Raw genomic sequence first — 224,519 nt, 5'->3', positions numbered from 1 at the left:
CCATGCGCAATCTACCCTTCCGCATCGTGGCCGTGCTGGGCCTTGATGACGGCGCCTTTCCCCGCGACAGCCAGCCCGATGGTTTTGACCTGATCGCTCAGCATCCCCGCCGGGGCGATCGAGCCCGGGCACTGGACGAGCGCTGGCTGTTCCTGGAAACCCTGCTGGCCGCCCGCGACGGCCTGCAGCTTTACTACACCGGCCGCGATGCACGCAGCGATGTGGCCCTGCCGCCCTCCACCGTCATTGCCGACCTGCTCGATGCCATCAGGGTAGGCTGGGGCGAGGAGGGCACAGACCCGGCCCAGGCCTATCTGCACCGGCACCCCTTACAGCCGTTCTCGCCCCAGCGTTTCGGCCCGCAAGCGGCCCTGCCCACCTTCGACGGACGCTGGGCTAGCATCGCCCGGCAAGCCGGCCGGGGTCAGGCACAACCACCCTCGCTGGCTGACGCCTGCCTGCCGGCCGAGCCATTGCGGCTGCTGGAACTGGATGAGCTGATCCAGTTTGCCCGTGACAGCAGCGGCTGGTTTCTGCGCAGGGTGGGCGTCAGGCTGGACCGGGGCGAAGCCACCCTGGCCCACCGCGAGCCCTTCGAGCTGGACAGGCCGGGCGAGCGTGCCCTGCTCCTGCTGGGCGCCGCCCAGGCAGATTCGGCCGATACACTGACCGCGCTGGGGCAGGGCGCTGCGCTGCTGCCAGCCGGCCAGGCAGGCGACATATGGGCCGAACAATCGGCCCGCCATTTTGCCCCCGCCGTGGCGCTGTGGCGGCAGGCCGGAAGCGGCGAAGTGGCCATCAATCTGGAGCTGGAAAAACTGCGCCTGCAAGGCCTGCTGCGCGGCCTGGGGCCAGATGGCCTGGCCCTGCGGCAGCCCGGCAAGCTGCGCGAAGGCGACAGGCTGGCAGCCTGGCTGCAGCACCTGCTGCTCTGTGCCAGCCAACCTGCCGGCATTGCCTGCACCACCCGGCTGGTCGGGCTGGAAGAAGTCGCCCACTACCAAGCGGTGGCCGACAGCCGCAGCTTGCTGGCGGACTGGCTGGCAGCCTATCGCCTGGCCATGACGCGACCCATCCCTTTACTGCCTCGCAGCAGCCTGGCCTATGCCGAGGGCCTGAGCAGTGGCCGCGACCCGAGCCCGGCCAAGGCGCTGGATGCAGCCCGCAAGGCCTGGCTGGGCACCGACCGCTTTGCCGGCGAGGGCAGCTTTGCTGGCATGCGGGCGCTATGGCGAGGCCAGATGCCGCTGGACGATACGTTTGTTGCCCTGGCCGAGCAGTTGCTACTGCCCCTGTTACAGCATGAACAACGGACGGCGCTGACATGAGCTTCGACGCCCTGGCCACGCCACTGGATGGCCTCAACCTGATTGAGGCGAGTGCCGGCACCGGCAAGACCTGGACCATTGCCGCCCTGTATGCCCGGCTGGTGCTGGAACGGCAACTGCTGCCCGAACAGATTTTGGTGGTGACCTATACCAAGGCGGCCACCGCTGAACTGCGTGGCCGCATTCGTGCCCGCCTGGCAGAGCTGGCACTGGCGTTCGAGACGGGTGACAGCCCCGATCCTTTCTGTGCCGCCCTATTGGCCCAGACCGAGCCTGCCGAGCGCTACCCGGCCAGCTTGCGGCTACGGGCCGCCGTCTCCGGCTTTGATGTAGCCGCCGTCTTTACCATACACGGCTTTTGCCAGCGCGCCCTGGGCGAGCACGCGCTATTGGCGGGCCTGGAGCTGGAACGCGAGTTTGTGGCCGACGAGACGACGTTGTTGCAGGAAGCCGCCGATGCTGCCTGGAAGAACGAGACTGCCGGGGCCAGCAGCAGCTGGCTGAACTGGCTGATCGCCAACGGCCAGTCGCCCGATGTATGGCTGGCCGGACTGCGCGGCTATCTGGGCCATACCGACCTGCGGGTGGCGGTGCCCGAGCTGGCCGGCCTGGCCGAGCTGGAACAGCGCTTCGTCGCCGCGCATACCGCCTTGAGCCAGCGCTGGGCACAGGAGGGCGCCGCTGCCGAGGCCTGGTTGCTGGCACGCTCCGAAGCGGGCCAGTTCAAGGGCACGCACCGGCGGGACTGGTTGCTAGGCTCGCTGGCGCTGTGGCGGCAATGGCTGGACAACCCCGCCCTGCCTGCCATTGCCGAGGATGAGAAATCACCGGGGCAGGCCGAGAGCCGGGTACGCCGGCTATTTGCGCGCGAGCTGCAAGCCGCCCTCAAGGCACCTGCCGAGCTGCCCGCTGTATTCGAGCTGTTCGAGCCCTGGGCCACGGCGGCGCTGCCACTGGCCCAAGCCTATGATGCCCGCCTGCGCCGCACCCTGGGCAGGCTGGTGGCCGAACTGGTGGAACGTGTCCACGCCCGCAAGACCGCCCTGGGCATCATGAGTTTCCACGATCTACTGGTCGAACTGGATGCCGCGCTGGCCCAGGATCATGAAGCGCTGCTGAGCCGTGCCCTTCGGCAGCGCTACCACGCCGCCCTGATAGACGAATTCCAGGATACCGACCCACTGCAGTTCCGCATTTTCGACCGCCTGTTCGGTGGCGGCGATGCGCCGGCCTTCCTGGTGGGTGACCCCAAGCAGGCCATCTATGCCTTCCGGGGTGCCGAGTTGCACGCCTACCTAGCCGCCCGCCAGCGGGTAGCGCCGGACAGGCGCTACAGCCTGGGCACCAACCGCCGCAGCACACCCGCCTTGGTCGCTGCGCTGTCGCAGCTGTTTGGCCGCAGCGAAGCGCCTTTCCTGCTGCCCGAACTGGGCTACCCCGAAGTGGATGCGCTGGACGACAAGCCCACCCTGCTGCTGGACGGCCAGGTGCATGCGGCCCTGGCCTGGGACTGGCTGGGCGACGACAGCCTGGGCAAGGCGGATGCCCGCAACCAGGCCGTAGCCCTGACAGCCGACCGCATCGCCGCCCTGCTGACCCCAGGCCGCGCCAGCCTGGGCGGACAGGCACTGGGCGGCGGCGATATTGCCGTACTGGCCAGCAAGCACGATGAGCTGCAAGCCATGCAAGCCGCACTGGAGGCACGCGGCATTGCAAGTGTGCGTATCAGCCGGCAGCGGGTATTCGAGACCGAAGAAGCCCAGGACCTGCTGCAGGTGCTGAATGCCCTGGTCAACCCCAGTGATCGCCAGGTCAGGTCTGCCATGGTGACGCTGAGTACCGGGCTGGACGCCGAAGGCCTGTATGCACGCCTGCACAACGAGGCACGCTGGGAAGCCACCCTGGCCGATTTCCGCCGTTGGCAGCAACTGCTGCACAGCCGTGGCGCCATGGCCGCCCTGACTGCCTGGCTGATAGAAAGTGGCGCCGCCGAGCGCATCGCCGGCTGGCATGACGGCGAGCGGCGGTTGACCAATCTGCTGCACCTGTTTGAACTGGTGGAACTGGCCCGGCGGGAGCGGCCCGGCCTGGCCCCCTTGCTGGCCTGGTACCGCAGCAATCTGGCCGAAGCCAGCGGCGAGGACGACGAACAACTGATGCGGCTGGAAAGCGACGCCAGCCGCGTACGCCTGGTCACCATCCACGCGGCCAAAGGCCTGGAATACCCCGTCGTGTTCTGCCCCTTTCTGTGGGATGGCCAGCTGTTCAAGCAGCACGAGCGCTGGGCCTTGTGCTACGAGGACGACAGCAATGTCCTGGACCTGGGCTCGCCCTTGTTCGACCAGCGCCGTCAGCGCGCGCGGGAAGAGCGGCTGGCCGAGAAGCTGCGCCTGCTCTACGTGGCGCTGACCCGTCCCCGCAGCGCCTGCATCATCGCCTGGGGCCAGGTGAAGGAGCAGGCCAGCAGTGCCCTGGCCTGGCTGCTGGCCGGTGGGCAGGAGCAGACCCGCGACGCCGCTGCCCTGCACGCCGAGATCGACGCCCTGATCGCCAGCGCCCGCCCCGGCGCCATGGCCTGGCTGCCCCTGGCACAGACTGCCAACAGGCACGCCGACACCTCGCTGCCGGCGACACCGCCGCAGATAGCGAGGCTGCAGCGCTCGCTGCAGTGGCAATGGCGCATGAGCAGTTTCTCGGGCCTGACTGCCGGCCTGCACGACGAAGCTCCCGACCATGATGCCGCCGTGGCGCCGCCGGAACCGGCCATGGCCGATGAGCTCGGTCCCTACGACAGTTTTCCGGCGGGGCCGCGTGCGGGTGTCTGCCTGCATGCGCTGTTCGAGCTATGGGACTACGGCCGGCACGATAGGCCGGCGCTGGAAGCATTGGCCCAGCGCCAGTTGCAGGCCCATGGCTTTGACCCCCAGTGGGCCGGGATGGCGGCCGATCTGGTCGAGGCCACCCTGCATGCGCCGCTGACGCCGGCCGCGACCTGCCTGGCCCAGGTACCAGCCAGCCAGCGGCTGGTGGAGATGGAGTTCACCTATACCCTGCAACCGTTTGCCTGGCCCCAGCTGATCGCCATCCTGGCCGACCCCGCGCACGGTCTGCCCCCGTGCTTTGCCGAGGCCGCCCAGCGCCTGCATGCCGAGGTCGGGCAGGGCTACCTGAAAGGCTTTATCGACCTGGTCTGCCAGCTTGATGGCCGCCACTATGTGCTGGATTGGAAATCCAACCGCCTGATGGGCTACGACAGCGCCAGGCTGCAGGCCGCGATGGCCGATGAGCACTACTACCTGCAGGCCCTGATCTACTGCCTGGCGCTGCATCGCTACCTGGGCTGGCGCCAGCCCGGCTACGACTATGAGCGCGACTTTGGCGGCACCCTTTACCTGTTCCTGCGCGGCATCACCCCGGCTGGCCGGGGGGTCTGGCACTATCGCCCGCCGCTGGCCCTGATCACCGCGCTGGAAGCCCTGTTCTGTGGAGTGCCGGCATGAATATCGCCACCCTGCCGCCGTTCGCCGCCGAACTGAAGGCCTGGCTGGAGCAGCGCTTTCCTGCCGCCGCACAAGCGGCCTTGCAGGCCGCGGCCCTGGTCGCCAGCCGCGCGGAGGAAGGGCATGTCTGCCTCAATCTGAGCGACATGGCAGGCCAGCATTGGCAGGGCACCATCCTGCCCGAACTGCAAACCTGGCGTGTGGCGCTGCTACAGAGCGGTTTTGTCGCCCTGACGGAAGGCTACGCCCCATTCATACTGGATGGCGACCGCCTCTACCTGGGCCGTCTGTGGGCGGACGAACTGACGGTGGCCGCCGAACTGGCACAGCGCGCCAGCGCCACCGAGCTGACACCCAAGCAGGCGCGTACCGTACTGGACCCCTTGTTTGCCGGCACGGCCGGTGACGATGGCCAAAGACTGGCGGCAGCCACCGCCCTGCTCAATCGCATCGCGGTGATCTCGGGTGGGCCGGGCACCGGCAAGACCACCACCGTAGCCAAGGTGCTGGCCGCGCTGGTGCAACTGGAGCCCGCCGCACGCATCGTGCTGGCCGCCCCCACCGGCCGGGCGGCCGCCCGCATGGTGGAAGCCCTCAAGCAGGCGCGCGACCGCCTGCCCATAGACATGATTACCCGCGCCGCCCTGCCGGAAGAGGCCCAGACCCTGCACCGGCTGCTGGGTTTCCGACCCGATGGTGCGCAACCGCGCTACGGCCCCGGCCAACCGCTGGGACTGGATATCCTGGTGGTGGACGAAGCCTCGATGATCGATCTGGCGCTGTTCGCCCGCCTGCTGGCAGCACTACCCCGGCATGCGCGGCTGATACTGCTGGGCGACCGCGATCAACTGGCATCGGTGGAAGCTGGCAGTGCCTTTGCCGAACTGGTGCGGCAGGCAGGGCGCACACCGGATGGCAGCCGCCGCCTGGCGGCTGCCACGGGAGCCCGCCTACCGCCCGGCAGGCCCGGCTCGGCCCTGGCCGATGGCATTGCCCTGCTCCATGTCAGCCATCGCTTTGGCAGCGATAGTGGCATCGGTGCCCTGGCACGCTGCGCCAATGCCGGTGACAGCCAGGGTGCATTGCAGTTGCTGCGCGATCCCCCGCCCGACCTGGCCTGGCAGCCAGGCCTGTGCCGCGACTGGCAGGGTCTGCTGCTGACGCAGCTGCAAACCCGGCTGGCGGACTACCGCGAGGCGGTAGCGGCGCGCGACATTGATGCCGCCTACCACCATTTCCACCGCCTGCGGCTACTCTGTGCCCTGCGCGAAGGCCCGGTGGGGCTGGAAGCCATCAACCGCCTGCTGGAAACCCGGTTGCTGCAGCAGGATCCCCGCCGCCAACCCTGGTATGCCGGCCGTCCCGTCATCGTACGGGTCAACGACAGTGTGCTGGGCCTGGCCAATGGCGACGTGGGCCTGGTACTGGAGAACGAACAGGGCTTGCGGGTGTACTTCCCGCAGGAGGCCGGCTGGCGCGGCTATGCCCCCACCCGCCTGCCCCGCCACGAAACCGCCTTTGCCCTGACCGTACACCAGTCGCAAGGCTCGGAGTTCGATGAAGTTTGGCTGCTGCTGCCCGATGAGGACGCTGCCGTGCTGAGTCGCAGCCTGATCTACACGGCCTTGACCCGTGCCCGTCGCAAGGTGGCGGTATGGGGCTCGGCCTCGACCTTGGCGGGCGCGCTGCAGCGCAGCGTCCAACGGGATAGTGGCTTGGCGGACAGATTGAGGGTGCCGGCTGACACTATCCCGAGCGAATACTAGGGCTGGTTCGGCCTGGCGGCCAGCCACAAGGCCAGGTCAACCGGTGCCAGCGGGCGGGCAAAATGGTAGCCCTGCGCCACGTCGCAACCTTCCGACTGCAGGAAGGCCAGTTGCTCGGCAGTTTCCACGCCCTCAGCCACCACTGTCATCCGCAGACTCTGACCTATGCGTACCACCGCGCTGGCCAGGGCACGGTCTTCTGCATCCTCGCTCAGATCGCGCACAAAGCTCTGGTCCAGCTTGAGCTCGCCCACCGGGTAGCGCTTGAGGTAGCCCAGGCTGGAGTAACCTGTCCCGAAGTCATCCACCGCCAGCGCCACACCCATGGCATCAAGCTTGTTCAGTGCAGCCAGGGTATGTTCATCCCGCACCATCATCAGGCTTTCGGTGATCTCCAGCGTCAGCTGCGCCGGCGCCAAGCCGTGGCGGGCAAGGGTCTGCGCCACAAGGTTCGGGATATCATCGTGGCGGAACTGCCGGGCGGACAGGTTGACCGAGATGCGGGGCGGCGCGATACCTATGCGTACCCACTCGGCCATCTGCCGGCAGGCCTCGTCCAACACCCAGCTACCCACCGCATCGATCAGCCCGCTCTCCTCGGCGATGGGAATGAACCGGGCTGGCGACACCATGCCCCATTGAGGGTGGCGCCATCGCACCAGCGCTTCCAGACCATAGACGCTGCCATCTGCGATATGCACCTGGGGCTGGTAGTGCAGCAGCAGCTCCTGCCGGCTTAGCGCCAGCCGCAGGGCCGCCTCCACCTCCAGCCGCTCGGCGGCATCCTTGTCCATGGCAGGCTGGTAGAAACAGAAAGCATTGCGGCCCAGCTCCTTGGCCCGATACATGGCGGCATCGGCGTGCTTGAGCAGATTGTCGTAGTCGGTGCCGTCATCGGGGAACAGGGCGATGCCCACACTGGCCGAGCCATTCAGGGTCAGTCCGTCGAACTCCACCTTCTCGGCTGCGGCCGCAATCAGCTTCTCCGCCACGCTGGCGGCACCCAGGGCGTCGCAGTCGTTGAGCAGCAGGACGAATTCATCGCCACCCTGGCGGCAGACGGTATCCGACTCCCGCACCACCTGCTCCAACCTGGTCGCCATGGTCTTGAGCAGGCGATCGCCCGCCGCATGGCCCAATGAGTCATTGATGGTCTTAAAGCGGTCCAGATCGACGAACAACACGGCCAGCGGGCTGTTGTCACGTATCGCATGGGCCAGCGCCAGCTCCACCCGATCGGCAAACAGCGACCGGTTGGGCAGGCCGGTCAGCGGGTCATAGAAAGCCAGGCTATGTACCCTGGCCTCGGCCTCGCGGTGCTCAATGGCAATGCCGATCAAATGGGTACAGGCATCGACCACCCGGCGATGAAACTCGCTGGGGAGGCGCCGCTCGCCGTAGTAGATGGCAAAGGTGCCCAGCACCCTGCCATCGCTGCCATGTATGGGGGTAGACCAGCAGGCAGCCACGCCATGTTCGCTTGCCAGTTGCGCATAGCCCTGCCATAGCGGATCGTGGGCCACATCCTCTACTTCCACCACCCGGTTGAAATACGCCGCCGAGCCGCAGGAACCCACTTTGGGACCAATGCTGATGCCTTCTATGGCCGCCATGAAAGCCGGTGCGAGGCTGGGTGAGGCGCCATGGCGCAACTGATTGCCATCCAGTATCAGGATGGAGCATCGGGCATCCGGCAGCAGGTTCTCCACCCCCCGCGCAGTAGCCTCCATGACATGGCTTAGTGCATGGCCTGCAGCCAGGCTCTCCAGCACCTCGTGCTGCAGGCTGAGCAGTCCCTCGGCCCGCACCTGATCCTGGATATTGCGGGCATAAGCGATGATGAACTCGTCGCCATCGAGAGCCATATGGGTGGCATGCACCTCGATGGGTGTCGATTTGCCGTCGGCGCCTGCAATGTCCAGGCGGAAACTGAGCGCCCCCGCCGCCTTGATCTGGTTCCAGCGCTCCTGCCACTGTGCTTCCTGCAACTGCGGCGCATACCGCCACACCGGCTGCCCCGCCACCTGCGCCAGCGTGCTTTGCAGCATGCGGCAGGCGTAGGCATTGGCATCGCGTATGCAACCATCGGTCGCCACCCACACCGCTGCAATATGCGCATGCTCAAAGGTGTGGCGGGTCAAGCGCATGCGCCGCTCGGCCTCAGTTTGCCGGCCTATGTCATGAATGATGGAATACAGCAGCTCGCGCCCCCCCACCGAGATGGGGTTGGAATGGACTTCCACATCGCGTACTTCACCGCTCTTGAGGCGGTGTCGGAACAGAAAGTAGCTGCGCTGCTCGCTGCGGGCCAGCTTGATTTCGGCGGCGATGGCTTCGGGGGGCAGGGTGTTGATCTGGCTGATATTGAGCCGGGCAAACTCATCTGCCGTATAACCATAGTATTCGCGGGCAGCGGCATTGGCCGCCACGATGGCGCCACTGTCCGGTTCCAGCATCAGCTTGACCGCATGGCTGCGCTCGAACACTTCGCGGTAGGCTCGCTCGCTCTCGCTCAGCGCCTGCTCGGCGGCCTTGCGCCAGCTGATATCGCTGACAAAGGCAAAGCAGCCGGCATAGCTGCCATCGGCGTTGAGTAGCGGGGCGGTGGACAGATCGGCCCAGAAACGGCTGCCATCCAGCCGGCGGAACAGAAATTCATGTTTCTCGCTGATGCCCTGCCGCCGCCGCGCCACATTGCCCTGCGCCAGTTCGCGCTGACCCTCGTCCATGAAATCCCATAGCGGCCTGCCCAGCAGGCTATCCACCTGCCCGCCCAGCATGCCGGCCATGCGGGCATTCAGATAGACGGTCAGGCTATCGGCGTCGATAACCCACACGCCTTCCTCGGCCTCCTCGACCAGACGGCGGAACAAATCAGCACCATAGCGGGTTTCGATGGGTGTACTCATCGGACCAATTTATGCAAAGGGGATTTATATATAGTAGGGCCTACCCCGCGTTGCAGCATTTCCTGCAGGCCCACGCATGGCTGTTGCAGGGCCCACTCAGACTGTTGCAGCGGCCACAACAGGTGCCGGCACGCCGCTTACGCCAGCCGGCCCACGCCGCAGCCAGCGCGTGCTCAGGTACTCAGGCGCTCGACGAACAGTCCTATGGCAATGACCAGCAGCAAGGCAAGGCTGAAGCGCGCCAGCCAGCCGCGCGCGCGGCGCCAGAAGGGGTCGCCAGTGCGGCGCTCCCGCCAGAGGCAATAACCCCACAGCAGGACGATAGCGACAAAGATAAAACGCAAGATGGCGAACATGATGGCGTTCAGTCTACCCGGCCCGGCGCCCGCCGGGGCGGGCATCGTCAGATACGGGCGGGGGTATAGCGGTGGAAGGCGGTGGGTGCCGCTTCCGGGCTGTCGAAACTGACATACTCCCAGGCCTCGGGGTCGGCCAGCAAAGCCCGCAGCAGCTTGTTATTCATGGCATGGCCCGATTTGAAACCCTCGAAGGCAGCAATCAGGGGGTAGCCCAGGATATACAGGTCGCCAATCGCATCGAGCACCTTGTGGCGGACAAACTCATCTTCGAAGCGCAGTCCCTCCTGGTTGAGCACCTTGTACTCATCCAGCACAATGGCGTTCTCCATGCTGCCACCCTTGCCCAGGTCGTTGGTGCGCATGTATTCCACTTCGTGCATGAAACCAAAGGTCCGGGCCCTGGCCACTTCCTTGATGTAAGAGGTCTCAGCGAAATCCAGTTCCACCGTCTGCGCCGCTTTCTGGAAAGCCGGATGGCGGAACTCTATGGTCAGCTTGACCTTGTATCCCTCATGCGGCAGCAGCCGCACCCATTTGTCACCCTCTATGGCCTCAACCGCTTTCTTGACCCTGACATAGCGCTTGCGCGCCGGCTTTTGCTCACGCACGCCAGCTTGCTGCAGCAGGTAGAGAAAAGGTGCCGCGCTGCCATCCATGATGGGCATTTCCGATGCGGTCACGTCCACCTGCACATTGTCTATGCCCAGGCCGGCGAAGGCCGACATCAGGTGTTCTATGGTCGCCACCCGTACACCATCCTTCACCAGAGTGGAAGACAGCCGGGTATCGTTGACCAGGTCTGGCCCGACCCTGAAGCCGGGCTGGCCGGGCAAGTCTGCCCGGCGGAACACGATGCCGCTGTCAGGAGGTGCCGGCGACAGGGTCAGTTCCACCTTCTCGCCCGAGTGCAGGCCCACGCCCACGGCGCGTATGGATTCTTTGAGGGTACGCTGGTAAATCATACGGTTGCTTTCAGTTGGATGCATGGCAGACGCGCATGCGCCCGCAGTGCCCGGGGAGAGAGCCGTTCACTGCCTGGCATGCGCCACCCACCATCAAATCTGCAGCGCGCAGACACCCTCCGATTTTGCCATATCGCAAAACCGGTCCTGATTGAACCTTGCTATCGAGCGGATTGTGCAAGCAGGCATCCTGCCTGTCAGCCGCGTACCCGGCAGGGCACGCTTATCGCCGCCTGGCCGCGCACTGATACCTTGCACAAGGACGGGAAGCAGCCTGCCGACTCAGCAGGCTGCACCCATCACCATCAGTCCGCCTGCTTGCGCAGGAAGGCAGGGATGTCCATGTCGCCACCCGCGAACACGGTACCGCGTGGCGATTCCACCGCGGCGCCAACACTGCCGGCACGACGGCTGTTACGGAATACCGCGGGTTGGTCGTATTGCTCGTAGTCCATCGCCGGCATGCCATCATCGGTGCCCGTGCGCTGCACGATGTGCAGGTTGGGGCTCTTCTTCGACTCGCGGCCGCCCAGACCCGTTGCCACCAGGGTGACGCGGATCTTGTCGCCCATGGCCTCATCAAAGGCAGTACCGAAGATGATACGGGCGTCCTCGGCGGTGTAGGCCTTGACGGTCTCCATCACCTCGTGGACTTCGCGCATCTTCAGGCTGTAGTCGGCGGTGATGTTCACCAGCACGCCACGGGCGCCGTTCAGGCTGATGTCTTCCAGCAGCGGGCTGGCGACGGCATGCTCGGCCGCCACACGGGCACGGTCCATGCCCTCGGCGTGGGCCGAACCCATCATGGCCATACCCATCTCGGTCATCACGGCCTTCACGTCAGCGAAGTCCACATTGACCAGACCCGGGACATTGATGATCTCGGCGATACCCGCCACGGCACCCTTGAGCACGTCGTCGGCGGCCTTGAAGGCATCCTTGAACGAGACATCATCGCCCAGTACCTGCATCAGGCGCTCGTTCGGGATGATGATCAGCGAATCCACATACTTCTGCAGCTCGTCGATACCAGCCTGCGCGGCCTTCTGGCGCTTGCCCTCGAAGGCAAACGGACGGGTCACCACACCCACGGTCAGGATGCCCTTGTCACGGGCGATCTCGGCCACGATAGGCGCCGCGCCGGTACCGGTACCGCCACCCATACCGGCGGTGATGAACACCATGTCGGCACCTTCCAGCATCTCGGCAATACGCTCGCGGTCTTCTTCGGCCGCGGCGCGCCCTACATCGGGGTTGGCGCCGGCGCCCAGACCCTTGGTCAGGTTGCCACCCAACTGCACCACGTTGTCGGCGCGGTTGCGCTTGAGCGCCTGTGCGTCGGTGTTGGCGCAGATGAACTCCACACCCGTCACACCGGCATCAATCATGTGGTCCACAGCGTTGCCGCCACAACCACCGACACCGATCACCTTGATCCTGGCGACCGGGACTATGTCCTGCGCTGCTTCCAGAAACGAAATAGGCATTGCTCTCTCCTCTGTGCCCGAACTAACTCAACTCAATCGAAAAACGAAACTTGCTGCCAGCCGGACCTCCGGTCTGGCAGATCTCAGAAATTGCCCTGGAACCACGTCTTCATGCGTTCGATCAGGCCACCGAAGCTGGCGCCCTGCATCGTCTTCAAACCATTGCGCTGGGCCTGCTGCTTGCCCAACAACAAAAGACCCACGGCGGTGGAGAAGCGGGGGTTCTTCACCACCTCGGCCAAACCACCCACATACTTGGGCACACCCAGCCTTACCGGCAGGTGGAACACCTCTTCACCCAGCTCCACCATGCCCTGCATCTGGGCAGAACCGCCGGTGATCACGATGCCGCTGGACAGCCGCTCCTCAAACCCGGAGCGGCGCAACTCTGCCTGCACCAGCGAGTACAGCTCCTCCACCCGGGGCTCGATGACTTCGGCCAGGGTCTGGCGGTTGAGCTGGCGCGGACCACGCTCGCCCACGCCGGGCACCTCTATGGTCTGCTGCGGGTCCGCCAGCTGGCGCAAGGCGATGCCATGGGCACGCTTGATGTCCTCGGCCTCCTTGGTCGGGGTCCGCAGCGCCATGGCGATATCGTTGGTGATCTGATCGCCGGCAATGGGTATCACGGCGGTGTGGCGGATGGCGCCATCGCAGAACACGGCAATGTCGGTCGTGCCACCGCCGATGTCGATCAAGCAGACACCCAGTTCCTTCTCGTCCTCGCTCAGCACGCTCATGGCACTGGCCAGCGGCTGCAGGATCAGATCGTTCATCTCCAGGCCGCAGCGGCGCACGCACTTGGTGATGTTCTGGGCTGCGCTGATGGCGCCGGTGACGATATGCACCTTCACCTCCAGCCTCACCCCGCTCATGCCCAGCGGCTCCTTCACATCCTCCTGCCCGTCGATGATGAATTCCTGGGTCAGGATGTGCAGAATCTGATGCTCGGTGGGGATATTGACCGCACGGGCAGTCTCTATCACCCGGTCCACATCGGCCTGGGTGACTTCCTTGTCCTTGATGGCGACCATGCCGTGGGAGTTGAAGCTACGGATATGGCTGCCGGCGATGCCGGTCAGCACTTCGCGTATCTTGCAATCCGCCATCAGCTCGGCTTCTTCCAAAGCCCGCTGTATGGCGCTCACGGTGGATTCGATGTTCACCACCACGCCCTTTTTCAGGCCCTTAGATGGTGCCTGCCCCAGGCCGATGATCTCCATGCGGCCATCAGGCTGCACTTCAGCCACCAGCGCCACGATCTTCGAGGTACCGATATCGAGGCCGACCAGCAGGTTCTTTGTTGTACTCGGTTTATTCACCGTATTTCTCCAGACTGCTTTGCCTTGTTCGCCGCGCCTGTCATCGCGGCGTCGTTCCTAATCATCTTCATGCGGCCACCTCGGGCGGCTTGGCGGGCGGTACCATGCCCGGCGGCACCCGCACCGAAAAGCCGTTGGGGTAGCGCAGGTCCACATAGCTGACCGGTCGCTTGATGACCGCCAGCGTGGTGGGGTAGGCCTTGATGAACTTGCCCAGGCGGGCGTCCACATCATCACGGCCTATCTCCACCGTCAGGCTGTGATCCAGCTGTACGCGCCAGGCCCGGCGTGCCGACAGCCACACATGGGTAGGCTTGCGCTGCACTGCCGCCAGCCTGTCCCGAAAACTCACATAACCCTTAGCCATGTCCGCCTCGCTGCCCTCCGGCCCTTCCAGCACGGGCAAGGGCTCGTTGGTGGCAGCGTCAAAACGTTCGCCCAAGGTGTTCACCAGGCCCACCGAACCCCAGCGCGCCAGCGCCACATGTTCCTCTATGGTCACGTCCAGCCTATCGGGCCAGCGCCGCCGCAGATTGACCTGGCGTACCCAGGGCAGTTTCTCGAAGGCCTGCCGGGTCTTGTTCAGATCCAAGGTAAAGAACGTGCCTTTCAGCTCGTTCTTGACGATGTATTGCAATTGCTCACGCGTCACATGGGCCAGGCTGCCATCCACCTTGATCTGCCTAACCGGAAACAGCGGCGAATGCACCACGACCAGCAGGGCGGCATACAGGAACAGCAGCACGGCTAGGCCGAACAGCAGATTGGCCAGCCAGTTGAGGGCCTGGGGCTTATCCCACATCGCGATGTCCCCTCGGGGTTAACCGCCGTGCGCGACAAGCAAAGCTTGCCGGGATGGACCGTTGCAGCAGCGTCGCGATGTGCCCTTGATCCAATCCCTCTCCCCCCGCCCTCGCCCGCTGGCGAGGGAGCCTCGCTACGCTCGTGGCCGCGCAAACATCCCCCTGAGTTAACTGCCGTGCGCGACAAGCAAAGCTTGCCGGGATGGACCGTCGTGGCAGCGTCGCGATGTGCCCTTGATCCAATCCCACTCCCCCCGCCCGCTGGCTCGGGAGCCTCGCTGCGCTCGTGGCCGCGCGAACATCCCCCTCGGTTAACCACTGCTTTGCCAGTTGCGGCCTGCAAGGCGCGTGCGCGGGTGCGCCGTACCGGCTGGTACGGGTGGCACACACATCAAGCCTTGTCTTTACCGCAATGCTCACATTCCGCCTTTCAAACGCTTACAGCGTCGTATCCAAGATCATCAGCACCACATCCTCATAGCTCATGCCTGCGGCACGGGCGCCCATGGGGAAGAGGCTATGGCTGGTCATGCCGGGGGCGGTGTTGACCTCCAGCAGATAGGGTTTACCGGCTTCATCCATCAGGAAATCCACCCGCGCCCAGCTGCGGCCGCCTATGGCCCAGAAGGCCTTTTCCACCAGGGCGGCAATGGCGGCTTCCTGCTCTGCAGGCAGGCCGCAAGGGCAGCGGTAGACCGTGTCGTCGCGGAAATACTTAGCCTGATAGTCATAGAACTCAGTAGCCGGCTCGATCTTGATGGCCGGTAACACGGTGTAGCCGCGTACGGCATCGCCCAGGATGGGTGCACTGTATTCACCGCCGCCGATAAAGCGCTCTGCCAGCACCACCCTGTCGTACTTGCGGGCCTCCTCAAAGGCGGCCTTCAGTTCGCCCGCAACCTTGACCTTGGTCACGCCTATGCTGGAACCCTCGATATTCGGCTTCACGAACAGGGGCAGGCCCAGCTTCTGCTCGATGGCAGCAAAGTCGCTATGCTCGTCCACCAGCTCAAAATCCGGCACCGGCAGGCCCAAAGCACGCCAGATCAGCTTGCTACGCAGCTTGTCCATGCCTATGGCCGAGGCCATCACGCCGCAGCCGGTATAAGGCATACCCATGGTTTCCAGCGCGCCCTGCAGGGTGCCGTCCTCGCCAAAGGGGCCGTGCAGTATCAGAAAGACCCGGTCAAAGCCTTCCGTCTTGAGCGCCGACAGGGGCTGGTCGCGCGGGTCAAATGCATGCGCATTCACCCCGCGGGATTGCAGGGCACCCAATACGCCAGCGCCACTCATCAGCGAGACCTCGCGTTCAGCGCTGGTTCCGCCCATCACGACGGCGACTTTTCCGTACTTGTTCATGCCTTACCTACCAGTTTTGCGGGTACGCCGCCGATGGTGCCTGCGCCCATGGTCACGATCACGTCCCCATCTCTTGCGTGTTCCAGAATGGCTGCCGGGAGTGCATTGATATCCTCCACGAACAACGGTTCCACCTTGCCCTGCACGCGGACCGCACGGGTTAGCGCCCGGCCGTCTGCCGCCACGATGGGTGCCTCGCCGGCGGCATACACCTCGGTCAGCACCAAGGCATCCACCGTGGACAGCACACGGGCGAAATCTTCAAAGCAATCACGGGTGCGGCTGTAGCGATGCGGCTGGAAGGCCAGCAGCAAGCGGCTGCTGGGGAAGGCCCCCCGCACAGCGGCCAGCGTGGCGGCCATCTCCACCGGGTGATGACCATAGTCGTCGATCACCGTGGCACTGCCGCCTGCAGGCAGGCTGGCCTGGCCGTAGCGCTGGAACCGCCGCCCCACCCCGCCAAACTCGCTCAAGGCCTTCTGGATAGCGGCTTCGGATGCCCCCACTTCCAGGCAGACGGCGATGGCTGCCAGGCTGTTCAGCACGTTGTGGTGGCCTGCGGCATTCAGTTCGATGGGTATCCGGCTTTCCACACCATTGCGCCAAACCGCGGTAAAGCGCATACGGCCGCCAGGCAGGGCCTCGATATGCTCGGCCCGCAGCATGGCGTCTTCGCTCACCCCATAGGTCGTCAGCGGCTTACCTACCTGGGGCAGGATGGCACGCACATTGGGGTCATCCAGGCAGACTGCCGCCCGGCCATAAAACGGCAGGTGGCCGAGAAAATCCAGAAATGCCTGCTTGAGCCGCTCGAAGTCATGACCATAGGTATCCATATGGTCGGCATCGATATTGGTGATGACGGCCAACACCGGCTGCAGCATCAGGAAGGAGGCATCCGATTCGTCGGCCTCCACCACGATGAAATCGCCCTTGCCCAGCTTGGCATTGCTGCCGGCGGCGGTCAGCCGGCCACCGATCACATAGGTCGGGTCCAGCCCCGCCTCGGCCAGGATGGAGGCGATCAGGCTGGTGGTGGTAGTCTTGCCATGGGTGCCCGCCACGGCGATGCCCTGGCGGAAGCGAAGCAGCTCGGCCAGCATCATGGCACGCGGTATGACCGGCACCTGCCGGGCACGGGCAGCCACCACCTCGGGGTTGTCTGCCTTCACGGCGGTGGAAGTCACCACCACATCGGCATGTTGCTGGTGGGCTGCGTCGTGCCCCAGGAACACGGTGGCACCCGCCGACCGCAGCCTTGCCGTGGTAGCAGATTCGCCCAGGTCGGAACCCGATACGGTAAAGCCCAGGTTGAGCAGCACCTCGGCAATGCCGCTCATGCCGGAACCGCCTATGCCGACGAAATGTATGCGTTTGACCTTGTGTTTCATCTCTCTACTCGTGCCACGCAAGGGGTGCCGCGCCACTGCGCCACCGTGGTGAAAGAGGGCTTGAGCTCACTTTTCACGTTCCACCCCTTGTCTGGCGCCTTAGGCGCCCAGTTCTTCAATCACATCTGCCACGACGCGGGTTGCGTCGGGCAAGGCTCGGGTCCGTGCTGCCTCGGCCATGGCCAGCAGGCGGGTACGGTTCATCTCTTTCAATTGCTGCGCCAGCCAGGCCGGGCTCAGCTCCGACTGCTGGCGCAGCACGGCCGCGCCAAAATCTGCCAGGTAGGCCGCATTGCCGGTCTGGTGGTCATCCACCGCGCTGGGGTAGGGCACCAGGATGGCAGGCACGCCCACGGCGGACAGCTCGGATACCGTCAGCGCACCAGCCCGGCAGATCACCAGGTCGGCCTCGGCATAGGCGCTGGCCATATCATCGATAAAGGGCACGCAAACGCCGGCCACACCAGCCTCGCTGTAATGCGCCCGCAGTTGTTCCAGTTGCTTGCTGCCAGACTGATGCGTCACCAGCGGCCGTTCGGCCGGGTCCATCAGTGCCAGCGCCTTGGGCACCACTTCATTCAGTGCCGCCGCGCCCAGACTGCCGCCCACCACCAGCAGCCGCAACGGGCCGCTACGGCCCCGGAAGCGCTCGGCCGGCGCGGGCAGTGCCGCGATGTCCTCGCGTACCGGATTGCCCACCACCCGCCCCTTGCCGGCAAAGGCCGAAGGGAAAGCAGTCAGCACGCGATCAGCCAGCAGGGCCAGGACCTTGTTGGTAAGGCCGGGCACCGAATTCTGCTCATGCACGATCAAGGGCTTCCACAGCATGGTGGCCGCCAGGCCGCCTGCAAAGCCGGTAAACCCGCCAAAGCCGATGACCGCATCAGGGCGGTGGCGGAAGATGGCGGCCACGGCCAGCCATAGCGCCACAGCCTGCTCCACCGGCTGCACCAGCTTGCGTACCAGTCCCTGGCCGCGCACGCCACCTATGGGCAACAGTTCGATGGCGATATGGTGCTTGGGCACCAGTTCCGCCTCCATCTTGCCGCGCGCACCCAGCCAAACCACCTGCCAGCCGCGGGCCTGCATGGCCTTGGCCACCGCCAGGGCGGGGAAGATATGCCCGCCCGTGCCGCCAGCCATCACCATCAGGGTGCGCCGGGCCTGCGGCGTGGATTTCACCTGGCTCATACCGTGTACCCCCGCATCATCTGCCGGTTTTCCCAATCCACGCGCAGCAGGACGGCCAGGGCAATCAGGTTGAACAGGATGCCGGACCCGCCAAAAGACAGCAGCGGCAGGGTAAGGCCCTTGGTGGGCAGCAGGCCGACGTTCACGCCGACATTGATGAATGTCTGTATGCCCAGCCACATACCTACACCCTGGGCCACCAGGGCCGAGTAGTAGCGCTCCAGCTTGGCCGCCTGTATGCCGATGGCGAAGGCGCGGAACACTACCCAGGCAAACAGCACCACCACTACCGCAACGCCGACAAAGCCGAATTCCTCGGCAATGATGGCCATCAGGAAATCGGTATGGGCCTCGGGCAGGTAGCTGAGCTTCTCCACCGAGCCACCCAGGCCCACACCGGTCCATTCGCCCCGGCCAAAAGCAATCAGGCTGTGGCTGAGCTGGTAGCCTTTGCCATAGGGGTCCTGCCAGGGGTCCATGAAGCCGATCACCCGCGCCATGCGATAGGGCGAGGTGAGAATGAAACCGACAAAGCTGATCAGCAGCATGACCACTAGGCCGGCAAACAAGCGCCAGTCAAAGCCACCAAGGAACAAGGTGCCCATGGCAATGGCGGTGATCACGGCCAACGCGCCGAAGTCGGGCTCGGCCAGCAACAGCACACCCGTCACCAGCATCACCACGAACATGGGCACAAAGCCCTTGACCAGGCTGTGCATGTAGGCGGCCTTGCGTACCGTGTAGTCGGCGGCATACAGCACCACAAAGAACTTCATGGCCTCGGAAGGCTGGAAGTTGACCACGAACAGGCTGAGCCAGCGCTTGGAGCCATTCACTTCCCGGCCTATGCCCGGTATCAGCACCATGATCAGCAGGGCGATACCCAACAGGAACAGATAGGGCGCGTACTGCTGCCAGATGCGTATGGGGATCTGGAAGGCCACGAAGGCGGCCATAAAACCCACCCCCAGGAAAATGCCGTGGCGCCAGAGGAAATAGCTGGAGCGAAAACCCGTATCCTTATCCACTTCAGCCGCCGCGATGGAAGCCGAATAGACCATCACCAGGCCGATGGCGAGCAGCGCCAGCACGGCCCAGACCAGGGACTGGTCATAGCCATGCATGGCGGGGCGGCGCTTGAGGGCCTGATAGAACAGCTTCACGTCTTATTGCTCCAACGCCTTCACCGCCGCGATGAACACCTCGGCGCGATGAGCGTAATTCTTGAACATATCCAGGCTGGCGCAGGCCGGCGACATCAGCACGGCATCACCGACCTGGGCTTCGGCTGCCGCCAGGGCAACCGCTTCTTCCATACTGCCAGCCGTGATCAGCTTGACCCCGGTACGGGCGAGGGCGGCGGCCACCTGCGGGCCATCCCTACCTATCAGCACGGCGGCCCTGACCTTGCCCTGGCAGGCAGCAGCCAGCGGGCTGAAGTCCTGCCCCTTGCCGTCGCCGCCGGCGATCAGCACCACGGCTTGGCTCATACCCTTGAGGGCAGCCTCGGTAGCGCCGACATTGGTTCCCTTGGAGTCGTCGTAGTAATTGACGCCGCCGATCTCGGCCACCCATTCCACCCGGTGTGGCAAGCCATGGAAACGTCGCAAGGCCTGCAGCAAGGGCAAGGTGGGCAGGCCGATGGCCCGCGTCAGGGCCAGGGCAGCCAGCGCGTTGGCGGCATTGTGCAGACCCGCCAGCGGCAGCTCGGAGGCCAGCATCAGCGTAAAGTCGCCGCACACCAGCTCATGGCCCGAGCCAAAAGGCTTGAGGCCATATTCGGTGGGCGAGCGCGGCGCATCCAGCCCGAACCAGAACACCTGCCGACCTGGCCGGGCCATACCGCGGCAGTAGCCATCCTCTCGGTTCAGCACCATGGCGCCCAGGCCTTCAAAGATGCGCGCCTTGGCCATGGCGTAGTGCAGCATGGTGTCGTAGCGGTCCAGATGGTCTTCGCTCACGTTCAGCACCGTCGCCGCATCGGGCGCCAGGCTGCTGGTGGTTTCCAGCTGGAAGCTGGACAGCTCCAGCACCCACACATCGGGCAGTGGCCGTACCTCGGTTTCTATCTCCAGCAGGGCATCCAGCACCGGCAGGCCGATATTGCCGGCCACTACGGTGCTCAGTCCGGCGGCCTCGCACATGGCACCCACCATGCTGGTGACGGTGGACTTACCGTTGGAACCGGTAATGGCGATGATCTTGGCGCGGGACTGGGTCGTCGCATGGGCGCGGGCGAACAGCTCCACATCGCCGATGGCTTCGATACCACGGTCCACTGCAGCCGCAATGGCAGGCTCGGCCAGCGGCACGCCCGGACTCACCACCAGGTATTCCGCACCGGCAAAAGTCGTGCTGGTAAACGGCCCCAGCTTGACCGGCACCTGTGGCAAGGCCGCCTGCAGCTCGCTCAGGCCAGGCGGATTGCTCCGGCTGTCGGCCACGGTCACGACCGCCCCATGGCGGGCCAGCCAGCGCGCGGCTGACAGGCCGGTGGCCCCCAGGCCTACCACGGTAATGTGCTTTGCTTCCCAGTTCATTGCCTCTCTCCAACCGCAACGCTATTGGGCAGGACACCACAGCCAAGCCGCAGGGCAACTCGCTTGCGCCAGCCCGCTTCCTGTTTGCCCAGGCTGCTTTGCAGCCGATGACGTCCCACGTTCTGCATGTTTTTTCTCAGCGCAGTTTCAGCGTGGCCAGACCGGCCAGCACCAGCAGCATGGTGATGATCCAGAACCGCACCACCACCTGGGTTTCCTTCCAGCCCTTGAGCTCGTAGTGATGGTGCAATGGGGCCATTCGGAACACCCGCTTGCCGGTCAGCTTGAAACTGGCCACCTGTATCATCACGCTGAGTGCTTCCATCACGAACACACCACCCATGATGAACAGCACGATCTCCTGCCGGACGATCACGGCCACCGTGCCCAGAGCCGCGCCCAGCGCCAGTGCGCCGACATCGCCCATGAATACTTCGGCCGGGTAGGCGTTGAACCAAAGGAAACCCAGCCCAGCCCCGGCCATGGCGGCACAGAACACGGCCAGCTCGCCGGCACCGGGAATATGGGGCAGCAGCAGATAGCTGGCGAACTTGGCGTTGCCGGCCACATAGGCAAAGATCGCCAGTGCGCTGGCCACCATCACCGTTGGCATGATGGCCAGGCCATCCAGGCCGTCTGTCAGGTTCACCGCATTGCTGGTCCCGACAATGACGAAATAGGTCAGCACCATGAAGCCTATGCTGCCGAAGGGGTAGGCCACGTGCTTGAAGAAGGGCACGATGAACTCGGTATTGGCCGGCAGGGTGGCGGTATTGGCCAGGAAGTAGCCGGTAGCAATGGCGATGATGGATTGCCAGAACAGCTTCTGCTTGCTGGACAGGCCCTTGGGATTCTTCAGCGCCACCTTCTTGTAATCATCCACAAAGCCAATGATGCCGGTGCCCAGAGTGACGCCCAGCACCACCCAAACAAAGCGATTGCTCAGGTCCGCCCACAGCAGGGTGGTCAGGCCTATGGCCAGCAGGATCAGGGTGCCACCCATGGTAGGAGTGCCGGCCTTGACCAGATGGGTTTGTGGGCCGTCGTCGCGCACGGCCTGGCCGACCTTCAATTCGGTCAGCTTGCGTATGACCCACGGCCCCAGCAGGAAGCTGATGAACAACGCGGTCATGGTGGCCAGCACCGCCCGCAGGGTCAGGTAATTGAAGACATTGAAGGCCCGGACATTCTCTCCGAGCAGGTTGGCGAGCCACAGCAGCATCTCAGGCTCCTTTGCTTTCTGCCGAGGTCAATGCCTCGACGATCTGTTCCATGCGCATAAAGCGCGATCCCTTGACCAGCACCACCGTATCGGCGGTCACCTGCGGCTTGAGCGCGGCCAGCAGCTCGGCATGGCTCTCGAACCAGGCGCCACCGTCGCCAAATGCCGCCACGGCATGGCGCATGCCCTGGCCAGTGGCATACAGCGTTTCCAGCCCCTTGGCCTTGGCATAGCTGCCGAGCTCGGCATGCCGCTTGACCACGTCGTCTATCTCGCCGGTATCGCCCAGCACTAGGTAGCGCGGTGCCGGCAGGGCAGCCAGTACGTCTATGGCAGCCTGGATGGAACTGGGGTTAGCGTTGTAGCTGTCGTCTATCAGCAAGGCACCGTTGGCGGCGCGCTTTTGCTGCAGCCTGCCCTTGGCACCGGCAAATGCCGCCAGGCCGGCAGCAATCTCGCTGCTGCTCAGGCCCAGCGCATGGGCGGCCGCAGCCACCGCCAGGGCGTTGCGCACGTTGTGCAGGCCGGGCGTTGGCAGGTGCACCGGTGCTTCGCCGGTGGGCGTATGCAGGGTGAAGCGGCTGCTCAGTGGCTGCATCTCCACCTCGCGGGCCTGTATCTCGCCCTGCAGCAGCCCAAAACCCAGGCGCACCCGGCTTTTGTTCAGGCTTTGCCAGTAGCCGGCGAACTCGTCGTCCAGGTTGATCACGGCCGTACCGCTATCGGCCAGGCTCTCGAATATCTCGCCCTTGGCCTGGGCTATGCCGGCGGGCGACCCCAGGAACTCAATGTGGGCAGTACCGGCATTGTTCACCAATGCCACCGTGGGCGCGGCCAGGCCGGAGAGATAGGCAATCTCGCCGAAATGGTTCATGCCCATCTCGATCACTGCATAGCGATGCTGCGCACGCAGGCGCAGCAGCATCAGCGGCACGCCGATGTGGTTGTTCAGGTTGCCGGTGGTGGCCAGTACCGCGTCGTGACCCGCCTTGAGCCGCAACACGGTAGCCAGCATCTCCTTCACCGTGGTCTTGCCGCTGGAGCCTGTCACCGCCACCACGGGCAGTTCGAACTGCCGGCGCCAATGGGCCGCCAGGCGGCCCAGCCCAGCCAGAGTATCGTCCACCAGCAGCAGGGGGGCCGTCTCGGGCAAGGCTGCCAGGCAGGCATGGCCAGTCTGCACCATGGCCATCGCCGCACCACGGGACAGCACATCTGCCACGAAATCGTGACCGTCGAAACGCTCGCCCTTGAGCGCCACGAACAGGTCGCCCGGCTGGATATCACGGCTATCGGTCGTCACTCGCAGAAAAGCGACGGCGCCGTCGCCACGCGAGGTGGCGTTCAGCGCAGCGGCCGCAGCGGCGAGAGTCAGCATGACGTTGTTCACTTCAATGGCTTCCAGGCTGCCAATGCAGCCCTTGCTTGTTGTTCATCGCTGAACGGCGCCTTCACACCGTTCGCGTCCTGGTATTCCTCGTGGCCCTTACCGGCGATCAATACCACGTCGCCGGGCTCGGCCAGCTCGATGGCGGCGGCAATGGCTGCGGCGCGATCGCGTTGCACGCTGTAATCGCCGAAATGCGGGTTCTTGGCCGAAGCACCGTCCACGCCTTCCAGAATGTCGTGGATGATCTGCTTGGGGTCCTCGGTGCGCGGGTTGTCGTTGGTAATGATCACCGTATTGGCCAGTGTGCAGGCGATACGGGCCATCTCGGGGCGCTTGCCCCGGTCCCGGTCGCCGCCACAACCAAACACGCAGTACAGCCGGCGCTTGCCGGGCATGATCTCGCGCAAGGTGGACAAGGCCTTCTCCAGGGCATCCGGCGTGTGGGCATAATCGACCACCACCAGCGGCCGGTCACCACCACCCAGGCGTTGCATGCGTCCCTTGGCCGATTCGATGCGGCCCAGCACTGCAGCGGCATCCGCCAGCGCCACCCCGCTGCTGAGCAGCACGCCCAGGCAGGCCAGCAGGTTGTAGGCGTTGAAGCGCCCCACCAGGGGGCTGTTGATCTCGGTCCGGCCCCATGGTGTAGCCACCTCCAGCCTGAGCCCCGCCAGGCTGGTTTCCACCGTGTCAGCGCGGATATCGCCGGCATTCAGGCCATAGGACAAGCCCAGCCCCGCTGGCAGCTGAGCCAGCAGTTGGGCGCCAAAACTGTCGTCGGCATTGATCACGGCAGCCCGCAAGCCCTCCCACTCGAACAGCCTTTGCTTGCTGGCGCCATAGGCTGCCATGCTGCCGTGGTAGTCCAGGTGGTCGCGGGTCAGGTTGGTGAACACGGCGGTATGGAAGGCCACCCCATGGGCACGCGCCTGCTCCAGCCCATGCGAGCTGACTTCCATAGCCAGGTGGCTGGCGCCTTCGCTGCGATAGCGGGCAATCAGGTTCTGCAAGCGGACGGCATCAGGCGTGGTGTGGCTGGCTTCTTCCAGCTGCGGCAGGAAGCCATAGCCCACCGTACCGATCAAGGCCGCCTTTTCGCCCAGCAGGGTATAGGCCTGGGCCAGCCAATGGGCACAGCTGGTCTTGCCATTGGTGCCCGTCACGCCCACGCAATGCAGTGCCTGGCTGGGATTGCCCAGCAGGTGGGCCGCCACGATGCCGGCCAATTCACGTAGCCGGGGTATGGCCAGGTTGGGCACTGCGGCCCATTCAGTGCGCCAGGCGTAGTCCTCGGCTTCCCATAGTATGCAGGCCGCACCGGCACTGATCGCGTTGGCGATATGGTCGCGGCCGTCGCTGTATTCGCCCTTGTAGGCCAGGAATACATCGCCGGGCTGTATCTGCCGGCTATCTGCCAGCACCCGCCGGCCCGCAGCGATCGCGTCTATGGCAGCCCAATCGGGCGAAGGGAGAAGCCAAGTGCCTGGTTTCACATTTCCTCCTTCACAAGGTCGCCCAACATATCCAGTTGCGGCACGTTCTGCGGCGCATCGGGAGGTATGCCCATCACCCGCAGGCTGCCGGCCACCACTGCACTGAATACCGGCGCAGCTACATAGCCACCGTAGTAACGCCCAGGTATCGGTTCGGGTTCGTCTATCATCACCGCCACGATCAGCCTGGGGGCCGACATGGGCGCGATACCCACGAACGAACCCACGTATTTGTCAGTCGCGTACGCGCCGCCCGCCAGCTTGTGCGCCGTCCCGGTCTTGCCGCCCACGCGATAGCCCGCCACTTGGGCGCGCAGCGCAGTACCTCCAGGTTGGGTCACCATCTCCAGCATCTTGCGTATCGCCTGTGCCGTTTCCGGCTTGATTACCGACCGCCCCGGCAAGGGAGCGACCAACTTCTGAAAACTGATGGGCCTGATCTCGCCATCCGTGGCAAAGATCTGGTAGGCCCGCGCTATCTGCAGCAAACTCACCGAGATACCGTGGCCATAAGACATGGTGGCCTGATCTATCGGTACCCAGTTCTTCCAGGGCCGCAAGCGGCCCGCTACCTCCCCGGGGAAGCCGCTACGTGGCAGCTGGCCAAAGCCCAGGCTGTCGTAGAAGGTCCACAGGTACTCCCTGCCCATGTCGAGCTGCAGCTTGCTGGTGCCTACATTGCTGGAGCGCTGTATCACCTGCTCCACCGTGATGGCACCATGCGGCCTGGTGTCATGCACGGTTGCGGGGCCGATGCTGTAGCGGCCATTGCCGGTCTGCACCACCGTCTGCGGCGTGACATTGCCCGTTTCCAGGGCAGCCGCCACAGTAAACGGCTTCAGTGTGGAGCCCGGTTCGTACACATCGGTCAGCGCCCGGTTGCGGCGGGAGGCCGGATCCAGCTTCTCGCGGTTGTTAGGGTTGAAGCTGGGCATGTTCGCCAGCGCCAGCACCTCGCCGGTATGCGAATCCAGCACCACGATGCCGCCGCCCTTGGCATTGGTGCTTTCCACCGCCTTCTTCAGCTCGCGGAAAGCCAGGTACTGGATCTTGCTGTCTATGCTCAGCGTCAGCGTCTGGCCGTCACGTGGCTTCTCTATGCTGGTCACGTCCTCAACGATGTAGCCGCGCCTGTCCTTGATCACCTGGCGACTGCCGGGCTTGCCCGCGAGCATGGATTCTCGGGTCAGCTCAAAGCCTTCCTGGCCCTTGTTGTCTATGCCGGTGAAGCCGATCACATGCGCCAGCACCTCGCCTGCCGGGTAGAAGCGGCGGTACTCGGTCTGCTTGGCAACACCGGGAATGCCCAGGCCCAGCACACGCTCGGCGGCATCCGGCGGCATCTGCCGGCGCAGGTAGACAAAGTCGCGCTTCTTGTCGGCCAGCTTGCGTTTCACCTCGGCCGGCTTGAGGCCCAGGGCACGCGCCAGATTAGCCAGCTGCGTGTTGGTCAGCTTGGGCACGTCCGGTGGGCTGGCCCAGACCGACTGCACCGGGGTCGATATCGCCAGCGGCTCACCGTTGCGGTCGGTAATCATGCCGCGATTAGCTTCCAGCACCAGCCGGCGGCTGTACCGGGCTTCGCCCTGCTCGCGCAGGAACTCTTCCTTGTAGCTCATCAGATAGGCAGCACGCCCCACCAGCACCAGAAACAAGGCCAGCAAGCCGCCCAGCACCAGCCAGGCACGCCACATCTGCAGCTTGAGTGCGAGGTTCTTATTGGTGCGATAGGCCATTACTGTGCGCCTCCGGCCACCGGAGCCAGCTGGGTATGGGCGCCATCAGGCACCCGCATGTTCAGCCGGGTCGAGGCTTCCCGTTCTATCCGCGAATGCATGGCCCAGGTGCTTTGCTCCAGCTGCAACTGGCCCCACTCCACATCCAGACGGCGTGCCTCAGCCTGCGCCTTCTGCAACTCGATATAGGCTCGCCGGGCTTTATGCTGTGAGGTAACGACCCCCAGCGCACAGGCGATAAGGACAAAGAGCAACAACAAGTTCAACCGCGTCACTTAAGCGCTCATCCCTTTGGGAATGGGCGCACCGGTACGCTCTGCAATACGCAGAATGGCGCTGCGGGCGCGCGGGTTTTCATCCACTTCGGCTTGCGATGCACGCACCGGCTTGCCGATCAACTTCAGCGGCGCCTCGCCGATATCAGCAGCCCGCACCGGCAGGCGCGAGGGCAGGCGATCGGCCTTGGCGGCGTCCTGCATGAAGCGCTTGACGATACGGTCTTCCAACGAATGGAAGGCAATGACGGAAAAGCGACCGCCCGCTGCCAATCGGCCCAGGGCCTGGGGCAAGGTCAGCGACAGCTCCTCAAGCTCACGATTGATGTAAATCCGTATAGCCTGGAAGGTGCGCGTCGCCGGATCCTGGCCCGGCTCCCGGGTGCGGACGGCCTTTGCCACGATCTGGGAAAGTTGTCCTGTTGTGACGACAGGGTTTTCGACCCGAGCCGCAACAAGCGCGCCTGCAATCTGTTTAGCAAACCGTTCTTCGCCATAGTCCCGTATCACCTCTGTGATGTCTGCCTGCTCGGCCGTTGCCAGCCATTCCGCGGCCGTCTGGCCCCGGGTCGTATCCATGCGCATGTCCAGCGGGGCATCAAAGCGGAAGCTGAAGCCACGGCTGGCGTCATCTATCTGGGGGGAAGAAACACCCAGGTCCATCAGCACACCGTCGACCAGGCCCACGCCCAGCTCATCCAGGCCACGGTGGAAGGCGGCATAGGGCTCATGCACGATGCTGAAGCGGGGGTCGGCAATGCTGCGGGCATTGGCGACGGCCTGCGGGTCCTTGTCGAACGCGATCAGGCGCCCAGCTGGCCCCAGGCGGGAAAGAATCAAGCGGGAATGGCCGCCACGGCCATAGGTGCAGTCCACGTAGCAGCCATCGGGTTTGATGGCCAACCCGTCCACCGCTTCGGTCAGCAGCACCGTGCGGTGGAGAAACTCGGCGGCGCTCACAGCACGAAACCGTCAAGTTGGGCTGCAATGTCGGCTGGCGACATGGCCAGCGCTGCAGCGGTTTGCGCATGCCAGCGCGCTTCATCCCATAACTCGAACTTGCTGCCCAGGCCAACCAGGGCCACGGCCTTGTCGAGTTGGGCAAAGCTGCGCAGGGTGGTAGACAGCAGGATGCGGCCGGCGGAATCGATCTCCACCTCCTCCGCATGGCCCAGGATCAGGCGCTGCAATGCACGGGCCTGGGGATTGAAAGCAGGTAGATTATTCAGTTTGTCACGCACAGGTTCCCAGGCAGGCTGGGGATAGATCAGCAGGCACTGGCTGGGATCGACCGTGACCGTCAGCCGCCCGCCGCAACCCTCAAGCAGGGCGTCGCGATGCTTGGCCGGTATGGCCAATCGCCCTTTGCTGTCGAGGTTGAGGAGTGCTACGCCGCCAAACATGATTAACGCCAAGTTCCCGCATTGGGGGAGAAAGCCCGACTTAAAGCCTTCCAGGAAAAATCCATTCGTGGGCGGATGAAACACTTTTCACCACTTTTTCCCACTACACCCCACTATATGGCAAGGAATCAAACCGGGTCAAGCTAACGCTTTGGGATTTTTTGTTTTTGCTACAATCACTTACGGCTAATTTGCCAAGCAGTACCCTAATGCAATAATCCTTTGCAAATAAGGGTTTATGTTAAAACCTGAAAGTAACGTCTCAACTTCGTTCGGAAAACGCCTTCATGTCCAACCGCATTCTTGCCCTACTAATACCGATGTCATTGCTGTTATCCGCCTGTGCGCAGCTCCAGCAGACCGGTCAGGCAGTGGCAGAAAACAACGGCGTGCTGCAGGACAGCGACACCCGCTACCTCGGTCAAAAGAAGTACCAACTGCGTGTCACCGGCTCCTCCCTGCTGTTTGACGGCCAGGCCGAGCAGTTTTTCCGCCGCCGTGCCGATACCTTCACCCAGAAACTCGGTTGCAAGAGCTGGCAGCTGCTGAGCTACAAGTCCGGTACCGAGAACACCCTGCTGGGCGCACGCCAGTACGCCGAGGGCGTGGTGCAATGCCTGTAGGCGACTCGGCAGGAGGCGGCTGAGATGCTGGTCAAACTGATACGGCTGGGCCTGTTCCTGGCCGTGCTGTTGCTGCTCTGGAATGCCGTCCTCAAGCCCGAGACACGCCAGCGTTTCCGTGGCCATATCGTCACCCTGGCCTATGCCATGCTGCTTGCCTCCTGCATCATGGGAGGGTGGCACTGGTGGCGCTATGGCAGCAGCGCCTAGGGCAAGGCTAGCAGGCTAGTTATCCACAGCCCGGTGCCCCGTCAGAAATGCCGAACCGGTACGACCAAGGTGGGTCCAAACCCCGTACCCAGCAGGAGTCGCCATGTCCACCTATCGTCCGCCCCATATCGCCCCCAGCGAGATCACGCCGGAAGACCTCTACCTGAGCCGCCGCGCCTGGATGCAGGGTGCAGCGGCATTGGGTGCGGCCGCGTTGCTGCCCGAGGCCGTCTCCGCCCCGCTGGAGAAGCTGCCCACCTTCTACAAGAGCCGCTACAGCAGCAGCGAGCCGCAGAACAGCCTGGGCCAGATCACCAGCTACAATAATTTCTACGAGTTCGGCACCGATAAGGGCGATCCTGCCGACCATGCTCACACGCTCAAGACCGATCCCTGGGTGGTAGAGGTTGGCGGCGAAGTGGCTAGACCACGCCGCTTCGATATCGACAGCCTGCTCAAGCTGGCCCCGCTGGAAGAGCGCATCTACCGCCTGCGCTGCGTCGAGGGCTGGTCCATGGTCATCCCCTGGGTAGGCCTGCCCTTGAGCGCCTTGCTCAAGCAGGTAGAACCCACCAGCCGGGGCAAATATCTGGAGTTCACCACCCTGTTGGCACCCGAACAAATGCCAGGCCAGAAGACCTCGGTGCTGGACTGGCCCTATGTGGAAGGCTTGCGCCTGGATGAGGCCATGCACCCGCTCGCCATCCTGGCGGTAGGCCTCTACGGCAAGCCGCTGCCGCGCCAGAACGGCGCGCCGGTCCGGCTGGTGGTGCCTTGGAAGTATGGCTTCAAGAGCATCAAGTCCATCGTCAGGATACGGTTGGTAGAGAAACAGCCCATCAGCAGCTGGACCCGCGCCGCACCCAAGGAGTACGGCTTCTACTCCAACGTGAACCCCGAAGTGGATCACCCGCGCTGGAGCCAGGCCAGTGAACGCCGTATCGGCGAATTCCTCAAGCGCAAGACCCTGATGTTCAATGGCTATGCCGACGAGGTAGCCGGCTTGTACAAGGGGTTGGATCTACGCCGGCACTTCTAGTGCCTGCAAGCCAGCAAGCAAAAGACGCAGCACAGGGCTGCGTCTCTTGGGGGTATCAAAGGCGAAGTCGGCCTGTAAGCCGGGTCCTGTGACGCAGCGGTTACCCGCTGCCGACAGTCATTCCTCTAGGACGTACATTGCTGCACGCCTCAAGCAACCTACCCGCAAGCTCAGGGGGCCCCGTCAACGCTTGCCTATTTGGTCTTGCTTCGGATGGGGTTTAGCCTGCCTCGAGCTGTTACCAGTCGAGCGGTGCGCTCTTACCGCACCTTTTCACCCTTACCTGTGCTGCCCTTGCCCGGCTTGCGCCTGGTTCGGGTACAACCGCACAACCCTTGCGGGCCATGCAGTCCAGCCATCGGCGGTTCAGCTCTCTGTTCCACTTTCCGTCGCCTCACGACGCCCGGCCGTTAGCCGGCATCCTGCCCTATGAAGCCCGGACTTTCCTCCCCCCGCTTGCGCGGGCGGCGACTGTCCGGCCAACTTCGCCCTGCTAGTCTACCACCCCGGTCAAGCCCCCTGCAGGCAAGTTTGGCTTTGCTGCCTGTTTGCCAGGCATCGCTGCCCAGCTATCTGCGCTCAAGCCTGCAGACGCCAGCCTACGGTTTCACCGGCACGCAGGGGCACCAGGGTGTCGCTACCGACATAGGGCAGCTCCAGAGGCACCGGCGTGGGCTCCTTGACCAGGGTGATATGGTCAGGATTGGCCGGCAGGCCATAGAACATCGGGCCAAAGCGGCTGGCGAAACCTTCCAGCTTGTCCAGCGCCCCCACGGCATCAAAGGCCTCGGCATACAGCTCGATGCCATTATTGGCGGTGTACATGCCGGCACAGCCGCAGGCGGCCTCCTTGGTGGACTTACCATGCGGCGCACTGTCGGTGCCAAGGAAGAACTTGGGGCTGCCGCTGACCGCCACATCCATCAGCGCCTGGCGATGAATCTCGCGCTTGAGTACGGGCAGGCAATAATGGTGCGGCCGTATGCCGCCCTGGAACAGGGCATTGCGGTTCATCAGCAGGTGGTGGGCCGTAATGGTGGCCGCGACATTGTCGCCGGCACTCCAGACGAAATTGGCCGCTTGCTTGGTGGTGATGTGCTCGAACACCACTTTGAGCCGGGGCAGCTTCTCCAGCAAGGGCTTCATGACCTGGTCGATGAACACGGCTTCGCGGTCGAATACATCGACCGCCGTATCGGTGACTTCACCGTGCACCAGCAGGGGCACGCCAAGCTCGGCCATGGCCGCCAGGGTGGGCAGCACCTTGTTCACATCGGTCACGCCGGCATCCGAGTTGGTGGTGGCGCCAGCGGGGTAGAGCTTGAGCGCCTTGACGAAGCCACTGGCCTTGACCCGCTCTATTTCTTCGGGTGGTGTCACATCAGTCAGGTACAGGGTCATCAGCGGCTCAAACGCCATGCCGGCCGGCACAGCCGCCAGGATGCGCTCACGGTAGGCCGCTGCCTCTGCCACCGTACGCACAGGCGGCTTCAGATTGGGCATCACGATGGCGCGGCCAAAGCGGCGAGCGGTGTCAGGCAGCACCGCCTTCAAGGCATCACCGTCGCGCAGGTGCAGGTGCCAGTCATCGGGGCGGATAAGCGTAATTTGGGTCATGGCTCAGGGAAGCAGAGTGGCGGTAAGCCGCAATTATCCCGTGAATCCAAGGCCTTGTGGAGAATGTCGCACAGCCGGCCTTCGCCTTGGCACTATCGGCTTTGCCTACACTACACTGGCGTATTACCGGCAAGTGCCTGCTACGGCCATGAATCGCCGAGGAAGCGGGGCGAGGCGACCAGGGGCGGGAATCGGCGCAATCCGGTAAGCGCCAGGCGTATCAGAGCAGCTTAGGCGCCTGCCCTAGCTGTTACGGTCCATCAATGACTTGTGTTCAAGCCGGCCCCAGGGAGCCCCCCATGAGCAGCACCACCAAGACTCGCCCCAGCGGCGAGACCATCGCGGAATTCCTGGCGGGCATAGGCGATCCGCAGCGGCAGGCCGATTGCCGCACCCTCACCACCCTGATGCAGGAGATCAGTGGCTATCCACCGGTCATCTGGGCCAGCAGCATGGTGGGCTTCGGCCAATATCACTATCGCTACGCCAGCGGCCATGAAGGCGATATGTTTATGCTGGGCTTCTCACCCCGCAAGCAAGATCTCACGCTCTACCTGCTAGCTGGCTTCGACGAGCATGCCCCCTTGCTGGCCCGCCTGGGCAAGCACAGGCTGGGCAAGAGCTGCCTGTATCTGAAGTCGCTGGCACAGGTGGACATGGCTGCGCTGCGGGAACTGGTCACCGTGTCGCTGCAGCGCATGCATGCCCTGCAGGCCAGTACGCATTAACGCCGGCGTATCCAGAACAGGAACTTCCCGTCGGCCGGCTCCTGGTGTGCCAGCTCATGGCCCGTCTGGCGGCAGAATGCCTCAAAGTCGCTGGGTGTGCCGGGGTCGGTGCAGACAAGGTGCAGCACCGTGCCGCTGGGCAGATCGGCCAGGGCCTTCTTGGCCCGCAGTATGGGCAGGGGGCAATTCAGGCCGGAAAGATCGACGGTCAACTGGGCTTCAGGCGCGGTCATGGTGCAGGATTCCAATGGTGATACAGCGAAAATCGGGGCAAGCCCGGATGGTTCAAGGGCTGGGAATGCATGCGCGCGGCGCCGCCACCACCCTGATATAGCGGCAGGCTGCGGTGGCGGTCAGGGTCTGCGCAGGGTTCTGCAGCAGCAGGAGCTGGCCGGGCAGCAATGATCCGTCCGCGTCGTCCAGTTGCCCCTGCAGCAGGTAGACCAGCACCCTGGAACCATCCAGCGTCACCGACTGACCGGCAGCCAACTGCTCCACCGCTAGGCTGGCCTCGCCCCAGTCGCGCGCCACCATCAGGTTGAAGTCCCGCAGGCTGCCACCCAGCAGGCGGCAGCTTACGGCCGCCTCACCGGCAAACCGCAAGGGCTGCAGCGGTTCGGACAGCAGCACCTCCTCGCCAGCCTCAAACTGCAGCGCCATGCCATCCCCCTCCAGCAGCAGCAGGGTGCGGTCTATCAGGGGAAAGCTGGAAAACGGCCCGCCCTGGGCCACGGTGGCAATCGACAGCCGCAAGGCAAAATCATCGGGGCGCTGCGGATGGGGCAGGCGATACAGCTCGCAGGTACTGCCCCCGCCGTTCCGCCAGGGCATGGTCCGGAAATCATCGCCCGTCAGTACGCGTCTTGTCATCTGGTCTTGCCTTTCATTGCGGCATAATGCCGCCAGCCCTTATCTGCGACAAGACATCCCCCATGGAACCCAGCCTTTTCCAGGCCGGCAAGCTCGCCCTGGTAGACCTCACTGGCCTCTCCCGCGACAGCCTCCACCTGCACATCGGCCTCTTGGTATGGCTGCTGGCCATGCTGCTGGGCCGCCGTCCCCCCCGTTCCTTACTCCCCCTTGCCATGGCCGCACTGGCCGCCACGGCCGGCGAGCTGCTGGACAGGCACAACGCACTCAGCCTGCTGGGCCATTGGCACTGGCAAGCCAGCCTACACGACTGGGTCAACACCCTGCTCTGGCCCTCCCTGCTATGCCTGCTGGCACGCAGTGGCCGGCTCGATACGGCGCTGCGTACATGACGCCCCCCAGCCTGGCGGTCGCCAGCCGCTTCTGGCTCAAGCTGGGCTTCATTTCATTTGGCGGCCCTGCCGGCCAGATTGCCCTGCTGCGTGAAGAGCTGGTGGAGCGGCGGGGCTGGATAGACAGCGAGCATTTCAACCATGCCCTGGCCTATTGCATGCTGCTGCCAGGGCCGGAAGCACAGCAGCTGGCCACCTATCTGGGCTGGCTGCTGCATGGCCGGCGGGGCGGTATCATTGCCGGCCTGCTGTTCATCCTGCCCTCCCTGCTGCTGATGCTGCTGCTGGGTTGGCTGTATGTGCGCTTTGGCCAGAGCCCGGCAGCCAGCGCCATCAAGCTGGGGGTGCAACCCGTGGTCATCGCCCTGGTGGCCATGGCGTTGTGGCGCTTCGGCAGCAAGAGCCTGCATGGCCCGCAGGCCTGGTCGCTGGCACTGGCGGCCTTCGCCATCGCCTGGTGGGCCTTGCTGCCCATACCCCTGTTGCTGCTGATTGCAGCCGGCCTGGGCTGGTGGCAGCGACCCGCCGCCGCAACCAACACCCCAAGGCCAGCGCTGGCACTAAGGCGCCGGCTACTGTTCATACTGGTCTTCGTCGCCGCCTTCCTCGGGCTGGCCGTCGCCCTGGCCCCCACCGGCCGGCTGGGCGAGATCGCCAGCGTCTGCGGCAAGGCCGCCCTGGTCAGCTTTGGCGGTGCCTACGCCGTGCTGCCCTATTACTTTGATGCCGCTGTGCGCCAGTACCAGTGGATAAGCGCCCCGCAGATGCTGGACGCCCTGGCCCTGGGCGAAACCACGCCCGGCCCCTTGATCATGGTCCTGGCCTTCGTCGGCTATCTAGCCGCACCCGCCGGGCAGGGCTGGGCCGGTGCCCTGGTGGCCACGCTGTTTACCTTTCTGCCCTCTTTTGTCTTTATCCTGGCTGGCGCACCGCTGGTCGAGGCCACCCGCCATCTGCCCAGCGTGCGTGCGCCACTGGCCACCATGGCCGCCGCCATCGTCGGCCTCATAGCCCAGCTGGCGCTGCTGCTGAGCCTGCATGTGTTGCTGCCGCAAGGCCGGCCCGACTGGCCTGCCCTGCTACTGGCCCTGGCGGGCTTTGTGCTGCTGTGGCGTGGCTGGTCGGTGCTCAAGGTCCTGGCCCTGGGCTTGCTGGCGGGCCTGCTCCGCACTGCACTGGCCATCTAGCCAGCGGCAATACCCCCAAGCGGGCATCATTCGTCATAAACTGAAGGCATGTGCCTGATTGCCTTTCGTTGGGTCCCCGCCCATACCACCCCGCTCGTGTTAGCCGCTAACCGCGACGAGTTCTACGCCCGCCCCACGGCCGCTGCCGACTGGTGGGCGGACGAGCGCATACTCGGCGGGCGCGACCTGATGGCCGGTGGTAGCTGGATGGGCGTGCGGCGTGATGGCCGTTTCGCCGCCCTGACCAACTTCCGCGATCCCAGCCGCCACCTTGTCGATGCGCCCTCGCGGGGTGCCCTGGTGGCAGACTTCCTGCAGGGTGACCACTCTGCGGGCGAGTTCCTCGCTACGCTACGCCGCGACATTGCCCGCTACAATGATTTCAACCTGCTGCTGTACGACGGCGAACGCCTGCTCGGCTATGAAAGCCGCCACGACACCGTGCTGCGCTTTGGCCGAGGTGTGCATGCAGTCTCCAACGCCCGCTTCGACACCCCCTGGCCCAAGGCCGAGCGGCTCAAGGCCGGCCTGGCCCGGCATGGCGAGGACGATGAGGCGCTGTTTGCCCTGCTGGCCGACCCAGACCTGGCACCGGACGAGCAACTGCCGCGCACCGGTGTACCGCTGGAGTGGGAGCGTGCGCTGTCTGCCGCCTTCATCCGCACACCGCAGTACGGCACCCGTGCCAGCAGCGTATTACGGCTGGGGCGGCAGACCATCAGCCTGACCGAACGCCGCTTCGAGCGGGGCGAATTTGTCGCCACCGCCCATTTCGACTTCTCCCCGAGCTGAGCCATGGGCCACGACCATCATCATCACGATCTGCACAACGCCAGCCGCAAACGCCTGCTGCTGGCCCTGTTGCTGACAGCTGGCTACGCCGTCATCGAGGCCCTGGGCGGATTGTGGACAGGCTCGCTGGCACTACTGTCGGACGCGGGCCATATGCTGACCGACGCCGCCGCGCTGGGCCTGGCACTGTTCGCCCAGATGGTGTCGCGCCGTCCTGCCTCGGCCCGCAACTCCTACGGCTATGCCAGGGCCGAAGTATTGGGCGCCCTGGTCAACAGCCTGTTCATGCTGGCCATCGTGGGCTGGATTGCCATCGAGGCACTGGGCCGGCTGGTCAGCGCCAAGCCGGTGGATGGCCTGGGGGTCATGGCCATCGCCAGCGTAGGCCTGGTGGTCAACATCATTGCGGCCTGGCTGCTGTCGGGCGACAGCCACAATATGAACTCCCGCGCCGCAATGATGCATGTACTGGGCGACCTGTTGGGCTCGGTCGCCGCCATCGTTGCCGGCCTGGTGATCTGGGCCACCGGCTGGGCGCCGATAGACCCCATCCTGTCCCTGCTGGTCGTGGTGCTGATACTGCGTTCCACCTGGGCACTGGTGCTGCAATCGAGCCATGTACTGATGGAGGGCGTGCCGGCCCATCTCGACCTGCTCGCCATCGGCACCTCGCTGGCGGCCCTGCGCGGCGTGCAGTCGGTGCACGACCTGCATGTCTGGCACCTGGGGCCGGAACGCGTGGCCCTGTCGGCCCACCTGGTGATAGATCAGCCGGAGAGCTGGCCGCGCCTGTTGGCCGCTGGCCAGACCATGCTGGCCAAGGACTACGGCATAGACCACGTCACCCTGCAGCCCGCCTGGCCCGGCCAGCTCCCGGCCGGCAAGATCATCCCCCTGACCGCGGTGACCGAAGCCGGCCAGCCGCAGCACGACCACGAGCACAGCCACGGCCACCACCATCACGATCACCACCACGGCCACTCGCACTAGCGGGCAGCGCCGGGCGGCATGCCCGCCAACCCAGCCACTTGATATCCCCGGATGCAGGCCTCAACTATCAGCCTCCAAGCACCAATAGGCTTCTAAAATCCGGAGGGAAATGCATGTTCAAGTCAGGCTATTACATCACCGCCGAGCTGCGGCTAAAGCACCCAGGCAAACTGGACGAGGCCAAGGCCGCCTTGGCGCTGCTATGCCAGCAGTCGATCACCGAACCGGGCTGCAGCCTGTTCACCGCCCACCACGATGCCGGCCAGCCCAACCGCTTTGTGCTGTGGGAGCGATTTGACGATGAGGCCGCCTTCAAGACCCACTTCGATGCCCCTCACACCCAACACTACATCGCCCAGGACCTGACCGAGGTGGTGCAGTACTTCCAGACCGATACCCTGCCCAGCCATTAACAAACTCTTCACGCCGCCGTCACGCGAGCGACATGGCCGCGCAGCTAGTCTGTGCGGCATGGATAACCGCCCCCTGCATCTTGCCCTGATCACCGAAACCTTTCCGCCCGAGGTCAACGGCGTCGCCATGACCGTGGGCCGCATGGCGCACGGGTTGGCGGCACGAGGGCATAGGGTAGCGCTGGTACGCCCTCGCCAGCACCACCACGAAGCCAGTGGCCGCGACGAGCTGCTGGTCAGCGGCCTCAGGGTGCCGCGCTATCCCGATCTCAAGTTCGGCCTGCCTGCCACCGGCCAGCTACTGCGACGCTGGCGCACCGACAGGCCCGATCTGGTCGTCGCCGTCACCGAAGGGCCACTGGGCTGGAGCGCCTTGCGGGCTGCCCGCAAGCTGGGCATACCGGCCATCTCCGAGTTCCACACCAACTTCCACAGCTACAGCGCCCACTACGGCATGGCATGGCTGGAGCGACCGGTACGCGGCTACCTGCGGCGCTTCCACAATCGCAATCTGGCCACTCTGGTACCCAGCGAGGACGTACGCAAGCGGCTGGCCGAACAGGGCTTCTGCAATCTGGAAGTGGTGGCTCGCGGGGTCGATACCCAGTTATTCGACCCCTCCCGCCGCTCGGCAGACTTGCGCAGCCAGTGGGGCGCGGGCGAACAGACCCAGGTGGTGGCCTATGTAGGACGCATGGCGGCCGAAAAAAACCTGCCGCTGGTCCTGGCCGCCTTCCGCCAGATGCAGGCCATACGGCCGGACAGCAAGCTGCTGTGGGTGGGCGATGGCCCCGAACGGGCCGCCCTGCAGGCCAACCACCCGGAGCAGTGCTTTGCTGGCATGCAGCGGGGCGTCGCGCTGGCGGATCACTACGCCTCGGCCGATGTCTTCCTGTTCGGCAGCACCACCGAAACCTACGGCAACGTCACCCTGGAGGCCATGGCCAGTGGCCTGGGCGTGATCAGCTATGACTACGCGGCCGCCCGCACCCATGTGCGCCACCATGAAAACGGCCTGTTGGCGCGTTTTGACGACGATGCCGACTTTGTCGACCAGGCCCGCTATGCGGCCAGCTACCCCAGCGTGATGCGGGCCTTGGGCCAGGCAGCCCGCCAGACCACCCTGCCGCTGGGCTGGGAGGCCATCGTCCACCGCTTCGAAGATGTCGCCCGCGCAGCCCTGGCGCGTGTAGGCGCACCCAACTAGACAGCAGGTGGGCGCGGCCAGCTCGCGCAACAACACCAGAAGGTATTGTCAGCGGCGCCAAGTCAGGTCATCCCGGTCCCCGGCTGGCTCTGCCGATGGCATCATCAGTCCATGTTCCAGAACCCCCCCGACACCGTACTGCTGGCCTTGCTGCAGGCCCGCCCCCGCATCGCCGTGGTCGGCCTGTCGCCCCGGCCTGATCGACCCAGCTATCGCGTTTCGCGCCAGATGCAGGCCTGGGGTTTTGACATCGTGCCAGTCCGGCCCATGTTGGCCGAGGTGCTGGGCCAGCCCGCCTACGCCAGCCTGGAAGCCGTGCCCGGCCGCATAGGCCTCGTCAATGTGTTCCGCAATGCCAACGAAGTGGATGCCGTGGTCGACAGCGCCATTGCCATCGGCGCCCCGGCCATCTGGATACAGCAAGGCATCATCAACCACCCAGCGGCCTTGCGCGCCCAGGCGGCCGGCCTGACCGTAGTGATGGATCGTTGCATCATGGTCGAGTACGCCCGCTTGGCCACTGCCTGAGAGCCTGTTATGAACCAAAGTCATTGATTGCTGATATCGGGCTGTGCAGGCGCCAGGGAAACCCTGGCACTAAGCGTCAAAGCAGCCTGATACAGTCGGCTCTTATAGCGTCGCGCAAAATTTGGCATCGTTTAGCGCGGCAAATGTCACACCCGAGACTTCGCTCAACACAGCCTTCCGTAGCTACATCCCACAAGAGAAAGCGAGTTCGCCACCTGGATGCGGGGCAGCGAACTCGCTAGCTGTAACTACCTATTTTTTTGATGCAGATGTGCCCAGACGATGATCGCCCCAATCGAACCACTGGGCCGTCCAACGCTGCAGTATAGAAACGTGCGCCCACTCCTCTGAAGGATGTCCCATTGCTCGCATCTGATCGTTGTGGCAAATGACATCGAGGACCCGTTTGACCGGAGGTTCCTCTGCCTCAATGGTTAGCCGTGCGTCATACACCTCACGGAAAAGCTCCTCGGAAGGCGGAAGCTTGCGCAACTTCTTCTCAAGCTCTATGTACTGCCTCGCAAAGTCAGAATGCGCACGAGCACGCTGCGAAAAGCCAACCACCAATCCGAAGGCTGAGGACACCGTCACGGCTCCACCAAAAAATACCGCCACACACTTAATATTCTGCTCCAGAACCCCGTAGACGGCGACAGAACCACCTACGACAGAGACCACATTGTTGAGCATGTCACACCGGTCAAAAAACGCTCGACGCCTATTGTGGTAACGGATCGATCTGCACACATCGAACAACAGTCCATACAGCTTTTCGTCAAGTTGTTCGTTACTTATTGTTTCCGTTTCCATTTCCGCCATCCTGTTTGGGCATTGGCTTCGGTGCGGGCAAGGTATTCACGACATCATGGCCACCCTTAATCAGGTCGCCCTTGCTTGTGTTCACCTGGTCAAGAACACTTTCTCTGAGCGGGCGCACAGGGTCGGGGGCGGTGGTAGGTGCTTGATCCTTCTTATCAGTCATTTACAAGTGCTCCTTAGAAAAGTGATGGTGTATTTGCTATGCAGCCCCTTCAGCTACAGCAGGAGCCACATTGATCATACTGCAAACCCTTCCATGGCTGTCCATAGGAATCCAGCGTGCCTTACCTTGATGTAGGCGCGGGCTTTCGCCCATCTTTCTCCGAAATCGCCAAAGGCCAGCAGATGCTGGCCTTTGGAGCGGAGTGCTACAGCAGCACCTAATGTGACTGACTAATCCTTGTAAGCTAAAAAATCTCCCTTTTCCTTGGCCCACAAGGAGCTACGCCTACTTAGCGCGAGGTAAAGCACCATTTTTGCAAGGTACCAGACCGATGAAGGATCGGCCATGGAAAATGCTGTTTGATTTATGCCAGGAGGAGACTTTTGACCAAGTTGGCCTAAGTTATTGAACGCGAATGCAGTGACCTCTACCCCAGCCGTAGGGTCAGCAGGGGTTTCAGCCCTGCAAGACACGATTCCAATTGCATTTCCTATCTCGCCAATGCCATAGGAAAGACGTAAGGTGAGTTCGTGGCCCAACCAGGCCATTGTGAACTGTGTAGGCTCACTACTTTCATAGCTGAACTTCGCACGCGGGTTAACGTCATGCTCACAGAGTCTCTTACACTCGTCCCTGAAGTTAGCGAAGAACCCGTCAAGAGCCTTGCAAACCTCTGGGTTGTATCGCTGAAATTGCTCGATCATATCACTGGTGGACAGCACGATATCCCTCCTGGTTGGATGCAAATGAGCCTCAAAACAGCCCACAACTACAATTGGTGCTCCATTTGGAAATAGCAAGCGCCCCGATGTCTCCGTTTACACAGCAACCTCCATCCTGCACTATGCTTGCCGACGACCCTTCGGCCCGGTTTGATTCCCTTCGAAGTCCTTCGGCCCGAAGCGCCGTACTGCCCACACGTACAGACGCCGATAGCGCCAGCCGGACTGCTCCAGCATCTCGTCGAACAGTGCGACGGTCGCGTCCTTGGAAATCGGGATCAGGCGCCGCCATTGGCAGAGTGCGTCATGCACCAGACTAGCCTCGTAGGTGGGGTTCCTGCCCAGGTGCCATGCGCCGTCTGGCGTACCCAAGTGAACAAGACCGAATAGCGGGCGCTTTAGCTTGGGGCTGCAGCCATCCCAGGCGTAGCCAGCCTGGATGGTGATAACGCCATCGCGTATGCGCACCCAGGGGTTGTCTGGATCAAGGTAGGTGACACCCGCCAGATGCATGGAAGCAAACGTGTAATCTGCAGCTAGCGTGTAACGCCAAGGGCTGCCACGCTCCCCTGTGCGCGCCGGTTCGCTTATGGTCATTACCCGAGCAACGAGGTAGCCGGTCATGATCAAGCACTCCTATGCACGTTGACGACGAAGCCCTTGAAAACCATCCGCAGCCCAGGCGGCAGGCTTGCATTGATGGTTGCCTCATCCACTAGCCAGGCACCATCGTCGCCCGCCACGGTGAATGGCGCTGACACGGTGACAATACCTTGCTGCATCTCGGCCAGAAGCAGGCCTTCACGCCCGCCACGCTGCCGTATAGGCATACGGAAGGCATCATCCAGGGGCAGCACCTCACCCGCGCTGTTACGCAGCTCTGCTGTGAACACCAGCGTGGTACCTACCGGGCAAGTCGCCTCGGATAGATCGGCAGCGACCAGGGTGGCAGTCGGCTTGTCACTGATCACGCCGGTAATGTGCAAGGTGGGGCGAGCACCTGCACCTGGCTCAGTGGGTTCGACCGAGCCTTCCACCAGCCTGGCATCAGGGTAATGAGCCAGGACAAAAGCCGCATCAGCCACGATGCGATTCAAGACAGCCCCGTTCTGGCCTAGCACTTCATATATCGGCATAGGTGCCCCTTAGTAGTCGATGAGGACAGCGCCAGCGGTCGCCAGGCGGGTAGTCGCATTGGCGCCCTTGCCGTACTGCCCGAAGCCCGTACCGCCGACGCCTGTGGTTGAACCGCCGTTACCCACAGCAATGCCAGTACCACCACCATCTGCGATCAATACCGTAAGGCCACCCGCGACCACCGTGGTGGTGCCGCCCGTGTTTGCCGTGATGGAACCGGCACTGCCGGTCGCACTGGTGCCGGCAGCGCCGATGGTGATGGTCAGTACCTGCCCTGGCGTAACAGACAGGTCGCGGGTTGCCACGTAACCGGGGCCACCAGGAGCTAGGCCATACACAGCCAGATTAGCCTCACCGGAACCTGCTCCCCCGCCCACAGCAGTCAGGCGAACAGCCCAGACGCCCATAGGCACCACCCAAGTGCCCGAGGTCGTGACCTCTACGCGATTGGGGAAGAAACCCGCCAAAGCGTTACCCGCGATTGCTCCGTTGTACTGTGGCATCAGGCAGGCTCCCCAAACCCTGCGACTCGGGCAATCACACCTAGCGTGTCTGCCTCGTAGAACAGGCGCTCACCAGGTGACAAGATAATGGCCGTCTCTTCCAAGGGTACGCTGGGTATCACCGTGGTTTGTGGGGTAAACAAGTCATCAGCCGGCACCGGGTTGGCCGCGTTAGTGATGTATACCTTCACCTTGACGTTGGTGCCGGTAGGGTTGGTGATGCGCAAATTCAACGTCATCACGGTACCGGCCGGCACCGAGCCACCGATGATGGTGGGCGTATTGACGGCCGTAATCTTGGCTTTGCCGAAAAAGCCTGATGGCATGACTATTTCCTCATCATTGATAAGAACAGGCGCTGTGCTGGACGATTGAGTTGGCCGACGCGACTACGGATGGCCTCTTCGAGCTGGTTGGTCTTGGCGGGGTCGAGCGTGATGCCCGCCCCTTCAATGACGGTTGCGATTTCTTCTTGCACCTGGTTGAGCCAGGACGCACTCACCAGGGTGCCGACCACGCCCTGCGAGGGGTCGCCATCGTGGAACTGCTGGTCAGGGGAATTGATTCGCCTCATGGTCGGTACTCAAAGTAAACGTAGGTATCGGCTGGGCGCAGATCACGCAGTGCGCGCTCCAGAGCAGGGATGGGGCCAGCGGCCAGAATGCGGACGCACCAGACCCAGATAATCTCGGGCACATAGACCGGCTCGCCGGCCCGGCTGACACCGGCCCTGAATGGCTCCAGCTCGACGATCTCGATGTCCACCCCATAGGCAGCGGCCAAGCGGGCAAAGTAGTCGCGGCTCAGTCCACCGGTCTCCCTAAGCTTGGCGATGATGGCGATCAGCCGATCTGCATCGGTAGCATTCGGTGCTGGCACCAGCGCGAGTAGGCGCTCCCAGTCAGGCAAGAACTCAACGGGCATGCCTGGCCCAGGCACGATGCCCAAGCGCAACCGCTCGGCACCGGCCAGCACTTCATCCAGTCGCGCACCTTCGGCTGCCAATTCAGCCGCTAATCGCTGGGCATTGGGGTCGTAACTAACCGGTGGCAACAGGCTGGCAAGGAGCGAGGCATGCATCACAGCAGTTCCACCTGTACGGTACCTAACCGGCACCACTGGATCGTGCTGGCATCCGAGATCGGCTGGACGTTCACCATGGGGTTGAACAGCCGCCTGTCCTTCACGCCTGGCAGATTGCTGATGGCGGCTTCCACCTGGCTGCGTACCAGTACGTCACCGGGTGCCAACGGCGCAAAAATAGCCGCCAGTGCCTTGTTCACCATGACCGTCGCATCGGCCAGCGTCACGCCGTCCAGGGTCAGCCTGACCAGCACATTGACAGGCAGAAGCGTGGGGGCAATGACCCGGAACAGGTTGGAGCGCACAGGGCGCAATGCATTGATATGGTCGTAAACCTGCTGCAACAGCAAGGCACTAGGCAGGCCATCGCCACTGGTGATGACGATATCCAGCGTTCCCAGCCCATGCCGTTGCGGATAGACGAATGCAGCCGTCACACCCGGCACTTCCAATGCCCAGCGCCGATAGTCGTATTGATTGCCGCCTGCTGGTGGGCGGCGGATCAGATCAAGCAATCGCTCCAGCAAGGCGGCATCGGTCTCGATGTCCGTTCCCCCTGCAATCAGCCCAAGCGTGACCAGGCTATCGATACCCAACGGCGGCGCCTGCAAGGTGGCTTGCCAGCTGCCAGGCACAACACCGGCACTGCCTGCCTCTACGGCCTCGACGGTCAGCGTGACGGCACCATTTGCGGCTATCACCCCAGCCGTCAGGGTTTGGTAGCGACGCCCATCCAGCAAGGACATGACCATACCCGCCGTGACAGGCGTGCCTTGAACGCCCGTAAAGGTGGCGCTACCGCTAGCGCGGGTAGCCGCCTTGCGATAGATGCCGCGCACGCCAGCATGGCGCTCCAGCTCGGGTGTATCCGCGGTGTCGGCGAATATCTGCCGGTAGAGGTAGCTCTGGTGCTGATACAGCCCCTCGACCGCCGAGGCCAAAGCGGTGGCCCGCACGTAATGGTCGCTGTCGGCATCGACATCCGCATCAGGCTGCACGTTGCGAAGGTCACGCAAGTAAGTAGCGCGGGTATGGGACAGGTCGGGAATGGGGTAGCTCATGCCACCGCCACGGGATGCTGGAAGGTATGCAGACGGCCAGTAGCGTCTTCTACCTCGATATACAGATCACACCAGCCAGGCTGGGTGCGGGTGGCGCTGACATCAATGCGGCGGGCACGGGCGCTATCGAGCAAGCTGCGCAACGCATCCTCGCTGTACTGCTTGGCGAACATGCAGATACGGGCCAAGTCTTTCTCGCGCTGGAGTTCATGCAGGCGGGAGCCGAGGGTGGGGTCAGCCCACCAACTGCCCAGGGGCGTCATCAGCCGCAGGTAGACGGCATTCGCCAGGGTATCAATGCGCTGGCCGGCATAGTCACCGGTAGTGGGGTCGATGAGGGAGTCCATGCCGGGGATTGTCCCCGGCGCAGGATCATGGGGCGGGCTGGCCTAGGCCAGTAGGTGGACTGCGGACTAGGAGCATGGTGTAGGCGGGGGTAAAAATGCCTATGACATAGTTCTATCGAGCTGCTAACTTCGCCACGGCATCAAAAGGCGTGGTGCCTATGGGCACCACAAGTAAATTGACAATGATCAGGCAGGCTTGACATGGCTTATGAAGGCATAAATCTATACGAGTGCGCCACCACACTGTACCCATGGGGACAGACCTACGTGGTGGTGGTGAGCGGCTCTAGCTGGAATCCTTGCGGTCACACCATTTTGAACGTAGGCGGTGCGAATGGTCACTACTTCCATATCGCGGGTGATGGGTACGCTCGGCCGTATTACATGGATGCAAAAGGTTATCAGCGGTACTTGAGCGAAAACCAGAAGAAGGAACTGAATCGGCAGTATGTGAAGGTGCCCAAGCCGCTGAAAGCCCAGCAGCGACTGGATGAACTTGCTTCCAAGCCTTGGCTGTGGATGGTACTGCCGAACAACTGCGCCTCGTTCGTCGAAAAAATACTGCAGGCGGGCGGTGCGGACGGCGGGTTGTACAGCAACTGCCCAGCCATGGAGGGCTGGAATTGAAGACATTTGCCGTTGGTGTGTTGGGATTCTTCCTGGGCGTAATCGCGTCCTGGGCGCTATGCGTGTTTGTCCTGCACCTGCACTGGGAAACATCGCTACTGGTTATTGAGATCAGCGCCGTGCTGGGGGCTATCATCGCTTGCTTGACGTTTCGTCGATGGCGCCGAAGCAGGAAGGGCCAAGCGTAGCACTAGCCAGTCCAACATAAGCAGATCGACCGCTTTACAGTCTCGTCACCCCGCCCGAGGTCCTTGGTCGGGGTGGCGCCAGGCACGCACAGTAAGCCGCTAGCTAGGGTCTGGCCTGAGTCTCTTCTGCAAATCCAGTATGCGTACTGCTAACTCATCGTAGCGAGAGCGATCAGCTTCTCGGAGGGCGCCATCGAAGCGAGGGCTACGCCTTATCATTGCTTTTTGCTCCGCATCCAGCGTGCGAATTTCGCCCAAGATCGTACAGTTATGCTGGTACTGCATCGCATAGTTGTAGTTGTTGGTTGCAACGGTACTTATCTGAGTGCGCTCTTGTTGGCATGCAGCGAGTTTCTCGCCCTGTGTACTTGCGACACCTTCTATCGCGGACTTTGCGCCGGCAATGGTTGTCAATGCTGTGTAGTATGCATTTCTCTCAGCGGTACGGGCACTTGCCACGCTTTCTGATTTCGCTAAATCAACTTTGGCCATCTGTAGCTGGGCATCGAGAGCGGGTATACGTAACTTTTCGTAGGCACCAACGACGGCGCCCGCAGACGCGATTGCGCACATCGTATACCGCCAGATGGGGTGAGATTTCGCTTTCGCTTCCACGTCAGTATCAATACTCATAGTCTCCTCCTTTGGATTTTGAGAAGACTTTAGAGTAATTACATCGGCTGCCCGGTGCTACCCCCATGTGCGTCCAGGTGAGCATGATGCACCAAACTCTTACCGCTGGCCGTCACATCCTCACTGACATGCACGCTGCCCTGGATGACCGCAGACGCGCCACCGCCTGGCGCAGTACCGAAGCCAGCCATACCCGCCCGATACGTTAGCAAGCCCTCGGATATCAGCTGCTGGCTGGCCGTCAGGGTTGGGGTGTTGTAAGCGGCCGACCCGCTGGCATTTACGGTGCTGGTTGTGCTGTTGACCGTGTCGGTCTGGCAGTTGGTGGTGGCGCCATTGCAATTCAGCTCATAGGTCTGGCAGTTGATGCGGTAGGTGTCGCACTCGACCTCGATCAGCCTGCCGCGCTTCATGACGATCTTGCTGCCTTCGTCGGTATAGAGCGCAACCTCGCCAGGCTTGAGTTGCTTCAAGCGGTAATTGCCATGCTCGGTAGCAATGATGACACCGTGACTGGTCTTGCCGCCCAGGGGCAGGACGATAGCCATGCTGCCGTCCAGCGGTACGCTGGTGAAGCCATAGTGCTGGAACAGCTCGGTATCCAGCAGCTTCTCGCCCGCCATACCCTCGGCCTGCACCAGTTGCGCGGCCGGCTTGCTGTTCACGCGCCGGATGACGCCACGGAAGGCACGGCGGATGCTCCCCAAGGCGCGACTGATACGCTTGTCGATATCGTTGGTCATGACAAATCCACCACTTCTCCAGCCGTCTTGGTTTTGCTGCGGCGCTTGTGCGGGTGGGCATCCAGCACCCACACGCCATCGTCCTTCAGGGTCAGGAGGGTTTCTGTCGGCACCTCGCTGCCACCTGTGAAGCTACGCGCCATCAGAAAGTAAATGCCGTCTATCCCATGCGGTTCGGAATAGACATGCACGCGCTGACCTGGTGTCCACAGCACGCCATCGGCAGTTCGATGGCCCTTGACCACGGCCGTCAGCGTCAGACCATCCAGTTGGCCGTCTGCGATCAACTTGCGGCTACGCGCCTTCACCGCCTCGGTAGTCTCGGCATCATGGTCAATAAGGATGCGCGGCCGGTACACCTGCACGCCGGCATCCTGGGCGGTGTGCTTCAGGGCATGCCGGCCCTCGTAGGTGTCGGTGCCATGCTGCTGGCCCAGCACGGTGATGTGCGAGTACCGCTTGGCAATGCTGCGATGACGCACCAGGCGTTTGATATTGTTGCCGCGCCCGTCCTTGCGCATCACCAACCTGCCTACCGGGGGCCGGGCATAGTTGGGGCCACCGACGACGAGAGTGCCGTCAGGCTCAAACCACGGCCACAGGCCATTTGCTTCGGCTGACTTGACCAGCGCATCCCAAGCGGTATCGCCAGGCTCCACATTCACCTTCTCGGCCAGGCCTCGGGTATTGCCATCGATTCGCACCTTGGTTACCCCCAGGGGCTGCACGATGCTGCTAACCACTTCCTGCAGGCCGACCAGGCGGCTGACGAACACGGGTGCCGAGCAGTCAACCAGCGCGGCCGCACCATCACGCCCGCTCAGGGACAAGCTGCGCGACTCCTCTGCCACTTCGTCTTCCACTTCATCAATCAGCCCCTGCAGCACAGGCTCGCCCCCAACCTTGACCACCACCTGGCGTCCTGGCTCGACCTGATCTGGCAAGGTGCGAGGCGGCGACAATGTCACCGACCAGGCATCCGCTGGCGTCAGCAGATCACTGTCTATCCGGTAGTGCATCCAATGCCGATGCTCACGGCCACCAAGCTGAATACTGACCACATCATTGGGCGTAGGCATTCAGCACCTCCCCGGCCTGGACGAAGTTGGGCTGGGTCAGCCTGGGGTTGAGTCGTGCCAGCTCGGCGGCGCGGGTGTAGTCGCCATACCAATGGAAAGCCAGTAGATGCAGATTGGTCTGCGCTGGGACGGTACGGCGGATCAACGGTGGACGGGCATGGATCACCGCCCGCGCTGCTTCTTGGCATTCATAGGCGATAGTGCGCAGGGCTTCGATCACCGGGCGGGCATCGTCAGCAGGTTGATAGGCACGATGCAGCATGATGGCCGTCTCTGCAGCCTGACGAGTATCGTTGGCAATACGCTCAACCTCGGCGGTCGATAGCGAGGGTGACTCAACCTCTCCGGCCAGGATGCTTGCCGCCACCTCTGCCAATTGGGCCGTTACCAGCGACTGCATCAGCGCCGTAGTGCGCCCGATGTCATCCGCCACCGTACCCATTGCCACATCCGTCGCAGTACGGGTATCGCCATTGGCAGGCGCCGTGCCGGTACCGCCCTCCACAACAGGTGCTGCTGCACCAGGTTGTAGTGGCTTCCCGCCTGCGACCGCTGGCACCTCACCAGTAGGGGTGCCACTGAGTCTATCCAGTGGGCTGGGCAGATCGGTGCTTTCTGCTGGGGTGCGGACAAGATCGCCAAAGGTACGCGATAGCGCCTTCCAATCGCTGGTCAGATGGGCTTTGTCGAAGCTACGGATATCCACCAGACCGGCAAGGCCAGCCACCAGCGCCATGGCAAAGCTACGTGGCAGGTCAGCCAGCATATCCAGGTCGCCGACTACATTGCGCACCATGTTGCGCAGCTTGCCCAAGGTAGCGGCCAGCGCCCCGCGCAAAGCATTTGCACGCGCAATGGCACCCTTCAGCCCTGTCAGCTTGTGGGTGGCCTTGGCAAAGGTGTTGATGGCGACAGACCGCACATTGTTTGCCGCATCCGACAACATGGCAGTGCGGTTGCTGGGCACGGCGCTGGCAAAGATAGCCTCAGCCGGGGTAGCACGAATGAACTGCAGCTCGATAATGGCGTAGTCAACATCATCAGCGTCATGCTTGATGCTCCAATCGAGCAGCTGCGCCGGATTGACCACGCCAAACACGGGATGCACCAGCTCACCTGCATCCGGCATTTCCAGCACATTGATAAACTGCTGCAGCCTGGCAAGATAGTCATCGCCGAAGAATACGGCCTTGATGTTGATCTCTTGGCTGTCTCGGCCCAAGTCCTCTACGTCTTCGCCAGCCACATAGGGATAAGGGTGCCGCGCTACGCGCCGCCGATAGCGATCCTCGACACTGACGCAGTCGAACACCTGACCACGGAATCGCGCGTCTTGCAGTTGATCCTTCCAGGCCATCAGTGCCTCTTCATTTCTTGCGCGTTGATCCGGTTGACGCTATTGGCTATCTCGCGGCCATCCAGCTTGAGGGTGCTATTTAGTACGATAGGGGGCATCGCCTGGCTAAGTTGTTCAGCCCGCCCGGCCTGCCGGTTCAGGCTGGCAAAAGGATCAGGCGCAACCAGGGGTGACTTGCCTTGGCGTACTGACATGCTGGGGGCCGGGAAGGCGCCCCGCTCTCGTGCCGGTAACGCCCTAGGGATAGGAGTGCCTGGAATGGCGCGAACGACCGCAGCCTTGGGCGATGCAGCAGGCGGTACCACCACGACACCTGCAGGCGCTACACCCAAGCGGCCCAGCTCGCGCTTGGCATCCTGCTGGACAGCTTGGCGGGCTGCAGGCGAGCCACCGGTCGGCATGGCTGCAAGCGGTTGCTGCCCCTGCTCGGCACGGTACTTGTTGATGTCAGCCAGAGTAATGGGGGCTGCTCCCTGCTCCACGCTGGTGCGATTGATCCAGTCATGCATCTTGCCGCCCCAGGTGGCATCCTCCTCACCGGTAGCCCAGGCCAAGGCTTTATTGTGCAGCCAATTGATGGCTGTCCCGGCCGCGTATCCCGCCAATGCAGCGACACTCAGGGCACCCGTCAGCCTGACGAGTTGGGACAGAAGCGAGCCGGAGCCAGCCGTCATGGCACGGCCGGCCATATCCGCCGCACCGCCACCCTTCATCAATTGCACCAGGCTTGCTGCACCTGCACTGGCCGCCAGGACATTCAGCATGGTGGTTGCACCTACCAGGGATGCGCCGAGGCCGGGATACTTCTCGGCATAGTCGGCCAACTTGCCAGCGGTATCACCGAGGACGCGGTTAAAGCCGCTCATCGCGTCCTGCTCTGCAAAGGCCTTCTCGTTGGCGCTACGCTCCATCTGATGAGAGGACGTGTTTTCGATCATCTGGAAGTTCTGATCGCCCGTCCCACCCGCCGTGGGGAGCTTGGCCTCGATGTTTCTGACGTACTGACGGTTTCCCATGTAACCGACCAGCGCCATCAGCGCCTGGCGATCCTGGATCAGCTTGCCTATCGCAGACCCTTCCAGCAGATTGCCTATGTCGTTCAGTGCGGCCTTCTTCTCATCGCCGGTAGCGGTTTCCGCCTTCGCCTTGGCGGCCACATAACGCTTGTCCTGGCTGACGACCTTGTCCACCAGATTGGCAAAGGCATCCAAAGGGTTGACGCCCTTCTCACGCGCTGCTGCGAGGGAGCCAGCCAGGTCAACGCTCTTGCCATCGATCTTGATCTTCTTTGCATCAGCCGCCGTATCCTGGCTATTGATTTTGGCGAGCAGGTTAACTAGGTTGTTACCGGCTTCATCCTTGCTACCAGCGGTAATCACCGAGGCCTGATTGGCAGCCAGCAGCTTGGCGAAGCCAGGCAGACCGCTCATGCCAGCCTGTTTGGCGGCAGCCATCTGCTGCGGCAGCCACTTCGCCATATCCCTCAGCTCGAAGCCACCCTCTTGGCCCGCCTTGATTGCCATGTCCAGGGCCAGTGGCAAGTCCTTATCGGCAATGTCCATGGTCTGCTTGGCCCGCACCGCGATCTGGCCGAGCAACTGAGGGTCGGTATTCGTGGCAGTACCATAGCGTTGCAGCGTGGGCAGCATGCCTATCGCGCTCTTTCTGCCTGCCTCCCCTTCGCCCAGGGCACCGGACGAAATCAGGCTGTCCAGCGTATCTGCGGCCTCATCACGCTTGCCGCCGCCGTACCGCACTGCACGCTTGATGGCCTCATCCAGTTCGGCCATGCCGACCTTGCGGCCCGCCAAATTCTGATCGGCATAGGCGGTATTGCTCATCATCGCCAGGCGGCGGTCATACTCCATCGTCCGCTTGATCGGCGCCTCGGCCACCATCGTGGCAGCCATAGCACCGCCCGCGACGGCTGAGTAGGCATTCAGCCCAGTACGACCCATCGAAAAGCCCTGGCGTAGCAAGTTGGGCTGTTGCGGCAGGCGGCTCAGCTCTCGCCGCAGCTCGGCAATCTGACGGCGGCTTGCTTCAAAGGCGCGGGCCTGCTCCCTGGCCGACACCGAACCGGCGCGAGCAAGCCGGTTGTAAGCAGCCTCGGTGGCGTGGATTTCGCGCTGGATGGATTGCTCGGAACGGATGCCGAGGCGTTCGCGTGCGCTTGCCATGCGCTGGCTCGCGCTGGAAGCGCGATTGATTGCGCCGGTTGCCTCGGTCGCCGACTGGCTGACTGACCGCATGGACTGCGCCACCGGCCGAGACATTTGGTCGCGGGCGACCAGGGTTAGAGCGACGAGTAGATCACGCACGCGGGACTTTCTTTCTTTGGCTGACTACCCGGCTGGTCGCACCAGGTGCAGTCGCATTTGGGTCAGGCACGGCTGGCGAGTTGATCAAACGCAAGGCGGCGGAGAGATAGCTCTCCGCCACCACATCGGTCATGCCGAGGACTTGCTGCTCGGTGAATCCGACTCGGCCAAGGGCGACGACAAGGAGGCGGGTGCCGGCAAGGTGCCGTTCGCGGCCCTCCGCTTTTTTTTAAGGCGGTCGGCCAGGTCAGTCAGGACATCAAAGTCCTCATCCACCAGCGTCAGCAGCAGCTCAGTGTTGATCTGCTCTACCGGCACGCCCCCTAGCTTGACCATGGAGCGCGCCCACATGGCAACCTGCAGGCGGATATTGGATGTCGGGCCAACTTCCTCCAGGGCGGCAATGTTGTCGGCAATGGTGGGCAGCCGCAGCTCGACATCCTTGTGCAGCACCCCCTCGTATTCCAGGCCATACAGCAACTGGTCTTGTATGGTCAGGCTCATTCCTTCACCTCACGGATAGCATTCATCTTGATATCCCGGCGCTGTTCGTTCTCCACGCTGTACTTGTCGCCGACCTCGGTCGTAAAGCAATCCAGGTAGCTGGTACGCTGGCCGCCTTCCGTGTTGGGAAAACTGGTCAGCTTGGCACCTTCGATACCGCCCCAGTCCAGATCACCGGCCACCGGCACGACGACAGTAATGCTCAGCTCGTACTCGCCCACGCCTCGCGCAAACCCCTTGGCACGGCCGGTACGGTTCATGGTTTTAACCAGCTTGCGCCCGGTCTTGTTGGTGACACCGTAGTCCACCACTTCTACTTCCTTGCCATCGACCTCCAGGACGATAGCCCCCGCATACTCGATGAGTGCCATGCTTGATCTCCGTTAGTTGGGCGGCCGGCATCGGCGTAACAGTCGCGCCGCCCAGGGTTGTCTGGTTAAAGCAGGAGGTCGATGCGACCGGCAAAGACATGCAGGCCATTGACCACATCAGCCGGAATCTTGGCGTTCAACTGATTAGGGCTTTGCAGGTCGCGCTCAACGATCAGCCCCGCCTTGTTGGCATCCACCTCCTCGACGAACTCCAGCTCCTCCAGCTTGAACAGCACATCCAGCAACTCGCTACGCACCTTGGGGGGCGTGCGCTGGCTCAGCTTGTCTCGGGGAAAGCGCAGGGCGATACGTTCGCGGCAAGCCTTGCGGACGTAATCCAGAGTGCGAATCGTGGTCAGGTCGAGCAGGCTGATATCGCTCACGCCTTGTGGGTCTACCGTATAGGTGGTGACAGCGCGGACGATCTGCGGCCGGTCGCCAGGCCCGATTTCAATCGGGGTCAGGCCGTTGTAGAGTGCATTCTCTTGCTCGGTGCGCAGCGGACGCTGCTCGCTGGCGGTGACGTCGAGACTGTTGATCGCCAGGGTATTCAATGGCCGTGCCGGGTCTTCCTCGCTGGCAATGACGGCGGCAAACCCGGCTGCAATCTGGTAAGGCTGCTTTTGCGAACCGCGATGCCATGCAATGCCAATTCTGCCGCTATTGATACTGGCCGCTAGGGTGGTGCCGGTGGCGAGTGAACCCGGCCAACCAGCAGCGGCAACACCCGGCCGCTGCTCCAGTGCGCCAGAGACAAAGTCCAGGTGCGTGCGGACTGCAGTAAGCGCTGTTTGCGTGGGAAAGGGGCAGACAAGCACTTCGTACTGATTGCCCGCCACCATCGCCAAGGCCGGGGCAAGGTCGGGATCGTTCAAGCCCCCAGCCATCGCACTGACCACAGCGGTTACGCCACCCGCCTGTACCAGGGTAGCCAGCTTGATGTCATTGCCGGCCTGGCCTTTGTGGCGTGCCTTGATAGTGACGACGGCCGCCGCTGCTGTGGCCGTCACTGGCAGGTCGGGTATCCCATTGACGGCAGCGGCGAGGGCAGTCGCCAGCTCGGTTGCCGTAGCCTGGCTGGCAATAGCGATATCTACCCTGACGCCCGCAATGTATAGGGCGAGCGCGCCGGCCGCCGTTGCCGGGCCGGTGAGCGTAACGGTAGCAGTAGCAGCAACCCCTGCCGCCGCATCGTCTACGCCCAGCAGGGTGAGCTGGATGTACGGGTTGGCCTGGATGGCAGCTCGGGCCATGAGATGCAGCATGGAGCCATGGCCGAACAGCCTGGCCGCTTCCTCGTCACTGAACACCGCAACGGCTTGCAGCGGCGGCTGATTGGCACCCGGCAAACGCTGGCCCACGGCCAGCACTCGCTGTGGATTGCCCGGCAGCGTGCGCACTGCCAGGCGGGTATTGAATTCGAAATACTTACCAGGCTTGCGGATGCTGGCCGGGATTGTATCGAAGGCGATATTGGCGCTTGCCATGACTTAACTCGCTTTCCTGTTGTGGGGCTTGGCTACAGCGGCCACTTCAACCGCTGCCGCTTCAGGTTCCTGGGGAAGACTTGCGTCTTTGACTTCGACCAGATCACCCGTGGCAAGCTGCCGCAGGTAGTAGGCGCTGGCCTCCACCTGGACGGCTTGCTTGTCGGTGATATAGCTGCGCGGTGCGCCTTCCTTGGGTACCTGTAAACCAGGTGCAGCAATGACTTTCATGGGTGTGGCTCCTGCGTTCTTACGATGTCTTGCGCGTCATGCTTGCCATCGACATCTGGTTGAAGGTGGTAGTGAAGCTGCACCGAGGTCAGCACCCCGGCACGTTCGGTCTGGCCCTGGTAGGCGCTGAACAAGCTATCTGCACCAGGTGCGTCCATCTCGGGCCAATGTCCGTTTTCCAGGGCGCCCTCCATCCACACGGTATGGAACTCGCAGGCAAACACGGAAAACGCCTGCCGTTCCAAGGCGGTATTGAACAAAGTGCGAACACGGCCAGGCTCGAAATGATCGATGGGCAGCCCAAGGTCTTGCCGGATCAGCAGGCGGCGCACCGCAGTCACCAGTTGGTAACTACCAATCTCGCCCTTGCCGGCACCACCGCGACGGCTGGCGGCCTCGTTACGGACATTGCGGGCGCCCACCATGACCACAAAGCTGCCGGCCGAGCGCCAGCGATCCTTGCTATTGCTATGCGGCTTGGTGTCCTTGACGCCACCGAACGTGACCCAGGCGGCAGGGAAGCGGCGAACTGCCTCGTCCACTGTTTCTATCTCCAGTTCGCCGCCATAGCTTTCGACAGACATGACCATCCGCCCCAAGCCAGCCTTGAGCCTGGCAATGATTGCCAGCTCCACGCGGGAGATGATGTCCAGCTCATGGATGACTACGGCCATTACCAGCTCCCCCCATCCCGACCGAAGACCCGACCACCGCCCAACATCTGGACGGTGTTATCGACCACCACTTCGCCACCCGATGGCAGGACACCAAGCTGCACCTTGCCGTTGGCCGCCAGCTTCAGAAAATCCACGGCATTGCGGAAACGCTCGCTGATGTCATCGGTGGTATTGGCTTCGGCACCGCATAGCCGGTACCGCGCTATATCGCAGACCACCCCCACCAGGAAGCGAGGCGCGCTTGCAAGCGGTACCTGATAACGCCCCGCCAGATAGGCATCAGCCTCGCCACTGGCATCTTCCAGGGCTTGATTCAGCACATGTGCGTCTATCTCGCCCTGGTTGTCGCGGTCTGTAAGCGCCAGCACTTCGCGCACGCCGAAGCGCACCTCCATGTCTGCCTGGGTGGCATACATCGTCAATCCCCCAGGTAGCCGAAGGAGACCGAGAGCATGGGTTCGCCCTGGAGCAGCTCAAGCTCTGCTTCCTCCAGGTCATCCAGCCGGATATCAACCGGGATGCGGCTGAATACGCGGCCAGCACGCCGGAAGAATTCGGGCTTGGACGCCACCCGCACTACCCGCTGCATGGGCTGCTCCGCATCGTCCTGCTCGAACTGATCCGATGCGCCCTCACCGACGAGGGGCGTGGTGGCCTGCACCTTTCCGGCATCCAGCGATGCTAGGCCATCGGGCACGGCTGCTGGCACAAAGTCCGGCAGCTTGGCGGCAGCGAGCGCCTCTTGCTCCTTGGCGCTGCCCGTAGTGCCTCCAGGCTTTGCCTGGCTTTCTGTCTTTCGAGCCATGTCCAGTCCCCTTATGCGGCAGTACCGTCAGAGCCGAAGGCTTGCTGCCAGAAGCCATAGCCCCCTGCAGCGCGTGCTTCCGCGCCAAATTTGAACTTCTTGCGGTTAAACACATCGTCAGCCTGTGGGTCGGTCTGCTCGACAAAGACCGGCTTCTTGCGCTCCTGGTAGATGAAAGGCTTGATGGGCTTGGTGGTATCCAGCAGGAACCAGGCGGTATTCGAGGTCAACCAGGGCGCAACGACGACCTTGGCCGTACCCTTGTAAGGGTTCGGGCTGTCGTCGGGGAACTTGTCCATGGTCATGAGCAGGTTGGCGACGTCCTGCAGGGCCACCGGCACCAGCAGCACATTGGGTGTGATGTTGAGGGGGCGGCCCTCGTCGTCGGTGAATTGCCCCATGGCGATGCGTGCGGCACCATAGCTGGCCTCAGCGGCCGCCAGCGAAGCGGTGGACAGACGCTTGGTACCCCTATTGGAAACCGACTGCCCTGCGACAGGGTGGTCAGTATCAAAGAAGTATTGGCCGTCATAGCAGAGCGAGGTAAAGCCCTTGTTGATCACCTCAAAGACGATTTCATCAGGCAGCTGCTTGGCTGAATGACCCGCCATCTCAGCCTGGGGCTTATAGATGCCCAGGTTATCGTCGTCGATGTCGTTGCGATCCACCTCGACGGTGGCCTCCCAGTCATCATTCGTGATGCTGTACTTGGAAGCCGCCAGCGACTTGACCGCCTTCTCACCTATCCACTTCTTCATGCGAGGAAAGTTGCTCAACCAGGCGTAATCAACCTGCTTGCCAGTAGACGGCACCAGCATGGCCACGGATTGCCAAGTGCTGGGTGCTTCGGCAAAGGCGTTGTTAAAAATCGTCAACAGATTGACGAAGATGGCGGAGATTGTTCCCTTGTTCACCAACATGGAGATGTCCTTTACCGGGTGGTGGTTAGATGATCCAGACGCCATCGGCATCAATACCCAGCACGATGCCGGCAACTGACCGGGTGTTCGCGCCATGGGTACGGGCTACCGTCTGGTTGTCCACGATGTAGGCAGGCTTGCCGAGGCTGGTCTGATTGACCGGGTCGCCGGCGTCATTGGCGAACTTGGCGGCCTTGCCCCGCCGCACCAGGACGACCTGGGCACCATCGCCGCCACCGCTGTTATCCACAGCGTTGTCAGCGACGCCGAGATAGGTCAGCGTGCTTGCCGTCGCGCCATTGACGGCGAAGCCTGCAGCGTTGGCGCACACGATCACGCCGCCAGGTATCTTGGTGCCGGCCGCGACAGCGACAGGTATGAGCTGCCCATCCTTCAATGGGGTATTGCGATCTTGGGTGGTGGTCGCCATGGTCTAGGCTCCCAGGTTCTTTTTGACGTCTGCTGGGTCGCTACCCATCATGCGGCACACCGCAAGCGTGTCCGCGTCCAAGCCCGTACTTGCATCAACATTCGGACGATTCGCCGACTGCTGACCGGACAGCGCTGCAATGCACGGCGCGTCGGCCAAGTAGGTCTTGAGCGCAGCGAGGTTCTGCTTACCCAGATCACGCGCCCAGCCTTCCAGGGCAGGCGTCAGGGCGCCTTTGTCCAGTGCGGCCTTGACCAGCTTGTCCACCTCACCGCCCACCACCTGCGATGTCAGGGCGGCGAGCTGCCCTTGCATTTCCCTTACCGCATCAATGGGGACAAACTTCTCCGGGTCGGGTGTCGTAGCGGTGGGTTGGCCGACCTTGGCGGTCAGTGATGCAACCTGGGCGGTCAGTTGTTGTGCGTTGGCAGCGTCCGTACTCAGCTTGGTAAGGGCTGCCTGGATTTCCGCTTCCGTTGCCGTTTCCGGCAGCTTCAGCAGTTTGCATAGGGCGACTTTGTCCACGGTGTTCTCCGAGGTGGGTGGATTGGTGGGTGGGAAAAGGGAAAGCGCGGCCGTCAGCGCAACCTCGCTAAGGAGATCAAGGCCGGGGTTATTGGTAATGGCGGCATGGGCAATGCCGGTGACGTCGCCTGTTACCGGGTCATAGGAAAAGACGGGAGATTGGAATCGATACTCGCGGGCATCGATCAAGGCAGCAGCTCGCTCCATCCAATCGACATCAATGGCGTACAAGCCACCAGGCTCGGTATCACTTGGCTCACACCATTCCAACTGAGAAAACCAACCCGCTGCAGGCGCGGGCTGGCCGTTTCGCTCTGTGTGCAGCGTCTGATGCTCGTAGTCGATGACGAAAGGAACGCGCCGCTGTTTAGCGTCAGCGACGATGCGGGCTGCTAGCTGTGCATTCAGACGCCAGGCCTTGCATTCGACAGGTCGGCTATCGCGGGAACGGAATTCGCCGGCCGGTAGCAAATGCAGCCGGGGGCCACGCGGGCCGATTTCCAGGGTGAGCGATGCGACAGCAGGGGATGTGGTTTTGCGAGACATGCCGCCATGATGGCGACGGCAAGGAATCAGGCCGGGATGGCGGACGCCAGTAGGTATGTGGGCTGATTGGGGCGGACTACACGCGAGGGCGGGGGCAACAAGGCGGTTAAAGCCCGGTTAAAACCGGCCACCCTGTAGGCGCGGGTAGAACGGTGGCCTTGCAGTGGCAGCAAGCGCGCCTAGGCGCCCTTATGCCGCAGGGCTAAACGAGCGTAGCCAGGTACTCGGAAACCGTTGCTTCCATCTCCGAGGCATCCACCTCGGTGAGTACCAGGAATGGCCTGGCTGGCATCTTCACTTGCCACCCTTCACTGGTATAGCGAGTGACCTTGACGCGCTTATGGCTGTCTTTTGCGAACACCAGGAGGCGGCCATTCTTGCCCTGGCGCAACAGATTGCCCTTGGCATCTGTTCGGTGCCGAACCCAACCAGAGCGAGCGGCATGGTTGATGGTGCCGCCAAATTGATGAATGGCCGCATATTTGACATTGGTACCCACCATGGCGGTATCCCGGTCGCTCTGCGCCGTGATGGAGTTGCGCAGGCGGGCCGAGTCAGTCAGCACCTTCCCGCCGACCCGGTCAGGCCGGCGCTTGAGGGTCTTGGCCGACAGCCCCTGCCATGCAGGTCTGCCGCCCTGGGCAAAGTTCTGCTCTACGGCATCCTGCATAACCTCGCGCAGTGCCCGCATGACCGGTGCCAGATTTCTACCAGCAGCCGCGATACGGCCCAGCTTTTCATTGACGAGTGCGAGGTCGATCTTCACTTCATGCATGCTTAGCTCCGGTGCTAGACTGCGCTGTAGGCAGTAGTTTCCTAGGGAAAGGTTGCATCCGCGCCCGCGTATGCATGATCCGGTTCGAGTCCGGCGCTGCCTATAGCTCACCCCATAGCAGCTTGTAAGCAGTGGCATCCTTCAGAGCCTGGCCGCTGCTCATTATCTTCCCCGTTCTCACCAGGTTGGTTTTGATTCGCCCTGTCTTCCCCGCCTGCAGGCTGCGGCCGCGCACTTCGTAGTCCATCACTATCACCAGCTTGCCTTCCCCTTCCGGCATCCGGTAGGCATAGAGCAGCGATGGCTTGTCATGGGTCATGTCCAGCAGCACGGCATCGGGGGCGGCGATCTTGTTGGGCAGCGTTTCCCAGAATTCATCCGGCAGCGCCTGCGCCTTGGTATGGCGACGGGCATGCAACAGGTCTTCATCGCGTATCGAGATCACACCGGACTCGGGCAGCATGTCGTGCAGTTCCAACCTATCCATGGCCTGTGGCTTGATCGCGCCCACATGACGTATTTCGCCACGAGGTAGCTTGTCCTGCCTGGCCCAGGCGCCGAAGTCCTGCACAAGCGCAGAAAGGGTGCGTGGCTGCGCCAGCGCCTGGTCAACCGCCATGGCGGCAAGACGGGGCGCAGCAGTGACAGACCGATCCAGCAGGTGTTTACCCAGCTCGGCCAGTTGCACCTGGCCGCCATTGAAGCCGAATCCCGGATCAGCCGTAAAAGTCTCTCCGCTGGGGAGCTTGAAGCCCTTGGTCGGCACCAGTCGCGCCTGGTCACCCATGCCTATGGTCTGCTCTACATCGACCAGGGCGGGGCCACTCTCGGATAGCGGGATGCTCTCTCGCTCAATGTCACGGCTACCGCGTGCCCGCACGCTGCACCGGCAGTTCCAGCCATTGGGCGGAAAGAAGGTCTGCCAAAATGGATCGTCATAGCGGAACACCCGACCGTTCATGCTTTTGTGGCGTGGGCGAGTCCGGTTGTCCAATACCGCCACATATTGCCAATAGGGTCGCTGCCCAGCGTTGTCCAGGAACTGGCGATACTTGCCCGCCATGTACGCAGACTGGGTATTGGTGCGAAAGATCGTTTCCAGTCGGCGTGGGGATAGGCGCTTGCCCGCGACGTCCCCTGTTGCTTCATCGACGATCAGCCCCTTGCCAAGCCAGCCCTTACGCTCCAGCACTGGCTGCAGCTTCTTCTTGAAATCGGTAAAGGTCTCACCGCCCTTGATGGCATCCGTCACCGCCCCACGGATATCCTCCAGGACATCCTGCTTAAGCACGCCTGCCACCGTGAAGGCTTTGGCATGTGACTCCGCCCAGACATCCTGCCAACGGAAGCCCATGGCGTACCCCTTGGCCTCGAAGTGGGCGATGGCGGCTTCTGGCGGCAGGCCAAAGGCAAACGATAGATCAGGTGCGCCCACTGATCCGCCCCCAGACATCGGCCACAAAAATCGCCCTGGCCAGCAGGTCGGTCAGTTCATCATCAGGCATGTCGGGATAGCTGGCGACCATGGCAGCAATGGCGGCTTCCGGGTCTGCTGTCTCGCGTAGCGCGGTGATGGCTGGGGCCAGCGCCCTGGTCATTGCGCTGTTGAGCTGCTCACCTGGTAGACCATCCAGCAAAGCATCTATCGCCGCCTGGTCGGCCGGCACCAGCTCGCCAGCACGATTGCGTAGTACCGCGAGATAGCGAGCAGCGGCATCCTTTGCGGGCTTGGGTGGCTTGTCTTCGCCTGACTGTTTGCCCAGCACGGCCTCGCCGTCCATGGGCTTGGGGATGCGCAGCTTTTCATGCGCCCAATTGACCGGCACCTGCATGCCCGACTCGACCAGTTTGGGCAATGCCTCTGCGTACTGCGCCAGGTCTTCCGCCTCTACCACATCAAACATCAAGCGCGGGCAGCGCCGAGGGTCTGCCCCCGGTCGATTGACCGCCATAATCGGCCATAGCAGCTGCCTGGTTAGCGTGCGGGCCAGTTGCCGGGCATCGGAACGCAGAATGTCGTGGCGTACCTCGTTATGGATATTGCCCAGCGCATTGGTACTGGTCTTGCCGTCAGCCTGGGCGGTCAGGGTTTGCCCCAGGATCACCTTGCTTTCGGTTTTCTCGCACCAGTTCATCATGGCCTCAAACGGCTCATGGCTACCGGCGGCCGCATTTTGAAAATCGATATCCATGCCTTCGGGGATGATGCCAGCAGCCGCATGACCAATCATGGTAACGGCCCGCAGCAAGGTAGCCTTCTCCTGATCGGACGCGCCAGGCATGTATTTACCCACCCGCATGGGCAAGCCATAGATTTCCAGGAACTCAGCCAGATCTCGCACCGAGTAGTTCTTGAAGAGGTAGGGCCAGCACAGTGTGCGGTGCAGGCCACCACGGGCGAGGTAGCCGCTTTTGGCCTTATGTATATGTACCAGCCAGCCGAAGTCCCATAGCTTCTCACCAAAGCCTGCATTGTTGAGCAGTAAGGTTTTGTGGTCTTCCTGGGAAATGGTGAACCAGTTTTGCGGGCGGCTATTCAAGGCTACCGGAAGGGTCTCTTTACCCTGGCGCTGCCATTCCAGTTCCTGACCGCTGAAGCCATGGCCTATGGCGTCCATCGCGTTGAGTATGATTTCCTCCAGCTCCAGGCTCTCGACCACCTCATGCAGCCATTCGGCGTCCGCCTTCTCGCTTTTGCTGGCGTTATTGGGCGGGACAATATCCCAGTCGCAGCCGGTCAGCGCCTGACGGCGCTTACCCATCTCGGTCAGTATGTGTCCGTCCTTCTCTTCCATGTCACGGAACAGATCATGCTGACCCTGCAGGTCACCACGTTCTGCCTGTTCCAGGATGGCATGCAGGCGCTGCGGGGTCAGCCCCTTTGAGGGGTGTTCCTCCCAGCGTCGATATAGGGTGGACATACGTGCGGTTTGCGGCTCACCAATTGCCTGGCTGCTGATGGGGTTGCCCTGGAGGTCTACGATTTGCGCCATATATGTCACCAAGCGCCGGCTTTGCCGGCTCCGTTTGTGCCACCCCAGCTGCCTTTGCTGGTCGCGGCCTGAAAATCAAATGTGGTGGAGCCGCGTGTGGACGCGAGCATCCAGAGAATGTGCAAGGCCGACAGCCCGTCATAGTGGTGGCCGCTTTGTGCTTCGGGCCAAGTATCCAGCTCGGCGAGAAGCAAGGTCAGAGACGGGCTGATCAGGATGCGTGGCGCAAACTTGTCCGCGACATACGGCTCCAAGGAGTCGATGCGAACCTCCGGCCCGACGATGGCTGTCACACCGATTAGCGGCAGTGGTACACCAGCATCCATGCCGGCCTGGATGAAGGTCTGGCGGGAGTGCTCGTAAGCGTTGTTGTTCTCGAAGCCGATACCCAGGGTACGAAACTCACGCTGCGCTGCTATCAGGTCAGCCTCCAGCTTGGAGGGAACGCGGCGCTTGATCTCAGCCTCAACCACATGAAGCAGCTTGCGCTGCCTATCCCAGCCGCCGATGACGATGGCCGAAGGGTCGGACTTCTCGTTCCTTCCCATGGATGGGTCGCAACCGCCGTACATCACCCAGTCCAACTCGCGCCGCACCCAGAAGGTGATATGGCCGAACACCTTGTCTTCATCACTGCGCGGCTCGCCCTGCATCTCGGTACTGAAGGCCTTGGAGGCCTTGGCACGCTGACGCATCAACCAGTACAGCGTGCGCACTCCCGGCCAGGAAATCACCGCCCCTGCATCCATTGCAGCCTGGTTGTCCAGGTAGAAGCGATACGACGGCAGCTCGCTATCGGGTAATGCCTTACCCTGCTCGCTGGCGACTTCCTGGGCGGCCCGGTCGGCGTTGAGCATCAGCTCCTGACATTCGGCCCACAAGTCCATATTGGTGGGCAAGGTGGCGATGGCGCGGAAGTGGTGAACGACATGGCCTATCGTCTTCTTGGCCCGACTGATCGGGTCGTCCTTGTCCAGCACGGTGCCCACACCCACATACTTGACCGTGCCATCCGGTGGCCCCAGATAGTCGATGGCCTTGGTCAGCCACTCCCAGCGATTCGTCCGCTCGGTCGGCGACTTGGCCTCGCTATCGGTAATCAAGTCATCCCCCAGCAGCAGCTTGGGGCGGCTGGCACCGTGGAACGTACCCCGGATTGCCTGTTCCGCACCGAAGGGTTCGACCTTCATGCCAGTACGGGTGATGAATTCACCGACCTTCCACATAGGGCCACGACCACAGGCATCAGGGAAGTCCAGTGCCAGGGCGGCATTGACCGTCAGCTCGGTCTTGACCACTTCCAGCAACTTGGTGGGCAGCCGTGTTTCCGCGCCCAGCAGGATGATGTAGTCGATAAAGGGGGGAGGTAGACCACGCCAGCCCATCTCGGCGCGCACTTCCGGCCGCTGCATCAAGCCCTGGATTGCACACCAGGTAGGGCCGATCTTGGTCAGTAGAGAGGACTTGGCCTCACCCCGAGGTGCTACCCACCATTCGGTGGCGCCCCCAGTCTGATCGAGCAGCTGCGGGAAGCGGTTGCAGAAATGTGCCTGGAACAGCGACGGCTTACCACGCACATGGTGCGGAAAGTAGGTGTACGCAAAGAACTCAAAGTCCCGGTCATGTAGCACGCGCTTGCGCCTGGCAGCGATAGCTTCAGGAGTAGGATCAAGGCCCGACTGGTGGGCCTCGATGTCTTTCTTCAAGTCAGCGACCAACTGCGCCAGTTCGTCCAGGAACTCCTTGCTGGACAGGCTTGGATTTACGCTATCCATACGCCTTGCTCACTTCTTCGCCAAAGGGGTGCAGTACCTCGGCCAGCGAACCAGCATGCTGGGGGTACTTGTCACGGATGAATTTGACCAGGCGCTGCAGCACGTCCATGGCCGTCGCCAGCTGAGTGGTTTCCGGCATGAGTTTGGTGGCAACCTTGGACAACTTGAGATAGCTGTCGGACAGGCTGGCGAGCATCTGCACCTTGACCGCAGGCGGCATGTCGGCGGTCTCATTGATCGTCTGCAAGGTGGCCTGCACCTGGAGTACCACCAGTGCGAGGGTCTGGCGTGATACTTCCTCTATGCCGCCACCCGCCAGCATCTGCGCACCACGGGCCTTGTCCCAGTCGTCGCCCATTTCCTTGGCGGCATACTTCCAGCGACGAGCAGTGGCCTCCGGCACGTTGTGCTTGGCGGCGGCGGCGGGCATGTCCAGGCAATCGAATACGAAGCTGGCGCGCACGGCCTGCCTGACGTTGTCACCATGAGCCATGGTTAATCAGCCTCTGCAGCATATTCAGCACTGACCAAACCGAATGCCACCAAGCCATGATCGCCAAACTGCTCGCACACGCGCCGTAGCTCGGCGGCAGCCAGCAGCACCTTAGCCTGGTCATCTGGTGGCATGCTCGCGATGTGGCCGCGAAACAGCAGCAGCGTTTGCATTTCATTTGTCATGATCAGCTGCCCCCATTCAGTACACTGGCTAGTGCTGTTCCTGCGCTAGCCAGCGCCGACTTGAGCGCATCAATCTGACCCGGTGCGGAACGCTGTACGCCAGGTGCATCCACCCTGCCCATGACTACGTCCAGGCCACGGTCGGTCAGCATGTAGACATCGCCGCTACCTGCCTTGGTGTACCCCTGCTCGGTCAGCCAAGCGCAATCAGTACGCAAGCGATCCACCCCGGCCGCATAGCCAACGTCATCCAGCATGGACTGCAAGGTGCGCAGATTGGATTGATAGGCGCGCATCAGGGACAGAGACACCAGGATGCAATGGCGGCGAGCAGCATCAATGGAATGGCTCACGACTTACCCCCCAGCAGCTTGCTATGGATCAGCTTGAGCGTATCGGCAGCACCCTGAAAGGCACCGCTAAGTTCTGATATTTCACCCGCGACATCGTCAATGCGCTTGTGCAACCGCACTAGGTCTTCCTTGGATGGCGCGGCAGCGACTGCCTTCTCCAGCTCTATCAGGCGCTTGCCAACCTTCTCGCTCAGTTCGGAGTCAGCCTGGCGCAACTCTTCGGCCTGTACCCGCTGCGAGTCTTCATACTTGGCTAAGCGGTTGGATAGCTTGCTCAGCTCGGCGTCATGCTGCTTTGCCCGGCTAGAGTCTGCTTCATCCCTTGCCTTGAAGCGCTCGGTCAGCATGCGGTCGTACTGGTTCACGAGCATGCGGCCCAGCCCCCAAAATGCGCCGGCCAGCAGTGCCGTCAATGACAGCAGCAGCGTTGCCGCCTTCCAGAAATCAATCTCTATCATCATGTCTAGCGCCTCCTTTGCGCCGGGTTCTTCTCGGATCGGGATTTGCAGGGCACGCACAGCTGACAGCCCGGCTCAGCCAGCCGGCGTGCTTCAGGGATGGCCTCTCCGCAATGGCCGCATACCAGGGCGGACTCGGTGGGCCTGGGCCGCCGTATCCCCGCCAGCGTGGCGGCTACGGCGGCATCCCTGGTTTCCTGTTCCAGTTCACTGGCACGATCAAACAGACGGCTCATTCGTGCCCCTGTGCCAGGTCAATCAACTTGTCCCGCTGGACGGCCTGGCGCTGGCACCAGGCACCGTAATCCTGGGCATGCTGTAGGACATCGGCGAGGCTGGCACCGGAGTCGAGAAGGTCATCCCCGAGTAACCAGGAATCAGCGGCGAGGGCATCGGTTCCCGCTGGCGCAGCTCGGCCGGTAGCGGTGGTCGTGTCGTCGGTAGGCAATCCAAACCCCCGGTTCCAGTCGCGCAGGAAGCCGCGAGTAAGGACAACGCGAGGCAAGGCAACAGGTACAGCGCCCGGTGTGGGCTGGTAGACGGTCGTAACATGGGGAATCCTTCGCTTGAGTTGCTGCTGTAAGGTTGCGATCTGGACGCGCTGGTCTATCACCGCCTGGGCCAACTTGCCCCCCAGCTCGGTCTCTGCCTGGTAGCGCACCAGGGCACGGCGGCTGGCTTCTGTGCTTGCCACCGCATGGTCACGCTGCAGGCCTGCCAGCGCGGCTTCGCCCTGGTTACTGGCATAGCGATAGCCCAGCACACCGCCGCCAAGCAGGCCGGACACGGCGGCAATCGCCACCCCGACTGCCAGCCAGGTCAGCACCTGGCGTCGATACATGAGCAGAGGCAAGGCCATATCAATGCCCCCAGCGACGTTGCCGCAAGGTCTGCAGCACGATGGTCACAGCGGCGGCCTGGCTGGGTTGGCGGGCAACGGCGATACGCTTGTTGCCGACATAGGCCGCCGCCTTGGTGCCGTCCTTGAAGTGCTGCAGGACAAGCACAAAGGCAGGTGCTTTATGGTTGCGCTCGTCACGCAACTGAAAACGCTGGGTGGTTCTCATGGTTGGCACACTCCAGGGCCGAACCCTGCCGCGATAAAGCGGGGTTCGTAGGTGAGCAGGATCAGGCGGGGGTAGTGGGTGTTTTCGCGGAAGGCGGCGGCACTGCGGCCGGCATTGACCTGGTCGAGTTGGCCGAAGTTGACTAAGGGGTTAAGCCCCCTTGCCACGGCCAGCTTCTCGTCCCGGTAGACCCAGCCTAGGCCGCCGTTATATCCACGCATGGCCTTAGCCATCTTCTGGCAGCTATCCGCGCCCTTTACGCGGTGCCATAGCCAGCGGTCATAGCTCACCAGGGCGCGGATATCCCATGCAGGGGCGGTGACTCCCCAGCCGTCTCTGGGCGCTAACATCGGGTCTATGCTCGGCATCCACTTGGCGGTGGCCGGCATAAACTGGCCTACGCCTCGGGCACCCACCGGGCTGACCGCGCCAGGCAGGCAGCGGCTTTCCTGGAATGCCTGGGCCGCCATCGATGCCGAGGGCGCATTGATGCCCCACACCGCCCGCGCCTCACGGATGAACAGGCCCTGGTATTGCTGGCACTTGCCGGGTAGGTTGGCGGCAAAGGCCATGCTAGCCAGCACGATCAGGACAATGACGCCAAACCGAGCCAAGAACCGGAAGGGAGCAAGCAGCAAGCGCATGGCTATGCTCCCAGGCCTACGGCGATCATGGCGCAGGCCATGATGATGGCCCGCCGCAGCATGGCTAGGCCGAACACCAGTTCATAGCCCGACACCACTGGGTGGTCGGCACACCCATCCAGGCCGCAGGTCGTGTGCCACTTCTCCGCGACCAGGTAACCATCAGGACGGCCATAGGGAAAGGCCAGCACGTCCAGGATGTAGGCCACCGTACCGGCAACCATCACCAGGCTGACCTTGTGCAGCGCGGTCAGGAATGGCGTGGGGTGGTCAGTGATGCCCATTTGCCGGGTGAACAGCCACATGGCAGTAATCGCCATAATCGTGACGATGACCCAAGCCAGGCGCAGCTTGCGATAGTGCTTCATGGTGTTGCCTCCGTGCGTGGTTGGAAATGCGCAGGCATGGCACGGCACGAAAAGCGAGGCGAGTGGTAGCGGCCGCCCGATTCCTTGGCGCAGGCGTACAGGCCGACCAGGGCATGAATGACCTGGCCGGACTTATCTGCAGGGAAAAGGGCGTGCGCGCACTTCGCGCAGCCTTGGGGATGGGGTGTTTGTGTCGTAGCCATGGACGTCAGTTTGTCCATGTACGCGCAAGGGGCCGGGATGGCCGACGCCAGTAGTAGGCAAAAAAATCCCCGCACTAGGCGGGGTAAGAGGGGGGTAATTACTTGTCTGGGATTTGCTTCAATAGCTTCTTAGCATCTACCCAGGCTACCTCGCTCTGATGAGGCATAAGCTTGCTGCAGTAAACGTATTCGTTGCTGTAATCGCCACCATTGACCTTGGGGCTACGGCTCATCGCGATTACACGGTACCAAGTACACGCTTTTTCGGGCGTCTTCTGTATATAGTCCGGCGAACCAGCATTTCCCCATCCAGTGGCATAGCTGTATGCCAGGTTTCGCTGTGCCTGGTAGTCGCCCTTCATTGCCTTACCAAGTAGCTCACTCTCGGTTGCAGCATGTGCTGCTACTACGGCAAGTGCTGCCGTCAGACCAACAAGCATTTTTCTCATCCCAACCTCCAAAGACATCAATCGAACAGAGCCAGCTGCGACTCTTGATTGGTCGCTGCTGCCGAAGCCGAAATATCCGTCTTTTTGAGGATTCGGTAAATCCACCGATCATCCAGGCGATACTTTAGTGCCAGTGCGATCACAGTATCGTTTCCCGACATAGTGCCGATCAGCGTGTCATAGTCGGCCCGCAGTCGGCGGTCACGCAATTCCAGCAACGCTCGTTCGCACTTGGGTATCTTCAGCAGCTCGCCGCCGAAGTATTCGGTAATCTTGTTCGCCGCCTCAACGCCCACGACTTCAGCAAGGAACTCATATCGCGCTTCGCCCAGTCGGCTAAGGTTCTTGCTGACAGGCCAAGTGATGCCCCCCATCCGCTTTACCAGCTCAATGGTGAGGGGGAAGCCGATCAGCCGTATCAGCGTCTGGATGACTTCAGGCAGCAGGTGCTCCAGACCTTGCAGTTCGTTCACGGCATCGGCGGGAAGATCAAAGGCATTCATCTCACTTTCCTTTCATGCTTCACGGCATCTCGATACAGCGCAGCAATCACGCCCTGCAGTTGCCTGGTATCCAGCCAATCGCATTTTTCTACCTGGTACATGCGCATAGCAATGCCATGGGCGTATGCCCAAGGCCTGCCAGCTTCTGCGAGCTGGGCCTCGATCTTCGATATCAACGCATCACGACCAGCAGGTGGATTCGGCCGCTTGCCCTTCCGCGCCGCCGTTCTCGGTGCGAACCCAAGGCGCTGCAGCTCAGCCAGCACCTTGTCTTGCCCGGCCCGGTCGAGCTTGCTGGCACTATCAACCTGTGCAACACGCTGCAGCATGCTGCGGTAGCTGGAGTCATCCATGCCAAGCTGGTTCTTGGCGATATGTATCTTGGCGAGAGCAGCGTTTCTGGCGGTCATTGTCTTTACTCCAACGTGCTGGCTAGTTCGCTCAGCAGTTCAACCTTGGCTAAGTCCACCAGGCCATCACCTACTGCGGCACGCAGTTGGCCGAGTGCTATCTCGGCAGCAGCAATCCGGTCTGCAACCTGGGCAGCACTGCCGGCGCCATCGAAGAAGTGCCCCGGCAGGACAGCCACCAGGCCGCCGAACTGGACTACGCTGCCGAGGACGGTTGCGGCGACACCGTGCTGTACCAGCGCGGCCTCGTAGATCAGTTGCTCGGCGGACTTGGTCTCCATGGCTACCTCAGCGAGCGTCGGTCAGGGCTGGCGCGTCGGCCGACATGCCACCGACACCATGGTTAAGCTGCACATGGCGGCCAGCAGCGGCACCGGCATCCAGATCACGCCATTCGTGGTCACGCTTTGGGCCACCAGCATTCCGGTCACGGGTCTTGAGGTCGGATAGCTTGCGGTAGTGCAGCGCAAGGAAGGCGGACACGGCTTCAGCCTGATGCGCATTACCTACGGCAAAGTCACCGACGACACGGCGCACCGAACGCACCCAGGCATCGCAGAACAGATCACCACGGCGTATGCGTGTCGCCAGCTTGCAGCGCTTGAGGTGCTTCGCGGCGTACTCGGCGCGGGCCTTTTTTGCCTGGCGTAGCAGTACCGCGAAGGCATAGCCGGCAACTTCAGGCGCCGCACCACAGCCGATGAACTTCCACGATCCGCCAGTCCACCCCGATGTGAACAACAAAGTGCAACCGAAAGCGCGAGCCACTACATCGGCCAGGAACGACTCCCAGTCAGCCGGTACGGACTTGGCGCCGGCCTTGGCGCTTGCTTCGCTCACTTCCGATGCCAGTACGTCCTGCTCGCCCACGTTGTATTCGGCCATTAGCTTCTGTGCTTGTCGCATAGCTGCAGCGGCCTCATGCTCGTTTCCGCTTTTTGCGAGCGCGAGGCACTTCTTAATCTTGCCTAAGACCTTGCTCGTTTCCATCTCGACTCCTTGTCGGTTAATCCACTTCCCATAGCCGGCCGGTTTAACCAGTCGGCTATGGGCAGGGGACTACTGCTCTGGCCCAGGCGGTACAGGTGACCAGTGCGTTACACCGGTAGCCGGTACCCCATCCACGTACATCCAGTCGGCGCCATCGTGGTATCCCATCCAGACAGGCTCGGGAGCCAATGGCGAGAAGACCAGCACCGAGATACCGGCATCGGGCATGCTCCGTTGTGTGTTATTCCAGGGCAGCATGGTTTGCTCCTTGTCAGTTGGGGCTGGCATTGGCGGCCATGCGAGCATGGATGCCATCCACCAGGTCTGCGCCACGCAGCAGACAAGCTGCTGTCGAGCGCGCCGTTTCAGCCGTAAACGCGGCGGTTCGCACCACTTCGCCGCTATCGGCCACCTGCTGAAGCACGACGGCAAACTCGCCGTCGCGCCGTGCTACTGCCACACGTAGCGTGGCGTTCTCGTTCAGCGACATGGTCAATCTCCGGTAAGTAGATGGCTGTCGCGTCGCTCGGGCATGCGTACATCGCCGGGCTGTACCAGCTTCAGCTCCAGATTCGGTGGCCCCTGTACGGCGTACACGTAGCTACGCCCCTGGTAGTCCTCTTTGCACTGCACGGCCTCGCTCAGCAGCTTCAGCACCTGAGTGCCTTTATCCGCATCCAGCAACAGGCTGACGTAGCCCACGCTCAGGCAACACAATGGCTTGCTCTTGGCGCGGCTTGCCTTCGGGGCGGCCATTACGCCTCCGCCAGTTCATCGCGCTTCACCTCGTAGCCGAAGGCGTTCTCGGTTTTGAGGGCCGCCCCCACGTTGGCAAGGGTTTCCTGGTTGAGGTTGCGCATGGCTTCCTTGTCCAGTTCTTCCTTGATGCGGATACAACCAAGCAGGCCGAGCGACTTGAGCAGCTGCAAGGTGTCGCCCGCGTTCTTGACCACGACCTTGGTCGAGAGCCGAAAGCCGACATTGCCGAAGGACAGCACCTTGGTCTTGGTGGTGAGGAACTCCTGCCGGTTGGCCTGGCAGTAGTCCTTCATGGCGGCCTCAAGGCTGGCTCGGCGTTGCAGCAGCGGTTCTGCCTCTTCCTTGGCGGCCTCCTTCAGCTTGTCCACGGCTTCATCGTGGGCGGCCTGCAGCATCCCCAGTTGGCGGTCGATTTCGGCGATGTCGCGTAGCGCGCCGTCTACCTCGTCCCAACTAGAAAACTGTGTCCCTGCGATACGTTTACGTGCCATTGCTTCTTCCTTTTGCGATCACGCCCAGGATGGTCTGGACATGCTGTTTTCCAATTTGCCGCTGCTCGGTGGTGAGCTTGCGGTTGCTGCTACGGCTGCCGGTGTCGTTCCAGCGGGCCGCCGTTGAGGATTGGGCTGTGCTGGGGTCGGGCGGCGCCCTGGCCGCGCGGGCCGCTTCTTCGCGCTGGTATTCCGCCCAGACGTTCTGCTTGGCCTCGGCCATGGACAGTCCCAGACTGGTGGCGAGTGCCTGGGCGCGGGCACGCAGATCGGCGGCGACCTTGGGGTCGAGTACGGTGGTCATGCGTGCTCCCGCCAGATCACATCCACCCCGAATACCCGCAGCATGAATCCCTGGTCATGGCCGACCAGGCAGCGGGTCAGCCGCCTGCCGCCATCGGAATGAGCATCCAGCAAGGCGGCGTTGGGGGCTTCCACCAGGACGGTCGAGTTGCGCCCGTTCAGTTGCTCGTTGAGCTGGCGCTTGACCACCCGGATGCCCAGGGCGCGCAGCTGACGCTCGGCCTCGTTCAGTTGGGCCAGCCTGGAAACAGCCAGCGGGTTCAGCACCTGCGGCTGGCTATCGGCTACGGCCGTCAGGGCCGTACCGGCATAGGGGCGCAGCAATCGGGAAACGACAGGCAGACTGGTCATGCTTGTTCCTCCTGGGGGCGATGGGCGCAGCCCTGGCAGGCACGCCAGTGGCGAACCTCACGCGAGCTGTTGATGGGGCATGGCCGGCTGGCGTACTGCCTGCAGGACGAGCTGGTGAGCGATTGCGCCAGGTGGGGGCAATCCACCGTGTCGAACCGCTCCAGGACACGGGTGGCGAAAGCATCCGTGCCACCGGCATAGCAACCGTTGAGAATCTGCGAAGTGCCGGTATGGTTGGCGTAGCCCAGCAAGGCAGCGGTACCGCGTACCCCGTGGGTGTCGGCGGCCTGCCGCAACAGCAGGAACCAGCGTTCACTGGCATAGGTGGGGGCGGCGACGGCCGTCATGCGGTCGCCCTCCGCCATACCACCTCGCCGAGGTTGGGGTCGTAAACCTCGCCCACGGTCGGGCGCCACACTGGCGCCTGGCGGCCGGTGTCGCGGATCAGCATCCAGCGAGCGCCACTTGCACCCTTGCGCATGGGTTGCAGATAGCCTGCAGCAGTAAGTGCGCGCAGGTACTCGGGCAGGCTGCGGCCCTGGTTCGCCTTGCTGGCCAGCGTCGAGAGCAAGTCCACCATGCTGAATTTCACCTGCTTGCGTATCAGCCACCACGCCTTGGCGCGCATGCCACTGGTCTTGCGGCCGGGATTGCGCCGCCGCACTGTCAGCGCCTTGCCCTCCGCGATGAATTGCCGGCCCTGCTGGGTCAACCTCCAGCCACCCTGGGTGGACTCGGCAAAGCCCCGGCGCTGCAACGTGCCCAGGCTGTTCTCCAGCTGCGCCCGCGCACACCTGAGCGCTGCCGCCAGCGTAGCCACGTCAGTCGGCTCCAGACCCGCCAAGGTGGTCAGGACAAGCTGCGCACTCATGGCCGCGCCCCACGCTTGATGTTGCGCTGCCAGTCTTCGCACAAGCGCATGCCCGCGATATCAGCCGCAGCCACCTCAGTCTTGCCGTTACGCTTCGCCAGTTGCTCAATGGCGGCGAGGGCATTCAAGGCCAGGCGCATACGGCCATCGCACTGGGCATGCACCTCGGCGACCACTTCCGGGGCGATGCGCACCTCGGCCAGGTCGCGGCAGATCAGGGTGCAATCGTCTTGCGTGATGGGTTGGAACTCGACCACCGCACCGATACGGCTGGCGATCTGCATGTGGCGGGCCAGCTTGGTCTTGATGTCTTCCATGCCGATCAGGACGACCGGCATCTCGGCAAGGTCGCTGATGTCGCGGATGTGTTCCAGGCAGGCCGCGCCATTTGCCAGGGCGTTCTGCACTTCATCAATCACGATGGGTGTCTGCTGCCGTGCGAACTCGCGGATGATCTTGGCGAACAGATCGCGGCTGCGCTGGTTGGTATCGATACCCAGGACGTCTGCCAGGTCGAGTTCCAGCTTATGGGGCGACCAGTTGACCGGTGCCCGCAGGAAGATGGCATTCGCCTCGGATGCCCATTGATCGACTGTGCTGGTCTTGCCCCGACCGGCAGGCCCGGTCACCAGCAGCATGCTGGCTTCCATCGCGCCGCGTGCCTCAATCTGGGTAATGCCGGCCCGGAATCGCTTGTAGTTGCTGACCTTGACGAACTGATGACGCATTGGGGTTTCCTCTCGCTGGTAATGGGGTTAGCCGGCTGCGCTGACGCTGCCGTAGATGTCTTGGTGTTCGCTGGTGGTGCGATACCAAGCCAGCCAGGTGCGGTCTTCAGCGCTGACGTGGTCGGGGTTGGCAATGAGCCAGTCGAACTTTTCGTAATCGGCGCTGAAGATCGGCCGGCGTGCGGTGGCCGGCGTGGGCAGGCTGATGACGTTGTCGGGTACCAGCTCGCCCTCCAGGGCGGGGACATCCCAGATGGAGTTGCTGGGCGCCGCGATGGCAGTAGGCTGGTGGCCGGAGTAGGTGCGGGCCAGCTCGGCATCCGCCTTGTCGATGATTTCCTGACCGCGCTGAATCATCCGCTCGGCCCGATCACCGGCCAGGCGCTCGACGAAGGGAATCGGGAAGGCGGCGCGGGTGTTGCCGTTCCACGCGGCGGTGCAGATGAACCGACCTTCAAGGTCGCGGATCACGACCGAATTGGCATCGTGGATGTCGTAGCCGACACGCACCTGGCTGCCGTTGTTGAGCTGTGCCAAATCGTCCGCGAAGTAGCGGTTGTGCCAAAGCCTGACCCAGCCACGATCTACCGCGCGCAGCACGTAAGGGCGGAACAGGTCGCGCAGCTGCTCGTCGTCCGGCTGTTCGATGGACTCGGCGACGATATGGGCGGCGTAGTAGGCGGCCGGGGTGTAGCGCTTGCCAGTGGCGGGGTTACGCGGTAACTCGCTGTGCTGGTGCTCGTTGTTGTACCAAGCGATCACCTGCTCCAGCCCATCCAGCAATTGATTCCAGGTCGGCAACTGTGGAGGTGTCTCGCCACGCTTGAGCGCCGACTCGATGGCCCGGCTGGTCTTGCGCAGGGTTTCCTTGTCCATCTTGCCGCCACGGAAGGTGGGGAACTGCTCGGCCAGACGTAGCAGGATGGTCTTGTGGGCACGCTCAATCAGGCCACGGCCCTGCGGATTCCCAGGGATACCGGTTTCATGGTGGATATTGAGCCGGGGCAGACAGCCTAGGGTGGGATCATCCAATGACTTGGCAACCTGGCCTGCTCCGTTGTCCGAGTAGTAGATCAGGCACTTGCCATGCAGCTGCACACCGTAGCGGATGGCGTCGCTTACTGCGATTTGGTTCTCGGACAGCGCCAGGCTCCAGCCCACCACCATGCGCGATGCGCCATCCAGTACCAGCGTGACCTCGGGTACAAAGGGCTTGCCGTGGTCGGGGTGGGCGATCTGGGCCTTGAGGCCATGGCCATCCCCCACCCAGACATCGTTCGGGCGTAGCACCGACCAGTCGCGGCGGACGTAGGGGAGCAAGGCTTTCAGCTCGGCACCGGTATGGCGGCCGCGTGCCAGCAGGTCGGCGGGCAATTTATCCAGGAAGCGACGGACGGCATGGATGCTCGGGACAACCCGCTCGACATCTGCATCGGACTGCGACCACTCAGCCGCGAACCGCGCATAGGCATCCACCACCGTGGGCTTGTGCGGCTGGCGGTAGTGCATCAGGAAGGTCTTGGCCCAGTCAGGCAGCGCCATGTCGGGCTGGACTTTCTTGGGTGCCAGGTCATTGACCTTGCCCAAGGCCAGCCAGCGCATCAGGGTGCGATGGCTAGGCAGATCGCTGCCGGACTTGCGACCGCGTGCGGTCTTGGCTGCCCGGAGCTGGGTCAGCAGCAGGGGTTCAATCTCACCGGCAGCAGCCTGGGTAAGCAGTGTCGTCAGTGCGGCTTCTTGCGAGCAGCCCGCACCTGCCTGTATGCGCTTGAGTGCCAGCAGCACGCCCTTGCGGGCATCGGCGACCAAGCGCTCGGCATCGTTCAAGCCAGGCAGGCATTGCTGGACACCGACAACACCACGCTGCACGCGCACTTCGCCCGTATGGGCAACGATGGGGGCTTTGACGATGCTGGCAGCGGCACGCTGCTTGATCTGTGCCTGTATGTCGGTGGGCAGGCTGGCGATGGCGTATTCCACACCGCCCCCCCGGCCGGAGCGGGCGCGGTGCGCCCACCCATCACGCTTAGCTGCGCGAAAAATTCCGCTAACCGATTCAGGCACGCCTACTAGCCTCATCGCGGCTAGCTCAGCGGCACCATAGTGAGTCTTGAGGATCACCATCATGCCTCCCCGAAATCCAGTTCGGGTTCTGCCAGCTTCGACACATTTGCACGATGGAAACTCAGGCCGCGCAAGGCATCGTCCATGGCGCTGGTGGTTTCATCCAGGGCGGCGCGGCCTGCGTAGAACTCAATGACTAGGTGAATGGCTTGGGCAGTGCCGCTCTGCAGTGCGGCAATATCCGACTCGGTGGCGCGTTTGCCGACCGGCATTTCCACCACCATCCGGCCTGCGGCAAGTGCAAGGTAGTCGCTGACGAAATGGCAGCCGCACAGATGCTCGAACTGCCTGATCTTGGAAGCGGGCATGGCACCTTCCGAAATCCAGCGGTAATAGGTGGGCAGCGAGGTATCCATCAGTTCGGCCATCTGCTTGGGGGGCCGGCGCAGGACTTCAAGGGCGTAGTCCCCGGCCAGCTCGAAGGAATGCACTAGGCTGGTCGCCCGCTCCTTCTTCCAGTTGCGCTTTCTCATTTGCATGGTTGTTCCTCCGATAAACGCCAGCGATGCACTTTTGAGCTGTGTTGCTTAATCTGGCGTTGTCAAAACCAAGCCAAAGCAACCTAAAAGTGCAAACCATTACTTCATGCAGTAACTACAGTTGCCAAATAAGGCTTAGAATTGCGCCGGGCGTAGCGCGTCGGCCAGATGGCTTCTGGTCGTTCGCCCAAAGCTTTCGCAATGATTTGTTCAGCTTTCGGCCACGGCATCCTCAAAGCATTAGCAAGGGTGGTCGGGCTATAGCCGTTCTCTATGGAGAGGCCGCGAAGGGACACTTGGCGCTTCTTTAGCGCTGCTACGACGTCCGCTGGATGCCAGTCTTGGACGTCATTTTTTGGCACTTGCATTGCTTTCATGGCGTAGCCTCGTTTGGTTACATTGTGAAAGCATTGTGCATGCACATTGTTTCTGTTGCAAGCGAATATGCTTCGCAATAGATAAGCAAAACTTTCCATGTATGGATTGTTCGGTTTGCATTGTCGAATGCATAACGAAATCAATACGTTACTTTTTGTTGTGCGATGAATGGGGTTTGTTGCATGGAAGCAAAGCTTTACGATCCAAACCTTTGCGAGAACTTTGCTGATCGCGTTGAGTTCATCGTTGCCCGTGCCGGAGGCCCGGCCGAGTTTGCTAGGCGGCTTGGAATAAGCGCCCCAGCTCTGATGAGATGGCGAAAGGGGGAGGCAGAGCCAACACTATCCAACCTTGTTAAGTTGGCTGAGGCCAGCGGGGTGCATGTCGAGTGGTTGGCTACAGGGCAAGGGCCAATACTGCCCAGCGAACATGCATCAACTGCAGAGGTTGGCGCACACGCCAAAGCGCTAGGGCATGAACCAGATACCCCCGAGCGGAGCGGGCCGCCTCTCCTGGTACACAGCCAACCTGAAAAGCTGGATAGCAAGGCAATGTGGGGCTGCATACAGGCTGTTGCTATGCTCCAGCAGGGCCTAGGCCTCCAGCCATCAGAGGTGGCCGACTTCGCCATGCGCATGTACGGCATTGCAATGGCAAGTGATATGGAAGGCTACGAAGCTGTGCAGTATGCAGTTCAGCAGATACGCGAAGGCATCAAGTACCGGACTAAGCAATAACAGCAAGAAAGGAGACTCAGTGAGGACGACCAGAGAGCAGTGGTCGGCGCGTCCGCCGCCCGACTAAGCAAATACGTAGTAAGAAAGGACTAGAAAATGGCGGAATTTAGACGACATTTGATACAAAAAATCACCAAAAGAACCATAAGAATCAAACAAATAGACGCAATGGAAAGCGAAATGACGTTTGACGATAAGCGCTGGACGATGGAGACCGAGGTCACCCGAATGCGGGATGACTTGGCCGCCAAGAGTTCAGATATCGAACCCAAGGCCGCAGGAGGAAACTCGGCCCCAGGTATCAACCACCAGTGGACGGTTAACACCATCCACAATGTAAACAACTACACCGGCCAGAATGAGCCGGCTAACTCGGAGAGGGAAGAAGTGCAACAAGACAGCAATAAGCCCGTCAATGGGAGTCATCGTAATGCGTTCGGCAAAACTGACCGCCGGAAGATTGGTGCTGAAATTGCAGCCAAGGCTGCCGCCCATAGCGAGCGATTCCAGGGCATCTTGTTGTACGTGTTCCAAGTCGAGACCGCGCTAGCGCTGACCGACGAGGAACTTGTGAAGCTTCACCAGTTGATGGCTGATTGGTGAGCACAGTGCGCGCGATCTATGCCATTTCGTGCGCAAAACACGCGCAAACCTGCGCAAATCCGAGCATTGCGCTCGGCGAGGCGGATCAGCTCGAAACCCTTGATCTAACAGACAATTACACCCGGAAGGGTGTGGGAGGAACGAGTGCTAATTCGAGCACCACCCCACACTCTTCCCTGATTTAATCCACTCCCTCCGCCCTCGCTCGGCGAGGGAACCTCGCTAGCGCTCGTCATCACCATTAACTAGCTACACTATCTCCAGCCCTTACGTTCACAACAGGCGCGGAGAGCCTGTTCAAAGCGCCGACCGGTTGACGACGTTGGCTGCAACGGTTAAACCATGGCAACCCCCAAGGGAAACCATCATGAAACTTCGCTTCACCAAGATGCAGGGCCTGGGTAACGATTTCGTCGTGCTTGATGGCGTCAGCCAGGCCCTGGCACTGAGCCCCATACAACTGCGCCAGTTGGGCGACCGCCACTTCGGCGTGGGCTGCGACCAGATACTGCTGGTGGAGAATCCCCACCATCCCGATGCCGATTTCCGCTACCGCATCTTCAACGGCGCCGACGGTGGCGAAGTGGAGCAATGCGGCAATGGAGCCCGCTGCTTTGTCCGCTTCGTGCATGATCGCGGCCTTACCGGCAAGCGCACCATCCGGGTGGAGACGGCGCGCGGCCTGATCACCCCCAGGCTGGAGGATAACGGCCTGGTGACCGTGGACATGGGCGCACCGCGCTTCAGTCCGGCCGAGATCCCTTTTATTGCCGAGCATGAGGCAGTCAGCCACAGCATCAAGGTGGCGGCACGTATGGTGGAGATCAGCGCGGTGTCCATGGGCAATCCGCACGCGGTACAGGTCGTGGAGAACGTCGACAACGCCCCGGTGGCGCTGGAGGGGCCCATCATCGAGCACCATCCGCTGTTCCCCGAGCGGGTCAACGCCGGTTTCATGCAGATTGCCAGCCGTAGTGAGATACGCCTGCGGGTGTACGAGCGAGGTGCCGGCGAGACACTGGCCTGCGGCACCGGCGCCTGTGCCGCCGTGGTAAGCGGCATACGGCGTGGCTTGCTTGACCCTACCGTGCAGGTACACACCCGGGGTGGCGAGCTGAGCATCAGTTGGGCAGGCGAGGGCCAGCCTGTACTGATGACCGGGCCTGCCGTCACGGTGTTCGAGGGTGAGATCGAACTTTGAGCCCCTGTTATGCACTTACGTTGTTGAAAACCTGCACCCATTCAAAACCATGACGGGCACCCGCAAGGGCAGGGGTCTGGATTCAATCAGTAGCGAGCCCGCTGCTGCAGGCTGCGCAGACATGCCGCAGCAGGGCTGCCCAGTCCTTTACCGCCCCGCCACAACCTGAGTTCAGCCGCAGGCACTAAGCCGGTGCTTGCGATACGACGACTTTCGCCCTAATACTTGCAAGCGCCAAGGCCCTGAATCCTTCCTTACCCGAGACCCGACATGACGATCCAATCCACCGACGTAGCAACCTGGCTGCAGGCCCATCCCCAGTTCTTTGAGGAATACGCCGACCTGGTGGCGGAGATCTTCATTCCCCACCCCCATGGTGGTCGCGCCATCCCCATCGCCGAGCGGCAGATACTGACCCTGCGTGAGCGGAACAAGCTGATGGAAAGCAAGCTGGGTGAGCTGCTGCAGTTTGGCGAAGAGAACGACCAGATAGGCGACAAGGTGCATAGGCTCACCGTGGCGCTGCTGCAATCGCGCGATTTGGCGGGTGTGCTGGGCACGCTCAACTACCATCTGCAGGAGAACTTCCGCGTGCCCCACCTGGCCGTACGCCTGTGGGGCGGCGAGGTGGACGAGACCCTGAGCGAGTTCTCACCCACCAGCGACGATATCAAGACCCTGGCGCAAAGCCTGAATACCCCCTATTGCGGCCCCTATGTCACCGATGAAGTCATGGCCTGGCTGGGTGAATCGGCACCGCACCTGAAATCGTTCGCACAGGTGGCCCTGAAGAACGACGGCGTTCCCTTTGGCATCCTGGTACTGGCCAGCGAAGACCCGCAGCGCTTCTACCCTGAAATGGGCACGCTCTACCTGGCCCGCATCGGCGAGCTGTCGGCCGCTGCGCTGAGCCGCTGCCTGGATTAAGCCCATGCCGCTCCGGCCACCCTGTAGCCAGCCCGACGGGGCCAGCCGATGACGCCGCTGGAGCGCCTGGACCGCTACCTGACCGGCGAGCAAGGCAAGTCACCCGCCACCCGGGCTGCCTACCTGGCAGATGCCCGGCTGCTGCTTTCGCTGGCCGGCGACACGGCCATGGAAAACCTGACCCCGCGTGAAATCCGCGGCTTTGTCAGGCGGATGAAATCGCAGGGCCACGATCATCGCAGCATCGCCCGCCGCCTATCGGCCTGGCGTGGCTGGTTCAAGCTGCTGGTGCGTGAAGCGGGCTTTGCCACCAACCCGGTCGAAGGCATCAAGGCGCCCCGAGCGGCCCGCAAGCTGCCCCGCCCCATAGGCGTGGACGAAGCCCAGGGCTTTCTGGAGAACCTGGACGAGGACGACCCACTGGCCCGGCGCGACCGCGCCATGTATGAACTGGCCTACTCGGCCGGCTTGCGGGTATCCGAGCTGGTCGGTGCCGGGTTGGCGGATTTTCGCGACGAAGGGCGGACGCTGCAGGTACTGGGCAAGGGCGGCAAATCACGCCAGGTACCGGTAGGCGATTACGCCCGCCAGGCCTTGGACAACTGGCTGATGGATCGCGCCAGCCTGGTGCAGCCTGGCGAAACCGCCCTGTTTCTCAACCAGCGTGGCCGCCGCATGAGCACCCGGGCCGTGCAGCTGCGGCTGGCGGAATGGTCCACCAAGTTGGGTCTGGCCGACCGCCTCCACCCCCACCGCCTACGCCACGCCTGCGCCAGCCACTTCCTGCAAGGCAGCCAGGATTTGCGCGCCACTCAGGAACTGCTGGGCCACAGCAGTATCGCCACCACCCAGGTCTACACCCGGCTGGATTTCCAGCATCTGGCCAGCGTCTACGACGCCGCCCATCCCCGCGCCCACACCAGCGACGACGAAGCCGATAACTAGGCTGCGCAAACTGCCGCAAGGCCCTCGCTTACTCCTCTTCCTGGAAGGCTTCCTCGCGCTTTTTGCGTATGGCCGGCAACAGCACCACGGCCATGGCTGCGGCCGCCAATAGCAACATCACCAGGCTGCCTGGGCGCTGCAGGAATACCAGCGGGTCGCCGCGCGACAACAACAGGGCACGGCGTAGGTATTCCTCCATCAAGGGCCCCAGGATAAAGGCCATCAGCATGGGCGCCGGTTCGCACTCCAGCTTGGAGAACACATAGCCGGCCACCCCAAAGCCCGCCATCAGCCAGACATCGTATTCGGCATTGTTCACACTGAATACCCCGATGGCGCAGAACACCAGTATCACAGGGAAGAGCAGGTGATAGGGCACCGAGATCATCTTCACCCACAGGCCTATCAGCGGCAGGTTGAGGATGATCAGGAAGAAATTGCCCACCCACATGGACGCGATCAAGCCCCAGAACAATTGCGGCTGTTCGGTCATCACTGCCGGCCCGGGGCTGATGCCCTGGATGATCATGGCGCCTATCATCAAGGCCATGACCGGGCTGGAAGGAATGCCCAAGGTCAGCATGGGGATGAAGGAGGTCTGCGCACCGGCATTATTGGCCGACTCCGGCCCCGCCACCCCCTCGATGGCGCCCTGGCCAAATTCCTCGGGATGCTTGGACAGCTTCTTTTCCAGTGAATAGGCAGAGAACGACGCCAGCACGGCCCCGTTGCCGGGCAGGATGCCCAGCAGTGAACCGAGGCCGGTGCCCCGCAAGATAGGCCAGAGCATGCGCTTGAAATCCGCCTTGCTGGGCCACAGCCCGGAGACATGCTTGATCATGGCCTCGCGCGTGGATTCGTGCTCCAGATTGCGGATGATCTCGCCCAGGCCGAACATGCCCATGGCCAGCACCACGAAACCTATGCCATCGGCCAGGCGTGCCTCGCCAAAGGTAAAGCGCTGCTCGCCCGAGTTGACGTCGGTGCCCAGGGTACCCAGCAGCAGCCCCAGCAAGATCATGCCAAAGGCCTTGAGCAATGAGCCATGCGCCAGCACGATGGACGCCACCAGCCCCAGCAGCATCAGCGAGGCGTACTCGGCAGGGCCGAACTTGAGTGCCAGCTCGGCCAGCGGTGGAGCGGCCACCGCAATCAGCACGGTTGCCACCGTACCTGCCGCGAACGAGCCTATTGCCGCCGTGGCGAGTGCCACCCCGGCGCGGCCCTTGCGCGCCATCTGGTGGCCATCCAGCGCCGTCACCACCGATGAAGCTTCGCCCGGCAGATTCACCAGGATGGCGGTAGTGGAACCACCGTACTGGGCGCCATAGTAGATACCGGCCAGCATGATCAGCGACGATTCCGGCGGCAGGGTAAAGGTCATCGGCAGCAGCATGGCGATGGTGGCGATGGGGCCCAGCCCCGGCAGCACACCGATCAGCGTGCCCAGAAAAACACCACCCAGGCAGTACAACAGGTTCTGCACCGTCAGCGCAGACTGGAATCCCAGTCCCAGATTACTCAACAGCTCCATAGCGGCCTCTCAGGCTAGGGTAACGATGCAACACGGGCAGTTCAGAAGCCGAACCAGGGCCCCAGTAACTGCATGGGCAGGCCCAAGCCCTTGATGAAGATCAGCCAACTGAACACACACATGCCCAAGGCCAGCGGCACGGTGGCCTTGAAGCTGAAGCGCTCGCTGGCATAGGCGCTGACCGTCACCAGCAGCACGATGGCCGGCACCAGCCCGGCATCGCGTATCAGGATGCCGAAGCAGGCTATCGGCAGCACCACCAGCAACAAGGGCCTCCAGGCCAGCCGGCCTATGGGCGTGCCGTCGGTCCTGAAGGAGCGCACCAGGCAGATCAGGCCCACCAGCAGCAAGCCGCCCGCCAGCACGCTGGGGTAATAGCCGGGCCCCATGCGCAGCAGGGTACCCATCTCGTAGTCGCGGGCCAGCACCAAGGCGGCACTGCCTATGGCGGTGAACAGCAGCCCGCTGAAGAAATCCTTGGTATTGCGTATCGTCGATGCCACGCAGTGCTCCTCATGCCGTTACAGCGTAGCAAGGGCGGCCAACCCAGCCGCCCTGCCCATCAACACAGTCTGCAGAATCCAGGCTGTCAGTCAGCGTACACGCCGGCCTTCTTGATGACCGGGCCCCATTTGTCGATTTCGGCCTTGAGGTGGCTGCGCAATGCCTCCGGCGTCATGCGGTTCTGCGCTGCCGGGTCGGTGCCCAGGTCATCCAGCCTTTGCTTGATGGTGGCATCGCGGCCGGCTATCTGTAGAGCTTGCACCAGTTTGTCGACGATGGGCTTGGGGGTGCCCTTGGGTGCGTACAGGCCGTGCCATACCACCACCTCAAAGCCGGGCAGGCCGCTGCTGTCCAGCGTGGGCAGATTCGGCAGGGATTCCACCTTGGTCTTGGTGGTGACGCCATAGGCCTTGATCTTGCCGCCCTTGATCTGTCCGGTGGTGTTGGTGGTCTGGTCACACATGAAATCCACCTGGCCGCCCAGCAGGTCGTTCATGGCCGGGCCGGTACCCTTGTAAGGCACCGTGGTCAGGTCGGTCTGCAAGGCGCTCATGAACAACAGGCCACACAGGTGCGATGCCGAGCCGAGGCCGGCATTGGCATAGGTCACCTTGTCCTTGTTGGCCTTCACATAGGCCAGCAGCTCCTTGAGATCCTTGGCTGGGAAATCCTTGCGGGCCACGAAGGTCATGGGCACGTCGGCTACCAGACCGATGGGCTCGAAGTCGGTTACCGCGTCATAGCTGAGCTTGCGATACAGCGCGGGGGCGGTGGATTGGCCAATATGGTGCAGAAAGATGGTGTAGCCATCGGGTGCCGAACGCGCCACGCGGGCAGCCCCCAGCGTGCCGCCTGCACCACCCACGTTTTCCACGATCACCTGCTGCTTCAGGGTATTGCTCATGGACTGGGCGAACAGTCGGCCCACGGTATCGGTAGGGCCGCCTGCGGCGAACGGAATCACCATGGTGATGGTCTTTTCCGGGTAGGCCGCCTGGGCAATCCCGATGGCAGCCAGCGCGGCGGCGGCCCAGAGTTTGGCGTAGCGTGAGGTCATGTGTTGTCTCCTGTTTTATCTGACGGGTGTTGCAACAGGCTGGCAGGCCATGGGCAGGCTACCAGCCTAAGGGAATGGCACCATCCGGGACATGCCTGCCCCCGGACACAGCGCCGGGTACCCGGGCGCGCAGCTGGCGGACTAGGGGTTGGCCGCCACCTCGCGGGCAATCTTGTAGGTGCCCAGCACCAGATCACGCCCGATGACATCCATGAATTGCGTATGTACCGGCAGCATGCGCTTGCGCAGCACTTCACGGTCGGCGGTGGGCAACAAATAGATCTCGGTGGTCTTGGCAGCGCGGATGGCCTCCAGCGCCTTGCGGTTCTCCTGATCGGCCAGTTGCCGCTCAAACACCGTGGTCTCGCGCATGGCTTCGCCCAGTTGCTGCCGAATTTCTCCCGGCAAGCCATCCCAGAAGCGCTTGTTCACCACCACCGCATAGCCCAGATAGCCATGCTGCGACAGCGTCAGGTGGGTCTGCACCTCGTACATGCGCTGGCTGTAGAAGTTCGACTCCGGGTTTTCGGTGCCATCCACCACGCCCTGCTGCAGCGCGCTATGCACCTCGGAGAATGCCATTACCTGCGGTTGGGCGCCCAGCGCTCGCATCTGCGCCTCCAGCACCTTGGATGATTGCACCCGCATCTTCACGCCCTTGAAGTCATCGGGCTTGCGCAGGGGCTTGTTGGCCGAGAAATGCTTGAAACCGTTATCCCAGTAGGCCAGGCCGACCATGCCACGGGGCTCCAGCTGCTTGAACAGGCGCTGGCCTATTTCGCCATCCATCACGCGATACAGCACCTTGTCACTGGGGAAGATATACGGCAGGTCGAACAGCTCAAACTGGCGCAGGCCCAGAGGGCCGAACTTGGACAAGGACGGCGCCAGCATCTGTACCGCATTGATCTGCAGCGCCTCCAGCTCTTCCCTGTCCTTGTACAGCTGGCTATTGGGATAGACCTGCACCTTGACCTTGCCGGCGGTCAGCTTCTCGGCCAGTTCCTTGAACTTTTCGGCAGCCCGGCCTTTGGGTGTATCTGGCGCCACCACATGGCTGAACTTGATCAGGATAGGGCCATCGGCATGGGCTAAACCGGTAGCGGCCAAAAGTGCGGCGAGCAACAGGGGTGCCAAGCGCATGGTATGTCTCCGGATAGTTTCAGATAATCTAGATGAAATTGACGTCCCTGCGTCAGCTCAATTGCCGATTATCAGGGAAAGCCCCAAGCGGCAGCGCCGTAGCATCACCATAAGGTTAGTACTTGGCGGAGACGCCACCTGCACTCCCTGGCGACCAGGAAAAGCCCACAACGCACTGGCGTCCCCTGCGGCCCGGCTCGTGCTGAGCCTCTCCCCTCCCAGGTGTTACAGGCCGCCTCGCCCCCCGGCCCGCTTGGCAACCTACCCTTGCTGCAAGACCCAATAAGGCCAACCCCTGCTGAACAGGAAAATGAAACGCCAATCCCATCTGCCCCGGCCGGATCGCTGGCTCTGGGCCATGCCCAACCTGGCGCTGATCTGCTTCCTTGCAGTCGGCGTGGCCTTGCTGCTGTTTATCCGCCATAACGAGCGTGAACGCCAGCACGATGAGCTGATCGAAGACGTACTGTGGCAGGAGCAAGCCCTGCGCAGCGAACTGGTGGGCCGGCAGAATCAGTTGGAGACCCTGGCGCACGACTACGTCCGGGGCGATCTCAGCGAGGGCTCCTTCTACGGCCGCGCCAGCACCATCATGGCCGCCAACAGCGAGATCCTGGCCATCGCCCTCACCAACGAGTACGGCGACGCCATCTGGAGCTACCCCGCTCAGGCCATGGAACCGCTGCAGCTGCACCCGGCCGCCATCGAGCCCTTGCAGCGCTCAGCCCGTATCGGCCTGGCCGCCAGCACCCCGCCATTCGACTATCCCGGTGCGGGCCAGGCCATCGCCCTGGCCGTGCCGGCCGTGCAGGGCAACAGCACGCTGGGCTCGTTTGTCGCCGTGGTGTCGCTCAAGGGACTGCTGCGCACCTATGTGCCGTGGTGGATCGCCAAGCGCTACCAGATCGGCTTTGTCGATATCGAGGGCCAGACCTTGGCAGCCCGGCCAGAGCAGGCGGTGCCCGATGCCGGCCCGCTGTCCTACGACATCGCCTTCGACCCGCCCGGCTATGGCCTGCGCCTGCGCGCCAAGGTGTTCCAGACTGGCTGGCCGTTCTGGCAGCACGCGCTCTACTGGGTGCTGGCGGGCTTATCGGCCCTGATGCTGTGGTCGCTATGGGTACTCAAGCGCCATATGCGGGAACGCCTCAGCGCCGAGCGGGCCATGCTGCGCGAAATGAACATGCGCCAGGCGCTGGAGGACTCACTGGTATCCGGGGTCTTTGCCACTGACCGAGAGGGCAGGACCCTGCATGTGAACCGGGCCTTCTGCCGCATGGTGGGCTTCGATGCTGAGCAGTTGCTGGGTGGTATCCCGCCGTTTCCCTACTGGCCGGCCGAGGCCCGCAGCCAGTGCGAGCAGGTGTTTGCCGCCATCCTGCGGGGCGAGTGCCCGGTCAACGGCTTCTCGCTGCGCTATCAACGGCAGAGTGGCGAACGCTTTGATGTGCGGCTGTACTCCAGCCCGCTGATCGATGGCGACGGTCGCCATACCGGCTGGGTTGCCTCCATGACCGACGTCACCGAGCTGAAGCGCGAACGCGAAGCACTCAAGGCCTCGCACGAGCGCTTCGTGGCCGTGCTCAATGGCCTGGATGCCGCCGTGGCTGTGACCGATCGACGCAATGGCGAGCTGCTGCTGTCCAACCGTGCCTTCCGCGAGGCCTTCCGCCTCAATCGGCCCGATGGCCCGCTGTGCGCACTGCCCCTGCGCCATGCCGAACCGGACGACGAATGGTACGACCCCATCCTGGGCCGCTGGTACCAGCACCATAGGCGCGAAACCCTGTGGGTGGATCAATCCAATGTGTGGCTCGATATCGCCACCGATGTCACAGAACGCAAGCAGGCTGCCGACCGCGAGCGGCAACAGACCGAGCGGCTGCAGCAGACCGCCCGCCTGATCGCCATGGGCGAGATCGCCTCCAGCCTGGCGCACGAGCTGAACCAGCCGCTGGCTGCCATCTCCAGCTACAGCACCGCCTGCCGCAACCTGGTCAGCAGTGGCCAGATCAGCCCGACCGAACTCGACGGTGCGCTGGAAAAAATCGCCGAGCAGTCACGGCGGGCCGGCGCCATCATCCGTGGCATACGCGAGTTTGTGCAAAAGCGTGAACCCAAGCGCTCGGCCTGCGCGGTGGGAGACCTGCTCGACACCGTGCTGTCGCTGCTGGCCGCCCCGCTCAACCGCTACTACGTCCGGCTGGTGGAGCTGCGGCAGGCTGATGACACCGAGCTGTATGCCGACAAGGTCATGCTGGAGCAGGTGCTGTTCAATCTCTGCAAGAATGGCATCGAGGCCATGGTCGACAGCCCGCAGGAAAGCCGTGAGCTGACGGTGGAGACCCACCGCCGCGGTGAATGGCTGGACCTGATCGTGGCGGACCGTGGCCCCGGCATACCGGCTGAAGAGGTAGAGAAGCTGTTCCGCCCCTTCTACACCACCAAGGCCGAGGGCATGGGCATGGGTCTCAATATCTGCCGCACCATCGTCGAACACCACCAGGGCCGTCTGGTAGTCGAGGCCCGCCCCGATGGCGGTAGCCGCTTCATCGTCAGCCTGCCCATTACCGAACGCCGTCCCGAACCCAGCGCCGCCAACGCCTCGCTAGTGCATCGTCTATAAAGCCTACAACCCCAGCAGAGAGTCCATCATGCCGTCAGATCCCCGCATTGCCCTGGTCGATGACGACGCCGCTATCCGCGACGCCCTCAAATGGCTGTTCGCCTCACGCGGCCACCAGCTTGCCTCCTTTGAATCCGCCGCCGCCTTGCTGGCCGACCGCGATCCCAGCCGCTTCGCCTGCCTGGTGCTGGATCTGCGCATGCCCGGCATGGGCGGGATGGAGCTGTTCCAGACCCTGTCCGGCAAGGGCTATACCCCGCCCACCGTCTTCCTGACCGGCCATGGCGACGTGCCCCAAGCCGTGGCAGCACTCAAGCAGGGGGCCGTGGATTTCCTGGAGAAGCCGTTTGACGACAATGCCCTGGTCAGCCTGGTGGAAAACTGCCTGCAGCTGGATACCGAACGCCGCGCTGCCTGGGACAGCCGCCGCCAGATAGAACGCCGGCTGGCCGAACTGACCCCGCGCGAGAAGGAGGTCATGGCCCTGTTCCTCGATGGCAAGCTCAACAAGCAGATAGCCGACGAGCTCGACATCAGCATGAAGACCGTGGAAGTCCACCGTGCCCGCGTGCTGGAGAAGATGGGGGTGAAGTCGGCCGTGGAGCTGGCCAATCTCTTGAAAGAGTTAGGCTAAGTAACGAATTACGGATACACGCGTGCTCGGCTTATGCAACATGCTTAGCACGCTATTCATTTGGCCATACGATGTTGCTAAGCAACATATGGTTGTTAGTATGGAAATGGGATCCATCCCCTAGGAAGATTCTTTTACGAAGCCTTTTATAACCCATCGAATTGCAAGAACTATGAGTTCCAATAGCAGCCAGTTAGCAATAGGTATCGCTAGCAGCATCAGCCATATTCTCTCCCATAGAATGACATCACTCTTTACTAGGACATCATATTCCCAGTTCTTACACCACGGCTTCACCTCATTATCTAACGCTACTTCGCATCCATCCTCGGCTGCAGGCGCGGACTCGGCAGCCGGTATGCTAGCTGACAAGAAGAATATACCTTTTGTCTTCGTTGAAATCTGATAAGTCGCAATAGTTGATATCACAACCACCCATGAAATAGTCAGCACCACAAGTAGCCTACGCCAGCCATTCAGTCGCATTCTGATACCACCACCCTAGTTTTTCCTCACGTTCAGTATGGCCCAAGTTCAATCAGAACAACGCAAAAACGCCGCAGGATAAGCTGCGGCGTTTTTGTATTGCGCATCAGGAAGTGGCCTCCCTATACGTCTAACCAGCTCACGCTAGTTTGCCGTGGCAGTGCTTGTACTTCTGGCCCGAACCGCAAGGGCAGGGGTCGTTGCGACCTATCTTGTCGAAACCGCGTACCGACGGTGCCGCCGCCTTGGGCTCGGCATTGGCGCTGGCCAAGGCTTCGTCGTAGTCGGCATGGTGGTATTGCATCTCCGGCTCTTCATGCTGCTCCAGCGCTTCCACATCGGCCTGCGAGCGTATCTGCACGGTCATCACCAGCAGCACCACTTCGCGGCGTATGCGCATCAGCAAGCCTTCGAACAGCTCGAACGATTCGCGCTTGTATTCCTGCTTGGGGTTCTTCTGGCCATAGCTGCGCAGGTGTATGCCCTGGCGCAGGTGATCCAGCGAGGACAGATGCTCGCGCCATTGCTGGTCCAGTATCTGCAGCATCAAGGCCCGCTCGAAGTGACGCAGCACTTCTACGCCCACCGTCTCGGCCTTGTGCTTGTAGGTGGCATGCGCCGCTTCGACCACGCGCTGGCGCACCGCTTCGATTTCCAGCGAGGTCTCGTCCTTCAGCCACTGCACCACCGGCACATCCAGCTGGAACTCGGCCAGCGCTTTCTCCAGGCCTGCCGCGTCCCACTGCTCTTCCATGCTGCCTGGCGGCATGTACTGGTCCACCAGCTCACCGATCACGCCCTCGCGCAGATTGGTGATGGTGTCGGAAATATCAGTCGATTCCAGCAGCTCGTTACGCTGGGCGTAAATGGCCTTGCGCTGCTCATTGGCGACATCATCGTATTCCAGCAATTGCTTGCGGATATCGAAGTTGCGGCCTTCCACCTTGCGCTGGGCATTCTCGATGGCGCGCGACAGCAGGCCCGACTCGATGGCCTCGCCCTCGGGCAGGTTCAGGCGCTGCATCAGCGAGCCGATACGGTCGGCAGCAAAGATGCGCAGCAGGGGGTCTTCCATGCTCAGGTAGAAGCGGCTGGAGCCTGGGTCACCCTGGCGGCCGGCACGACCGCGCAACTGGTTGTCGATACGGCGGCTTTCGTGGCGCTCGGTACCGATGATATGCAAGCCACCAGCGGCAAGCACCTGGTTGTGCAGCTGCTGCCACTCGGCCCGCAGCTTCTCCACCGCCTGGTGTTTGTCGGCCTCGCTCAGGGCCTCGTCCACTTCAATGGCGCGGATACGCGGCTCGATATTGCCGCCCAGCACGATATCAGTACCCCGGCCGGCCATATTGGTCGCGATGGTGATGACACCAGGGCTACCCGCCTGCACGATGATCTCGGCTTCACGCGCATGCTGCTTGGCGTTCAGCACATTGTGGGCGTAACCGGCATCGGTAAGCTGCTTGGACAGCAGCTCGGAGTTTTCGATGGAGGTAGTACCCACCAGCACCGGCTGACCCCTGTCCTGGCAATCCTTGATATCGAGCAGGATGGCGTTGAACTTCTCCTGCGCGGTGCGGAACACCTGGTCGTTCATATCGCGCCGAACCATCGGACGGTTGGTCGGGATGATGACGGTTTCCAGGCCGTAGATCTGCTGGAATTCGTAGGCTTCGGTATCAGCCGTACCGGTCATGCCGGACAGCTTGGCATACATGCGGAAATAGTTCTGGAAGGTGATCGAAGCAAGGGTCTGATTTTCCTTGTTGATCTCCACGCCTTCCTTGGCTTCCACCGCCTGGTGCAGACCTTCGCTCCAGCGGCGACCTGACATCAGGCGGCCGGTGAATTCGTCCACGATCACCACTTCGCCATTCTGCACCACGTAATGCTGATCCTTGTGATACAGCGCGTGGGCCCGCAGGGCGGCGTACAGATGGTGCATCAGGCCGATGTTGGAAGTGGCGTACAGGCTATCGCCCGGCACCAGCAGGCCTTCGGCAGCCAGCAATTGCTCGGCCTTCTCGTGGCCGGCTTCGGACAACAGTACCTGGTGGGCCTTCTCATCCACCCAGAAATCGCCTTCGCCGTCCTCGGTCTCCTGGCGGACCAACTTGGGGGCCACCAGGTTGATGCGGCTGTAGATCTCGATGCTGTCTTCGGCCGGACCCGAGATGATCAGAGGGGTACGGGCTTCATCGATCAGGATGGAGTCCACTTCGTCGACCACGGCGAAGTTCAGGCCGCGCTGTACCCGCTCATTGGTGGCGAACACCATATTGTCGCGCAGGTAGTCGAAACCGTACTCGTTGTTGGTGCCGTAAGTGATGTCGGCGGCGTAGGCCGCCTGCTTCTTGTCGTGCTCTAGCTGGCTGAGGTTGATACCCACCGTCAGGCCCAGGAAGTTGTACAGCTTGGACATGGTCTTGGCATCGCGTTCGGCCAGATAGTCGTTCACTGTCACCACATGCACACCCTTGCCGGTCAGGGCATTGAGGTAGGTGGGCAGGGTGCCGACCAGGGTCTTGCCCTCGCCAGTACGCATTTCTGCGATGCGGCCATCGTTCAGCACCATGCCGCCTATCAGCTGCACGTCGAAGTGGCGCATATTCATTACCCGCTTCGAGGCTTCGCGGCATACCGCAAAGGCTTCGGGCAGGATGGCATCAAGGGTCTCGCCCTTGGCCAGACGCTCCTTGAACTCGGGCGTCTTGGCCTGCAGCTCGGCATCCGACAGCGCCTGCATCTGGCTTTCGAGTGCGTTGATCTGGCGCACTTTGACGCCGTACTGCTTGAGTAGCCGGTCGTTGCGGCTACCGAATACTTTCTTCAGGAGAGAAGCAATCATCGTGTTTCCAGGCGGCCTGTCGGTCAGGCTTGTTCAAAGTCATCGCGCAGGTGCGCAAAAACACGGCGGACCGGGAGTAAACCGATCCGCCGTGCAGTTCATGTTCCAGCGAAGCTGCCGAATCGCCCAACCCAGATGGGGGCAGGGCACGACAGATTCAATACAGCACAATCAATCTGCAGCCACATTGACCGTGGCAGGCTTGGCCAGTTGCAGGAAATACCGCGGATTCTGCGGCACATCCTTATAGCGTATCTCAAAGTGCAAATGCGGGCCGGTAGAGCGTCCGGTACTGCCCAGCAGCGCAATTCGCTGCCCGGTCTTGACCGTATCGCCTTCCTTGACCAGCAGTTGCGAGCTATGCGCATAACGGCTGCTGATACCGTTGCCATGGTCTATCTCGACCATATTACCATACTCGCCATGGTACTCGGCACGGCTAACCTTGCCGCCCGATGCCGCCATGATGGGCGTACCCACATCCCCCACGAAATCAATGCCTTCGTGGAAAGTTTGGCGCCCGTTGAACGGGTCCAGCCGCCAGCCATAGGGCGAAGACCGGACACCCGCCTCGGTGGGCAGATTGGCTGGCGCCTGAAAGGCGTTGAGCTTGCGCTGGACCAGTATGGTGTTGAACAGGTCGTACTGGTCTATGGCATCTTCAATGCGCTTGTCGGCGCTGCCCACCAGGGCCTGCAGCTCCTTCAGCTTCAGGTCGCGTGCCGGCAAGGAGGAGCTCGCCCCACCCTGCGGGGCCGCCACCGTGCTCTGGAACGGCTGGCCATCAATGCCGGTACGGTCGGCCACCTGGCGGGTCAGGCCATCAAGCCGTACCAGCTGTGCCTGCATCTGGCCCAGCCGCACCGCCAGCGCATCGATCTGCACCTGCTGCGAAGCCGGTACGCCGGGGATGGAGGGCAGGGTAATGCCGAAGGAACGGGTCAGGTTATACGTCGCCCAGCTGGCCAGGGTCAGCGACCCCAGCAATGCCAGCGCACAGAACACCGCCACCAGCCACAGGTGGCGGGGACCCAGCGTCACCGCCCGCGAGAGGCGATTGGAAACCAGAATGATATTCATGCCTGCTTATCGGCCCTTTGTCAGTTTTCTTCAGCCCGCCGGGCAATGTGCCCATATTTTGCACCGGCAAAATAGTGATTCACTGCGCCAGCGTGCACAATACAGCCTATGAGTACCCGCACCTTCCAGACCTTCCTCTCCAGCCCGGAACTGCAGCGCCTGGCCCGTGCGGCACAAGCACAACGCCAGCTCGACGCCCAATGGCGCGCAGCCCTACCAGCCGGCCTGGCAGGCCTGAGCGAGGTAGTGGGTATACAGGGGGAGTGCCTGCTGGTGGCGACCCGCAGTGCCGCCGTGGCCACCAAACTCAGGCAGATGGAAACACGCCTGATTATGCAGCTGAATGATAAGGGCTTGAAAATTAACGCAATCCGTTGCCGAATTCAAGTAGAACCGCTACCTCACCAGCAAAAAGCGCCTAAGCGCACCCCGGTGATCAGCCCCAAAGCCCTGGCCACACTCAACGCCGCCGCCGAATCGCTGCCCCCGTCACCGCTGCGCGATGCCCTCGCCGCACTGGTCGCCAAGCGGCGGCGGAAAAACAGCTTCGAATAAGCGCCGCCAACAAAACCCGCGATGCCATAGCACTGGCACTAGCGCACCAGGCTCAACTGCCCCGCCTTGTTCAAGCGATAGCGGGCAAAATCCTCTGCCAACCATAACTGGCCACGGTACTGCGCCGCCGCTTCGGCGCGGATATCGTCTATCGACGGCGAGGCACTGATATCGACCTGATAGCGGGCGCTGAAATGGGTCAGTACCAGATGGGGCAGGCCGGCAGCTTCGGCAAAACCAGCCACCCTGGCGGCGGCGCTATGGCCCACATCGCCCACCTTGTCGGCCACATCCTGGGTATAGGTCGCCTCATGCACCAGCACCTGGGCTGTCGCGCAGGCCTCGGCCAGCAAATCGGGATTGTCATTGTCGCCACCCACCACGATGCGCCTAGGGGCACGTGGCGGCAGCAGGTAGTCACTCCCCTTGAGCGTACGCCCTGCATGCACCGCCTCGCCGCCCTTCTTCAGCACCCCCCACAGCGGGCCGGGTGGTATGCCCTCGGCAGCCAGGCGGGCGGTGTCCAGCGTGGCCTCTACCGTGGTCTCGGTAAAACAGTAGGCATAAGAGGGCACACGGTGCGACAGCGGTAGCGCCCTTACCGTCCAGTTGTTGTGCTGCCAGCTGCCCAGCTCCTCGACCGACAGAAACTGCAGGGTATAGGGCAGGAACAAGGCCGTCAGCTGCTGAGTGGCGCGTATCCAGTCCGCGACACCGGCTGGCGCAATGATGGTCAGCGGCTGCTTGCGCCCCAGCATGGCCGCGCTGGCCAGCAGACCGGGCAGGCCATAGCAGTGATCGCCATGCACATGGGTAATCAGAATGGCCTGCAGGTCATGGACAGACAGGGCGGTATGCAGCAATTGATGCTGGGTCGCCTCGCCGCAGTCCACCAGATACCAGTTGCTGCCCGTCTCCTCCAGCAAGGCCAGGCCGGTGACGTTGCGCTGCTTGGTGGGGGTACCCGAAGAGGTCCCTAGAAAAATCAGATCCATGATGTACTCGTTAACGCTGAAAATCCCTGCTCCAGAATGGGATCAGGGCAGTAGTGTCATTACCCGCGCCACCGCGCCACGATGCCTGGCCACAAAAGCCAGGCCCGCCTGAGCCATGTCCTGGCGTGCAGCAGGCGCGGCCAGCAGGCTGGCCACCCCCGCCACTACCGCGTCCGCGTCGGCACATTGCTGCGCCGCGCCCAGGGCCACAGCCTCGGCCACCGCATCGGCGAAATTGAAGCTGGATGGCCCCAGCAACACGGGCACGCCCTGGGCGCAGGGCTCAATCACGCTATGGCTGCCCAGGTCCACTAGGCTGCCACCTACAAAGGCCAGATCGACGGCCGCGTAATAGGCGGCCAGCTCACCAAGGCTGTCGCCCAGCAAAACCTGTACTTGGGCCGGCACGGCGGCATCCCCCTGCCATTGGCTGCGGCGCAGATAGCGCAGGCCGCGCTGCGCCAACAGGCTGGCCACTTCGTCGAAGCGTTGCGGGTGGCGCGGCACCAGCACCAGCAAGGCCCCCTCCGGCAGCGGCTGACGAGCCAGTGCATCCAGCAGCAGTGCCTCCTCGCCTTCGCGGGTACAGGCGGCAGCCCAGACCGGCCGCTCGCCCATATGCTGCCGCCATTGCCGCCCTTGCCCGGTCAGGCCGCTATCCAGCTCAAAATCGAACTTGATATTGCCGCTCACCTGCACGGCCTTCGCCCCCAAGCTGGCCAATCGCTCTGCATCGCGTGGTCCCTGGGCTGCCACCCCGGCCAAGCGGGTCAGGGCAGGGCCCACCAGGCCGCTTACCCGCTGGTAGCCACGCAGCGATTTTTCCGACAGCCTGGCATTGACCAGATAGAGCGGCACGCCCGCATCGGCGCTGCCGTGCAGCAGATTGGGCCATAGCTCCATTTCCATCAGCACGCCGAAGCGGGGCCGGAAATGCCGCAGAAAGCGCCCAACCGCACCAGGCAGATCGTAGGGCAGGTAGGCCACTGTCACACTATCGCCAAACAACTGCCGGGCCGTATCGCGGCCGGTAGGCGTCATCTGTGTCAGCACGATGCGGTGGTCGGGATGCCGCAGCCGCAAGGCATTTACCAGCACCTGTGCCGCCCGTGTCTCACCCACCGACACTGCATGCAGCCAGATGACAGGGCCAGTGACGGTCTGCCGATAAAACCCCAGCCGCTCAGGCCAGTCACGCCGGTATTCGGGCTGCCGGGCACCACGCCGCCACAGATAAGCAAAGGCCAGCGGCAGGGCCAAATACCAGGCCAGGCTGTAGAGCAGGCGCCACAGCCAGCTCATCGGGCCGCCAGGGCCGCGCTGACCACGGCTTGTACTTCGGCCACGCCGGGCGGCTGCTGCACCCCCCCCAGGCTTTGCGAGAAGGTACGGGCACGGGCACCCGCGTGGTGGGGGTCGGAATCGCAGAATATGCCCACCGTGGGGGTATCCACGGCAGCGGCCAAGTGCATGAGGCCGGTATCCACACCGATGGCGGCACGGGCATCGGCCAGCAGGCGCGCGCCTTCCACCAGCGAGAAGCGGGGCGGCACCACGCTACCAGGCAGGGCGGCCGCCAGGCGTTGCGAGCGGGCTTTTTCCACATCACTGCCCCAGGGAAAGACCAGTTGCAGGCCCTGGCCCTGCAGCCACTCGCCTAGCGCAATCCAGTTGGCCTCATCCCACAGCTTGGCATCGCGGGCGGTGGCGGTCAGGCAGACCACATAGGGCTGCTGCGGTTGCCAGTCCAGGCTCAGCTGCGGCGGCGCAATGCCGTAGTCCAGCCTGCCTTCGGGCTCATAGCCCAGCGCCCGGCCTGTCAGCATGCGGTTGCGCTCTATCACATGCACCGCCGGTATATCGAAGCGGCGGTCGTAGAACAGGCTGGCCAGCGGATCGCGCACCGTGTGGCGGGTATAGCCCACCAAGGCAGCACCGCTGAGCTTGCCCACCAGCGCACTCTTGAGCAGGCCCTGGCTGTCTATGGCCACATCGTAATGCGACTCGGCAATGGCCGACCTGAACGCCCGCATTTCGGCCCGATTGCCGCCGTTCCACAGCTTCTTGCGCCAACGCCGCAGGGCAAAGGGCACGATGCGGTTCACCCCGGGATGCAAACCCGCCAGGCCAACAAAAGCCTCCTCCACCACCCAGTGGACGACCGCATCGGGGAAATGCCGGCGCAGCTCGGTCACGGCCGGAAAGTTGTGGATGATGTCGCCCATGGACGACATCCGTATCAGCAGTATCTTGGACATGGACGGATTATAAGCGGCAGACCCTTGCCGGCCATCCCCGACCGCCACAAAGACAGCGCAAGGTGCATCTGCTCCCACTCCTTGGCGGGGCGGGCAAGACCAAGCCCGCTGAAAACAACACAGACAAAGCGAGAATGCGGTGGCAGATCGGGCTGGCGCGCTAGAATTGGCAGCGCCACTCCCTACCTCGCCCCCTACATAGTCAATTCGCAGCCATGCAAAAACTCAGTCTTGTCCTCATTACCAAGAATGCCGCCGACCAGTTGGGCCCCTGCCTCGACTCGGCCCAGGCCCTGGTGGACGAGATCATCGTGGTGGACTCGGGCAGCAGCGACGACACCCTGGCCCTGGCCGAGCGCTACGGTGCCCGTGTCACCCGGCAGGATTTTCTCGGCTTTGGCCCGCAAAAGCGTCTGGCCGTGAGCCTGGCCAGCCATGACTGGGTGCTGTGCCTGGATGCCGATGAGCGCCTGACACCGGAGCTGGCCGGCGCCATACGCAGTGCGCTGGCCCAACCCAGCCACGGCGCCTACCGCATCGCCCGCCGCAACCGCTTTTTCGGGCGCTACCTGCGCCACGGCGAGGGCTACCCGGATTGGAATATCCGCCTGTTCGACCGTCGCCAGGCCAACTGGACCGAACATGCCGTGCATGAGCATGTGCTCTGCCCCAAGGGGGCAGGCGAACTGCGGGGCGACCTGCTGCACGACTCGGCCGAGCGCCTGGCCAGCTATCTGGAAAAACAGAACCGCTACACCGATATCCAGGCCCACGCCCTGTTCCAGCAAGGCCGCCGGGTCGGGCCGGGCAAGCTGCTCGGGGCCCCACTGGCGCGTTTTCTCCGCTTTTATCTGCTCAAGCGCGGCTGGCAGGATGGCGCAGCCGGCTTTGCCCATATCGCCATCGGCAGCTTCTTTGCCTTCGTCAAATACGCCAAGCTGATGGAGCACTGGCGCCAGCATGATGAGCGCAAGCCATGAAAATCCTGCTGACCGGTGCCGCCGGCTTTATCGGCATGCACACTGCCCTGGCCTTATGCCAGGCAGGCCATCAGGTGGTGGGGCTGGACAATCTCAATGACTACTACCCGGTCAGCCTCAAGCAGGCGCGGCTGGCACAGTTGCACACCCAGGCCGGCTTTCGCTTTGTCCGGGGCGATATCGCCGATGCGCCTGCCCTGCTGGCGCTGTTCCGGCACGAAGCGTTCGACGCCGTCATCCACCTGGCCGCCCAGGCTGGCGTGCGCCACTCGCTGGTCGCGCCGCAAGCCTATGTGCAATCCAATCTGGTCGGCATGGCCAATGTGCTGGAGGCCTGTCGCCAGCACCCGGTGCGCCATCTGCTGTACGCCAGCTCGTCCAGTGTCTATGGCAACGCCCAGGCGCCGTTCAGTGAGCAGGCCAGTACCGATCAGCCGCAGAGCTTCTACGCCGCCACCAAGAAGGCCGGCGAAGCCATGGCCTACAGCTATGCCCAACTCTATGGCCTGCCCTGCAGCGGCCTGCGCCTGTTTACCATCTACGGCCCCTGGGGCCGGCCCGACATGGCACCTTGGTTGTTTACCGAAGCCCTCCTGGCCGGCCGCGATCTGACGGTCTACAACCATGGCCAGTCACAACGAGACTTCAGCTATATCGACGATATCGTCAACGCCATGCTGGCCATCCTGCCGCTGGCACCCAGCGGCCCTGGGGCGCCGCATCGCCTGCTCAACCTGGGCCAGCAACAGGCCATACCTGTGCTGCAACTCATACAGCAGCTGGAGACCCTCACCGGCCGCACCGCCCACAAACGCTACCTCGACCTGCAAGCCGGCGATGTCCATGCAACCTGTGCCGACACCAGCGCCCTGCAAGCCCTGATAGGGCCGCAGTCGCTGACCCCGCTCAGCACAGGGCTAGGGCATTTTGTCGATTGGTTCCGCCAGTATCACGGCCACCCGCACTGACACCCACCTGCGCGGCGCATCAGTCCTTGCCGCCGCCATGGCGTGCCAGGATATGCCGGGCCATGCCCAGGGCCAGTTGCTCCTCGCCCAGGAACACCGTGCCGATGTTCTCCTTGCTCAGTAGCTCGGCCTCTTCCTCGTTGTGGCTGCGCACCAGTATCTCCACCCCAGGGTTCAGGGTCCGGGCTGTCTCCACCATCTTGCGCACCTTCAAGGTATCGGGCGTGGCAATCACCAGCGTACCGGCACGATGGATATGTGCCTGTATCAGAACCGCCGGGTCGGCCGCATCGCCACATACCGCCGCTACGCCGCGACCACGCAAGCGTTCCACGATTTCACGGTTCTGTTCGGCCACCACATAGGCAATCTCCTGCTCACGCAAGGCCCGGGCGATAAGTCGTCCCACCCGGCCATAACCCACCAGCACCACCTGGCCGGTCAACTGGGCCTGGTCGGTGCTCATCGGCAGCTCGGCCAGCGGATCTGTACGGGCCTCCAGCTTGCGGGCCAGCTCGGAATGCTTGCGCAGCCAGTTCTGCAATGGCGAGATGGCCGAGAACACCACGGAATTCAGTGCAATCGAGATCAAGGCGCCAGCCAGTATCAGGCTCTGCCCCTCTACAGGCAGCAAGCCCAGCGCCACCCCCAGGCCGGCCAGGATAAAGGAGAACTCCCCGATCTGCGCCAGGCTGGCGCCTACTGTCAGGGCGGTATTGAGCGGATAGCGGAAAGCCAGCACCAGCGCCATGGCCGCCACCGTCTTGCCCACGATGATGATGGCCGCAACGGCCAATACCTTGAGTGGCTCGTCCAGCAGCACCTGCGGGTCGAACAGCATGCCCACCGACACAAAGAACAGCACGGCGAACGCATCGCGCAAGGGCAGCGATTCATCAGCAGCACGGTGGCTGTATTCCGACTCCCGCATCATCATGCCGGCAAAAAAGGCGCCCAGCGCAAACGACACATCAAACAGCTTGGCCGAGCCATAAGCCACCCCAACCGCCGCTGCCACCACGCACAGGGTAAACAGCTCGCGCGAGCCCGTACGTGCCACCTGCCACAGCAGCATGGGAAACACCTTGCGCCCCACCACCAGCATCAGGCCTATGAACGCCGCCACCTTGGCCAGAGTAATGCCTATGGTGAGCCAGACACTGGTGCCGGCAGCCGCAGCGCCCTGCGCCGCCTCATCAACCTTGCCGCCCAGCAGGCCTGCCATCGGTGGCAGCAACACCAGCACCAGCACCATGATCAGGTCTTCCACCACCAGCCAGCCCACGGCAATCTGGCCGTTGACCGAGTCCAGCACGCCACGGGCCTCCAACGCCCGCAACAGCACCACGGTACTGGCCACCGACAGCGCCAGGCCAAACACCAGGCCCGCCCCCAGCGACCAATCCCATAACCATATGGCCACCCCCATGCCCATGGCCGTTGCCACTGCAATCTGCACGATGGCGCCCGGCACGGCGATACGCTTCACCGCCAGCAGGTCGTCCATGGAGAAATGCAGGCCCACGCCAAACATCAACAGCATCACGCCTATCTCGGCCAACTGCCCGGCCAGCGCCACATCGGCCACATAGCCAGGGGTGGATGGGCCAATGATGATGCCAGCCACCAGATAGCCCACCAGGGGGGGCATGCGCAGGCGGGAGGCAATAAAGCCCATGATCATGGCCAGCCCCAGGCCGGCGGCGATCGTCGTGATCAGATTGATGTCATGCGGCATGGTCACCTGTCTAAAGTAGGATTGAAGAATTCCAAGAGCCTGTTCACGGTCTTTTCGCACCGGGGCAAAAAGACCGTGAACAGGCTCTTGCCGCCCAAGTCTACCCCAGTGACGACCGGATCAAGCCGGCTCGGTTCCCGCTTTTTGCGTGGCGTTGAATGCCAATCGAGACCGTACAAAGGCAACGTGCTCGCGCAACACATAAATCTGGTCGAGAAAAGCCAGCGGCACCTTCAGCGCATTCACCCCCTGCTCTATCTCATCCAGCCGGGCCAGCAGGGCAGCCGTATCCTGCGCCGCCTCGTCACGCAGCCCCCGCTCCAGCGAGATCAGCGCCCCATACCAGGGGTAGATGCGCGCCTGTATGCGCCAGCGGTACAGCCAGGGCAGTAGGCGCAGGGCAGGGATCAACAGCACCGCCAACGGCAGCAATATGATCACGATGCGATCCAGCAGGCTGGCCAGCCAGAACGGCAGGTGGCGGTAGAAAAACCCCTTGCCGTACTGGTAATAGCGGGCGGCATCCTCGCTCAGGGCAAAGTCGCTGCCCCTGGCTGCCGGAAACTCCCCCGCCTCCTGCAGCAGGCCGCGCCGGCCATGTACCTCCCGCGCCGCCTCGATCAGCAGATCCGACAGGGCAGGGTGCAAGCGCTCGTGCGCCACCAGCTCCACATTGGGGGCCACCAGACTCACATCGGCCGGCGGAATATTGCGCGCCATATCGATCGCCCCCATGGGCAGGGCCAGCTTGTTCAGCGCCCCCATGCGGCGGACCAGCGCATCAGCCTGGGAGAAGCTCATCAGCTTCACCTCCGGCGCCCGCATCAGCTTGCGGGTGATCTCCAGCGGCGCCGAATCCCCCATCAGCAGCACCGCATCGATTTCGCCCGCCATCAGCGCATCGACGGCATCGCCCGCCTCCAGCCCGCGCAACTGCGCATTGCGGCCCTGCTCGATACCATTGGCCTTGAACATGGCCGTCGCCAGCACCCGCGCACCGCTACCGATCCGGCCTATCGAAATCTTCTTGTGCTCCAGCTCAGCCAGCCGGGTCAGCACCTGCTCGCCCCGATAGAACACAAATACCGGCTGGTGCGACACGCTACCCAGCGACACCAGCCCCTGCCGCTCCGCCTCGGGCGATACCCCATCTATCACAAAGCCGATATCCGCCCCGCCCGCCCTCAGCCGCGCCAGATTCTCCAGCGAGCCTTCCGATTCCTGCACCACCAGCTTGATGCCATCGCGCGCCAGGATATCGCGGTACTTGATGGCATGCCGGTGAAAGGCACTGCCCTCAGGGCCGGTGCTGATGGTCAGGGTCTTGGGCGGCGCCGGATTCAGCCACCAGATCGCCCCCGCCACCAAGCCCACCATCAGCAAGAGCACCGGCCCGATCACCAAGGCCATATCACGCCATGACACTGCTTCGACCCGCGCATGAAACCGCGCAGGCAGCACCTTGCGCACCACCTTGCGGCGGAAGGTCAGCGGGGGGTGGATACGATCAGGGGTGGGTTGAGGCATGCGGTTTCCTTCTCTTTGCGCCAGTGTGCCACGACGCAGCCTGGATCAGGCTACCGGCAACACGGCCAATCTCCCCCCTGCGAACGCTCAGTTGTCTGCAGGTAAGTGGGCAAGCCGTCACATAACCGTCTAGAACATGCACTAGTCTTCAGAAGCACCGCCTGCAAGATCACCCGGCAAAAACCCCATTCAGGAGGAAACCATGACTGTCAAAGCCATACCCGACGGCTACGCCTGCGGCATACCCTACCTCACCATCCAGGACACCGCCCGCGCTATCGACTTCTACAAGCAGGCCTTCGGCGCCGTCGAGCTGATGCGCATGCCCAGGCCGGACGGCAAAATCATGCACGCCGAGATCAGGATAGGCGAAGCGCCCATCATGATGGGCGAAGAGGCCGTCGAATGGGGCGCCCTCAGCCCCACCACCATAGGCAACACCGCAACCACCATCGTGCTCTACGTCCCTGACGTCGACGCCGCCATCGCACAGGCCGTCGAGGCCGGCGCCACCCTCACCATGCCGGTGGCAAACCAGTTCTGGGGCGACCGCAGCGGCGGCCTGAGCGACCCCTTCGGCCACAAGTGGATGCTGTCCACCCACATCGAGGACGTAGGCCCGGAGGAAATGCAGCGCCGCATGGTGGCCATGTTTGCCGAGCAGCCCGGTAACGGTTGCGGCTAGCGCAGATCGGGCCGGCATGCGGAAGGATCACCCGCCGGGCTCATACGGCGCGTAGTAAAGCAAAAAGCCTGGATGCAGATGCATCCAGGCTTTTGTATTTGGTGGGGCGTCACAGATTCGAACTGTGGACCTACGGATTAAGAGTCCGCTGCTCTACCAACTGAGCTAACGCCCCAAATACTGCTTGTGAGTCCCTATGGTGGGTCGTGCGGGACTCGAACCTGCGACCAACGGATTAAAAGTCCGCTGCTCTACCAACTGAGCTAACGACCCCAGGGAGCCGCGCATTATAGCGATGCGGTTCGCTGTGTCAACACCTTTGTTGATCTCGGTGTTTGTTCGGTACCGTTTCGCGGCGCCGACACCTCGTCGTCAGGTCTCGAAGGCGGCATTCTGCCCAAGTCGGGCGATTTAGGCAACCCTCTGCCGCAAACGCCTGCAGCCAGGCCGCAGCGCAGCCCCGATCAACTGCCTTACCAGCTGCCGGTATTGCCCATGGATACCCAGGGCTCTGCCGGCGGCAGGGCATCGCCATCCTGCAGCAGTTCTATGGATATCTGGTCTGGCGAGCGCACAAAGGCCATGCGGCCATCGCGCGGCGGGCGCAGTATGGTCACGCCGTGGTCCATCAGTCGTTGGCAGGCTGCGTAGATATCGGGCACGGCATAGGCGATGTGGCCAAAGTTGCGGCCGCCGGTATAGACCTCGGGGTCCCAGTTATGGGTCAGTTCCACCTGGGCGTCGTGGTCGCCGGGGGCCGCCAGGTAGACCAGGGTGAAGCGGCCTGCCTCGTAATCCTTGCGGTGTACCAGTTCCAGCCCCAATGCATCGCGGTAGAACGCCAGCGAAGCGTCCAGGTCGGTGACGCGCACCATGGTATGCAGGTATTTCATTTCCGCTCCCGTTTTTATCAGCAAACCGAGAGCATAAGGCCGGGCCGCCAGAATTCAAGCGCAACCAGCCACCCGCACCACGGCCTGCCAGCAAGGGCCATGAAAAAAGCGCCATCGCTGGCGCTTTCCTCATGCCACGGCACTGGCCGGCTTATTTGGCGGCCTTTTCCTTGGCAATCAGGGCATTGATCACCTCGAAGAAGCGTTGATCGCCGCCACCGACCTTGCTGGGCGAGGTCTTGTACTTGCCGTTGATGACAAAGGAGGGCACGCCGTCGATATCGTAGTCATGGCTCATTTGCTTGGCACGGGCCAGCAAGGCAGCAGTGCCGAAGCCGTTGTAAGCCGATTCGAACTGGGCGCGATTCAGCCCCTGCTTGGTGGCCCAATCCACGGCCACGGCGGGGTCGCGCAGCTCGATCTTGTCGCGGTGGACAGCATCGAACACCTTGGGGGTCAGGGCATTGACCTGGTTCATGGTCTTCAGCGCTACGAACAGGCGGGCATGGCCATCCATATCGGTACGGCCATTCCACAGCACGTGCTCGCGGCGGAATGCCACCTCAGGCGGCAAGGTCTTGGCCCAGGCCTGCACGGCGGGCTCCAGGTGGTTGCAGTGGGGGCAGCCGTACCAGAAGAATTCCACCACCTCGATCTTGCCGGCCGGCTCGGTCGGCATGGCCTTGGGCAGGTAGTCGAACTCTACCCCTGGGCGGATATCGGCGGCAGTGGCCTGCAGGGCCAACACGGCGACGGCCGATGCAATAAGGCGGGAAAACAACTGGGCGATGCGCATGCTTACTCCCTGGCTGGATGTTGGTTAGGGCGGGTGTGCCGTCAGGCACTATTGCTTGATCAGCGTAAAGTCGATGTTGTTGACGCGTAGCTGGGCGCGCACGCGGTCTACTTCCTCGGCCTGGGTCAGCGGGCCCAGACGCACGCGGTGGAGCACGCCCTTGCCTTCCACCTCGCTGGTCTGGATGCTGGCTTCCATGCCCAGCAGGGCCAGTCTGGCCTTGAGGTTGTCGGCGTCGGCCTCGCTCTGGAATGCCCCTACCTGCAGATAACTACCCCGCGCCGGCTGCACCGTGGCAGGCGGCACCGCATCGGCCGGCTTGGCCGGGGTTGCCGGTTTGGTCTCGGCAGCCGGCTCGGGCAGGATGTCATAGAAGGTAAACGGCTGGGTGTCCTTGCCCTGGTTGGCAGGGGGCGTGGCCGCAGGCTGGGCCGGCCGCACCGGCAACTTGTTGTTGGAGCCGGTCGGCGCCAGTATCTCTGGCGCAACAGGTGTGGCCGATGGCTTGGCCGGTGCCGAGTCGGGCAAGCGCCCGGCAAAGGGGTTGGGCGCCTTGTTCAGATAGAGCGCAGCCGCCACCGCGATGACAAGCCCCATGCACAGCCCGATAAACAGGCCGGCCAGGGTACCCCCTCCGCCGCCACCGCGCTTGCTGCTACTGGCTGCCGGACGCTTGCTACTCTTGTAATCCTTGCTCATGACCCACTCTGGTGCAGCGCGGCGAAGGCCACGCGAATCGCCGCATTATAGCGAGCAAGCCTGAACCGCCGCTTACTATCAAGGCCTTGGCAATGCAATATCTATCGCTTTCGTGACCAATACCGCGACATTACGGCTTTGCCGCACTGCGGCAAAAGTACCAATTGCCCTATAATCGGGCAATTCATCCCCATTCTGGAACTCGCGTTCATGCAAGACGCTGCCCCGAAAACCTGGTCTGGCCGTTTTTCCGAGCCTGTTGCCGAACTGGTCAAGCGCTATACCGCCTCGGTCTTCTTCGACAAGCGCCTGGCGGAATACGATATCGAGGGCTCGCTGGCCCATGCCCAGATGCTCAACAAGGTGGGGGTGCTGTCGGGTGACGACCTGAACGCCATCACCGAGGGCATGGCCCGGATACTGGCATCCATCCAGGCGGGCACCTTTGAATGGTCGCTGGACCTCGAAGACGTCCACATGAATATCGAGAAGCGGCTGACCGACCTGATAGGCGATGCCGGCAAGCGCCTGCATACCGGGCGCAGCCGCAACGATCAGGTCGCCACCGATATCCGCCTGTGGCTGCGGCACGAGATCGACGCCCTGGTGCACCTGGCAGAAGACCTGCAGCACTCGCTGCTGGACCTGGCCGAGAAGCATGCCGAGACGGTGATGCCGGGCTTTACCCACCTGCAGGTAGCCCAGCCCATTACCTTTGGCCATCACCTGATGGCCTATGTGGAGATGCTGGCCCGCGATGTGGAGCGCCTGCGCGACACCCGCAAGCGCGTCAACCGCCTGCCACTGGGCGCCGCCGCCCTGGCTGGCACCAGCTACCCGATAGACCGCGAGTTCGTTGCCCGCCAACTGGGCTTCGATGCCGTTTGCGAAAACTCGCTCGATGCCGTCAGCGACCGTGATTTCGCCATCGAATTCACGGCGGCCTCGGCCCTGGTGATGACGCATCTGTCGCGCCTGTCCGAAGAACTGGTGCTGTGGATGAACCCGCGTTTTGGCTTTATCGACATGGCCGACCGCTACTGCACCGGCTCCAGCATCATGCCGCAGAAGAAGAACCCCGACGTACCCGAGCTGGTGCGGGGCAAGACCGGCCGCGTCAACGGCCACCTGATGGCGCTGTTGACCCTGATGAAGGCCCAGCCGCTGGCCTACAACAAGGACAATCAGGAAGACAAGGAACCGCTGTTCGACACCGTCGACACCCTGTCGGCCACCTTGCGCATTGTGGCCGACATGATGCGCGGCGTGGTGGTCAAACCCGATGCCATGCGCCGTGCCGTCAAGCAGGGCTACGCCACCGCGACCGACCTGGCCGACTACCTGGTCAAGAAGGGACTGCCCTTCCGCGATGCCCACGAGGCCGTCGCCCTGGCCGTGCGCTATGCCGGCGAACAGCGTAAGGATCTGGCCGAACTGAGCCTGGTGGAACTGGGTACCTTCTCGCCCCTGATAGCTGGCGACGTGTTTGACGTCCTGACGCCCGAGGGCTCGCTGGCCAGCCGCGACCATATCGGCGGCACCGCACCCAGGCAGGTTCGCGCCGCCATCGCCCGTGCCCGCGCCCGACTGAGCGCCTGATGCTGCAGTGGCAATGGGCCACCCTGGCCGAGCTGAGCAGCCTGCAATGGCATGAGGTGGGCGTGCTGCGGCAGACCGTGTTCGTGGTGGAGCAGACCTGCCCCTTCCCCGATCTCGACGCCAAGGATCTCGACAGCCACCATCTGCTGGGCCGCAATGCCGAAGGCCGGCTGGTGGCCTATCTGCGGCTGGTGCCAGCCGGCCATAAATACGCCACGCCCTCGCTGGGCCGCGTGGTGACTGCGGCCGAGGCCCGTGGCACAGGTGCCGGCAAGGCCCTGATGCTGGAAGGCCTGGCCGGCCACCAGCGCACTTACCCCGGCCAACCCAACACCATAGGCGCGCAGGCCTATCTGAGCGGCTTTTACCAGTCGCTGGGCTTTGTGCCCATCAGCGAGACCTATCTCGAAGACGATATCCCCCATATCGATATGGTGTGGACCCCGCCTGCCGCCTGACCGTCTCTGCCCTTACCGGAACGCCACCATGCACAGCAACCGCCAGTACCCCAGCTACCGCCCCCGCCGCATGCGGCGCGACGAGTTCAGCCGCCGCCTGATGCGTGAGCATGTACTCAGCACCAACGATCTGATCTGGCCGGTGTTTATGCTGGAAGGGCAGGGCAAGCGCGAAGAAGCCGTGGCCTCCATGCCCGGCGTGGTACGCATGAGCCTGGAGGCGCTGCTGCCCAAGGCCGAGGAGGCGCTCAGCCTGGGCATACCGGCACTGGCCCTGTTCCCGGTGATACAAGGCCCCAAGACTGCCGATGGCGAAGCTGCCTGCGACCCGGCAGGGCTGATACCCACCGTGGTGCGCGCCCTGAAGTCGCGTTTTCCGGAACTGGGCGTCATCACCGACGGCGCCCTCGACCCCTATACCAGCCACGGCCAGGATGGCGTGATCAATGATGCCGGCTATGTGATGAACGATGAAACCGTCGCCATCCTGGTCCGGCAGGCGCTTTGCCATGCCGAAGCCGGCGTCGATATCGTTGCCCCCAGCGACATGATGGACGGCCGTATCGGCGAAATCCGCAAGGGCCTGGATGCGGCCGGCTTTATCCATACCCGCATCATGGCCTATTCGGCCAAGTACGCGTCGTCCTACTACGGCCCTTTCCGCGATGCGCTGGGGTCGGCCGGCAACCTGGGCAAGGGCAACAAGTACAACTACCAGATGGACCCAGCCAACTCGGACGAGGCCCTGCACGAAGTGGCACTGGACCTGCAGGAAGGTGCCGACATGGTCATGGTCAAGCCTGGCCTGCCGTACCTGGATATCGTGCGGCGGGTAAAGGACGAGTTCCGTGTGCCCACCTATGTCTATCAGGTGTCGGGTGAATACGCCATGATCAAGGCAGCAGCCCAGAATGGTTGGCTGGACGAGCGCGCCGCGGCCATGGAGGCGCTGACAGCGATGAAACGGGCGGGCGCAGATGGCGTACTGACCTACTTCGCCCCCCAGGCAGCAGCGTGGTTGCGCGGCTAAGTGCCTGTTCACGATTTTTTCACTCCGGTGCTGGGGCGAAAAAGTCGTAGGCTCTAAACCGCTGACCCGCAGCGGGTGCAGCAGGGACAGCACCCAAGCTGCCGGGCCACGCCACCGTCGATACTGCAAACCGCCCGGCAAGCCGCCGGGTCGACTTCTATACTTTGCAGCGTCAACTGTTGCAGGACCCGGCGACCACGCCCCATGTCCCAAACACGTTCATTACTGCGGCGGCCACACCGGCTGGTGGAAATTCGCGAGTTCCTGCAGGCGCGGCGACGCCTGCTGAGCTGGTTGCTGGCGGCTGCCTGCGTCATGAGTAGCCTGATCGCCTGGGAACTCGTGCTATCTCACCAGGACACCCGTAAAGCCTCGCAACTGGCAGGCCATAACCTCAGCCTGCTGCTCAAGGAACAGCTGGACGGCGCCTTCCGCGAGACCGACCTGGTGCTGCGCGACCTCGCCGGCCGGGCCGACACCCGCCAGCTGGCGCGCCTGCCCACCATCACGGCAGACGAAAAACTCAGCCTCTCCATCCTGCTCGATGACAAGCTATCCACCCTGCCGCAGGTCGAGTTCCTGGCCTTTGTATCACCCGACGGCAGCACCGCGCTTAGCCCTGGCTACTATGGCCCGGCCGATGCCCGCCAGCGTGGCTTCTATCAGCAGCTGCAAGACAACCCAGGGCAGGAGCTGGTGTTCTCACCCCCCATGCAGATACCGAACTCCATAGAATTGGGCTTCCTGATGGCGCGCCGCATCCCCTCGAGGGATAGGCAGATGGGCGGCATGGTGGTGGCGCTGGTCAAGCTGGAGTACTTCCATCAACTGGCACGACGGCTGGAGGCCGTGGAGGGCAGCGTCTTTACCCTGACCGACAACAATCTGCTGGTAGTGGCCCGCTACCCTGAAATTTCCGGTGCGATCGGCAAAGCCCCGGCCAACAGCCTGCTACTGAGTTCCTGGGTCGATGGCCGCAGTACCGGCTATACCGTGACCCGCTCCCCCTACGATGCCGTGGAGCGGGGCTATACCTTCCGCCGGCTGGAGCATTTTCCCTTCATCGTGCTGGTGGGCCAGCCCGAGAATGCCTATTACGGCGACTGGCGCCTGAAGGCCGGTGCCTATGTCAGTACCCTGCTGGTGCTGCTGTGCTTTGGCCTGGCCATGATCTGGCGCGGCTGGCGCGAGGCCAAGCTGGCCCTGGCACTGCAGTTGGGCGCACAACGGCTGCAGGAGCAGGATGCCCATATCGTGCGCGCCATCGAGACCATCTCGCGCCCGCTGTTGCTGGTAAGGGCTGACGGCGACATCATCCTGCAGGCCAACAAGGCCGCTGCCGAGCTATGCGGCCTGCCGGTCGAATCGCTGATAGGCCAGCCCCTGACCCAGCTCTACCTGCGGCCCGAGCATCATGTGGAGATCACCGCGCAACTGACCGCCCGCCAGTCGCTGACCGACTACGAGCTCAAGTTTCGCCGGCCCAATGGCGACAGCTACTGGGTAGCCCTGTCCGGTTCCGTCATCGAATACCAGGGCGAGCGGGCTTATTTCGTCAACCTCACCGATATCAGCGAGCGCAAGCGGGCCCAGGAATCACTCTGGCGCCGCGCCACCCTGGACCCGCTCACCGGCGTGCCCAATCGCGGCTACTTTCTGGAGCGGGCACAGCTGGAGTGGCTGCGCGCCGTGCGCTATGGCCATCAGGTAGGCGTGCTGATGCTGGATCTGGATCACTTCAAGACTGTCAACGATACCCATGGCCATGATGCCGGTGACCAAGTGCTGCAACGATTTGCCGAGCGCATGCAGGGCGAGCTGCGCGAAACCGACCTGTTTGGCCGCCTGGGGGGCGAGGAATTTGCCGTCCTGCTGCCCGAAGAGGCGGAAACCGGCCTGCTGGAAGCAGCCGAACGGCTGCGCAACGCACTAGCCAGCAAACCCATAGTACTGGAGGATGGTCATGCCCTGGCTATCACCATGAGCGTGGGCTGCACCCTGTCCAACGAACTGTCGCCCGATATCGAAAGCCTGCTGAAGGAAGCCGACCAGGCGCTCTATGCCGCCAAGGCGGCGGGCCGCAACCGCGTCATGGCTTACAAGCCCGTCGTCTCCGATACCCTACGCTAAACCCCTCACCCGGATATTCCTCGCCATGAAGCTCTACTACTCCCCCGGCGCCTGCTCGCTCTCCCCCCATATCGCCCTGCGCGAGGCCGGACTACCGGTCGAACTGGTCAGGGTCAACCTCAAGAACCACCAGACCCAGGACGGCACCGATTTCTACACCATCAACCCCAAGGGCTACGTGCCCACCCTGATACTCGATGACGGCGCAACGCTGACCGAAGGCCCAGCCATCGTCCAATACATCGCCGACCAGCTACCGCTGAGCCAGCTGGCACCGCCCCATGGCAGCATGGCCCGCTATCGCCTGCAGGAGTGGCTTACCTTTATCGGCACCGAGATACACAAAGCCTTCGGCCCGCTCTGGAACCCCAGCGCCCCAGCCGAGACACGTGCGGCCGCCCAAGCCCGGCTGGAGCAATGGTTTGGCTGGCTGGATCAGCACCTGGGCCAGCATGACTACCTGATGGGCGATACCTTTACCGTGGCCGACGGCTATCTGTACACCTGCGTCAACTGGTGCAACTTCCTCAAGATCAGCCTGGCCCCCTGGCCGCATCTGGGAGACTATATGCAGCGCGTGTCCCAGCGCCCCGCCGTGCAGGCCGCCCTGCGTGCCGAAGGCCTGCTCGACTGACCCTGTCCTACGCCCCATGACTACACTCTATTATCTATTTGCCTTCGCCATAGGCTGTGTGGTGCCGCTACAGGCCGCCATCAACAACCAGCTCAAGCTGCAGATCGGCGGCAGCACCCTGCTGGCCGCCCTGCTGTCCTTCGCCGTCGGCACCCTGGCCCTGCTGCTGATCGCCGCACTGACCGGCCAGCGCTGGTCCGGCCTGGCGGGCCTGGCACAGGTCAGCGGCTGGCAGCTCAGCGGCGGGCTCATGGGCGCCCTGTTTGTCTTCGGCACCACCCTGCTGGCCCCGCGCATAGGCGTAGCGGCCATGCTGTCGCTGATCATCGCCGGCCAGATACTGCTATCCCTGCTGTTTGACCGCTACGGCTGGCTGGGCCTGGCCGTGCGCGAGGTCTCGCCAGCACGGCTAGTGGGTGCCCTGTTAGTGGTGGTTGGCGTATTGCTGGTCAACTATGGCGACAGGCTGGGCAAATGATGGAATGCCGCCTGGGCTGCGCAGCCTGCTGCATCGCGCCGTCGATCTCCTCCCCCATACCCGGCATGCCCCATGGCAAGCGGGCAGGGGAGCGTTGCGTGCAGCTGGACGAGCGCGATCTATGCAAGCTGTTCGGCAAGCCCGAGCGGCCCGCCGTCTGCGGTGGGCTGCAGCCCAGCCAGGAGATGTGCGGCAACAGCCGCGAACAAGCCATGCATTACCTGGGTTGGCTGGAGCGGGAAACCGGCGAGTTCACCCCTGCGGCCCGCTTGTCAAGGCATTAGGTCTACAGAAACCGCTGGGTATCAATCTTCCACTTGGACGGGCTCTCATGGCTGACTATCTTGTCCGCCCCCGTTTTGCCGGTAGGTTTGGCCAGATCGATCTCGGTCGGTGGCAGATAGCCCTTCTTGGTGTCGAAGATCACCTTGACCTTGGGCTGTAGCAGGCTTTCCTCGTTGTGCTCGGTCACCAGGCCCAGCCGGCCGCTTTCCAGCAGCACCAGGGTGCCTACCGGGTAGATGCCGACGCAGCGCATGAAGGCCTTGACCAGGTCGGGCTCGAAGTGAAACTTGCTCCATTCGAATATCTTGCGCAGCGCATCGGTGGGCGGCATGCCCTTGTGATAGCAGCGGTCTGCCGTGATGGCGTCGTAGACATCGACAATGGCGCACATCTTGGCCAGCGTGCTGATCTGGTCGGCCGCCTGTTTGTCCGGGTAGCCCGAACCATCCACCCGTTCGTGGTGGTGCAGCGTGATATCGAGCGGAATCGGCCCTACGCCAGGGGTCTTGAGCAATATCTCGTAGCCGTCGCGCGGATGGCGGCGGACGATCTCGAATTCCTCGTCGGTGAGCCGCCCCGGCTTGTTTAATATGCCGTCCGGCACCAATGCCTTGCCGGTATCGTGCAGCAGGCCGCCCAGGCCCGCCTGCCGGGTCGTCTCGGCATCCAGCCCGACCGAGCGGCAGAACGCCACCATAAAGGTACAGACGCTGACCGAATGCAGGAAGGTATAGTCGTCCTTGTTCTTGATGTGCATCAGCCCGATCAGCGCGCCGGAATTGCGCAGTATCGACTCGGTGATGCCGGCCACCACCGGCTCCACCGCCTCCATATTGACCGCCTTGCCCAGCCGCGCGTCCTGCATCACATTGCGCACCAGATTGGCGGCCTGGCTCTTGATGGCGCGGGCACGCCCCATTTCCTCGGCGGTCGATATCCGTATGCGTGGGGCAGGCTCGCTCTCGGCAATGGCGATCATCTCGGCCTGCAGGGCGGTCTGCACTTCTTCCTGGGTGGGGGCATCGGGAACATCAAGGCCCCGGTCGGTGTCGATGTAGACTTCAGGAATGGCGCACTTGATGATGGTTTCTATTTCTTTTTCCGACTTGATCGGAAACGCCGAGCGCATGAAGGGGTGCTGGGACCAGTCGGCCCCCAGATCGTGGATATACATCCCGACCTTGAGTTCGTTGGAGGAAACACGCTTGATCATGTAAGAAACTCCAGGCTCGACCCCACCTCTAATCGAGCGGGTTCAATCCAGTCTAGACGATAATCCGCAGCACCCAACACCGGGCATCAGCGCCCTGGATAAATATATCCGGCAACCTGTACGGTGGGGGTTGCCAGAGACTGCGGCTGCCCAGCAGGGCAAGGCGCGAATGACCCCCTTCAACGCAGTACCGGATTGATATATAAGGCAGGATTCTTCTCAAGCAACGCCGTATTGCGACACAAGCCAGGTTGCTGGCCGTTGCTTTGATGAAATAGGGGCAAACTCCCTACCATCCCCACCGCACCACGCCGGGCCTCGTCCCCGCCCTTAACTCTTTACCTAGCAAGACCACCCCCGCCATGGATTTTCTGCTGTTGTTCAAGTCGCTCATCATGGGCATCGTCGAGGGCCTCACCGAGTTCCTGCCCATTTCCAGCACCGGCCACCTGATATTGACCGGCCACCTGCTGGATTTCCTAGACAAGGAAAAACGCGATGTCTACGAGATCTTCATCCAGCTGGGTGCCATCCTGGCCGTGGCCTGGGAATACCGTAGCCGGCTGATACAGGCCGCAGCTGGCGCCCGCCAGCCCGGCCCCGGCCGGCAACTGCTGCTCAACCTCGCCATCGCCGCCATACCGGCACTGGCCCTGGGCAAGCTGTTCGGTAGCCAGATCAAGTCCGTGCTGTTCAACCCCATCTGCGTGGCCATCAGCTTTATCGTGGGTGGTTTGATCATCCTGTGGGCCGAAAAGCGCCAACACAGCATCAGCGCCCAGACCATGGACGACATCACCCCCGGCATGGCCCTCAAGATCGGCCTGGCGCAATGCCTGGCCCTGATACCGGGCACCTCGCGCTCCGGCTCCACCATCATAGGCGGGCTGTTCTTCGGCCTGTCCCGCCAGGCTGCCACCGAGTTCTCCTTCCTCCTCGGCATCCCGGTGTTGGGCACCGCCTCGCTCTACAGCCTGTACAAGCACCTGCCCGCCATGACCGCACAAGACATCCCGGTGTTTGGTGTCGGCCTGGTCGCCAGCTTCGTCTTCGCCCTGATCGCCGTACGTGCCCTGCTGCGCTTTATCGCCAGCCATACCTTCGTGGTCTTCGCCTGGTACCGCATCGCCTTCGGCTTCGTGGTGTTGCTCACCGCCTACACAGGCTGGGTAAACTGGACCGCCTGACATTTAATTGCACACAGTGCTTGACGACCCATCAAGTATCCGACATAATCTTTCCTCTCTGTCGCGGGATGGAGCAGTTGGCAGCTCGTCGGGCTCATAACCCGAAGGTCACAGGTTCGAGTCCTGTTCCCGCAACCAAGAACATCAAGGCCTTAGACGCGAAAGCATCTAGGGCCTTTTCGTTTTTCTGTCGAAATTCGATCTCTCAAGCACGGCCGTTGCTGGCATACAGTACGGTTGCTCCCACCGTTTTCATATGCCTGCCGTCAGACTGAAACGCTGCGTATGAAACGCTCCCTTGCCAACTCATACGCCTTACCCGTCATCGCCCCTGATTGCGTCATAAATGCGGTGAACGCGTCAATCTCAGAGAATCCAACCAAGCCGGCAATCTCGCGGAGTGCTTCGTCATTGTCCTCAGACTCCGAAATCCTTACCAGCAAACAGGCCAAGTACTGCTGCCAACCACGATGAATGGCGTGGGGCTCCCCTGAATCATCCTCCACATACATTTGAACAAGCTCCCCTGACTCCGGATTGAGGAAGGTAACCAGACCAAAATTTCCGTCATCCAGGATGGGAATCAGTACATTGGCTGTATATGCCTCCTGTGCATCCGGCGCGATGAAGAACTCCTCAGGTACGCCGATGTAGATATCCAGATTTCGGGGGAGCGCCCGCGTGCGGTAGGCATCCAGGAATACCGGAGCGGGATTTAGGGTGGCTAGCGCCAGATAGGCTTGTTCTCTGGTGTACGGCATAGGGATGACTGGTAAGCGACGCCGAGGACTCAATAGGTAATTTAGCAGCGAGGTAAAATGTTTAGCATTTTGCCTGGGTCACGAGGCCGGTTCCCGCAGCCAAGAACATCAGAGCCTTAAATGCACCACTTTCAACGTCTTTACATCAACGCCCGAACTCTTAGCATGGGATTGTGCCACTAGACGGCAAGCCCTACCGCCAAAAAACCGCGTCCCGCATGTGGCTTTCTGCTTTGCCCCGCCTGGTCTACTATCTGGGCTCCATTACGCCTAAGCCATCGAAACCGCCATGCGCCACTTGCCTAGCCTACTTGCTGCCCTGTTGCTATCCCCCTTGCTGCACGCTGCAGACCAACCTGCCGCCGCACCGGTGCAGTTGCCGCCGGCCTGGGCGCGTGGCGTGCCGGTCAGCACCCTGATTGGTGCCGATGTGGCGGCCGGCCTGAGCGGCCAGGCTACGCCGGCCCAGTTCATCCTCAAGGTGACCGATCTGGCGCGGCTGCCGCAGCCGGTGCAGGGCGCCAGTGAATGTGTGTTCGAGGCCGAGGGCTGGGCCAATCTGTCGTCTGAGCGGATTACCGTGCAGCCGCGCCTGTTACGCTGCTTTGATGGCCAGGGGCGCGAGATCGCCAGCCGGCCCGTGCGTGGCTTTGCGGCGGACAAGGATGCCCGCAATGGCATCAAGGCGCCTTTGCTGTGGGGGCAGGCCGCCAAGGATCTGCTGTTGATGGGGGTGGGCGCGCAGGCCAAGCAGAATTTCCTGCAACGGGCCGCCAAATCGGCGCTGGGCCGTGCCTCGCTGGGGCTGACCGATGACCTGATGGGTGGCGACAAGGCACCCAGGGTGGAAGGCGATGCCGTTCGTGAAGTGCGCAGCAGCGAGACCCTGCTGCCCATGCTGGCACTGGAGCCGGGCCGTGAGTTTAATATCGTGCTGGGTGGTACGCCGCAGTAAGAGCGGCTAACAAAACCCTTCTGGCGTTGTTGTGCGAGCTTGCCGTACCCACGTACTGTCTGCGCTCACACGCCTAGCCAGAACCGCTACGCTGGGTTTTGTTAGCCGCTCTAAGCGCCACCAACCACACCCAGCCCGGCCTACCCCTGGCGGGGCGGGCTAAACCGCTGCCATCTAAGACCCGCTACACCCTGGGCGCCCGCCGGACTTGCCCCGGCAGGCTCGCGCCCCTAGACTCCGCGCAACTGCAGCAATAGAAAGACCTGTAATGGCCGCCGCCCCGCAATACGACGAATCTTCCGTCAAGGTACTCAAGGGCCTGGAGCCGGTAAAACACCGGCCCGGCATGTACACCCGTACCGAGCATCCGCTCCATATCATCCAGGAAGTGATAGACAACGCCGCCGACGAGGCGCTGGCGGGCTACGCCAAGAGTATCGAGGTGGTGGTCTACCAGGATGGCTCCATCGGCGTGGCTGACGATGGCCGGGGCATACCGGTGGGCATACACCCGGAAATGGGCGTCCCTACGGTGGAAGTGGTGTTCACCCAGCTGCATGCGGGCGGCAAGTTCAACAAAAAGGACGGCGGCGCCTACAGCTTCTCGGGCGGCTTGCATGGCGTGGGCGTCAGCGTGACCAATGCGCTCTCCACCCGGCTGGAAGTACGGGTCAAGCGCGATGGCGCCGAGCATGCGCTGGCCTTTGGCGATGGCTTTGTGATCGAGCCGCTGGCCGTCGTCAAGGAAGTGGGCAAGAAGAACACCGGTACGACCGTGCGCTGCTGGCCCGATGCCAAGTATTTCGACTCGCCGGCCATCCCCATGGGCGAGCTGGCGCATATCCTGCGTTCCAAGGCGGTTCTGCTGCCCGGCATTACCGTCACGCTGATTACCGAGAAAAAGGACGGCAGCCGCGATACCCAGAGCTGGACCTATCCGGACGGTTTGACCGGCTACCTGAACGAGCAGCTGAGCGGCGCCGACCTGATCGTGCCGCTGTTCCGTGGCGAGCGCTATATCACCGAGGCCAATGAGAGCTTCTCCAGCGGCGAGGGCGCCGCCTGGGTGATTACCTGGACGGAAGAGGGCGGCATTGCCCGTGAGAGCTACGTCAACCTGATCCCCACTCCTTCGGGCGGCACCCACGAGACGGGTCTGCGCGATGGGGTATTCAATGCCATCAAGAATTTCATCGACCTGCACAACCTGCTGCCCAAGGGCGTCAAGCTGCTGCCGGAAGACCTGTTTGCACGGGCCTCCTTCGTATTGAGCGCCAAGGTGCTGGACCCGCAGTTCCAGGGCCAGACCAAGGAGCGGCTATCCAGCCGCGATGCGCTGCGGCTGGTATCGACCCAGGTGCGCGATCCATTCGAGCTGTGGCTGAATGAACACCTGGACTACGGCAAGAAGCTGGCCGAGCTGGCGATACGCCAGGCCCAGAGCCGCATGAAGGCCGCCAAGACCGTCATCAAGAAGAAGACCAGCGGTGTGGCTGTGCTGCCAGGCAAGCTGACCGACTGCACCAGCGAGGATGTGGGCCGGCGCGAGCTGTTCCTGGTCGAGGGCGATTCGGCCGGCGGCAGCGCCAAGCAGGGCCGGGACAAGGACTTCCAGGCCATCCTGCCCTTGCGCGGCAAGGTGCTCAACAGCTGGGAAGTCGATGCCGGCGAATTGTTCGGCAACAACGAAATCCACGATATTGCGGTGGCCATAGGCGTAGACCCACACAAGCCGGACAGCGCCATAGACCTCAGCGGGCTGCGCTACGGCCGCATCCTGATCATGAGCGATGCCGACGTGGATGGCTCGCATATCCAGGTACTGTTGCTGACCCTGTTCTGCCGGCACTTCCCGCAGCTGGTCAAGCACGGCCATATCCATATCGCCCAGCCGCCGCTGTACCGGATAGACGTACCGGGTTCGGGCAAGAGCAAGCCGCCGCGCAAGTTCTATGCGCTGGACGATGGTGAGCTGGAAGCCGTGCTGGACAAGCTGCGGCTGGAGAAGGTGCGCGAGGGCAGCTGGGGCATCAGCCGCTTCAAGGGCCTGGGTGAAATGAACGCCGAACAGTTGTTCGAGACCACCATGAATCCCGACACCCGCCGCACCCTGCAGATTGATTTCGACGCAGCCGAGGACGATACACGCCGCATCATGACCATGCTGATGGGCAAGGGCGAAGCCTCGTCCCGCCGGGCCTGGCTGGAAGAAAACGGCAACCTGGCCGAAGGGGATATCTAGCCTATCCCCGCCTGGGCCGGCGGATGGCATGCTGCCAGCCGGCCCAACCCTGATCCTGCCGGTCGCGCCCCAGGTGGCCGGCCTCCCTGTTCTGGAGGAGCCTAGATGCTCACCATCCTGATACCCACCTGGAACAACCTGCCCTATCTGCAGGCCTGCGTGGAAAGCATACGCCGCCATTCTGCCCATGCGCACGAGATCATCCTGCACCTGAACGACGGCAGCGATGGCAGCCTGGCCTGGGCCAAGGCCCAGGGCATCAAGTACAGCCACACCCCCACCAATGTGGGCATCTGCGCGGCCATGAACAAGGCTGCGGCCTTGGCCACCCAGGATTACATCGTCTTTCTCAACGACGACATGGTGGTACTACCCGGCTGGGACACCGCCTTGCTGGAGGTCGCACAGCGCCAGCCGGACGACGCCTTTCTGCTGTCGGGCACCATGATAGAGCCGCGTGCCACCGGCAATGCCTGCGTGATCGTGGCCGATTACGGCACCAGCCTGGAAACGCTGCGGGAAGCCGAGCTGCTGGCCGACTATGCCAGCTTGCCCCATGCCGACTGGCAGGGCGCCTCCTGGCCCCCCACCCTGGTACACCGCAACTGGTGGCAACTGGTGGGTGGCTATAGCGTGGAGCTGTCGCCGGGCATGGCATCCGATACCGATTTCGCCATCAAGATGTGGGCAGCCGGCTGCCGGGTGTTCCACGGCGTGGCCGCCAGCCGGGTCTACCATTTCCAGTGCCGCTCTACCGGCCGCATCCGCAAGAACGATGGTGGCGGCCAGTTCCTGGCCAAGTGGGGGATCACCCAGTCCACCTTCAACCGCTACTATCTGCGACGCGGCACGGCCTACAACGGCCCGCTGACGGCGCCCGATAGCAGCCTGGCCTATCGCCTGGCCCGGCTCAAATGCTACCTCAAGCGCCGCCTGGGGAGGCTAGGCCGCCCGCTGGCGTTTGATTGAGAGCCTGTTACCGAGCCTTTCATGGACTGAAGGCATCAGTGGGTGTGACGCCTGGGCAGGCGCCAGGGAGACCCTGGCGCTGAACGTAGGCGCAGCCTGAACCAGTAGGCTCTTCCTTGATTTATTCCCACTCCCCCCGCCCTCGCCGCCGCGAGGGAGCCTCGCTGGCGCTCGTTAGCGAGCCTATCATGGGCTGAAGGCATCAGTGGGTGTGACGCCTGGGCAGGCGCCAGGGAGACCCTGGCGCTGAACGTAGGCGCAGCCTGAACCAGTAGGCTCTTCCTTGATTTATTCCCACTCCCCCCGCCCTCGCCGCCGCGAGGGAGCCTCGCTGGCGCTCGTTAGCGAGCCTATCATGGGCTGAAGGCATCAGTGGGTGTGACGCCTGGGCAGGCGCCAGGGGAACCCTGGCGCAGGACGTCAGCGCAGCCTGAACCAGTAGGCTCTCCCCTTGATGGAACCCACACCCCCCGCGCGGGAGCCTCGCTGGCGCTCGTTATCATTTTGAATTGGCTTCAACGCCTGCTATGCGCGCAGGCCTTGGCTGGGTGATGGCGGGTGGCGCAAGCGCCAGGGAAACCCTGGCGCTGGGCATCAGCACAGCCTGAGCCGTCGGCACCTCAGAAAAAGCGCCATCCCAGGCCACGATAGGTCGGCACCCGGTCGACGATGCTGCCTCCCCTTACCAGCAGGACTTCATCAAAGCGGTCCAGGTATTCCCCCGCCTTAGCTGGGCGGAATAGTACGGGGCTGCCTATCTCTGGCAAGTTCTCGCCGAACAAAGGGGTCTGGACTTCGCCCAGGCCTTCCTGGCCCAGCAGGCGCAGGCCAGGGGGCCAAACCGGGAGGGGCTGCTTGCGGGCTTCGATGGCGCCGGAGGCAATGTAGCCGCCGCCCTGGCAGGTGATGCTGCCGGCACCGGCACTGCGGCAGGCTTCCAGGGCGAAGAAGGCGGCGGGCTCGTGCTGGAAGCCCCGGAAGTGATCGAACAGGACCGGGGTATAGAGCCCAGAGCCGGCGCCCAGTTCGGTCACGCTGAGATCCTGGGCGGTGCTCTCCAGGCTGCCGGTACCGCCGCCGTTGACGAAGCGCAGCTGGGCACCCTCCAGTTGCAGGGCCGCGACCATGGCCTGGCGGCGGGCGGCGATGCGCGGTATGGCCCAGGCCTTGAGGCGGGCCACCACCCAATTCTCCAGCGCCTTACCGGGGACAGCCTCGCCTACGCCGGCTATCTGGGCCTCGTAGCCCATCAGCCCCACCAGTTGCAGACGGGCATGGCGTGCCAGACTGGCATGCAGGGCCAGCAGCTTGGCCGGGGTATCGAGCGGCGAGCGGTAGACGCCGAAGTGCAAGCCGGGCAGGTCCAGGCTCATATCCAGGTCGAAGGCAATCTGCAGCCTTGTGCCCGCCTGCTCGGCAGCGGCCTGCAGGGCTACCAGATGCGCCTCGCAGTCGGCCATGGCAACGATGCGGTGGCCGGCTGCCACAGCCCGGGCCAGGCGCGTCAGGGCCTGGGGCTGGCAGGTGGGGTAGGCCACCAGCATGTCGTCCAGCCCCTGTTCGGCCAGTGCGACGGCCTCGGCCACGCTGTAGCAGAGCAGGCCGGCATAGGCCGGGCCAAAGGCCAGCGCCCGCTTGAGCAGGGCAGGCACCCGCAGCGACTTGCTGGCCACCCGTATGGGCTTGCCGCCGGCCCGTGCCGCCATGGCAGCCAGGTTGCGATCAAACGCGTCCAGATCAATCAAGGCGCAGGGCAGGGCCTCGCCGCGCACGGCATCCAGCAGGCTGGCATAGCGTTGGTGCTGGGGTTGGCTGGCTTGCGGCGGCATGGCGGCGGCCCGTTTCATGGCTGGCGACCCTTGCGCCCCAGCTTGTTGGCCAGGGATTCCAGCGGCAAGCCTGCCATGGCAAAGCGGATGATGCCCACCAGGCCACGCATGCGGCTGGCCACCGTCATCTTGTCCAATGCCTGGTATTTGGCGGTGGTGAACGGGTACCAGTTGGCCTCGATCTTGGCCGAGTTGCCATCCACCATCACGGCCTTGGTATTGCAGAAGCCGCGCAACCCGTCCTCGCCCTTGAAGCGGCCAATGCCGCTCTGCTTGGTGCCGCCGAAGGGCAGGGCATGGTTGCCCTCGGTAATCATGTGGTTGTTGATGGAGACATTGCCCACCTTGAGCTGCCGCGCCACGCGCTCCAGCTGGGCCTTGTCGTCCCCCCAGACGCAGGCCGACAGGCCATAGATGGTCTGGTTGGCCAGCCGCACGGCCTCGGCCTCGCCGTCGAACGCCATCACCGGCAGGAAGGGGCCAAAGCTTTCCTCCTGCATGACCCGCATCTCGTGGTTCACCTGGGTCAGCACGATGGGGGGAATGGCCGGACTGACGCCATCCCAATCCAGGCCGGTATGCTGCATGGCGCCCTTGGCCAAGGCATCGGCCAGGTGTTCACGCACGATGGCGATCTGCATGGGCGTGGTCATGCTGCCGATATCATGGTCTGGCCCGGTGCCCAGGGTTAGCTTGCTGGTCTGCTCCACCAACCGCGCCACGAAGCGCTCGTGGAGCGGCCGTGCCACATAGCAGCGCTCTATTGAGGTGCAACTCTGGCCGGTATTGGTGAACGCGCCCCACATGGCGCCGGCGACGGCGCGCTCCAAATTGGCATCAGCAAACACCAGCATGGGGTCCTTGCCGCCCAGCTCCAGCTCCACCGGCACCAGCAGTTCGGCGGCCTGGGCCATCACCCGCTTGCCGGTGGCGATGCTGCCGGTAAAGAACAGTTTGTCGGGCGCTTGGGCCAGGCAGGCACTGCCGATCTGGCCATTGCCGTACACCACCTGTGCCCAGTCCGGCGCAAAGCCGGCCTCGGCCAGGATGGATTCCACCAGCCCAGCCAGGGGGGTGTATTCCGATGGCTTGTGTACCACCGCGTTGCCGGCGGCAAAGGCGATGCTGATGGGCACGATGGCTTGGTAGAAGGGATAGTTCCAGGGCGCGATCACCAGTATGGTGCCCAGCGGTTCGTACCAGACCCGCGACTGCTTGCCCAGCATGGCCAGCGGCGTGGGCATCTTGCGGTCGGCCAGCACGGCAGCCGCATGCCGGCGCAAGTATTCCAGGTTGTCGATGACGGCGAATATCTCGCCCAGCAGGGCATCGCTGGCGCACTTGCCTGTCTCCTGGCTCACCCGTGCGATGATCTCTTCGCGCCGCCGCAGCACCACCTGGCCCAGCCGGTCCAGCAGTGCCAGCCGCTGCGGTAGTCCCAGTGCGGCGATAGTGGTTTGGGCGGCGCGGGCACGGTCGAAGACAGCTGCCACTTCGGTGGCATCCACAGCAAGGTCTGGCGCGGCATCGCGTACGAGCTGGTTCATCACAGGTTCTCCCGGTATCTGGGTTCGTATGGCGGCATCCCAGCCCAGGCGGTCGCGCACTTGCGTGCCGCCTGGGCCGGCAAAGCCGTAGTAAAGCGAGTAGACCACCCCTGCCGCGCCCAGCCGGGCCAGCCGCAAGGGGGTGAGCCGCAGCTGCTCGGCCTGGTTGAACAGGCGCAGCAGGCCGGCGAGCAGGGGCTGGGGCAGGCTGGCCGCCACATCCAGCAGCAGGCCCAGGTCGGCCCGGTCCTGCGGGTGCATGGCCTCGGCCAAGCGGTCTATCTGCCAGCCAGCGCCACTGGCGCTGAAACTCGGCAGGCCGTCGCCGCCGGGGCAATAGCCATCGCCCAGCCGGTTCAGGCCGCGTAGCTGGCGGGCGCTGAAATAGACGCTGCCCAAGGTGGCAGCCAGGTGCAAGGAAGATTCACGCCGCATCACGCCGCCTCCGCCATCTGTCGCCCCAGGCGGCGTGCCAGCGCCATGATGGTGAGCGAGGGGTTGATACCCGGCGCACTGGGAAACAAGCTGGCATCGGCCACCTGGATGCGCTGGCTGCCGAACAGCCGGTAGTCTTCACCCACGCAGCCCTCCTCGGGCCGGCGGGCAAAACCCAGGCCGCCCATCAGATGCAGGCCTATGCCAAAGCGGCCCGGCAGCACACGCTCGGCGCCGGTCGCCTCGAATATCCGCTGCACGGCCTGGTAGCCCGCCGCCGCGCGGCGCTGGTCCTCGGCGTCCAGTTCCTTGTCTATCTGCAGCCGCCCGCCCTGGCCCAGGCTGAGCCGGCCTGGATGGCTGTCGCGCACGGCGACTTCTATGCAGGCGTAGTGGCGCATGGCGGCCATGTCGGCCTGATGGGCAGCACCCATGCCCGGCAGCAGCAGGGCGGTGCCTATGGGGGGAGAGAACACGTTTTCCAGCTTGAAGCCCTGCCGCCTGAAACCAGCATCATCCGACTTGTAGGCCTGGAACGGCCCCTTGTGGGCAAGGACAGGCTCGCGGTATTGGGCAAAGTACATGAACTGGGGGTGGCAGTAATAGCCCTGCCCCAGCCTGGGCAATTGAGCGGCATAGCCAGAGCGCAGCAGTACGGTATTGCTGCCCAGGGTGCCGGCCGCCAGCACCAGCTGGCCAGCGCGGAAAGTCTGTGGCCGGCCATCGGCCAACCTGGCCTGCACCGTCACCCGGCCGGGGGCTTCGCTCACCCGCTCGACCTCGCACTGGGTCAGCAGCTTGGCGCCCGCCTTGAGCGCGGCCTCCAGCGAGGTCAGCGGTGTCGACTGTTTGCTGTCCAGCCGGCAGCCGTACAGGCACTCTATGCAGTCGTTGCCCTCCTCGTGCCGGCAGCCCGACTGCCCCCGCTGCAGCGGCGCGCACTGATAACCGCACTGCTCAAAGCCCTGCTTGAACAGCTGGGCATTGCGGTTGGCATGCACCAGCGGCACCGTCTGTATCTGCAGGGCGCCACGGGCACGGGCGTACCAGGGTGCCATGCCCGCCTGGTCCAACCAGGCAAAGCCGGTACGCTCGCGCCAGTCGTCCAGCGCGACATCGTCAAACTCATCGAGCAGGGCCTGGTTGACGATGGAGCCCCCGCCCACCACCCGTGCCCGCAACATGGCGATGCTGGCGCTGCGGTTGAGCTCCATGCCGCCATGCCAGAACAGCCTGGTATTGCCATCCAGCTCGCCACGCGGGTAGTCCTGCCGCGAATGGTAGGCCCCCGCTTCTATGACCAGGCAGCGCCAGCCGGCGGTGGCGAGCTCGGCCGCTGCATTGGCCCCGCCTACCCCGGCCCCTATCACGATAGCGTCGTAATCGCTTTGCACTCGCCTCTCCTCTTCCCCTTCTTGTAACTATGTTATCCCACAAAACCTTTGTATTGCGCAAGCTACCATTTCTGTTGCATCGCAGCATAATTTGCGCTTTTACATCAATTACTTGCGTAATCAAATTGGGGTTTGACAAATCTAAAACGTGATTCATAACATCGTTACACAAACACACAAAGGAGACACGTCATGCATGCTTTCAAACAGCGTTCCGGCCGCTGGCTATGCCTGGTCGCACTGTTCCTGACCCTGCCTGCCCAGGCGGGATACCTGGTTGGTCGGGGCAAGGCCGACATCACCGGCGAGGCCGCCGAAGTCGGCATGATGGGCTATGCCAAGCTGGACCAGAAAACCGCCGGCATCCATATGCGCCAATGGGCGCGGGCCTTTGTGGTGCAGGATGAAGCAGGCCGCCGGCTGGTATTCGTCAACAACGACCTGGGCATGGTCTTCCAGGGTGTGCACCAGGCGGTGCTGAACCGCCTGCAGGCCCGCTTCGGCAACCGCTATACCCGCGAGAACGTGCTGCTGTCGGCCACCCATACCCACGCCGGCCCTGGCGGTTTCTCACACTACGCCCTGTATAACTTCACCACCCTGGGCTATAACGCCGCCACCTTCCATGCCGCAGTCGATGGCATAGTCGAAGCCATCGTGGCCGCCGATGCCGACCTCAAGCCCGGCGAGATCCGGGTGGCACGGGGCGAGTTGTTCGATGCCAGCGCCAACCGCTCGCTACCGGCCTATGAGCGCAACCCGGCAACCGAACGCAGCCGCTGGCAGCACAACATAGACCCCACCATGACCGTGCTGCGCTTCAGCCAGGGCGGCCGCGATGTGGGGCTGATCAGCTGGTTCGCCACCCACGGCGTCTCCATGCATCCCGGTAATACCCTGGTCTCGGGCGATAACAAGGGCTATGCCGCCCAATACATAGAGAAGCAGGTCTACGGCAAGCAGGGCCGCAACGACTTTGTCGCTGCCTTCGCCCAGAGCAATGCGGGCGACATGACGCCCAACCTGTGGCTGGACGGTAACGGCCCCACCAGCAATGAATACGAAAACACCCGGTTGCTGGGCGAGCGCCAGGCCGGTCGTGCCCTCAGCCTGTTCAATGGCGCCAGCGAGCTGGTAAGCGGGCCGGTGGACTACCGCCAGCAGTACGCCAATCTCTCGCAGGTGGCGCTGCGGCCTGAGTTTGGCGGTGGCCAGACCTGCCCGGCCGCATTGGGCCGCGCCTTTGCCGCCGGTACCGAGGATGGCCGGGGCGAGGATGGCTTCAACGAAGGCGACCTGACCAGCAATCCCTTCCTGGCCCAGCTGGGCGGTGCGCTGTTCGGTGCGCCCAAAGAGGTCGAGGACTGCCAGGCCCCCAAGCCCATCATGATCGCCACCGGCCTGCAAAAGCCCTTCCCCTGGACGCCTGAAGTGTTGCCGGTATCGGTGGCGCGCATAGGCCAGCTGGCCATTGTGGCGGCGCCTGGCGAGTTCACCGTCATGGCCGGCCGCCGTGTGCGCGAGACAGTGGCCCAGGCCATGGGGCTGCCGCTGGGGAATGTGATCTTTGCCGGCTATACCAACGCCTATGCCGGCTATGTGGCCACCCCGGAGGAGTATGACGCCCAGCACTACGAGGGTGCCTCCACCCACTTTGGCCGCCGCACCCTGCCGGCCTATGCCCAGCTGTACCAGGATCTGGCCACGGCCCTGCGCAATGGCCAGGCGGTAGCCGCGGGTCCGCAACCGCGTGATCTCTCCGGCAACCAGATGAGCCTGCAGACCGGCGTGGTGCTCGATAACACCCCCATCTTCAAATCGTTCGGCCAGCTGGATCGCGACGCGTCGGCGAGCTACAGCCGTGGCCAGACCGCCGAAGCCTGGTTCTGGACCGGCCACCCCAAGAACAACCTGCGCCGCAACAACACCTTTGTCAGCATCGAGCGCTGGGACGGCAGCAGCTGGCGCCGGGTGGCCAGCGACGACGACTGGAGCACGCGCTACCACTGGGTACGCATAGACCCGGTGTGGGGCACTTCGCAAGCCCGCATCCAGTGGCAGATACCGCTGGATACCACGCCGGGGCAGTACCGGATTGTCCACCTGGGTAACTACAAGAATGGCTGGAACGGCCAGATCTACGGACTCTCGGGCAGCAGCCGCAGCTTTACCGTCTACTAAGTCCCCCCGTACCACGCACGGCCTTGCCCTACACCGGGCAAGGCCGTGACGCGGCGGCATGATCGCAATCAGACACTAACAATAACGAGGAGCACACATGAAGCAGCAACAGACCCTGGCCACCCTGGTGGCGCTGGCCCTGCTACCCGCCGCACAGGCCAGCGGCTTTGCCCTGGATGAACAGGGCGCCGCCGGCATGGGCAATGCCTGGGCTGGCGCCGCCGCCGTCACCGACGACGCCAGCGCCGTCTTCCACAATCCTGCTGCCCTGATACGGGTGCAGGGGCCGCAGTTGGTGGCGGCTGGCAACTACCTGGATTTCTCGGCCCGGTTTCATGCCACCGGCAGCGACACCTGGTTGGTGGACCGTGCCACCGGCACCGTAGGCACCAGCAGCATGCTGGGCACACCTACCGGTGAGATCCGGCCGGTGGGCGGCAGCGGCGGTAGCGATGGCGGACGGGGCGGCGTGGTGCCCGGCTTTTTCTATGCCCAGCCCCTGAGCCGCGATCTGGTGCTGGGGGTGGGCGTCTACGCCCCGTTTGGCAGCGAAACCCGCTTCGATGCCAATTGGGCCGGCCGCTATACCGCCATCGACACCGTCCTCACCGGTCTCAACATCAGCCCCAGCCTGGCCTGGCGCATCAGCCCCCGGCTATCGCTGGGCCTGGGCCTCAATGCCACGCTGGTCGATGCCGAGGCCAGCAAGGCGCTGGATTTCCGCTACGAGGCCAGCATTGCCGAAATGGCGCTGGGGCAGACCATACCAGTGATAGATGGCAAGGCCACGCTCAAGGGCGATGGCTGGGGCTGGGGGGCCAACCTGGGCCTGTTGTACCAGTTGGAAGGGGGCGGCAGCCTGGCGGCCAGCTTTCGCAGCAGCATGACGCCCAAGGCCAAGGGCGACTATCGGGTCGATATTCCGCCGCTCTACAGCGAGCTGGCCGCCGGCCTGGGCTTGAGCCTGGAATCGGAAATCCAGTCGGCCACGGCCAAGGTCAAGCTGCCCTGGCGCCTGCAACTGGCTGCCGACCTGCCCTTGAACCAGACATGGTCGCTGCAGGCCGACCTGACCCGTACCGGCTGGAAGCGCTTTGACGAGTTGCGGGCCGTGATCAGCAATACGCCCGACCAGGTACAGGTGCAGAACTGGCGCGACACTACCCGCCTGGGCCTGGGTACCACCTGGCGGCAGAGCGATAGCATGGACTGGAAGTTCGGCCTGGCCTGGGACCAGACCCCGGTACGCTCAGCCCAGTGGCGCCATCCTTCCACCCCCGACGCCGACCGCCTGTGGCTGACCACCGGCCTGAGCTGGCGCCCCAGCAAGGCCGGTAAGCTGGATGTGGGCCTGGCCTATGTACGCATGGATGATGCCGCCGTGGATTACACCGACACCGCCTACAACCGGGCCGACTACCCTTTCTTTGCCGCTGAACAGAAGTTCCGGGTACGCGGCAGCTTCGATCTGTCGCTGTGGTCCTTGGGCTTGCAGTATCGCCACAGCTGGTAAGCGCCACTCACCCCAGCCCGACCGTGCCTCCGTTACGCCGGCTGCCCCGGCCTGACGGAGGCACGGTCATCCTGGGCAGGCACGCCCAATTCCTCGGCAAAACAGCAGCTTGGCAAGCACCGCACCTATGCACATAGGATACTTATATTCCTGCCACCCGTTTACGCGGCTACGGCCCAGTGCTCAAATAGCATCTTCTGCATCACAGGCTGCACCATGTCCATCGCCGAACGTCGTCAACGCGAGCGCGAAGTCCTGCGCCGAAAAATCATCGATGCCGCCCGCGCCCTCTGCGCCGAGGGGGGCTACGAAGCCCTCACCGTACGCGCCATTGCCAGCCGCATCGAATATTCCACCAGCGTCATCTACAGCCAGTTCGAAGACAAGGCTGCCATGCTGCGCGTCATTGCCGACGAGGACTTTGCCGAGCTAACCCGGCAATTGATGGACCACGACGTGGCTGACGCCAGCCCGGCCGAGCGCATTCTGGGCATGGCAGAGCGCTTTGCCCATTTTGCCCAGCACCAGCCCGAACACTACCGCCGCATCTTTATCAGCCCGCCACCACCGGTCAGTGTCGAGGAATCCGCCGCCGAGCACGGCAACCCCAACGAAGATGCCTACGCCTACGCCCGCGTACTGTTCGTGGCCTTGATAGAGGGCACCCCCAGCATCACCGAACGCGATGCTGACGCACTGCTGCAGATGTTCTGGGGCACGCTGCACGGTCTGATCGCCCTGCATATGACCCTGGGAGACGAGCCCTGGGTCACGCTCAAGCCACTGTCGCCCCTGGTGGACAGCGCCTCGCGGGCATTGCTGCGGGGCGTGGGCGTGGCATTGCCCGCCTGAGTTACGCCGGGCCGTGGACGCCGCTTGGGCTTGATTGCTCGGGCGCGGCGGCATCTAACCTGGGCTGCACCTTGGGCTGCCTGTCCCAGCCCGCCTCAGCCCAGCCTTATCGGCCTACCGACTTCAGCCGCCAGCTCCATAATGGCCTGCAGCGCGGCCTGCTCGGGCAGGTTGACTAGGCATTCGCTCACGCCGCCGTCACCGCAGCCAGCCTTGGCACAGGGTCGGCAACTGTAGCCCTGGTGGGCCACCACCCGGTGCGGCCCCCGCCAGGGCGACCACTCTGCCGTCACCGAGGGGCCGAACAACGCCACGCAGGGCGTACCCAGCGCTGCAGCCATATGCATGGGCGCCGAATCCAGCCCGAACCAGAGTTTGGCATCGGCAATCAATGCGCCCAATTGTTTCAGGGTCAGCTTGCCGGTCAAATCCAGCACCGGCCGACTCAGCCTGGCCTTGATGGCTTCTACCATGGCGACCTCCTCGGCCGCCTTGGCTGCCGTCAGTACCACCTGCTCGCCGGCGGCAGTCAGGGCATCGATCACCACGGCCATGCGCTCGGGCGGCCAGGCCTTGAACATCCAGCGCGAAGTCGGGTGCACCAAGATATAGCCGCCAGGCGCCAGACCATGTTGCTGCAGCAAGCCTCGCGCCACCTCGATATCGGCGGCGCTGACCGGCATATAGGGCGCCTTGGCGGCCTCCGAGGGTTGGATACCAACACGCCTTAGCGCATCGAGCTGGATTTCCACCATGTGGCGGGTATCGCGCAGCTCGGGGAACAGATGGGTAAAACTTTTGCGCCAGAAGCGGCCACGCTGGGTGGCTGGCGCCACCGACACGCGCGGCTTGAGCAGCCGGGTCATCCAGGCGCCACGCCGGCGGGTGTTGAGATGCACCACCAGATCATAGCGGCGGGCACGCAGGGTACGCAGCAGGCGCCATTCGACCGCCAGCCAGCCCCACAGGCTGTATGCCCGGCGACCGGCGCGGGCAATGGTGTGCAACTGGCTGAGGTGGGGATTGCCGGCCACCATAGGGGTGGTTTCGTCGAACACCAGCATGTCGGCTTCTATGCCCTGTTCTGCCAACGCCCCCAGTACCGGGCTGGCCAACAGCACATCGCCATGGTGTTGCAGCTTGATCACCAGTGCGCGCTGGTAGGCCGGCGCGCTCAAGCCACGACCTCGTTGAGCATTTCACGTACCTGGTCGGCATCGGCGGCCTGCTCCAGCATGGGGCGCAGCGCACCCAGCTTCTGCAGGTCGCAGCTGAGGATAATCTGTTTCACATTCAGCAACTGGGCAGGATGCATGGAGAACCGCCGCAGGCCCAAGGCCAGCAGCAAGGGGGTCAGGCGGACATCACCGGCCATCTCACCACAGACCGACACCGGCACATTGGCCTGGTCGGCCGTCTTGATCACATGTGCGATCAGGTGCAGTACGGCCGGGTGGAAGGGGTCGTACAGATGGCTGACGCTATCGTCGCCTCTATCGACCGCCAGGGTGTACTGGATCAGGTCATTGGTGCCGATGGAGACAAAATCCAGTTTCTTGAGGAAATGCCCCACGGTAATGGCCGCGCCAGGCACTTCTATCATGCCGCCTATCTCCACCAGGTCGGAGAACTCGATGCCGTCCTCGCGCAGGCCTTCCTTGGCCTGCTCCACGTGGAACAACACCTGATTCACTTCCGCCAAGTTGGCCAGCATGGGCACCAGCAGCTTGAGCTTGCCATGGCGGCCGGCACGCAGCAGCGCCCGCAGCTGGGTGCGGAACATATGCGGCTCGGCCAGGCACAGGCGCACGCCGGTCAAACCCAGTGCCGGGTTGGCGGCAGAGATGATCTCGCCCTCCGCCCACTTGGGCATCTTGTCACGGCCCAGGTCTATGGTACGGATGGTGACGGGTGCGCCTTTCATGCCCTGAATGACGGCCTTGTAGGAGGCGTACTGCTCATCCTCGTCCGGCAGGTCGTCGCGACCCAGGAACAGGAACTCGGAGCGGTACAAGCCCACGCCGGTGGCGCCATTGGCCAGCGCCTGCTCCACATCGCCGGGCATCTCGATATTGGCGTGCAGCTCGATGGCCGTGCCATCCAGCGTCTTGGCGGTGGTGGTCTTGAGCCCGCGCAGCTTCTTGCGGTCGGCGGCATAGCCAGCCTGGCGCTTGCGGTACTCGGTCAGTATGGTTTCACTGGGGTCGATGATGGCCACGCCGGCCGTGCCATCGACAATCAGGGTCTCATCCTCGCGTATCAGCTGACGAGCATGGTGCAGCGCCAGTACCGAGGGGATATCGAGGCTGCGCGCCAGGATGGCGGTATGCGAGGTCGGGCCGCCCACATCGGTCAGGAAGGCGGCGAACTCGGCTTCCTTGAACAGCACCATATCGGCCGGCGACAGGTCGTGCGCCACCAGGATGCGTTCCTTGCTGTCCTCGGGCGGCACATAGTGGCCACCCCCTTCGCCATTGAGCGCCTTGAAGATGCGCTCCACCACCTGGATCACATCGGCGCGGCGCTCGCGCAGGTATTCCTCTTCGATAACGTCGAACTGCTCCAACAGCCTGTCCTGCTGCAGCTTGAGCGCCCATTCGGCATTGCAGTGCTGCGCCTGGATGATGTCGCGCGGCTCGCGGCTGATGGTGTGATCGTTCAGCAGCATCACATGCAGGCTGAGAAAGGCGCCCAGCTCGGTCGGGGCATTCTCGGGAATACTGCCCCACAGCTGCTCCAGCTCCTTGCGGGTCAGCCGCACCGCCGCATCGAAACGGGCAATCTCAGCGGGCACCTCGGCGTCCGTGATCTCGTAGTGGGCAACTTCGAGATCGGCATGGCTCACCAGATGCGCGCGGCCTATGGCGATACCGCCACCTATGCCTATGCCGTGCAGGGTGATGGTCATGGGGGCTATTCCGACTCGTCGAAACGGTTGGCAATCAGCTCGGTAATGGCTGCCATGGCAGCATCCTCATCCTCGCCGCTTATCTCCACACTGATACGGCTGCCCTTGGCGGCGGCCAGCATCATCACGCCCATGATGCTCTTGGCGTTGACGCGCTTGCCATTGCGGGTCAGCCAGACCTCGCTGCGAAAGCGGCTGGCCAACTGGGTCAGCTTGCTGGAGGCCCGGGCATGCAGGCCCAGCTTGTTGATGATTTCAACTTCCTGTTGCGCCATGGTGTTCTGTCTCTCTAATCCTGCTTGCTGGGCGGCAGCATGTACATCACGCCTTCCAACCCACCAGTGACGGCCTTACCGACCACCACATCAAGCGATTCATGTCCGTAATTGAGTGTACGCACCAGCATGGGCAGATTCACCCCCGCCACCGCTTCGATGCGGCCCGGCTCGATCAAGCGGTAGGCCACATTGGACGGCGTACCACCATAGATGTCCGACAGCACCAGCACGCCACTACCGGTATCCAGCTCGGCCAGCAAAGCCCTGGCCCGCTCCAGCACCACGTCTGGGTCGTCGCTACGGTACACCGGCAGATAACGAAGTTGCGGCAAGGGCCGACCAAGCACATGGGCAGCACACTCGGCCAGGCTCTCGCCCAGGCCATAGTGCGTTACCAACAGGATTCCAACCATGACGAAGCTCAAAAAAACGCGTTGGAAACGATTCTAGCAGCCGCCGCCCGCTGCGCTGCACTATATGCGGACAAATGTACCGTGAGCAGGCGCCGCTGGTCCTGCCGCCGCCCCACACTTAAGCTTGGATGGCGGCTTCCAGCGCATCCATGAACAAGCCGGCCACCGGGATACCGGATTGCGCCGTGATTTCCTGGAAGCAGGTCGGGCTGGTCACATTCACCTCGGTCAGGGTGTCGCCGATGACATCCAGCCCTACCAGCAGCAAACCCTCGGCCGCCAGCAGGGGGCCCAGCGCCTCGCCTATCTCGCGGTCGCGGGCGGTCAAGGGCCTGGCTACGCCAGTGCCGCCGGCGGCCAGATTGCCACGGGTCTCGCCGGCCTTGGGTATGCGGGCCAGGCACCAGTCCACCGGCTTGCCGCCTATCAGCAGCACCCGCTTGTCGCCATCCTTGATCGCCGGCAGGTAGCGCTGCACCATCAGGCTGACCGTGCCGTTGCGGGTCTGGGTTTCCAGTATGGCACCCAGATTGGGGTCATCCGGCCGCAGCCGGAAAATACCGGTGCCGCCCATGCCATCCAGGGGCTTGAGCACCACGTCGCCATGCTCGGCCAGAAACGCGCGGATATCGTCGTCGCGGCTGCTGACCAGGGTAGGCGCGATAAACTGGGGAAAGCGCAGTATGGCCAGCTTCTCGTTGTTGTCGCGCAGGGCGCGGGGCTTGTTGAACACCTTGGCGCCCTGGCGCTCCGCCGCCTCCAGCAGATGGGTGGCGTACAGGTATTCGCTGTCGAAGGGCGGGTCCTTGCGCATCACGATGGCGTCCACCTCGGGCAGACCCAGGGTGGTAGCGGGCTCGGCCCGGTACCAGTCGTGGGCATCGCCGGTCAGGTTGATGACCCGCATGTCGGCCAGCACCCGGCCATCCAGCACCCGCATGTCGCGCTGCTCGAACGCCAGCACGGTGTGGCCGCGGGCGGCGGCCTCGCGCATCATGGCAAAGGTGGAGTCCTTGTAGGTCTTGAACCCATCCAGTGGGTCGGCCAGAAAGGCAATACGCATGGCTTGATCTGCTCGAGTGGATTGTGAGTCGGCCCTGGGCCGGGAAGGCGGCCAGGGCGCACAGCAGTGCATCAGTCAGGCAAGCCGGCTAGGCCGCCATGCTGATGCTCTCCAGCACCGATTCGGTGTTTTCGATCTCGCGCGAGGCAGCCAGCAGCGCCAGCCGGGCCACCACGCCATAGGCGTAGAAGCGGTTGGGCGCACAGTCTGGGCTACCGTCGCAGTCCGGTGTCGATAGCGGGGTATCAAAGGCCAGCGGCTTGAAATACGCCCCCGGTGCATTGAGGTTTTCATCGGCGCCGCGCTCGGTATGGACGCGATAGAAGCCGCCCACCACAAAGCGGTCCATCATGTAGACCACCGGCTCGGCCACCGCCTCCTCCAGCGTCTCGAAGGTGGGCACGCCCTCCTGCACAATCACGTCGCTGACCTCCAGACCTTCCTTCACCACCGCCATCTTGTTGCGCTGCTTGCGGTTCAGGCCGATCACGTCGGCGGGCGACTTCACGCTCATCACGCCCATGCCATAGGTGCCGGCATCCGCCTTGACGATGGCGTAAGGCGCATCGGTAATGCCCAGTTCACGATACTTGGCGGCCGTCAGCCCCAGGATACGCTCCACCTCGGCGGCCAAACGCTCCTCGCCTTCGCGGGTCTGGAAATCCAGCTGGCTGACCTGGCCGAAGTAGGGGTTGATATACCAGGGGTCTATGCCCAGCAACTGGCCGAACTCCGCTGCCACGCCATCATATTCACGGAAATGGTGGGTCTTGCGGCGAACAAACCACCCAGCATGCAAGGGCGGCAGCAGGTTCTGGTCGATATCGCGGAGGATATCGGGAATGCCGGCCGACAGATCGTTGTTGAGCAACACCACGCAAGGATCAAACCCAGGCAGGCCCACGCGGCGGCCATTGCGCTGCAGCGGCTCCACCGTCAGCGTTCCGCCATTGGGCAGTTCCAGGGTGGTGGGGGCGGTGATTTCGGCGTTCAGCGTACCCAGTCTAACATTGAGGCCGGCCAGTTTCAGGATGCGCGCCAGCGAGGCCACGTTCTGCAGGTAATACTGGTTACGGGTATGGTTCTCGGGTATCAGCAGCAAGCGCCGTGCATCGGGGCAGATCTTCTCCAGCGCGCTTTGCACAGCCTGCACGCACAGCGGAGTGAAATCCGGGTTGAGGTTGTTGAAACCGCCAGGGAACAGATTCATGTCCACCGGGGCCAGCTTGAAGCCGGAATTGCGCAGATCAACCGAGCCATAGAACGGCGGCGCATGCTCCAGCCACTGGCTGCGGAACCAGGCTTCAATCTCGCACTGGGCGGCAAGGAACTTGCGTTCCAGGTCAAGCAGGGGGCCGGTCAGGGCGGTGGCTAGGCGGGGTACGTTCATGGCGGAACCTGTCTGGAAAAGAAACGGGCGAACCCGGACTTGGAGGATAGCCGATTGTGGCTATCTGTCACGACAGCCCTGGCACCTTTGATGGCGTCTAGGCCTGCCAGCCGGGCGCTGGGAGCGGCAGGGCGGGCAATTCCTCTTAGATAGGGGCCAGGGGTGACAGTTTCAAGCCTTGCCCATGCTACACTCGCGCGGCTTTTCATGCTGCCCGGCCTAGCGTGCAAAACCGCTGCCTGTGCCATGCCGAAACAGCCGGCCAGGCACAGCAACAGCCCCCAGGATTTGCCAGGCAGCATAGGCGCCACCGTGCGTGGCGCAGCTAGTTAATGAACCGGTTCCGAGGTCGCCATGTCCGCACCCGCCCCCAAGCCCAAGGAAAGCCTGCAGGATACCCTGCAGCAGGTGCTGCGCATCCTTAGCCGCCACAAGCTGGTCGAGAACCTGATCCACAAGCAGGAGATGCCCAAGCACGAGCTGGTGGAAACCATCGTCCACAAGCAGAACCTGACGGAGCTGGAAAAGCGGCTGGAGCAGCTCTACCCCGCCGACATTGCCTTTATCCTTGAATCGCTGCCGCTGGACGAACGGCTGACGGTATGGGAGCTGGTACGCCCGGAAATAGAGGGCGATGTGCTGCTGGAGGTGTCCGACTCGGTGCGGGAAACCCTGCTGGCCGACATGGATCGCGAAGAGATCCTGGCCGCCGCCGAGCATCTGGATACCGACGAGCTGGCCGACCTGGTGCCCGACCTGCCGCAGGACGTGATGCACGAGCTGATGGGCTCGCTGGAGGAGGAAGAGCGGGCCGAGCTGCAATCGGCGCTGTCCTATGCCGACGACCAGGTTGGCTCGGTGATGGACTTCGACATGGTCACCATCCGCGACGATGTAACGCTTGAGGTGGTGCTGCGCTATCTGCGCCGCTTCGATGAACTGCCGCACCATACCGACAAGCTGTTCGTGGTGGACAACGACCAGCGCATCAAGGGTGTGCTGCCCATCAAGAAGCTGCTGATCTCCGACCCCGAGCGCGGGGTGGCCGATGTGATGGCCCACGAGGTAGTGATCTTCCGCCCCGACGAGGACGTCGGCGACGCGGCCCAGGCCTTCGAGCGCTACGACCTGGTATCCGCCCCGGTGGTGGACTCCACCCACAAGGTCATCGGCCGCCTGACGGTGGACATGATGGTGGACGTCATCCGTGAGGAGTCAGAGGCCGAGGTGCTGAGCCTGGGCGGCCTGAAGGAAGACGAAGACCTGTTCAGCTCGGTCTGGAGCTCGGCCAAGAACCGCTGGCCCTGGCTGGCTCTCAACATCGTCACCGGCATCATCGTCTCGCGGGTCATCGGCGCTTTCGAAGCCACCACCGCCCAGATCGTCGCCCTGGCCGCACTGGCCCCCATCATCTCCGGCATCGGCGGCAACTCTGGCTCGCAGACCGCCACCATCATCATCCGCGCCATGGCGCTGGGCCAGGTGACTGCCGCCAGTACCCGCCGGCTGGTGGCCAAGGAGTTCGGCATTGCCATGCTCAATGGCGCGCTATGGGGTAGCGTGCTGGGCACAGTGGCCTGGCTGATCTACGGCAAGCTGGGCCTGGGCCTGGTGATGGCCGGCGCCATGATGCTGAACTTCCAGGTAGCCGCCGGCGTGGGGTTGTTCGTACCGCTGCTGATGGAGCGCTTCGGCCGCGACCCGGCCTATGGCTCCAGCGTGTTCCTGACCTTCATGACCGATGGCATGGGCAACCTGATCTTCTACGGTCTGGCCACCCTGTTCCTGCTTAACGCCATGTAGGCAGGTGCCCGGCATGTCGACAGCTGTGGCGTGCAGGCTGCAAGGCGGTAAACCCGCATGTCGCCTGCCACCACCGGCTTATAAATTGTGCAGCTCCCCTCGTGTAATATTTCCCGCCATGTTCTCGCCCATCTCAGACCGCGCCCTCCATCTTGCGCCAGCCCGCCTGCCCGCCACCCTGCTGCTGGATCTGATGCGCCATCAACGCTATGGGGTGGAGTACCAACCCATCATCGATATCGCCAGTAGCGAGGCCATCGCCTACGAGGCGCTGGCACGCTTTTATGCGGCAGATGGCCAGCCGCTGGCGCCCAAGGCCGTATTCGACGCCCTGCACGCCAGCCCACTGAGCCTCTACCAGGTGGAATACGACATGAAGCAGCTGCAACTGGCCCATGCCCCGGCCGATGCCAGCCAGCTGTTCGTCAACCTTGATCCCGATGCCTACGGGGTGACGGCCAACGAGGCGGAAGACCCGCTGCTGGGCCTCTTGGCCAGCCACGAAGGGCTGGTGGTGGAGATCATAGAAAATACCGATGTCGCTGACGCCCAGTTATCGCAGCAGCTGGCCCAGGCCTTCTCGGCCCGTGGCGTACGGCTGGCGCTGGACGATATCGGAGCGCCCAACTCCATGCTCTCGCTGGATGTGATGATGGAGGTGGACTGGTTCAAGTTCGACCGCTCCTGGCTGGTACGGGCGCGCGACAGCCGCAACCGGGCAGCGCTGACCCACCTGATCGCCTTCGCCCACGAATGCCACTGCAAGGTGATACTGGAAGGCATAGAGCGTCCCGAAGACCTGGCACTGGCGCGCAGCCTGCAGGTCGACTGCGTGCAGGGCTTTCTCTACCGCAAGCGCTTCGTCTCGGTTTCGCAGGCCGCTCGCCCCGCCCGGACGGCAGCATGAGCAGCGTCGCCAGCCTGATCATGGCCGCCCGGCAAAGTGGCATACCGGTACTGGAGGCACGCTTGCTGCTGGAACATGCTAGCGGCCTGAGCCGCACCCGCCAGGCCGCCTGGCCCGAGGCCGAGCTGCCGCCCGAGCAGGCCGAACGCTTCCACACGCTGCTGCAACGGCGCCAGGCCGGCGAGCCGGTAGCCTACCTGATAGGCCTGCGCGAGTTTTTCAGCCTGGATTTCGAAGTCAGCCCTGCCGTACTGATTCCACGGCCTGAGACCGAGCTGCTGGTGGAACTGGCGCTGGAGCACATTCCGCTGGACACCCCCAGCCGCGCACTGGACCTGGGCACTGGATCCGGCATCATCCCGGTGTCACTGCGCAAGCACCGCCCCATGCTGGACATGCGGGCGGTCGATATCTCGGCCGACGCCCTGGCCGTGGCCGCCCGCAATGCCGAGCGCCATGCCACCCCCATACAGCTGATGCAGAGTGACTGGTATGGCTCGCTGGGGCGTGAGCAATTCGACCTGATCGTCTCCAACCCGCCCTATATCGCCCATGGCGACCGGCACCTGGCAGAGGGCGATCTGCGCTTCGAGCCGCGCGGTGCGCTCACCGACGAGGCCGACGGCCTGGCCCATATCCGCCGTATCATCCAGGGCGCTCCCCGCCACCTAGCCCATGGAGGCTGGCTGCTGTTCGAACACGGCTACGACCAAGCCGAACCCAGCCGCGCCTTGCTGACGGCAGCCGGCTTTGCCCAGGTGCAAAGCTGGGACGACCTGGCCGGCATCGCCCGCGTCACCGGTGGCCGACGGGCCTAGCACCCAGGTTTTAGCGCATCACCACCGGCCGCAGATCCGCCTCGTTGGCGATCCGGTCGGCTGCCTGCTGCGCCGCCTGCCGGCTGTCGAACGGGCCTACCCTTACCCGCCAGATAGCGCCGCTGTTCTCTACCACCGGCGCCGGTAGCCAACCCAGCGTGCCCGTCACCTTGTCGCGAAAAGCCTCGGCTGTCGTCTGGGTGCCGAAGGCCCCCAGCTGCACCCAGCGCTGCTCGGCACGGGTCTCTATCGGTGGTGCCGGCATGGGTTCGTCCGCCAGATTGCTGGCCAGCCGGGCCAGCGGGTCCACCGCCGTGGTGCGCTCATCGCGTACCGGCAAGGTGCCGGCTGCCGCCTCTACCGCCTGCAGCAGCGCCGTCTCGGGCAGAGGAGCTGGCTGGGTCTCGCCGGGTGCAACCGCCTCTACCTTGACCTGGGCGCTACCGCCATTGTGGTAGCCCAGCCGGTAGGCAGCGGCATAGGACAGATCGATTACCCGCCCCTTGTGGAATGGCCCCCTGTCATTGATACGCACCAGCACCGACTTGCCGTTGCTCAGGCTGGTCACCCTGGCATAGCTGGGTATAGGCAGGGTGGGGTGGGCGGCAGTCAGCTTGAACATATCGTAGGGCTCGCCGCTAGCCGTACGCTTGCCGTGGAACTTCTTGCCATACCAGGAGGCCATGCCCTGCTGGCTGAATTCGCCATAGGTCTTGCGTGGGGTATAGCTCTTGCCCAGCACCGTGTAAGGCCGGTTGGCATAACGGTGCAAGGGCTCGGGCCGGGCTTCCGGCTCGGTCAGGGCATCCAGATCGTAAGGCACGTCCAGAATGGGGCCATCGTCCTGGTAATAGCCGCCATATTGCTGCGGTATCTGTTCGGGCTTGGCCGGCGGCAGGGCAGGCTTGGGGTTGGCCGCCACAGGCGGGCGTGCAGGTTCGGCCGGCTTGCTGGGTGTGGCAGGCGGCAGGGGCTGGTAGCTGGCACAGCCGGCTGCCAGCAGGCAGCCGCAGAGTACTAGATGTCGTATCGTCAACTCTTCATCAACTTTCGGTCACGCTGAATAGCCATCAGCATACCGAAACCGATGAGGATGGACAGCATGGCGGTACCCCCGTAGCTGACCAACGGTAGTGGCACACCCACCACCGGCAGGATGCCCGACACCATGCCCATATTGACGAACAGATAGGTAAAGAAGGACAGCGTCAACGCGCCGGCCAGCAATCGGCCAAACAGGCTGGAAGCGTTATTGGCAATCATCAGGCCACGGCCGATGACGCAGAGATACAGTATCAGCAGCAGGATATTGCCTATCAGGCCGAATTCCTCGGCATAGACGGCAAACACGAAGTCAGTGGTGCGCTCAGGTATGAAGTCCAGGTGGGTCTGGGTGCCCTTGAGCCAGCCCTTGCCGAACACCCCGCCAGAGCCGATGGCAATGGTGGACTGGATGATGTGGTAGCCATTGCCCAGCGGATCGGCCATGGGATCGATCATGGTCATCACCCGCTCGCGCTGGTAATCATGCATCAGCGGCCAGATCACAAAGGGGATGGCGACCGCCAGCCCGGCCAGGCCGCCCAGGATGATGCGCCAGGAGAGGCCGGCAAAGAACAGGACATAGAAGCCGGCAGCCCCTATCAGCAAGGCCGTGCCCAGGTCAGGCTGCTTCAGCACCAGCGCCATGGGCATGCCTATCAGCACGGCAGCCACGGCAAAATGCTTGAGCTTGAGGCTGGCCTCGTGCCGGTCGAAGTACCAGGCCAGCATCATGGGTACAGCCAGCTTCATCAGCTCTGACGGTTGTATCCGGGCCACGCCTATGTCCAGCCAGCGACGTGCGCCGTTGGTGATGTCGCCGAACAGCGCCACCCCAATCAGCAGCACCATACCGAAGGTATACAGCGGCGGCGCCAGCCACATCAGCTGCACCGGCTTGAGGTTGGATACCACCCACATGGCAGACAGCGCCACCACCACCGAGACCAGCTTGCTGTTGATCTTGTCGAAGCTCTGGTTGGACGCCGAGAAAATGGTCATCAGGCTGACACCGACCAGCAGGGCCACGAACAGCAACAGCCAGGGGTCGATAGGGTCGACGAAACGTTTGATCAGTCGCTTAATCAGCATGGCTGTGACTCGTGATTTCCGGTATCGGCGCCTGCGCTTCGGCAGCGGGCGCCACCGCCCCGGCTGCGGGCTTGGCTTCCTGGCTGGGCAGCTTGCCCAGCAGGTAGTAGTCGAAGGCCTTGCGGGCAATGGGCGCGGCATGCGCGGCACCGAAGCCGGCGTTCTCCACGATCATGGCCAGGGCGATACGCGGTTTGTCGGCCGGGGCAAAGGCGATGAACAGGGCGTGGTCGCGCAGTTCCTCTCGGGTGGAACTGGCATTGTACTTCGCGCCTTTGAGGCTGTAGACCTGGGCCGTGCCGGTCTTGCCGCCCGACGTATAGGGTGCGCCCCGGAAGGCGGTGGATGACGTCCCCTGCATATTGGTGGCCACCATGGCCTGCTTGATGACTTCGATATGCTCGGGCTTGTAGGGCAGCTGTTTGGCCGGCACCGTCTCCAAGGCACGCCGCTCGCGGCTGACGCTGTCCTCTATGTATTGCACCAGGTGGGGGCGGTACTGCACGCCGTTGTTGACCAGGGTGGCCGTCGATTGCGCCATCTGGATGATGGTATAGGTATTGAAGCCCTGACCGTTGCCGATGGAAATCGTATCGCCCGCCAGCCAGCGCTGCTGTTCCTTGCGCTTGAAGGCGCGGCGCTTCCAGGCCTGCGAGGGCAGTATGCCTTCCTTCTCGCCTGGCAGGTCCACCCCGGTACGGCTGCCAAAGCCCAACGGCCCCATGAAGTTGGAGATGGCGTCTATGCCCATATCGTTGGCCAAGCGGTAGTAATAGGTATTGCAGCTGACCACGATAGACTTGTGCATATCGACCATGCCATGGCCGTGGACCGCATCGTCGCGCCAGCGGTTGTTACCCATGATGAAATAGCCGGGGTCGGAGATGGCATCGCTGGGGCGGCGCTTGCCGGTCTCCAGCGCGGCCAGCGCCATAAATGGCTTGAAGGTGGAGCCAGGTGGATACAGGCCCTGGATGGCGCGGTTGTTGAGTGGCCGGGAGGTCGCGTCGTTGAGCTCCTTCCACGATACCGGGTCGATGCCATCGACAAACAGATTGGGGTCGAAGCCAGGCCGCGACACCATGGCCAGTATGCCGCCGGTGCTGGGCTCTATGGCCAGCAGGGCACCACGGCGTTCGCCAAATGCCTGCTCCACCACCTGCTGCAGCTTGATATCCACAGTCAGCACCAGATTGTTGCCCGGCGTGGCCTGGGTGCTGTTCAGCGCCCGTATGGCCCGGCCGCCCGCATCGGTCTCGACCTGCTCATAGCCGGTGGTGCCATGCAGCACCTGCTCATAGCTCTGTTCCAGGCCGAACTTGCCGATATGGTCGGTGCCCTTGTAGTTGGGCAAGCGGCCATCGGCATCCAGCCGTTTCAGGTCGCCATCGTTGAGCCGGCCGATATAGCCCACCAGGTGCGAGGCGGATTCGCCCATGGGGTACTGGCGGAACAAGCGCGCCTTGACCTCCACCCCGGGGAAGCGGAAAGCCTGGGCCGCAAAGCGGGCCACTTCTGCATCACTGAGCCGGGTCTTGATGGGCAGGGATTCGAAATCCTTGCTCTCATCCAGGAGCTTCTTGAACCGGCGCCTGTCCTTGGCCGTGATATCGATGAACTCGGCCAGCCGGTCTATGGTGGCGTCCAGCTTCTCGCCCAGCTTGGACTGGGTGATTTCCAGCGTGTAGGCCGAATAGTTGTGGGCCAGTACCACGCCGTTGCGGTCGGTGATGATGCCGCGCGACGGTGGGATGGGCACCAGCGAGATGCGGTTGCTCTCGGCCAGGGTGTGATACTTGTCGTGCTTCATCACCTGCAGGTAGACAAAGCGGCTGAGCAGGATGGCGAAGCCGATCAGCACGCCGGTGATGACCACCACCAGGCGCAACTGGAAGCTGTAGCGCTCGCCGTGGTGGTCGCGCAATACGGTGCGACGGCTCATGACTGGATTTCGGCTGGTTTATCCACGCGCTGCGGTGCCTGCAGCAACTGGCTCAGCAGGGGCCACAGCAGGGCGCCCGAGAGGGTGCCGACAAAATAGCTCCAGCCCGGAAAACCGCTGCCCGTCGCCATGCGCACCAGCAGCATGATGAGCTGGTTGGCCAGCAGCAGGGGCGCCACATAGAGGGCCTGCTGCCACAGCGGGAACATGCCCAGCTGGCGATGCCGCCCCAGCACGAACCAGCTGGTTGCGCAGTAGGCCAGGCCATGCTGGCCAAACACATTGCCGTCGGCGATATCCAGCAGCATGGCCAGCCAGAAGGCCCAGCCCACGCCCACATGGCGCGGCTGGTTCATGCACCAGTAGAGCAGGGTCAGTGCCACGAAATCGGGCAGGAAGGCACGCACCATGGGGCCCCAGGGTATCAGCGCCAGGGTCAGTGCCACGATAAAGGTAAAGACGATAAAACTGCGCTTGACCGGCTTGAGCAGTTGGCTGGATACCGGCATCAGGCAGGCTCCTTGTGGGCGCCGCGACGGGCGGGCTTGGCGGCCTGCTCCACCGGCCTGGCGGGCTGATCCCGGCGTTCGTCCAGTATCAGCAGGAAGCGGTGCTTGTCGATATCGGCAGCCGGCTCGCAGCTGATGCGGGCAAAGGCCGAACCGGCATTGCGATCCACCCGCTTGACCCGGGCCACGGGCAGGCCGGGCGGGTAGGTGCCATCGATGCCGGAAGTCACCAGCACATCGTCACTGCGTATGTCGGCGTTAAGCGGCATCCAGTGCACTTCCAGCGGGTTTTCCGGGCCCAAGCCGTACAGCACGGCCCGCACACCGTTGCGCACCACCTGCACCGGCACGGTATGGCCCTTGTTGGAGATCAGCGTCACCTCGGCCGTCAGCGGTTGCAAACGCGTCACCTGGCCGACTACCCCCTGGGGGTCTATCACCACCTGGCCCAGCCTCACCCCGCTGCTTTCGCCTCTATCCACCACCAGCTTGGCGGTAAACGGATCGCGGTCGTTATACAGCACCTCGGTCAGCGTGCCCTTGCCCTGGTGGGCCGCCCGGGTAGACAGCAGGGCACGCAGCTGGGTGTTCTCCTGCCGCAGCGCCTGCAGGCGCATCAGTTCGGAACTGGCCAGCAGCTTGTCGTCCTGCAGCTTGCGGTTCTCCCGCTGCAAGGCCGTCTGCGACACAAAATAGTCGCCCACCTGCTGGGCGGCGGAGATAGGGGCGGTCGCCAGCCACTGCAGCGGATACAACGCTACCGATACGGTCTCGCGCACCGGCTGCAGTATCTGCCAGCGCACATCCACTACCAGCAGGGTGAGCGACAGCGAGGCGTAGATCAGCAACAGGCTGAATGGCTTGGGGCCCTGCTTGAAGAAGACAGGTTGGGTAGTGGCTTGCATGTCAGGGTGAGGGGCAAGGCGCAAAGGGCGATGCGTGGAAGAGCTGGCTCTCCACACCTCACCCTTCGCTCCTCACGCTGTATCAGTCGTTAGTAAAGATCGTGCCGACCTTGTCCATCTTCTCCAGGGCCTTGCCCGAACCGCGCACCACGCAGGTCAGAGGATCATCGGCCACGATGACCGGCAGACCGGTCTCTTCCATCAGCAGGCGGTCCAGGTCACGCAGCAGCGCACCACCGCCGGTCAGCACCATGCCCTTGTCGGCAATGTCGGCGCCCAGTTCCGGCGGGGTCTGTTCCAGCGCCTGCTTCACCGCCGAGACGATCTGGTTCAGCGGCTCGGTCAGGGCCTCCAGAATTTCGTTCGACGAAATGGTGAACGAGCGGGGGATACCCTCGGCTAGGTTGCGGCCCTTCACTTCCATCTCGCGCACTTCGGCGCCAGGGAAGGCCGAGCCGATGCGCTTCTTGATCTCTTCCGCCGTGGTTTCGCCAATCAGCATGCCGTAGTTGCGGCGGATGTAGTTGATGATGGCTTCGTCGAACTTGTCGCCACCCACCCGCACGCTGTTGGCGTACACGATGCCGCCCAGCGAGATCACGCCCACTTCGGTGGTACCGCCACCGATATCGACCACCATGGAGCCGGTAGCCTCTTCGACCGGCAGGCCGGCGCCGATGGCGGCAGCCATGGGCTCCTCGATCAGTTCAACCTTGCGGGCACCGGCGCCCAGCGCCGATTCCTTGATGGCACGGCGCTCAACCTGGGTGGAACCACAGGGCACGCAGATCACGATACGGGGGCTGGCGGCAAACAGGCGGCTGGGGTTCACCTTCTTGATGAACTGCTTGAGCATCTGTTCGGTGATGGTGAAATCGGCAATCACGCCGTCCTTCATCGGCCGGATGGCGGTAATGCTGCCCGGGGTACGGCCCAGCATCTTCTTGGCCTCTGCCCCCACGGCCAGGATGGTCTTCTTGGCGCTGGGGCCGCCTTCCTGCTGTATGGCTACCACCGAGGGTTCGTCCAGCACGATGCCCTTGCCGGAGACAAAGATCAGGGTGTTGGCCGTGCCAAGGTCGATGGCGAGGTCGTTGGAGAAATAACCGCTGAGAGAACCGATCATGAGATGTCCGTATGCTGTGTCTTGGGGCGCCATGCCCCGGGGGTCTGCCCGGGGACAGACCACGCTCTATATGGGTTTGTTCACCAGCCACACCTCGCAGTGCAACATGGCTTACCGTGCTCTTGCTTTTGTCCTTGGGAGTCAACGCCTTGCGTGCCTGCCTGCGCAGTCGCGCGCTTCCCCAAGGCTTGGGTGCGGTAAACCCGGTATGTTACCCTAATAGCCTTGCAAAACTAAAGATTTGAAGGGTTTTGACCATGTCTCTGACACAAGCCGATGTGCGACGCATCGCCCGCTTGGCGCGTCTGCAGGTAAATGACACCGAAGTCGCCGAGGTCGAGCAGAAACTCAATGGCATATTGGGCCTGATAGAACAGCTGCAAGCCATTGATACGGAAGGCGTCGAGCCCATGAGCCACGCTCGCGACGTGGCCCTGCGCCTGCGCGAGGACGTCGCCACCGAGACCAATCGCCGCGCCGCCTTCCAGGCCGTGGCCCCGGCAGTGGAAGACGGCCTCTACCTGGTGCCCAAGGTCATCGAATGAGCGCCGCGCATATCCGCGCCACCCTGGCCGAGGGGCATGCCCTGCTGGCCCGCGTGCTGGCCGACGAGGCGTTCATCGCCTCGGTCGAGTCGGCCGGCCAGTTGCTGGTCGAGGCCTTTCGCGCCGGCCACAAGGTAATCTCGGCTGGCAACGGCGGCTCGCATTGCGATGCCATGCACTTTGCCGAGGAGCTGACCGGCCGCTACCGCGACAACCGCCCGGCCCTGGGCGCCATCGCCGTATCCGACCCCTCCCACCTCAGCTGCGTGGGCAACGATTACGGCTTCGAGTTTGTGTTCTCGCGCTTTATCGAAGGCGTAGGCCGGGCCGGCGACGTGTTCGTGGGCATCAGCACCAGCGGCAATTCACGCAACATCCTGCGCGCCGTCGAAGCCGCCCGGCAACAACAGATGCGCGTCGTGCTGCTGCTGGGCAAGGACGGCGGCCAGCTCAAGGGCCAGGGTGACGCCGAGATCACCGTGCCGCACTTCGGCTATGCCGATCGTATCCAGGAAATCCACATCAAGGTCATCCACATCCTGATCGACATGGTCGAGCGGGGAATGGGGTATACAGAACAGCCATGACTTACACACTCAAGCAAGCCGCCGACCTGCTGGCCGCCGGCAAGACCTCCGCAGTCGAACTGGCCAGTGACTACCTGGCCAGGATAGAAGGCGCCCAGGGCGCGCTCAATGCCTTTATCACGGTGGACCGCGAGCTGACGCTAGCCATGGCCCGCAAGGCTGATGCCAGCCGCGCTGCCGGCAATGCCGGCCTGCTGACCGGCGTGCCCATTGCCCACAAGGACATCTTCTGCGCCGAGGGCTGGAAGACCACCTGTGGCTCCAAGATGCTGGAGCATTTTGTCTCGCCCTATGACGCAGGCGTAGTGGAGCGTTGCACGGCAGCTGGCCTGGTCACGCTGGGCCGCACCAATATGGACGAGTTCGCCATGGGCTCGAGCAACGAGAACAGTGCCTACGGCGCAGTACGCAACCCCTGGGACAGGGATGCCGTCCCCGGCGGCAGTTCCGGCGGTTCGGCAGCAGCCGTTGCTGCACGCCTGGCGCCGGCCGCCACGGCCACCGATACCGGCGGCTCCATCCGCCAGCCGGCAGCCTTCTGCGGCGTCACCGGGCTCAAGCCCACCTATGGCGTGGTCAGCCGCTACGGCATGGTCGCCTATGCCTCCAGCCTGGACCAGGGCGGTCCCATTGCCCAGACTGCAGAAGACTGTGCCCTGATGCTCAATGTCATGGCCGGCCACGATGTGCGTGATTCCACCAGCCTGGAAATGGCCAAGGAAGATTACAGCCGCGATCTGAACCAGCCACTCAAGGGACTGCGCATCGGCATGCCGCGCGAGTACTTCGGTGCCGGCCTGGCGGCCGACGTGGCCGCCGCCATCGAATCGGCCTTGGCCGAGTACCGCAAGCTGGGTGCCGAGGTGGTGGAAATCAGCCTGCCACGTACCGAACTGGCCATCCCCGCCTACTATGTGATTGCCCCGGCCGAAGCGTCCAGCAACTTGAGCCGTTTCGATGGCGTGCGCTATGGTCACCGCGCTGCCGAGTACACGGACCTGAACGACATGTACGAAAAGAGCCGCGCCGAAGGCTTTGGCTGGGAAGTGAAGCGCCGCATCCTGACTGGTGCCTATGTGCTCAGCCATGGCTATTACGACGCCTACTACCTCAAGGCCCAGAAGGTCCGCCGCCTGTTGTCCGAGGATTTCCAGGCCGGCTTTGGCCAATGCGACGTGATTGCCGCTCCGGCTGCCCCCACGGTGGCCTGGAACCTGGGCGAGAAGGGCGATGACCCGATTGCCATGTACCTGGCCGACATCTACACCCTGGGCGTCAACCTGGCTGGCCTGCCCGGCATTGCCCACCCGGTGGGCTTTGGCGCCAACGGCCGCCCGGTGGGCCTGCAGCTGATAGGCAACTATTTCAGCGAGGCGCGCCTGCTCAATGCGGCCCACCAGTTCCAGCAGGCCACCGACTGGCACACCCGCGCGCCGGCACTGTAAGCAACAGGGATCAATCGACAGGCCGCCCCGGCGGCCCAGTCATGGAAGGAATACGCAAGATGCAATGGGAAGTCGTTATCGGGCTGGAAATCCATACCCAGCTCTCGACCCAGTCGAAAATCTTCTCGGCCAGCAGCACCACGTTTGGCAATGAGCCCAATACCCAGGCCAGTGCGGTGGATATCGCCCTGCCCGGCGTGCTGCCGGTGATGAACCGCGCGGCGGTGGAAAAAGCCATACAGTTCGGTCTGGCCATCGGCGCCAAGATCAACCGCAAGTCCATCTTCGCCCGCAAGAACTACTTCTACCCGGATCTACCCAAGGGCTACCAGATCAGCCAGTTTGAAGTGCCGGTGGTCGAGGGTGGCCAGGTCACCATACGGGTAGGCGATCAGGACAAGGTGATCAACCTGACCCGCGCACACCTGGAAGAAGACGCCGGCAAATCGGTGCATGCCGTCCACGGCATGAGCGGCATCGACCTGAACCGTGCCGGCACACCCTTGCTGGAGATCGTCTCGGAGCCGGAAATGCGCTCGGCCGCCGAAGCCATCGCCTATGCCAAGGCCATGCACAGCCTGGTGACCTGGATAGGTATCTGCGACGGCAATATGCAGGAAGGTAGCTTCCGCTGCGACGTCAACGTCTCGGTACGCCCGCTGGGCCAGAAGGAATTCGGCACCCGGCGCGAAATCAAGAACCTGAACAGCTTCAAGTTCATGGAACAGGCGATCAAGTACGAAGTGCAGTGGCAGATCGAACAGATCGAAGACGGCCACAAGATCCAGCAGGCCACCGTGCTGTTCGACACCGAGAGCGGCCAGACCCGCATGATGCGCAGCAAGGAAGATGCACATGACTACCGCTACTTCCCCGACCCGGACCTGCCGCCGCTGGTGATAGACGAGGCCTGGATAGAGCGGGTGCGCAGCGAGCTGCCCGAGCTGCCGGAAGCCATGCAGGCCCGCTTCCAGTCGCAATACGGCATCCCTGCCTACGATGCCGCCACCCTGACTTCCAGCAAGGCCATGGCCAGCTACTACGAAGCCACCGTGGCTGCCGGTGCCGATGCCAAGCTGGCCAGCAACTGGATCATGGGCGAAATCTCGGCCACGCTGAACCGCGAAGAGCGCGACATCGCCGACAGCCCGGTTGCCGCCGACGCCCTGGCGCTGCTGATACGCCGCGTGATGGATGGCACCATCAACAACAAGACCGCCAAGGATGTGCTGAAAAAGATGTGGGAAGCGGGTGACAGCGCCGATGCCATCATCGAACGCGATGGGCTCAAGCAGGAAAGCGACACCGGCGCCATCGAAGCCATCATCGACGAAGTACTGGCCGCCAATGCCGCCATGGTGGAAGAGTACAAGTCCGGCAAGGAAAAAGCCTTCAACGCCCTGGTCGGCCAATGCATGAAGGCCAGCAAGGGCAAGGCCAACCCGGCGCAGGTGAACGAAGTACTGAAGCGCAAGCTGGACTGACGCTCACACCCCACGCACCTCGCAACGTGGACTCCCATCACGGCGGCGAGGGCGGGGGGTGTGGAATAAATCAAAGAAGAGCCTACCGGTTCAGGCTGCGCTGGCGTCCAGCGCCAGGGTTCCCCTGGCGCCTGCTGCTCACGTCATCACCCATCCCAGACTCAAGCCCATAACAGGCTCTCACCGGCGATTCCAACCGTAACGCGGTGGGTCGGGGGTGAAGCCTTCCTGCGGGAAGGGGTTGGGTTCGTCGCGCTGATGGCGACGGCCCGGTATCACCCCGGCTGCCACCAGGTTGCGGCGGCTGTCGTAGCGCAAGGCTAGGCGGTCGGATGGCTGGGTGCTGGCCCGCTCGAACCGGGTGCGGCGAGCCTGCGAGTCCTCGATCTCACCGTGGCCGGTACCCATCTGCGGCGCGGCGGACGGCGCCGACTTGGCTCGCGGTGAGCTCTCTTCCATGGCCCTGGCATCGCGATCACGGGCGATCACCACGGGTGGAATATAGCGGCGCTCGCGGAACACGGCGGCGCCAATCACGCCTACTTCGTCCGGCCTGCCGGTACGGGCAGCGTAGCTGTCACCCAGGTCGGTAAAGTAGAAACGGGCTACGCTGCCCATGGATTTGCGCCAGCCCGACACCACGGTGTCACCGTGGGGTTCCAGCACATAGCCGGTCTGCTGGTAGCCGGCAGTCTCGCCACTGACGGCGTTGACACCATCGACCGACAGCACCACCAGCACCCGCTCGTCGGTAAGATTGCGCAGCCTTACCTGATAGGCCTCGCCTTGCTCGCCTGCCACCCAGGCACTGCCACGGTGCTGGTATTCACGGTAGTCACGACCGTAACGGTCTTCCACCTGGATCTCAACCAGGTTGCCACGCTGGGCCAGGGCGCCGAGCGAGGCGGTGGCAAGCAACAGGGCGATCAGCTTCTTGGTGTTCATTTCAGCCTCCTTGGCCGTTCGGGGTTGTAGTACCTTGAACGGCATTGAGCGCCTGATCGGGTTAACGCAAACTGAACTGATTGCAGCCGATCTGGCTACCGCCAATTCCAGCGTCAGCGATGACAGTCGCAAACCCCCAGCTCGCGCTAGACTGCCGCCATGGTTACCGATACCGAGCGCTACCAGCGCATACTGGACCGCGATGTCCGCTACAACGGCCGTTTTCTGACAGGGGTGCTGACCACGGGCATCTATTGCCTGCCATCCTGCCCTGCGCGCAAGCCCAAGCTGGCGAATGTGCGCTTTTTTGCCGATGAGGCGGCTGCCCGTACTGCCGGACTGCGCCCCTGCCTGCGCTGCCGGCCCGATCTGTTCTACCGGGGCCAGGATAGCGACGAAGCCATCTATGAAGGCTTGCAGACTCGCCTGCTGGCCGACTGCAGCGAAGTGGCCGACCCGGCTGCACTGGCCCGCCTGGCCGGGGTATCCCGTACCAAGCTCGGCACCCTTTGCCGTGAGCATGGCCATACCAGCCCGGCAGCCCTGCTGCGCCATGCCCGCCAGCTGGCCACCCTCAGACACCTGCAAGCGTCCGACGCCGCCATCGCCGATATCGCCTACGCCGTGGGCTATCGCAGTGAAGCCACCTTCCACCGCCAGTTCCTGGCCGAGCAAGGCATGACACCGGGCGGCTACCGCAGCATGCTGGCCGGCAGCCGCTTCACCCTGCGCCTGCCGCAGGCTTACCGCAGCGCAGAGGTGCTGGCCTACCTGGGCCGCGACCCTGACGGCCCCGCCGAGCGGCGCAGTGGCAACCACCTCTGCAAGGCCATGCTGGTCCAGGGGCAGGCCATCCGGCTGAGCCTGACCCTGGTGCCGGGCCAGGCCCATTGCGAAGTCGCCAGCGAACAAAGGCTGGTGCCGGCCACCATGGCGGCCGCCCACCAAGCCGCACTGCGCTGCCTGGGTCTATGGCGCCCGCAGGAAGAAACCCTGAGCGACCCGCAAGCCTTGCAACTGCAGGCCAGCCAACCGGGCTTGGTGTTCCCGCTCAGTGCCAGCGTGTGGGAGGCCCTGGTGTGGGCCATAGTCGGCCAGCAGGTGAACCTGACGTTTGCCGGCCAGCTGCGCCGGCAGGTCATCCTGCTGGCGGGCGCTGATGCCGGCGAAGGCATGCAGGCCCATCCCAGCCCTGCTGCCGTGGCGGCGCTGGACCCGGCCTTGCTGTGCGAGCGCAAGTTTTCCCGCTCCAAGGCCAGCTATCTGGTCGACACGGCCCGGCATCTGGTCGAGCATGGCATCGATATCGAGCAACTGCCGTATCAATCGGCACCGGCCGCCTTGCGGCGACTCACCGCCCTGCGCGGTATTGGCCCCTGGACGGCGCAATACACGCTGCTGCGGGGGGCAGGTTTTGCCGACTGCGTGCCGGTGGGCGACGCCGGCCTGGTCGCCGCCCTGCAGCGCCAGTTTGCCCTGCCACAACGGCCCGATGCCGCCCAGACCCAGGCGCTGATGGCCTGCTACGCCCCGCATCGCAGCCTGGCCACCGCCCGCCTGTGGGCCAGCCTCAAACCCCTGGCCAGCGAGGAGGCAGCATGAGCGACCGCTATTGGGACGCCATGGACTCGCCCTTCGGCCGCATGGTGGCGCAGGTCAACGGCCAGGGTGGCTTGCTGAGCATGAGCTTCTTCGACCATGCCGAAGCCACGGCCGTTGCCGCAGGCGCACGGCACGACGCCCCCCGCCTGGCGGCGGTGATGGCCCAGTTGCGCGAATACCTGGCAGGCACCCGGCAGCAGTTCACGCTGCCGCTGGCGCCCAGCGGCACGCCTTTCCAGCACGCAGTCTGGGCGGCCCTGGTACAGATACCCTATGGCGAGACGATCAGTTATGGTGAGCTGGCGCAGGCCCTGGGCCAGCCCGGTGCCGCCCGTGCGGTGGGGCGTGCCAACGCCACCAACCCCATCGGCCTGATCGTGCCCTGTCACCGCGTCATCGGCGGTGATGGCTCGCTGACCGGCTACGCCGGCGGCCTGCCACGCAAGCAGGCCTTGCTGGCGTTCGAGCGCCAGCACAAGCCGCAGCCGGGCAGCAACCTGGCGCTGTTTGACTGAAACCGCTCAGCAGGCTTGCCGGCCACACCAGCCACCGCGTAAAATTCCCGACTGAATTAATCAGCTATTACGCAACCGGCCGCCCGATGGCCTGCGAGGAGTGTCATGGATACCCAGGAAAAAATCCGCCAAACCGTCACCGAAAACCCGGTCGTGCTGTACATGAAGGGGACGCCCACCTTCCCGCAGTGCGGCTTCTCGGCCAAGGCAGTCAGCATACTCAAGGCCTGCAATGTGAATTTTGCTGCCGTCAATGTGCTGACCGACGATGAAGTCCGCCAGGGCATCAAGGAATTCGCCAACTGGCCCACCATCCCCCAGCTCTATATCCGTGGCGAATTCGTCGGCGGTTCGGACATCGTGGGCGAGATGTACCAGAGCGGCGAACTGCAGAAGCTGCTGGAAGGCCTGACCAGCTAAGCGCTGTTCTGCCCCCCATGCAAAGAGCCGGCTCATGCCGGCTCTTTGTCTTTGGGTCTGCAGGTTCAGGCTGCTTGCCCGTCCACTGGCGCCTGCACTGTCCCTCGCCCATGATGGGCACTCCGGCAGTGCATCGACGCTACATCTGCTTGAACAGATGCTGATAGGGCTGGGTGACCACCAATTCTGTCCCTTCCACCCATAGCCGCATGCCGCCGCTGCCATCACGCGTCAGTTTTTCCACCCGCCCCAGGTTCACCACTGCCCCCCGGCTGATCTGGCAAAACCGCTCTGGCTCCAGGCTGGCGGCCAGCTCCTTGATGGTCTTGCGGATATGGGCGTCAAAGCCGACACCCAGCAGGCGGGTGTATTTGGCCTCCGCCACAAAGCCGGCAATCTCCTCCACCGGGATGATGCGCATCTGCAAGCCGCAGGCCGCATGTATCCAGCGCAGCCAGCCCGGCTCCTGCAACCGCTGTGCCAAGTGGGATAGGTCGGCAGGGGCTTGCAGCAGGCGCTGCTGCAGGCGGGTCACCGCCGTCGCCAGGCGTGCCAGATCCAGCGGCTTGAGCAGGTAATCCACGGCGCCGGCATCAAATGCCTGGATGGCGTAATCGTCGTAAGCGGTCAGAAACACCACATGGCAAAGGCCGGATGCCGAGCGCGCCACCTCCATGCCGGATGCACCGGGCATGCGTATATCGAGAAAAGCGATATCCGGCCTCAGCTGATTGAGTGCGATCACGGCGGCCAGGCCGTCCTCGGCTTCCGCCACGATTTCCAGGTCCGGCCACAGCGCGGCCAACGCTTCCCGCAGCCTTGCGCGCAGCAGTGGCTCGTCCTCGGCAATGATCGCCCTGGCTTTCATACGCCATCCTTGGCATGGACCAGGGGCAGGCATAGGGTCGCCAGCACACCGCCTTCGGGCCTGGCTTCCAGCACCAACTCCCCCTGGGCGCCATATAGTGCAAGCAGCCTTTGCCGCAGGTTGCGCAAGCCCACACCACCATGGCGCGACCCGGTCTCATGAAAACCCAGGCCATTGTCCGCCACGCTCAATTGCAGTTGCGCATCGGCCTGGACGGCAGTAATCGTCACACTGCCGCCGCCGGGCTTGCCTTCCAGGCCATGCTTGAGCGCGTTCTCCACCAGGGTGGCCAGCGCCAGCGGCGGCAGCTGCGCCGCTTCCAGCTCCGGCGGGCAGGCGATCTGAAAGGCCAGCCGCTCACCCATGCGTATCTGCATGATATCGAGGTAGGCACGCACCCGTTCCAGCTCCTCCCCCAGCCTGACCTCCACCTGGCGAATTTCGGGCAGCGTCGCCCGCAGGTAGGCCAGCAGCCTGGCCAGCATCTGATCTGCCAGTGGCGCATCGCGCCGCAGCAGGTATTGCACATTGGCCAGAGTGTTGAACAGAAAGTGCGGCTCTATCTGGCCTTGCAGCGCGGCCAGCTGTGCCTCCAGCAGCGTGCGCTCGGCGGCATGGCGCTCGGCCTGGGCTGCCAGCAGCGCCTCTTCACGCCAGCGCTGCCAGCGCCTTACCACACCGGGCAGCAGCAACAGGCACAGCGCAAGCAGCGCATACACCTGGCTGCGCCCGGGTGGGCGGGATGCCAGTAGGGCGTGCTGGCGCAAATATTCCGCCACCAACCCGCCTACCCAGGCACCCAGGCCCAGCGCCGCCGCCAGTGCCACCAGCATGACGGCAGGGGCCGGCCAGCGACGCGCCAGTTGCAGCACGCCCAGCGCCAGCGCATAGGCCAGCAGCAATGCCGCCAGATCGGCGGAGAAGCCCGCCGGCCAGAACCAGGCCAGTGCGTATGCCAGCAGCGCCATCAGCAGCGCTGCCAGGCTGGCCGCCGCAGTGAACGGCGCATAGGGATGATGGATCATGGCCGCAGCGTCAGATTCACTGGGCGGCCCACGCTGGGTGCAACATCAATGGCCATGTGCAGCGGCATATTGCTGGCCTGCACCACCACCGGGCCGAGCGGCACCAGGCGGACATTGCGTATCCAGACCTTGCCCTTGCCCTGCAGCACCAGCCCAAAATCCAGCGAGCGGGTCTGCTCGTCCACCATGCCGCCCACCTGCACCTTGGTTTCGGTCCATTCCTTGCCGGCATTCCAACCTGCGCCGGAATTCACCGACTCACCCCCCTGTGCTCCCGGCTTGGCGCCTACCGTCCGCATGAACAGTTCCGCCCGCACTTTCGGGTCTTCCGTCTTGACCTCGGCGCTCAGCATCAGGGTCTGCCTGAGATAGGGCTTGGCATCGATGGTCTGGGTCAGGCCGCCCAGTTGCTCGCCCGGCTCGCCCAGCGAGCGCAGGTAAACCGCCCCCTCCTGCTCGTCATACCCTACCTCGAACTGCTTGCCGACCTGGCCAGCAGCACTCCAGCCGGCGGGTACGCCGGGCCGTTCTGCAGCCGCGAGCGGTACATTCAATGCGCCAGCGACAGCAACCGACAACAACAAAGCCTTGATTTGCATGATGGGATCTCCCGTGAGTTGATGAAGCACAGGAGGGACTCTAGGTAAGGTCAGACGCATGGAGGAGACAGGCTGCGATGGATACCGGCAAGCTTACGATAAAACCGGGATTTTGCCCGACCTGGCCGTAGGCGTTAGCATGCGTCCTACTCTCCGCTCACGCTACAGGCAGGCTGTCATGTCCCTCCAACTCTGGCTCGCCTATGTCGGCGCCGTCTTCGTCATATCGGGCACGCCCGGCCCCAATATGTTGCTGGCCATGACCCACGGCATACACCATGGCCTGGGCCGTACCGCCAGCAGCACCATGCTGGGCCTGCTGGCCGGCCTGGCTGTCATATTGTCCATCTCGCTGGGCGGCCTGGGCGCGGTGCTGCTGGCCTCCAGCCATGCTTTCGACATCATCAAGTACGTGGGGGCGGCCTATTTGATCTACCTGGGCATCAAGACCTGGCGTGCCAGTGCCGATGGCCTGGAAACCGAGGGCCGGCCCGATGCCGACAGCGCCTGGGCGCGCTTTCGCATCGGCGTGCTGATCGCCCTCTCCAACCCCAAGGCCATCCTGTTCGGGGTGGCGTTCTTTCCCCAGTTCATCGACGCCAAGCAACCCATGGCCGGCCAGGCCAGCCTGTTGTTGCTGACCTTTGTGCTGATAGAGACAGGCTGGATGTGTGTGTATGCCGGCGGTGGCGCCCGCCTGGCCAGCTGGCTGCGGCAGAGCGGCCGCATGCGCTGGTTCAACCGCGCAGCCGGTGGTGCCTTCGTGGCCGCCGGGGTGCTGCTGGGGGCGTTCAAGCGAGGTTGAGCGCCTGTATATGGTTGGGGGCATGTAATGTGATGACGCTTGGAGCAGGCGCCAGGGGGACCCTGGCGCTAAACGCCTGCGCAACCTGAACCGGGAGGCGCTCGCCTTATTAGAATCCACTCCCCCCGCCCTCGCCGCCGCGAGGGAGCCTCGCTGGCACTCGTTAGCGAGCCTATCGAGGGCTGGAGGCATCGATGGGCGTGACGCCTGAGCGGGCGCCAGGGGAACCCTGGCGCTAAGCGTCAGCGCAGCCTGAACCAGTAGGCTCTCCCCTTGATTGAATCCACACCCCCCGCCCGCGCCGCCGCGCGGGAGCCTCGCTGGCGCTCGTTATCTCGCTGAATGGGCTTCAGCGCCTGTGATGGACTCAAGTCATCGCGGCATTATGGGCAGTGCAGGCGCCCCGGGTAACCCTGGCGCTTAACGTCGGCGCAACCTGAACCGGGAGGCGCTCGCCTTATTAGAATCCACTCCCCCGTGCTGGTTGAGACCGTCGATGAAGGCCAGCCACGCATAAGTGGCAGGGACCGCCCATCCTATATTGCTGAAAATCAGGCACACACCCTAGCCACGACGGCTATCCCGCATTACGATTCGGCCTCGGTTGGCGACACAATTGCCGACCGCATGGCAGCGTGGTCTATCGCCGCGCTGCATGACCCGAAAAACACGATTTTTCTGCGGACCCAGCCTGCCGACCAAGCCTTCTCGCTTGCGTTGCCGGCCATTCCGCGCGGAGCCAAAAGCATGACCGCATTTGTATTCAGCGAACCCAACTTCGACAACCACGAGCAAGTGGTGTTCGTGTCCGAGCCCAAGTCGGGCCTCAAGGCCATCCTGGCTGTCCACAATACCAACCTGGGCCCCGCCATGGGCGGCTGCCGGATGTGGAACTACGCCAGCGAAGCCGACGCCGTTACCGATGTGCTGCGCCTGTCGCGCGGCATGACCTACAAGAACGCCGTTGCCGGCCTGCCCATCGGCGGCGGCAAGAGCGTGATCATCGCCAACCCCAAGACCGACAAGACCCCTGCGCTGTTCGAAGCGCTGGGTGAGGCCCTGGAGCGCCTGGGCGGCCGCTATGTGACGGCCGAAGACGTGGGCACCAATACCGACGACATGGCCCATGTGGCCCGCAAGACCCGCCATGTGGCCGGCCTGGGCGAGACTGGTGATCCGTCGCCCTTTACCGCCCTGGGCTGCTTTGTCGGCGCACAGGCTGCCGTGAAGTACCACCTCAAGCGTGACTCCATGGAAGGCCTGGTCGTGGCCCTGCAAGGTCTGGGCAATGTTGGCTTCGACTATGCCCGCCGCCTGCGCCAGGCCGGCGCCAGGCTGATTGTCACCGACATCGACCAGGCAGCGCTGGAACGTGCCCGTACCGAGCTGGGCGCCGAAGTTGTGCCGGTGGACAGCATCTACGACGTGGAAGCCGATATCTACGCCCCCTGCGCCCTGGGCGCCACGCTGAACCCCAACACCCTGGGCCGCCTCAAGGTCAAGATCGTGGCCGGCGGCGCCAACAACCAGCTGGCTACTGCCGACATCGGTGAGTTCCTGCGCCAGAAGGGCATACTCTACGTGCCCGACTTCGTCATCAACGCTGGCGGCATCATCAAGGTCTGCTACGAGCACCTGAAGAAGCCCGAGAACGAAGTGGAAGCCCATGTACGCCGCATCGGCGACACGCTCACCGAGATCTTTGAGCGCGCTGCCCGCGAAGGCGTCGCCACCAGCGTGGAAGCCGACCGCGTAGCGGAGTTGCGCTTCAAGCGTTGAGCATGATGGTGCAGCCCTGGCCGCAACAGCCAGGGCTCCACGTGAAACAGCCCGGCTCAAGCCGGGCTGTTTTGCTTTTCCCGACCGCCAATCATGCGGGGCAGGGCAGACAGATAGTTGGAAGTCGCCGGGGCTGTACCCGGCGCGGCCAGGCAAGCGCCGCCGCGCATTCGGCCTACTTGATTAACGCTGGTGCACGCAGGCCCGATACTTGGCGTCTTCATCCTCGAATACTTCTTCGCCACCGGTGGCATAGGCCAGGCTCAGCGCGACTACGGCCTGGTCCAGCCGGCCCAGTTCAAACTCGCACTGGCCCAGGCGCAGCTGGATAAACGGGTTGGTTGACCCTTCCGGACACTCCGATGCCTGTGCCAGCGCCTGCTGGCCACGGTCGTGCTCGCCCATCAAGAAGCAGGCGTCGCCTATGGCAGCCAGCACCCAGGTACTGGCTTCCCAGCGTTCCAGATCGCTGGGCAAGAGGGCGCGGGCCTCTTCGTACTTGGCCAGGGCAGCGTCGAAGCGGCCCTTATCGAATTGCTTGTCGCCTTCGTCCAGCAGCGCCTGTATGGGCTCCTGCAATATGGCCGGCAATGTGGTCATGAATCGGACTCCCTATGAACAGAAGCCCGGACCAGGCCGGGCTTCAAACACTTTAACTCATTCGCAGGGCGTGGGGGCACGCCCAGGCTCACCGCAGCGGCCAGCGCAGGCTGGCCGCTGCCGGAGGGCGCTTAACGGTAGGCGTCGATGCTGGGGCAGGAGCAGACCACATTGCGGTCGCCGTAGGCATCGTCAACCCGACCCACGCTAGGCCAGAACTTGTTGTCGCGCACCCATTCCAGCGGGTAGGCGGCCACTTCGCGGCTGTAGGGGCGTTCCCACTGGCCCACCACGGCAAACTGGGTGTGGGGGGCGTTGCGCAGGGGGTTGTTGTCTGCCGGCCAGTTGCCTTGCTGTACCTGCTCCACTTCCTTGCGGATGGACACCATGGCGTCGATGAAGCGATCCAGCTCGGCCTTGGATTCGGATTCGGTCGGCTCGATCATGAAGGTGCCAGGCACCGGGAAGCTCATGGTCGGGGCGTGGAAGCCGTAGTCCATCAGGCGCTTGGCGATATCCACCTCGGTCACGCCGCTGGCAGCCTTGAGCGGGCGCAGGTCGATGATGCACTCGTGCGCCACGCGGCCGTTCTTGCCGGTGTAGAGGATGGGGTAATGGGCCGACAGCTGCTTGGCCATGTAGTTGGCGTTCAGCAGGGCTGCCTGGGTGGCCTTCTTCAAGCCGTTGCCACCCATCATGCGGATATACATCCAGGAGATGGGCAGGATGGAGGCCGAACCGAACGGCGCTGCCGACACGGCAGTCTGGCCACGGTGCGGGCCGTCGATCGGGGCCACCACATGGTTGGCCATGTAGGGAGCCAGGTGGGCCTTGAGGCCGATGGGGCCCATGCCGGGGCCGCCGCCGCCGTGCGGAATGCAGAAAGTCTTGTGCAGGTTCATGTGCGACACATCGGCACCGATCTCGGCCGGCTTCACCAGCGCCACCAGGGCGTTGAGGTTGGCACCGTCCATATAGACCTGGCCGCCGTGGGCGTGGATCACATCGCAGATTTCGCGGATGGCTTCCTCGAACACCCCGTGGGTGGACGGGTAGGTGATCATCAGGCAGGCCAGGTTCTTGCTGTGCTCCTCGGCCTTGGCCTTGAGGTCGGCCACGTTGACGTTGCCGTTGTCGTCGCATGCCACCACCACCACCTGCATGGACATCATCTGCGCGGTGGCCGGGTTGGTGCCGTGGGCCGATTGCGGGATCAGGCAGATATTGCGATGCCCTTCGCCACGGGCCTCGTGGTAGCGGCGGATGGCCAGCAGGCCGGCGTACTCGCCCTGCGCGCCCGAGTTGGGCTGCATGCAGATCTCGTCAAAACCGGTAATGGCCTTGAGCTGCTCGCTCAGGCCTTCCACCAGCTCCAGGTAGCCACGGGTTTGGTTGGCCGGGGCGAACGGATGGATATCGCCGAACTCGGGCCAGGTCACCGGAATCATCTCGGCGGTGGCGTTCAGCTTCATGGTGCACGAACCCAGCGAGATCATGGCGTGATCCAGGGCCAGATCCTTGTTCTGCAGCTTCTTCATGAAGCGCAGCATCTCGGTCTCGGTGTGGTGGGCGTTGAACACCGGGTGGGTCAGGATGGCGTCGGTACGCAGCAGGCCGGCAGGCAGCGCGGCAACGCGTTCCTGGTCCAGCAGCTCCACATCCAGGGCCTTGGCGGCTTCACCGACCAGGGCCGTCCACAGTGCCTTCACATCGGCGCGGCTGCTGCGCTCGCCAAAGCTGACGCCCAGCTGGCTGCTGGAGACATGGCGCAGGTTGTAGCCGGCGCTCTGGGCGGCTTCGTAGGCGGCATGGGCCTTGGCGCCCAGGTCTACCACCACGGTGTCGAAGAAATGGCGGGTCTGCACGGTCACGCCCACGCGCTTGAGGCCTTCGACAAAGATGGCGGTCAGGCGATGGATGCGGTCGGCAATGCGCTTGAGGCCGACCGGGCCGTGGTAGACGGCGTACAGCGAGGCCATATTGGCCAGCAGTACCTGCGAGGTACAGATATTGGAGTTGGCCTTCTCGCGGCGGATATGCTGCTCGCGGGTCTGCAGGGCCATGCGCAGGGCGGGGTTGCCGGCCGAATCGACCGACACGCCAATGATGCGGCCAGGCACCGAGCGCTTGTATTCGTCGCGGGTGGCAAAGAAGGCGGCGTGCGGGCCACCGAAGCCCATGGGCACGCCAAAGCGCTGGGCCGAGCCCAGGGCGATGTCGGCGCCCAGCGCAGCTGGCGACTTCAGCACCACCAGGGCCATCGGGTCGGTTGCCAGGGCAACCAGGCCGCCCATGGCCTTGATGGCCGCCACGGCGGCTTCGAGTTCGGCGATTTCGCCGTTGACATTGGGGTACTGGAACAAGGCGCCAAAGACTTCATGGTCCTTGGCCTCGGCTGCCGTGCCGTAGATCAGTTCCCAGCCAAAGGCCGTGGCGCGGGTCTTCATCACGTCTATGGTTTGCGGCAGTGCGTCGCGGTCCACAAAGAAGCGATTGGACTTGGACTTGGACACGCGGCGGGCCATGGCCATGGCTTCGGCTGCGGCCGTGGCTTCATCCAGCAGCGAGGCATTGGCCAGCTCCAGGCCGGTCAGGTCCAGCACCAGTTGCTGGAAGTTCAGCAGGCATTGCAGGCGGCCCTGCGAAATCTCGGCCTGGTAGGGCGTGTAGGCGGTGTACCAGCCGGGGTTTTCCATCACGTTGCGCAGTATCACCTTGGGGGTGATGGTCTCGTGGTAGCCCATGCCGATGAACGAACGGGCAATCACGTTCTTGCTGGCTATGGCGCGGATTTCGGCCAGCGCCGCTTCCTCGGTCACGGCATCGGGCAGCGCACAGGGCGATCCGCCCAGGATGGTGCCTGGCAGCGTGTCCTTCACCAGGCCATCGAGCGAGTCCGAACCCACGGTCGCCAGCATGCTGGCGATTTCGTGTTGATCAGGACCGACATGGCGGTGGATGAATTCGTCGTGGTTTTCCAGCGAGAGAAGCGGCGTCATGGTATGACCCTTACTAGGTATGGTTCATCGCACGGGGCGATATTCAAAATGGCAAACCGGCCGCTTGTGGCGACCGGCGGGTAATGCTTGTGCGCAGCGTCAGAGCACTTTCTTGTAGCGCACCACCATGCTGGCGGTATCGGCGCAGCTCTCGCCAGGGCGGGAGCAGCCCAGCACCGTCACTTCCAACTCGCCGGGGGCCAGCAGGCGGCCGCGCATGGGCAGGCTGAGCTTGCCGCTGTTGAGCGTGCCAGCAAACTCGCCGGCCTGCCCCAGCTGGGCCAGCAGGGTATCGGCCCAGGTGCCGGAGAGCGGCCCGGCCAGCTCAGGCTGGCTGGCGCTGTTCGGTATCAGTTCCATGCCGATCAGCACCGTGCCGCTGGTGGTGACGATGAGATACTCGCCGTGCTGCGCCTGCCACACCCCGTCGAAGGCCTTGTCCGCAAGGGCCAGCATGGGAGCGGCAGCCAGCAACAGGGCAGCGAGGGTAGATTTCAGGCGCAGCATGGGGTGCCTCCTGTGCTCGATGACTGGATCAGGCGCCGATTTCCTTGCCATAGGCAGCGGCGTCCATCAGGCCGTCCAGATCAGCTGGGTTGGCCGGCTTGATCTTGAAGAACCAGCCTGCACCGTAGGGGTCGGTGTTGACCGACTCGGTGGCATCGGCCAGGGATTCGTTCACGGCGAGAATCTCGCCGGCAATCGGGGCGTACACATCGGAAGCGGACTTGACCGACTCCACCACGCCAGCCTGCTCGTCGGCAGCCAGTTGGGCACCCACCTTGGGAACTTCCACGAACACCACATCGCCCAGCAGGCTCTGGGCGTGGTCGGTAATGCCCACGGTCACGCTGCCGTCGGCTTCAACGCGCAGCCACTCGTGGCTGGCAACGTATTTCAGATCGCTGGGGATATGGGTGCTCATGGGATCGCTTCCGTTTGGGTGTGGCGCTTTTGGCGCCGGATTATCGGACCGGCCAGCAGGCACGGTTGGATTTTGCGCGGATTCTACCAAATCTGTAGGCAGTTACGCTGCTGCTACAGAGACTTATCTGTCGCGTTGTACATGAACCAAATCACTACTGCCCGGCCAGCTGCTTCATCCGTGCCAGCCGCTCGGCTTGATCGCGTTGCAGGAAGGCATCCTGCGACAGCGCCGCATGGGCCAGACCAAAGTAACGCCTGGCCTCGTCGCGCTGCTGGCGGGCCAGGTACAGCTCGGCCAGCTCCTCGAACACATAGCCGTCCACCTCGCCTGCCTCGGCATTGTCGCGCTCCAGTGCCAGTTGCTCGGCCAGGGCGGCTTCGTGCCTACCCATGAGCCTGTGCACATGGGCCACCATCCAGCGGGCAACCCGCAGCGGCCCCGCCTGGCCTTGCTGGCGGCGCTCGGCCAGCTGTTTCTCGAAGTAAGCCAGGGCGGGCTCGTACTGGCCCATGTCCTGGTAGGCCATGCCGATATTGTTGTAGAGCGAGGCCAACCAGCGCTTGGCCCGGGGCTGCCTGCTGGCTTCGGCATAGGCCACGGCCTTGAGGTTCCAGGCCAGTTGTTCGGCCGGCGGTACGGTAAACGGCACCATATGGGCGGCATCCACCGCCAGGTAGTCGGCCTCTATGGTGCGCGCCTTGTCCCAGGCCTGTTCGAACAGGGGGCGGGCCTTATCCTTTTGCTTGCCGGAGTTGAACAGCCGGCCGCGTTCCAGCAGGTAGCGCACCGTCACAATGGGCGGCAGCGCATCCAGCCGGGGGACCAGCTGGTCCAGCAGGGCATGGCCCTCGTCAAAGCGCTGCTGCAGCCCCAGGGTGCGGGCCACCTGGGTTGCCACCTGGGCCTGCTCGCTGCTGCCATCGGGATAAGCCGCCATGGTGGCGCGAAAACGCTGCTCCACTGCCGCCACATCCCGGCTCTGCCAGATCAGGAACTCCTGCAGGGCGTCGTCATCCTTGGGTCGTTCTGCGCTCATGGCGGCCCCCAGGCAAACAAGAAAAAGCGCCTCAACGAGGCGCTTGCTCAGACTCACTCGTAGACCTTCTTGCCATTGCGCACAAAGGGCATTTTCACCACGCGGGCCGGTTGCAGGGTGCCGCGCACATCCACCTGCACGGTGTCGCCTACCTTGACGGCCAGGGGCACGCGGGCCATGGCGATGGATACCTGCAAGGACGGCGAGAAGGTGCCGGAGGTGATCTCACCCTCTCCGGATTCGGCCACCACCTTCATATGGCCACGCAGCACGCCCTTGCCTTCGTAGACCAGGCCTACCTGCTTGAGCAGGGCGCCACCGGCGGCGCGTGCGGCTTTTTCCTTTTCCACCACGCTGCGGCCCACGAAATCACGGCTGGCGGGCTCCCAGGCGATGGTCCAGCCCATGCCGGCGGCCAGGGGCGAGGTGTTGTCGTCCATCTCGTTGCCATACAGGTTCATGCCGGCTTCCAGGCGCAGGGTATCGCGCGCGCCCAGGCCTGCGGGGGCCACACCAGCAGCGATCAGGGCGTTCCAGAAAGGAATCGCCTCGGCCGCCGGCATGGAGATTTCCAGGCCGTCTTCGCCGGTATAGCCGGTACGGGCAAAGAACCAGTCACCCATGGGCAAGCCCTGGAACACCTGCAGGCCGGCAATCAGCTCGGCAGCGGCCGGGCGGGCAGCCTGGGCCTTGGCAATGGCGTTGGGGCCTTGTACGGCAATCATGGCCAGGTCGCGGCGCGGGGTCAGTTCCACGTGGAACGATTCCGCGATCGGCGCCATCCAGGCCAGATCCTTGTCGGTGGTGCCCGCGTTCACCACTACGCGGTAGCCCCAGCTGGTCTTGTAGACAATCAGGTCGTCGATCACGCCACCGGCTTCGTTCAACATGCCCGAGTACAGCGCCTTGCCCTCAAAACCCAGCTTGGCCACATCGTTGCCGATCAGCTTCTGGAAGAACTCGGTAGCCCGCTCGCCACGCACGTCCACGGCCGTCATGTGCGACACATCGAACATGCCTGCATCGCCGCGCACCGCCTCGTGCTCCTTGATCTGGGAGCCGTAGTTGATCGGCATCTCCCAGCCGGCAAAGTCCACGATCTTGCCGTTGGCGGCCAGGTGCGCATCGAACAGGGGGGTACGTTGAGCCATGTTGTCTTCCTTATGAGAATCGTTTTTTAGGGGAGCGGCAGTGGGTAAGCTGCCACCGGTTGGGTACAAATCAAGCCGCTTTATAGACGAAACAGCCATCCAGCAGGTATTCACCGTTCGCCACCCGCCCTTCGGGTTCTACCCGGTCGAACGGCACTTCCTGGCCATTCACCACGATATAGGCCGGTATGGGCTTGCCCTGGTACTGGCCCAGCACGGCATCGGCGCGGGGGTAATCCACGCTCGGCACCGGGGCCGCCTGGGGGGCGGGCTGCTCGCGCGCCAGTTGGGCCTGGCCGTCCTCGCGGGCCTTCTGCTCGATGGCATTGGCCGGCAGGCTACGCAGGTAGAGCTTGAACAGAAAGTTAGGCAGCACCACCCGGCGCACGCGCTTCTCGTTGTCGATCACGCAGGCAATGGGGAACTGGGTATGGCAGCTAGGGCAATGGGCCGTGGCAGCCAGCGCCATATGGTCTTCCACCACGCGGGCAATGCCGTGCATATGGCGTGCGTGCAGCAACTGCTGGCACTTGATGCAAGGTTTGGAGAACTGCTTGACCAGGGTGCCGTTGCCAAAACGCACGGGCAGGAAATGATCGATACGATTATTGGGCTGCATGACAGATTTACTCCTCGGCCGGGGGGGCCGGTGCTACAGGTGTTTCGGCCACGGCGGGCTCGGCCAGTTCCTCGGGGACTTCCGCCGCCTCGGCCACTTCTTCTTCCTCTTCCACCACGGCAACCGGCTCACCGGCTTCCAGCAGGCGGCATTCCAGTGCTAGGTCGAGATAGTCGGTGCTGATCAACTGCAGCTTGACCGGGGTGCCGCGTGCCAGTTCGGGCAGGCCGGCAATCCGCAGGATCAAGGGCAGGCCATCAAAGCGGACCAGGTTTTCCTTGATCACGGTAGCGCCTATCTCGCGCACGCCCTCCTGCTCCAGCCACTTCAGGCACCAGTAGCGCTCCATCCGGCCCTGGAATTCGGCATAGGCGTTGTAGGTCTGGTCAAAATCGCGCAGGGCCGCAAACAGCATGGGGTCGCGCGGGGCATAGCGCGGTGGCGTGCCCTGCAGCATGGCCACCAATTGCTGCTGGTTGATGAAATCGGCCGCGCGGCGCAGCGGCGAGCTGGCCCAGCTGTACTGCGCCACCCCCAGGCCCACATGAGGCGAGGGCTGGGTGGTCATACGCACCCGGCCCATGGCCTGGGCACGGTAGATGGCGGGGATGCGCGCATCGGCCAGCTGCTTGCCCCAGGTGGAGTTGCACAGAATCATCAGCTCGGCCACCAGTTTGTCCATGGGGCTTCCGCGCTTGCGCGGATAGATGCGTACACGCTTGCCGCCCGCCTCGTCGCGGTCGATGGCAAAGCTGTAGTCCGGCCGTTCCACCCGGTTGGGGTCGTGCTTGCCACGGCCTATCTCCAGCGCAATGGCAAAGCGCCAGAGGAACATCAGCTCGGCCTTCCACGGGTAATCGGGGCCGCCGTCGGGCTGGGCCACCGTCTCCTCGTTGAACACCGGGTCCAGATCGTGGTGGCGCAGGTTGGCCGCGATATGCACGCGGTCCAGCCGGCTTTCGCTGGCGATCACCTGCAGATCGGGGTTCACCGTCACATACAGGCTCACCGCCGGGCAGTCGCGGCCTTCCGACAACGTGAACGACTCCACCACCGCATCGGGCAGCATGGTGATCTTGTCGCCGGGGAAATAAACGGTAGACAGCCGCGCCAGCACCACCTGCTCCATGGTGGCATCGGCCGCCATGCCGAGGGTAGGCGCCGCGATATGGATGCCCACGCGGGTATTGCCATCCGGCAGCACCGTCACCGACAACGCATCGTCAATCTCGGTGGTGGCGGCATCGTCGATGGAGAAGGCACGCACCCCGGCATCGGGCAGATCAGTCGGGGCCGCCGGCAGTTCCATGGCCGGAAAGCCCGTCCCCTTGGGGAAGTACTCGCTGAGGAAGCCATCCAGCAGCCAGGTCTCCACATCGGGTATGGCGCCACAGCCGGCCAGCAGGCGCAGCGGCGACTTCTGCGCCGCATCGGCGGCGGCGGCCACGGCCTTCCATTCGATGGTGTTCTTGTCCGGCCGGTGCAGCAGGGTGCGGATATGCGATTTCAGCGCCTCGGGCAAGGCACCGGCCTGCAGCTCGCGCTGCCACTCGGCCATCAGCGCCGCCTCGCGGGCCTTCTTCTCCATGCCGGACTTGGCCGCCCGCAGGTTGTCCTCGGGCGCCGCCTTATAGCGGCCCCGGCCCTTGCGGTAGAAATACATGGGCGCACCATGCAGGCGCACCACCAGGGCCGCTTGCTCCAGTGCCGTGGGGTTGGGGCTGTAGTACTCGCGGGCCAGCTCCAGAAAGCCGAACTCCTCGGTACCCGCCACCTCCCACAAAAAGTCGAGATCCAGCTGCTCGGCCATGGCCTGCGCCTGCGGCATGAAATCGGCCAGGGCGATCTTGTCGAAGCGCAACCGCACATCCACAGCCTTGATCTTGCTGCGCTTACCGCGCGCGTCCTCGATCTGCAGATTGGCGTCGGACTCGCTCATGATGGCAGCAACCTTGAAGTCGCCGCTTTCTTCGTAAAAGACGTTCATGCGTGGCCGCCCGGCAGGGCGAACTCTGGGGAGGGAAAGGGGGCGGATTATACCGGAGCCAGCCGCCACTGGCGGCCCGGGCTTGCCCTATTCGTCAAGGCTTTGCGACAGGCGGTGGGGTGGTGGTGGGTGTTTGACGGCAGCGCGGGGTGGGAGGGTGTGCTGGCGGCAGAGTGTTTGGGCCAGTGCGGCTACGGACAGCTATGTAGTTCGCCGGTTGGCGGTTGTGATCTGTGGCTTTGCAAGGTACCGAACCAATGGCTGATTCTCGGCCAAAGCGGACGGTCAGATATGTAGGCAAGAGGGGCCGCTACCGACCCTAAGCAGCCTTTGGCACCGTAGGGAAGTAGATGCCTACGTAGAAGTAAACGGCCGGCGCGGCTAAACATTTGCAGCAACTATGGCCTTATCTGTGCACAGTCCATTTACTGAGGTCGCAAAAGCTTGCCGTCCCATTCGATGAGGGTGTACCTAATGCCTTGTGTAGCTTGACGGAATACCTCCTCCGTCTCGTCGAAAGAGGCAGCGACGATGCTCTGCAGACTTGTCTCGCTGGCCAACTGCTTGAGAAGCGCATGCTGACTATCAGCCGCCATTGAATGCTGTCCCGGCTCGTCGAACATCAACAGTCCCGGATGATTGCCCGGCGACAAGTGTGTGGCTGAGGTCTGATACAGCGCGAGTAGGTAGCTCCAGATGAGGCGAACGAAATCGCTAGCACTTGAATCGGACTTGATGTCGGTACGAATTTCTCGCAGCTCCATCTGAGCGAGACATGGAACCAGCGTGTCCTTCCCGATTTCGACCTCACGGATCGGAGCACTTTCGTAACCGAATGACCCTGCGTTCGCCCTGAAATTTAGCTGGAAGCGATTGAGGCGCTCGATGTCTGCCGCACTGTGGGCCTCCTTCGGCATACCTCGTCTCGCAGCCTGGTTGGCGCTCATACTTACCGCAATCTGTCCAAGCCGTGCGAATAGCTCCGTAGCCTTTGTCTGGAGCTTCCCAAGTGCCTCCACCTCGACTTCAATCTGAACCTGCCGGCGCACAATTGCCTTTGACTCAGATGCCCCGGACGTCACGTCGCCGCGCATCGCGGTGAGCAGGTCGCGCTTATTGGCGATACGGGTGGCAAGCTCGGTGACTCGGACTTCAGACGCTTGCAGGCCAGCCTTCAAGCCAGCAATCTGACGCATGAGCATGCGGCGCTGACTCTCCAGATAGGCAATATTCGTTGCCAAGTCCATTTGGGGGCCAGTCACAGCCCCAGCCAAGAGCGTGTCTTCAATCGGCTGATTGCACGTAGGGCACTTGCTTACTGCGGTGGCCACATCGTGCTTTGCACCGAGGTCACGAAGTTTTGCTGCCGTCTTGTTCCGCTCCAGGTCTTCATTGGCTTCTGCGAGTAGCTTCTCGTAGTCTTGCAGGGATACCCGCTGCTCGGCGTTTAGGGCCATTGCACGTTCATGCAACACACTAAGCTCTTGCAGCTCGTCCATCGCAACCGTGACGCTATGCATTGCCTCAGCACCCGATGCCTTGTGATACTGCTCGGCCTGCCGTTGTAACTCCGCGTACTCGGCCCGCAGCTGACTGATGTGCTCGGCCAAGGGTACAGACGAGCTCCCTGCCAGCTTTCTGATGCTTGCCTCGTTCTCTTTGAAGAGCGCCGACGGTGTGAATGACGCGCCGTCGATTACAGCGCCAAGTGGATTAGCCTCTCGTCGCAGCTCTTCGAATACCTTGCGCCAGTCAGCGTCAATCTCAACAGATTCGGCGTTGAGCCGATTGCGGGCGACGTTCGTCTCAAATACATCCAGACCAAGCAGGAACTCAACCACTTTGGTCCGCGCATCCCTGATGCCGTAGAACGGAATGTTGGCGATGTAGTCCGTCCATCCTCGCTTCTGCTCGACCGCTATAGCGGCAAAGACCGCCTGCAAGTATAGCTTCGTCTCACCACCGTTCGTGGTAGGCACACTTGGCAGGCTCAGACCAAGGAAGGTCTCAAGAAATCGATGAAAGCCCTCTGGGCGCTTGGCACCACCACCATCGTGCACATAAGTAGGCCGGGCTTCACCAAGGGCCTGGCCTTCGGTCAGATGCGCCCCCGAAAACACCTCGACAAGCTTCGAATCCCTCACCGCGTCCCGAATAGCACGACGAAGCGTAACCACTTCTCCTGAGCGACTCTCGATTTCAAGCAGCACTTCAGAAGCCGTGACCAAGATTCGACGCCCTTCGTACTCGATGTGCTCCTTGAGTGCGTACGGGAGGACCTTTTCATTTTTGCCCCCAACAAGCTCTTCCATGCCAAGGCCATAAAGCAAGCTATTAAATAGCGTGCTCTTGCCGCTCGAGTTCTTTGCCCTAACGATGGTCAAGGTTCGCGCGAAGTTAAAACTAAACCCATATTCCCCTTCGTTGGTGGTAGCCCTAAGTCTTACGCTGCGAATGATCACTTTACCTCCCAGCCACTAGCGGTTGCATCGATCATTCCCTCTGTCAGCCCTTTTCCGACGGCAGACAAAAACGAACGCTCGCGCCCGAACAAGTCGGCGTCTTTTAGAATTTCTTTGGCGAAGAACTCCCCATCCGTCGAAATTTCGTAGCCAGTGGAGTTTTCAGCTACCAAGCCCTCCGCAATGGCAAGTCGAATAGCAATTGCCAGCGCTGGGTCGAAGCCCCATGCGGGAACTTGCAAGACCTTCTCGTCAACGGCCAAGACCAGCTGTTGCTGCCGTTTGGTCGACTTCATCGCCCAGTTGAACAGCTGCAAGCGAGGCAGGCTCGACTTCCCTCCGCGCGAAGCCAGAGACAGGATTAGTAGCACTTGCCCAATCTTGTACATAGGCCTGTGCTCAGCCAGTACCGGTGACGGCCGCCGCTCGAAGCGAAGTTGGTTCCGCTCCTCGAGCTCAGCCATAGTCCAACTCGCAAACTGCCAACCACCGAGCGGTCATGTACCGGGCTACCTTCAATGCGTTGGCTTTGTCAAACTCGGGCCCGAGTTCGTCGGAAACAAGCGTCACCAGACCGTCACGGACCCGGGTAGTCAGCTCTTCTGCGGTCCCGGACCAGGTGGCTGACGTCTCGATGACGTATTGCTCGTACTCGTTAATAAGGCGAACGAGCCGTACATGCGTCATTGGTGAAGCCGATGCGATGCGGCGAAAATATCCGTCAGCCTCAAGGAACTGCTCAATCGTGCGCTGGCTAAGCTGTTGTACACGAGCCTCAAAATCCGTCATCTGAGCCTTGTCGGCGAGTCGGTAGCCTGACTTTCGATGAACATTTTGCTCGTACTGCTCCTGCTGACCAGTCAGGGCAGCAAGGGCTGGTACAGCATCGTCGAAGACCAAGGCCTCCCCGGAAGCAGCGCGGACTTCATTTATTTCGACCAGATAGTGGTCGCCGTCGTGGAGTAACACGGTGAAATCGTCGGTCAGGATGGGCAGCTTCCAACCACGCACCTCCGCTTCCTTGGACTTCGCATGTGCCAGAAGCGCGTTTCGGTCAACTTCGGGAGTGACGAACACCCAGCGACAAATCTTTGTGCTGCCCAGCCGCGCCTGAAGCTCGGTTAGATAATCCTTTAGCTTCCGGAGGTCTGCAGTAATCTTGTCGCGCTGCTTCTCGTACAGCTCGGTGCGGTCATAGTGCTTCTCGGGACAGTAGCATTGGAATGCCCAGCCTGTTTCAGTGGTGTAGCCCTCGATGCCGTAGTCGCCCGGGGAGGCCGGCATCTGCTGATAACACTCGGCCTGGTACTTCCTCTTGAAGACCTGCTGACATAGGGCTTCCCAGGTGGAGCCGTTGAACGGCCCGAACTTGGTGGAGAACATCAGTAGCTTCGGCTCGGGTTAAGTTGCTGATGCAGCTCGCCCACCCTCGGTGCGAGTTTCAAGCAAGAGCGCGGCACGGCGCTAAATTCAACGGCTGCTTTACCCATAGACGACCCTCCCAAATGGCGCCTTTTGACCAAACATGGTTGGCCTTTAATTTATTTGTGCTCCATTGTTTGATTGATTTTGCGCGTTGTAAAGACTTTGCATAGATAGGACGTCACACGAACGTGCGAAAAACTGCATCCATCAACAATTCAAACCAGCGGACGCCTAATGGCGCCCCGCTGATTTCGCACGTTAACTTCCGCTTTCCTTGGCTGAAAATGTCTGGTTGGGGCTAGTAGCAGTCATCAGAACACTAGGACCTGAACGTCAGCATTGGCCGAACACCAGTCACACGGGCTTGCCAATTGGCGATCTGCACTTGGTCAACAGTGGCACATACCCACCTACCTTAGCCTCATTAGTTACCACCTCAACCAAGCAACCTGCCCCCCAACATCTCAAGCCCCCTAAACGGCAAACCTCGCCACCGCCCCACCCAAGGATTGCGACAAGGCATGCAGCCCCCGTGAAGTCGCATCCAGCGATTCCACGCCCAGCTTGGTCTCCTCGGCCATGGCGGCCAGCGATTCGACATGGCGGGCCAGTTCTACGCTGGTGGCTTGTTGTTCGCCCAGGCGGTCTGATAGATCGTCCACCCGTGCCAGGGTGCCATTGGCGGCCTGTTCGACCTGGTTCACCGAGTCGGCGGCGGCCGACATGGTCTGTACCACGCCGCCTATCTGGCCCAGGGCGGCCTGTACGCTTTGTTCGGCCTGCTCTACCCCGGTGCGCATCTGCGCCAGGGTGTGGGTGATTTCGCGGGTGGATTGGGCCGTGCGCTCGGCCAGCTTGCGTACCTCGTCGGCCACCACGGCAAAGCCCCGGCCTGCTTCGCCAGCGCGGGCGGCTTCGATGGCGGCGTTGAGGGCCAGCAGATTGGTCTGTTCGGCGACGTCCTTGATCACGCCCACCACGGCGCCTACCTGTTGCGAGGCGCCGTCCAGTGATTCCATGCGCTCGTTGGCCTCGATCAGCCGGCTGGCCAGGGCATCGACCTGGGCGGTGGCGGCTGAGATGGCCTCGTGGTTCTGGGCCGACAGGCTGCCGGCGCGCTGGCTCTCTTGCCGGGCTTCGCGGGCGTTGGCGGCGATCTCGTGGATGCCGACGGCGAAGTTCTCGACGGCGGCGGCCATTTCTGAGGCCAGCTCCTGCTGCAGCTGGCTTTGCCCCAGGGTAGTGCCGGCCACCTGGGCCAGTTGCCCGGCATCGCCGCCCAGCCGGCCGGCCTGGCTTTGTATGCCGCCTATCAGCTCGCGCAGGTTCTGCTGCATCAGGCGCAGCCGGCCCAGCAGGCTGTGTTCGTGGGCCTGGGCGATGGGGGAGGCCAGGTTGCCGTTGGCCACCTGGTGTACGGCCTGGGCCGCGATGGCGGGCTCGCCCCCCAGCATCTGCACCAGCTTGCGATAGGTGTAGGCCAGGCCCAGCGCCAAGCCGGCCAGGTTGATGGCGATGGCCAGCCAGACCGCCCAGAGATCGAAGGTCTTCTTGGCCTGTGCAGCCTGCACGGCGCCTTCGGTGCGTTGCTCCATCAGCTGGTAGAAGGCATCGACCGGCTTCATGATGCGGGCTTTTTCGGCGTGGTAGGCGCTGTCGTGCATCAGCCGGCGGGCCAGTTCCAGGTCGGGCTCGGCGGTTTTGCTAAAGCCACCCTGGCCGTCGTCGAAGCGGCCTTTGACGGCGTTCATGGCAATGGTCTCGGTTTTGACCAGGCCGTCTGAATTGGCCTTGGCTTCGTTCAGCTTGGCGAACTCGGCCTCGCTGAAACCGGCGGCCTTCATCATGTCCAGCAGGGCCGTGGGCCGGCCATCGGGCCGGGGCTTGGCTTCGCCTGCTGCCACAAAATCCCAATAGATGCGGTGATAGGCCTCGGGCAGCGGTTTGTCGCCATTGCGGATGGCAATCACATCCCAGTATTGCCGCTCGTAGGCGGGGTCGCCGGTTACCACATAGGTGCGCGCCAGCCGGGTCAGGTCGTCGGAGCTTTGCCGCAGGGTATCGGCCAGCAAATAGGATTGGTAGCGGTTGGCCTGGGCCTGGCTCAGCTCGTCGACGGCGGCCGACAGGCGGCTGAGGGTGAACAGTATCAGCAGTACCAGCAGCAACGATGCGGCGGTGAGCCAGATAAACAAGGAACGCAGGCGCAGCTGGTACATGGGGGGCCTCGGTTGAGTCGACAGGTCGAGTACCCGGTTTAGCTGAGCTGGCTGGGGCTATGAATCATTCATTTGGGGTAAATCGCCCCATTTTTTTGCGCGCGGGTTCATGACGCGGAACCACAGGGGCGGTATCAGAGCCAGCGGAATCATGCCGGCATAGCCCGATGGCAGTTGCGGGGCGTCGGGGAAGGGGCGCAGGGCCTGGTAGGGGCGGCTGGGGTGGGCGTGGTGGTCGGCATGGCGTTGCAGCTGGTAGACGAACAGATTGGAAAACAGGTGGTTGCTGTTCCAGGAGTGCCGGGGGGCAACGGGCTCGTAGCGGCCATCGGGCAGGGCGCGCCGTTGCAGGCCGTAGTGCTCCAGGTAGTTCACCACTTCCAGCAGGCTGAAGGCCATGATGGCCTGCCCCAGCCAGAACAGCAGGGCCCACGGCCCCAATGCCAGGGTAATGGCGAGGCCCAGAACCAGAGGGATGCCGCAGTGCCGCCACATGGCATTGCGCCAGTGCCAGCGGCTGTGGCCCAACCGCGCCATGCGTTCGAACTCCAGCCGCCAGGCGGCCTGCCAGGTGGCGGGCACGCAGCGCAGATAAAAACGGTAGAACGATTCGCCATAGCGGGCGGTGGCCGGGTCGCCCGGCGTGGCCACCCAGGCGTGGTGGCCGCGATTGTGTTCGAGCGTGAAGTGGCCATAGCACACCGGCTGCAGCAGCAGTTGCGCCAGCAGGCGCTCCAATCGGGTGCGGCGGTGGCCCAGCTCGTGCGCCACCACGATGGCGATGCCGCCCACCACGCCCATGCTGAGGGTGGCACCCAGCCGGGTCTGCGCGGTCCAGTCTGGCTGGGCGGCACACCATAGCCCCAGCAGCAGGGCTGCCCAGTAGGCCGGTACATAAAGGTAGATGACCAGGTCGAACCAGTAGTGCCGCTGCGGCTCGCCCTGCTGCACGGGTGGGCTGGGGTCGTCGCCCAGCAGCCAATCCATGCAGGGGGCCAGCACAAACGATACCGCCAGCAGTTGCCAGGCGCGCCAGCCGCCGTCCAGAAAACCTGCCATGGCCTGCAGCGGTGTAATCAGGGCCACCATGAAGCCGACCTGCTTGAACAGGTTCCAGGCTGCGCCCGGTGCGGGGTGGAGTAGCGACGACATGGGCGGGGTTTCCTGGCCTGTTGACCATGCCAATTTACGCCGGGCCATCGCGCATCACAAGACACTGATCGCACGGGTTTTTCCGGGGCGGCGGGCAGGCTTGCTAGAATGGGCGCCATACCTATCTCCGGCCCTCCTATGTCGTCCTCGCTGCTCAACGGCCTTAATCCCGAACAACTCGCTGCTGTCACCCTGCCGGCCGTGCCCGCCTTGATCCTGGCCGGCGCCGGATCGGGCAAGACCCGCGTACTGACCACCCGCATTGCCTGGCTGCTCAGCACCGGCCAGGTCAGCCCCCAGGGCATATTGGCCGTGACCTTTACCAACAAGGCCGCCAAGGAGATGCTGACCCGTATCTCGGCCCAGCTGCCCATCAATGCGCGCTCGCTGTGGGTGGGCACCTTCCATGGCCTGTGCAACCGGCTGCTGCGGCTGCACTGGCGCGATGCCGGCTTGCCGCAGGCTTTCCAGATACTCGACAGTGCCGATCAACTGGCGGCCATCAAGCGGCTGTTGAAGGCGCTGAACATCGACGACGAGAAATACCCGCCGCGCGATCTGATGCACTTTATCAATGCCAACAAGGAAGAAGGCCGCCGTGCCCACGAGGTGGAATCGTGGGACGACTACACTCGCCAGCTCAAGCAGCTGTACGAGGAATACGAGCGCCAGTGCCGCCGCGAAGGGGTGGTGGATTTTGCCGAGCTGCTGCTGCGCAGCTACGAGCTGCTGCGCGACAACGCGCCCTTGCGCCAGCATTACAACGCCCGCTTCCGCTATATCCTGGTCGATGAGTTCCAGGACACCAACCGGCTGCAATACCGCTGGCTCAAGCTGCTGGCCGGCAAGACCGATCCGCTCAACCGGGCGCTGGGCAAGGTCGATACCGCTACGGGCGAGACCATCCCCGAGGCGGCGGTGTTTGCGGTGGGCGACGACGACCAGAGCATCTATGCCTTCCGTGGCGCCAATGTGGGCAATATGCGCGATTTCGAGTCGGATTTCGCGGTCCAGACCGTGATACGGCTGGAGCAGAACTATCGCTCCCACGGCAATATCCTGGATGCCGCCAACGCCCTGATTACCCATAACCGGGGCCGGCTGGGCAAGAACCTGTGGACCGAGGAATGCGCCGGCGACCCCATCCGGGTGTTTGAGGCTGCCAGCGATTTCGAGGAAGCCCAGTTTGTGGTCGATGAGGTGCGCCAGCTCAACCGCGAGGGCCAGGCGCTCAGCGATATGGCCGTGCTGTACCGCTCCAACGCGCAATCACGGGTGCTGGAACATGCCTTGTTCCAGGCCGGCCTGCCCTACCGGGTGTATGGCGGCCTGCGCTTTTTCGAGCGGCAGGAAATCAAGCACGCGCTGGCTTATTTGCGGCTTATCGCCAATGTAGAGGATGACAACGCCCTGCTGAGAGTGATCAACTTCCCGGCACGGGGCATAGGCAACCGCACGCTGGAGCTGCTGGGCGAAACCGCACGCGGCACCGGCACCAGCATCTGGCAGGCCGCCTGCTCGGGTGGGGCAGGCCGTAGCGCCGCCGCCGTGGGCCGGTTTGTGCAGCTGATCGAGGGCATGCGTGCCCAGGCCGATGGCCTGAGCCTGCCCGAGCTGGTGCAGCTGGCCATCGAGCAATCGGGGTTGCTGGAGTTCTACCGCAACGACAAGGAAGGTCAGGACAGGTTGGAAAACCTGGAACAGCTGGTCTCTGCCGCCGCCCGTTTCGTGCAGGACAACGAAGACAGCGTGGTGGACTTTCTGGCCCAAGCCAGCCTGGAGGCGGGCGAGCACGAAGCCGCGCCCGGCCAGGATGCGCTGCAGCTGATGACGGTGCACGCCGCCAAGGGGCTGGAATTCCACGCGGTGTTCCTGACTGGCGTCGAAGAAGGCCTGTTCCCCCACGACAACAGCATCAACGATCCGCAATCGATAGAAGAAGAACGCCGGTTGGCCTATGTGGCTATTACCCGCGCCCGCCGCCGGCTGTATATCAGCCTGGCGCAAAGCCGCATGCTGCATGGCCAGACGCGCTTTTCCATCGCCTCGCGCTTTTTGAGCGAGATACCGGAAGACCTGCTGAAATGGCTGAATCGGGGCTATGCGCCAGCCGCCATGCCGGCCCGCAAGCCGGAGAAGGCGGCGCCCGAGCACGGTATGCGGGTGGGTGCCAGCGTGGCCCATCCCAAGTTCGGCACCGGCGTGGTGATCGACTACGATGGAACAGGCAAGGGTGCCAATGTGCAGGTGAATTTCGGTGCCGCCGGCGTGAAGTGGCTGGCGCTGGATTATGCAAAGCTCACCTTGGTGAGCTAACAATATAATCTGGGCCGCCTTGCTGCGGCTCCAGATAGGCAAGCTGCACCGGGAGGTAGACTTTCATGGCCGAGCTAGCTGGTAATTCCGCCCTGTTTGCGGCGCGCGCCGCGCGCGCCGGGGGCGACGACAGCCCGGAAGAAGTGGCAGCCCGCACCATGCGGCGGGGCCAGATCGAGGTCGATTACGGCGCCAAGCGCTTCATGGTGATCGACGCCGTGCAGGAAATGCGCGCCGCCATGAACAACACCCTGTCCACCTTCGGGGTGACCAAGGTCGAATACGCCCATCGCGCCACCGAGGCCATAGGCATGATCAAGCGGGGCGACTACGACGTCATCCTCTGCGATTTCGACCTGGGCCACGGCTACGACGGCCTGCACCTGCTGGAGGAGCTGAAGCTACGCAACCTGATCAAGCCCTCGGCAGTGTTCATGATCGTCACCGGCGAGCGCCGATCGCGCATGGTGATCTCGGCGGCCGAGCTGGCGCCGGACGACTACCTGCTCAAGCCGTTTACCGGCGAAGAGCTCAAGCAGCGGCTGGACCGCATCTACAACAAGAAGGTGGAATTCGAGGCGCTCGATGCCGCCATGATGAACCAGGACTATTTCAAGGCCCTGGCCGAGTGCAACGAGCGCATCGGCCGCAAGGACCCTTTCCTGGTTGATTTCCTGAAGATGAAGGGGCGCATCGCCCTGACCATAGGCGACTACCCGCTGGCACGCGATACCTACCAGCTGGTGCTGAACGCCCGCGAGATACCCTGGGCCAAGATGGGGCTGGCCAAGGCGCTGTTCCACCTGAAGGAATTCGCCCCCGCCCGCGAGATTTTCGAGGCCCTGCTGGCCGAGAACAACCGCATCATGGAAGCCTACGACTGGCTGGCCAAGATCCACCAGGCCGAGCACGAACACCAGGAAGCCCAGGGCGTGCTGGAAAAGGCATTGGAGCTATCGGCGGCCAATGTCTCGCGGCAGAAGAAGCTGGGCGAGGTGGCCATGCGCAATGGCGATTTCGAGACTGCCACCAAGTCCTTCCAGCAGACCATCAATATCGCCAAGTATTCGTTCTGGCGCGATGCCGGCGATTACGCCAGCCTGGCCAAGGCCCACCTGGGTAACGGCAATGTGATGGAGGCTGCCAAGGTGGCGGCCGATGTGCGGCGCGAATTCCGCTACGACCAGAAGGCCGAACTGCTGGCCACGGTGATGGAGACCCAGGTGGCCATCAAGCAGGGCAACGACAGCCGCGCCCAGCAAATATTGAACAAGGCCAGGCAGCAGTACCAGGCCGTGGCCAGCGAGCTGCCCAACCACTTTGCGCTGGAACTGGCCGAAGCCTGCTACCAGCTGGGCGAGGACGCCGCCGCCGGCGAGATTGTGCAGAAACTGGTGCGCAACCACCACGAGGACGCCGCCGTGCTGGAACGGGTATCGGCCATGTACGAGGCCGTGGGCCGCGCCGACCTGGGCCAGGAGATGATAGAAAACACCGCTCGCGCCATCGTGGCGGTCAACAACGAGGCCGTGCGCATGGCCCAGGCCGGCGATCTGGAAGGCGCCGTGCAGAAGTTCATCCACGCCGTGGACGAAATGCCCGCCAACGTACAGGTGATGCTCAACGCAGTGAACGCCATGCTGGCCTATGTATCGCGGCTGGGCTGGCACCAGGAATACATGGAACTGGCCCAGACCTACCTGGACCGCGTCAAGGCCCTGGAACCCGCCAGCGTGAAATACCTCAAGCTCAAGGATGCCTACGCCACCGCAAGGCGGCGGTTCAGGGTTTGAGCATGGCTGGGATCGCCCCGCTTGCGCCTGCTCTGAGCTTGAACCGTTGCGGCGCTGAAGGCCATTCGAGGTAATGGCAAGCGCCAGTGTCCCCCTGGCGCCATCGCCTCCCGTTATCACGCATCCCAAAACTGAGTTCATCGCGTTACAAATCCCATGGACTGAGTCCATCCGCTCACCTAGCATGCAGGCGCTCAGGCTGCCCCAGGATCGCTACGCGCCATGTCCCCCTATCTGCTGATGTCGCTGCATGTCGTGACCCTGCTTGGCCTTTTGATGGCCAGCGGGATGTTCGTGCTGCCCCTGCATGACGAACTGGATGACGACGCAGACCGCTGGCGCGTGTTGAAGCTGGGCCGGATGGGAGTATGGACCGCCGGTCTGGCTTGGTTGGGTAGCGTGGTGGGCGCCTGGGCCAGTTGGCCGGGCCTGAACGAGCTGGGGCGCTGGCTGCTGATGGCTGGCCTGCCGCTGGAACTACTCTGGTTGGGGCTGTGCAGCCATGTGATATGGCGCGAAATACAAACGATAAAGGCCACAAAATAATATGGGCCATATGGGAGGAAATACATGGCGGGTGTACGCATACCAGGGCCGATAGGCCAGGAACCGGCAGTGGGCCCGGTCTTCTTGCCGGTGCCAAGGCAGGCGGCGGCGGGGCCACTCAAGCCACCGCAGCAGCAACCCAAGCACTACCAGAGCCAGACGGTGACAGCCGAGGTGGTGCAGGACATGGGCAATGCTGTGGCCGGCATGGTGCAACAGCTGTCCTTCGATTCGTTCGTGCGCATCTATGTCTATGAACCGGGTGCCCGCGCCATTGCCGAGCAGGGCGCGAAGTTCGTCAAGCAGGGGATCATGACCACTCAGGAGGCGGCGGAGTGGGTGAATGCCCAGCGCAATGCCTGGCTGATACGGGTGCGCGACACCCGTAACACCCCACTTGGGCGGGCGTATTCGGAATTCCTCAAACCCCGCGACAAGCTGCCCAAGGTGCCGGACCTGCTGGAGAAGTTGGCCAGGAGGCAACCGAGCATGGCGCTGGAGCAGCGTTTTGAGGCCATCATCAAAAGCGGCGGCTCCACCCGGGCCTCCGTCAACAAGCTGGCCATTACCCTGCGCTGGGCGGGGCCGGTACTGCTGGTGGCACAGGTCGGCGTTGCCGCCTATATCGTAGCGGATGCACCGCCCGAGTCGCGCTGGCAGGTGGGCGCGGAGCAGGGCGGGGCCATCGTCGGCGGCTCGGTCGGCGGTTGGCTGGGGGCAAAGTACGGCTGTGCCGGCGGGGCGGCCATCGGCGTCTGGTTCGAAGTGGTCGGTGCCGTGCCGGGCTGTTTGATCGGCGGCATTGCCGGTGCATTCGGCGGCGGCTGGGCGGGTTCCAGCGTGGGCCGCGAAGCCGGCTATTACAGCTGGAAGGCTGCGAGCAGCGTGGCGGAGTGGTTGTAACGCTCGCCCTAGGGCTACGCTAGGCTGGCGCCACCCGCCTCCTCAAGATGAATATTGAAAGCAATGGCTATCCGCTCGCCCGGCCCAGTGTGCGGATGCACCATATGGTTGAGCCAGGCCGGGAACAGCGCCAGCAAGCCGGCTTGCGCAGTAACCGTGGCCGAGGGCGAGAAGAACTGGCCGGGCTGGGGTAGCTGGTCGGCGCCACTGCGGGGGTCCAGCAACTCCAGCTTGCCAGCCTGGCTATCGGCCCCGGCGGGCGGCACCATCAGGTAATAGCAACCGGACCAATGCTGGCCGGGGTGGTGATGGAGCTTGTGGTAGCCACCGGGCGGCAGCACATTGGCCCAACCGGTGAGGGTGGCCTGCTGCTGGCGGCCCTTGCTGCCGGGTTCCAGCTCACCCAGAAGATACCCCAGCTGCGCCAGGATGTAGCCATGCAGCTCACGCACAGCCGGGATATCGAGCGTGAACAGGTTGCCGGTGGAATGCCAGCCGCCCACATTGCTGACTACCGCGCCCGCCTGCTGTTGCTGCAAGGCCCGCACCGTGGCCAGCAAGGTTGGGTTGTACACCTCGGCCTGCGCCCAGGGCGCCAGCCAGAGCGGGGTGGCGAACAGCAGGTGCAGACTGGCTTGGGTCATGGTCTAGGGCTAGGGTCGCGATGGCTCAGTCTATAGGGACTGAGGGGCAATTTCATCTGACATGCACCGCCTGTCTGATAGTTGCATCGAACACCCCACGGCGAGCAGCGGTTTGAGATGCCGCAAGGGGTAGGCATCCATCGTTGCGACGGCGCATAGCGCGCATACGCAGGCCCCGCACGCCAGCAAAGTGTCCTCCGCGCACCGTGCAACAGGGGGCCGCGGTTGCAGCACCGAGGGTGGGGATACCGTCAGGGCAAAGCCCGCAATGTCAGTTTGCGCAAACCGCTGGCGCCAGGGCTATAAAACAAGCAACGGTTAACCGGATGCCCGCCATGAAGACCCACCACCTGCTTGCCCTGGCCCTGGCCGTATTGCTGCTGCCCGCCCAGGCGGAAAGAAAATCCCTGCGCATCGCCACCGGCGAATTACCACCCTATGCCACCGAGACCCGGCCGGACCAGGGCATCGCGCTCAGCATAGTGCGGCGGGCCTTCGAGCTGGCGGGGTATAAGGTGGAGTTTCACTTCCTGCCCTGGTCGCGGGCCCTGGCCGAGTCCAAGACCGGCAAATGGGATGGCACGGCCTACTGGGGGCACAAGCCCGAGCACGAAAAGGCCTTTTATCTGAGCGACAATGTGGTCACCGAGCAGTGGGTGCTTATCTACCGCAAGACCATAGACCTGAACTGGCGCACGCTGGACGACCTGCGGCCCTACCAGATCGCCATCATCCAGGACTACACCTACACGCCCGAGCTATGGGCCATGGTCAAATCGGGCGAGCTGAAGAGCGACTCCACCCCCGACGACCTGGCTGCCTTGCGCAAGCTGGTGAATGGCCGGGTGGACATTACCCCGATGGAGCGCAATGTGGCGTGTGACCTGCTGGGCCGCAACTTTATCGAGGGTGAGGCCAATCGCCTGCGTGCCCACCCCAAGCTGATGACAGACAAGTTCACCACTCACCTGATGCTGCCACGCAAGCTGCCGGACAGCCGAGCCCGAGTCCTGGCCTTCAATATCGGGCTGAAGAAACTGTACGAAAGCGGCGAGCACGCCAAGCTGATGAGCCAGGTGCGCTGCCCCAGCAGTTGGTCGGAGGTCACCGTCGGCTTACCTAAATAGGCAGGCCGCTACACCAGGATCACGTCGAACTGCTCTTGGAAGTAGGCGCTTTCCACCTGCAGCGAGATGGGCTTGCCAATAAAGTCGGCCAGCATGGCCAGGTTGGCGCTTTCCTCGTCCAGGAACATGTCTATCACCGTCTGCGAACCCAGGATGCGGTACTCGCGGGCATTGAACTGGCGTGCCTCGCGCAGGATCTCGCGCAGGATTTCATAGCACACCGTCTGCGCCGTCTTGATCTCACCGCGCCCCTGGCAAACCGGGCAGGGTTCACACAGCACATGGGCCAGGCTCTCGCGGGTGCGCTTGCGGGTGATCTCCACCAGGCCCAGGCTGGTAAAGCCCGATACCGTCACCTTGGTGCGGTCCTTGCCCAGGGCCTTGCCCAGTTCATGCAGCACCTGGTCGCGGTGCTCGGCGTTATCCATGTCGATGAAATCGACAATGATGATGCCGCCCAGATTGCGCAGCCTGAGCTGGCGGGCAATGACCTGGGTGGCTTCCAGATTGGTCTTGAAGATGGTGTCGTCGAACGAACGGGTGCCGACAAAGCCGCCGGTATTCACGTCTATGGTGGTCATCGCCTCGGTCTGGTCGATGATCAGGTAGCCACCGAACTTGAGGTTGACCCGCCGGGCCAGGGCGCGCTCAATCTCGGCCTCCACCCCATGCATTTCGAACAGCGGCCGCTCGCCCTGGTAATGCTCCACCCGTGGTGCCACATTGGTGACGAAGGCGTTGGCGAATTCGCTCATCTTCTGGAAGGTTTCACGTGAATCCACCACTACCTTCTGCGTCTCGTCGGTCACGATATCGCGCAGCACCCGCATGGGCAGGTTGAGATCCTGGTAGAGCATGGATTCGGGCGGCAGGGTCTTGGATTTCTGCTTGAGGTCGGCCCAGATCAGGTTCAGGTAGGCTACGTCGGCGCGCAGCTCGTCTTCCGTGGCATGCTCGGCCGAGGTGCGGATGATATAGCCGCCGTGATCGTGCCCCTTGGGCAGCATCTGCAGCAGCCGCTCGCGCAGGTGCTCGCGTCCTTCGCCGTGCTCTATGCGCTGGCTGACGCCGATATGGTGCTCCTGCGGCAGGAACACCAGGAAGCGGCCGGCAATACTGATCTGGGTGGAAAGGCGGGCGCCCTTGGTGCCTATGGGGTCCTTGATGACCTGCACCATGACGCTCTGGCCCTCGAACATCAGCCGCTCGATGCGCTGGGGTTCGCTGGGATGCTGGCGCTGCTCGATGACGTCGGCAATATGCAGAAAGGCCGCGCGCTCCAGGCCGATCTCGATAAAGGCCGACTGCATGCCGGGCAGCACGCGCTTCACCACACCCAGGTAGACATTGCCGACGATGCCGCGCGAAGCGGTACGTTCGACATGGATCTCCTGCACCACGCCTTCTTCGGTCACGGCCACCCGCGTCTCCTGCGGGGTGACGTTGATCAGGATGTGCTCTTTCATCTGCTCACTTCCGAAATGTCGTACCGCAACGCACGCGTCGGCATGCGCTGGGGTACGTCATTTCCAGGCCATCCGGCCCCTACTCAGCGCGCAGGCATCAAGCGCAGGCCCAGCTTGAGCAACTCCTCCCAGGCATCTCCCTGGCCCACGCCCTTGACGATGCGGTCTATCTGCGCGGCGTGCCCCAAGGCCGCCTTGAGCTGGCTGGCTTTCAGGCGATCCAGTGCGGCTGGGTAGCGCTTCTGCTTGTCGCCCCACACCCGGTTCTCGCGGTACAGCTGCTGCAGATTCAACCCCTGCGAGCGGCCCAGGCCCACCCGCAACAGGGCGCGTATCTCGTCGGCCATGGCCCACAATACCAGATGTGGGGCCTCACCTTCGCCACGCAAGCCATCCAGCATGCGCGCCAAGCGGCTGGGTTCGCCGGCAATCAACGCCTCGCCCAAGCCCCACACATCGTAACGGGCCACATTAGCGACCGCCGCCTGCAGGGCGGCCAGGTCCAACTCACCTGCCGGATGCAGCAGGGCCAGCTTGTCTATCTCCTGCTTGGCGGCCAGCAGATTCCCTTCCACCCGCGCCACCAGATACTCCATGGCATCGCTGCTGAGGCGCTGCTGCTGGCTGGCCAGACGCCCGGTTATCCAGCCCGGCAGCTCATTGCGGCTCACGGCCGGGCAGGCCACCACTGTGCCCTTGGCTTCCAGTGCGGTAAACCATTTGCTCTGCAGCTGGGGCTTATCCAGCTTGGGCAGCTGCAGCAGCAGCACGTTTTCGCTGGGTGCATTGGCGGCATATTGCTGCAAGGCGTCACCGCCCTCGGTACCAGGCTTACCGCTAGGCACCCGCAGGTCGATCAGCTTCTGCTCGGCAAACAAGGAGATGGCCTGGCCTGCTGCTGCCAGTTCGGCCCATTTGAAGCCCGGCTCCACCGTCAGCACTTCGCGCTCGGCAATACCGGCGGCACGGGCGGCATCGCGCACCATCTGGGCGGCCTCCAGCGCCAGCAGCGCTTCCTCGCCATGTATCACATAGATGGGCGCCAGCTTGCCACCCGCCAGGTGGCTTGCCAGATCGGCTGGGCGTATCGGCATTACTGCGCTGCCGGTACGGGGGTATAGGGTGCTGCAGCGGGCTTGAGCGCAGCCAGCCGACGTATGATCTGCTGGGCAGCATCCGAGCGCATATCGCGCACCAGTATCTGTTCTTCCGCTTCCTTGCCCAGCACATTGTTCTCGTCGAAGGAGTAGTCGCGGCGCAAGGTCAGCTCGGTGCTGGGAATGCGCTCAACCGCGCCCTGGCGCAGGCTGAAACGGGCACGGTAGATCAGCTGGTACTCGGTCACCCGGCCGGACTTGTTCACCGTCAGTATCTGCTTGTCCATGGCCTCGTTCTCCACCGCCAGCACGGCTTCGGCCTCCTTGGCTGCCAGCAGTTTCAGATCAGGCCGCAGCGATAGCTGCCGTCCCAGCACATCACCCAGGCCACCGGCGGGCGCCGTGACATTGAGCGAGGCAAAAGCCAGCGGTGTGGTTGCACCCAGGCCACGCAGGTGGAAGCCGCAGGCACTCAGCAGCAGGGCCAGGCCAGCGGGGATCAGGAGTCTTGGCGTCATACGGGGCAGTCCGATGAAAGGGGCCGGCAAAGGGCAAAGGCGCATTGTAGTCGCTGCCAGCGCGGTGAGACATAGGCAGACGCAGATGCGCTTACCCTAGCTGAATACTGTGACTATCGATTCAATTGAATCAATAGCAAATAGCCACTAACATGGCCTCACCTTGCCCGGTAAGAGGCAAGGCAGAAAACCAATAGACGATACTCCAGGAGGCTTAACTTGAAACTGCGCCATCTCGCCGCCCTTGCGGCATCCACCCTGCTCGCCGCCGCCCCGGCGCTAGCCGTGCCACCAGACAACCAGCCCACCTCGGAATACACCAACAACCTGGTCGGCATGGACCATGTGCTCTATGTCACCCATAAGGGCGAGAGCAAGCGCTATGTGGACCAGCACAACCTGCTGCAGCGGGTGACCGACCATACCGAGTCCATCCTCCGCATCAAGCAGGATTTCGCCGACCAAGCCCGGGCCGAGCTGGAACGGCAGCTGCAGGGCAAGGCCAGCCTCAAGGCCTTTTCGATGACGGCGCCCGGCCCGCTGACGGTCAAGCTGGCTGGCAACGCCCAGGGCGAGGTGATCGCCTCGGTAGGTGGCTTCAGCCTCAATGGCTACGCCAGGGTGAAGAAGAGCTGGTATGCCGAGGCCACCATCAGCATACGTTCCAACCCCATCTGGATCAGCGCCCGCTACAACCCCTACAGCGGCCAGCTCAGCGACGCCCAGGTGCAGAACCTGGATATCCAGGCCAGCGTGGACGTGGACACCGTGTTTGACTTCATCCCAGGCTTCAACGCCCTGTTCACCAACAAGCTGGAGGACATGACGCTGGCCGAAATCCAGGGTGCAGTAACCGAAATCAACAACGCCCGCCTGCCCACCAGCACGATGGCCTTCTCGCTGGACAAGGCCATACCGCCGGGTGCCTATATCGTGGGCAATACCGATGTAAACCAGTTTGTGCGCGAGAAGCTGACCAACTTCGTGGCCGGCCAGGCCATCGCCATCAGCCTGCATGGCGAACGGGTGTATTACTACAATGGCCGCTCCTCGTTCGAACAGAACACGCTGGTGGTGGAAATCCCGGGTGGTTCGCGCATCGCCATCGCCGAGCAGCCCATCTTCGAGCTGGTCCGCGACGAATGCTACCCGCACCAGATCTGCCCATAAGCAGGCAGTAAGAGCCTGTTCAAAGACTTTTCACCGCGTCGTTCGCAACCTTGCCGGATGAAGGGCAAGGCGCAAGCCGCGCAGCGGTACGGGTACCGTCAGCGGCTTGCAACGCCGCCATTCGCCGGCAAGGCTGCGAACCCGAAGGGCTGATCTGGAAAACGGCCACTCACTGCGTTGTGGCGCTTGGCAATAACTTGTTATTGCCTGCGCGCCACGCCTTGTGCCTGGCCATTTTCCAGACCAGCGACGCGGCGAAAAGACATTGAACAGGCTCTAAGCGCAGGACAAATAACCAGGTAAACAACAGGGCCACCGCAAGGTGGCCTTGCTATTTGGGCAGCGGCGCCGTGGGGTCGAACCACAGGCTCTTGTCGGCCAGTGGGGTCAGCGGCGGCAGTTGCCGGTTAGGGATGACAATCACGCGACGGCCGGCCAAGTTGGCCTTGCGTATCGATTCACCATTGTGGCGCCAGAATATCTCGTCAAAGCTGCCGTCCTTGATCATCAAGCGCAGGCCCTGCTCCAGCCGCCGGGCCAGGCGCTCGTTCTGCCGGCTGACAAAGAAGTAATAGGGATTGTCGTAGCGGATCACCAGCCGCTCTTCCACCGCCAGATTCGGTATTGCGGCGCGGTTGGCCTCGTATTCCTCGAAGGCCTCGTGCAGCCCGCGCGGAAACATGTCTATGCGCCGGCTACCCACCATGCGGAACAGGCTGTCGTAATTGCTGGTAACCACCGGGAAGCCCGCTTCTTGCAACACATCGGCACTGGACCAACCCTTGCCCTGGCCGATCACGAAACGCCGCAGATCCTGCAGGCTGTGAACCTGATCAAATGCTGCCTGCCGCTCCTGGGCAATCAGCGAGATGCGATAACCGCCCAGCCCTTTGCGCAGCGGTATCCGCACGGGCAGAAAATCCCGCTCCATCTGCAGGGTGGTGCCGCTCCAGGTCAGCGTCAGCTCTTGGCCGGTGGACAGCGATACCAACTGCCTGGCCTTGTTCATCACCGTGCTGGCAGGCCGTATGCGGTAGTCGCCATACTGCCCCTTGGTGCGCTCCAGCGCACCACGCAGGAACTCCAGCTTGTCGTCATGGCGTACATCTGCCGCCCCTTCGGGCGCAGGGTAAACCACCTCGTCGTCTGCCCTTGGGGCGAGGGACAGCAGGGTCAGGCAGAGCAGAGGTAACAACAAGGTGCGCATGGCAGGCCGGCGAACAATCGGATACTCCGTTATAGCAGGCCGATCAGCCGAGGAGCGCGCCCCTGGCCGGTCGCCCTGGCCGGGTAACGCGATAAGCGGCGCTAAATACAAAAACGGGATGGCCTGGGCCAACTTGGCCAGTGCCATCCCGTTCTCGTTCGTCGCGGACGCCTGGAGCCTGTTTACGATCTTTTCGCCCCGGGGTGAAAAAATCGTGAACAGGCGCTTACACCACCAGGTTCACCAAGCGGCCCGGCACCACCACCACCTTCTTGGGCGTCTGCCCCTCCAGGAACTTCTGCACATTGGCATTGGCCAGGGCAAACGCCTCGATGGCAGCACGGTCGGCCGAGGCCGGGACTTCGATCTCGCCGCGCAGCTTGCCGTTGACCTGCACCATCAGCTTGATCTCGTCCTGTGCCAGGGCATCGGCAGCCGGCTCCGGCCAGGCGGCATCGATCAGTTCACCGCCGTAGCCCAGCTCCACCCACAGGGCGTGGGTGATATGGGGGCTGACCGGGTAGAGCACACGCAACAGGATGCCCAGGCCTTCGCGCAGTACCGCCGCGTTGTCGCCCTTGTAGGCTTCCAGTGCATTGAGCAGCTTCATGGCGCCCGACACCACGGTGTTGTACTGCAGACGCTCGTAATCGGCATTGATCTGCTTGAGCGTGCTGTGCAGCTCGTGGCGCAGGGTCTTGGCCTCCTTGTCCAGTTCGGCCACCGGCCCGGCAGCACGGATGGCGTCGGCCTGCTTGTAGCCGAAGTTCCACAACCGGCGCAGATAGCGCGACGCACCCTCCACACCGCTGTCGCTCCAGGCGGCACTTTGCTCCGGCGGAGCGGCAAACATGGTGAACAGGCGGGCGGTGTCGGCACCGAAGCGGGCAATGATGTCCTTGGGTTCAACCACATTGTTCTTGGACTTGGACATCTTCTCGATGCCGCCCATGATCACCGGCTGGCCATCGGCCTTGAGGGTGGCGGCAATGGCGCGGCCCTTGTCGTCATGCTGGACTTCCACCTCGTTGGGGTAGTACCAGGTCTTCTTGCCGCTGGCTTCCTCGCGGTAGAACGACTCGTTCAGCAGCATGCCCTGGGTGAACAGCGCCTTGAACGGCTCGTCTATCTTGAGCAGGCCCAGATCGCGCATGGCCTTGGTCCAGAAGCGGGCATACAGCAGGTGCAGTACGGCGTGCTCGATGCCGCCGATGTACTGGTCCATGCCGCCGGCCATCCAGTAGTCGTTGCGCTCGTCCACCATGGTGCCGGCATCGGGGCAGGTATAGCGCATGAAATACCAGGACGAATCCACGAAGGTATCCATGGTATCGGTCTCGCGCTGGGCCGGCTTGCCGCACTGCGGGCAATCAACATGGAGGAAATCCTCGCGCTTCTTCAGCGGATTGCCCGAGCCATCCGGCACGCAATCGGTAGGCAGTACCACCGGCAGTTGCTCGTAAGGCACCGGTACATCGCCACAGCCATCGCAGTGGATGATGGGGATAGGGGTGCCCCAGTAGCGTTGACGCGAGATACCCCAGTCGCGCAGGCGCCAGGTGGTCTTCTTTTCGCCTATCTGCCGGCCAGCCAGGTCGGCAGCCACGGCATCCACGGCCGCCTTGTAGCCCAGGCCATCGTACTTGCCCGAATTTATTAAGTGACCATGCTCCAAATAAAGGTGTTCACTCGAAGCTATCTGAATAAACCTATCTACAGCTTGCCTTGCTTCTTCTGAAACATCAGCAAACTTTTTGAGTTGCAGCCAAGGGTCTCCAAGCCAATTAATGCTGAAAAGGTCGGCCCTGCGCAAGTCGGTTTGTGTAGCATGCTTATAGGCTTCTTCCACTGCAACTACTCTGCGAAATACTTCTTCGCTTGCAACAACACGCTTGATAGGAATTCCATAACGCGCAGCAAAGTCCCAATCCCTAGCATCATGGGCCGGTACGCCCATCACCGCGCCATCGCCGTAGCCCATCAGCACATAGTTGCCTATCCAGACTTCGACCTGTTCACCGGTCAGCGGATGGATCACCTGCAGGCCGGTGGCCACGCCCTTCTTGTCCTGGGTGGCCAGCTCGGCCTCGGTGGTGCCGCCCGCCTTGCATTCGTCGATAAAGGCCTGCAGCTCAGGCTTGAGTTCGGCCGCGCGGCGGGCCAGCGGGTGCTCGGCCGCCACAGCGCAGAAGGTCACGCCCATGATGGTGTCGGCGCGGGTGGTGAACACCCACAGCTGGCCGTCGCCCACCAGTTGGCCTTCGGCATCGCGCACATCGTGGCCAAAGGCAAAGCGTACGCCCTCGCTCTTGCCTATCCAGTTGCGCTGCATGGCGCGCACCTGGTCGGGCCAGCCATCCAGCTTGTCGATATCGTCCAGCAGCTCATCGGCGTACTGGGTGATGCCGAAGTAGTAGCCCGGTATCTCGCGCTTTTCCACGATGGCGCCGGAACGCCAGCCCCGGCCATCCACCACCTGTTCGTTGGCCAGCACGGTCTGGTCCACCGGGTCCCAGTTCACCACCTGGGTGCGCTTGTAGGCGATGCCTTTCTCCAGCATCTTGAGGAACAGCCACTGGTTCCACTTGTAATATTCCGGGTCGCAGGTCGCCACTTCGCGCGACCAGTCAAAGGCCAGGCCCAGCGGCTGCATTTGCGACTTCATGTCGGCGATATTGGCGTAAGTCCATTCGGCCGGCGGCTTGCCATAGGCAATGGCGGCATTCTCGGCCGGCAGGCCAAAGGCATCCCAGCCCATGGGCATCAGCACATTGAAGCCCTTCATGCGCAGATGGCGGGCCAGCATGTCGTTGATGGTGTAGTTGCGCACATGGCCCATATGCAGCTTGCCCGAGGGGTAGGGCAGCATGGAGCAGGCGTAGAACTTGGGCTTGGTCTTGTCTTCAACGACGCGGTAGGCGTCGCGACCCTGCCAGTGTTGCTGGGCGGCAGATTCCACCTCAGAGGGACGATACTGTTCTTGCATGTGGGCTATCCTAACGAATCATGCCAAGCGACAGGCTGCCACGGGAGTGTGGATGCGTGACTTGTTACCTGGCGGCCAAATAAAACGTTGATTATAACCGAGCGTTATCCCTATTCGTCTCAAGGAGTTTGCCATGCGCGCCCCCCTGATCGCCGCCCTGCTTGCCACCAGCCTGGCGACCGCCGTTGCGGCCGCCCCCACCCAGGTCAGCGCCGTCAATATGCCGGCCTGGCTGGAGCGTAGCGGCCAGATGCGGCCGCTGGCAGCGGGCGTCAACCTGCAGGCCGGCGATGTGGTCCACACCGGCAATGGCGCACGGGTACTGCTGACCCTGCCCGAGGGCAGCCAGTTCAAGCTGGGCGAGGACGCGGTGTTCCGGGTCAACACCCTGAATGCCTCAGACGGTCGCAAGACTGCCTTCCAGGCCACGGTGGATGTGCTGAAGGGAGCATTCCGCTTTACCACCGGCCTGGCCGGCAAGCTGCGCCAGCGCGAGGTCGACATCAAGGTTGCGACCATCACCGCCGGCATACGGGGCACCGATATCTGGGGCAAATCCGACGCAGAGAAAGACCTGGTCTGCCTGCTGGAGGGCAGCATTGCGGTGGAGCATGAAGGCGAGGCCGGCTTTATCACCATGGACCAGCCCTTGGACTTCTACGTCGCACCCAAGGGCAAACCCGCCCTGCCGGTGGCCAAGGTCGATCCCAACAAGGTGGCCAACGAATGGGCGCCGCAGACCGAACCGCAGGCCGGCAAGGGACTGAGCCAGGCACAGGGCCGCTGGCGGCTGGTGGTGGCGGTCGCCGGCAATCAGGCCGAGGCGCTGCAGTGGTATGACAGCCTGCGCGAGGCAGGCTACCCCGCCAAGATACGCCCCATGGTCGAGGGCAAGTTCCGCGTCAGCCTGGAACAACTGGCCAGCGAGCCCGATGCCCGCGCCCTGGGCGAACGGCTCAAGGCGCAGTTGAACACCCCCACCATCAGCACCATGCGCATGTAAGTGCCTCCCAGGTACCTGGTGCCGCGAACAGCACCGCTGCAAAGCGGTTTAGCGGCACTTGGCGCCAGGGTCTCCCTGGCGCCTGCCACGGTCGCAACACCCATCAATGGCCTGATCTCATGACAGGCTCTCAATGGACGTGCGCGAACCCCGCAACGCCCATCTGCCACAGAAAGAAGCTCCACACATCGGCGCTTTCGGCCACCTGCTGTGCCTTGGTCGAGCCCCGGCCATGGCCGCCGTCGTAGTCCACCCGCAGCAATACCGGCTTGCCGCTGCTGCTGGCAGCCTGCAGGCGGGCGGTCAGCTTGGCCGGCATCCAGGCATCCACCCGTGGGTCGTTGGCCCCGGTGGTGACGATCACCGCTGGGTAGGCCACCCCGTCCTTGATGCGATGGTAGGGACTGTTGCTGAGCATGGCCGGAAAATGCTCGGGGTTCTTGACCGTGCCGAACTCGGCAATATTGGGCGGTCCATTGGGGGTCAGCTCCATTCTCAGCAGGTCGCTCACCCCCACGGCGCTCTGGGCCGCCGCAAACAGCTCGGGCCGCGCGGTGATGGCGCCACCTATGGTGATGCCGCCAGCACTCCCGCCGGTACCTGCCAGCCTGGCCGGCGAGGTATAACCCTGCTGCACCAGCCATTCGGCGCAGGCAATGAAGTCCTTGGCCGTGTTGGCCTTGGTCTGGATATAGCCGGCACGGTGCCAGGCCTCGCCAAACTCGCCGCCACCACGTACATGGCACACTGCCATCACGCCATCGCGCTCCAGCCAGGCCAGCCGGTTGGCGGAATAACGTGCCTCCATGCTGATGCCGTAGGCGCCGTAGCCGCTGACGATGGTAGGGTGGCTGCCATCGAGCTTGATGCCCTTGGCCGCCATGATGGACAAGGGCACGGCCACGCCATCGTGGCTCTTGACCATCACCCGGCGGGCCTCATAGCCATCCAGCCTGGTCGTAGCGGGTTTGAACACCCTGGTAGCGCGCACCACGCCGGTCTTGCCGTCGAGCCGGTAGACACGTGGCGGCTCCACCCAGCCTTCCAGCTTGAACACCGCGCCGCTGCGGGCCACATCGGTCGCCAGTCCCAGCAGGGTGCCGGCCACTGGTAGCGCCAGCTCGCGGGCAGTACCGCCGTGGCTGAGCTTGAACAGCTTGTCCACCCCGCCTTCGCTGGCCCTGACATACAGGGCCTCACGGGCCACGGCGGCTTGCCGCAGCACATGGCTGCCCTGTGGCAGCACCAGTTTGGCCTGGGCCAATTGCGGCTGTTTCAGATTCAGCGCCAGCACCTTGCCCCTGGGGGCATCCAGCAGGCTGTGCAGATAAAGGGTGTCGCCGTGCAGCCAGGCATCGGCAGTCTTGTCGGCCGGGGTGCTGATACGCTGCCAGGGCGTTGCGGCACCGGCCAGCTGGGCAATGCTGGCCACATAGTAGGACCGCTCCACCGCATCGCCATGCAAGACCTCGGCCACCAGGTAAGGGCTGCCGGGATCGGTACGGATGTGGCTGATGTCGGCGATATCGAAAGGTTGATCGGCCCGCACGCCGTAGCCGAACAGGGCGATATCACGCTCCACCGGCTGGCCTACCGTATGTAGCCAGGTGGCGCTCTTGTTGTAGCGCTCCTGCACCCCATCGGCGCCGGCGGCAGGCAGCCGGTTGTAGATAAAGCGCTTGCTACCGCCCAGCCAGCCCAGGCTGTCGTTCAGCCCAGCCCGGCTGATGCGCTCGGGCAGCCATTGGCCGCTCGCCAGGTCCAGCAGGCGCAGCTCGCTGTCCTCCGAACCGCTGGCCGACAGGCCCACGGCAACCAGCGCACCATCGGGCGAGGGCGAATACCAGTCTATGGCGATATGGGCGCCGGCCGTCCCCAGGGTGTCCGGGTCCAGCAGCAGGCGCTCGCCGCGACCGTCGCGCACATACAGGCGACGGCCGTTGCGGCCGGGCTCGGTCTTCAGATAGAACAGGCGGCCGGCAGCCTGCTGCAGATCGGCCACATTCTCGCCCGCATCGGCCAGCTCGGTCAGCCTTTGCTTCAGGGCGCTGCGGCCGGGCAGGGTGGCCAGCACCGTTTCGGCATGGTTGGCCTGAGCCTTGAGCCAGGTCTTGAACTCGGCCCCCTGCATGTTTTCCAGCCAGCGGTAGGGGTCGTTGACCTGGGTGCCAAAGTAGTCTTCGACCACATTGCGCACCGGCGTGGCAGGCGGCGCGGGCAGGGGCGCCGTCGCGGCGCTGGCGGTAACCGCCAGCAGGGTCAGCAGAGCAGGGCGATGGGGCATGGCGACTCCTCATATAGTCTGTTTTTCGGCCACGGCAAGCGGACAGGGGTGTCTTTGCTCCTGTGCGACACACCAGGGCTGCCATCGTACGACAGCATTGTAGCGACAACCGATACTATCCCTTGCGTTCGCTGCAACTGCGCGCTGTTATCGGCAGCGATTGCCTTGGCACTATCGGCATCTGCTCAAAAATTAAGCGAAATGCCTTCGCGCCGGGCGCAGGCTTAGGTAGAATGCGCGCCTGTTACCGCTGGATACCGAAGCCTCTACGCCTCTCGTCTCCAGCGGTTTTTCATTCTGTACCGTTGCCGGCACTGCCCCCTGGGCGGGCCATGGTCCATAGAACAAGCATGCGCATAGGTCCTTATCAACTCCGCAACCGCCTGATCGTCGCGCCCATGGCCGGCGTGACCGACCGGCCATTCCGCATGCTTTGCAAGCGGCTGGGCGCAGGCCATGCAGTCAGCGAGATGATTACCTCCAATGCCATGCTCTATGGCAGCAACAAGACCCGCCGGCGTGCCAATTTCGACGGCGAACTGGCCCCGGTCGCGGTGCAGATTGCCGGCAGCGACCCGGCCCAGATGGCCGAGGCCGCCCGCCATAACGTGGCGGCAGGTGCCCAGATCATCGATATCAATATGGGTTGCCCAGCCAAGAAAGTCTGCAATGTGCTGGCCGGCTCTGCACTCTTGCAGGACGAAGACCGGGTGGCCCGCATACTGGAGGCCGTCGTCAGCGCGGTGGATGTGCCGGTGACGCTCAAGACCCGGCTGGGCTTTCGCAACGGCGAGGAGAATATCCTACGGGTGGCGCAGCTGGCCGAGCAGACCGGCATTGCCGCCCTGGCCCTGCACGGCCGTACCCGCGAGGACATGTATAACGGCGCCGCCCGCTACGAACTGATTGCCGAGGTCAAGCGCAGCCTGCGCATACCGGTGGTGGCCAATGGCGATATCACCACCCCGGAGAAAGCCCGCGCGGTACTGCAGCAGACCGGTGCCGACGCGGTGATGATAGGCCGCGCCGCCCAGGGCCGCCCCTGGATCTTCAGAGAGATCGATCACTTCCTTGCCACCGGCGAGCACCTGCCCCCACCCAAGGTGAGCGAGATACACGCCATCCTGATGGAACACCTGCAAGACCACTACGCCTTCCACGGCGAGTACTCGGGCTGCCGCATCGCCCGCAAGCATATAGCTTGGTACACCAATGGCCTGCGCGGCTCCAACGAGTTCCGCCAGCGTATGTACCAACTAGATAGCACGACCGAGCAGCTGGCTGCCGTGGATGCCTATTTCAAACAACTGGCGCTCCAGGGCGAGCGGCTGGTTTACCAAGACGAGACCGCGCTAGCGGCCGCCTAGTTCAGGAGAGAACCCCACCATGTCCACCAAGGATCAAATCTGCTTTGCCGTGCGCGACGCGCTGGAACAGTATTTCCGCGACCTGGACGGCGAAGCACCGCAGGCGATCTACGACATGGTGCTGGCCAAGGTGGAGAAACCCATGCTGGAAGTAGTGCTGGACAAGGCGCAGGGCAACCAGACCCGTGCCGCCGAACTGCTTGGCATCAACCGCAACACCTTGCGCAAGAAAATGCAGGAACACGATCTGATATGAGCCTGGGACTGGCCGAAGGCACGGTAGTGCTGGTCGATCATCATACGGACTGGGCGCAGGCCTATGACCAAGCCGCCCACGCCATCGCCACCGCACTGCCGGGTGTAGCGCTGGCACATATCGGCTCCACCGCCGTGGCCGGCCTCTGCGCCAAGCCGGTGCTGGATTTGATGCTGGGCCTGACTGCGCTGCCGCAGCACGCAGCCTGCATCGCCCCACTGGCGGCGCTCGGATACCAGCACCATGGCGAGTACGGTATAGCTGGGCGCCATTACTTCACCCGGCACCTGGCGGGGTTGCGTACCCACCATCTGCATATGGTGGTGGTGGACAGCCCCTTCTGGCGCGAACACCTGGCGTTTCGCGACGGCCTGCGCAGCAACCCGGTGCTGCGGGCCGATTACGCCGCGCTCAAGCAGATGCTGGCACGGCAGTATCCAACCGATAGCCAGGCCTATGCCGGTGCCAAGACCGAATTTGTCCGCGCAGCGTTGCACGGGCTGGCAGCAGTTCCCTCCACTGGCGCCAAGGCAACGGCAGCCGGGGCCGGCAGCTGCTAAGTTTTATCTTTCACTTTGTCTTATGAGCAAGCAACCATGGTCAATATCAAACGTGCGCTGATCAGCGTCTCCGACAAAACCGGTGTACTGGAATTCGCCCAGGCCCTGGCCGGTTTTGGGGTGGAGATACTTTCCACCGGCGGCACCGCCAAGATGCTGGCGGAAGCCGGGGTCAAGGTCATCGAGGTGGCCGACTACACCGGCTTCCCTGAGATGCTGGATGGTCGCGTCAAGACCCTGCACCCCAAGATCCACGGTGGCATCCTGGGCCGCCGCGATCTGGCCGGCCATGTCAGCAAGATGGCCGAGCACGGCATAGGCAGCATCGACCTGGTCTGCGTCAACCTCTATCCCTTCGAGGCCACCATCGCCAAGCCCGATTGCGATTTTGACGATGCCATCGAGAACATCGACATCGGAGGCCCGGCCATGGTGCGCTCCGCCGCCAAGAACCACGCCTTTGTCGCCATCGTCACTGATGTTGCCGATTACGCCCCACTGGTGGCCGAGTTGCAAGCCAACGACGGCGCTCTGGGCATGCCCACCCGCCGCCGCCTGGCCAAGAAGGCCTTCAGCCACACGGCAGCCTACGATGGCGCCATCTCCAATTACCTGACTTCGCTGAATGAGGACGGTAGCCAGCAGACCTTCCCCGCCCGCCTCAATATCAGCGTGGAAAAGGTGCAGGACATGCGCTACGGCGAGAACCCTCACCAAGCTGCCGCCTTCTACCGCGACCTGCACCCTGCCGCCGGCAGCCTAGCCGGCTACCAGCAATTGCAAGGCAAGGAACTGAGCTACAACAATATCGCCGATTCCGATGCCGCCTGGGAAGCCGTCAAGGCCTTCGATGAGCCGGCCTGCGTCATCGTCAAGCATGCCAACCCCTGTGGCGTTGCCATCGCCGCCGATACGCTGACCGCCTACCAGCTGGCTTTTGCCACCGATACCACCAGTGCCTTTGGCGGCATCATCGCCTTCAACCGCGAAGTGGATGCGGCCACCGTGGAGGCCGTCACCGGCCAGTTCCTGGAAGTGCTGATCGCCCCCGGCTTCTCGGATGAAGCCCGCGCCATCATCGCCGCCAAGAAAAATGTACGGGTGCTGCAAGTCGCCCTGCAGGATGGCGCCAACCGCTTCGACCTCAAGCGCGTGGGTGGTGGCATCCTGGTACAGACACCCGATATCCATCACATCACCACGGCCGACTTCAAGGTCGTGACCAAGCTGGCACCGACCGCCGAGCAGTTGAAAGACCTGCTGTTCGCCTGGCGCGTGGCACAGTTCGTCAAATCCAATGCCATCGTGTTCTGCGGCGGCGGCCGTACCCTGGGCGTAGGCGCGGGCCAGATGAGCCGGGTGGACTCCACCCGCATCGCTGCCATCAAGGCCCAGCATGCCCAGCTGGCACTGAAGGGCTCGGTCTGCGCTTCCGATGCCTTCTTCCCCTTCCGCGATGGCGTGGACGTGATCGCCGAGAACGGTGTCAGTGCTATCGTCCAACCTGGCGGCTCCATGCGTGACGAGGAAGTCATTGCCGCAGCCGACGAGCATGGCATTGCCATGGTGGTGACTGGCGTGCGCCACTTCCGGCATTGAGAGCCTGTGATGGACGAAAGTCACTGATGGGTGGTATCAGACAGCGCAGGCGCCAGGGAAACCCTGGCGCTAAACGCCAGCGCAGTCTGAACCAGTAGGCTCTTCCTTGATTGAGCCCCCCCCACCCGCGCCGCCGCGCGGGAGCCTCGCTGACGCTCGTCATCATTTTGAATGGGCTTCAGCGCTTGGTATGGACGCAAGTCATAGATGGGTGGTATCGGACGGCGCAGGCGCCAGGGAAACCCTGGCGTTAAACGCCAGCGCAGTCTGAACCAGTAGGCTCTTCCTTGGTCGAGCCCACACCCCCCGCCCGCGCCGCCGCGCGGGAGCCTCGCTCACGCTCGTCATCTTTTTGAATGGGCTTGAGCGCTTGGTATGGACGCAAGTCATAGATGGTGTGGTATCGGACAGCGCAGGCGCCAGGGAATCCCTGGCACTAAACGCCCGCGCAGTCTGAACCAGTAGGCTCTTCCTTGACTGAGCCCACACCCCCCGCCCTCGCCGCCGCGACGGAAGTCCACGTTGCACGGTGCGTGGAGGGAGCCTCGCTCACGCTCGTCATCATTTTGAACGGGCTTGAGCGTTTGGTATGAACGCAAGTCACTGATGGGTGGTATCGGACAGCGCAGGCGCCAGGGAAACCCTGGCGCTGAACGCCCGCGCAGTCTGAACCAGTAGGCTCTTCCTTGATTGAGCCCACACCCCCCGCCCTCGCCGCCGCGACGGAAGTCCACCTTGCAAGGTGCGTGGACGGCGCCAAGCGCAACACGCAAGCAAGCATCTGGGCCGAGGTTCCATGTGGAACATCGGTCCGGTGAGCAGTAAGGCTTGCCAGCTGCCAGCAGCGGGCAAGCCTCACTCCTTACCCCTATGAGGCAAGCATGAACGTACTCGTCATCGGCTCCGGCGGCCGCGAACACGCCCTGGCCTGGAAAATTGCCCAGTCCCCCCGCGTCAGCAAGGTCTTCGTGGCGCCCGGCAACCCCGGCACCGCCCGTGAAGCCGGCCTCACCAATGTCGATGTCACCAGCATCCCCGAGCTGGTGGCCTTTGCCCAGCGCGAGAGTGTGGCCCTGACCGTGGTCGGCCCCGAGGCCCCCCTGGCGGCCGGCGTGGTCGATGCCTTCCGCGAAGCCGGCTTGAAGATATTCGGCCCCACCCGCGCCGCAGCCCAGCTGGAAAGCTCCAAGGATTTCGCCAAGGCCTTCATGATCCGCCACGGCATTCCCACCGCCCAGTACCGCACCTTTGCCGATGCCACCGAGGCCCACGCCTATGTGGAGGGTCGCGGCGCCCCCATCGTCATCAAGGCCGATGGCCTGGCCGCCGGCAAGGGCGTGATCGTGGCCATGACCTTGGCTGAAGCCCATGCCGCCATCGACAGCATGCTGCTGGACAACAAGATGGGCGATGCGGGCGCCCGGGTGGTGATAGAGGATTTCCTCAAGGGCGAGGAAGCCAGCTTTATCGTGATGGTGGATGGCCGCCATGTGCTGGCCCTGGCTAGTTCGCAGGACCACAAGCGCCTGAAAGAGAATGACGAAGGCCCCAATACCGGCGGCATGGGCGCCTATTCGCCCGCCCCGGTGGTCACCCCAGAAGTCCACGCCCGCGCCATGCGCGAGGTGATACTGCCCACCGTGGCCGGCATGGCACGTGACGGCATACCGTACACCGGCTTTCTTTACGCCGGCCTGATGGTGGACGACGAGGGCGCGGTCAGCGTGGTGGAGTTCAACTGCCGCATGGGCGACCCGGAAACCCAGCCCATCATGGCTCGCCTCAAGACCGACTTTGTCTTGCTGCTGGAGCACGCCGTCAACCAGACGCTGGACCAGACCGAGGCCGAATGGGATCGTCGTGTCGCGCTGGGCGTGGTACTGGCTGCCGGCGGCTACCCCGACGCCCCACGCAAGGGCGACGTGATACACGGCCTGCCAGACACCCAGGCCGAAGATGTGCTGGTGTTCCATGCCGGCACGGCGCAGCAGGGCGAGAAGATCGTCACCAATGGCGGCCGCGTACTTTGCGTCACCGCCCTGGGCGACAGCGTGAAGATGGCACAAAAGGGCGCCTATGAAGTCATAGACGGCATACACTTTGAAGGTATGCAGTGCCGCCGCGATATCGGCCACCGGGCCATCGCCCGCAAGCCAGCCGGCAGCTGACCCACGCTCCCCTCACCGTTAGGTAGGCCATGGCAAGCGATCAGAGTTGGTTTTCCCGTCTCCTCAGTGCCTTCTCCTCGTTGTTCAGCAGCGGTGCAGCCAAGGAGCCCGGCGCACGCTCGCCCGTCCAGACCACCGCCCAGGCCCGCCGCATGGCGGGCCATTGGCCGGTTTGGATAGAACTGGGCAAGACCACCCGCGAACAGCACCCGCCGCGCGATGACTCGGCCCTTACCCTGCGTTTTTCCGCCACCGATGGCCCCTTGCTGAAATCCATGGGCATCAATACCCGCGATTTCAATGGCAGCTATGTACCGGACAAAAACGCAGGCCTGGTGCAGATACCGGAGCGCTTGGTGCAGGAATTGATGCGTAAAACCGACAGTGCGGTCTTTGTCGAGGCCTTTCTGGATGGCGAATCACTGGGCGCCCGCAAGTTCACCATCCCGCTCCGTTTCTGACCGTCCGCCGCCTCCAGCCTAGCTTGGCGGCAGTAACCCTGGCCCGCTCATCCGAGCGGGCTTTTCTATTATCGTATCCTTATCTACGCTTTCCCTAATAGGCGGTGCATTTGTACTGAACTATGGTCGCGCCCACAATGACATTGGCACGACCGCCCATGTCGAATACGGAGCAAACCTATGAAAATCAAACTGTTGCTGGCTGCCCTGCTGGGGCTGTGCATGCTGTCACCCGCTGTGGCGGACGATCTGGACGACATCAAGAAACGCGGCACCCTGGTGGTCGGCGTGAAGGATTCCACCCCCCCTTTCGGTGTGCTGAACACCAAGACCCAGACCATCTCCGGCTATGACGTGGACTTCGCCGCGGCCATCGCCAAGAAGCTCGGCGTCAACCTGATCGTCAAGGGCGTGGAATCGGCCCAGCGCGTACCCAAGCTGCAGAACAAGGAAGTGGACCTGATCATCGCCACGATGACCAAGAACGCCGAACGTGAAAAGCAGGTGGATTTCAGCTACGGCTATTTCATCACCGGCCAGAAGTTCGTGGTCCGCAAGGGCAAGGTCAACTCGATTGAAGACCTGACCAGCGCCACCATTGGCACGGTCACCGGTTCGACCTCGGCCAAGCAACTGGCGCGTGAAATGCCTGGCGCCAATATGGTGCTGTTCGGCGACTACGACGAAGCCTTCGTTGCGCTGGGCAAGGGCCAGCTCGATGCGGTCAGTACCGACGAGCCCATCCTGGCCGGCCTCTTGAACAAGATGCCTAACAAGGCCCAGTACGAGATACCCAACGTCACCATCTCGCTGGAAGTCTATGGCATCGCCGTGCGCAAGGGCGAAAAGCGCCTGCTGGAAGAAGTCAACAAGACCATCGTCGCCATGGAGCAGTCGGGTGAAGCCGCCAAGATCTTTGATCGCTGGTTTGGCCCCAACTCCAACGCCCCCCTGATGCGCCTGTTCAAGATCAACGCCAAGTAAGCGTCTGAACTCACCGCACCCGAAAGCCCGGTCTGACCGGGCTTTTTGCTGGCCGGCACCTCGCTTATCCACCGCTTGGCGCCCGCGCCACCACCGCCAGCCTGCAGGCCAAGTATTTGCCGCAAAAGCCTTTCTGGCTCGCAAGGGCCCGCCTGGGGTAAAATTCAGGCCCTTTCCCGTCCCGCCTCCCTCGCATGTCCCTGTTTGCCCTCGGCCTCAATCATGAGACTGCGCCCATCGCGGTGCGGGAGAAGCTCGCCTTCGCCCCCGAGGAACTGGCTGCGGCGGTGGCCGAACTGACGGCGCAGAAGGGCGTGCACGAGGCGGCCATCGTCTCTACCTGCAACCGCACCGAGCTGTACGCGGCGGCACGCGATGAAGCCACCCTGCTGAACTGGCTGGCCGCCTCGCGCCAGCTGGATGCAGCCAGCATCGCCCCCTATCTGTACCGCCTGCCCGACCGCGAGGCCGTGCGGCATGTGTTCCGGGTGGCGTCGGGGCTGGATTCCATGGTGCTGGGCGAGACCCAGATACTGGGCCAGCTCAAGGATGCCGTACGCGAGGCGCAGGAGGCCGGTGGCCTGGGCTCCTCGCTCAACGGCCTGTTCCAGAAAGCCTTCTCGGTCGCCAAGGCCGTCCGCAGCGAAACGGGCATAGGCGCCAATTCGGTGTCCATGGCCGCCGCCGGGGTCAAGCTGGCCGAGCGCCTGTTCCCCGATATCGCCGACCTGAATGTGCTGTTCATCGGCGCGGGCGAGATGATAGAGCTGTGCGCCACCCATTTCGCTGCCCGCAAACCACGCCGGCTGTCGGTCGCTAACCGCACACTGGAGCGTGGCCAGGCGCTGGCCAGCCAGTTCGGTGGCGATGCCTTCGCCCTGGCCGAGCTGCCGGACCGTCTGCCGCAATACGACATCGTGGTCACCAGCACCGCCAGCCAGTTGCCCATCATCGGCTTGGGCGCGGTCGAGCGGGCCATCAAGGTCCGCAAGCACCGGCCTGTCTTCATGGTGGACCTGGCCGTACCGCGTGATGTGGAACCCGAGGTGGGTGCCCTGCCCGACGTCTACCTCTACACCGTCGATGATCTGTCGGAATTGGTGCGGCAGGGCAGGGCGGAGCGGCAGCACGCCGTGGTGGAAGCCGATGGCATCGTCGAGCGCAGCGCCGATGAGTTTATGCAGTGGCTGGACAATCGCGCCCTGGTGCCCACCATCAGGGCACTCAAGGATCAGGCCGAGCGGCTACGCCGGCATGAGCTGGACCGTGCCACCAAGCTGCTGGCCAAGGGCGAGGACCCGGCCGCCGTGCTGGAATCGCTGTCGCTGTCGCTCAGCAACAAGCTGCTGCACGCGCCGCTGGCCGCACTCAACCAGGCCGACGCCAGCCAGCATGGCGAGCTGATCGATGCCGTGCGCCGGCTCTACCACCTGCACGAGGGGGACTGAGCATGGTCTTTCCCTTAACGTATGGCGAGTACCAGATCGATACCGACCCGGCCAGGCTGGACCTGGCCCAGTGCCACGCCTATATCGCCAGCACCTACTGGGCCAAGGATATCCCCCTGGCGACCTTTCGCCGCTCGGTGGCGGGCGCGCTGTGTTTTGGCGTCTATCACCATGGGCAGCAGGTAGGCTTTGCCAGAGTGATCAGCGACTACGCCACCATCGCCTACCTGGGCGACGTATTTATCGCCCCTGACCACCGTGGCCAGGGGCTCTCCAAATGGCTGATGGACAGCATCATCAGCCACCCCGACCTGCAAGGCCTGCGCCGCTGGATACTGCTGACCGGCGACGCCCACGGCCTTTACCAACAATACGGTTTTACGCCCCTGGCTGCCCCCGAGCGCTGGATGGAGCGGGCCCACCTGGACATCTACACCTCATCATGAAACCCAGCATCGCCAACAAGCTGTCGCAACTGGCCGACCGGCTGGAGGAAGTCGGCCAGCTGCTCGCCAGCGAAGAAGCCACCCGCGACATGGACAACTTCCGCAAGTTGAGCCGTGAACACGCCGAACTGACCCCGGTGGTCGAGCTGTACCAATCCTTCTGCCAGACCGAGGCTGATCTCGCCACCGCACGCGAGATGCTGGACGACCCGGACATGAAGGAGTTGGCCGAGGCCGAACTGGCCGATGGCGCAGGCCGGCTGGAAGCCCTGGAAACCGAGCTGCAGAAGGCACTGCTGCCCAAGGACCCCAACGACGAGCGCAATATCTTCCTGGAAATCCGCGCCGGCACCGGTGGCGACGAATCGGCCCTGTTCGCGGGTGATCTGTTCCGCATGTACACCCGCTTTGCCGAGCGTAATCGCTGGCAGGCCGAGATCGTCTCGGCCTCCGAATCGGACTTGGGCGGCTACAAGGAAGTCATCGTCCGTATTGCCGGCCTGGGCGCCTATTCCAAGCTCAAGTTCGAGAGCGGCGGCCACCGCGTGCAGCGCGTGCCCGCCACCGAATCGCAGGGCCGCATCCATACCTCGGCCTGTACCGTAGCCGTGATGCCGGAAGCGGACGAGCTGGAGGAGGTGAACATCAACCCCGCCGATATCCGCATCGATACCTTCCGCGCCAGTGGCGCGGGCGGTCAGCATATCAACAAGACCGACTCCGCCATCCGCATCACCCACTTCCCTACCGGCCTGGTGGTGGAGTGCCAGGACGGCCGCAGCCAGCACCAGAACAAGGCCCGCGCCATGCAGGTGCTGGCTGCCCGCATCAAGGACAGGCAGGAGCGCGAGGCCCACGCCAAGGAAGCCGCCATGCGCAAGTCCCTGGTCGGCTCGGGCGACCGCAGCGAACGGATACGTACCTATAACTTCCCGCAGGGCCGTATTACTGACCACCGCATCAACCTGACCTTGTACAAGCTCGACTATGTGATGGATGGCGATCTGTTCGAGCTGACCGATGCCCTGATGGCCGAACATCAGGCCGAATTGCTGGCCGCCATGGCCGAGCAGGTCTAAGCGGAACCGGCGGCGACCATGTCAGGAACCATCCGATGAAGCCAGCCGCCCTGTTCCAGTTACTGCTATGGCTGCTGCTGGCCCTGCCGGGGCTAGCGCAGGCCAGCCCGGCCATACAGTACCGCTGTGCCCCAGGCGTCTCTGCCTGGCAGCCCCTGCCTACCGATGGCAAGCTGCACCTGCTGGAAACCGACCACGACTTGCAGCGGGTCTGCCAGATCCGGGCCTATCTGCCTGCCAGCAGCCCAGCCCCGCTCTGGCTGACTCTGCGCAGCGTCCCGCAGAGCACTGTCAGCAGCGAACCGGTCGGCCCCAACCGGCATGTTGCTCCCCAAATATGGCGCAGCGCCCGCAGCGCCGCCCTGGCCCTGCACCCCGGCGAATGGGCCCAGGCCAGGCTGGACATGCACCTGCCCATAGGTAGTACCGTGCACATCAGCATGGAACCGCCAGCCGACATGCTGGCCCAGGAATCCCGCGATGCGCAGATCCGCAGCGCCCTGCTGACCCTGCTGTTTGCCATGGGCCTGGTCAGCGGCATGTTTGCCTATGCCCTGCGTGACGCCACCACCGGCTGGTATACCGCCCTGACGCTGATGCTGGCCCTGCTGTGGAGCCTGCTCAGTGGCCATGCCATCAGCCCCACCGGCCTGGCCATCAGCCATCCACAGCTGAGCCAGGCCCTGCTGTTGGGCAGCTATGGCCTGGCCCTGTTTACCGGCCTGCGCTTCAGCCTGGGCTTTACCAACCTGCAGCAGCACGCCCCCCGCCTGGCCCGCTACCTACGCGGCCTGGGCTGGCTGGTACTGGGCTACACCCTGATGGGCCTGGTGCCCGCCCTGGCGGCCTGGGTCGTGCATTACTACAACCTGGTGGCGCTGGTGACCATGCTGGCCATGCTGCTGCCCGGCCTTATCAGCCTGCGGGCCGGCGATTTCCGTGGCGGCGGCTTCTACCTGGCCGGCTGGTCGCCCATCGTACTGATCTGGTGCGGTGTACTGCTGCTGCGTATCGACCTGCTGGCGGGCTACCCAGCCTGGCTGGGGCAACTGAGCCATGGCCTGCAGGCCGTGGGCCTGCTGCCAGACTGGATAGACACAGCCCATGCCCGCCAGGCCGCCTTCCTGCTGCAAGCCGTGATCTTCTCGCTGGCCCTGGCCGACCGCGCCGCCCGCCTGCGCCACAGCCGCGAGCGGGCCACCATGACGGACCGCACCACCGGCCTCGCCAACCGCAGCAGCTTTCTGCTTGAAGGCGACCAGTTGCTGGCACAGGACAACCAGCGCGCCCGTACCCTGGTGCTGTTCGATATCGCCGGCTTTGCCGCCATCAACGAAACCCTGGGCTACGACACCGGCGACCGGGTGCTGCAGGAAACCGCCGAGCGCCTGCGCCGCAAGCTGGGGCCCAACAGCCCCTTGGCCCGCGTGGGCGGCAACCAGTTCGCCACCCTGCTGGACGATGGCGCCAGCGCCGGCTCGCTGCAATTGCTGGCCAGCACCCTGACACGCCAGCCGCTGGTGGTGGATGAGCAGCAGGTCGATATCCGCCTGCGGCTGGCAGGCGCACTGCACCCGGCCCATGGCAACGATATCGAGCTCCTGATGCGCCGCGCCGAAATTGCCCTGGGCCATGCCAAGCAGGAGAAACTGCACGCCCAGGTCTACCATGGCGCGCTGGAGCGCGACCTGCGCTTCCAGCTCAGCCTGCTGTCCGCCCTGCGTGCCGCCATGGCGCAAAACCAGCTGCAGCTCTACCTGCAGCCCAAGGTAGTCAGCCGCACCGGCCTGGTCACCGGCGCCGAAGTGCTGCTGCGCTGGCAACATCCCACGCTGGGCCTGGTATCCCCGCACGATTTCCTGCCCTACGCCGAGAAAACCGGGCTGATCGTGGAATTGACCCGCTGGGTACTGGTGGAATCGCTCAAGCTGGCCAAGCACTGGCAACTGCAGGGCGAACCCCTGCGGCTATCGCTCAACCTCTCGGCCGCCGACCTGGCCGACCCCAGCCTGCCCGCCTATGTGGCCGAGTTCCTGCAGCACAGCAAGGCCAACCCGCACCTGCTGACGCTGGAGATCACCGAGAGCGAAGTGATGCGCGACCCCAAGCTCGCCATCAGCAGCATGCAGGCGCTGCGTACGCTGGGCTTCCAGCTGGCGCTGGACGACTTCGGCACCGGCAACTCATCGCTGGCCTACCTGCAGGCCATGCCGGTCAGCGAAATCAAGATAGACCGCTCCTTCGTCAGCAACTGCCGCCGCAACCCCCAGGGCGCCACCCTGATACGCGCCATCGTGGCCCTGTCGCACACCCTGGGCCTGAAGACCATCGTCGAAGGGGTGGAAAACGAAGAGGAATGGCATATGGTCTGCGACACCGGCTGCGACGAAGTCCAGGGCTACCTGCTGAGCCCACCACTACCAGTGCCGGCCTTCGAGGAATGGCTGCTGCTGAATCAGCCCTATGTGGTGCCGGAGCGGCAGCCGGCCTGAAACAATGCCCGCAAAGGCGGGTGGACGTCGTCTCCTTCCCAAGACCGCACCGAGAAATATGGGCAAGTTCTCAGGCTTCACTGTGGGTATATTTCACGCCCCCACCGCCCGCTGCAGCACCAACTCAAAGCACACGCCATCATCCAGATTGCGCGCCGTGATGGTGCCGCCCATCTTGGCCATATAGGTTTTGGCGACAAACAGGCCCTGGCCGCGGTTGCCCAGGGCGCCGGATTCGGCTTGGTCCGATACGCCATATTCGAAGATCTTGTCCAGCATGTCCTCGGCGATGGCCGGCCCCTGGTTGCGTATGGCCACGGTCACGGCGGTGTCGCTGGCCTGCAGTTGCAGGGTGATGTGGCTGCCTGCGGGGCGATAGCGGTCGGCGTTGCGCAGCACATGGGTGACCACGTCCTCCAGCGGGTATTCGTCGGCACGGGCCCATAGTGGGCCGGCCGGGCCCTGGTAGTGGACTTCGGCGATGCCTGCGCTGGGGGCATTGGCCGCCACATGCTGCAAGAAGGCGGCGATATCGATGGCCTGCGCCTGCAGGGTGGTGGACTGGAAGGCCTCGCTGGGCGAGGCCGTGCCATAGAGCACCCGGATGGCCTGTTGCATGCGGTGGATATAGCGGCTGCTGTCGTCGTCGCTGCCGCCGTGCAGGGCCATCAGCGATTGCAGCGGCGACATGATCTCGTGTCCCACGGCATGCCACATGTCCTTTTCCTGCTCGGCGCGGATATGTTCGCGGGCGACATCCTCCTTCACCCGCTGTAGCAGGTCGGCCAGGCCGGCGGCCAGCACGCCCAGCTCGTCGTGGCCGCGCAGGTCGCTCAGGTCTATCTGGTCCAGCTCACCCACCCCCCGCACGGTGCGCGACACCGAAGCCGCCCGCCGGGTCAGCACCGTGATGCGGCGGATGATGCCAATCTCTATCGCCAGCCAGGCCAGCATGATGGCCAGCAGCATGGCACCGACAAACCACGATACCCGGGTGGCCACCACCGCCAGATTGCGGTTCACGCTGCGCACATCGCCCGTCAGTATCAGCTGGTAACTGCCCAGCGGGGTGGCGATGGTCTCGCGCACTTCCAGTGGCTGATCATAGCCGGCCACCGCCAGCCGCCGGATCACACTGCTGATCAGGCGCGAGGGCTGGTAGGGTTCGTCCGCCACGCCGGTCAGCTGCAGCAGATCCGGCTGGCCGGCATCGGGCAGCTTGCGCAGGCGTAACTGCTCGCCGGGCAACAGCAGCGGCGCGAGATCAGTCAGGGCAAAGGGCAGGGTGGCTTCCGGGCTGTTGCTATCGAGCAGGGGCGGGCCTTCGCCTGGCGGCAGCACCTGCACATGTACCTGTATCCGGTCCAGATCGGCCGGCGGCCAGACCAGCTTCTGTTTCATGAACAAGGCATCGCGCAGCACCCCTACCGGCAGGCGCAGCGAGAAGAACGACCGCTTGCTGCAGGCCACCGGCCCCATGGGGCCGACGGTATCGCAGTGGCCGTCCTGCCAGATCCAGCCACGGAAATCCCGCACCGGCCGGGCGCCCGGCATGGCCCGGCCACGGTCGACAAACCCCGTCAGCCGGCCACGCACGCCGGCCTCTGGCCTGGCATCGACCTGGCCCAACAGCTCGAACGGGGCGATCCAGCGATAGGTCTGGCCGCGTAAAGTCACCACCACCCGCACCCGATGCGCCAGGCTCAGGTCATCCTCGCCGCGCGCGTGGGCCACCAGTTCGCTGCTGGCAAAGCTGCCTGCCACATAGACGAAACCACCGGCCCAGGGATTGCTGCCTATGGCGGTGCAGAGCGTGCCATCGCGGTACTGCACCAGGCAGCCGGCCATCTCCACTGCCTGCTGCACCTTGTACTGGTCGTCGAAATCAATGGCGGTATAGGGCAGCAGCAGGGGCCGCAGCGGCACCAGGTTGTCATTGCCGGTGCGTGGGTTCAGCAGGGCCAGCTGGCCAGCCGGGTGGTGCAGCTTGGCGGCGATCTGCGCCTGGGTCTTGCTGAAGCCGTATTGGTAGTTGCGGTAGCTGAGCTGCTTTTCCTCGCGCAGCACATAGAGCGCCAGCGCCACCGTTGCCAGCGCCAGCAGCAGGAAGGCCCCGCGCGACAGCAGCCGCAGCCGGTAGGGCGTCAGGCTCCACCAGGCGGGCTTCATCGGCCGGCCTGGTCTACCCAGCGAAAGCCGCGCATGGGTATGTTCTCGATGCAGTCGAAAGCCGGGTCTATCTCGCGGAAGGCATCCCGCAGGGTGCTGACATGCTTGCGGATATTGTCGCGGTTGCGGCCGCTTTTCACTACCTGGAACAGGTCGTCATAGGACACCACCTGGCCCCGGCACTGGTACAGCGTGGCCAGGATGCGCTGGGCTGTCAGCGGCAGGTTGATGCGCTGGCCACGCCAGATCGGCGTGCTCTGGCGCAGCGGGTCCAGCGACAGCTCATTGCCTTGGGGCAGGGCGGCGGGGGCTTCCTGGCGGCCGGGCCTGTCCTTGGCGGCACGCAGTATTTCCAGGAAGGTGTCGATGAAGTCGCCTTCCTCGAAGGTGGTCTTCTGCAGGTAGTCCCAGGCATCCAGCGCCTTCATGATACTGCGGTAGATGGTGGCGGGCATGGCCGATACCACCAGCACCGGCGTGCCCGAGCCCTTGTTGATGGCATTGATGATGGCCACCCCGGCATGGCGTTCGCGCCCCAGCTCGATATCCAGCACCACCAGGTCATACCGCTCGCGGCTGATGGCCGCCTCGGCGTCGTCCCGGTTGAACCACTGGTCCACCTGTATGCCGGGCCGGGCCGACTCTATCCAGCCACGCAGCTGGTTGCTGGTGGGCAGATCATCTTCTACGACGGCAACCTTCAACATGGCCTTGCTCCACGGCCATAGGGCCGGTTTTTGCTATGCGCCATTATCGAATGGAACCGGCCCAGGGCGGTGTGAGTTTTTCTTCCGGCGGCGGATGAAACTCACCCCGGCCCGGCTTTGATATTTCCGCGGCCCCTCGCGCAACATGCATCCCAAGGAGCAGGGCAACGCGGACTGCTCCCGGGCCACCGGCGGTGGCTTGCAGACCGCGATTCCAACAGCGCATATACAAGGGGTAACACCATGTCGGAACGTATCAAGAAGCTGGCGTTGGCCATCCGTAACCTGCTGGCCAAGCCAGCCGCCCAGGGCGGGCAACTGGCCGCCAGCGGCCTGGCACAACACAAGGGCAAGCTGCTGGCAGGTGCCGTCTTGCTGGCAGCCGGCTACGGCCTCTATACCCACCCGCCCATCCAGACCCTGGGCAACGGCGAGATCGGTGTGCGCAGCAACCGGCTTACCGGCGGCCTGACCGAGCTGCGCGAAGGCAGCGCGCTGGTCCTGCCGGGGCTGCACGAGCTGCGCCGCTTCAGCCTGCGTGATCAGGTCTACCGCCCGGTGCAGAGCAGCCGCGCCAACGGCGAGGCGCCGTTCCAGTCCATCGAAGGCCTGTCGCTGGGGGTGGACCTCACCATCCGCTACACCCTGGACCCGGCCAAGGTCGGCACCATGGCCCGCAAGCTGCCGGAAGACATCGGCGGCCAGATCGTCGAACCGGCAGTGCAGGGCGTCATCTACAAGACCTTCACCCGCTACACCGTGAGGCAGATCTTCTCCAGCAAGCGGGCCGAGATACAGCAGGTGATAGAGGCCGAACTCAAGCCGCGCCTGGCTGCCGATGGCATACAGCTGCGCAGCGTGCAGATGGGCAAGGTCGACCTGCCGCCCGAATACCGCGTCGGCATGGAAAGCCTGCTGGCCGAAGAGCTGCAGACCGAGAAGATGCGCTACACCCTGGAGCTCAAGGGCAAGCAGGTGGAAGCCACCGCACTGGACGCCGAGGCCGAGAAGGTACGACGCCAGAAGGAAGCCGAGGCCGCCGCCAGCGAGCAGATCATCGCCGCCCGCGCCCAGGAGGAAGCCATGAAGCATGTGCTGCCCTTCAAGCAGAAGCAGATAGAGCAGCGCCAGCTGGAGGCCGAGGCCGACAAGCAGTCACGCATCCGCACCGCCGAGGGTAGCGCCCAGGCCCGCCGCATCGAAGCGGCCGGCGAGGCCGACTCGCGCCAGAAGCTGGCCGATGCCGAGGTCTACCGCATGGAGCGGCTGGGTAAGACCAGCAGCGAGCAGATGGCCCGCGACGGTGCCGTCATCACCAAGCATCCGCTGCTGATCCAGAAAACCCTGGCCGACAAGCTGTCGGACAACATCTCGGTCATCATCGCCCCGCCCTCGGCTGATGGTGGCTTTATCGGCTCGGGCCTGATCGGCAAACTGCCAAACGCCCCACGCCAGACCGATGCCGAGAGCAGCAGCGAAGCAGGAGCAGAATGATGCTGATCGCCTCCCTGGCCGCCATGGCCATCGTCACCCAGAACCAGGCCCCCCTGCGTGCCGCCCCCAAGGACAGCGCCCAGCAGCAGGCCGTGCTGTGGCAAGGCGACAGCCTGGAAATCCGCGGCGAGCGCCTGGGCTACCTGCAGGTATGGGATCACCGGCGCGAACGCGGCGGCTATGTGCGGGCCAGCCAGGTACGCCAAACCCAGCTGGATGCCGCCGCTGCACCCGAACTGCTGAGCGTGGTGCGCTTTCTGCGCGACACCCCCGGCGCCGAAGCCCTGGGCATCGCCTACAGCGCCGCCTACCTCAAGGCCGCCCCGGCCCAGAGCATCACCGCCGAGCCCTTCGAGGCGCTGGGTAATATGGCAGACCGGCTGGCCCGCCGTGCCAGCAGCAGCCAGGCCAAGGCGACCGATACCACCGTGGCAGCCCATCTGGAAGTTGCCGCCCATTACGGCATCAGCATGACCAGCCTGGAGCGCGACGAGCGCATCCAGCTCTGTTACCAGGGTGATGCCTACCGCCGCGTGCTGAGCCTGCCGGCCACCGACGAGCAACGCGCCCGCGCCGCCTTGGCCCTGACCCGGCCCGACTGCCAGCGCGCCGACCTGCATCCGCAGGCCCGCTACAGTGCCGACAACGAAGCCGCCGACCTGCTCAACCGCATTGCCAGCGACAAGCTGCCCGAACAGCTGAAGAACCAGCTGCGGCTGCGCCGCGCCGGCATCTGGGCCAATCTCGCCTACCAGCGCAACCGCCGGGGCGAGGCCTTCCAGCCTGCCGCCGAACGCGCCCTCAATGAGCTGGCAGCCATCAACAAGCAGGAGCTGGCTGAAGACGACCAGGCCAGCTACAACGACGCTGCCATGCGCGTGGGCGCCTCACGCTGGGCCGTCGAAACCGCCACGGCCGCCATCCCCGGCAAGCTGCGCATCGTCACCGAACCCGGCCAGCCCGGCGAGACCTGCGTGCAGCTGCAGGACACTCGCCAGAAAACACCCACCTCGCTTTACCGCCGCTGCAGCTACGGCACAGTATGGACCGCCTCGGCCCGCAGCAACGCCGACGGCACAGCCCTGGCACTGGCCGTGCAACCGCTGGCCAACTGGCGCGAGCTGTGGGTATTCCAGCAAACCCCCGAGGGCTGGGTACTGAGCGTGCTCCCCCCTGCCGACCAAGGCCCCGATCTCGGCTATATCGAGTTTGCCGGCTGGGTGCCAGGCAGCAAACAGATGCTGGCCGCCCGTGAGGCCCGCGTGCAAGGCCGCTACCAGCGCAGCTTCCAGCTGATCAGCCTGGACAGCATGACGGTGCTGAAGCAGGCCGACCAACCCAGCTCGCTGAGCACCTTCTACCGCTGGCAGGATGCAGCGTGGAAGCGGTTGACGGTTAGTTTGCGCTGATGTTTCACGTGGAGCGGGGGGCGGGAAAGGCCCGCCCCCTTTGGAGTAGCGAGGCAATCCCTAGACTTGGCGGCATCCTCAGCCATCCCTCAGACAACCATTACAGGCCCGCCTCCTTGAGCGCGTTCTCGATGTCGTACAGGGCACTGTATTCAACCGAACCCGGCCCATCGCTGTGTAGTTCATCTCGCGTGTTGAGCATCACGGCAAAGCTGATGCCCGATGGCAGCTGACGCATCACCGTGGTAAGGCCGGGCACCGCCCCGGTGTGACCGCCGTTGTGTGTCTTACCCGCCAGCGGCAGACCGCTGGGCGCCTCATATTTACCGGCAAAGGCCGCCATGGCATGGGCCGTGCTGATCACCAGACCGGTCGATTGCCAGTTTTCCGCCCGCACCGCCCCATCCAGCGCCGACACCATCTTGCCAGGCTCAAACACACTGGGAACCTGCAAGGTGGTCAGATAGTTGGGTTCACGGGGATCGTGATCCTTCAGGCGCGATGCCATGGGCTTGAAGTCCTCGCGCGGAATGCCCATGGGCTGCAAGATCTGGCCGTACACATAGTCGACATACGCCGTCTTGCTGGCCTGCTCGATAATGCGCCCCAGCAGCATATAGCCGAAGTTGGAGTACACCATTTGACTGCCAGGCTGGTAGTCCAGCGGCCGGCGCACCATCCAGCGGGTGATGTCCTCTTGCTGGGCCGGTGCATTGAGGCCCAGCTCGGCCTGGATCACGGCCTCGGCGATGAAGGCATCGCCGGAAACCGACGCATCCCAACCGCCTTGGTGGGCCAACAGATGGCTGATGGTGATGTCCTTGAGCCGAGGATCGAATGCCTCCTCTGGCGAGAGGGGCACAGGCAGCCAGCAGCTTTGGCCTGCCACCGTGCAGAACACCTTGTCGTCCAATGACAGCTGCCGCGCCGCTGCCAGCTTGTGTATGGCGGCGGCGGTCACCGGCTTGATGATGCTGGCGGTGACAAACAGCGCATTGGCCGGCAAAGGGGTGCGGTGTGTCGCGTCCAGAAAGCCATAACCCTGTTCATGCAGCACGCGGCCGTCATGCATGATCGAGATGGTGGCGGCGGTCACGCCATGTTTTTTCTGTATGCCCTGCATGGCCTTGTCCACCTTGGCAGGCAAATCCCCTTCACAGGCTTTTATCTGCTTGGCCGATGCACCAGGCTGCTTGGCCGCACACAAGCTGGCCTGCACATTCGTTTTGGCTGAATTGCCATTACAGGCCGACAACAAAGCCAGGGGCACCAGGCAAAGTGCCACCGTTCGGGCAATGGGATTTTCAACAAGGCAGTTTGATTTCAGCATGATGCGGACATCCAGTGAGTGAGAAGGTCTCCATCGTGCCAAACCCAAGCTTTGCGCCAGCTTAAGACGGCCCGGCCAGGGGCTGCCCAAACGGTGGGACTCTGCCTACACTGCAGGCTATGCATGTACTCCTTATTGAAGACGATCTAGACCTGGGCAGCGCGCTGCAGAAATCCCTGAAAGCCGCCGGTTTCAGCAGTGAATGGCTGCGGCGCAGTGCCGATGCGCCACAACACCCGGCCGACCTGGATTACGCCTGTGTCCTGCTCGACCTCTCGCTGCCCGATGGCAGCGGTTTTGAGTTGCTCAATACCTGGCGCAAGCAGGGTGCCACCGTCCCCATCATCATCCTCACCGCCCGGGCCACCCTGGAAGAGCGCCTGCACGGCCTCGATAGCGGTGCCGATGATTTCATCGTCAAACCCTTTGCCACCGCCGAACTGCTGTCACGGTTACGTGCCGTGCTGCGCCGCTACGCACAACAGGCCAGCGAAACCTGGCAGATCGGCCCCTTGCAGATAGAACCCAAGCGCCACCGGCTCTGCCTGGCGGGAGCAGAGATCGAACTCTCGCCCCGCGAGTTCCAGATCCTGCTGGAACTGGCCCGCGAGCCAGGCATAGTCGTCTCCAAGGGCGAGCTGGCGCAACGCCTCGAACCCTTGGGCGAGCCGCTCAATTTCAGCGCCATCGAGGTGCATATCTGCAATCTGCGCAACAAGATCGGTGCCGGCCATATCCGCACGATTCGCGGCGTCGGCTATCTGCTGCAAGCATGAACAGCCTATTTCGCCCCACCCTCATCCGACGGGTTGTCCTGGCCTTGCTGGCAGCCTTCTCATTGGTGTGGCTGTTGTTGCTGGCCGTCATGTTTACCACCGGCAATAGCGATACCGAACTGGATGCCGGCCTCCGCGTTGTCGCCAGCGAGCTGCGCAATACCTTGGTACCGCTGAAAAGCACCGAGGAAGCGGTTGCCGCCACACAGACCGTGTCGAACCTGATAAACGGCATCTACCGGCACAATGACATACCCAGCCTGATGCTTTTCCAGCTATACGACCAGGATGGCCACCTGCTGTATCGTTCCACCCAGGCGGCAGGGCAGGTGCTCAATCAGCAGGCGAGTCATATCCAGGACCAGCAGTTGCAGGGGCGCCGCTATCGGGTGCATACCGTGACCGCATCACGCTGGACTCTGACCGTGGCCGCCTCTCAGGTGGACGCCGGCTGGATGCTGCAATCGCTGGCCGAGGATTTGACGCTGTATCTTTTGATTGCGTTTCCCTGTATCGCACTGCCGGTCTGGATAGCCGTGCGCCAGGGCATACGGCCCTTGCGGCAGTTCTCACAATTCATTGCCGCGCGCAGTATCGACGATCTCTCACCCATCACACTGCCGGTACGCCATGAGGAACTGAAGCCGCTGCATCATGCCCTGAATCAGCTGCTCGATCAGCTACGCCTCAAGGTGGCCCGTGAACACAGCTTTGTGCAGGACGCCGCCCATGAATTGCGTACCCCGATGGCGGTCATTGCCGCCCAGGCCCATGTACTGACCCTGGCCGCCACACCTAGCGAACGGCAAGAGGCGAAACAGCAACTCGAGCATGCCATTGCCCGCTGCGCACACCTGGTGCAACAGCTATTGCAACTGGCCCGGCTGGATCCCGCTGCCCCGCAAACCCTGCGCCAGCTCGATGCCGCACAATTGCTACGCCAGGAAATAGCCCTGCAGGCCCCCAAGGCCTTCGCAAAACAGCAGGAGCTGGCGCTGGATACCCCGGACCATCTACCCTGCCAGTTGGCCGAATCGGCTTTCCAGTGCGTGATACATAATCTGCTCGACAACGCCATCCGCTACACGCCGCAGGGCAGCCATATCGACATCGCGCTGCAACAGACGCAGCAGTCTCTATTACTGAGCGTTCGGGACGATGGGCCAGGGATTGCAGCCGAGCAGCAGGACATGGTGTTTGAACGCTTCCATCGCGGCCAGCACCTGGACAGCAGTGGCTCCGGGCTGGGCCTGGCTATCGTCAAACAGGCCATTCAGCGCCTGGGCGGCCAAATCACGCTGGAGGCCGGCCTACAAGGCAAAGGATGCTGCTTTACGGTCAGCATCCCCTTGAGCGCACCGGGAGCGCCACCGCCGACGTTGCGATAATGTTGTCTTGGCCACGTCAGGCTAGAAATGGATACCTAGCGCCGCCGCCCCTTGAACTTGGCCGCCCCGCCGCCGTCGCGCCGGCCCTGCCGCTTTTCCTTGTCCTGGCGTTGGCGGGTATTGCGCATGGCCAGCATGCGGTCGATCTTTTCCGAGGTGGATTGCATCAGCATCTGCGCCATGTCCTCGTCCGGGAAGGTCTCGGGCATGCGGTAGCCCAGCCAGGCATAGGCGGCATAGAGCTTGCAGCTGTCTTCCATGAACTGCAGTTCGTTGCGGCCGCCCATGCCCTCCATCCGCAGCAGCGGGGCGCGGCGTTTTTCGGCGCGGTGGCGGGCCCAATCCTGCAGGGCACGTTCCAGCATCGGTATCTTGGTCGATACCGGGCACAGGCTCAGGGTAAAGCGGTCGGCCAGCGAGAGGTTGAGGGTGTCCAGCCAGCGGGCTTTCTCGGTCTGCTCGGTCAGGTTGGCAGGCAGGAAGAACTCGTCGTGCACATTGATGTGCTTGGCAAACAGCTCCAGCAGCGGCTGCAGCTTGGTCTGGCCGGTGGCCTTGGCAATCAGTTCCAGGTAATCGAGATTGGGCGCCACAAAGAAGCCGGTGTCGGGCAGCGGCTCGGGCTTGGCGCGAAGCAGGGCGGTGATGGTCTTGTGGGTGTGGGCATCGAGCCCGGCCACGTAACCGGCGGCATGCTCGCCGTAGCGGCCGGCCCGGCCGGCGATCTGCTTGGCCAGCGGGGCGGCGATCACCCCTTCGGCATAGCCATCGAATTTGTTGGAGGTAGTAAAGATCACCCGCCGCGCCGGGGTGTTTAGGCCCATGCCGATGGCGTCGGTGCCCACCACGATCTGGGTCTCGCCTTCGATAAAGCGCTCGGCCTGGGCCTGCCGCACCTCGGGCGAGAGGTTGCCGTAGATGGCCGAGACGGCAAAACCCTGTTCCATTACCTGATCGCGCCAGTTCAGCACCTCGCGGCGGGAGAAGGCGATCAGCACGTCGCCAGGCTTGAGGTTGCGCAGCGAACCCAGTGGCTGCTTTTCCATCTCCAGCGGCGATTTGCGCTCCATCTTGCGTACTTCCAGTGTGCCGCCCACCCGTTTGACCAGCGAACGTATGGCCTCTTCGGCCTCCAGTGCGCCCAGCAGGTAGACGGTGCTGGCGGGGACGCCGCAGACGGCTGCCGTCCAGGCGGCGCCACGGTCGGGGTCATCGAGCAGCTGTATCTCGTCGATGACCGCCACCTCTATCACCCGGTTGGGATTGAGCATTTCCACCGTGCTGGCCACATGGGTCGCCTCGGGGTGGAGCTTGCGCTGCTCGCCGGTGACCAGGCTGACGGCCACGCCCACGTCCAGCAGTCGGTTGTAGTTTTCCAGGGCCAGCAGGCGCAGCGGCGCCAGATAGACGCCGGATCGGGCCCGGGTCAGGTGCTCCATGGCCGCATGGGTCTTGCCCGAGTTGGTCGGCCCCAGGATGGCGATGAAATGCCGCTTCATGCCCTGGGCGGTGGTAAAGGATTCGGGGTAGAGCGACAGATTGACCGCATCACGGGTCTTCTCGGCCTGGCGGGTGGCGGCGCGGTTGCCCTTGGCCGCCTCGATACGATCGAGCGCCACGATGCAGCGCAGCCGCGCCAGTTCGTACTTGGCCTGCAGCGCATGCAGGGCACTGCTGGGGTCCAGCTCGTATTCGTGGGCGATGGCGACCACCTGGTCGGCGCACTTGCCCAGCTGGGCTTCCAGCCGGGCGCGGGCCTCGGCATTCCAGCGCGATTGCAGCAAGGCCAGCCGCTCGACGATATCGAGCTTGCGCCATTTGCTGACCTTGCCCAGAAAACCATCGTCCGGGATCAGGTGGTAGGGCACCACCCGCTTGCCCACCAGGATCTCGCCATGCACCGATACGGCATAGCTGCCGTCCGAGGTGACCAGGGTGGCCTGCTGGGCCTCCAGGTAGTCGCTCAGGGCGGTGGCTTCGGTCGGGGCGATATCGTTCTGGCTGCTGTCATTCATGGAGATACGGTGCTTTCTGGGAAGTCAGCCATGCGTATACCAAAGCACGGCCATTGCCACCAGCGATTTCCGCCGGGTAGGCCGTCATATCCTTCACCGCCGGTCGGATAGCCGGCCCGTGATGGGCATAGCCTTTCAACCTTTGATCATCACATGCCGCACGCAGCTGTAATCCTCCAGCGCGTACAGCGACATATCCTTGCCATAGCCTGATTTCTTCATGCCGCCATGCGGCATCTCGTTCACCAGCATGAAATGGGTATTGATCCAGGTGCAGCCGTATTGCAGCCGGCTGGCCACCTGCATGGCGCGGTTCACATCGCGGGTCCACACCGAGCTGGCCAGGCCGTAGTCCGAATCATTGGCCCAGCTGACCGCCTGCTCCACCTCGTCGAAACGGGTGATGGACACCACCGGGCCGAACACCTCGCGCCGGACGATCTCGTCGTCCTGGCGGGCGCCGGCCACCACCGTGGGCTCGAAGAAGAAACCGCTGCCCGCGCCGGCCTTGCCGCCAGCGGTCACCTCGATATGCGCCTGCGCGGCCGCCCGCTCCACAAAGCCGGCCACCCTGTCGCGCTGTCGCGCCGAGATCAGCGGGCCCATCTCCACGCCTTCCAGGTGCTGTTCGCCAAAGCGGATGCCGGATACCGCGCTGGAAAGATCGGCCACCAACTTGTCGTAGATGCGGGGGCCGGCATAGATGCGGCAGGCCGCCGTGCAATCCTGGCCGGCGTTGTAATAGCCGAAGGTGCGCACCCCGGCCACCACCTCGTCCAGGTCGGCGTCGTCGAACACGATCACCGGCGCCTTGCCGCCCAGTTCCAGGTGGGTGCGCTTGAGGCTGTGGGCGGCGGTCTCCAGGATTTTCTGGCCGGTGGCGACATCGCCGGTCAGCGAGATCATGCGTACCTGCGGTTGCGAGATCAGCGGGCGGCCCACCGTCTCGCCCCGGCCGGTGACCACGTTGACCACGCCGGGTGGCAGCAGCTCGGCCAACAACTCGGCCAGCTTGAGGGTGGTCAGCGGCGTCTGTTCGCTGGGCTTGATCACCACGGTATTGCCAGCAGCGATGGCGGGGGCGATCTTCCAGGCCGCCATCATCAAGGGGTAGTTCCAGGGCGCGATGCTGGCCACCACCCCCAGCGGGTCGCGCCGTATCATGCTGGTAAAGCCCGGCAGGTATTCGCCCGCCACCTGGCCCTGCTGGCAGCGCACCGCGCCGGCAAAGAAGCGGAAGACATCGGCCACGGCCGGTATCTCGTCATTCAGCGCAAACAGATAGGGCTTGCCGCAGTTGAGCGATTCCAGCTGGGCAAACTCGGTGGCGCGTGCTTCGATGGCATCGGCCAGCCGCAGCAGGGCGGTGGACCTGTCCTTGGGCGTGGTACGGCCCCAGGCGGCAAAGGCGGCTTCCGCCGCCGCCACGGCAGCCTGCACCTGTGCCAGGCTGGCTTCGGCCACCTGGGCGATGGCCTGGCCGCTGGCCGGGTTGAGCACGGCTTCCACATCGCCCTCGCCAGCAACAAACTGGCCATTGATCAAGAGTTGGGTCTGCATGGTGTCTCCAGATAAGCACGCTACTTGCCGCTGCCCGCCACCGCTTCGGTGCCCTGGGTCAGCTTCCAGGCGGCGATGACGGGAACCATGGTGATCAGCATCACCGTCAGCGCCACCACATTGGTAATCGGTACATCACGCGGCCGGCCCAGCTGGTTGAGCAGCCAGATGGGCAGGGTGCGTTCGTGGCCGGCCGTGAAGGTGGTCACGATGATCTCGTCAAAGCTGAGGGCGAAGGCCAGCAACCCGCCAGCCAGCAAGGCGGTGGCCAGCTGCGGCAGCACCACATGGCGAAAGGTGGTGAAGCCGTCGGCCCCCAGATCCATGGAGGCTTCGACCAGGCTGTGCGAGCTACGGCGGAAGCGGGCAATCACATTGTTGTAGACCACCACCACGCAGAAGGTGGCGTGGCCGATGGCGATGGTCCAGAACGAGGGCTCCCAGGCCAGCAGCTTGAAGGCCGACAGCAGGGCGATGCCGGTGATGATGCCGGGCAGGGCTATCGGCAGTATCAGCATCAGGGTCAGCGCCTCCTTGCCCCAGAACCTGCGGCGGTACAAGGCCGCTGCCGCCATGGTGCCCAGCAGCAGCGATGCCAGGGTGGCCACGGCAGCCACCTTGACCGACAGCCAGATGGCGGCAAGCACATCGTCTCGGCCGAAGGCGGCGGCAAACCAGTCCAGGGTAAAGCCCTGCAGGGGGAAGCTGTAGGCGGATTCCTCGGTGTTGAAGGCATACAGCGCAATCACCACGATGGGGAAATGCAGGAAGGCCAGGCCGCCATAGGCCAGCAGCTTGAGCCACAAGGGGGCACGGGCTTCAGAGTGCATCGAAGGCTCCCAGACGCCTGGCCAGGGCCAGGTACAGGCTGATCAGCACCACAGGCACCACAGTAAAGGCCGCTGCCATGGGGATGTTCCCCACCGCGCCCTGCATGGTGTAGACATAGTTGCCGATGAACAGGCCGGGCGGCCCCACCAGCTGCGGCACGATAAAGTCGCCCAGAGTCAGGCTGAAGGTGAAGATGGAGCCCGCCACCACACCAGGGAAGGCCAGCGGCAGCATGACGGTGCGGAAAGTCTGTGCCGGCCGTGCGCCCAGGTCGCTGGATGCCTGCAGGAGCGACAGCGGCACCCGCTCCAGCGCCGCCTGTATGGGCAGTATCATGAAGGGCAGCCAGATATAGGTGAATACCATGAAGCGCCCCAGGTTGCTGGTGGAGAGCGAGCTGCCGCCCACCATCGGCAGGCTCAGCACGGCCTCCAGCAAGGCATTCAGCCCCAGCGCCTGCCCCAGCCAGTAGACGATGCCGCCCTTGGCCAGGATCACGGTCCAGGAATAGGCCTTGACGATATAGCTGGCCCACATGGGCGCCATGACCGCGATATAGAAAAAGCCTTTCTGCCACCCCCTGGCGTAGCGGGCCATGTAATAGGCGATGGGAAAGGCGATCAGGGCACAGGCCACCGTCACGGCAGCCGCCATGCCCAGGGTGCGCAGCACGATATCGATATTGGCACCGAACAGCGGGTTGGCCGGGTCGGCAATGGCGCGGAAGTTGGCCAGCGTCAGTTCGGGCGTCACCGCCATGGTGAAGTCGTCAAAGGTATAGAAGCTCTGCATCAGCAGGGCCAGCAGCGAACCCAGGTAGACCACCCCAAACCACAGCAGGGGCGGCGTCAGCAGCAATAGCAGCAACAGGGTCTGGCGCCGGTACAGCAAGCTGGCCAGGCGCCGCCTGATGCCGGCAGTGGGCAGGCCATGCTGGTGCAGCGGGTCGGGGGCTTCGATAGCCATGGCTCAGGCTTCCAGCATGACCATGGCGTGGGCAGGCCAGCCCACCGTCACAGCCTGGCCGGGCTCGGGCGCTACCTGCGTGGCATCAAGCAGGTTGGGGCGGCTTACCGCCAGTTGCCGGCCATCGGCCAGTGCCACCTGGTAGCGGCTGACCGCACCGTGGTACTGCACATCCACCAGGGTACCGGTCAGCTGGATGCCACCATCGCCCTCGCTGACGAAATCCATCTGTTCCGGCCGCACCGAGAATGCTTGCGCCCTGCCGATCAGGCTCTGGGCCAGGCTGGCATCGATGACATTGGCGCCGCCGACGAAGTCGGCCACGAAGGCGGTACGCGGCCGGTTGTACAGCTCGCGCGGGCTGGAGAGCTGCTCGATGCGGCCCTGCTTGAACACAGCCACCCGATCCGACATCGACAGGGCCTCGCCCTGATCGTGGGTGACGTAGACAAAGGTGATGCCCAGCTGCCGCTGCAAGGCCTTGAGTTCGGTCTGCATGGCCTCGCGCAGCTTGAGGTCCAGTGCGCCCAGGGGTTCGTCCAGCAGCAGCACGCGGGGCTGGTTAATCAGGGCGCGGGCCAGGGCTACCCGCTGGCGCTGGCCGCCCGACAATGCCGCCGGCCTGCGGCCGCCGAAATCGGCCAGCTTGACCATGGCCAGCATGTGTTCTGCCTGCCTGTGCCGCACTGCACGCGCCACTCCCCGTACCATCAGGCCATAGGCCACATTGTCCAGCACGCTCATGTGCGGGAACAGGGCATAGTCCTGGAACACCGTGTTCACATCGCGCTCATAGGGCGGCACCCCGGCAGCGTCGCGGCCATGGATGCGGATACAGCCGGCACTGGCCTGCTCAAAGCCTGCAATCAGCCGCAGGCAGGTGGTCTTGCCCGAGCCCGAGGGCCCCAGCATGGAAAAGAATTCGCCTTCGGCGACGGTAAGATCGACTCTGTCCACGGCATGGACGGTATCGAATACCCGCGATACCTGTTGGAACTCGACGGCATGATTCATCACACTACCTGTGGCGGGCAAAAAACCTGGCCAACCGTGGGGTCGGCCAGGAGAGCGGTGCGCGCAGCAGCCGCGGAGCAATCGGGCAGAGGACAGCCCACCGGCATCAGCGGCCGCCCATGATGGCGATGTAGTCGGCCGTCCAGCGGCTATAGGGCACGCAGCTGGCCTGGGTGCTGCACTTGGCCTGCGGGGTTTTCCAGAAGCGTATCTGGGCGATGCGGTCGAAACCATTGCTCTTGCAGAAGTCACTGCCGCCAGGCACCTTGTCCTTGCAGGCGGCTGGTACGGCAGGGTTGGAGCCAAACCATTCGGCAAGTGACGATTGCAGCTTGCGGTTGAGCGAATGCTCCATCCACTTGTAGGCGCAGACCGGGTTCTTGGCATCGGCATGCAGCATGGTGGTATCGGCCCAGCCGGTAGCGCCTTCCTTGGGTATCACACCTTCAATGGGGAATTTCTCCGCCTGCAAGGCATTGATCTGGTAGCCCCAGGCACTGCTGGCCGCCACCCCCTCGTTCTTGAAATCGTTCATCTGTACAGTCACATCGTGCCAGTAGCGATGGATCAGCTGCTTCTGCGCCCGCAGCAGTTTGAGCACCTCGGCATACTGGGTCTCGGTCAACTCGTAGGGGTCCTTGATGCCCAGTGCGGGATTCTTGTGCATCAGGTAGAGCGCGGCATCCGCCACATAGATGGCCCCATCGTAGGCCTGCACCCGGCCCTTGTTGGTCTTGCCGTCCGGCAGTTTCTGCTCGTCGAACACCACGCCCCAGCTATCGGGCGCCTTGGGAAAGATCTTGGTGTTGTAAGCCAGGAAATTGGCCCCCCACTGGTAGGGCACGCCATAGTGCTTGCCATCCACCTTGTGCCAGGGCGCGTGCTGCAGGCGGCTATCGACGGTGGCATAGGCGGGCACCAGTTTCAGGTTCACCTCCTGCACCTTCTTGCCGTAGATCAGCCGCAGGCTGGCGTCCCCCGAGGCGGTCACCAGGTCGTAGCCGCCCTGGTTCATCAGGCTGACCATTTCGTCCGAGGTAGCCGCCGTCTTGACGTTGACCTTGCAGCCGGTGGCTTTCTCGAAGCCGCTTACCCAGTCGTAGTTCTTGTCGGTCTCGCCGCGCTCTATATAGCCTGGCCAGGCAATGATGTTGAGCTTGCCTTCGGGCTTGCCCAGCGCCTGTAGTGGTGCGGCCAGGGTGTTGCCTGCCAGTGCGGCGGCAACAGCGATAGAGAGCGTGCGTGCGTGCATGGTGGGTCTCCTTGGAGCCGCTAACAAAACCCTTCTGGCCTTGTTGTGCAAACTTGCCGTACCCACGTACAGTCTGCTGCACGCGCCTACGTTTGCACACCTGGCCAGAACCGCTGCGCCGGGTTTTGTTAGCGGCTCTTATTATCACGGCCGGTTAGCCGGGCAATTAGATATAGACCATCCGCACTCGCGATACGCCCCTCCCGGCCTGGGCCGCCGTAAGAAGCTGCACCAAGGCTATCCGTGCGCCGCCGCCCAACTGCGCGACCAGGCCAGGCTGCGCCGCAGCCCCTCGGGCAGCGATACCTGGGGGGCATAGCCCAGCAGCCGGCGGGCTAGCTCCAGATTGGCCACATAGCGGCTGATCTCGCCAGCCTGGCTGGGCGCCTCCACCACCTGGGCCGCCCGCCCCAGCAGCCCGGCCAGGTAATCGGCCAGCTGCCGCAGGCTGTGGCCCTCGCCCCTGGCCAGATTGAAGGTCTGGTCGCGTACCTCACCTGCCTGCAGGGCCTGTATGCCCAGGAACAGCCCCTCCACGCAGTCGTCGACATAGGTGAAATCCAGCACCTTGTCCGCGCCGAACAGCGTCAGCGCCTCGCCCTGCTGCAGCTTGTGCATGAACAGCGGTATGACCCGCTCCATGCGGCCCAGGTCGTTGTCGTAGCGGCCGTAGACATTGCTGAGCCGGAATACCAGATAGGGCAGGCCGTAGCAGCGGGCATAGCTGTAGACCAGCGCTTCGCCCGCCAGCTTGCTGGCTGCATAGGTACTGGCAGCCAGCGCAAAATCGGCATCCGCCTCGGCGGTGATATCGCGCCTGGCATTGCCATAGACCTCGCGGCTGCTGCTGAAGACGAGGGGCAGGCCATGCTGCCGGCAGAACTCCAGCACCTGCTGGGTCATGACCATGTTTTCCATGGCCTTGTCGGGCTCCAGCACCAGCTGATGCACCTTGGCATGGGCCGCCAGATGCACCACCACATCAGGCTTGCCCCAGGCCGCCAGCTGCGTGGTCAGCAGGCCGGGCGTACCGGGCCGGGTCAGGTCATGTAGCAACACGGGGTAGGCATCGCACCAGCCATTGGGGCGCTGGTCCACGCCATGCACGGTGTGGCCTGCCGCCAGGCAGCGTAGCGCCAGGTTGCAGCCTATCTGGCCGCTGGCGCCGGTAATCAGGATACGCAAGGCAAGTCCTCGGGGTAGTCGGCATAGTAATGATGCAGAAACACGCGGCGTGCCGCCGACAGTACGGCCGCCGGGCTGCCATCGGCCAGGTAGCGGCGTGCCGCCGCGAGTTCGGCCTCGCCATAGGCAACAGGATTATTCAGCATGATCTGGGCATGCAGGGCCTCGTAGCGGGGCAGGATGTCCCATAGCTGCGACTGTCGCCGCCGCCGATGCAAGAGATAGGGCGCCGCCAGATGCCGGGCACGCGCACCGTGCAGGGCGGCCGCCAGCCAGAAGTCCCAGTCGTCAAAACCGCTGACATTGACCCGGTAGCCCCCCACGGCCTGCCACAGGCTACGGCGGTACAAGCCGCAATAGGCCAGCTGGTTGAAATACTTCAAGCGGGCCAGCTCGAATCGTCCCGATGTCCAGCGGCGCTCGCTGTCGCCGAAATCCTGCCGGTCGGTGTAGACCAGGTCCAGGCTGGCATCGGCATCCAGCATGGCACCGCATTCAGCCAGCATGGCCGGGTGCAGGCTGTCGTCGGCGTCCAGCGG

At 63.3% G+C, this 224,519-nt stretch carries 217 protein-coding genes, 3 tRNA genes and 1 other RNA gene (2 of these 221 only partly in view); 75 read left to right on the top strand and 146 right to left on the bottom strand.

Annotation, left to right across the window (positions count from 1 at the left end; genetic code table 11):
- The 3 genes in view from recC to recD are tightly spaced (each overlapping or abutting the next) and all read left to right on the top strand, a layout consistent with a single transcriptional unit that may run on beyond the window.
- Positions 1-1,328, top strand: the 3' portion of a protein-coding gene (gene recC, locus QWZ03_RS18525; RefSeq protein ID WP_290334089.1) for an exodeoxyribonuclease V subunit gamma. Its footprint begins 1,816 nt before the window's first position; only the last 1,328 of its 3,144 coding nucleotides appear in the window; its start codon lies off the left edge, out of view; it ends in the stop codon at positions 1,326-1,328.
- Positions 1,325-4,828 (top strand): exodeoxyribonuclease V subunit beta, encoded by a 3,504-nt coding sequence (gene recB / locus QWZ03_RS18520; protein ID WP_290334087.1) that lies wholly within the window; start codon positions 1,325-1,327, stop codon positions 4,826-4,828. The genes recC and recB overlap by 4 nt, the downstream gene beginning before the upstream one ends.
- Positions 4,825-6,594: an exodeoxyribonuclease V subunit alpha gene (gene recD / locus QWZ03_RS18515; RefSeq protein ID WP_290334086.1), complete on the top strand. Its 1,770-nt coding sequence runs from the start codon at positions 4,825-4,827 to the stop codon at positions 6,592-6,594. The genes recB and recD overlap by 4 nt, the downstream gene beginning before the upstream one ends.
- Here recD and QWZ03_RS18510 read toward each other — a convergent pair.
- From QWZ03_RS18510 to mraZ, 18 genes are all read right to left on the bottom strand, one after another.
- Entirely contained in the window at positions 6,591-9,503 is a 2,913-nt protein-coding gene (locus QWZ03_RS18510) for a sensor domain-containing protein (RefSeq protein WP_290334085.1), read from the bottom strand. The genes recD and QWZ03_RS18510 overlap by 4 nt on opposite strands.
- Before the next feature lie 173 nt (positions 9,504-9,676).
- Positions 9,677-9,859, bottom strand: a complete 183-nt coding sequence (locus QWZ03_RS18505; protein WP_284195727.1) for a hypothetical protein — start codon at positions 9,857-9,859, stop codon at positions 9,677-9,679.
- Positions 9,860-9,906: 47 nt separating this feature from the next.
- Positions 9,907-10,821: a UDP-3-O-acyl-N-acetylglucosamine deacetylase gene (lpxC, locus tag QWZ03_RS18500; protein ID WP_308446997.1), complete on the bottom strand. Its 915-nt coding sequence runs from the start codon at positions 10,819-10,821 to the stop codon at positions 9,907-9,909.
- Between the two features lie 308 nt (positions 10,822-11,129).
- A complete protein-coding gene (ftsZ, locus tag QWZ03_RS18495) occupies positions 11,130-12,311 on the bottom strand; it encodes a cell division protein FtsZ (protein ID WP_290334084.1) in 1,182 nt (393 codons plus the stop codon).
- An 83-nt stretch (positions 12,312-12,394) separates the two neighbouring features.
- Positions 12,395-13,633 (bottom strand): cell division protein FtsA, encoded by a 1,239-nt coding sequence (gene ftsA, locus QWZ03_RS18490; RefSeq protein ID WP_284195724.1) that lies wholly within the window; start codon positions 13,631-13,633, stop codon positions 12,395-12,397.
- Positions 13,634-13,700: 67 nt separating this feature from the next.
- Positions 13,701-14,435, bottom strand: a complete 735-nt coding sequence (locus QWZ03_RS18485; RefSeq protein WP_290334082.1) for a cell division protein FtsQ/DivIB — start codon at positions 14,433-14,435, stop codon at positions 13,701-13,703.
- Between the two features lie 439 nt (positions 14,436-14,874).
- Positions 14,875-15,795, bottom strand: coding sequence for a D-alanine--D-alanine ligase (locus tag QWZ03_RS18480; RefSeq protein WP_290334081.1), 921 nt, complete (start codon positions 15,793-15,795; stop codon positions 14,875-14,877).
- Positions 15,792-17,186 carry a UDP-N-acetylmuramate--L-alanine ligase gene (murC, locus tag QWZ03_RS18475; RefSeq protein ID WP_284195721.1) on the bottom strand — a complete coding sequence of 465 codons (1,395 nt, stop codon included), beginning with the start codon at positions 17,184-17,186 and terminating at the stop codon, positions 15,792-15,794. Before murC ends, QWZ03_RS18480 begins: the two co-directional genes overlap by 4 nt.
- Before the next feature lie 99 nt (positions 17,187-17,285).
- On the bottom strand, positions 17,286-18,377 hold the full coding sequence (murG, locus tag QWZ03_RS18470) for an undecaprenyldiphospho-muramoylpentapeptide beta-N-acetylglucosaminyltransferase (RefSeq protein WP_290334079.1): 1,092 nt from the start codon (positions 18,375-18,377) through the stop codon (positions 17,286-17,288).
- Complete coding sequence (gene ftsW / locus QWZ03_RS18465) at positions 18,374-19,534, bottom strand: putative lipid II flippase FtsW (RefSeq protein WP_373322444.1); 1,161 nt, start codon at positions 19,532-19,534, stop codon at positions 18,374-18,376. The genes murG and ftsW overlap by 4 nt, the downstream gene beginning before the upstream one ends.
- Positions 19,535-19,543: 9 nt before the next feature.
- Positions 19,544-20,917, bottom strand: a complete 1,374-nt coding sequence (gene murD, locus QWZ03_RS18460) for a UDP-N-acetylmuramoyl-L-alanine--D-glutamate ligase (RefSeq protein ID WP_290334078.1) — start codon at positions 20,915-20,917, stop codon at positions 19,544-19,546.
- A 136-nt stretch (positions 20,918-21,053) separates the two neighbouring features.
- Positions 21,054-22,139, bottom strand: coding sequence for a phospho-N-acetylmuramoyl-pentapeptide-transferase (gene mraY / locus QWZ03_RS18455; RefSeq protein ID WP_284195717.1), 1,086 nt, complete (start codon positions 22,137-22,139; stop codon positions 21,054-21,056).
- A 1-nt stretch (position 22,140) separates the two neighbouring features.
- Positions 22,141-23,517, bottom strand: coding sequence for a UDP-N-acetylmuramoyl-tripeptide--D-alanyl-D-alanine ligase (locus QWZ03_RS18450; protein ID WP_290334077.1), 1,377 nt, complete (start codon positions 23,515-23,517; stop codon positions 22,141-22,143).
- 8 nt (positions 23,518-23,525) lie between these two features.
- On the bottom strand, positions 23,526-25,022 hold the full coding sequence (locus tag QWZ03_RS18445) for a UDP-N-acetylmuramoyl-L-alanyl-D-glutamate--2,6-diaminopimelate ligase (protein ID WP_290334076.1): 1,497 nt from the start codon (positions 25,020-25,022) through the stop codon (positions 23,526-23,528).
- Positions 25,019-26,758 (bottom strand): peptidoglycan D,D-transpeptidase FtsI family protein, encoded by a 1,740-nt coding sequence (locus tag QWZ03_RS18440; RefSeq protein WP_290334075.1) that lies wholly within the window; start codon positions 26,756-26,758, stop codon positions 25,019-25,021. Before QWZ03_RS18440 ends, QWZ03_RS18445 begins: the two co-directional genes overlap by 4 nt.
- Complete coding sequence (gene ftsL / locus QWZ03_RS18435; protein WP_284195713.1) at positions 26,758-27,033, bottom strand: cell division protein FtsL; 276 nt, start codon at positions 27,031-27,033, stop codon at positions 26,758-26,760. The genes QWZ03_RS18440 and ftsL overlap by 1 nt, the downstream gene beginning before the upstream one ends.
- Positions 27,034-27,993: a 16S rRNA (cytosine(1402)-N(4))-methyltransferase RsmH gene (gene rsmH / locus QWZ03_RS18430; protein WP_290334074.1), complete on the bottom strand. Its 960-nt coding sequence runs from the start codon at positions 27,991-27,993 to the stop codon at positions 27,034-27,036.
- Entirely contained in the window at positions 27,990-28,436 is a 447-nt protein-coding gene (mraZ, locus tag QWZ03_RS18425; protein WP_284195711.1) for a division/cell wall cluster transcriptional repressor MraZ, read from the bottom strand. The genes rsmH and mraZ overlap by 4 nt, the downstream gene beginning before the upstream one ends.
- Positions 28,437-28,723: 287 nt before the next feature.
- Between mraZ and QWZ03_RS18420 the strand changes: the two genes are divergently transcribed.
- The 3 genes from QWZ03_RS18420 to msrP all read left to right on the top strand — a co-directional run bounded on the left by QWZ03_RS18420 (position 28,724) and on the right by msrP (position 30,308).
- Positions 28,724-29,059 carry a hypothetical protein gene (locus tag QWZ03_RS18420; protein ID WP_284195710.1) on the top strand — a complete coding sequence of 112 codons (336 nt, stop codon included), beginning with the start codon at positions 28,724-28,726 and terminating at the stop codon, positions 29,057-29,059.
- 24 nt (positions 29,060-29,083) lie between these two features.
- Entirely contained in the window at positions 29,084-29,269 is a 186-nt protein-coding gene (locus QWZ03_RS18415; RefSeq protein ID WP_284195709.1) for a protein MIGRI, read from the top strand.
- A 103-nt stretch (positions 29,270-29,372) separates the two neighbouring features.
- On the top strand, positions 29,373-30,308 hold the full coding sequence (gene msrP, locus QWZ03_RS18410) for a protein-methionine-sulfoxide reductase catalytic subunit MsrP (protein WP_290334072.1): 936 nt from the start codon (positions 29,373-29,375) through the stop codon (positions 30,306-30,308).
- 59 nt (positions 30,309-30,367) lie between these two features.
- On the opposite strand, the gene rnpB is transcribed toward msrP, so the two are convergent.
- Positions 30,368-30,795, bottom strand: an RNA gene (rnpB, locus tag QWZ03_RS18405) — RNase P RNA component class A.
- A 92-nt stretch (positions 30,796-30,887) separates the two neighbouring features.
- Positions 30,888-31,925: a dihydroorotase gene (gene pyrC, locus QWZ03_RS18400; RefSeq protein WP_290334071.1), complete on the bottom strand. Its 1,038-nt coding sequence runs from the start codon at positions 31,923-31,925 to the stop codon at positions 30,888-30,890.
- Between the two features lie 299 nt (positions 31,926-32,224).
- Here pyrC and QWZ03_RS18395 point away from each other — a divergent pair, with 299 nt between their 5' ends.
- Positions 32,225-32,653: a DUF1801 domain-containing protein gene (locus QWZ03_RS18395; RefSeq protein WP_290334070.1), complete on the top strand. Its 429-nt coding sequence runs from the start codon at positions 32,225-32,227 to the stop codon at positions 32,651-32,653.
- On the opposite strand, the gene QWZ03_RS18390 is transcribed toward QWZ03_RS18395, so the two are convergent.
- Both QWZ03_RS18390 and QWZ03_RS18385 read right to left on the bottom strand, forming a co-directional pair.
- Positions 32,650-32,886, bottom strand: a complete 237-nt coding sequence (locus tag QWZ03_RS18390; protein ID WP_284195705.1) for a sulfurtransferase TusA family protein — start codon at positions 32,884-32,886, stop codon at positions 32,650-32,652. The two genes, QWZ03_RS18395 and QWZ03_RS18390, sit on opposite strands and share 4 nt — an antisense overlap.
- Before the next feature lie 52 nt (positions 32,887-32,938).
- Entirely contained in the window at positions 32,939-33,523 is a 585-nt protein-coding gene (locus tag QWZ03_RS18385) for a HutD/Ves family protein (protein WP_290334069.1), read from the bottom strand.
- Positions 33,524-33,585: 62 nt separating this feature from the next.
- Here QWZ03_RS18385 and QWZ03_RS18380 point away from each other — a divergent pair, with 62 nt between their 5' ends.
- The 7 genes from QWZ03_RS18380 to QWZ03_RS18350 all read left to right on the top strand — a co-directional run bounded on the left by QWZ03_RS18380 (position 33,586) and on the right by QWZ03_RS18350 (position 39,032).
- Positions 33,586-33,915, top strand: coding sequence for a hypothetical protein (locus QWZ03_RS18380; protein WP_290334068.1), 330 nt, complete (start codon positions 33,586-33,588; stop codon positions 33,913-33,915).
- Positions 33,912-35,102 carry a chromate efflux transporter gene (gene chrA / locus QWZ03_RS18375; protein ID WP_290334067.1) on the top strand — a complete coding sequence of 397 codons (1,191 nt, stop codon included), beginning with the start codon at positions 33,912-33,914 and terminating at the stop codon, positions 35,100-35,102. The genes QWZ03_RS18380 and chrA overlap by 4 nt, the downstream gene beginning before the upstream one ends.
- A 48-nt stretch (positions 35,103-35,150) precedes the next feature.
- Complete coding sequence (locus tag QWZ03_RS18370; RefSeq protein WP_290334066.1) at positions 35,151-35,894, top strand: NRDE family protein; 744 nt, start codon at positions 35,151-35,153, stop codon at positions 35,892-35,894.
- Between the two features lie 3 nt (positions 35,895-35,897).
- Positions 35,898-36,884 carry a cation diffusion facilitator family transporter gene (locus QWZ03_RS18365; protein WP_290334065.1) on the top strand — a complete coding sequence of 329 codons (987 nt, stop codon included), beginning with the start codon at positions 35,898-35,900 and terminating at the stop codon, positions 36,882-36,884.
- Between the two features lie 113 nt (positions 36,885-36,997).
- Positions 36,998-37,297 carry a putative quinol monooxygenase gene (locus QWZ03_RS18360; protein ID WP_290334064.1) on the top strand — a complete coding sequence of 100 codons (300 nt, stop codon included), beginning with the start codon at positions 36,998-37,000 and terminating at the stop codon, positions 37,295-37,297.
- Positions 37,298-37,355: 58 nt separating this feature from the next.
- Complete coding sequence (locus QWZ03_RS18355; RefSeq protein WP_290334063.1) at positions 37,356-38,504, top strand: glycosyltransferase family 4 protein; 1,149 nt, start codon at positions 37,356-37,358, stop codon at positions 38,502-38,504.
- A gap of 111 nt (positions 38,505-38,615) precedes the next feature.
- Positions 38,616-39,032 carry a CoA-binding protein gene (locus tag QWZ03_RS18350; RefSeq protein ID WP_284195697.1) on the top strand — a complete coding sequence of 139 codons (417 nt, stop codon included), beginning with the start codon at positions 38,616-38,618 and terminating at the stop codon, positions 39,030-39,032.
- A 252-nt stretch (positions 39,033-39,284) separates the two neighbouring features.
- Here QWZ03_RS18350 and QWZ03_RS18345 read toward each other — a convergent pair whose 3' ends face one another.
- The 11 genes from QWZ03_RS18345 to QWZ03_RS18295 all read right to left on the bottom strand — a co-directional run bounded on the left by QWZ03_RS18345 (position 39,285) and on the right by QWZ03_RS18295 (position 44,867).
- The gene (locus tag QWZ03_RS18345; RefSeq protein ID WP_290334062.1) at positions 39,285-39,842 is read right to left on the bottom strand and encodes a hypothetical protein; all 558 of its coding nucleotides are present in this window, start codon (positions 39,840-39,842) and stop codon (positions 39,285-39,287) included.
- On the bottom strand, positions 39,820-40,014 hold the full coding sequence (locus QWZ03_RS18340) for a hypothetical protein (RefSeq protein ID WP_290334061.1): 195 nt from the start codon (positions 40,012-40,014) through the stop codon (positions 39,820-39,822). The genes QWZ03_RS18345 and QWZ03_RS18340 overlap by 23 nt, the downstream gene beginning before the upstream one ends.
- Before the next feature lie 230 nt (positions 40,015-40,244).
- Positions 40,245-40,736: a hypothetical protein gene (locus QWZ03_RS18335; RefSeq protein WP_290334060.1), complete on the bottom strand. Its 492-nt coding sequence runs from the start codon at positions 40,734-40,736 to the stop codon at positions 40,245-40,247.
- A 120-nt stretch (positions 40,737-40,856) separates the two neighbouring features.
- On the bottom strand, positions 40,857-41,360 hold the full coding sequence (locus QWZ03_RS18330) for a hypothetical protein (RefSeq protein WP_290334059.1): 504 nt from the start codon (positions 41,358-41,360) through the stop codon (positions 40,857-40,859).
- A 2-nt stretch (positions 41,361-41,362) separates the two neighbouring features.
- The gene (locus QWZ03_RS18325) at positions 41,363-41,872 is read right to left on the bottom strand and encodes a hypothetical protein (RefSeq protein WP_290334058.1); all 510 of its coding nucleotides are present in this window, start codon (positions 41,870-41,872) and stop codon (positions 41,363-41,365) included.
- Between the two features lie 9 nt (positions 41,873-41,881).
- Positions 41,882-42,376 (bottom strand): glycine-rich domain-containing protein, encoded by a 495-nt coding sequence (locus QWZ03_RS18320; protein WP_290334057.1) that lies wholly within the window; start codon positions 42,374-42,376, stop codon positions 41,882-41,884.
- On the bottom strand, positions 42,376-42,702 hold the full coding sequence (locus tag QWZ03_RS18315) for a hypothetical protein (RefSeq protein WP_290334056.1): 327 nt from the start codon (positions 42,700-42,702) through the stop codon (positions 42,376-42,378). Before QWZ03_RS18315 ends, QWZ03_RS18320 begins: the two co-directional genes overlap by 1 nt.
- A gap of 2 nt (positions 42,703-42,704) precedes the next feature.
- Positions 42,705-42,950: a hypothetical protein gene (locus tag QWZ03_RS18310; RefSeq protein WP_290334054.1), complete on the bottom strand. Its 246-nt coding sequence runs from the start codon at positions 42,948-42,950 to the stop codon at positions 42,705-42,707.
- Positions 42,947-43,456 carry a putative phage tail protein gene (locus tag QWZ03_RS18305; RefSeq protein ID WP_290334053.1) on the bottom strand — a complete coding sequence of 170 codons (510 nt, stop codon included), beginning with the start codon at positions 43,454-43,456 and terminating at the stop codon, positions 42,947-42,949. The genes QWZ03_RS18310 and QWZ03_RS18305 overlap by 4 nt, the downstream gene beginning before the upstream one ends.
- Entirely contained in the window at positions 43,456-44,520 is a 1,065-nt protein-coding gene (locus QWZ03_RS18300) for a baseplate J/gp47 family protein (RefSeq protein ID WP_290334052.1), read from the bottom strand. Before QWZ03_RS18300 ends, QWZ03_RS18305 begins: the two co-directional genes overlap by 1 nt.
- On the bottom strand, positions 44,517-44,867 hold the full coding sequence (locus QWZ03_RS18295) for a phage GP46 family protein (RefSeq protein WP_290334051.1): 351 nt from the start codon (positions 44,865-44,867) through the stop codon (positions 44,517-44,519). The genes QWZ03_RS18300 and QWZ03_RS18295 overlap by 4 nt, the downstream gene beginning before the upstream one ends.
- A 201-nt stretch (positions 44,868-45,068) precedes the next feature.
- Between QWZ03_RS18295 and QWZ03_RS18290 the strand changes: the two genes are divergently transcribed.
- Positions 45,069-45,494, top strand: coding sequence for a hypothetical protein (locus QWZ03_RS18290; RefSeq protein ID WP_290334050.1), 426 nt, complete (start codon positions 45,069-45,071; stop codon positions 45,492-45,494).
- 287 nt (positions 45,495-45,781) lie between these two features.
- On the opposite strand, the gene QWZ03_RS18285 is transcribed toward QWZ03_RS18290, so the two are convergent.
- The 45 genes from QWZ03_RS18285 to QWZ03_RS18065 form a co-directional block, all read right to left on the bottom strand.
- Positions 45,782-46,315, bottom strand: a complete 534-nt coding sequence (locus QWZ03_RS18285) for a hypothetical protein (RefSeq protein WP_290334049.1) — start codon at positions 46,313-46,315, stop codon at positions 45,782-45,784.
- Positions 46,316-46,353: 38 nt separating this feature from the next.
- Complete coding sequence (locus QWZ03_RS18280) at positions 46,354-47,058, bottom strand: phage baseplate assembly protein V (RefSeq protein ID WP_290334048.1); 705 nt, start codon at positions 47,056-47,058, stop codon at positions 46,354-46,356.
- Positions 47,055-48,137 (bottom strand): phage baseplate assembly protein, encoded by a 1,083-nt coding sequence (locus tag QWZ03_RS18275; RefSeq protein ID WP_290334047.1) that lies wholly within the window; start codon positions 48,135-48,137, stop codon positions 47,055-47,057. The genes QWZ03_RS18280 and QWZ03_RS18275 overlap by 4 nt, the downstream gene beginning before the upstream one ends.
- On the bottom strand, positions 48,121-49,494 hold the full coding sequence (locus QWZ03_RS18270; protein WP_290334046.1) for a DNA circularization protein: 1,374 nt from the start codon (positions 49,492-49,494) through the stop codon (positions 48,121-48,123). Before QWZ03_RS18270 ends, QWZ03_RS18275 begins: the two co-directional genes overlap by 17 nt.
- Complete coding sequence (locus tag QWZ03_RS18265) at positions 49,494-51,815, bottom strand: phage tail tape measure protein (protein WP_290334045.1); 2,322 nt, start codon at positions 51,813-51,815, stop codon at positions 49,494-49,496. Before QWZ03_RS18265 ends, QWZ03_RS18270 begins: the two co-directional genes overlap by 1 nt.
- Positions 51,816-51,944: 129 nt before the next feature.
- Positions 51,945-52,319 carry a hypothetical protein gene (locus QWZ03_RS18260; RefSeq protein ID WP_290334044.1) on the bottom strand — a complete coding sequence of 125 codons (375 nt, stop codon included), beginning with the start codon at positions 52,317-52,319 and terminating at the stop codon, positions 51,945-51,947.
- Positions 52,316-52,690, bottom strand: coding sequence for a phage tail protein (locus tag QWZ03_RS18255; protein ID WP_290334043.1), 375 nt, complete (start codon positions 52,688-52,690; stop codon positions 52,316-52,318). The genes QWZ03_RS18260 and QWZ03_RS18255 overlap by 4 nt, the downstream gene beginning before the upstream one ends.
- A gap of 65 nt (positions 52,691-52,755) precedes the next feature.
- Entirely contained in the window at positions 52,756-54,177 is a 1,422-nt protein-coding gene (locus QWZ03_RS18250) for a phage tail sheath C-terminal domain-containing protein (RefSeq protein ID WP_290334042.1), read from the bottom strand.
- Positions 54,178-54,180: 3 nt separating this feature from the next.
- On the bottom strand, positions 54,181-54,408 hold the full coding sequence (locus QWZ03_RS18245) for a DUF2635 domain-containing protein (protein ID WP_290334041.1): 228 nt from the start codon (positions 54,406-54,408) through the stop codon (positions 54,181-54,183).
- The gene (locus tag QWZ03_RS18240; protein WP_290334040.1) at positions 54,405-55,082 is read right to left on the bottom strand and encodes a DUF1834 family protein; all 678 of its coding nucleotides are present in this window, start codon (positions 55,080-55,082) and stop codon (positions 54,405-54,407) included. Before QWZ03_RS18240 ends, QWZ03_RS18245 begins: the two co-directional genes overlap by 4 nt.
- Entirely contained in the window at positions 55,082-55,501 is a 420-nt protein-coding gene (locus QWZ03_RS18235) for a gp436 family protein (RefSeq protein ID WP_290334039.1), read from the bottom strand. The genes QWZ03_RS18240 and QWZ03_RS18235 overlap by 1 nt, the downstream gene beginning before the upstream one ends.
- A 2-nt stretch (positions 55,502-55,503) precedes the next feature.
- A complete protein-coding gene (locus tag QWZ03_RS18230) occupies positions 55,504-55,890 on the bottom strand; it encodes an HI1506-related protein (protein ID WP_290334037.1) in 387 nt (128 codons plus the stop codon).
- 11 nt (positions 55,891-55,901) lie between these two features.
- Positions 55,902-56,810, bottom strand: coding sequence for a Mu-like prophage major head subunit gpT family protein (locus QWZ03_RS18225; RefSeq protein ID WP_290334036.1), 909 nt, complete (start codon positions 56,808-56,810; stop codon positions 55,902-55,904).
- Positions 56,811-56,835: 25 nt separating this feature from the next.
- Positions 56,836-57,240: a hypothetical protein gene (locus tag QWZ03_RS18220; protein ID WP_290334035.1), complete on the bottom strand. Its 405-nt coding sequence runs from the start codon at positions 57,238-57,240 to the stop codon at positions 56,836-56,838.
- A gap of 3 nt (positions 57,241-57,243) precedes the next feature.
- Entirely contained in the window at positions 57,244-58,311 is a 1,068-nt protein-coding gene (locus tag QWZ03_RS18215; RefSeq protein WP_290334034.1) for a phage protease, read from the bottom strand.
- 202 nt (positions 58,312-58,513) lie between these two features.
- Positions 58,514-59,086, bottom strand: coding sequence for a phage virion morphogenesis protein (locus tag QWZ03_RS18210; RefSeq protein ID WP_290334033.1), 573 nt, complete (start codon positions 59,084-59,086; stop codon positions 58,514-58,516).
- Between the two features lie 100 nt (positions 59,087-59,186).
- Entirely contained in the window at positions 59,187-60,521 is a 1,335-nt protein-coding gene (locus QWZ03_RS18205; protein WP_290334032.1) for a phage head morphogenesis protein, read from the bottom strand.
- Entirely contained in the window at positions 60,508-62,079 is a 1,572-nt protein-coding gene (locus QWZ03_RS18200; protein WP_290334031.1) for a DUF935 domain-containing protein, read from the bottom strand. Before QWZ03_RS18200 ends, QWZ03_RS18205 begins: the two co-directional genes overlap by 14 nt.
- A gap of 5 nt (positions 62,080-62,084) precedes the next feature.
- Positions 62,085-63,854, bottom strand: coding sequence for a hypothetical protein (locus QWZ03_RS18195; protein WP_290334030.1), 1,770 nt, complete (start codon positions 63,852-63,854; stop codon positions 62,085-62,087).
- Positions 63,847-64,347 (bottom strand): DUF1804 family protein, encoded by a 501-nt coding sequence (locus QWZ03_RS18190; protein WP_290334029.1) that lies wholly within the window; start codon positions 64,345-64,347, stop codon positions 63,847-63,849. Before QWZ03_RS18190 ends, QWZ03_RS18195 begins: the two co-directional genes overlap by 8 nt.
- A 2-nt stretch (positions 64,348-64,349) precedes the next feature.
- Entirely contained in the window at positions 64,350-64,520 is a 171-nt protein-coding gene (locus QWZ03_RS18185) for a hypothetical protein (RefSeq protein ID WP_290334028.1), read from the bottom strand.
- A 14-nt stretch (positions 64,521-64,534) separates the two neighbouring features.
- Positions 64,535-64,885 (bottom strand): hypothetical protein, encoded by a 351-nt coding sequence (locus tag QWZ03_RS18180; RefSeq protein ID WP_290334027.1) that lies wholly within the window; start codon positions 64,883-64,885, stop codon positions 64,535-64,537.
- Positions 64,882-65,346, bottom strand: coding sequence for a DUF2730 family protein (locus QWZ03_RS18175; protein WP_290334026.1), 465 nt, complete (start codon positions 65,344-65,346; stop codon positions 64,882-64,884). Before QWZ03_RS18175 ends, QWZ03_RS18180 begins: the two co-directional genes overlap by 4 nt.
- Positions 65,347-65,348: 2 nt before the next feature.
- On the bottom strand, positions 65,349-65,579 hold the full coding sequence (locus QWZ03_RS18170) for a TraR/DksA C4-type zinc finger protein (RefSeq protein ID WP_290334025.1): 231 nt from the start codon (positions 65,577-65,579) through the stop codon (positions 65,349-65,351).
- Entirely contained in the window at positions 65,576-66,184 is a 609-nt protein-coding gene (locus QWZ03_RS18165; protein ID WP_290334024.1) for a hypothetical protein, read from the bottom strand. Before QWZ03_RS18165 ends, QWZ03_RS18170 begins: the two co-directional genes overlap by 4 nt.
- Positions 66,185-66,203: 19 nt before the next feature.
- Positions 66,204-66,410, bottom strand: a complete 207-nt coding sequence (locus QWZ03_RS18160) for a hypothetical protein (RefSeq protein WP_290334023.1) — start codon at positions 66,408-66,410, stop codon at positions 66,204-66,206.
- Positions 66,407-67,054, bottom strand: coding sequence for a transglycosylase SLT domain-containing protein (locus QWZ03_RS18155; RefSeq protein ID WP_290334022.1), 648 nt, complete (start codon positions 67,052-67,054; stop codon positions 66,407-66,409). Before QWZ03_RS18155 ends, QWZ03_RS18160 begins: the two co-directional genes overlap by 4 nt.
- A 2-nt stretch (positions 67,055-67,056) precedes the next feature.
- A complete protein-coding gene (locus tag QWZ03_RS18150) occupies positions 67,057-67,422 on the bottom strand; it encodes a putative holin (RefSeq protein ID WP_290334021.1) in 366 nt (121 codons plus the stop codon).
- Positions 67,423-67,723: 301 nt separating this feature from the next.
- Complete coding sequence (locus QWZ03_RS18145; RefSeq protein ID WP_290334020.1) at positions 67,724-68,074, bottom strand: hypothetical protein; 351 nt, start codon at positions 68,072-68,074, stop codon at positions 67,724-67,726.
- 17 nt (positions 68,075-68,091) lie between these two features.
- Positions 68,092-68,577 (bottom strand): Mor transcription activator family protein, encoded by a 486-nt coding sequence (locus tag QWZ03_RS18140; protein WP_290334019.1) that lies wholly within the window; start codon positions 68,575-68,577, stop codon positions 68,092-68,094.
- Complete coding sequence (locus QWZ03_RS18135) at positions 68,574-68,987, bottom strand: gp16 family protein (RefSeq protein ID WP_290334018.1); 414 nt, start codon at positions 68,985-68,987, stop codon at positions 68,574-68,576. The genes QWZ03_RS18140 and QWZ03_RS18135 overlap by 4 nt, the downstream gene beginning before the upstream one ends.
- A gap of 5 nt (positions 68,988-68,992) precedes the next feature.
- Complete coding sequence (locus tag QWZ03_RS18130) at positions 68,993-69,268, bottom strand: hypothetical protein (protein WP_290334017.1); 276 nt, start codon at positions 69,266-69,268, stop codon at positions 68,993-68,995.
- Between the two features lie 7 nt (positions 69,269-69,275).
- Positions 69,276-69,977: a DUF2786 domain-containing protein gene (locus QWZ03_RS18125; RefSeq protein ID WP_290334016.1), complete on the bottom strand. Its 702-nt coding sequence runs from the start codon at positions 69,975-69,977 to the stop codon at positions 69,276-69,278.
- 69 nt (positions 69,978-70,046) lie between these two features.
- The gene (locus tag QWZ03_RS18120; protein ID WP_290334015.1) at positions 70,047-70,235 is read right to left on the bottom strand and encodes a DUF551 domain-containing protein; all 189 of its coding nucleotides are present in this window, start codon (positions 70,233-70,235) and stop codon (positions 70,047-70,049) included.
- Positions 70,236-70,248: 13 nt separating this feature from the next.
- Positions 70,249-70,467: a hypothetical protein gene (locus tag QWZ03_RS18115; RefSeq protein WP_290334014.1), complete on the bottom strand. Its 219-nt coding sequence runs from the start codon at positions 70,465-70,467 to the stop codon at positions 70,249-70,251.
- Positions 70,468-70,469: 2 nt separating this feature from the next.
- Positions 70,470-70,733, bottom strand: a complete 264-nt coding sequence (locus tag QWZ03_RS18110; RefSeq protein WP_290334013.1) for a hypothetical protein — start codon at positions 70,731-70,733, stop codon at positions 70,470-70,472.
- Positions 70,733-71,227 carry a host-nuclease inhibitor Gam family protein gene (locus QWZ03_RS18105; RefSeq protein ID WP_290334012.1) on the bottom strand — a complete coding sequence of 165 codons (495 nt, stop codon included), beginning with the start codon at positions 71,225-71,227 and terminating at the stop codon, positions 70,733-70,735. The genes QWZ03_RS18110 and QWZ03_RS18105 overlap by 1 nt, the downstream gene beginning before the upstream one ends.
- Positions 71,217-71,531: a hypothetical protein gene (locus tag QWZ03_RS18100; protein ID WP_290334011.1), complete on the bottom strand. Its 315-nt coding sequence runs from the start codon at positions 71,529-71,531 to the stop codon at positions 71,217-71,219. The genes QWZ03_RS18105 and QWZ03_RS18100 overlap by 11 nt, the downstream gene beginning before the upstream one ends.
- The gene (locus QWZ03_RS18095) at positions 71,528-71,881 is read right to left on the bottom strand and encodes a hypothetical protein (RefSeq protein WP_290334010.1); all 354 of its coding nucleotides are present in this window, start codon (positions 71,879-71,881) and stop codon (positions 71,528-71,530) included. The genes QWZ03_RS18100 and QWZ03_RS18095 overlap by 4 nt, the downstream gene beginning before the upstream one ends.
- Positions 71,878-72,228, bottom strand: a complete 351-nt coding sequence (locus QWZ03_RS18090) for a hypothetical protein (RefSeq protein ID WP_290334009.1) — start codon at positions 72,226-72,228, stop codon at positions 71,878-71,880. Before QWZ03_RS18090 ends, QWZ03_RS18095 begins: the two co-directional genes overlap by 4 nt.
- Positions 72,225-72,752: a hypothetical protein gene (locus QWZ03_RS18085; protein ID WP_290334008.1), complete on the bottom strand. Its 528-nt coding sequence runs from the start codon at positions 72,750-72,752 to the stop codon at positions 72,225-72,227. Before QWZ03_RS18085 ends, QWZ03_RS18090 begins: the two co-directional genes overlap by 4 nt.
- Positions 72,749-73,480 (bottom strand): AAA family ATPase, encoded by a 732-nt coding sequence (locus tag QWZ03_RS18080; protein ID WP_290334007.1) that lies wholly within the window; start codon positions 73,478-73,480, stop codon positions 72,749-72,751. Before QWZ03_RS18080 ends, QWZ03_RS18085 begins: the two co-directional genes overlap by 4 nt.
- A 27-nt stretch (positions 73,481-73,507) precedes the next feature.
- On the bottom strand, positions 73,508-75,544 hold the full coding sequence (locus tag QWZ03_RS18075; RefSeq protein ID WP_290334006.1) for a Mu transposase C-terminal domain-containing protein: 2,037 nt from the start codon (positions 75,542-75,544) through the stop codon (positions 73,508-73,510).
- A gap of 59 nt (positions 75,545-75,603) precedes the next feature.
- Positions 75,604-76,083, bottom strand: a complete 480-nt coding sequence (locus QWZ03_RS18070; RefSeq protein WP_290334004.1) for a hypothetical protein — start codon at positions 76,081-76,083, stop codon at positions 75,604-75,606.
- A 104-nt stretch (positions 76,084-76,187) separates the two neighbouring features.
- Positions 76,188-76,559 carry a helix-turn-helix domain-containing protein gene (locus QWZ03_RS18065; protein ID WP_290334003.1) on the bottom strand — a complete coding sequence of 124 codons (372 nt, stop codon included), beginning with the start codon at positions 76,557-76,559 and terminating at the stop codon, positions 76,188-76,190.
- Between the two features lie 84 nt (positions 76,560-76,643).
- On the opposite strand from QWZ03_RS18065, the gene QWZ03_RS18060 reads away from it, so the two are divergent.
- From QWZ03_RS18060 to QWZ03_RS18040, 5 genes are all read left to right on the top strand, one after another.
- On the top strand, positions 76,644-77,198 hold the full coding sequence (locus QWZ03_RS18060; protein ID WP_290334002.1) for a helix-turn-helix domain-containing protein: 555 nt from the start codon (positions 76,644-76,646) through the stop codon (positions 77,196-77,198).
- Between the two features lie 180 nt (positions 77,199-77,378).
- The gene (locus QWZ03_RS18055; protein ID WP_290334001.1) at positions 77,379-77,801 is read left to right on the top strand and encodes a hypothetical protein; all 423 of its coding nucleotides are present in this window, start codon (positions 77,379-77,381) and stop codon (positions 77,799-77,801) included.
- Between the two features lie 367 nt (positions 77,802-78,168).
- Positions 78,169-79,002 carry a diaminopimelate epimerase gene (gene dapF, locus QWZ03_RS18050; RefSeq protein ID WP_290334000.1) on the top strand — a complete coding sequence of 278 codons (834 nt, stop codon included), beginning with the start codon at positions 78,169-78,171 and terminating at the stop codon, positions 79,000-79,002.
- A 270-nt stretch (positions 79,003-79,272) separates the two neighbouring features.
- Entirely contained in the window at positions 79,273-79,929 is a 657-nt protein-coding gene (locus QWZ03_RS18045) for a DUF484 family protein (protein WP_284195695.1), read from the top strand.
- A 48-nt stretch (positions 79,930-79,977) separates the two neighbouring features.
- The gene (locus QWZ03_RS18040) at positions 79,978-80,874 is read left to right on the top strand and encodes a tyrosine recombinase XerC (protein WP_290333999.1); all 897 of its coding nucleotides are present in this window, start codon (positions 79,978-79,980) and stop codon (positions 80,872-80,874) included.
- Positions 80,875-80,902: 28 nt separating this feature from the next.
- Here the strand turns inward: QWZ03_RS18040 and QWZ03_RS18035 are convergent, their stop codons facing one another.
- The 4 genes from QWZ03_RS18035 to QWZ03_RS18020 all read right to left on the bottom strand — a co-directional run bounded on the left by QWZ03_RS18035 (position 80,903) and on the right by QWZ03_RS18020 (position 85,112).
- The gene (locus tag QWZ03_RS18035) at positions 80,903-82,408 is read right to left on the bottom strand and encodes a tripartite tricarboxylate transporter permease (protein ID WP_290333997.1); all 1,506 of its coding nucleotides are present in this window, start codon (positions 82,406-82,408) and stop codon (positions 80,903-80,905) included.
- A gap of 41 nt (positions 82,409-82,449) precedes the next feature.
- On the bottom strand, positions 82,450-82,911 hold the full coding sequence (locus tag QWZ03_RS18030; protein ID WP_290333996.1) for a tripartite tricarboxylate transporter TctB family protein: 462 nt from the start codon (positions 82,909-82,911) through the stop codon (positions 82,450-82,452).
- An 86-nt stretch (positions 82,912-82,997) separates the two neighbouring features.
- Positions 82,998-83,969 (bottom strand): tripartite tricarboxylate transporter substrate binding protein BugD, encoded by a 972-nt coding sequence (locus QWZ03_RS18025; RefSeq protein ID WP_290333995.1) that lies wholly within the window; start codon positions 83,967-83,969, stop codon positions 82,998-83,000.
- A 141-nt stretch (positions 83,970-84,110) separates the two neighbouring features.
- A complete protein-coding gene (locus QWZ03_RS18020; RefSeq protein WP_290333994.1) occupies positions 84,111-85,112 on the bottom strand; it encodes a TRAP transporter substrate-binding protein in 1,002 nt (333 codons plus the stop codon).
- A 310-nt stretch (positions 85,113-85,422) separates the two neighbouring features.
- On the opposite strand from QWZ03_RS18020, the gene QWZ03_RS18015 reads away from it, so the two are divergent.
- Both QWZ03_RS18015 and QWZ03_RS18010 read left to right on the top strand, forming a co-directional pair.
- Complete coding sequence (locus tag QWZ03_RS18015; protein ID WP_284195689.1) at positions 85,423-87,738, top strand: PAS domain-containing sensor histidine kinase; 2,316 nt, start codon at positions 85,423-85,425, stop codon at positions 87,736-87,738.
- A gap of 28 nt (positions 87,739-87,766) precedes the next feature.
- Complete coding sequence (locus QWZ03_RS18010; protein WP_290333993.1) at positions 87,767-88,372, top strand: response regulator transcription factor; 606 nt, start codon at positions 87,767-87,769, stop codon at positions 88,370-88,372.
- Positions 88,373-88,997: 625 nt separating this feature from the next.
- On the opposite strand, the gene secA is transcribed toward QWZ03_RS18010, so the two are convergent.
- Positions 88,998-91,706: a preprotein translocase subunit SecA gene (gene secA / locus QWZ03_RS18005; protein WP_290333991.1), complete on the bottom strand. Its 2,709-nt coding sequence runs from the start codon at positions 91,704-91,706 to the stop codon at positions 88,998-89,000.
- 171 nt (positions 91,707-91,877) lie between these two features.
- Positions 91,878-92,786, bottom strand: coding sequence for a M23 family metallopeptidase (locus QWZ03_RS18000; RefSeq protein WP_290333989.1), 909 nt, complete (start codon positions 92,784-92,786; stop codon positions 91,878-91,880).
- A gap of 108 nt (positions 92,787-92,894) precedes the next feature.
- On the opposite strand from QWZ03_RS18000, the gene QWZ03_RS17995 reads away from it, so the two are divergent.
- The gene (locus tag QWZ03_RS17995; RefSeq protein ID WP_290333987.1) at positions 92,895-93,341 is read left to right on the top strand and encodes a DciA family protein; all 447 of its coding nucleotides are present in this window, start codon (positions 92,895-92,897) and stop codon (positions 93,339-93,341) included.
- Positions 93,342-93,379: 38 nt separating this feature from the next.
- Here QWZ03_RS17995 and QWZ03_RS17990 read toward each other — a convergent pair whose 3' ends face one another.
- Genes QWZ03_RS17990 through waaC form a run of 3 tightly spaced genes read right to left on the bottom strand, consistent with a single transcriptional unit; the run spans position 93,380 to position 96,594 of the window.
- Positions 93,380-94,336 (bottom strand): ribonuclease Z, encoded by a 957-nt coding sequence (locus tag QWZ03_RS17990; RefSeq protein ID WP_290333986.1) that lies wholly within the window; start codon positions 94,334-94,336, stop codon positions 93,380-93,382.
- Between the two features lie 42 nt (positions 94,337-94,378).
- Positions 94,379-95,638, bottom strand: a complete 1,260-nt coding sequence (gene waaA, locus QWZ03_RS17985; protein WP_290333985.1) for a lipid IV(A) 3-deoxy-D-manno-octulosonic acid transferase — start codon at positions 95,636-95,638, stop codon at positions 94,379-94,381.
- Positions 95,635-96,594 carry a lipopolysaccharide heptosyltransferase I gene (waaC, locus tag QWZ03_RS17980; RefSeq protein WP_290333984.1) on the bottom strand — a complete coding sequence of 320 codons (960 nt, stop codon included), beginning with the start codon at positions 96,592-96,594 and terminating at the stop codon, positions 95,635-95,637. The genes waaA and waaC overlap by 4 nt, the downstream gene beginning before the upstream one ends.
- A 215-nt stretch (positions 96,595-96,809) precedes the next feature.
- On the opposite strand from waaC, the gene QWZ03_RS17975 reads away from it, so the two are divergent.
- Both QWZ03_RS17975 and QWZ03_RS17970 read left to right on the top strand, forming a co-directional pair.
- Complete coding sequence (locus QWZ03_RS17975; RefSeq protein ID WP_290333983.1) at positions 96,810-97,574, top strand: glycosyltransferase family 2 protein; 765 nt, start codon at positions 96,810-96,812, stop codon at positions 97,572-97,574.
- A complete protein-coding gene (locus QWZ03_RS17970; RefSeq protein ID WP_290333981.1) occupies positions 97,571-98,542 on the top strand; it encodes an NAD-dependent epimerase/dehydratase family protein in 972 nt (323 codons plus the stop codon). The genes QWZ03_RS17975 and QWZ03_RS17970 overlap by 4 nt, the downstream gene beginning before the upstream one ends.
- A 19-nt stretch (positions 98,543-98,561) precedes the next feature.
- On the opposite strand, the gene QWZ03_RS17965 is transcribed toward QWZ03_RS17970, so the two are convergent.
- Both QWZ03_RS17965 and QWZ03_RS17960 read right to left on the bottom strand, forming a co-directional pair.
- Positions 98,562-100,280, bottom strand: a complete 1,719-nt coding sequence (locus tag QWZ03_RS17965; protein ID WP_290333980.1) for a cation:proton antiporter domain-containing protein — start codon at positions 100,278-100,280, stop codon at positions 98,562-98,564.
- A gap of 120 nt (positions 100,281-100,400) precedes the next feature.
- Complete coding sequence (locus tag QWZ03_RS17960; protein WP_290333979.1) at positions 100,401-101,807, bottom strand: TAXI family TRAP transporter solute-binding subunit; 1,407 nt, start codon at positions 101,805-101,807, stop codon at positions 100,401-100,403.
- A gap of 202 nt (positions 101,808-102,009) precedes the next feature.
- Between QWZ03_RS17960 and QWZ03_RS17955 the strand changes: the two genes are divergently transcribed.
- Positions 102,010-102,492 carry a VOC family protein gene (locus QWZ03_RS17955; RefSeq protein ID WP_290333978.1) on the top strand — a complete coding sequence of 161 codons (483 nt, stop codon included), beginning with the start codon at positions 102,010-102,012 and terminating at the stop codon, positions 102,490-102,492.
- A 99-nt stretch (positions 102,493-102,591) separates the two neighbouring features.
- On the opposite strand, the gene QWZ03_RS17950 is transcribed toward QWZ03_RS17955, so the two are convergent.
- From QWZ03_RS17950 to QWZ03_RS17930, 5 genes are all read right to left on the bottom strand, one after another.
- A tRNA-Lys gene (locus QWZ03_RS17950) sits at positions 102,592-102,667 on the bottom strand.
- A gap of 22 nt (positions 102,668-102,689) precedes the next feature.
- Positions 102,690-102,765 (bottom strand) — tRNA-Lys (locus tag QWZ03_RS17945).
- 200 nt (positions 102,766-102,965) lie between these two features.
- Positions 102,966-103,385 carry a VOC family protein gene (locus tag QWZ03_RS17940; RefSeq protein ID WP_290333977.1) on the bottom strand — a complete coding sequence of 140 codons (420 nt, stop codon included), beginning with the start codon at positions 103,383-103,385 and terminating at the stop codon, positions 102,966-102,968.
- 151 nt (positions 103,386-103,536) lie between these two features.
- Positions 103,537-104,181 carry a thiol:disulfide interchange protein DsbA/DsbL gene (locus QWZ03_RS17935; RefSeq protein ID WP_290333976.1) on the bottom strand — a complete coding sequence of 215 codons (645 nt, stop codon included), beginning with the start codon at positions 104,179-104,181 and terminating at the stop codon, positions 103,537-103,539.
- Positions 104,182-104,229: 48 nt separating this feature from the next.
- Positions 104,230-104,880 (bottom strand): SPOR domain-containing protein, encoded by a 651-nt coding sequence (locus tag QWZ03_RS17930; protein WP_290333975.1) that lies wholly within the window; start codon positions 104,878-104,880, stop codon positions 104,230-104,232.
- A 210-nt stretch (positions 104,881-105,090) separates the two neighbouring features.
- Here QWZ03_RS17930 and argH point away from each other — a divergent pair, with 210 nt between their 5' ends.
- From argH to QWZ03_RS17895, 7 genes are all read left to right on the top strand, one after another.
- Entirely contained in the window at positions 105,091-106,479 is a 1,389-nt protein-coding gene (argH, locus tag QWZ03_RS17925) for an argininosuccinate lyase (RefSeq protein WP_284195673.1), read from the top strand.
- Positions 106,479-106,937, top strand: coding sequence for a GNAT family N-acetyltransferase (locus QWZ03_RS17920; protein ID WP_290333974.1), 459 nt, complete (start codon positions 106,479-106,481; stop codon positions 106,935-106,937). The genes argH and QWZ03_RS17920 overlap by 1 nt, the downstream gene beginning before the upstream one ends.
- 28 nt (positions 106,938-106,965) lie before the next feature.
- Positions 106,966-107,967 carry a porphobilinogen synthase gene (hemB, locus tag QWZ03_RS17915; RefSeq protein WP_290333973.1) on the top strand — a complete coding sequence of 334 codons (1,002 nt, stop codon included), beginning with the start codon at positions 106,966-106,968 and terminating at the stop codon, positions 107,965-107,967.
- 204 nt (positions 107,968-108,171) lie between these two features.
- Positions 108,172-110,097 carry a sensor domain-containing diguanylate cyclase gene (locus QWZ03_RS17910; protein ID WP_290333972.1) on the top strand — a complete coding sequence of 642 codons (1,926 nt, stop codon included), beginning with the start codon at positions 108,172-108,174 and terminating at the stop codon, positions 110,095-110,097.
- Between the two features lie 25 nt (positions 110,098-110,122).
- The gene (gene gstA / locus QWZ03_RS17905) at positions 110,123-110,731 is read left to right on the top strand and encodes a glutathione transferase GstA (protein WP_290333971.1); all 609 of its coding nucleotides are present in this window, start codon (positions 110,123-110,125) and stop codon (positions 110,729-110,731) included.
- 16 nt (positions 110,732-110,747) lie between these two features.
- Positions 110,748-111,209, top strand: coding sequence for a DMT family transporter (locus QWZ03_RS17900; RefSeq protein WP_290333970.1), 462 nt, complete (start codon positions 110,748-110,750; stop codon positions 111,207-111,209).
- Entirely contained in the window at positions 111,206-111,493 is a 288-nt protein-coding gene (locus QWZ03_RS17895; protein WP_308447581.1) for a YkgJ family cysteine cluster protein, read from the top strand. Before QWZ03_RS17900 ends, QWZ03_RS17895 begins: the two co-directional genes overlap by 4 nt.
- A 2-nt stretch (positions 111,494-111,495) precedes the next feature.
- On the opposite strand, the gene QWZ03_RS17890 is transcribed toward QWZ03_RS17895, so the two are convergent.
- Entirely contained in the window at positions 111,496-112,707 is a 1,212-nt protein-coding gene (locus QWZ03_RS17890) for a cyclic di-GMP phosphodiesterase (protein WP_290333969.1), read from the bottom strand.
- Positions 112,708-113,069: 362 nt separating this feature from the next.
- On the opposite strand from QWZ03_RS17890, the gene QWZ03_RS17885 reads away from it, so the two are divergent.
- Together QWZ03_RS17885 and QWZ03_RS17880 are read left to right on the top strand one after the other, a co-directional pair.
- Positions 113,070-113,894 (top strand): undecaprenyl-diphosphate phosphatase, encoded by an 825-nt coding sequence (locus QWZ03_RS17885; RefSeq protein WP_290333968.1) that lies wholly within the window; start codon positions 113,070-113,072, stop codon positions 113,892-113,894.
- Positions 113,895-113,956: 62 nt separating this feature from the next.
- Positions 113,957-114,032, top strand: a tRNA-Met gene (locus tag QWZ03_RS17880).
- A 128-nt stretch (positions 114,033-114,160) separates the two neighbouring features.
- Here the strand turns inward: QWZ03_RS17880 and QWZ03_RS17875 are convergent.
- Complete coding sequence (locus tag QWZ03_RS17875) at positions 114,161-114,655, bottom strand: hypothetical protein (protein ID WP_290333967.1); 495 nt, start codon at positions 114,653-114,655, stop codon at positions 114,161-114,163.
- 289 nt (positions 114,656-114,944) lie between these two features.
- Here QWZ03_RS17875 and QWZ03_RS17870 point away from each other — a divergent pair, with 289 nt between their 5' ends.
- From QWZ03_RS17870 to QWZ03_RS17860, 3 genes are all read left to right on the top strand, one after another.
- Positions 114,945-115,610 carry a TraB/TrbI/VirB10 family type IV secretion system protein gene (locus tag QWZ03_RS17870; protein WP_290333966.1) on the top strand — a complete coding sequence of 222 codons (666 nt, stop codon included), beginning with the start codon at positions 114,945-114,947 and terminating at the stop codon, positions 115,608-115,610.
- A gap of 268 nt (positions 115,611-115,878) precedes the next feature.
- A complete protein-coding gene (gene parE, locus QWZ03_RS17865) occupies positions 115,879-117,852 on the top strand; it encodes a DNA topoisomerase IV subunit B (RefSeq protein ID WP_290333965.1) in 1,974 nt (657 codons plus the stop codon).
- A 105-nt stretch (positions 117,853-117,957) separates the two neighbouring features.
- The gene (locus tag QWZ03_RS17860; RefSeq protein WP_290333964.1) at positions 117,958-118,821 is read left to right on the top strand and encodes a glycosyltransferase family 2 protein; all 864 of its coding nucleotides are present in this window, start codon (positions 117,958-117,960) and stop codon (positions 118,819-118,821) included.
- Between the two features lie 620 nt (positions 118,822-119,441).
- On the opposite strand, the gene QWZ03_RS17855 is transcribed toward QWZ03_RS17860, so the two are convergent.
- The 3 genes from QWZ03_RS17855 to QWZ03_RS17845 are packed head-to-tail and all read right to left on the bottom strand — an operon-like array spanning position 119,442 to position 124,026.
- A complete protein-coding gene (locus QWZ03_RS17855) occupies positions 119,442-120,668 on the bottom strand; it encodes an alanine racemase (protein WP_290333963.1) in 1,227 nt (408 codons plus the stop codon).
- Positions 120,665-122,632: an aldehyde dehydrogenase family protein gene (locus QWZ03_RS17850; protein WP_290333962.1), complete on the bottom strand. Its 1,968-nt coding sequence runs from the start codon at positions 122,630-122,632 to the stop codon at positions 120,665-120,667. Before QWZ03_RS17850 ends, QWZ03_RS17855 begins: the two co-directional genes overlap by 4 nt.
- Entirely contained in the window at positions 122,632-124,026 is a 1,395-nt protein-coding gene (locus tag QWZ03_RS17845; protein WP_290333961.1) for an FAD-dependent oxidoreductase, read from the bottom strand. Before QWZ03_RS17845 ends, QWZ03_RS17850 begins: the two co-directional genes overlap by 1 nt.
- Positions 124,027-124,218: 192 nt before the next feature.
- Between QWZ03_RS17845 and QWZ03_RS17840 the strand changes: the two genes are divergently transcribed.
- The 3 genes from QWZ03_RS17840 to QWZ03_RS17830 all read left to right on the top strand — a co-directional run bounded on the left by QWZ03_RS17840 (position 124,219) and on the right by QWZ03_RS17830 (position 128,572).
- Positions 124,219-126,207 (top strand): neutral/alkaline ceramidase, encoded by a 1,989-nt coding sequence (locus tag QWZ03_RS17840; RefSeq protein ID WP_290333960.1) that lies wholly within the window; start codon positions 124,219-124,221, stop codon positions 126,205-126,207.
- Positions 126,208-126,304: 97 nt separating this feature from the next.
- Positions 126,305-127,720, top strand: a complete 1,416-nt coding sequence (locus QWZ03_RS17835; protein WP_290333958.1) for an OmpP1/FadL family transporter — start codon at positions 126,305-126,307, stop codon at positions 127,718-127,720.
- A gap of 216 nt (positions 127,721-127,936) precedes the next feature.
- Entirely contained in the window at positions 127,937-128,572 is a 636-nt protein-coding gene (locus QWZ03_RS17830; protein WP_290333957.1) for a TetR/AcrR family transcriptional regulator, read from the top strand.
- Between the two features lie 95 nt (positions 128,573-128,667).
- On the opposite strand, the gene rfaQ is transcribed toward QWZ03_RS17830, so the two are convergent.
- The 6 genes from rfaQ to gshA all read right to left on the bottom strand — a co-directional run bounded on the left by rfaQ (position 128,668) and on the right by gshA (position 134,624).
- A complete protein-coding gene (gene rfaQ / locus QWZ03_RS17825; protein ID WP_290333956.1) occupies positions 128,668-129,750 on the bottom strand; it encodes a putative lipopolysaccharide heptosyltransferase III in 1,083 nt (360 codons plus the stop codon).
- Positions 129,747-131,480, bottom strand: coding sequence for a phosphoenolpyruvate--protein phosphotransferase (gene ptsP, locus QWZ03_RS17820; protein ID WP_290333955.1), 1,734 nt, complete (start codon positions 131,478-131,480; stop codon positions 129,747-129,749). Before ptsP ends, rfaQ begins: the two co-directional genes overlap by 4 nt.
- A gap of 5 nt (positions 131,481-131,485) precedes the next feature.
- Positions 131,486-131,755 (bottom strand): HPr family phosphocarrier protein, encoded by a 270-nt coding sequence (locus tag QWZ03_RS17815; protein ID WP_284195656.1) that lies wholly within the window; start codon positions 131,753-131,755, stop codon positions 131,486-131,488.
- 14 nt (positions 131,756-131,769) lie between these two features.
- Positions 131,770-132,171, bottom strand: a complete 402-nt coding sequence (locus QWZ03_RS17810; RefSeq protein ID WP_284195655.1) for a PTS sugar transporter subunit IIA — start codon at positions 132,169-132,171, stop codon at positions 131,770-131,772.
- A 118-nt stretch (positions 132,172-132,289) separates the two neighbouring features.
- Positions 132,290-133,234, bottom strand: a complete 945-nt coding sequence (gshB, locus tag QWZ03_RS17805; RefSeq protein ID WP_290333954.1) for a glutathione synthase — start codon at positions 133,232-133,234, stop codon at positions 132,290-132,292.
- A gap of 88 nt (positions 133,235-133,322) precedes the next feature.
- The gene (gshA, locus tag QWZ03_RS17800) at positions 133,323-134,624 is read right to left on the bottom strand and encodes a glutamate--cysteine ligase (protein ID WP_290333953.1); all 1,302 of its coding nucleotides are present in this window, start codon (positions 134,622-134,624) and stop codon (positions 133,323-133,325) included.
- A gap of 354 nt (positions 134,625-134,978) precedes the next feature.
- On the opposite strand from gshA, the gene mgtE reads away from it, so the two are divergent.
- From mgtE to prmC, 3 genes are all read left to right on the top strand, one after another.
- Positions 134,979-136,427, top strand: a complete 1,449-nt coding sequence (mgtE, locus tag QWZ03_RS17795) for a magnesium transporter (RefSeq protein ID WP_290333952.1) — start codon at positions 134,979-134,981, stop codon at positions 136,425-136,427.
- A 118-nt stretch (positions 136,428-136,545) separates the two neighbouring features.
- Positions 136,546-137,334: an EAL domain-containing protein gene (locus tag QWZ03_RS17790; protein ID WP_290333951.1), complete on the top strand. Its 789-nt coding sequence runs from the start codon at positions 136,546-136,548 to the stop codon at positions 137,332-137,334.
- Positions 137,331-138,152: a peptide chain release factor N(5)-glutamine methyltransferase gene (prmC, locus tag QWZ03_RS17785; RefSeq protein WP_290333950.1), complete on the top strand. Its 822-nt coding sequence runs from the start codon at positions 137,331-137,333 to the stop codon at positions 138,150-138,152. The genes QWZ03_RS17790 and prmC overlap by 4 nt, the downstream gene beginning before the upstream one ends.
- 10 nt (positions 138,153-138,162) lie before the next feature.
- On the opposite strand, the gene QWZ03_RS17780 is transcribed toward prmC, so the two are convergent.
- From QWZ03_RS17780 to QWZ03_RS17755, 6 genes are all read right to left on the bottom strand, one after another.
- A complete protein-coding gene (locus QWZ03_RS17780) occupies positions 138,163-139,188 on the bottom strand; it encodes a septal ring lytic transglycosylase RlpA family protein (RefSeq protein ID WP_290333949.1) in 1,026 nt (341 codons plus the stop codon).
- The gene (gene rodA, locus QWZ03_RS17775; protein ID WP_290333948.1) at positions 139,185-140,285 is read right to left on the bottom strand and encodes a rod shape-determining protein RodA; all 1,101 of its coding nucleotides are present in this window, start codon (positions 140,283-140,285) and stop codon (positions 139,185-139,187) included. The genes QWZ03_RS17780 and rodA overlap by 4 nt, the downstream gene beginning before the upstream one ends.
- Entirely contained in the window at positions 140,275-142,227 is a 1,953-nt protein-coding gene (mrdA, locus tag QWZ03_RS17770) for a penicillin-binding protein 2 (protein WP_290333947.1), read from the bottom strand. The genes rodA and mrdA overlap by 11 nt, the downstream gene beginning before the upstream one ends.
- Positions 142,224-142,736 (bottom strand): rod shape-determining protein MreD, encoded by a 513-nt coding sequence (gene mreD / locus QWZ03_RS17765; RefSeq protein WP_284195646.1) that lies wholly within the window; start codon positions 142,734-142,736, stop codon positions 142,224-142,226. The genes mrdA and mreD overlap by 4 nt, the downstream gene beginning before the upstream one ends.
- Positions 142,736-143,641 carry a rod shape-determining protein MreC gene (gene mreC / locus QWZ03_RS17760; protein WP_290333944.1) on the bottom strand — a complete coding sequence of 302 codons (906 nt, stop codon included), beginning with the start codon at positions 143,639-143,641 and terminating at the stop codon, positions 142,736-142,738. Before mreC ends, mreD begins: the two co-directional genes overlap by 1 nt.
- A gap of 82 nt (positions 143,642-143,723) precedes the next feature.
- Positions 143,724-144,767, bottom strand: a complete 1,044-nt coding sequence (locus QWZ03_RS17755; protein WP_284195644.1) for a rod shape-determining protein — start codon at positions 144,765-144,767, stop codon at positions 143,724-143,726.
- Positions 144,768-145,024: 257 nt separating this feature from the next.
- Here QWZ03_RS17755 and gatC point away from each other — a divergent pair, with 257 nt between their 5' ends.
- From gatC to gatB, 4 genes are read left to right on the top strand one after another with little or no spacing between them, the layout of a single operon-like run.
- Positions 145,025-145,312: an Asp-tRNA(Asn)/Glu-tRNA(Gln) amidotransferase subunit GatC gene (gatC, locus tag QWZ03_RS17750; RefSeq protein ID WP_290333943.1), complete on the top strand. Its 288-nt coding sequence runs from the start codon at positions 145,025-145,027 to the stop codon at positions 145,310-145,312.
- Positions 145,309-145,899 carry a D-sedoheptulose 7-phosphate isomerase gene (lpcA, locus tag QWZ03_RS17745; protein WP_284195642.1) on the top strand — a complete coding sequence of 197 codons (591 nt, stop codon included), beginning with the start codon at positions 145,309-145,311 and terminating at the stop codon, positions 145,897-145,899. Before gatC ends, lpcA begins: the two co-directional genes overlap by 4 nt.
- Positions 145,896-147,344: an Asp-tRNA(Asn)/Glu-tRNA(Gln) amidotransferase subunit GatA gene (gatA, locus tag QWZ03_RS17740; RefSeq protein WP_290333942.1), complete on the top strand. Its 1,449-nt coding sequence runs from the start codon at positions 145,896-145,898 to the stop codon at positions 147,342-147,344. Before lpcA ends, gatA begins: the two co-directional genes overlap by 4 nt.
- 59 nt (positions 147,345-147,403) lie before the next feature.
- On the top strand, positions 147,404-148,828 hold the full coding sequence (gene gatB, locus QWZ03_RS17735; protein ID WP_290333941.1) for an Asp-tRNA(Asn)/Glu-tRNA(Gln) amidotransferase subunit GatB: 1,425 nt from the start codon (positions 147,404-147,406) through the stop codon (positions 148,826-148,828).
- Positions 148,829-149,008: 180 nt separating this feature from the next.
- On the opposite strand, the gene QWZ03_RS17730 is transcribed toward gatB, so the two are convergent.
- Positions 149,009-149,773 (bottom strand): hypothetical protein, encoded by a 765-nt coding sequence (locus tag QWZ03_RS17730; RefSeq protein ID WP_290333939.1) that lies wholly within the window; start codon positions 149,771-149,773, stop codon positions 149,009-149,011.
- Between the two features lie 159 nt (positions 149,774-149,932).
- Here QWZ03_RS17730 and QWZ03_RS17725 point away from each other — a divergent pair, with 159 nt between their 5' ends.
- From QWZ03_RS17725 to grxD, 3 genes are all read left to right on the top strand, one after another.
- Complete coding sequence (locus QWZ03_RS17725; protein ID WP_290333938.1) at positions 149,933-151,375, top strand: DNA-3-methyladenine glycosylase 2; 1,443 nt, start codon at positions 149,933-149,935, stop codon at positions 151,373-151,375.
- On the top strand, positions 151,372-151,890 hold the full coding sequence (locus QWZ03_RS17720) for a methylated-DNA--[protein]-cysteine S-methyltransferase (protein ID WP_290333937.1): 519 nt from the start codon (positions 151,372-151,374) through the stop codon (positions 151,888-151,890). Before QWZ03_RS17725 ends, QWZ03_RS17720 begins: the two co-directional genes overlap by 4 nt.
- Positions 151,891-151,995: 105 nt before the next feature.
- Complete coding sequence (gene grxD, locus QWZ03_RS17715) at positions 151,996-152,310, top strand: Grx4 family monothiol glutaredoxin (protein ID WP_284195636.1); 315 nt, start codon at positions 151,996-151,998, stop codon at positions 152,308-152,310.
- 139 nt (positions 152,311-152,449) lie between these two features.
- Here grxD and QWZ03_RS17710 read toward each other — a convergent pair whose 3' ends face one another.
- Genes QWZ03_RS17710 through QWZ03_RS17700 form a run of 3 tightly spaced genes read right to left on the bottom strand, consistent with a single transcriptional unit; the run spans position 152,450 to position 154,802 of the window.
- Positions 152,450-153,178: a LytR/AlgR family response regulator transcription factor gene (locus tag QWZ03_RS17710; protein WP_290333936.1), complete on the bottom strand. Its 729-nt coding sequence runs from the start codon at positions 153,176-153,178 to the stop codon at positions 152,450-152,452.
- Complete coding sequence (locus QWZ03_RS17705) at positions 153,175-154,203, bottom strand: sensor histidine kinase (protein WP_290333935.1); 1,029 nt, start codon at positions 154,201-154,203, stop codon at positions 153,175-153,177. Before QWZ03_RS17705 ends, QWZ03_RS17710 begins: the two co-directional genes overlap by 4 nt.
- Positions 154,200-154,802, bottom strand: coding sequence for a hypothetical protein (locus QWZ03_RS17700; protein WP_290333934.1), 603 nt, complete (start codon positions 154,800-154,802; stop codon positions 154,200-154,202). Before QWZ03_RS17700 ends, QWZ03_RS17705 begins: the two co-directional genes overlap by 4 nt.
- Positions 154,803-154,980: 178 nt before the next feature.
- Here QWZ03_RS17700 and QWZ03_RS17695 point away from each other — a divergent pair, with 178 nt between their 5' ends.
- Positions 154,981-155,607 (top strand): LysE family translocator, encoded by a 627-nt coding sequence (locus QWZ03_RS17695; RefSeq protein WP_290333933.1) that lies wholly within the window; start codon positions 154,981-154,983, stop codon positions 155,605-155,607.
- 747 nt (positions 155,608-156,354) lie between these two features.
- Positions 156,355-157,386, top strand: coding sequence for a Glu/Leu/Phe/Val family dehydrogenase (locus QWZ03_RS17690; protein WP_284195634.1), 1,032 nt, complete (start codon positions 156,355-156,357; stop codon positions 157,384-157,386).
- 183 nt (positions 157,387-157,569) lie between these two features.
- On the opposite strand, the gene QWZ03_RS17685 is transcribed toward QWZ03_RS17690, so the two are convergent.
- From QWZ03_RS17685 to QWZ03_RS17625, 13 genes are all read right to left on the bottom strand, one after another.
- Complete coding sequence (locus QWZ03_RS17685) at positions 157,570-157,986, bottom strand: hypothetical protein (protein ID WP_284195633.1); 417 nt, start codon at positions 157,984-157,986, stop codon at positions 157,570-157,572.
- A 131-nt stretch (positions 157,987-158,117) separates the two neighbouring features.
- A complete protein-coding gene (gene gcvP / locus QWZ03_RS17680; protein ID WP_290333932.1) occupies positions 158,118-160,985 on the bottom strand; it encodes an aminomethyl-transferring glycine dehydrogenase in 2,868 nt (955 codons plus the stop codon).
- A 99-nt stretch (positions 160,986-161,084) separates the two neighbouring features.
- Complete coding sequence (locus tag QWZ03_RS17675) at positions 161,085-161,492, bottom strand: hypothetical protein (RefSeq protein WP_284195631.1); 408 nt, start codon at positions 161,490-161,492, stop codon at positions 161,085-161,087.
- Positions 161,493-161,520: 28 nt separating this feature from the next.
- Positions 161,521-161,910, bottom strand: coding sequence for a glycine cleavage system protein GcvH (gene gcvH / locus QWZ03_RS17670; RefSeq protein WP_284195630.1), 390 nt, complete (start codon positions 161,908-161,910; stop codon positions 161,521-161,523).
- 154 nt (positions 161,911-162,064) lie between these two features.
- Positions 162,065-162,949 carry a tetratricopeptide repeat protein gene (locus QWZ03_RS17665; RefSeq protein ID WP_290333931.1) on the bottom strand — a complete coding sequence of 295 codons (885 nt, stop codon included), beginning with the start codon at positions 162,947-162,949 and terminating at the stop codon, positions 162,065-162,067.
- A 53-nt stretch (positions 162,950-163,002) separates the two neighbouring features.
- Positions 163,003-164,100: a glycine cleavage system aminomethyltransferase GcvT gene (gene gcvT / locus QWZ03_RS17660; RefSeq protein WP_290333930.1), complete on the bottom strand. Its 1,098-nt coding sequence runs from the start codon at positions 164,098-164,100 to the stop codon at positions 163,003-163,005.
- Positions 164,101-164,170: 70 nt separating this feature from the next.
- On the bottom strand, positions 164,171-164,719 hold the full coding sequence (locus QWZ03_RS17655) for a hypothetical protein (RefSeq protein WP_284195627.1): 549 nt from the start codon (positions 164,717-164,719) through the stop codon (positions 164,171-164,173).
- 7 nt (positions 164,720-164,726) lie between these two features.
- Positions 164,727-166,706 carry a ribonuclease catalytic domain-containing protein gene (locus QWZ03_RS17650; protein WP_290333929.1) on the bottom strand — a complete coding sequence of 660 codons (1,980 nt, stop codon included), beginning with the start codon at positions 166,704-166,706 and terminating at the stop codon, positions 164,727-164,729.
- Between the two features lie 425 nt (positions 166,707-167,131).
- On the bottom strand, positions 167,132-169,168 hold the full coding sequence (locus tag QWZ03_RS17645) for a hypothetical protein (protein WP_290333928.1): 2,037 nt from the start codon (positions 169,166-169,168) through the stop codon (positions 167,132-167,134).
- Positions 169,165-169,485: a hypothetical protein gene (locus QWZ03_RS17640; RefSeq protein WP_290333927.1), complete on the bottom strand. Its 321-nt coding sequence runs from the start codon at positions 169,483-169,485 to the stop codon at positions 169,165-169,167. The genes QWZ03_RS17645 and QWZ03_RS17640 overlap by 4 nt, the downstream gene beginning before the upstream one ends.
- Before the next feature lie 139 nt (positions 169,486-169,624).
- Positions 169,625-170,551 carry a hypothetical protein gene (locus QWZ03_RS17635; protein ID WP_290333926.1) on the bottom strand — a complete coding sequence of 309 codons (927 nt, stop codon included), beginning with the start codon at positions 170,549-170,551 and terminating at the stop codon, positions 169,625-169,627.
- A 515-nt stretch (positions 170,552-171,066) separates the two neighbouring features.
- The gene (locus QWZ03_RS17630) at positions 171,067-172,812 is read right to left on the bottom strand and encodes a methyl-accepting chemotaxis protein (RefSeq protein WP_290333925.1); all 1,746 of its coding nucleotides are present in this window, start codon (positions 172,810-172,812) and stop codon (positions 171,067-171,069) included.
- Between the two features lie 57 nt (positions 172,813-172,869).
- A complete protein-coding gene (locus QWZ03_RS17625) occupies positions 172,870-173,964 on the bottom strand; it encodes an alkane 1-monooxygenase (RefSeq protein ID WP_290333923.1) in 1,095 nt (364 codons plus the stop codon).
- Between the two features lie 138 nt (positions 173,965-174,102).
- Between QWZ03_RS17625 and QWZ03_RS17620 the strand changes: the two genes are divergently transcribed.
- The 4 genes from QWZ03_RS17620 to QWZ03_RS17605 all read left to right on the top strand — a co-directional run bounded on the left by QWZ03_RS17620 (position 174,103) and on the right by QWZ03_RS17605 (position 179,522).
- Positions 174,103-176,280, top strand: a complete 2,178-nt coding sequence (locus QWZ03_RS17620; RefSeq protein ID WP_505538579.1) for a UvrD-helicase domain-containing protein — start codon at positions 174,103-174,105, stop codon at positions 176,278-176,280.
- Positions 176,281-176,345: 65 nt separating this feature from the next.
- The gene (locus QWZ03_RS17615) at positions 176,346-178,073 is read left to right on the top strand and encodes a tetratricopeptide repeat-containing response regulator (protein WP_290333921.1); all 1,728 of its coding nucleotides are present in this window, start codon (positions 176,346-176,348) and stop codon (positions 178,071-178,073) included.
- Positions 178,074-178,295: 222 nt separating this feature from the next.
- Positions 178,296-178,619 carry a hypothetical protein gene (locus QWZ03_RS17610; protein ID WP_290333920.1) on the top strand — a complete coding sequence of 108 codons (324 nt, stop codon included), beginning with the start codon at positions 178,296-178,298 and terminating at the stop codon, positions 178,617-178,619.
- A gap of 24 nt (positions 178,620-178,643) precedes the next feature.
- Complete coding sequence (locus QWZ03_RS17605; RefSeq protein ID WP_290333919.1) at positions 178,644-179,522, top strand: hypothetical protein; 879 nt, start codon at positions 178,644-178,646, stop codon at positions 179,520-179,522.
- Positions 179,523-179,536: 14 nt separating this feature from the next.
- On the opposite strand, the gene QWZ03_RS17600 is transcribed toward QWZ03_RS17605, so the two are convergent.
- Positions 179,537-180,166 carry a TIGR02466 family protein gene (locus QWZ03_RS17600; protein WP_290333918.1) on the bottom strand — a complete coding sequence of 210 codons (630 nt, stop codon included), beginning with the start codon at positions 180,164-180,166 and terminating at the stop codon, positions 179,537-179,539.
- A 335-nt stretch (positions 180,167-180,501) separates the two neighbouring features.
- On the opposite strand from QWZ03_RS17600, the gene QWZ03_RS17595 reads away from it, so the two are divergent.
- Positions 180,502-181,293, top strand: a complete 792-nt coding sequence (locus QWZ03_RS17595; RefSeq protein ID WP_290333916.1) for a substrate-binding periplasmic protein — start codon at positions 180,502-180,504, stop codon at positions 181,291-181,293.
- A gap of 8 nt (positions 181,294-181,301) precedes the next feature.
- Here QWZ03_RS17595 and rng read toward each other — a convergent pair whose 3' ends face one another.
- From rng to QWZ03_RS17580, 3 genes are all read right to left on the bottom strand, one after another.
- Positions 181,302-182,759 (bottom strand): ribonuclease G, encoded by a 1,458-nt coding sequence (gene rng / locus QWZ03_RS17590; protein WP_290333915.1) that lies wholly within the window; start codon positions 182,757-182,759, stop codon positions 181,302-181,304.
- A gap of 83 nt (positions 182,760-182,842) precedes the next feature.
- On the bottom strand, positions 182,843-183,853 hold the full coding sequence (holA, locus tag QWZ03_RS17585; protein WP_290333914.1) for a DNA polymerase III subunit delta: 1,011 nt from the start codon (positions 183,851-183,853) through the stop codon (positions 182,843-182,845).
- Positions 183,853-184,374 carry an LPS-assembly lipoprotein LptE gene (locus QWZ03_RS17580; RefSeq protein WP_290333913.1) on the bottom strand — a complete coding sequence of 174 codons (522 nt, stop codon included), beginning with the start codon at positions 184,372-184,374 and terminating at the stop codon, positions 183,853-183,855. Before QWZ03_RS17580 ends, holA begins: the two co-directional genes overlap by 1 nt.
- 219 nt (positions 184,375-184,593) lie before the next feature.
- Between QWZ03_RS17580 and QWZ03_RS17575 the strand changes: the two genes are divergently transcribed.
- Positions 184,594-185,544, top strand: coding sequence for a hypothetical protein (locus QWZ03_RS17575; RefSeq protein WP_290333912.1), 951 nt, complete (start codon positions 184,594-184,596; stop codon positions 185,542-185,544).
- Positions 185,545-185,875: 331 nt separating this feature from the next.
- Here the strand turns inward: QWZ03_RS17575 and QWZ03_RS17570 are convergent, their stop codons facing one another.
- Together QWZ03_RS17570 and QWZ03_RS17565 are read right to left on the bottom strand one after the other, a co-directional pair.
- Positions 185,876-186,751, bottom strand: a complete 876-nt coding sequence (locus QWZ03_RS17570; protein ID WP_290333911.1) for a substrate-binding periplasmic protein — start codon at positions 186,749-186,751, stop codon at positions 185,876-185,878.
- Between the two features lie 226 nt (positions 186,752-186,977).
- A complete protein-coding gene (locus tag QWZ03_RS17565) occupies positions 186,978-189,737 on the bottom strand; it encodes a leucine--tRNA ligase (RefSeq protein ID WP_290333910.1) in 2,760 nt (919 codons plus the stop codon).
- Between the two features lie 133 nt (positions 189,738-189,870).
- Here QWZ03_RS17565 and QWZ03_RS17560 point away from each other — a divergent pair, with 133 nt between their 5' ends.
- Positions 189,871-190,740: a FecR domain-containing protein gene (locus tag QWZ03_RS17560; protein WP_290333909.1), complete on the top strand. Its 870-nt coding sequence runs from the start codon at positions 189,871-189,873 to the stop codon at positions 190,738-190,740.
- A gap of 130 nt (positions 190,741-190,870) precedes the next feature.
- Here QWZ03_RS17560 and QWZ03_RS17555 read toward each other — a convergent pair whose 3' ends face one another.
- Positions 190,871-193,024, bottom strand: a complete 2,154-nt coding sequence (locus QWZ03_RS17555; protein WP_290333908.1) for a prolyl oligopeptidase family serine peptidase — start codon at positions 193,022-193,024, stop codon at positions 190,871-190,873.
- Positions 193,025-193,374: 350 nt separating this feature from the next.
- Here QWZ03_RS17555 and dusB point away from each other — a divergent pair, with 350 nt between their 5' ends.
- The 11 genes from dusB (at position 193,375) to QWZ03_RS17500 (ending at position 205,884) form a co-directional block, all read left to right on the top strand.
- The gene (gene dusB / locus QWZ03_RS17550) at positions 193,375-194,391 is read left to right on the top strand and encodes a tRNA dihydrouridine synthase DusB (protein ID WP_284195603.1); all 1,017 of its coding nucleotides are present in this window, start codon (positions 193,375-193,377) and stop codon (positions 194,389-194,391) included.
- Between the two features lie 19 nt (positions 194,392-194,410).
- A complete protein-coding gene (locus QWZ03_RS17545; protein WP_284195602.1) occupies positions 194,411-194,647 on the top strand; it encodes a helix-turn-helix domain-containing protein in 237 nt (78 codons plus the stop codon).
- Positions 194,644-195,207 carry a GrpB family protein gene (locus tag QWZ03_RS17540; protein WP_290333906.1) on the top strand — a complete coding sequence of 188 codons (564 nt, stop codon included), beginning with the start codon at positions 194,644-194,646 and terminating at the stop codon, positions 195,205-195,207. The genes QWZ03_RS17545 and QWZ03_RS17540 overlap by 4 nt, the downstream gene beginning before the upstream one ends.
- Before the next feature lie 36 nt (positions 195,208-195,243).
- Complete coding sequence (gene purH, locus QWZ03_RS17535) at positions 195,244-196,806, top strand: bifunctional phosphoribosylaminoimidazolecarboxamide formyltransferase/IMP cyclohydrolase (RefSeq protein WP_290333905.1); 1,563 nt, start codon at positions 195,244-195,246, stop codon at positions 196,804-196,806.
- An 881-nt stretch (positions 196,807-197,687) separates the two neighbouring features.
- Positions 197,688-198,974, top strand: coding sequence for a phosphoribosylamine--glycine ligase (gene purD, locus QWZ03_RS17530; protein ID WP_290333904.1), 1,287 nt, complete (start codon positions 197,688-197,690; stop codon positions 198,972-198,974).
- A 29-nt stretch (positions 198,975-199,003) separates the two neighbouring features.
- Positions 199,004-199,435 (top strand): hypothetical protein, encoded by a 432-nt coding sequence (locus QWZ03_RS17525; protein WP_284195598.1) that lies wholly within the window; start codon positions 199,004-199,006, stop codon positions 199,433-199,435.
- 180 nt (positions 199,436-199,615) lie between these two features.
- Positions 199,616-200,419 carry a transporter substrate-binding domain-containing protein gene (locus QWZ03_RS17520; protein ID WP_290333903.1) on the top strand — a complete coding sequence of 268 codons (804 nt, stop codon included), beginning with the start codon at positions 199,616-199,618 and terminating at the stop codon, positions 200,417-200,419.
- 194 nt (positions 200,420-200,613) lie between these two features.
- Entirely contained in the window at positions 200,614-201,867 is a 1,254-nt protein-coding gene (gene hemA, locus QWZ03_RS17515) for a glutamyl-tRNA reductase (protein WP_290333902.1), read from the top strand.
- A 2-nt stretch (positions 201,868-201,869) separates the two neighbouring features.
- Positions 201,870-202,313 (top strand): GNAT family N-acetyltransferase, encoded by a 444-nt coding sequence (locus QWZ03_RS17510; protein WP_290333900.1) that lies wholly within the window; start codon positions 201,870-201,872, stop codon positions 202,311-202,313.
- Entirely contained in the window at positions 202,310-203,392 is a 1,083-nt protein-coding gene (gene prfA, locus QWZ03_RS17505) for a peptide chain release factor 1 (protein ID WP_284195594.1), read from the top strand. The genes QWZ03_RS17510 and prfA overlap by 4 nt, the downstream gene beginning before the upstream one ends.
- A gap of 35 nt (positions 203,393-203,427) precedes the next feature.
- Positions 203,428-205,884 carry a putative bifunctional diguanylate cyclase/phosphodiesterase gene (locus QWZ03_RS17500; RefSeq protein ID WP_290333899.1) on the top strand — a complete coding sequence of 819 codons (2,457 nt, stop codon included), beginning with the start codon at positions 203,428-203,430 and terminating at the stop codon, positions 205,882-205,884.
- Positions 205,885-205,977: 93 nt separating this feature from the next.
- Here the strand turns inward: QWZ03_RS17500 and QWZ03_RS17495 are convergent, their stop codons facing one another.
- Together QWZ03_RS17495 and QWZ03_RS17490 are read right to left on the bottom strand one after the other, a co-directional pair.
- Positions 205,978-208,053 carry a sensor histidine kinase gene (locus QWZ03_RS17495; RefSeq protein ID WP_290333898.1) on the bottom strand — a complete coding sequence of 692 codons (2,076 nt, stop codon included), beginning with the start codon at positions 208,051-208,053 and terminating at the stop codon, positions 205,978-205,980.
- Positions 208,050-208,760 (bottom strand): response regulator transcription factor, encoded by a 711-nt coding sequence (locus QWZ03_RS17490; RefSeq protein WP_284195588.1) that lies wholly within the window; start codon positions 208,758-208,760, stop codon positions 208,050-208,052. Before QWZ03_RS17490 ends, QWZ03_RS17495 begins: the two co-directional genes overlap by 4 nt.
- A 243-nt stretch (positions 208,761-209,003) precedes the next feature.
- Between QWZ03_RS17490 and QWZ03_RS17485 the strand changes: the two genes are divergently transcribed.
- Entirely contained in the window at positions 209,004-210,254 is a 1,251-nt protein-coding gene (locus QWZ03_RS17485; protein ID WP_290333897.1) for an SPFH domain-containing protein, read from the top strand.
- Positions 210,251-211,663 (top strand): hypothetical protein, encoded by a 1,413-nt coding sequence (locus QWZ03_RS17480; protein WP_290333896.1) that lies wholly within the window; start codon positions 210,251-210,253, stop codon positions 211,661-211,663. The genes QWZ03_RS17485 and QWZ03_RS17480 overlap by 4 nt, the downstream gene beginning before the upstream one ends.
- Before the next feature lie 100 nt (positions 211,664-211,763).
- On the opposite strand, the gene QWZ03_RS17475 is transcribed toward QWZ03_RS17480, so the two are convergent.
- Positions 211,764-212,993 carry a serine hydrolase domain-containing protein gene (locus QWZ03_RS17475; RefSeq protein WP_290333895.1) on the bottom strand — a complete coding sequence of 410 codons (1,230 nt, stop codon included), beginning with the start codon at positions 212,991-212,993 and terminating at the stop codon, positions 211,764-211,766.
- A gap of 119 nt (positions 212,994-213,112) precedes the next feature.
- Here QWZ03_RS17475 and QWZ03_RS17470 point away from each other — a divergent pair, with 119 nt between their 5' ends.
- Both QWZ03_RS17470 and QWZ03_RS17465 read left to right on the top strand, forming a co-directional pair.
- Positions 213,113-213,769, top strand: a complete 657-nt coding sequence (locus QWZ03_RS17470) for a response regulator (protein WP_290333894.1) — start codon at positions 213,113-213,115, stop codon at positions 213,767-213,769.
- On the top strand, positions 213,766-215,157 hold the full coding sequence (locus QWZ03_RS17465) for a sensor histidine kinase (RefSeq protein WP_290333892.1): 1,392 nt from the start codon (positions 213,766-213,768) through the stop codon (positions 215,155-215,157). The genes QWZ03_RS17470 and QWZ03_RS17465 overlap by 4 nt, the downstream gene beginning before the upstream one ends.
- Before the next feature lie 35 nt (positions 215,158-215,192).
- Here the strand turns inward: QWZ03_RS17465 and QWZ03_RS17460 are convergent, their stop codons facing one another.
- From QWZ03_RS17460 to QWZ03_RS17425, 8 genes are all read right to left on the bottom strand, one after another.
- Positions 215,193-217,172, bottom strand: a complete 1,980-nt coding sequence (locus tag QWZ03_RS17460; RefSeq protein WP_284195582.1) for a helicase-related protein — start codon at positions 217,170-217,172, stop codon at positions 215,193-215,195.
- Positions 217,173-217,307: 135 nt separating this feature from the next.
- On the bottom strand, positions 217,308-218,732 hold the full coding sequence (locus QWZ03_RS17455) for a gamma-aminobutyraldehyde dehydrogenase (protein ID WP_290333891.1): 1,425 nt from the start codon (positions 218,730-218,732) through the stop codon (positions 217,308-217,310).
- A 20-nt stretch (positions 218,733-218,752) separates the two neighbouring features.
- On the bottom strand, positions 218,753-219,562 hold the full coding sequence (locus tag QWZ03_RS17450) for an ABC transporter permease (RefSeq protein WP_284195580.1): 810 nt from the start codon (positions 219,560-219,562) through the stop codon (positions 218,753-218,755).
- Positions 219,552-220,529 (bottom strand): ABC transporter permease, encoded by a 978-nt coding sequence (locus tag QWZ03_RS17445; RefSeq protein WP_290333889.1) that lies wholly within the window; start codon positions 220,527-220,529, stop codon positions 219,552-219,554. Before QWZ03_RS17445 ends, QWZ03_RS17450 begins: the two co-directional genes overlap by 11 nt.
- 3 nt (positions 220,530-220,532) lie before the next feature.
- A complete protein-coding gene (locus QWZ03_RS17440; RefSeq protein WP_290333888.1) occupies positions 220,533-221,543 on the bottom strand; it encodes an ABC transporter ATP-binding protein in 1,011 nt (336 codons plus the stop codon).
- A 106-nt stretch (positions 221,544-221,649) separates the two neighbouring features.
- A complete protein-coding gene (locus QWZ03_RS17435) occupies positions 221,650-222,795 on the bottom strand; it encodes an ABC transporter substrate-binding protein (protein ID WP_290333887.1) in 1,146 nt (381 codons plus the stop codon).
- A 237-nt stretch (positions 222,796-223,032) separates the two neighbouring features.
- Positions 223,033-223,980: an NAD-dependent epimerase/dehydratase family protein gene (locus QWZ03_RS17430; RefSeq protein ID WP_290333886.1), complete on the bottom strand. Its 948-nt coding sequence runs from the start codon at positions 223,978-223,980 to the stop codon at positions 223,033-223,035.
- Positions 223,968-224,519: the 3' portion of a glycosyltransferase family 2 protein gene (locus QWZ03_RS17425; protein WP_290333885.1), read on the bottom strand. The gene runs 306 nt beyond the window's last position; the window shows 552 of its 858 coding nt (coding positions 307-858); its start codon lies off the right edge, out of view — the gene reads right to left on this strand; its stop codon occupies positions 223,968-223,970. Before QWZ03_RS17425 ends, QWZ03_RS17430 begins: the two co-directional genes overlap by 13 nt.

The organism is Chitinimonas viridis, assembly GCF_030409555.1.
Taxonomy (GTDB): Bacteria; Pseudomonadota; Gammaproteobacteria; order Burkholderiales; family Chitinimonadaceae; genus Chitinimonas; species Chitinimonas viridis.
Note: the sequence above shows the minus strand (reverse complement) of the source record. Positions and strands in the feature narration are given on the sequence as shown.

Bases quoted from the DNA above. Each gene is read 5' to 3' on its own strand.
- recB (WP_290334087.1), top strand. From the start codon at position 1,325: ATGAGCTTCGACGCCCTGGCCACGCCACTGGATGGCCTCAACCTGATT.
- recD (WP_290334086.1), top strand. From the start codon at position 4,825: ATGAATATCGCCACCCTGCCGCCGTTCGCCGCCGAACTGAAGGCCTGG.
- QWZ03_RS18510 (WP_290334085.1), bottom strand. From the start codon at position 9,503: ATGAGTACACCCATCGAAACCCGCTATGGTGCTGATTTGTTCCGCCGT.
- QWZ03_RS18505 (WP_284195727.1), bottom strand. From the start codon at position 9,859: ATGTTCGCCATCTTGCGTTTTATCTTTGTCGCTATCGTCCTGCTGTGG.
- ftsZ (WP_290334084.1), bottom strand. From the start codon at position 12,311: ATGCCTATTTCGTTTCTGGAAGCAGCGCAGGACATAGTCCCGGTCGCC.
- QWZ03_RS18485 (WP_290334082.1), bottom strand. From the start codon at position 14,435: ATGTGGGATAAGCCCCAGGCCCTCAACTGGCTGGCCAATCTGCTGTTC.
- QWZ03_RS18480 (WP_290334081.1), bottom strand. From the start codon at position 15,795: ATGAACAAGTACGGAAAAGTCGCCGTCGTGATGGGCGGAACCAGCGCT.
- murC (WP_284195721.1), bottom strand. From the start codon at position 17,186: ATGAAACACAAGGTCAAACGCATACATTTCGTCGGCATAGGCGGTTCC.
- murG (WP_290334079.1), bottom strand. From the start codon at position 18,377: ATGAGCCAGGTGAAATCCACGCCGCAGGCCCGGCGCACCCTGATGGTG.
- murD (WP_290334078.1), bottom strand. From the start codon at position 20,917: ATGAACTGGGAAGCAAAGCACATTACCGTGGTAGGCCTGGGGGCCACC.
- mraY (WP_284195717.1), bottom strand. From the start codon at position 22,139: ATGCTGCTGTGGCTCGCCAACCTGCTCGGAGAGAATGTCCGGGCCTTC.
- QWZ03_RS18450 (WP_290334077.1), bottom strand. From the start codon at position 23,517: ATGCTGACTCTCGCCGCTGCGGCCGCTGCGCTGAACGCCACCTCGCGT.
- QWZ03_RS18440 (WP_290334075.1), bottom strand. From the start codon at position 26,758: ATGGCCTATCGCACCAATAAGAACCTCGCACTCAAGCTGCAGATGTGG.
- mraZ (WP_284195711.1), bottom strand. From the start codon at position 28,436: ATGTTTGGCGGCGTAGCACTCCTCAACCTCGACAGCAAAGGGCGATTG.
- QWZ03_RS18420 (WP_284195710.1), top strand. From the start codon at position 28,724: ATGTCCAACCGCATTCTTGCCCTACTAATACCGATGTCATTGCTGTTA.
- QWZ03_RS18415 (WP_284195709.1), top strand. From the start codon at position 29,084: ATGCTGGTCAAACTGATACGGCTGGGCCTGTTCCTGGCCGTGCTGTTG.
- msrP (WP_290334072.1), top strand. From the start codon at position 29,373: ATGTCCACCTATCGTCCGCCCCATATCGCCCCCAGCGAGATCACGCCG.
- pyrC (WP_290334071.1), bottom strand. From the start codon at position 31,925: ATGACCCAAATTACGCTTATCCGCCCCGATGACTGGCACCTGCACCTG.
- QWZ03_RS18395 (WP_290334070.1), top strand. From the start codon at position 32,225: ATGAGCAGCACCACCAAGACTCGCCCCAGCGGCGAGACCATCGCGGAA.
- QWZ03_RS18390 (WP_284195705.1), bottom strand. From the start codon at position 32,886: ATGACCGCGCCTGAAGCCCAGTTGACCGTCGATCTTTCCGGCCTGAAT.
- QWZ03_RS18385 (WP_290334069.1), bottom strand. From the start codon at position 33,523: ATGACAAGACGCGTACTGACGGGCGATGATTTCCGGACCATGCCCTGG.
- QWZ03_RS18380 (WP_290334068.1), top strand. From the start codon at position 33,586: ATGGAACCCAGCCTTTTCCAGGCCGGCAAGCTCGCCCTGGTAGACCTC.
- chrA (WP_290334067.1), top strand. From the start codon at position 33,912: ATGACGCCCCCCAGCCTGGCGGTCGCCAGCCGCTTCTGGCTCAAGCTG.
- QWZ03_RS18370 (WP_290334066.1), top strand. From the start codon at position 35,151: ATGTGCCTGATTGCCTTTCGTTGGGTCCCCGCCCATACCACCCCGCTC.
- QWZ03_RS18365 (WP_290334065.1), top strand. From the start codon at position 35,898: ATGGGCCACGACCATCATCATCACGATCTGCACAACGCCAGCCGCAAA.
- QWZ03_RS18360 (WP_290334064.1), top strand. From the start codon at position 36,998: ATGTTCAAGTCAGGCTATTACATCACCGCCGAGCTGCGGCTAAAGCAC.
- QWZ03_RS18355 (WP_290334063.1), top strand. From the start codon at position 37,356: ATGGATAACCGCCCCCTGCATCTTGCCCTGATCACCGAAACCTTTCCG.
- QWZ03_RS18350 (WP_284195697.1), top strand. From the start codon at position 38,616: ATGTTCCAGAACCCCCCCGACACCGTACTGCTGGCCTTGCTGCAGGCC.
- QWZ03_RS18345 (WP_290334062.1), bottom strand. From the start codon at position 39,842: ATGGAAACGGAAACAATAAGTAACGAACAACTTGACGAAAAGCTGTAT.
- QWZ03_RS18340 (WP_290334061.1), bottom strand. From the start codon at position 40,014: ATGACTGATAAGAAGGATCAAGCACCTACCACCGCCCCCGACCCTGTG.
- QWZ03_RS18330 (WP_290334059.1), bottom strand. From the start codon at position 41,360: ATGACCGGCTACCTCGTTGCTCGGGTAATGACCATAAGCGAACCGGCG.
- QWZ03_RS18325 (WP_290334058.1), bottom strand. From the start codon at position 41,872: ATGCCGATATATGAAGTGCTAGGCCAGAACGGGGCTGTCTTGAATCGC.
- QWZ03_RS18320 (WP_290334057.1), bottom strand. From the start codon at position 42,376: ATGCCACAGTACAACGGAGCAATCGCGGGTAACGCTTTGGCGGGTTTC.
- QWZ03_RS18315 (WP_290334056.1), bottom strand. From the start codon at position 42,702: ATGCCATCAGGCTTTTTCGGCAAAGCCAAGATTACGGCCGTCAATACG.
- QWZ03_RS18310 (WP_290334054.1), bottom strand. From the start codon at position 42,950: ATGAGGCGAATCAATTCCCCTGACCAGCAGTTCCACGATGGCGACCCC.
- QWZ03_RS18305 (WP_290334053.1), bottom strand. From the start codon at position 43,456: ATGCATGCCTCGCTCCTTGCCAGCCTGTTGCCACCGGTTAGTTACGAC.
- QWZ03_RS18300 (WP_290334052.1), bottom strand. From the start codon at position 44,520: ATGAGCTACCCCATTCCCGACCTGTCCCATACCCGCGCTACTTACTTG.
- QWZ03_RS18295 (WP_290334051.1), bottom strand. From the start codon at position 44,867: ATGGACTCCCTCATCGACCCCACTACCGGTGACTATGCCGGCCAGCGC.
- QWZ03_RS18290 (WP_290334050.1), top strand. From the start codon at position 45,069: ATGGCTTATGAAGGCATAAATCTATACGAGTGCGCCACCACACTGTAC.
- QWZ03_RS18285 (WP_290334049.1), bottom strand. From the start codon at position 46,315: ATGAGTATTGATACTGACGTGGAAGCGAAAGCGAAATCTCACCCCATC.
- QWZ03_RS18280 (WP_290334048.1), bottom strand. From the start codon at position 47,058: ATGACCAACGATATCGACAAGCGTATCAGTCGCGCCTTGGGGAGCATC.
- QWZ03_RS18275 (WP_290334047.1), bottom strand. From the start codon at position 48,137: ATGCCTACGCCCAATGATGTGGTCAGTATTCAGCTTGGTGGCCGTGAG.
- QWZ03_RS18270 (WP_290334046.1), bottom strand. From the start codon at position 49,494: ATGGCCTGGAAGGATCAACTGCAAGACGCGCGATTCCGTGGTCAGGTG.
- QWZ03_RS18260 (WP_290334044.1), bottom strand. From the start codon at position 52,319: ATGAGCCTGACCATACAAGACCAGTTGCTGTATGGCCTGGAATACGAG.
- QWZ03_RS18255 (WP_290334043.1), bottom strand. From the start codon at position 52,690: ATGGCACTCATCGAGTATGCGGGGGCTATCGTCCTGGAGGTCGATGGC.
- QWZ03_RS18250 (WP_290334042.1), bottom strand. From the start codon at position 54,177: ATGGCAAGCGCCAATATCGCCTTCGATACAATCCCGGCCAGCATCCGC.
- QWZ03_RS18245 (WP_290334041.1), bottom strand. From the start codon at position 54,408: ATGAAAGTCATTGCTGCACCTGGTTTACAGGTACCCAAGGAAGGCGCA.
- QWZ03_RS18240 (WP_290334040.1), bottom strand. From the start codon at position 55,082: ATGGCCGTAGTCATCCATGAGCTGGACATCATCTCCCGCGTGGAGCTG.
- QWZ03_RS18235 (WP_290334039.1), bottom strand. From the start codon at position 55,501: ATGTATGCCACCCAGGCAGACATGGAGGTGCGCTTCGGCGTGCGCGAA.
- QWZ03_RS18230 (WP_290334037.1), bottom strand. From the start codon at position 55,890: ATGGCTCGAAAGACAGAAAGCCAGGCAAAGCCTGGAGGCACTACGGGC.
- QWZ03_RS18225 (WP_290334036.1), bottom strand. From the start codon at position 56,810: ATGTTGGTGAACAAGGGAACAATCTCCGCCATCTTCGTCAATCTGTTG.
- QWZ03_RS18220 (WP_290334035.1), bottom strand. From the start codon at position 57,240: ATGGCGACCACCACCCAAGATCGCAATACCCCATTGAAGGATGGGCAG.
- QWZ03_RS18215 (WP_290334034.1), bottom strand. From the start codon at position 58,311: ATGTCTCGCAAAACCACATCCCCTGCTGTCGCATCGCTCACCCTGGAA.
- QWZ03_RS18210 (WP_290334033.1), bottom strand. From the start codon at position 59,086: ATGCATGAAGTGAAGATCGACCTCGCACTCGTCAATGAAAAGCTGGGC.
- QWZ03_RS18200 (WP_290334031.1), bottom strand. From the start codon at position 62,079: ATGGCGCAAATCGTAGACCTCCAGGGCAACCCCATCAGCAGCCAGGCA.
- QWZ03_RS18195 (WP_290334030.1), bottom strand. From the start codon at position 63,854: ATGGATAGCGTAAATCCAAGCCTGTCCAGCAAGGAGTTCCTGGACGAA.
- QWZ03_RS18190 (WP_290334029.1), bottom strand. From the start codon at position 64,347: ATGGCTCATGGTGACAACGTCAGGCAGGCCGTGCGCGCCAGCTTCGTA.
- QWZ03_RS18185 (WP_290334028.1), bottom strand. From the start codon at position 64,520: ATGCAAACGCTGCTGCTGTTTCGCGGCCACATCGCGAGCATGCCACCA.
- QWZ03_RS18175 (WP_290334026.1), bottom strand. From the start codon at position 65,346: ATGATGATAGAGATTGATTTCTGGAAGGCGGCAACGCTGCTGCTGTCA.
- QWZ03_RS18170 (WP_290334025.1), bottom strand. From the start codon at position 65,579: ATGAGCCGTCTGTTTGATCGTGCCAGTGAACTGGAACAGGAAACCAGG.
- QWZ03_RS18165 (WP_290334024.1), bottom strand. From the start codon at position 66,184: ATGTATCGACGCCAGGTGCTGACCTGGCTGGCAGTCGGGGTGGCGATT.
- QWZ03_RS18160 (WP_290334023.1), bottom strand. From the start codon at position 66,410: ATGAGAACCACCCAGCGTTTTCAGTTGCGTGACGAGCGCAACCATAAA.
- QWZ03_RS18155 (WP_290334022.1), bottom strand. From the start codon at position 67,054: ATGCGCTTGCTGCTTGCTCCCTTCCGGTTCTTGGCTCGGTTTGGCGTC.
- QWZ03_RS18150 (WP_290334021.1), bottom strand. From the start codon at position 67,422: ATGAAGCACTATCGCAAGCTGCGCCTGGCTTGGGTCATCGTCACGATT.
- QWZ03_RS18145 (WP_290334020.1), bottom strand. From the start codon at position 68,074: ATGAGAAAAATGCTTGTTGGTCTGACGGCAGCACTTGCCGTAGTAGCA.
- QWZ03_RS18140 (WP_290334019.1), bottom strand. From the start codon at position 68,577: ATGAATGCCTTTGATCTTCCCGCCGATGCCGTGAACGAACTGCAAGGT.
- QWZ03_RS18135 (WP_290334018.1), bottom strand. From the start codon at position 68,987: ATGACCGCCAGAAACGCTGCTCTCGCCAAGATACATATCGCCAAGAAC.
- QWZ03_RS18130 (WP_290334017.1), bottom strand. From the start codon at position 69,268: ATGGAGACCAAGTCCGCCGAGCAACTGATCTACGAGGCCGCGCTGGTA.
- QWZ03_RS18125 (WP_290334016.1), bottom strand. From the start codon at position 69,977: ATGGAAACGAGCAAGGTCTTAGGCAAGATTAAGAAGTGCCTCGCGCTC.
- QWZ03_RS18120 (WP_290334015.1), bottom strand. From the start codon at position 70,235: ATGCTGCCCTGGAATAACACACAACGGAGCATGCCCGATGCCGGTATC.
- QWZ03_RS18115 (WP_290334014.1), bottom strand. From the start codon at position 70,467: ATGTCGCTGAACGAGAACGCCACGCTACGTGTGGCAGTAGCACGGCGC.
- QWZ03_RS18110 (WP_290334013.1), bottom strand. From the start codon at position 70,733: ATGGCCGCCCCGAAGGCAAGCCGCGCCAAGAGCAAGCCATTGTGTTGC.
- QWZ03_RS18105 (WP_290334012.1), bottom strand. From the start codon at position 71,227: ATGGCACGTAAACGTATCGCAGGGACACAGTTTTCTAGTTGGGACGAG.
- QWZ03_RS18100 (WP_290334011.1), bottom strand. From the start codon at position 71,531: ATGACCACCGTACTCGACCCCAAGGTCGCCGCCGATCTGCGTGCCCGC.
- QWZ03_RS18095 (WP_290334010.1), bottom strand. From the start codon at position 71,881: ATGACCAGTCTGCCTGTCGTTTCCCGATTGCTGCGCCCCTATGCCGGT.
- QWZ03_RS18090 (WP_290334009.1), bottom strand. From the start codon at position 72,228: ATGACGGCCGTCGCCGCCCCCACCTATGCCAGTGAACGCTGGTTCCTG.
- QWZ03_RS18085 (WP_290334008.1), bottom strand. From the start codon at position 72,752: ATGAGTGCGCAGCTTGTCCTGACCACCTTGGCGGGTCTGGAGCCGACT.
- QWZ03_RS18080 (WP_290334007.1), bottom strand. From the start codon at position 73,480: ATGCGTCATCAGTTCGTCAAGGTCAGCAACTACAAGCGATTCCGGGCC.
- QWZ03_RS18070 (WP_290334004.1), bottom strand. From the start codon at position 76,083: ATGCAAATGAGAAAGCGCAACTGGAAGAAGGAGCGGGCGACCAGCCTA.
- QWZ03_RS18065 (WP_290334003.1), bottom strand. From the start codon at position 76,559: ATGGAAAGTTTTGCTTATCTATTGCGAAGCATATTCGCTTGCAACAGA.
- QWZ03_RS18060 (WP_290334002.1), top strand. From the start codon at position 76,644: ATGGAAGCAAAGCTTTACGATCCAAACCTTTGCGAGAACTTTGCTGAT.
- QWZ03_RS18055 (WP_290334001.1), top strand. From the start codon at position 77,379: ATGACGTTTGACGATAAGCGCTGGACGATGGAGACCGAGGTCACCCGA.
- dapF (WP_290334000.1), top strand. From the start codon at position 78,169: ATGAAACTTCGCTTCACCAAGATGCAGGGCCTGGGTAACGATTTCGTC.
- QWZ03_RS18045 (WP_284195695.1), top strand. From the start codon at position 79,273: ATGACGATCCAATCCACCGACGTAGCAACCTGGCTGCAGGCCCATCCC.
- QWZ03_RS18040 (WP_290333999.1), top strand. From the start codon at position 79,978: ATGACGCCGCTGGAGCGCCTGGACCGCTACCTGACCGGCGAGCAAGGC.
- QWZ03_RS18035 (WP_290333997.1), bottom strand. From the start codon at position 82,408: ATGGAGCTGTTGAGTAATCTGGGACTGGGATTCCAGTCTGCGCTGACG.
- QWZ03_RS18025 (WP_290333995.1), bottom strand. From the start codon at position 83,969: ATGACCTCACGCTACGCCAAACTCTGGGCCGCCGCCGCGCTGGCTGCC.
- QWZ03_RS18020 (WP_290333994.1), bottom strand. From the start codon at position 85,112: ATGCGCTTGGCACCCCTGTTGCTCGCCGCACTTTTGGCCGCTACCGGT.
- QWZ03_RS18015 (WP_284195689.1), top strand. From the start codon at position 85,423: ATGAAACGCCAATCCCATCTGCCCCGGCCGGATCGCTGGCTCTGGGCC.
- QWZ03_RS18010 (WP_290333993.1), top strand. From the start codon at position 87,767: ATGCCGTCAGATCCCCGCATTGCCCTGGTCGATGACGACGCCGCTATC.
- secA (WP_290333991.1), bottom strand. From the start codon at position 91,706: ATGATTGCTTCTCTCCTGAAGAAAGTATTCGGTAGCCGCAACGACCGG.
- QWZ03_RS18000 (WP_290333989.1), bottom strand. From the start codon at position 92,786: ATGAATATCATTCTGGTTTCCAATCGCCTCTCGCGGGCGGTGACGCTG.
- QWZ03_RS17995 (WP_290333987.1), top strand. From the start codon at position 92,895: ATGAGTACCCGCACCTTCCAGACCTTCCTCTCCAGCCCGGAACTGCAG.
- QWZ03_RS17990 (WP_290333986.1), bottom strand. From the start codon at position 94,336: ATGGATCTGATTTTTCTAGGGACCTCTTCGGGTACCCCCACCAAGCAG.
- waaA (WP_290333985.1), bottom strand. From the start codon at position 95,638: ATGAGCTGGCTGTGGCGCCTGCTCTACAGCCTGGCCTGGTATTTGGCC.
- waaC (WP_290333984.1), bottom strand. From the start codon at position 96,594: ATGTCCAAGATACTGCTGATACGGATGTCGTCCATGGGCGACATCATC.
- QWZ03_RS17975 (WP_290333983.1), top strand. From the start codon at position 96,810: ATGCAAAAACTCAGTCTTGTCCTCATTACCAAGAATGCCGCCGACCAG.
- QWZ03_RS17970 (WP_290333981.1), top strand. From the start codon at position 97,571: ATGAAAATCCTGCTGACCGGTGCCGCCGGCTTTATCGGCATGCACACT.
- QWZ03_RS17965 (WP_290333980.1), bottom strand. From the start codon at position 100,280: ATGCCGCATGACATCAATCTGATCACGACGATCGCCGCCGGCCTGGGG.
- QWZ03_RS17960 (WP_290333979.1), bottom strand. From the start codon at position 101,807: ATGCCTCAACCCACCCCTGATCGTATCCACCCCCCGCTGACCTTCCGC.
- QWZ03_RS17955 (WP_290333978.1), top strand. From the start codon at position 102,010: ATGACTGTCAAAGCCATACCCGACGGCTACGCCTGCGGCATACCCTAC.
- QWZ03_RS17940 (WP_290333977.1), bottom strand. From the start codon at position 103,385: ATGAAATACCTGCATACCATGGTGCGCGTCACCGACCTGGACGCTTCG.
- QWZ03_RS17935 (WP_290333976.1), bottom strand. From the start codon at position 104,181: ATGCGCATCGCCCAGTTGTTTTCCCGCCTTATTGCATCGGCCGTCGCC.
- QWZ03_RS17930 (WP_290333975.1), bottom strand. From the start codon at position 104,880: ATGAGCAAGGATTACAAGAGTAGCAAGCGTCCGGCAGCCAGTAGCAGC.
- argH (WP_284195673.1), top strand. From the start codon at position 105,091: ATGCAAGACGCTGCCCCGAAAACCTGGTCTGGCCGTTTTTCCGAGCCT.
- QWZ03_RS17920 (WP_290333974.1), top strand. From the start codon at position 106,479: ATGCTGCAGTGGCAATGGGCCACCCTGGCCGAGCTGAGCAGCCTGCAA.
- hemB (WP_290333973.1), top strand. From the start codon at position 106,966: ATGCACAGCAACCGCCAGTACCCCAGCTACCGCCCCCGCCGCATGCGG.
- QWZ03_RS17910 (WP_290333972.1), top strand. From the start codon at position 108,172: ATGTCCCAAACACGTTCATTACTGCGGCGGCCACACCGGCTGGTGGAA.
- gstA (WP_290333971.1), top strand. From the start codon at position 110,123: ATGAAGCTCTACTACTCCCCCGGCGCCTGCTCGCTCTCCCCCCATATC.
- QWZ03_RS17900 (WP_290333970.1), top strand. From the start codon at position 110,748: ATGACTACACTCTATTATCTATTTGCCTTCGCCATAGGCTGTGTGGTG.
- QWZ03_RS17895 (WP_308447581.1), top strand. From the start codon at position 111,206: ATGATGGAATGCCGCCTGGGCTGCGCAGCCTGCTGCATCGCGCCGTCG.
- QWZ03_RS17890 (WP_290333969.1), bottom strand. From the start codon at position 112,707: ATGATCAAGCGTGTTTCCTCCAACGAACTCAAGGTCGGGATGTATATC.
- QWZ03_RS17885 (WP_290333968.1), top strand. From the start codon at position 113,070: ATGGATTTTCTGCTGTTGTTCAAGTCGCTCATCATGGGCATCGTCGAG.
- QWZ03_RS17875 (WP_290333967.1), bottom strand. From the start codon at position 114,655: ATGCCGTACACCAGAGAACAAGCCTATCTGGCGCTAGCCACCCTAAAT.
- QWZ03_RS17870 (WP_290333966.1), top strand. From the start codon at position 114,945: ATGCGCCACTTGCCTAGCCTACTTGCTGCCCTGTTGCTATCCCCCTTG.
- parE (WP_290333965.1), top strand. From the start codon at position 115,879: ATGGCCGCCGCCCCGCAATACGACGAATCTTCCGTCAAGGTACTCAAG.
- QWZ03_RS17860 (WP_290333964.1), top strand. From the start codon at position 117,958: ATGCTCACCATCCTGATACCCACCTGGAACAACCTGCCCTATCTGCAG.
- QWZ03_RS17855 (WP_290333963.1), bottom strand. From the start codon at position 120,668: ATGAAACGGGCCGCCGCCATGCCGCCGCAAGCCAGCCAACCCCAGCAC.
- QWZ03_RS17850 (WP_290333962.1), bottom strand. From the start codon at position 122,632: ATGCGGCGTGAATCTTCCTTGCACCTGGCTGCCACCTTGGGCAGCGTC.
- QWZ03_RS17840 (WP_290333960.1), top strand. From the start codon at position 124,219: ATGCATGCTTTCAAACAGCGTTCCGGCCGCTGGCTATGCCTGGTCGCA.
- QWZ03_RS17835 (WP_290333958.1), top strand. From the start codon at position 126,305: ATGAAGCAGCAACAGACCCTGGCCACCCTGGTGGCGCTGGCCCTGCTA.
- QWZ03_RS17830 (WP_290333957.1), top strand. From the start codon at position 127,937: ATGTCCATCGCCGAACGTCGTCAACGCGAGCGCGAAGTCCTGCGCCGA.
- ptsP (WP_290333955.1), bottom strand. From the start codon at position 131,480: ATGACCATCACCCTGCACGGCATAGGCATAGGTGGCGGTATCGCCATA.
- QWZ03_RS17815 (WP_284195656.1), bottom strand. From the start codon at position 131,755: ATGGCGCAACAGGAAGTTGAAATCATCAACAAGCTGGGCCTGCATGCC.
- QWZ03_RS17810 (WP_284195655.1), bottom strand. From the start codon at position 132,171: ATGGTTGGAATCCTGTTGGTAACGCACTATGGCCTGGGCGAGAGCCTG.
- gshB (WP_290333954.1), bottom strand. From the start codon at position 133,234: ATGCGTATTGCCTTTCTGGCCGACCCACTGGATGGGTTCAAGACCTAC.
- gshA (WP_290333953.1), bottom strand. From the start codon at position 134,624: ATGAACGTACCCCGCCTAGCCACCGCCCTGACCGGCCCCCTGCTTGAC.
- mgtE (WP_290333952.1), top strand. From the start codon at position 134,979: ATGTCCGCACCCGCCCCCAAGCCCAAGGAAAGCCTGCAGGATACCCTG.
- QWZ03_RS17790 (WP_290333951.1), top strand. From the start codon at position 136,546: ATGTTCTCGCCCATCTCAGACCGCGCCCTCCATCTTGCGCCAGCCCGC.
- prmC (WP_290333950.1), top strand. From the start codon at position 137,331: ATGAGCAGCGTCGCCAGCCTGATCATGGCCGCCCGGCAAAGTGGCATA.
- rodA (WP_290333948.1), bottom strand. From the start codon at position 140,285: ATGCTGATTAAGCGACTGATCAAACGTTTCGTCGACCCTATCGACCCC.
- mrdA (WP_290333947.1), bottom strand. From the start codon at position 142,227: ATGAGCCGTCGCACCGTATTGCGCGACCACCACGGCGAGCGCTACAGC.
- mreD (WP_284195646.1), bottom strand. From the start codon at position 142,736: ATGCCGGTATCCAGCCAACTGCTCAAGCCGGTCAAGCGCAGTTTTATC.
- mreC (WP_290333944.1), bottom strand. From the start codon at position 143,641: ATGCAAGCCACTACCCAACCTGTCTTCTTCAAGCAGGGCCCCAAGCCA.
- QWZ03_RS17755 (WP_284195644.1), bottom strand. From the start codon at position 144,767: ATGATCGGTTCTCTCAGCGGTTATTTCTCCAACGACCTCGCCATCGAC.
- gatC (WP_290333943.1), top strand. From the start codon at position 145,025: ATGTCTCTGACACAAGCCGATGTGCGACGCATCGCCCGCTTGGCGCGT.
- lpcA (WP_284195642.1), top strand. From the start codon at position 145,309: ATGAGCGCCGCGCATATCCGCGCCACCCTGGCCGAGGGGCATGCCCTG.
- gatA (WP_290333942.1), top strand. From the start codon at position 145,896: ATGACTTACACACTCAAGCAAGCCGCCGACCTGCTGGCCGCCGGCAAG.
- gatB (WP_290333941.1), top strand. From the start codon at position 147,404: ATGCAATGGGAAGTCGTTATCGGGCTGGAAATCCATACCCAGCTCTCG.
- QWZ03_RS17730 (WP_290333939.1), bottom strand. From the start codon at position 149,773: ATGAACACCAAGAAGCTGATCGCCCTGTTGCTTGCCACCGCCTCGCTC.
- QWZ03_RS17725 (WP_290333938.1), top strand. From the start codon at position 149,933: ATGGTTACCGATACCGAGCGCTACCAGCGCATACTGGACCGCGATGTC.
- QWZ03_RS17720 (WP_290333937.1), top strand. From the start codon at position 151,372: ATGAGCGACCGCTATTGGGACGCCATGGACTCGCCCTTCGGCCGCATG.
- grxD (WP_284195636.1), top strand. From the start codon at position 151,996: ATGGATACCCAGGAAAAAATCCGCCAAACCGTCACCGAAAACCCGGTC.
- QWZ03_RS17710 (WP_290333936.1), bottom strand. From the start codon at position 153,178: ATGAAAGCCAGGGCGATCATTGCCGAGGACGAGCCACTGCTGCGCGCA.
- QWZ03_RS17705 (WP_290333935.1), bottom strand. From the start codon at position 154,203: ATGATCCATCATCCCTATGCGCCGTTCACTGCGGCGGCCAGCCTGGCA.
- QWZ03_RS17700 (WP_290333934.1), bottom strand. From the start codon at position 154,802: ATGCAAATCAAGGCTTTGTTGTTGTCGGTTGCTGTCGCTGGCGCATTG.
- QWZ03_RS17695 (WP_290333933.1), top strand. From the start codon at position 154,981: ATGTCCCTCCAACTCTGGCTCGCCTATGTCGGCGCCGTCTTCGTCATA.
- QWZ03_RS17690 (WP_284195634.1), top strand. From the start codon at position 156,355: ATGACCGCATTTGTATTCAGCGAACCCAACTTCGACAACCACGAGCAA.
- QWZ03_RS17685 (WP_284195633.1), bottom strand. From the start codon at position 157,986: ATGACCACATTGCCGGCCATATTGCAGGAGCCCATACAGGCGCTGCTG.
- gcvP (WP_290333932.1), bottom strand. From the start codon at position 160,985: ATGACGCCGCTTCTCTCGCTGGAAAACCACGACGAATTCATCCACCGC.
- QWZ03_RS17675 (WP_284195631.1), bottom strand. From the start codon at position 161,492: ATGCTGCGCCTGAAATCTACCCTCGCTGCCCTGTTGCTGGCTGCCGCT.
- gcvH (WP_284195630.1), bottom strand. From the start codon at position 161,910: ATGAGCACCCATATCCCCAGCGATCTGAAATACGTTGCCAGCCACGAG.
- QWZ03_RS17665 (WP_290333931.1), bottom strand. From the start codon at position 162,949: ATGAGCGCAGAACGACCCAAGGATGACGACGCCCTGCAGGAGTTCCTG.
- gcvT (WP_290333930.1), bottom strand. From the start codon at position 164,100: ATGGCTCAACGTACCCCCCTGTTCGATGCGCACCTGGCCGCCAACGGC.
- QWZ03_RS17655 (WP_284195627.1), bottom strand. From the start codon at position 164,719: ATGCAGCCCAATAATCGTATCGATCATTTCCTGCCCGTGCGTTTTGGC.
- QWZ03_RS17650 (WP_290333929.1), bottom strand. From the start codon at position 166,706: ATGAACGTCTTTTACGAAGAAAGCGGCGACTTCAAGGTTGCTGCCATC.
- QWZ03_RS17635 (WP_290333926.1), bottom strand. From the start codon at position 170,551: ATGTTCTCCACCAAGTTCGGGCCGTTCAACGGCTCCACCTGGGAAGCC.
- QWZ03_RS17630 (WP_290333925.1), bottom strand. From the start codon at position 172,812: ATGTACCAGCTGCGCCTGCGTTCCTTGTTTATCTGGCTCACCGCCGCA.
- QWZ03_RS17625 (WP_290333923.1), bottom strand. From the start codon at position 173,964: ATGTCGTCGCTACTCCACCCCGCACCGGGCGCAGCCTGGAACCTGTTC.
- QWZ03_RS17620 (WP_505538579.1), top strand. From the start codon at position 174,103: ATGTCGTCCTCGCTGCTCAACGGCCTTAATCCCGAACAACTCGCTGCT.
- QWZ03_RS17615 (WP_290333921.1), top strand. From the start codon at position 176,346: ATGGCCGAGCTAGCTGGTAATTCCGCCCTGTTTGCGGCGCGCGCCGCG.
- QWZ03_RS17610 (WP_290333920.1), top strand. From the start codon at position 178,296: ATGTCCCCCTATCTGCTGATGTCGCTGCATGTCGTGACCCTGCTTGGC.
- QWZ03_RS17605 (WP_290333919.1), top strand. From the start codon at position 178,644: ATGGCGGGTGTACGCATACCAGGGCCGATAGGCCAGGAACCGGCAGTG.
- QWZ03_RS17600 (WP_290333918.1), bottom strand. From the start codon at position 180,166: ATGACCCAAGCCAGTCTGCACCTGCTGTTCGCCACCCCGCTCTGGCTG.
- QWZ03_RS17595 (WP_290333916.1), top strand. From the start codon at position 180,502: ATGAAGACCCACCACCTGCTTGCCCTGGCCCTGGCCGTATTGCTGCTG.
- rng (WP_290333915.1), bottom strand. From the start codon at position 182,759: ATGAAAGAGCACATCCTGATCAACGTCACCCCGCAGGAGACGCGGGTG.
- holA (WP_290333914.1), bottom strand. From the start codon at position 183,853: ATGCCGATACGCCCAGCCGATCTGGCAAGCCACCTGGCGGGTGGCAAG.
- QWZ03_RS17580 (WP_290333913.1), bottom strand. From the start codon at position 184,374: ATGACGCCAAGACTCCTGATCCCCGCTGGCCTGGCCCTGCTGCTGAGT.
- QWZ03_RS17570 (WP_290333911.1), bottom strand. From the start codon at position 186,751: ATGCGCACCTTGTTGTTACCTCTGCTCTGCCTGACCCTGCTGTCCCTC.
- QWZ03_RS17565 (WP_290333910.1), bottom strand. From the start codon at position 189,737: ATGCAAGAACAGTATCGTCCCTCTGAGGTGGAATCTGCCGCCCAGCAA.
- QWZ03_RS17560 (WP_290333909.1), top strand. From the start codon at position 189,871: ATGCGCGCCCCCCTGATCGCCGCCCTGCTTGCCACCAGCCTGGCGACC.
- QWZ03_RS17555 (WP_290333908.1), bottom strand. From the start codon at position 193,024: ATGCCCCATCGCCCTGCTCTGCTGACCCTGCTGGCGGTTACCGCCAGC.
- dusB (WP_284195603.1), top strand. From the start codon at position 193,375: ATGCGCATAGGTCCTTATCAACTCCGCAACCGCCTGATCGTCGCGCCC.
- QWZ03_RS17545 (WP_284195602.1), top strand. From the start codon at position 194,411: ATGTCCACCAAGGATCAAATCTGCTTTGCCGTGCGCGACGCGCTGGAA.
- QWZ03_RS17540 (WP_290333906.1), top strand. From the start codon at position 194,644: ATGAGCCTGGGACTGGCCGAAGGCACGGTAGTGCTGGTCGATCATCAT.
- purH (WP_290333905.1), top strand. From the start codon at position 195,244: ATGGTCAATATCAAACGTGCGCTGATCAGCGTCTCCGACAAAACCGGT.
- purD (WP_290333904.1), top strand. From the start codon at position 197,688: ATGAACGTACTCGTCATCGGCTCCGGCGGCCGCGAACACGCCCTGGCC.
- QWZ03_RS17525 (WP_284195598.1), top strand. From the start codon at position 199,004: ATGGCAAGCGATCAGAGTTGGTTTTCCCGTCTCCTCAGTGCCTTCTCC.
- QWZ03_RS17520 (WP_290333903.1), top strand. From the start codon at position 199,616: ATGAAAATCAAACTGTTGCTGGCTGCCCTGCTGGGGCTGTGCATGCTG.
- hemA (WP_290333902.1), top strand. From the start codon at position 200,614: ATGTCCCTGTTTGCCCTCGGCCTCAATCATGAGACTGCGCCCATCGCG.
- QWZ03_RS17510 (WP_290333900.1), top strand. From the start codon at position 201,870: ATGGTCTTTCCCTTAACGTATGGCGAGTACCAGATCGATACCGACCCG.
- prfA (WP_284195594.1), top strand. From the start codon at position 202,310: ATGAAACCCAGCATCGCCAACAAGCTGTCGCAACTGGCCGACCGGCTG.
- QWZ03_RS17500 (WP_290333899.1), top strand. From the start codon at position 203,428: ATGAAGCCAGCCGCCCTGTTCCAGTTACTGCTATGGCTGCTGCTGGCC.
- QWZ03_RS17495 (WP_290333898.1), bottom strand. From the start codon at position 208,053: ATGAAGCCCGCCTGGTGGAGCCTGACGCCCTACCGGCTGCGGCTGCTG.
- QWZ03_RS17490 (WP_284195588.1), bottom strand. From the start codon at position 208,760: ATGTTGAAGGTTGCCGTCGTAGAAGATGATCTGCCCACCAGCAACCAG.
- QWZ03_RS17485 (WP_290333897.1), top strand. From the start codon at position 209,004: ATGTCGGAACGTATCAAGAAGCTGGCGTTGGCCATCCGTAACCTGCTG.
- QWZ03_RS17480 (WP_290333896.1), top strand. From the start codon at position 210,251: ATGATGCTGATCGCCTCCCTGGCCGCCATGGCCATCGTCACCCAGAAC.
- QWZ03_RS17475 (WP_290333895.1), bottom strand. From the start codon at position 212,993: ATGCTGAAATCAAACTGCCTTGTTGAAAATCCCATTGCCCGAACGGTG.
- QWZ03_RS17470 (WP_290333894.1), top strand. From the start codon at position 213,113: ATGCATGTACTCCTTATTGAAGACGATCTAGACCTGGGCAGCGCGCTG.
- QWZ03_RS17465 (WP_290333892.1), top strand. From the start codon at position 213,766: ATGAACAGCCTATTTCGCCCCACCCTCATCCGACGGGTTGTCCTGGCC.
- QWZ03_RS17460 (WP_284195582.1), bottom strand. From the start codon at position 217,172: ATGAATGACAGCAGCCAGAACGATATCGCCCCGACCGAAGCCACCGCC.
- QWZ03_RS17455 (WP_290333891.1), bottom strand. From the start codon at position 218,732: ATGCAGACCCAACTCTTGATCAATGGCCAGTTTGTTGCTGGCGAGGGC.
- QWZ03_RS17450 (WP_284195580.1), bottom strand. From the start codon at position 219,562: ATGCACTCTGAAGCCCGTGCCCCCTTGTGGCTCAAGCTGCTGGCCTAT.
- QWZ03_RS17445 (WP_290333889.1), bottom strand. From the start codon at position 220,529: ATGGCTATCGAAGCCCCCGACCCGCTGCACCAGCATGGCCTGCCCACT.
- QWZ03_RS17440 (WP_290333888.1), bottom strand. From the start codon at position 221,543: ATGAATCATGCCGTCGAGTTCCAACAGGTATCGCGGGTATTCGATACC.
- QWZ03_RS17435 (WP_290333887.1), bottom strand. From the start codon at position 222,795: ATGCACGCACGCACGCTCTCTATCGCTGTTGCCGCCGCACTGGCAGGC.